Annotated in this window: 201 protein-coding genes, 5 tRNA genes, 1 pseudogene, 1 riboswitch and 1 other annotated feature (2 of these 209 cut by a window edge); of the genes and pseudogenes, 82 read left to right on the top strand and 125 right to left on the bottom strand. The window is 49.7% G+C overall.

The genetic code is table 11. The features are described 5' to 3' along the window. The 8 genes in view from ABT56_RS01690 to ABT56_RS01725 are tightly spaced (at most 15 nt apart) and all read right to left on the bottom strand, a layout consistent with a single transcriptional unit that may run on beyond the window. Window positions 1-764, bottom strand: partial view of a type II secretion system F family protein gene (locus tag ABT56_RS01690; RefSeq protein WP_047877105.1) — the 5' portion only. 148 nt of this gene lie to the left of the window's left edge; the window shows 764 of its 912 coding nt (coding positions 1-764); its start codon is at window positions 762-764; the stop codon falls past the left edge of the window. Window positions 765-775: 11 nt separating this feature from the next. Continuing rightward, a complete protein-coding gene (locus ABT56_RS01695) occupies window positions 776-2,047 on the bottom strand; it encodes a TadA family conjugal transfer-associated ATPase (RefSeq protein ID WP_047877106.1) in 1,272 nt (423 codons plus the stop codon). Continuing rightward, entirely contained in the window at window positions 2,044-3,285 is a 1,242-nt protein-coding gene (locus ABT56_RS01700; protein WP_047877107.1) for a CpaE/TadZ family protein, read from the bottom strand. The genes ABT56_RS01695 and ABT56_RS01700 overlap by 4 nt, the downstream gene beginning before the upstream one ends. Continuing rightward, entirely contained in the window at window positions 3,286-3,801 is a 516-nt protein-coding gene (locus ABT56_RS01705) for a hypothetical protein (RefSeq protein WP_047877108.1), read from the bottom strand. Further along, on the bottom strand, window positions 3,798-5,141 hold the full coding sequence (locus ABT56_RS01710) for a type II and III secretion system protein family protein (RefSeq protein ID WP_053062354.1): 1,344 nt from the start codon (window positions 5,139-5,141) through the stop codon (window positions 3,798-3,800). Before ABT56_RS01710 ends, ABT56_RS01705 begins: the two co-directional genes overlap by 4 nt. A gap of 2 nt (window positions 5,142-5,143) precedes the next feature. Continuing rightward, the gene (cpaB, locus tag ABT56_RS01715; RefSeq protein WP_053062355.1) at window positions 5,144-6,055 is read right to left on the bottom strand and encodes a Flp pilus assembly protein CpaB; all 912 of its coding nucleotides are present in this window, start codon (window positions 6,053-6,055) and stop codon (window positions 5,144-5,146) included. A gap of 15 nt (window positions 6,056-6,070) precedes the next feature. Then, the gene (locus tag ABT56_RS01720; protein ID WP_084722132.1) at window positions 6,071-6,496 is read right to left on the bottom strand and encodes an A24 family peptidase; all 426 of its coding nucleotides are present in this window, start codon (window positions 6,494-6,496) and stop codon (window positions 6,071-6,073) included. A 6-nt stretch (window positions 6,497-6,502) separates the two neighbouring features. After that, entirely contained in the window at window positions 6,503-6,718 is a 216-nt protein-coding gene (locus ABT56_RS01725; RefSeq protein ID WP_047877110.1) for a Flp family type IVb pilin, read from the bottom strand. A gap of 349 nt (window positions 6,719-7,067) precedes the next feature. On the opposite strand from ABT56_RS01725, the gene ABT56_RS01730 reads away from it, so the two are divergent. After that, entirely contained in the window at window positions 7,068-7,922 is an 855-nt protein-coding gene (locus ABT56_RS01730) for a LysR family transcriptional regulator (RefSeq protein WP_047877111.1), read from the top strand. Window positions 7,923-7,983: 61 nt separating this feature from the next. Here ABT56_RS01730 and udp read toward each other — a convergent pair whose 3' ends face one another. Further along, complete coding sequence (udp, locus tag ABT56_RS01735; protein WP_047877112.1) at window positions 7,984-8,751, bottom strand: uridine phosphorylase; 768 nt, start codon at window positions 8,749-8,751, stop codon at window positions 7,984-7,986. Window positions 8,752-9,242: 491 nt separating this feature from the next. Here udp and ABT56_RS01740 point away from each other — a divergent pair, with 491 nt between their 5' ends. The 4 genes from ABT56_RS01740 (at window position 9,243) to ABT56_RS01755 (ending at window position 13,777) form a co-directional block, all read left to right on the top strand. Beyond that, window positions 9,243-9,491 carry a hypothetical protein gene (locus tag ABT56_RS01740; RefSeq protein ID WP_047877113.1) on the top strand — a complete coding sequence of 83 codons (249 nt, stop codon included), beginning with the start codon at window positions 9,243-9,245 and terminating at the stop codon, window positions 9,489-9,491. A 135-nt stretch (window positions 9,492-9,626) separates the two neighbouring features. Next, a complete protein-coding gene (locus ABT56_RS01745) occupies window positions 9,627-10,100 on the top strand; it encodes a peroxiredoxin (protein WP_047877114.1) in 474 nt (157 codons plus the stop codon). A gap of 388 nt (window positions 10,101-10,488) precedes the next feature. Continuing rightward, window positions 10,489-12,462: a methyl-accepting chemotaxis protein gene (locus ABT56_RS01750; protein WP_047877115.1), complete on the top strand. Its 1,974-nt coding sequence runs from the start codon at window positions 10,489-10,491 to the stop codon at window positions 12,460-12,462. A gap of 10 nt (window positions 12,463-12,472) precedes the next feature. After that, a complete protein-coding gene (locus ABT56_RS01755; RefSeq protein ID WP_047877116.1) occupies window positions 12,473-13,777 on the top strand; it encodes an ABC transporter substrate-binding protein in 1,305 nt (434 codons plus the stop codon). 83 nt (window positions 13,778-13,860) lie between these two features. Here ABT56_RS01755 and ABT56_RS01760 read toward each other — a convergent pair whose 3' ends face one another. The 7 genes from ABT56_RS01760 to ABT56_RS01790 all read right to left on the bottom strand — a co-directional run bounded on the left by ABT56_RS01760 (window position 13,861) and on the right by ABT56_RS01790 (window position 22,995). After that, on the bottom strand, window positions 13,861-16,350 hold the full coding sequence (locus tag ABT56_RS01760) for a zinc/cadmium/mercury/lead-transporting ATPase (protein WP_047877117.1): 2,490 nt from the start codon (window positions 16,348-16,350) through the stop codon (window positions 13,861-13,863). A gap of 138 nt (window positions 16,351-16,488) precedes the next feature. Then, entirely contained in the window at window positions 16,489-17,073 is a 585-nt protein-coding gene (locus tag ABT56_RS01765) for a hypothetical protein (RefSeq protein ID WP_047877118.1), read from the bottom strand. 197 nt (window positions 17,074-17,270) lie between these two features. Next, window positions 17,271-17,744 carry a response regulator gene (locus ABT56_RS01770; protein WP_047877119.1) on the bottom strand — a complete coding sequence of 158 codons (474 nt, stop codon included), beginning with the start codon at window positions 17,742-17,744 and terminating at the stop codon, window positions 17,271-17,273. 9 nt (window positions 17,745-17,753) lie between these two features. Further along, entirely contained in the window at window positions 17,754-19,073 is a 1,320-nt protein-coding gene (locus tag ABT56_RS01775; protein WP_047877120.1) for an ATP-binding protein, read from the bottom strand. Between the two features lie 10 nt (window positions 19,074-19,083). Next, the gene (locus tag ABT56_RS01780; RefSeq protein ID WP_047877121.1) at window positions 19,084-20,499 is read right to left on the bottom strand and encodes an SLC13 family permease; all 1,416 of its coding nucleotides are present in this window, start codon (window positions 20,497-20,499) and stop codon (window positions 19,084-19,086) included. Between the two features lie 506 nt (window positions 20,500-21,005). Beyond that, entirely contained in the window at window positions 21,006-21,422 is a 417-nt protein-coding gene (locus tag ABT56_RS01785; protein WP_047877122.1) for a CBS domain-containing protein, read from the bottom strand. 274 nt (window positions 21,423-21,696) lie between these two features. Continuing rightward, window positions 21,697-22,995: a DUF945 family protein gene (locus ABT56_RS01790; protein WP_047877123.1), complete on the bottom strand. Its 1,299-nt coding sequence runs from the start codon at window positions 22,993-22,995 to the stop codon at window positions 21,697-21,699. A 190-nt stretch (window positions 22,996-23,185) separates the two neighbouring features. Between ABT56_RS01790 and ABT56_RS01795 the strand changes: the two genes are divergently transcribed. The 4 genes from ABT56_RS01795 to ABT56_RS01810 all read left to right on the top strand — a co-directional run bounded on the left by ABT56_RS01795 (window position 23,186) and on the right by ABT56_RS01810 (window position 27,754). Then, window positions 23,186-25,126, top strand: coding sequence for an ATP-binding protein (locus ABT56_RS01795; protein ID WP_047877124.1), 1,941 nt, complete (start codon window positions 23,186-23,188; stop codon window positions 25,124-25,126). A 10-nt stretch (window positions 25,127-25,136) separates the two neighbouring features. Continuing rightward, entirely contained in the window at window positions 25,137-25,637 is a 501-nt protein-coding gene (locus tag ABT56_RS01800; RefSeq protein ID WP_047877125.1) for a response regulator, read from the top strand. 199 nt (window positions 25,638-25,836) lie between these two features. Next, complete coding sequence (locus ABT56_RS01805; protein ID WP_047877126.1) at window positions 25,837-26,829, top strand: 2-hydroxyacid dehydrogenase; 993 nt, start codon at window positions 25,837-25,839, stop codon at window positions 26,827-26,829. A gap of 376 nt (window positions 26,830-27,205) precedes the next feature. Next, complete coding sequence (locus tag ABT56_RS01810; protein ID WP_047877127.1) at window positions 27,206-27,754, top strand: hypothetical protein; 549 nt, start codon at window positions 27,206-27,208, stop codon at window positions 27,752-27,754. 73 nt (window positions 27,755-27,827) lie between these two features. On the opposite strand, the gene dsdC is transcribed toward ABT56_RS01810, so the two are convergent. Together dsdC and ABT56_RS01820 are read right to left on the bottom strand one after the other, a co-directional pair. Beyond that, window positions 27,828-28,742 (bottom strand): DNA-binding transcriptional regulator DsdC, encoded by a 915-nt coding sequence (gene dsdC / locus ABT56_RS01815; protein WP_047877128.1) that lies wholly within the window; start codon window positions 28,740-28,742, stop codon window positions 27,828-27,830. A 145-nt stretch (window positions 28,743-28,887) separates the two neighbouring features. Then, window positions 28,888-29,475 carry a TfoX/Sxy family DNA transformation protein gene (locus tag ABT56_RS01820; protein ID WP_047877129.1) on the bottom strand — a complete coding sequence of 196 codons (588 nt, stop codon included), beginning with the start codon at window positions 29,473-29,475 and terminating at the stop codon, window positions 28,888-28,890. Window positions 29,476-29,727: 252 nt separating this feature from the next. Here ABT56_RS01820 and ABT56_RS01825 point away from each other — a divergent pair, with 252 nt between their 5' ends. The 3 genes from ABT56_RS01825 (at window position 29,728) to ABT56_RS01835 (ending at window position 32,504) form a co-directional block, all read left to right on the top strand. Continuing rightward, window positions 29,728-30,321 carry an LON peptidase substrate-binding domain-containing protein gene (locus tag ABT56_RS01825; RefSeq protein WP_047877130.1) on the top strand — a complete coding sequence of 198 codons (594 nt, stop codon included), beginning with the start codon at window positions 29,728-29,730 and terminating at the stop codon, window positions 30,319-30,321. 115 nt (window positions 30,322-30,436) lie between these two features. Next, window positions 30,437-31,360 carry an HDOD domain-containing protein gene (locus ABT56_RS01830; protein ID WP_047877131.1) on the top strand — a complete coding sequence of 308 codons (924 nt, stop codon included), beginning with the start codon at window positions 30,437-30,439 and terminating at the stop codon, window positions 31,358-31,360. A 244-nt stretch (window positions 31,361-31,604) separates the two neighbouring features. Next, window positions 31,605-32,504 (top strand): LysO family transporter, encoded by a 900-nt coding sequence (locus tag ABT56_RS01835; protein WP_047877132.1) that lies wholly within the window; start codon window positions 31,605-31,607, stop codon window positions 32,502-32,504. Between the two features lie 500 nt (window positions 32,505-33,004). On the opposite strand, the gene ptsG is transcribed toward ABT56_RS01835, so the two are convergent. The 14 genes from ptsG to yceD form a co-directional block, all read right to left on the bottom strand. Beyond that, window positions 33,005-34,435: a PTS glucose transporter subunit IIBC gene (ptsG, locus tag ABT56_RS01840; RefSeq protein WP_047877133.1), complete on the bottom strand. Its 1,431-nt coding sequence runs from the start codon at window positions 34,433-34,435 to the stop codon at window positions 33,005-33,007. A gap of 454 nt (window positions 34,436-34,889) precedes the next feature. Next, on the bottom strand, window positions 34,890-35,669 hold the full coding sequence (locus ABT56_RS01845; protein ID WP_047877134.1) for a TatD family hydrolase: 780 nt from the start codon (window positions 35,667-35,669) through the stop codon (window positions 34,890-34,892). 66 nt (window positions 35,670-35,735) lie between these two features. Next, window positions 35,736-36,707, bottom strand: a complete 972-nt coding sequence (gene holB, locus ABT56_RS01850) for a DNA polymerase III subunit delta' (protein ID WP_047877135.1) — start codon at window positions 36,705-36,707, stop codon at window positions 35,736-35,738. Continuing rightward, the gene (gene tmk, locus ABT56_RS01855) at window positions 36,707-37,336 is read right to left on the bottom strand and encodes a dTMP kinase (protein ID WP_047877136.1); all 630 of its coding nucleotides are present in this window, start codon (window positions 37,334-37,336) and stop codon (window positions 36,707-36,709) included. Before tmk ends, holB begins: the two co-directional genes overlap by 1 nt. Window position 37,337: 1 nt before the next feature. Then, on the bottom strand, window positions 37,338-38,348 hold the full coding sequence (gene mltG / locus ABT56_RS01860; RefSeq protein WP_047877137.1) for an endolytic transglycosylase MltG: 1,011 nt from the start codon (window positions 38,346-38,348) through the stop codon (window positions 37,338-37,340). Then, window positions 38,342-39,178, bottom strand: coding sequence for an aminodeoxychorismate lyase (pabC, locus tag ABT56_RS01865; protein ID WP_047877138.1), 837 nt, complete (start codon window positions 39,176-39,178; stop codon window positions 38,342-38,344). Before pabC ends, mltG begins: the two co-directional genes overlap by 7 nt. Window positions 39,179-39,357: 179 nt before the next feature. Then, entirely contained in the window at window positions 39,358-40,599 is a 1,242-nt protein-coding gene (gene fabF / locus ABT56_RS01870) for a beta-ketoacyl-ACP synthase II (protein ID WP_047877139.1), read from the bottom strand. A gap of 85 nt (window positions 40,600-40,684) precedes the next feature. Beyond that, window positions 40,685-40,921, bottom strand: a complete 237-nt coding sequence (acpP, locus tag ABT56_RS01875; protein WP_007467184.1) for an acyl carrier protein — start codon at window positions 40,919-40,921, stop codon at window positions 40,685-40,687. A gap of 157 nt (window positions 40,922-41,078) precedes the next feature. Continuing rightward, on the bottom strand, window positions 41,079-41,813 hold the full coding sequence (gene fabG / locus ABT56_RS01880) for a 3-oxoacyl-ACP reductase FabG (protein ID WP_047877140.1): 735 nt from the start codon (window positions 41,811-41,813) through the stop codon (window positions 41,079-41,081). Between the two features lie 70 nt (window positions 41,814-41,883). After that, the gene (fabD, locus tag ABT56_RS01885) at window positions 41,884-42,807 is read right to left on the bottom strand and encodes an ACP S-malonyltransferase (protein WP_047877141.1); all 924 of its coding nucleotides are present in this window, start codon (window positions 42,805-42,807) and stop codon (window positions 41,884-41,886) included. Window positions 42,808-42,892: 85 nt separating this feature from the next. Continuing rightward, complete coding sequence (locus ABT56_RS01890; protein ID WP_047877142.1) at window positions 42,893-43,849, bottom strand: beta-ketoacyl-ACP synthase III; 957 nt, start codon at window positions 43,847-43,849, stop codon at window positions 42,893-42,895. A gap of 5 nt (window positions 43,850-43,854) precedes the next feature. Next, window positions 43,855-44,877, bottom strand: a complete 1,023-nt coding sequence (gene plsX, locus ABT56_RS01895; RefSeq protein WP_047877143.1) for a phosphate acyltransferase PlsX — start codon at window positions 44,875-44,877, stop codon at window positions 43,855-43,857. Between the two features lie 9 nt (window positions 44,878-44,886). Next, window positions 44,887-45,057, bottom strand: a complete 171-nt coding sequence (rpmF, locus tag ABT56_RS01900; protein ID WP_039468809.1) for a 50S ribosomal protein L32 — start codon at window positions 45,055-45,057, stop codon at window positions 44,887-44,889. A 20-nt stretch (window positions 45,058-45,077) separates the two neighbouring features. Then, window positions 45,078-45,593, bottom strand: a complete 516-nt coding sequence (gene yceD, locus ABT56_RS01905) for a 23S rRNA accumulation protein YceD (protein WP_047877144.1) — start codon at window positions 45,591-45,593, stop codon at window positions 45,078-45,080. A gap of 301 nt (window positions 45,594-45,894) precedes the next feature. On the opposite strand from yceD, the gene ABT56_RS01910 reads away from it, so the two are divergent. Then, a complete protein-coding gene (locus ABT56_RS01910; RefSeq protein WP_047877145.1) occupies window positions 45,895-46,476 on the top strand; it encodes a Maf family protein in 582 nt (193 codons plus the stop codon). 68 nt (window positions 46,477-46,544) lie between these two features. Here ABT56_RS01910 and rluC read toward each other — a convergent pair whose 3' ends face one another. Beyond that, complete coding sequence (gene rluC / locus ABT56_RS01915; protein ID WP_047877146.1) at window positions 46,545-47,492, bottom strand: 23S rRNA pseudouridine(955/2504/2580) synthase RluC; 948 nt, start codon at window positions 47,490-47,492, stop codon at window positions 46,545-46,547. A gap of 619 nt (window positions 47,493-48,111) precedes the next feature. Between rluC and rne the strand changes: the two genes are divergently transcribed. Beyond that, window positions 48,112-51,381, top strand: coding sequence for a ribonuclease E (gene rne, locus ABT56_RS01920; protein WP_169753873.1), 3,270 nt, complete (start codon window positions 48,112-48,114; stop codon window positions 51,379-51,381). Window positions 51,382-51,712: 331 nt separating this feature from the next. Beyond that, window positions 51,713-53,269 (top strand): SulP family inorganic anion transporter, encoded by a 1,557-nt coding sequence (locus ABT56_RS01925; protein ID WP_047877148.1) that lies wholly within the window; start codon window positions 51,713-51,715, stop codon window positions 53,267-53,269. Window positions 53,270-53,334: 65 nt separating this feature from the next. Here the strand turns inward: ABT56_RS01925 and ABT56_RS01930 are convergent, their stop codons facing one another. After that, entirely contained in the window at window positions 53,335-54,030 is a 696-nt protein-coding gene (locus ABT56_RS01930) for a DUF3313 domain-containing protein (protein WP_047877149.1), read from the bottom strand. 135 nt (window positions 54,031-54,165) lie between these two features. Here ABT56_RS01930 and ABT56_RS01935 point away from each other — a divergent pair, with 135 nt between their 5' ends. The 3 genes from ABT56_RS01935 to ABT56_RS01945 all read left to right on the top strand — a co-directional run bounded on the left by ABT56_RS01935 (window position 54,166) and on the right by ABT56_RS01945 (window position 56,124). Beyond that, window positions 54,166-54,933: an adenosylcobinamide-GDP ribazoletransferase gene (locus ABT56_RS01935; RefSeq protein WP_047877150.1), complete on the top strand. Its 768-nt coding sequence runs from the start codon at window positions 54,166-54,168 to the stop codon at window positions 54,931-54,933. A 44-nt stretch (window positions 54,934-54,977) separates the two neighbouring features. Further along, window positions 54,978-55,583, top strand: a complete 606-nt coding sequence (cobO, locus tag ABT56_RS01940; protein ID WP_047877151.1) for a cob(I)yrinic acid a,c-diamide adenosyltransferase — start codon at window positions 54,978-54,980, stop codon at window positions 55,581-55,583. Between the two features lie 106 nt (window positions 55,584-55,689). Then, window positions 55,690-56,124 (top strand): phosphate-starvation-inducible protein PsiE, encoded by a 435-nt coding sequence (locus ABT56_RS01945; protein ID WP_047877152.1) that lies wholly within the window; start codon window positions 55,690-55,692, stop codon window positions 56,122-56,124. Between the two features lie 461 nt (window positions 56,125-56,585). On the opposite strand, the gene ABT56_RS01950 is transcribed toward ABT56_RS01945, so the two are convergent. Beyond that, window positions 56,586-57,908, bottom strand: a complete 1,323-nt coding sequence (locus tag ABT56_RS01950) for an anaerobic C4-dicarboxylate transporter (RefSeq protein WP_047877153.1) — start codon at window positions 57,906-57,908, stop codon at window positions 56,586-56,588. A 319-nt stretch (window positions 57,909-58,227) separates the two neighbouring features. Next, window positions 58,228-59,277, bottom strand: coding sequence for a metal-dependent hydrolase (locus tag ABT56_RS01955; protein ID WP_047877154.1), 1,050 nt, complete (start codon window positions 59,275-59,277; stop codon window positions 58,228-58,230). A 246-nt stretch (window positions 59,278-59,523) separates the two neighbouring features. Here ABT56_RS01955 and ABT56_RS01960 point away from each other — a divergent pair, with 246 nt between their 5' ends. Continuing rightward, on the top strand, window positions 59,524-59,976 hold the full coding sequence (locus ABT56_RS01960) for a CBS domain-containing protein (protein ID WP_047877155.1): 453 nt from the start codon (window positions 59,524-59,526) through the stop codon (window positions 59,974-59,976). 93 nt (window positions 59,977-60,069) lie between these two features. Here ABT56_RS01960 and ABT56_RS01965 read toward each other — a convergent pair whose 3' ends face one another. The 3 genes from ABT56_RS01965 to apbC form a co-directional block, all read right to left on the bottom strand. Beyond that, window positions 60,070-62,214, bottom strand: a complete 2,145-nt coding sequence (locus tag ABT56_RS01965) for an AsmA family protein (protein WP_047877156.1) — start codon at window positions 62,212-62,214, stop codon at window positions 60,070-60,072. A 147-nt stretch (window positions 62,215-62,361) separates the two neighbouring features. After that, the gene (gene udk, locus ABT56_RS01970) at window positions 62,362-63,006 is read right to left on the bottom strand and encodes a uridine kinase (protein WP_047877157.1); all 645 of its coding nucleotides are present in this window, start codon (window positions 63,004-63,006) and stop codon (window positions 62,362-62,364) included. A 210-nt stretch (window positions 63,007-63,216) separates the two neighbouring features. Continuing rightward, window positions 63,217-64,308 carry an iron-sulfur cluster carrier protein ApbC gene (apbC, locus tag ABT56_RS01975; RefSeq protein ID WP_205626047.1) on the bottom strand — a complete coding sequence of 364 codons (1,092 nt, stop codon included), beginning with the start codon at window positions 64,306-64,308 and terminating at the stop codon, window positions 63,217-63,219. Between the two features lie 164 nt (window positions 64,309-64,472). Here apbC and metG point away from each other — a divergent pair, with 164 nt between their 5' ends. From metG to ABT56_RS01995, 4 genes are all read left to right on the top strand, one after another. After that, window positions 64,473-66,524 (top strand): methionine--tRNA ligase, encoded by a 2,052-nt coding sequence (gene metG, locus ABT56_RS01980; protein WP_047877158.1) that lies wholly within the window; start codon window positions 64,473-64,475, stop codon window positions 66,522-66,524. A 541-nt stretch (window positions 66,525-67,065) separates the two neighbouring features. After that, window positions 67,066-68,376 carry a dicarboxylate/amino acid:cation symporter gene (locus ABT56_RS01985; RefSeq protein WP_047877159.1) on the top strand — a complete coding sequence of 437 codons (1,311 nt, stop codon included), beginning with the start codon at window positions 67,066-67,068 and terminating at the stop codon, window positions 68,374-68,376. Window positions 68,377-68,643: 267 nt separating this feature from the next. Further along, complete coding sequence (locus ABT56_RS01990; RefSeq protein ID WP_157037765.1) at window positions 68,644-69,540, top strand: hypothetical protein; 897 nt, start codon at window positions 68,644-68,646, stop codon at window positions 69,538-69,540. Between the two features lie 130 nt (window positions 69,541-69,670). Beyond that, a complete protein-coding gene (locus tag ABT56_RS01995; RefSeq protein WP_047877161.1) occupies window positions 69,671-70,837 on the top strand; it encodes a DUF3103 family protein in 1,167 nt (388 codons plus the stop codon). Window positions 70,838-70,902: 65 nt separating this feature from the next. Here ABT56_RS01995 and ABT56_RS02000 read toward each other — a convergent pair whose 3' ends face one another. The 6 genes from ABT56_RS02000 to lrp all read right to left on the bottom strand — a co-directional run bounded on the left by ABT56_RS02000 (window position 70,903) and on the right by lrp (window position 80,390). Next, a complete protein-coding gene (locus ABT56_RS02000; RefSeq protein ID WP_047877162.1) occupies window positions 70,903-72,276 on the bottom strand; it encodes a YjiH family protein in 1,374 nt (457 codons plus the stop codon). A gap of 365 nt (window positions 72,277-72,641) precedes the next feature. After that, the gene (gene serS / locus ABT56_RS02005; protein ID WP_047877163.1) at window positions 72,642-73,949 is read right to left on the bottom strand and encodes a serine--tRNA ligase; all 1,308 of its coding nucleotides are present in this window, start codon (window positions 73,947-73,949) and stop codon (window positions 72,642-72,644) included. Window positions 73,950-74,075: 126 nt separating this feature from the next. Next, window positions 74,076-75,416, bottom strand: a complete 1,341-nt coding sequence (locus ABT56_RS02010; RefSeq protein ID WP_047877164.1) for a replication-associated recombination protein A — start codon at window positions 75,414-75,416, stop codon at window positions 74,076-74,078. A 76-nt stretch (window positions 75,417-75,492) separates the two neighbouring features. After that, the gene (gene lolA / locus ABT56_RS02015; protein ID WP_047877165.1) at window positions 75,493-76,107 is read right to left on the bottom strand and encodes an outer membrane lipoprotein periplasmic chaperone LolA; all 615 of its coding nucleotides are present in this window, start codon (window positions 76,105-76,107) and stop codon (window positions 75,493-75,495) included. A gap of 99 nt (window positions 76,108-76,206) precedes the next feature. Further along, entirely contained in the window at window positions 76,207-79,608 is a 3,402-nt protein-coding gene (locus ABT56_RS02020; RefSeq protein ID WP_047877166.1) for a DNA translocase FtsK 4TM domain-containing protein, read from the bottom strand. A 287-nt stretch (window positions 79,609-79,895) separates the two neighbouring features. Continuing rightward, entirely contained in the window at window positions 79,896-80,390 is a 495-nt protein-coding gene (gene lrp, locus ABT56_RS02025; RefSeq protein WP_047877167.1) for a leucine-responsive transcriptional regulator Lrp, read from the bottom strand. Window positions 80,391-80,547: 157 nt separating this feature from the next. Between lrp and ald the strand changes: the two genes are divergently transcribed. From ald to cydC, 4 genes are all read left to right on the top strand, one after another. Beyond that, window positions 80,548-81,669: an alanine dehydrogenase gene (ald, locus tag ABT56_RS02030; RefSeq protein WP_047877168.1), complete on the top strand. Its 1,122-nt coding sequence runs from the start codon at window positions 80,548-80,550 to the stop codon at window positions 81,667-81,669. Window positions 81,670-81,977: 308 nt separating this feature from the next. Beyond that, window positions 81,978-82,937, top strand: a complete 960-nt coding sequence (trxB, locus tag ABT56_RS02035; RefSeq protein WP_047877169.1) for a thioredoxin-disulfide reductase — start codon at window positions 81,978-81,980, stop codon at window positions 82,935-82,937. Between the two features lie 80 nt (window positions 82,938-83,017). Continuing rightward, window positions 83,018-84,790 carry a heme ABC transporter permease/ATP-binding protein CydD gene (gene cydD, locus ABT56_RS02040; RefSeq protein ID WP_047877170.1) on the top strand — a complete coding sequence of 591 codons (1,773 nt, stop codon included), beginning with the start codon at window positions 83,018-83,020 and terminating at the stop codon, window positions 84,788-84,790. Beyond that, entirely contained in the window at window positions 84,783-86,504 is a 1,722-nt protein-coding gene (cydC, locus tag ABT56_RS02045) for a heme ABC transporter ATP-binding protein/permease CydC (RefSeq protein ID WP_047877171.1), read from the top strand. The genes cydD and cydC overlap by 8 nt, the downstream gene beginning before the upstream one ends. A gap of 88 nt (window positions 86,505-86,592) precedes the next feature. Here cydC and rimJ read toward each other — a convergent pair whose 3' ends face one another. Continuing rightward, the gene (gene rimJ, locus ABT56_RS02050; RefSeq protein ID WP_047877504.1) at window positions 86,593-87,177 is read right to left on the bottom strand and encodes a ribosomal protein S5-alanine N-acetyltransferase; all 585 of its coding nucleotides are present in this window, start codon (window positions 87,175-87,177) and stop codon (window positions 86,593-86,595) included. Window positions 87,178-87,346: 169 nt separating this feature from the next. On the opposite strand from rimJ, the gene ABT56_RS02055 reads away from it, so the two are divergent. Next, on the top strand, window positions 87,347-87,835 hold the full coding sequence (locus ABT56_RS02055; RefSeq protein ID WP_047877172.1) for a methylated-DNA--[protein]-cysteine S-methyltransferase: 489 nt from the start codon (window positions 87,347-87,349) through the stop codon (window positions 87,833-87,835). Window positions 87,836-87,910: 75 nt separating this feature from the next. On the opposite strand, the gene tyrR is transcribed toward ABT56_RS02055, so the two are convergent. The 6 genes from tyrR to pspA form a co-directional block, all read right to left on the bottom strand. Further along, entirely contained in the window at window positions 87,911-89,446 is a 1,536-nt protein-coding gene (gene tyrR / locus ABT56_RS02060) for a transcriptional regulator TyrR (protein ID WP_047877173.1), read from the bottom strand. Between the two features lie 101 nt (window positions 89,447-89,547). Continuing rightward, window positions 89,548-90,588, bottom strand: a complete 1,041-nt coding sequence (locus ABT56_RS02065; RefSeq protein WP_047877174.1) for a YcjF family protein — start codon at window positions 90,586-90,588, stop codon at window positions 89,548-89,550. Beyond that, entirely contained in the window at window positions 90,585-91,982 is a 1,398-nt protein-coding gene (locus ABT56_RS02070) for a YcjX family GTP-binding protein (protein ID WP_047877175.1), read from the bottom strand. The genes ABT56_RS02065 and ABT56_RS02070 overlap by 4 nt, the downstream gene beginning before the upstream one ends. Window positions 91,983-92,115: 133 nt before the next feature. After that, window positions 92,116-92,502, bottom strand: a complete 387-nt coding sequence (gene pspC, locus ABT56_RS02075; RefSeq protein WP_047877176.1) for an envelope stress response membrane protein PspC — start codon at window positions 92,500-92,502, stop codon at window positions 92,116-92,118. After that, window positions 92,499-92,729: an envelope stress response membrane protein PspB gene (pspB, locus tag ABT56_RS02080; protein WP_047877177.1), complete on the bottom strand. Its 231-nt coding sequence runs from the start codon at window positions 92,727-92,729 to the stop codon at window positions 92,499-92,501. Before pspB ends, pspC begins: the two co-directional genes overlap by 4 nt. A gap of 72 nt (window positions 92,730-92,801) precedes the next feature. Then, window positions 92,802-93,467: a phage shock protein PspA gene (gene pspA / locus ABT56_RS02085; protein ID WP_047877178.1), complete on the bottom strand. Its 666-nt coding sequence runs from the start codon at window positions 93,465-93,467 to the stop codon at window positions 92,802-92,804. A gap of 202 nt (window positions 93,468-93,669) precedes the next feature. On the opposite strand from pspA, the gene pspF reads away from it, so the two are divergent. The 6 genes from pspF to ABT56_RS02115 all read left to right on the top strand — a co-directional run bounded on the left by pspF (window position 93,670) and on the right by ABT56_RS02115 (window position 100,081). Beyond that, window positions 93,670-94,680, top strand: a complete 1,011-nt coding sequence (gene pspF / locus ABT56_RS02090) for a phage shock protein operon transcriptional activator (RefSeq protein WP_047877179.1) — start codon at window positions 93,670-93,672, stop codon at window positions 94,678-94,680. 133 nt (window positions 94,681-94,813) lie between these two features. Further along, window positions 94,814-96,436, top strand: a complete 1,623-nt coding sequence (gene sapA / locus ABT56_RS02095; RefSeq protein WP_047877180.1) for an ABC transporter substrate-binding protein SapA — start codon at window positions 94,814-94,816, stop codon at window positions 96,434-96,436. A 1-nt stretch (window position 96,437) separates the two neighbouring features. Continuing rightward, window positions 96,438-97,400, top strand: a complete 963-nt coding sequence (locus ABT56_RS02100) for an ABC transporter permease (protein WP_047877181.1) — start codon at window positions 96,438-96,440, stop codon at window positions 97,398-97,400. Further along, a complete protein-coding gene (gene sapC, locus ABT56_RS02105) occupies window positions 97,387-98,274 on the top strand; it encodes a putrescine export ABC transporter permease SapC (RefSeq protein WP_047877182.1) in 888 nt (295 codons plus the stop codon). The genes ABT56_RS02100 and sapC overlap by 14 nt, the downstream gene beginning before the upstream one ends. Beyond that, complete coding sequence (locus ABT56_RS02110; RefSeq protein ID WP_047877183.1) at window positions 98,274-99,275, top strand: peptide ABC transporter ATP-binding protein; 1,002 nt, start codon at window positions 98,274-98,276, stop codon at window positions 99,273-99,275. The genes sapC and ABT56_RS02110 overlap by 1 nt, the downstream gene beginning before the upstream one ends. Next, window positions 99,272-100,081: a peptide ABC transporter ATP-binding protein gene (locus tag ABT56_RS02115; protein WP_047877184.1), complete on the top strand. Its 810-nt coding sequence runs from the start codon at window positions 99,272-99,274 to the stop codon at window positions 100,079-100,081. Before ABT56_RS02110 ends, ABT56_RS02115 begins: the two co-directional genes overlap by 4 nt. Window positions 100,082-100,134: 53 nt before the next feature. On the opposite strand, the gene ABT56_RS02120 is transcribed toward ABT56_RS02115, so the two are convergent. Next, on the bottom strand, window positions 100,135-101,403 hold the full coding sequence (locus tag ABT56_RS02120) for an MgtC/SapB family protein (protein ID WP_047877185.1): 1,269 nt from the start codon (window positions 101,401-101,403) through the stop codon (window positions 100,135-100,137). A 319-nt stretch (window positions 101,404-101,722) separates the two neighbouring features. After that, window positions 101,723-102,169 (bottom strand): annotated as a pseudogene (locus ABT56_RS02125) (DUF2955 domain-containing protein); the annotation flags it as partial. On the opposite strand from ABT56_RS02125, the gene ABT56_RS02130 reads away from it, so the two are divergent. Further along, window positions 102,162-102,380, top strand: a complete 219-nt coding sequence (locus ABT56_RS02130) for a potassium channel family protein (RefSeq protein WP_476742273.1) — start codon at window positions 102,162-102,164, stop codon at window positions 102,378-102,380. The pseudogene ABT56_RS02125 and the gene ABT56_RS02130 overlap by 8 nt on opposite strands. Before the next feature lie 5 nt (window positions 102,381-102,385). Here ABT56_RS02130 and ABT56_RS02135 read toward each other — a convergent pair whose 3' ends face one another. The 3 genes from ABT56_RS02135 to ABT56_RS02145 form a co-directional block, all read right to left on the bottom strand. After that, window positions 102,386-102,868: a hypothetical protein gene (locus ABT56_RS02135; RefSeq protein ID WP_047877186.1), complete on the bottom strand. Its 483-nt coding sequence runs from the start codon at window positions 102,866-102,868 to the stop codon at window positions 102,386-102,388. Then, window positions 102,853-103,698, bottom strand: coding sequence for a hypothetical protein (locus tag ABT56_RS02140; RefSeq protein ID WP_053062357.1), 846 nt, complete (start codon window positions 103,696-103,698; stop codon window positions 102,853-102,855). Before ABT56_RS02140 ends, ABT56_RS02135 begins: the two co-directional genes overlap by 16 nt. 470 nt (window positions 103,699-104,168) lie before the next feature. Continuing rightward, entirely contained in the window at window positions 104,169-105,068 is a 900-nt protein-coding gene (locus ABT56_RS02145; protein ID WP_047877508.1) for an AraC family transcriptional regulator, read from the bottom strand. 292 nt (window positions 105,069-105,360) lie between these two features. Here ABT56_RS02145 and ABT56_RS02150 point away from each other — a divergent pair, with 292 nt between their 5' ends. Then, window positions 105,361-105,795 (top strand): hypothetical protein, encoded by a 435-nt coding sequence (locus ABT56_RS02150; RefSeq protein WP_047877187.1) that lies wholly within the window; start codon window positions 105,361-105,363, stop codon window positions 105,793-105,795. Between the two features lie 70 nt (window positions 105,796-105,865). Here the strand turns inward: ABT56_RS02150 and pyrF are convergent, their stop codons facing one another. The 9 genes from pyrF to ABT56_RS02195 all read right to left on the bottom strand — a co-directional run bounded on the left by pyrF (window position 105,866) and on the right by ABT56_RS02195 (window position 114,874). Continuing rightward, window positions 105,866-106,561, bottom strand: coding sequence for an orotidine-5'-phosphate decarboxylase (gene pyrF / locus ABT56_RS02155; protein WP_047877188.1), 696 nt, complete (start codon window positions 106,559-106,561; stop codon window positions 105,866-105,868). Window positions 106,562-106,797: 236 nt separating this feature from the next. Next, window positions 106,798-107,967, bottom strand: a complete 1,170-nt coding sequence (lapB, locus tag ABT56_RS02160; RefSeq protein WP_047877189.1) for a lipopolysaccharide assembly protein LapB — start codon at window positions 107,965-107,967, stop codon at window positions 106,798-106,800. 6 nt (window positions 107,968-107,973) lie between these two features. Further along, complete coding sequence (locus ABT56_RS02165; protein ID WP_047877190.1) at window positions 107,974-108,258, bottom strand: LapA family protein; 285 nt, start codon at window positions 108,256-108,258, stop codon at window positions 107,974-107,976. A gap of 199 nt (window positions 108,259-108,457) precedes the next feature. Next, window positions 108,458-108,748, bottom strand: a complete 291-nt coding sequence (gene ihfB, locus ABT56_RS02170) for an integration host factor subunit beta (RefSeq protein WP_047877191.1) — start codon at window positions 108,746-108,748, stop codon at window positions 108,458-108,460. 74 nt (window positions 108,749-108,822) lie between these two features. Further along, window positions 108,823-110,493 (bottom strand): 30S ribosomal protein S1, encoded by a 1,671-nt coding sequence (gene rpsA / locus ABT56_RS02175; RefSeq protein ID WP_047877192.1) that lies wholly within the window; start codon window positions 110,491-110,493, stop codon window positions 108,823-108,825. Between the two features lie 101 nt (window positions 110,494-110,594). Continuing rightward, complete coding sequence (gene cmk / locus ABT56_RS02180) at window positions 110,595-111,278, bottom strand: (d)CMP kinase (RefSeq protein ID WP_047877193.1); 684 nt, start codon at window positions 111,276-111,278, stop codon at window positions 110,595-110,597. Window positions 111,279-111,490: 212 nt separating this feature from the next. Further along, window positions 111,491-112,771, bottom strand: coding sequence for a 3-phosphoshikimate 1-carboxyvinyltransferase (gene aroA, locus ABT56_RS02185; RefSeq protein ID WP_047877194.1), 1,281 nt, complete (start codon window positions 112,769-112,771; stop codon window positions 111,491-111,493). A gap of 143 nt (window positions 112,772-112,914) precedes the next feature. Beyond that, window positions 112,915-113,598 carry a DUF5666 domain-containing protein gene (locus ABT56_RS02190; RefSeq protein ID WP_047877195.1) on the bottom strand — a complete coding sequence of 228 codons (684 nt, stop codon included), beginning with the start codon at window positions 113,596-113,598 and terminating at the stop codon, window positions 112,915-112,917. A 121-nt stretch (window positions 113,599-113,719) separates the two neighbouring features. Then, window positions 113,720-114,874 (bottom strand): DUF5666 domain-containing protein, encoded by a 1,155-nt coding sequence (locus ABT56_RS02195; RefSeq protein ID WP_047877196.1) that lies wholly within the window; start codon window positions 114,872-114,874, stop codon window positions 113,720-113,722. Window positions 114,875-114,965: 91 nt separating this feature from the next. Between ABT56_RS02195 and ABT56_RS02200 the strand changes: the two genes are divergently transcribed. Further along, window positions 114,966-115,634, top strand: a complete 669-nt coding sequence (locus ABT56_RS02200) for a response regulator transcription factor (protein WP_047877197.1) — start codon at window positions 114,966-114,968, stop codon at window positions 115,632-115,634. Then, window positions 115,606-116,883: a sensor histidine kinase gene (locus ABT56_RS02205; protein ID WP_047877198.1), complete on the top strand. Its 1,278-nt coding sequence runs from the start codon at window positions 115,606-115,608 to the stop codon at window positions 116,881-116,883. Before ABT56_RS02200 ends, ABT56_RS02205 begins: the two co-directional genes overlap by 29 nt. A 105-nt stretch (window positions 116,884-116,988) precedes the next feature. Here ABT56_RS02205 and serC read toward each other — a convergent pair whose 3' ends face one another. Both serC and gyrA read right to left on the bottom strand, forming a co-directional pair. Continuing rightward, window positions 116,989-118,071, bottom strand: a complete 1,083-nt coding sequence (gene serC, locus ABT56_RS02210; RefSeq protein WP_047877199.1) for a 3-phosphoserine/phosphohydroxythreonine transaminase — start codon at window positions 118,069-118,071, stop codon at window positions 116,989-116,991. Window positions 118,072-118,280: 209 nt separating this feature from the next. Beyond that, on the bottom strand, window positions 118,281-120,908 hold the full coding sequence (gyrA, locus tag ABT56_RS02215) for a DNA topoisomerase (ATP-hydrolyzing) subunit A (protein ID WP_047877200.1): 2,628 nt from the start codon (window positions 120,906-120,908) through the stop codon (window positions 118,281-118,283). A gap of 539 nt (window positions 120,909-121,447) precedes the next feature. Here gyrA and ABT56_RS24170 point away from each other — a divergent pair. The 5 genes from ABT56_RS24170 (at window position 121,448) to ABT56_RS02235 (ending at window position 126,731) form a co-directional block, all read left to right on the top strand. Beyond that, window positions 121,448-121,594: a hypothetical protein gene (locus ABT56_RS24170; RefSeq protein ID WP_169753875.1), complete on the top strand. Its 147-nt coding sequence runs from the start codon at window positions 121,448-121,450 to the stop codon at window positions 121,592-121,594. Window positions 121,595-121,794: 200 nt separating this feature from the next. Next, on the top strand, window positions 121,795-122,505 hold the full coding sequence (ubiG, locus tag ABT56_RS02220) for a bifunctional 2-polyprenyl-6-hydroxyphenol methylase/3-demethylubiquinol 3-O-methyltransferase UbiG (protein WP_047877201.1): 711 nt from the start codon (window positions 121,795-121,797) through the stop codon (window positions 122,503-122,505). Between the two features lie 478 nt (window positions 122,506-122,983). Next, on the top strand, window positions 122,984-125,251 hold the full coding sequence (gene nrdA, locus ABT56_RS02225) for a class 1a ribonucleoside-diphosphate reductase subunit alpha (RefSeq protein ID WP_047877202.1): 2,268 nt from the start codon (window positions 122,984-122,986) through the stop codon (window positions 125,249-125,251). A gap of 53 nt (window positions 125,252-125,304) precedes the next feature. Continuing rightward, the gene (gene nrdB, locus ABT56_RS02230; RefSeq protein WP_047877203.1) at window positions 125,305-126,438 is read left to right on the top strand and encodes a class Ia ribonucleoside-diphosphate reductase subunit beta; all 1,134 of its coding nucleotides are present in this window, start codon (window positions 125,305-125,307) and stop codon (window positions 126,436-126,438) included. Then, window positions 126,435-126,731 (top strand): 2Fe-2S iron-sulfur cluster-binding protein, encoded by a 297-nt coding sequence (locus ABT56_RS02235; protein WP_047877204.1) that lies wholly within the window; start codon window positions 126,435-126,437, stop codon window positions 126,729-126,731. Before nrdB ends, ABT56_RS02235 begins: the two co-directional genes overlap by 4 nt. Window positions 126,732-126,801: 70 nt before the next feature. On the opposite strand, the gene ABT56_RS02240 is transcribed toward ABT56_RS02235, so the two are convergent. Further along, entirely contained in the window at window positions 126,802-128,013 is a 1,212-nt protein-coding gene (locus ABT56_RS02240; protein ID WP_053062358.1) for a CinA family nicotinamide mononucleotide deamidase-related protein, read from the bottom strand. A 414-nt stretch (window positions 128,014-128,427) separates the two neighbouring features. On the opposite strand from ABT56_RS02240, the gene tyrP reads away from it, so the two are divergent. The 3 genes from tyrP to ABT56_RS02255 all read left to right on the top strand — a co-directional run bounded on the left by tyrP (window position 128,428) and on the right by ABT56_RS02255 (window position 132,897). Further along, window positions 128,428-129,636 (top strand): tyrosine transporter TyrP, encoded by a 1,209-nt coding sequence (gene tyrP / locus ABT56_RS02245; RefSeq protein WP_047877205.1) that lies wholly within the window; start codon window positions 128,428-128,430, stop codon window positions 129,634-129,636. A 200-nt stretch (window positions 129,637-129,836) separates the two neighbouring features. Continuing rightward, a complete protein-coding gene (locus tag ABT56_RS02250; RefSeq protein WP_047877206.1) occupies window positions 129,837-130,748 on the top strand; it encodes a DUF3943 domain-containing protein in 912 nt (303 codons plus the stop codon). Window positions 130,749-130,926: 178 nt separating this feature from the next. Next, complete coding sequence (locus tag ABT56_RS02255; RefSeq protein ID WP_047877207.1) at window positions 130,927-132,897, top strand: putative bifunctional diguanylate cyclase/phosphodiesterase; 1,971 nt, start codon at window positions 130,927-130,929, stop codon at window positions 132,895-132,897. Window positions 132,898-133,015: 118 nt separating this feature from the next. Here ABT56_RS02255 and ABT56_RS02260 read toward each other — a convergent pair whose 3' ends face one another. The 3 genes from ABT56_RS02260 to cysB form a co-directional block, all read right to left on the bottom strand. After that, window positions 133,016-133,747 carry a sulfite exporter TauE/SafE family protein gene (locus ABT56_RS02260; RefSeq protein ID WP_338048455.1) on the bottom strand — a complete coding sequence of 244 codons (732 nt, stop codon included), beginning with the start codon at window positions 133,745-133,747 and terminating at the stop codon, window positions 133,016-133,018. Between the two features lies 1 nt (window position 133,748). Continuing rightward, entirely contained in the window at window positions 133,749-134,936 is a 1,188-nt protein-coding gene (locus ABT56_RS02265; protein WP_047877208.1) for a methyltransferase, read from the bottom strand. Between the two features lie 137 nt (window positions 134,937-135,073). Further along, a complete protein-coding gene (gene cysB, locus ABT56_RS02270; RefSeq protein WP_047877209.1) occupies window positions 135,074-136,048 on the bottom strand; it encodes an HTH-type transcriptional regulator CysB in 975 nt (324 codons plus the stop codon). 374 nt (window positions 136,049-136,422) lie between these two features. Between cysB and ABT56_RS02275 the strand changes: the two genes are divergently transcribed. Together ABT56_RS02275 and miaE are read left to right on the top strand one after the other, a co-directional pair. Then, window positions 136,423-137,184, top strand: a complete 762-nt coding sequence (locus ABT56_RS02275; RefSeq protein ID WP_047877210.1) for a hypothetical protein — start codon at window positions 136,423-136,425, stop codon at window positions 137,182-137,184. Window positions 137,185-137,312: 128 nt separating this feature from the next. Then, entirely contained in the window at window positions 137,313-138,110 is a 798-nt protein-coding gene (gene miaE / locus ABT56_RS02280; RefSeq protein WP_047877211.1) for a tRNA isopentenyl-2-thiomethyl-A-37 hydroxylase MiaE, read from the top strand. A gap of 52 nt (window positions 138,111-138,162) precedes the next feature. Here miaE and topA read toward each other — a convergent pair whose 3' ends face one another. Next, complete coding sequence (gene topA, locus ABT56_RS02285) at window positions 138,163-140,811, bottom strand: type I DNA topoisomerase (protein WP_047877212.1); 2,649 nt, start codon at window positions 140,809-140,811, stop codon at window positions 138,163-138,165. 541 nt (window positions 140,812-141,352) lie between these two features. Between topA and ABT56_RS02290 the strand changes: the two genes are divergently transcribed. After that, window positions 141,353-141,604, top strand: coding sequence for a DUF2498 family protein (locus ABT56_RS02290; protein WP_047877213.1), 252 nt, complete (start codon window positions 141,353-141,355; stop codon window positions 141,602-141,604). A 51-nt stretch (window positions 141,605-141,655) separates the two neighbouring features. On the opposite strand, the gene ABT56_RS02295 is transcribed toward ABT56_RS02290, so the two are convergent. After that, complete coding sequence (locus tag ABT56_RS02295) at window positions 141,656-142,075, bottom strand: DUF805 domain-containing protein (RefSeq protein ID WP_047877214.1); 420 nt, start codon at window positions 142,073-142,075, stop codon at window positions 141,656-141,658. A gap of 12 nt (window positions 142,076-142,087) precedes the next feature. Next, a complete protein-coding gene (gene sohB, locus ABT56_RS02300) occupies window positions 142,088-143,146 on the bottom strand; it encodes a protease SohB (protein ID WP_047877215.1) in 1,059 nt (352 codons plus the stop codon). Window positions 143,147-143,347: 201 nt separating this feature from the next. Between sohB and ABT56_RS02305 the strand changes: the two genes are divergently transcribed. Then, on the top strand, window positions 143,348-144,109 hold the full coding sequence (locus ABT56_RS02305; RefSeq protein ID WP_047877216.1) for a YciK family oxidoreductase: 762 nt from the start codon (window positions 143,348-143,350) through the stop codon (window positions 144,107-144,109). 70 nt (window positions 144,110-144,179) lie between these two features. Here ABT56_RS02305 and rluB read toward each other — a convergent pair whose 3' ends face one another. From rluB to rnm, 3 genes are all read right to left on the bottom strand, one after another. Continuing rightward, window positions 144,180-145,259, bottom strand: coding sequence for a 23S rRNA pseudouridine(2605) synthase RluB (rluB, locus tag ABT56_RS02310; protein ID WP_047877217.1), 1,080 nt, complete (start codon window positions 145,257-145,259; stop codon window positions 144,180-144,182). Between the two features lie 217 nt (window positions 145,260-145,476). Continuing rightward, window positions 145,477-146,100: an L-threonylcarbamoyladenylate synthase gene (locus ABT56_RS02315; RefSeq protein ID WP_047877218.1), complete on the bottom strand. Its 624-nt coding sequence runs from the start codon at window positions 146,098-146,100 to the stop codon at window positions 145,477-145,479. Between the two features lie 25 nt (window positions 146,101-146,125). Then, the gene (rnm, locus tag ABT56_RS02320; protein WP_047877219.1) at window positions 146,126-146,989 is read right to left on the bottom strand and encodes an RNase RNM; all 864 of its coding nucleotides are present in this window, start codon (window positions 146,987-146,989) and stop codon (window positions 146,126-146,128) included. 115 nt (window positions 146,990-147,104) lie between these two features. After that, window positions 147,105-147,198, top strand: a sequence feature (Trp leader region). A gap of 76 nt (window positions 147,199-147,274) precedes the next feature. On the opposite strand from rnm, the gene aroF reads away from it, so the two are divergent. From aroF to ABT56_RS02360, 8 genes are all read left to right on the top strand, one after another. Next, on the top strand, window positions 147,275-148,288 hold the full coding sequence (aroF, locus tag ABT56_RS02325; protein ID WP_047877220.1) for a 3-deoxy-7-phosphoheptulonate synthase: 1,014 nt from the start codon (window positions 147,275-147,277) through the stop codon (window positions 148,286-148,288). Further along, window positions 148,285-149,877 carry an anthranilate synthase component 1 gene (locus ABT56_RS02330; protein ID WP_047877221.1) on the top strand — a complete coding sequence of 531 codons (1,593 nt, stop codon included), beginning with the start codon at window positions 148,285-148,287 and terminating at the stop codon, window positions 149,875-149,877. Before aroF ends, ABT56_RS02330 begins: the two co-directional genes overlap by 4 nt. After that, window positions 149,874-150,494, top strand: coding sequence for an aminodeoxychorismate/anthranilate synthase component II (locus ABT56_RS02335; RefSeq protein ID WP_047877222.1), 621 nt, complete (start codon window positions 149,874-149,876; stop codon window positions 150,492-150,494). Before ABT56_RS02330 ends, ABT56_RS02335 begins: the two co-directional genes overlap by 4 nt. A gap of 13 nt (window positions 150,495-150,507) precedes the next feature. Continuing rightward, window positions 150,508-151,518, top strand: coding sequence for an anthranilate phosphoribosyltransferase (gene trpD / locus ABT56_RS02340; protein WP_047877223.1), 1,011 nt, complete (start codon window positions 150,508-150,510; stop codon window positions 151,516-151,518). Window positions 151,519-151,520: 2 nt separating this feature from the next. Further along, complete coding sequence (trpCF, locus tag ABT56_RS02345) at window positions 151,521-152,891, top strand: bifunctional indole-3-glycerol-phosphate synthase TrpC/phosphoribosylanthranilate isomerase TrpF (RefSeq protein ID WP_047877511.1); 1,371 nt, start codon at window positions 151,521-151,523, stop codon at window positions 152,889-152,891. Window positions 152,892-152,901: 10 nt separating this feature from the next. Beyond that, on the top strand, window positions 152,902-154,092 hold the full coding sequence (gene trpB / locus ABT56_RS02350; protein ID WP_047877224.1) for a tryptophan synthase subunit beta: 1,191 nt from the start codon (window positions 152,902-152,904) through the stop codon (window positions 154,090-154,092). Then, window positions 154,092-154,901 carry a tryptophan synthase subunit alpha gene (trpA, locus tag ABT56_RS02355; protein WP_047877225.1) on the top strand — a complete coding sequence of 270 codons (810 nt, stop codon included), beginning with the start codon at window positions 154,092-154,094 and terminating at the stop codon, window positions 154,899-154,901. The genes trpB and trpA overlap by 1 nt, the downstream gene beginning before the upstream one ends. Before the next feature lie 376 nt (window positions 154,902-155,277). Then, entirely contained in the window at window positions 155,278-156,477 is a 1,200-nt protein-coding gene (locus tag ABT56_RS02360) for a dicarboxylate/amino acid:cation symporter (protein ID WP_047877226.1), read from the top strand. A gap of 44 nt (window positions 156,478-156,521) precedes the next feature. Here the strand turns inward: ABT56_RS02360 and ABT56_RS02365 are convergent, their stop codons facing one another. Further along, window positions 156,522-156,872, bottom strand: coding sequence for a hypothetical protein (locus ABT56_RS02365; protein ID WP_157037766.1), 351 nt, complete (start codon window positions 156,870-156,872; stop codon window positions 156,522-156,524). 242 nt (window positions 156,873-157,114) lie between these two features. On the opposite strand from ABT56_RS02365, the gene ABT56_RS02370 reads away from it, so the two are divergent. The 4 genes from ABT56_RS02370 (at window position 157,115) to gspS2 (ending at window position 158,938) form a co-directional block, all read left to right on the top strand. Beyond that, complete coding sequence (locus tag ABT56_RS02370) at window positions 157,115-157,702, top strand: septation protein A (RefSeq protein WP_047877228.1); 588 nt, start codon at window positions 157,115-157,117, stop codon at window positions 157,700-157,702. Between the two features lie 14 nt (window positions 157,703-157,716). After that, window positions 157,717-158,115 carry an acyl-CoA thioester hydrolase YciA gene (gene yciA, locus ABT56_RS02375; RefSeq protein WP_047877229.1) on the top strand — a complete coding sequence of 133 codons (399 nt, stop codon included), beginning with the start codon at window positions 157,717-157,719 and terminating at the stop codon, window positions 158,113-158,115. Between the two features lie 102 nt (window positions 158,116-158,217). Continuing rightward, complete coding sequence (locus tag ABT56_RS02380; RefSeq protein WP_047877230.1) at window positions 158,218-158,517, top strand: YciI family protein; 300 nt, start codon at window positions 158,218-158,220, stop codon at window positions 158,515-158,517. Between the two features lie 28 nt (window positions 158,518-158,545). Beyond that, window positions 158,546-158,938 (top strand): type II secretion system pilot lipoprotein GspS-beta, encoded by a 393-nt coding sequence (gene gspS2 / locus ABT56_RS02385; protein ID WP_047877231.1) that lies wholly within the window; start codon window positions 158,546-158,548, stop codon window positions 158,936-158,938. A gap of 76 nt (window positions 158,939-159,014) precedes the next feature. Here gspS2 and ABT56_RS02390 read toward each other — a convergent pair whose 3' ends face one another. The 7 genes from ABT56_RS02390 to ABT56_RS02410 form a co-directional block, all read right to left on the bottom strand. Next, window positions 159,015-159,410: a hypothetical protein gene (locus ABT56_RS02390; RefSeq protein ID WP_047877232.1), complete on the bottom strand. Its 396-nt coding sequence runs from the start codon at window positions 159,408-159,410 to the stop codon at window positions 159,015-159,017. Further along, the gene (gene yidD / locus ABT56_RS23480) at window positions 159,410-159,634 is read right to left on the bottom strand and encodes a membrane protein insertion efficiency factor YidD (protein ID WP_084722134.1); all 225 of its coding nucleotides are present in this window, start codon (window positions 159,632-159,634) and stop codon (window positions 159,410-159,412) included. Before yidD ends, ABT56_RS02390 begins: the two co-directional genes overlap by 1 nt. Before the next feature lie 2 nt (window positions 159,635-159,636). After that, a complete protein-coding gene (locus tag ABT56_RS02395) occupies window positions 159,637-159,852 on the bottom strand; it encodes a DUF4177 domain-containing protein (RefSeq protein ID WP_047877233.1) in 216 nt (71 codons plus the stop codon). A 228-nt stretch (window positions 159,853-160,080) separates the two neighbouring features. After that, window positions 160,081-161,025 (bottom strand): class I SAM-dependent methyltransferase, encoded by a 945-nt coding sequence (locus tag ABT56_RS02400; protein WP_047877234.1) that lies wholly within the window; start codon window positions 161,023-161,025, stop codon window positions 160,081-160,083. 61 nt (window positions 161,026-161,086) lie between these two features. After that, window positions 161,087-161,299, bottom strand: a complete 213-nt coding sequence (locus ABT56_RS23485; protein WP_084722135.1) for a hypothetical protein — start codon at window positions 161,297-161,299, stop codon at window positions 161,087-161,089. A 152-nt stretch (window positions 161,300-161,451) separates the two neighbouring features. Beyond that, entirely contained in the window at window positions 161,452-162,141 is a 690-nt protein-coding gene (locus tag ABT56_RS02405; protein ID WP_047877235.1) for a TIGR01621 family pseudouridine synthase, read from the bottom strand. 68 nt (window positions 162,142-162,209) lie between these two features. Then, window positions 162,210-163,550, bottom strand: a complete 1,341-nt coding sequence (locus ABT56_RS02410; RefSeq protein WP_047877236.1) for a sodium-dependent transporter — start codon at window positions 163,548-163,550, stop codon at window positions 162,210-162,212. A 363-nt stretch (window positions 163,551-163,913) separates the two neighbouring features. On the opposite strand from ABT56_RS02410, the gene cls reads away from it, so the two are divergent. Then, window positions 163,914-165,374: a cardiolipin synthase gene (cls, locus tag ABT56_RS02415; RefSeq protein ID WP_047877237.1), complete on the top strand. Its 1,461-nt coding sequence runs from the start codon at window positions 163,914-163,916 to the stop codon at window positions 165,372-165,374. 43 nt (window positions 165,375-165,417) lie between these two features. Here cls and ABT56_RS02420 read toward each other — a convergent pair whose 3' ends face one another. Continuing rightward, window positions 165,418-167,181, bottom strand: coding sequence for an alkaline phosphatase D family protein (locus ABT56_RS02420; RefSeq protein WP_169753877.1), 1,764 nt, complete (start codon window positions 167,179-167,181; stop codon window positions 165,418-165,420). Between the two features lie 609 nt (window positions 167,182-167,790). Between ABT56_RS02420 and ABT56_RS02425 the strand changes: the two genes are divergently transcribed. Next, window positions 167,791-168,219, top strand: a complete 429-nt coding sequence (locus ABT56_RS02425) for a putative pterin-binding protein (protein WP_047877512.1) — start codon at window positions 167,791-167,793, stop codon at window positions 168,217-168,219. A gap of 22 nt (window positions 168,220-168,241) precedes the next feature. After that, window positions 168,242-169,354 carry a GGDEF domain-containing protein gene (locus ABT56_RS02430; protein ID WP_047877239.1) on the top strand — a complete coding sequence of 371 codons (1,113 nt, stop codon included), beginning with the start codon at window positions 168,242-168,244 and terminating at the stop codon, window positions 169,352-169,354. Between the two features lie 61 nt (window positions 169,355-169,415). Here the strand turns inward: ABT56_RS02430 and yiaY are convergent, their stop codons facing one another. The 3 genes from yiaY to ABT56_RS02445 form a co-directional block, all read right to left on the bottom strand. Next, window positions 169,416-170,564, bottom strand: coding sequence for an L-threonine dehydrogenase (gene yiaY / locus ABT56_RS02435; protein ID WP_047877240.1), 1,149 nt, complete (start codon window positions 170,562-170,564; stop codon window positions 169,416-169,418). A gap of 358 nt (window positions 170,565-170,922) precedes the next feature. Continuing rightward, window positions 170,923-172,164: a lytic polysaccharide monooxygenase gene (locus ABT56_RS23180; protein ID WP_053062360.1), complete on the bottom strand. Its 1,242-nt coding sequence runs from the start codon at window positions 172,162-172,164 to the stop codon at window positions 170,923-170,925. 291 nt (window positions 172,165-172,455) lie between these two features. Then, window positions 172,456-173,961 (bottom strand): lytic polysaccharide monooxygenase, encoded by a 1,506-nt coding sequence (locus tag ABT56_RS02445; RefSeq protein ID WP_053062361.1) that lies wholly within the window; start codon window positions 173,959-173,961, stop codon window positions 172,456-172,458. Between the two features lie 79 nt (window positions 173,962-174,040). Beyond that, a riboswitch (cyclic di-GMP riboswitch) is annotated at window positions 174,041-174,145 on the bottom strand. 629 nt (window positions 174,146-174,774) lie between these two features. Between ABT56_RS02445 and ABT56_RS02450 the strand changes: the two genes are divergently transcribed. Then, window positions 174,775-176,040 carry a RidA family protein gene (locus tag ABT56_RS02450; RefSeq protein ID WP_047877241.1) on the top strand — a complete coding sequence of 422 codons (1,266 nt, stop codon included), beginning with the start codon at window positions 174,775-174,777 and terminating at the stop codon, window positions 176,038-176,040. A 347-nt stretch (window positions 176,041-176,387) separates the two neighbouring features. Here ABT56_RS02450 and ABT56_RS02455 read toward each other — a convergent pair whose 3' ends face one another. Then, a complete protein-coding gene (locus ABT56_RS02455) occupies window positions 176,388-177,038 on the bottom strand; it encodes a GntR family transcriptional regulator (protein WP_047877242.1) in 651 nt (216 codons plus the stop codon). Window positions 177,039-177,191: 153 nt separating this feature from the next. On the opposite strand from ABT56_RS02455, the gene ABT56_RS02460 reads away from it, so the two are divergent. From ABT56_RS02460 to ABT56_RS02475, 4 genes are all read left to right on the top strand, one after another. After that, complete coding sequence (locus ABT56_RS02460; RefSeq protein ID WP_047877243.1) at window positions 177,192-177,521, top strand: UxaA family hydrolase; 330 nt, start codon at window positions 177,192-177,194, stop codon at window positions 177,519-177,521. Beyond that, the gene (locus ABT56_RS02465; protein WP_047877244.1) at window positions 177,521-178,696 is read left to right on the top strand and encodes a UxaA family hydrolase; all 1,176 of its coding nucleotides are present in this window, start codon (window positions 177,521-177,523) and stop codon (window positions 178,694-178,696) included. The genes ABT56_RS02460 and ABT56_RS02465 overlap by 1 nt, the downstream gene beginning before the upstream one ends. Before the next feature lie 53 nt (window positions 178,697-178,749). Next, window positions 178,750-179,706, top strand: a complete 957-nt coding sequence (locus ABT56_RS02470; RefSeq protein ID WP_047877245.1) for a DMT family transporter — start codon at window positions 178,750-178,752, stop codon at window positions 179,704-179,706. A gap of 116 nt (window positions 179,707-179,822) precedes the next feature. Next, the gene (locus ABT56_RS02475) at window positions 179,823-180,965 is read left to right on the top strand and encodes a mandelate racemase/muconate lactonizing enzyme family protein (RefSeq protein ID WP_047877246.1); all 1,143 of its coding nucleotides are present in this window, start codon (window positions 179,823-179,825) and stop codon (window positions 180,963-180,965) included. An 80-nt stretch (window positions 180,966-181,045) separates the two neighbouring features. Here ABT56_RS02475 and ABT56_RS02480 read toward each other — a convergent pair whose 3' ends face one another. From ABT56_RS02480 to ABT56_RS02505, 7 genes are all read right to left on the bottom strand, one after another. Beyond that, window positions 181,046-181,711 (bottom strand): Bax inhibitor-1 family protein, encoded by a 666-nt coding sequence (locus tag ABT56_RS02480; protein ID WP_047877247.1) that lies wholly within the window; start codon window positions 181,709-181,711, stop codon window positions 181,046-181,048. A 353-nt stretch (window positions 181,712-182,064) separates the two neighbouring features. Beyond that, complete coding sequence (locus ABT56_RS02485) at window positions 182,065-182,574, bottom strand: general stress protein (RefSeq protein WP_240478237.1); 510 nt, start codon at window positions 182,572-182,574, stop codon at window positions 182,065-182,067. 277 nt (window positions 182,575-182,851) lie between these two features. Beyond that, complete coding sequence (locus ABT56_RS24640) at window positions 182,852-182,998, bottom strand: FeoB-associated Cys-rich membrane protein (RefSeq protein WP_084722136.1); 147 nt, start codon at window positions 182,996-182,998, stop codon at window positions 182,852-182,854. Between the two features lie 9 nt (window positions 182,999-183,007). Next, a complete protein-coding gene (gene feoB / locus ABT56_RS02490; protein ID WP_047877249.1) occupies window positions 183,008-185,011 on the bottom strand; it encodes a ferrous iron transport protein B in 2,004 nt (667 codons plus the stop codon). A 198-nt stretch (window positions 185,012-185,209) separates the two neighbouring features. Further along, a complete protein-coding gene (locus tag ABT56_RS02495; RefSeq protein ID WP_047877250.1) occupies window positions 185,210-185,470 on the bottom strand; it encodes a FeoA family protein in 261 nt (86 codons plus the stop codon). Between the two features lie 888 nt (window positions 185,471-186,358). After that, window positions 186,359-186,449 (bottom strand) — tRNA-Ser (locus ABT56_RS02500). A gap of 25 nt (window positions 186,450-186,474) precedes the next feature. Beyond that, window positions 186,475-186,562, bottom strand: a tRNA-Ser gene (locus ABT56_RS02505). A gap of 224 nt (window positions 186,563-186,786) precedes the next feature. On the opposite strand from ABT56_RS02505, the gene mscM reads away from it, so the two are divergent. After that, window positions 186,787-190,095, top strand: a complete 3,309-nt coding sequence (mscM, locus tag ABT56_RS02510; RefSeq protein WP_047877251.1) for a miniconductance mechanosensitive channel MscM — start codon at window positions 186,787-186,789, stop codon at window positions 190,093-190,095. 67 nt (window positions 190,096-190,162) lie between these two features. On the opposite strand, the gene ABT56_RS02515 is transcribed toward mscM, so the two are convergent. The 8 genes from ABT56_RS02515 to ABT56_RS02545 all read right to left on the bottom strand — a co-directional run bounded on the left by ABT56_RS02515 (window position 190,163) and on the right by ABT56_RS02545 (window position 198,856). Then, window positions 190,163-190,612 carry an L-alanine exporter AlaE gene (locus tag ABT56_RS02515; protein WP_047877252.1) on the bottom strand — a complete coding sequence of 150 codons (450 nt, stop codon included), beginning with the start codon at window positions 190,610-190,612 and terminating at the stop codon, window positions 190,163-190,165. 728 nt (window positions 190,613-191,340) lie between these two features. Continuing rightward, window positions 191,341-192,717 (bottom strand): polysaccharide deacetylase family protein, encoded by a 1,377-nt coding sequence (locus ABT56_RS02520; RefSeq protein WP_047877253.1) that lies wholly within the window; start codon window positions 192,715-192,717, stop codon window positions 191,341-191,343. Window positions 192,718-193,094: 377 nt separating this feature from the next. Next, window positions 193,095-193,266: transfer RNA gene (locus tag ABT56_RS23835), tRNA-Ser, on the bottom strand. A 148-nt stretch (window positions 193,267-193,414) separates the two neighbouring features. Continuing rightward, window positions 193,415-195,751, bottom strand: coding sequence for an AAA family ATPase (locus tag ABT56_RS02525; RefSeq protein WP_047877254.1), 2,337 nt, complete (start codon window positions 195,749-195,751; stop codon window positions 193,415-193,417). Beyond that, window positions 195,717-196,403 (bottom strand): ABC-three component system middle component 1, encoded by a 687-nt coding sequence (locus ABT56_RS02530; protein WP_047877255.1) that lies wholly within the window; start codon window positions 196,401-196,403, stop codon window positions 195,717-195,719. The genes ABT56_RS02525 and ABT56_RS02530 overlap by 35 nt, the downstream gene beginning before the upstream one ends. Next, a complete protein-coding gene (locus ABT56_RS23185) occupies window positions 196,396-197,652 on the bottom strand; it encodes an ABC-three component system protein (RefSeq protein ID WP_053062362.1) in 1,257 nt (418 codons plus the stop codon). The genes ABT56_RS02530 and ABT56_RS23185 overlap by 8 nt, the downstream gene beginning before the upstream one ends. 1,000 nt (window positions 197,653-198,652) lie before the next feature. Beyond that, window positions 198,653-198,743 (bottom strand) — tRNA-Ser (locus tag ABT56_RS02540). A 25-nt stretch (window positions 198,744-198,768) separates the two neighbouring features. Then, window positions 198,769-198,856: transfer RNA gene (locus tag ABT56_RS02545), tRNA-Ser, on the bottom strand. Window positions 198,857-199,088: 232 nt separating this feature from the next. On the opposite strand from ABT56_RS02545, the gene ABT56_RS02550 reads away from it, so the two are divergent. After that, the gene (locus tag ABT56_RS02550; protein WP_047877256.1) at window positions 199,089-199,670 is read left to right on the top strand and encodes a UPF0149 family protein; all 582 of its coding nucleotides are present in this window, start codon (window positions 199,089-199,091) and stop codon (window positions 199,668-199,670) included. A gap of 75 nt (window positions 199,671-199,745) precedes the next feature. On the opposite strand, the gene nadA is transcribed toward ABT56_RS02550, so the two are convergent. Then, window positions 199,746-200,807: a quinolinate synthase NadA gene (gene nadA / locus ABT56_RS02555; protein ID WP_047877257.1), complete on the bottom strand. Its 1,062-nt coding sequence runs from the start codon at window positions 200,805-200,807 to the stop codon at window positions 199,746-199,748. A gap of 203 nt (window positions 200,808-201,010) precedes the next feature. Between nadA and ABT56_RS02560 the strand changes: the two genes are divergently transcribed. The 3 genes from ABT56_RS02560 to ABT56_RS02570 are packed head-to-tail and all read left to right on the top strand — an operon-like array spanning window position 201,011 to window position 204,149. Beyond that, complete coding sequence (locus ABT56_RS02560) at window positions 201,011-201,886, top strand: hypothetical protein (RefSeq protein WP_047877258.1); 876 nt, start codon at window positions 201,011-201,013, stop codon at window positions 201,884-201,886. A gap of 8 nt (window positions 201,887-201,894) precedes the next feature. Further along, entirely contained in the window at window positions 201,895-203,016 is a 1,122-nt protein-coding gene (locus tag ABT56_RS02565; protein ID WP_053062363.1) for a BamA/TamA family outer membrane protein, read from the top strand. 20 nt (window positions 203,017-203,036) lie between these two features. Beyond that, a complete protein-coding gene (locus ABT56_RS02570; protein ID WP_047877259.1) occupies window positions 203,037-204,149 on the top strand; it encodes a DUF4056 domain-containing protein in 1,113 nt (370 codons plus the stop codon). A 123-nt stretch (window positions 204,150-204,272) separates the two neighbouring features. On the opposite strand, the gene ybgF is transcribed toward ABT56_RS02570, so the two are convergent. The 18 genes from ybgF to aspS form a co-directional block, all read right to left on the bottom strand. Continuing rightward, entirely contained in the window at window positions 204,273-205,025 is a 753-nt protein-coding gene (gene ybgF, locus ABT56_RS02575) for a tol-pal system protein YbgF (protein WP_047877260.1), read from the bottom strand. A gap of 17 nt (window positions 205,026-205,042) precedes the next feature. Continuing rightward, window positions 205,043-205,576: a peptidoglycan-associated lipoprotein Pal gene (gene pal / locus ABT56_RS02580; protein ID WP_047877261.1), complete on the bottom strand. Its 534-nt coding sequence runs from the start codon at window positions 205,574-205,576 to the stop codon at window positions 205,043-205,045. A 37-nt stretch (window positions 205,577-205,613) separates the two neighbouring features. After that, the gene (gene tolB, locus ABT56_RS02585; RefSeq protein WP_047877262.1) at window positions 205,614-206,960 is read right to left on the bottom strand and encodes a Tol-Pal system beta propeller repeat protein TolB; all 1,347 of its coding nucleotides are present in this window, start codon (window positions 206,958-206,960) and stop codon (window positions 205,614-205,616) included. 11 nt (window positions 206,961-206,971) lie between these two features. Further along, window positions 206,972-208,036: a cell envelope integrity protein TolA gene (gene tolA, locus ABT56_RS02590; protein WP_047877263.1), complete on the bottom strand. Its 1,065-nt coding sequence runs from the start codon at window positions 208,034-208,036 to the stop codon at window positions 206,972-206,974. Window positions 208,037-208,050: 14 nt separating this feature from the next. Next, window positions 208,051-208,497 carry a protein TolR gene (gene tolR / locus ABT56_RS02595; RefSeq protein ID WP_047877264.1) on the bottom strand — a complete coding sequence of 149 codons (447 nt, stop codon included), beginning with the start codon at window positions 208,495-208,497 and terminating at the stop codon, window positions 208,051-208,053. A 3-nt stretch (window positions 208,498-208,500) separates the two neighbouring features. Beyond that, window positions 208,501-209,187, bottom strand: a complete 687-nt coding sequence (gene tolQ / locus ABT56_RS02600; RefSeq protein ID WP_047877265.1) for a protein TolQ — start codon at window positions 209,185-209,187, stop codon at window positions 208,501-208,503. Continuing rightward, window positions 209,184-209,591 (bottom strand): tol-pal system-associated acyl-CoA thioesterase, encoded by a 408-nt coding sequence (gene ybgC, locus ABT56_RS02605; protein WP_047877266.1) that lies wholly within the window; start codon window positions 209,589-209,591, stop codon window positions 209,184-209,186. The genes tolQ and ybgC overlap by 4 nt, the downstream gene beginning before the upstream one ends. A 301-nt stretch (window positions 209,592-209,892) precedes the next feature. After that, window positions 209,893-210,195, bottom strand: coding sequence for a cyd operon protein YbgE (ybgE, locus tag ABT56_RS02610; RefSeq protein ID WP_047877267.1), 303 nt, complete (start codon window positions 210,193-210,195; stop codon window positions 209,893-209,895). Next, window positions 210,188-210,298, bottom strand: coding sequence for a cytochrome bd-I oxidase subunit CydX (gene cydX / locus ABT56_RS23495; RefSeq protein WP_047877268.1), 111 nt, complete (start codon window positions 210,296-210,298; stop codon window positions 210,188-210,190). The genes ybgE and cydX overlap by 8 nt, the downstream gene beginning before the upstream one ends. Window positions 210,299-210,309: 11 nt before the next feature. Continuing rightward, window positions 210,310-211,446, bottom strand: coding sequence for a cytochrome d ubiquinol oxidase subunit II (gene cydB, locus ABT56_RS02620; RefSeq protein ID WP_047877269.1), 1,137 nt, complete (start codon window positions 211,444-211,446; stop codon window positions 210,310-210,312). Between the two features lie 15 nt (window positions 211,447-211,461). Further along, window positions 211,462-213,045: a cytochrome ubiquinol oxidase subunit I gene (gene cydA / locus ABT56_RS02625; RefSeq protein ID WP_047877270.1), complete on the bottom strand. Its 1,584-nt coding sequence runs from the start codon at window positions 213,043-213,045 to the stop codon at window positions 211,462-211,464. Between the two features lie 1,065 nt (window positions 213,046-214,110). Continuing rightward, complete coding sequence (ruvB, locus tag ABT56_RS02630; RefSeq protein ID WP_047877271.1) at window positions 214,111-215,121, bottom strand: Holliday junction branch migration DNA helicase RuvB; 1,011 nt, start codon at window positions 215,119-215,121, stop codon at window positions 214,111-214,113. An 11-nt stretch (window positions 215,122-215,132) separates the two neighbouring features. Next, a complete protein-coding gene (ruvA, locus tag ABT56_RS02635) occupies window positions 215,133-215,756 on the bottom strand; it encodes a Holliday junction branch migration protein RuvA (protein WP_047877272.1) in 624 nt (207 codons plus the stop codon). A 145-nt stretch (window positions 215,757-215,901) separates the two neighbouring features. Next, the gene (gene ruvC, locus ABT56_RS02640; RefSeq protein WP_047877273.1) at window positions 215,902-216,423 is read right to left on the bottom strand and encodes a crossover junction endodeoxyribonuclease RuvC; all 522 of its coding nucleotides are present in this window, start codon (window positions 216,421-216,423) and stop codon (window positions 215,902-215,904) included. Window positions 216,424-216,598: 175 nt separating this feature from the next. Then, entirely contained in the window at window positions 216,599-217,513 is a 915-nt protein-coding gene (locus ABT56_RS02645; RefSeq protein WP_047877274.1) for a hypothetical protein, read from the bottom strand. After that, window positions 217,510-221,118, bottom strand: coding sequence for a hypothetical protein (locus tag ABT56_RS02650; RefSeq protein WP_047877275.1), 3,609 nt, complete (start codon window positions 221,116-221,118; stop codon window positions 217,510-217,512). Before ABT56_RS02650 ends, ABT56_RS02645 begins: the two co-directional genes overlap by 4 nt. Window positions 221,119-221,358: 240 nt before the next feature. Next, window positions 221,359-222,102, bottom strand: coding sequence for a YebC/PmpR family DNA-binding transcriptional regulator (locus ABT56_RS02655; protein WP_047877276.1), 744 nt, complete (start codon window positions 222,100-222,102; stop codon window positions 221,359-221,361). A 116-nt stretch (window positions 222,103-222,218) separates the two neighbouring features. Continuing rightward, window positions 222,219-224,006, bottom strand: coding sequence for an aspartate--tRNA ligase (gene aspS / locus ABT56_RS02660; protein WP_047877277.1), 1,788 nt, complete (start codon window positions 224,004-224,006; stop codon window positions 222,219-222,221). Window positions 224,007-224,484: 478 nt separating this feature from the next. On the opposite strand from aspS, the gene ABT56_RS02665 reads away from it, so the two are divergent. From ABT56_RS02665 to ABT56_RS02695, 7 genes are all read left to right on the top strand, one after another. Then, complete coding sequence (locus ABT56_RS02665) at window positions 224,485-225,321, top strand: DUF72 domain-containing protein (RefSeq protein ID WP_047877278.1); 837 nt, start codon at window positions 224,485-224,487, stop codon at window positions 225,319-225,321. Window positions 225,322-225,504: 183 nt separating this feature from the next. Continuing rightward, entirely contained in the window at window positions 225,505-226,233 is a 729-nt protein-coding gene (cmoA, locus tag ABT56_RS02670; RefSeq protein ID WP_047877279.1) for a carboxy-S-adenosyl-L-methionine synthase CmoA, read from the top strand. Between the two features lie 15 nt (window positions 226,234-226,248). Next, complete coding sequence (gene cmoB, locus ABT56_RS02675; RefSeq protein WP_047877280.1) at window positions 226,249-227,223, top strand: tRNA 5-methoxyuridine(34)/uridine 5-oxyacetic acid(34) synthase CmoB; 975 nt, start codon at window positions 226,249-226,251, stop codon at window positions 227,221-227,223. A gap of 88 nt (window positions 227,224-227,311) precedes the next feature. Then, on the top strand, window positions 227,312-228,085 hold the full coding sequence (locus tag ABT56_RS02680; RefSeq protein ID WP_047877281.1) for an ATP-dependent zinc protease family protein: 774 nt from the start codon (window positions 227,312-227,314) through the stop codon (window positions 228,083-228,085). 21 nt (window positions 228,086-228,106) lie between these two features. Next, window positions 228,107-229,612 (top strand): inactive transglutaminase family protein, encoded by a 1,506-nt coding sequence (locus ABT56_RS02685; protein WP_047877282.1) that lies wholly within the window; start codon window positions 228,107-228,109, stop codon window positions 229,610-229,612. A 3-nt stretch (window positions 229,613-229,615) separates the two neighbouring features. Continuing rightward, window positions 229,616-230,590, top strand: a complete 975-nt coding sequence (locus ABT56_RS02690) for an alpha-L-glutamate ligase-like protein (protein ID WP_047877283.1) — start codon at window positions 229,616-229,618, stop codon at window positions 230,588-230,590. 75 nt (window positions 230,591-230,665) lie between these two features. Then, on the top strand, window positions 230,666-230,686 hold the 5' portion of the coding sequence (locus ABT56_RS02695) for a MalY/PatB family protein (RefSeq protein WP_047877284.1). 1,137 nt of this gene lie beyond the right edge of the window; the window shows 21 of its 1,158 coding nt (coding positions 1-21); its start codon is at window positions 230,666-230,668; its stop codon lies beyond the right edge, outside the window.

Here is a 230,686-nt window from a genome sequence, read left to right on the forward strand (position 1 = left end):
ATCAATGGTATTGCTGCAACTATCTTTGCAGAAATTCGAGATTCCGATGTGATTGCCATTTTCTTTTTTTCCAATTTTCTGGCATCGATCAATACGCGTATTAAACGTGCTAATACATTTTTTAATGAGCCACCTCGGCTGATATTGGCACGTATCGTTACAACAAAAAATAAAAAGGCAGGATAAGGATAGTTTTTACACGCACGTTCAAATATAATGTCTGGACTCTCACCGAGTTTAAATCTTTCTCCCATCGTTTTGAATTCTTTACCAATACGATTTTCGACATTATCGCCGACATAGCAAATCGCCTGCATGAGGCTATCGCCCGCTGTAATCGCACTCATCATAATATTCAAAACATCAGGAAATGTCTGTTCAAAATCACGTCTACGTTTGTTTACCAGCCAACTCCAGCCTAACCAATAGAATATACATGGCACCAGAATACTCACCCACTGTGAGTCAATATCCAATAGCGTATAATTTACGTACCATACAACTAGCAATACGGCAGTCACATATGAAAAAACAACCCATTTTGCTCTCTCCCCTAACATTGCCAATACTGGCCTTACCTGATTTTGCACCCTTTGCCACAACGTAGGCTGCTGAAAGGCTTTTACATTAACGGCTTGACGCATGTTTTTTAATTCAACAATGCTCATCTGCTGAAAATATGCACGCTTGTTGTCTTCCGCTTTCTCGTCCAGAAAAAATAACGCAAGACAAAACAGGAAAAATGATAATGCAATCCACATAATTGGCTCCTGCCTTAGTGCTGAAATGCCGCCATCAATTCACCGTATAAACCACAAAATTGCGCCTTTTGAACAATAACAGAACGCTGCATGATACCCTGTGTGACAAATTGGCCTTGCAACGGATTACCTGCCATTTCTGATTCTCTCTGTTGATAATGGAATAGCTCTTCCATAACAACCTGATCCCCTTCCAAACCTATAATTTCAGAGATATGGGTGATCTTCCGCGTTCCATCACGCATCCGGCTCACCTGAATAATGATATTCACTGCACTCACAATAGTTCGGCGTATGGCATCAATCGGCTGATTCAAGTTTGCCATCATCACCATCGACTCAACACGCGAAATCGCATCTCGTGGAGAATTAGCATGCAGCGTCGACATCGACCCATCATGCCCTGTATTCATGGCCTGCAGCATCTCAAAGGCTTCAGCGCCACGGCATTCACCAACAATGATACGATCCGGGCGCATACGTAATGCGTTAATCACCAAATCCCTTGGGGTAACCTCCCCGGTCTGCTCGATACTTGCGTGGCGCGTTTCTAGTCGCACCACATGCGGTTGCAATAAGCGCAACTCCGCAGCATCTTCAATGGTGATCACTCGCTCATCATCCTCAATGTACTGAGACAAAGCGTTTAGCAGCGTCGTTTTACCTGACCCTGTCCCTCCGGAAATGAGGATATTAAGTCGGCAACGAGCAGCTATCATCAGCACTCTCGCCATGTCTACCGACATTGAGCCTAAGCCGACCCATTCCTCTAACCCCATCTTTTGTGAACGGAATTTACGAATAGAAATCGTGGTGCCATCAAGAGAAATAGGCGGAATGACAATATTAACCCGACTCCCATCTTCAAGGCGGGCATCCACCATCGGAGACAACTCATCCACCCTGCGGCCCACCCGCGAAGCAATCCGTTTGGCGACTTCCAATAATTGGTACTCACTAACGAACGAGATCTCGGAGCGTTGCAACTTACCATTGCGTTCAAAGAAGATATGTTCAGGACCATTGACCATGATATCGGTGATCGTCGGATCATCGATTAATGGCTGTAAAGGACCTAAGCCGAGCAACTCATCCAGCAGGCCTTTCACCAGTCCCTCACGTATCATCTTCGTCATTGGCTGGGTCCGGCTACGAGCAAGAATATCAACCGCATTGGATATTTGTTCCTGCAATTCCTCACGGTTCATTTCCTGGATAGCTTCTACGTCCAGCGCTTCGAAAATGTGCTGACGAAAATCCATGTATATTGATTTTTTAGCACTCATCGCATCATCAACCTCTTCAGCCAATTCATTGTCTTCGCTTTGGCTTTACCATTAATGAGTAACACTAAATCATTAAATGCCCGTCCCATGGATTTATCACATTGGCTAACACGCCTTCCCTCTATAATCCAATGTGAGACCTGTTTGCTAAATGCTAACGATATAGGCACCTTCGTTTCCAAATAATGCTCAACTTCCTTGTGATCCAATTCATAGGAGTCCACTGCACGGTGGCGATTAACAATAGGGATAATGCGAATTTTACGCCCTCCTGCCATTGACATATTCTGAAGTGATTCAATGAGATAACGAGCATTTCTGACCGAAGAGATCGAGGGTTCAATAACCAGAATTACGACATCACTATGCTCCAATAGCTGCATTGCATCGACCCAGAAACTGATACTGGCGGAATAATCCTCAACGATAAAGTTGGTCTGCCGATCCAGCATTTGGCATAAATACTGGCATACTTCCAATACATCCGTATCGGCCTGCTGGCTTTCCATCGCGAGGAGACGCAAATGGCTCTTCACTGGCTGCAGATATAGGCTTGCACTCTCATCATCCAATTCAAGCAAGGGTGTTGCCATTTCACTTATGTTGTAACGCTGTAATGTCTCCATACCCAGCATCACATCGATATTGCTGCCTCGATATTGGTGATCAACCAATATGGTGTCGGCACCTTGGTTTGAAAGAATAAACGCCAACTCACAAGCGATGAAGGTTGTTCCAATCCCCCCCTTAGAGCCGACGACAGCAACACGTTTTGCTTTGCGGCTTTTATACAACCCGGATATATCACTGACGTTTTTATTCACATGAAGGATAAATTCAGCCAAATCCTGTTTTTCAGTCGGCCAAAATAAATAGTAAAACCCCATCTCTTTAAGCGTACGCAAGGTGGATATCGCATCTTCCTTCGCTATCACTATCACGCCTTTGTGAGGCGGGATCTGGCTGGCAAAATACCTCGCATCCTCAACCACATCATCAGAATGATTTAGCTCTAACAAGACGATATTATTCAGATCAGCATGATCTATCTGGTTGGAGTATATCGACTCTTTTATGATGGTTGGCTCTGGCCACCCTTCGAAAAGGAACACTTCTTCAATAAGCGTACGAAAATCCTCTGACTGATAAATCAGCGTACAGCTTGCTGGCCCTTTATTGATCGCGTAGGCCGGTTCAGCGGCCGATGGCGAATTCACCGCTTTTGCTAGGTCAAACATTTAATGCTCTCCCCATTTATTGTTGCCCGGATAGTGCGCAGGCCGGGCCACTTGTTTCATTCGTAGGGTGTCAACAAAACACCCTATACGATGGGCAGGTTGCTCAATCTCTCTGGGGTAACACGTTTCGGTCATGAAGCGGGTCAATTCGATATCCAGCATCACGTCGCTCGGCAATGAGGACTGATACTCCGCCCGATACTGTTGGGGAGAAAGCCCCCACCACTTCCACGTAGCCAGCTGCCGCTTCACAAAGGCTTGCCCTTGCTGGGAGCGGTAACGGATAGTAATACTTGCATCAAAATCTAGCTGCCTCGCCTCCCTGACAATACGCTCAATCTCATCCTCTGCGGGCTTTGAATTAGGTGTCAGCGTAAATTGGTAGGAATGAGAGACGGTGTACAGTAAGGCTTCAGCCCCCTTGGGAGTGCTGACATCTTGCGCGCAGCCATTACCCCAAAGTAATACACTCACTACACACGCGTTAATAACGCTGCCATGCATCCATTCTTTCATTGCATGAACCCTCCCTGAGACAATAAATCAATCCCCAAAGCCTGCTCTGCATCCGTGGTCTTATCCCGATTAATATTGAACCAACGTTCAAGTGTCGCCGTTTTATTGACGTAGGGAAGTTGCACCTCTTGAGGTGAGGTTGGACGCACCAAATTCACCGTAGCAACAATCACCAGTTCAGATTTTTTCCGTTCTGTCACCGATTTTCTAAATAAAGCCCCCAGTACAGGAACATCACCCAATAATGGGATTTTCTGCAATTGTTCAAAGTCATGATTGTTCATCAACCCAGCGAGAATAAAGCTCTGCCCATCTGCTAGCTCAACGGTTGTCATCGCTTTTCGTGACGCAAACTGCGGCACTTCTAATCCGGCGGATTTGATATATTGCTCAACCTCACTCACTTCCGGCGCAATAAGCATACGTACTTTTTCATTGCTCATGACTTTCGCCGTTAGATCTAGTTTGATCCCGAATTCTTTAAAGGAAATATTCACATTATTATTAGTTGAAACAATAACGGGTACCTCCCCCCCAACCAAGAAACTGGCAGACTCTCCGGATAACACCGTTAAATTGGGTTCAGCTAACACTTCCGCCATGGTCTCATCACCCAATGCAGTAATTAAGGTTGTTAAATCAGCGGCTTTCAATTCGGCAAACGCAAACTGACCAATACCAACACCGACGGTTCCCCAATCAACACCTATGGTATTGGCAAAAGATTCCGTTACTTGTGCAACAGAAATCTTCACATTCACTTGCTGGACAGACAGCACCTCAATGTTTTCAACAATACCCTTCCAGCGATTATTTCGTGCAAAAATCAAACCTTCAGGTTCTTCTAATTCACTATCAGGAAAGGTAAATTTATCTATTTCTTGATATCGAGCTACTGTTTCACGGTTAAGCAAGGTGGCAACCAGGCGATAGACATCATCACGTTGTTGTTCTGACTCCACCTGACCACTGACCGAGACCTGCTCGCCGACTGATTCCAATTTGATATCAAGTTGGGGGAAATGTAGTTTCACCTGGCGGCGAATTTGGCTGAGATCGATATCAACCAATATCCGCTGAGACAATAGAACCTGATTATCTAACCCATAAACGATCAAACGAGCTTGACCCACTTCTTTGGCAAAGACGACCAACGTTTGATCATCTATCACCTGGTAGTCAGCAATATCCGGCGTACTAATAAACACCGTACTGATTGGCGCAGGGAAATTAAAATGGCGCGCATCATTCAACGTTATATAGGTATCTCCTGCCTGACAATAAGCAGCGAAATAACCACTTATGAGAACCACTATTATTTTCAAATATTCCTTTATCATTGTTAGCGTTCCTCTTTGTATCCCAAAAGTTTTTCGATACTAAGAATGCCATCATCGCCATCATGACTTTCATCCGCTAAATTCGATGATACTTTGCTACTGCCTCGCAACTCTTCAACATCAGTATAATTATTAATAATACTGCGTAGATCCGCATGAAGAGGTGACTGGTACTCATAGCTACGATACATTTCAATATGCATAGCCCGTTGTGCCAATGATAAACGGGCTATATCAGAAGGCTTCACTTCAAGTACAACTGTCATTTTTTGTTCATTATTAACAGCATGTTGTGCATTGACATTTTCACCCATGTCATTTTTTGAAAATATCTGCTTGCTCCCTGATGCAATACTCATCACTTTGACATGATGAAGAAAAATTGTTGCTTCTGTACCAGCAAAATACGGTAATACTTCTTTGACTGTTGCGAGATTTATCTTTGGTGAGCTAATAGAAAGAATATCGACATAATCACCAGGATGAATAAAGTTAGTGATTAAATTTTTGGCGCTGACTTGCAGAGGAAATAACGTCATTCCTTCTTTAATCATCAAATCAATATAACCGGGCTCTCCAGGCTTGGTCTGATATTCTTCCCATATCCATTCTCCTTTCTTAATTGGACTATTAAGCAATACAGTAGGAGAAAAATCGAGTTTAACATCAGTCTTAAAACCCAGAGCAGCAGCCTCCTGCAACTCGACTTGTTCACGAACAACCTGTGCAGGTGTTATTGCCATCCCTTTGGCCAAATCGGTATTTGAACGCCAAAGTGTGACATATTGCAGAGCTGGGGCTTGCGGTAAGTTAGCCGTCGATTCTGAGACAGCTGGGCGTAAAATATCAATCACTCCATATACGCCTGAAATTACTGCCATCAAGGCTATCACGAATACTTTTTTTCCATTCATAACCGCCCCTTAACCCTACAGAAGTTGAACAATAATCGGGATATAAAATCCAATTGCTATTGCTAAACCATAAGGCAAGCCAGGATCCATCCCTTTTAATTTTCTTTTTATCAAACGGTATTTCAGCCAATAAAAAACAGCGAGCCCCCCCCCAACCATTACAGTTAACCAAAGCGCAAATGGTAGACTCGACAACGGTAATGCCAATGCCAATACCGTTGCCAATTTACTATCCCCTGCACCAAATACATTGGCCTCAACCAAGATCGCAGTCATACCAAACACAACCAAGGCTGTTAGCCAACCGCTATATATGCCCATTACAATATTAATGATTAGCGTATTCCCCAATAGAACAAGGAGCCATCTATTAGGGATACGTCTAACAGTCACATCGCAATAGCAAATATAAACAAGACAACAGGTTAATATTAATAACATTTGAGGCTAAGGTGTAAACACACCAATTTTCGCAGCAATGGTTGCGAATGCTGCTCTCAACTCACCCAAAAATGTAGTTGGTTCAGAAACATTTAAAACTATGGCCAACATCGATGCCATTGCGACACCAATCAAACCATACTCAATCGCCGTTACCCCGCGTTCATCTTTCTTATAAGTAGAAAGGAATGCATCGGTTTTTGCATACATTGAACGTAACATTGTAGCCTCCAAATCCATTTTAAATGTTGTAGGCACCGCGCCTTACAATGCAAGATTACTTGGCGTGTTTAATAGATACAAAATAGTCAATATTGAAAAAATCAATAATGGGCTTATTTTATAAAACCTTGAAGAATAGAATAAATTTCAAAAATAAGAGTAAATATACTAACTTTCAGCCAGATAGATGAAGACAAGGTACAACGTATAACCCTTATTGCTAACTTAAATGACGAAAAAACATGTTCACTGCTCATGATGTATCTTTGATCCGACTCACAATATTTTATTTGCCACCTGCCACACTAGATATGAAACAGTATAAAAATTAATCACTGAGCATAAGGATATGATAAAACTACATTTAGACAGTATCGCTGCATTTGTCTTGGTTGCTGACGAAGGATCATTCAGTGCCGCAGCGAGAAAGCTCAATAAGTCGCAATCCACGGTCAGTATTGCAGTTCGGCACTTGGAGGATGAAATTGGCGAACTTTTATTTTCGAGGGAAAGAAAACAGCCGCAACTAACAGAGAAAGGAAAAATACTCTACCAAACGGCAAAAACATTCATGGATAAATACCATGAGATAGTTTCTATCGCAAGCACCATAAATAATGACAAGCCTATTACTATACGGCTTGGTATCGATCCGTTGTTATACAGCCGCCACGTCTTAAGTTTACTTTCAGAATTATCACTATCATTTCCCAATATTGATGTGATTTTAGAGCATGCATCAAGCAACATCCTGTGTGAAAAAATAGTCAACGGAAATCTAGATCTTGCTTTTGGTTTTCTCAGTAATTCAAGGGTTTTGGATATTGAATACAGTGATATTTTTTCTGTTAATTATTCATGGGTAAAATCACCAACTTATAACCTACACTCTTCACTACTACGACTTTTACTTTTGAATAATGATATTGAACCTACCTGTATTTCAAAAGGTGTTAACTTTAGTATCTGGAAGTTTGATGACGTCACAACATTAATCATGATGTGTCTTCAAGACAAAGGGGTTGCGCTACTCTCAGAGGAGATTCAATCGACCTATCTCGATACCGGACAACTAGAACCCGTCAAAAATGATCAGCGATTCTTCGGGCAGCAACGTAAAGCCAGCCTATTTTGGCGTACCGCCCCCTACTACCCGCCCGCAGTTAAATGGTTACTGGAAAAAGCCAACCAGCCGGATATATAGACACAAAAAAACCAGCGCCTCGGCACTGGTTTTTTATGTCTATCACTAACGAGTCAGTGAATTATTCAGCAAGCATACGACGAGCAGCATCTACAACCACTTTGATTGAACGAGCTTCTGTCTCTTTCAGCGTTGCGTGATCTGGGATCTCTTTTTGTGTGCGGTTGATGATAACGCCTGCAACACAACCTGCGCGTAGGCCAGAACTTGCACACATGGTCAGCAATGTTGCTGATTCCATTTCAAAGTTCAATACGCCCATTTCCTGCCACTCTTTCATTGAGCCTTGGAAACGACGAACAACACGACCAGTGAATGTATCGTGACGCTCCTGACCTGGGTAGAAGGTATCACTTGATGCAGTTACACCCGTGTGAACTGTTGCACCGTCAGCATCACAAGCCGCTTTCATCGCTGTTGCCACAGTGAAATCTGCTACCGCAGGGAATTCCATTGGAGCAAAGTGCAGGCTTGCACCGTCAAGACGCACAGAACCGGTTGTTACGATCATATCACCTACGTTGATATGTGGCTGAATAGCACCTGTTGTACCAACACGCAAGAAAGTACGTACGCCTAGTTGCGCCAACTCTTCTACTGCGATAGACGTAGACGGACCACCGATACCGGTAGAACAAACAACGACAGATTTACCATCCAACTTGGCGCGGTACACAGTGTACTCACGAGAACTTGCCAAGAATTCAGGGTTATCCATTAGGTTAGCGATTTTCTCAACACGAGCTGGATCACCAGGGATAATCGCCAACTCGGCACCATTTAGATCCGCTTTATTTACACCAAGATGGAAAACTGCGTTGTCTGACATAATGAGTTCCTTACTATTTGTCCGCCGATTAGGGTTTATGAGGTTCGACGGCTAATTATCAATTATTGTTTTATAAATGTACTCGATCCACACCGAACATCATTTGTAAAACACAAACTAACGATAGCGGATCGAAAAACACTTTTAAGTGATGACTGTCACACCGCAGGGAAAATTATAAATTTCAATTCTCATAAAAAAGTGATCAACATCACAGGAAATGGTTTGCTTTTGCGGTTTGTCACAATAATTCTTACAGTTATGCCTGCTTTATCAAGCGACATTTTATCGGATTTAGCCCTTTCAACATCAACCATTCCCCCCGATAACGAAACTGTACTTGCTCATTCACACTCTTGTCCCATCTCCATTTCGCGCAAACATACAAGCCAAGACATCGAGTAACTATACTCAGTCAAAGTTCTCAGCCCGAGCATACTTTCACTAAACAATATAGAAAGAACGTTCGGTAAGTTAACGGCAGCTATCCTATGTCTTATTCAATTAACGCAGAATCAGTCAGGAGGCAGGCAATCGAAATTTTCATCAATTTCGAGATTGCCATCAACTCAGGGAACGATCGTGAAGTTAGAGCCTCTTGGCGTGAATTAATGGATTTTCGCGCCACCATAAGTGCCATTGAGCCTCCCCCACAACCACTTACAGAGCAGCTTGAAGGCTATATCCAGCAATTACAGCCAGCCTATGACTTCTGGTGTACCAACCACCCGGTGCACTAACCACATATTTTGGCCACGAGTGATAATCAAGCAATCGGTAAAGACCAGCTAGACTTGTAAAATCCGTGGCTCCTTTTGCTCTCCACCAGCAGCTCGTAAACGGGGCACTCCGCACTCAAACAACAAGGGCATACCATGATCAAACAAGGCGACACTCTACCCAATGCAACGCTGAACCAACTGACACCTGATGGCATGGCCACTCATAGCACACATGAATTATTTGCTAACAAAAAAGCCATTCTTTTCGCTGTTCCCGGCGCTTTTACCCCAACCTGCTCCGAAGCCCACTTGCCAGGATTCGTTGTACTGGCTGATCAACTCAAAGCCAAAGGTGTCGATCTGATTTGCTGCATTGCCGTCAACGATGCATTTGTCATGGATGCATGGGGCGATGCCCAGAATGCCAGCGAGATCATGATGCTGGCTGATGGTGATGCCAGTTTTACCAAAGCCATCGGCCTTGAAATGGATACCGATAAATTTGGGGGAATACGCTCCCAGCGCTACGCGATGGTGCTCGACAACGGCACCGTGACAACACTCAACATCGAAAAAAGCGGCGAGTTCGATGTCAGCAAAGCGGAAACAATCCTAAGTACCCTTTAACAACCCCTATTACCAGCACATCAAAATCGGAAGAGAGGCTTCCGGTTTTGATGCACATCGTTATTTATCCCCCCCTGCGACTCTCACCCGCACGAAAAAGCCAAAGTGCCTAAAAAACCATACAGGAATACATAAAAACCCAAAAATACAGCCAAGGAATTTAATGAAATTTCATGTTCATACCGATTATTTCTCATCCCGAAATATTTGTGCGCCGGATAGCAATTTTCCAATAACAATCTTATAGATAAGATGCCAATATCTTCGATTGATGTCACAATCCCTCACACAATTGGGCTTACTATGACTCATTATTTCATGGAGTGAAAATAGAAGCCTCTGCACCGCACTGCCTAATTATCGCAACACAGTTGTAGAGTAAAAAATAATGACGTTGTCAGTTGTACAAAAAACCGTTGTCGGTTTTGCCATCATGTTTGCCCTTATGGCATCGCTTAGCGGTGTCAGTCTATTCAATGCCACAACCTTACAAAGCAAAGTTGAGCAAATTACCGACCAATCCACCCCGATGGTTGTCGCCTCCGGCAACCTGATAACCCAACTAATGCAGAGCAACTTGCTGGTCAGCACGTTCCATACCGATCCTACGTCGGCATCGCAGATCGACACGACGTTCAAGCAACAGAAACAGCAATTTTTCCAGATTCTGAACGAGACAGAACAGCATGTGCGCCAACCCGCCGAGCAGCAACGGATCAACGCACTAAGACAAAACTCAAGGCAATATTTCATCCAGGCCGAAGCATTGATCCAGCTCCAGCAGCAGTCACTCAACCTGATTACCCAACGGCAGGCATTGGCGCTCCAGTTCCTACGCCTTGAAGATACTTACCAATGGGCAGCAAACTTGTTGCTCCAGAAAGCCTCGGCTAAGCGCTCTCTGCACAACCGCGCAGAGCTTATCACCAGTGGCATCGCCCGCGATCTCAAATCGCTTCGCCGGGCAGATCAGCACACGGATCTTGCCAAGCTGCGTGCGGTTCTGTCCAAAGACATTGAAATGGCATTCAAACGTCTTGAACGCATTGCTGTCGAAGACGATGTGAAAGCCCGCTATTCGCGCAACCTCAACAAAGTGAAATCACTCACTCTTGGCAATAACGGTCTACTTGATGTTTTGGTTAAACAACAGGAGATCAACCAACAGCTGGTAGAGGCTAAAACACAAACCTCGAAGCAGCTCAATAATATCCAAAACCAGCTTGTCAGCTATGCTGAACATGCTCAGCAAATTGCCCACTCAAGCCGAGCCGATGCGGAATCTGCGGTTAGCAAGGCGTTCTTTTACGTCGTCATTATGATCGCAGTCTCCGCCAGCGTCAGCCTTTGGGTCGGGTTCAGCACAACCCGAAGCATTCAAAAGCCCCTCGGCCTCATCAACGCCATGCTGGTAAAAATGGCCGACGGTGACATGAGAAACCGCGCCAACTACCAGGCTGACGACGAATTCGGTGAACTTAGCCGCTCTATCGACATGCTGGCCGATACCATGTCACACACCCTCGACAAATTCGGCAACGGCGCACAACACCTGCTCGAACAAGCGAGTCGTTCAGCATCGGTCAGCGAGCTGGCAATGAGCCGTGTCGAAGATCAGAAAAACCGTACCGATCAAGTCTCCGCCGCTATTTTAGAAATGGAAATCAGTGCCAAAGAAATTGCACGCTCAACCGAAATGACCGTCACCGAAGTTGACAGTACCAATCAAGCCGCCAACGACGGGCGCAGCCAAGTCTCCCGTAGCCGTCAGCTCACAGAGCTGCTGTCAGAGAACATCGAAGAAGCCGTTTCCAATACTCAGCAACTCAACCAGTATTCCAACAATATTGATTCGATCTTGCATGTTATTCAGGATATTGCCGAGCAAACCAACTTGCTGGCGCTCAATGCTGCCATCGAAGCCGCCCGAGCCGGAGACCACGGTCGAGGGTTTGCCGTTGTCGCCGATGAGGTTCGAGCATTGGCAACCCGCACCCAAAGCTCAACCGAAGAAATCCAACAAATGATCAGCAATTTGCAAAACAACGCATCAAGCATGGCCAGCACCATGAGCGTCAGCCAGAAACAAATGGAGGATTGCCTCATCCAAACCCGCCTGACTGATGACATCCTTCAGGATATTGCCGGCCGAATGGCCTCTATCCAACAAATGACAATGCATGTTGCCCACGCCACCGAAGAACAAATCAAAGTTTGCCATGACGTTGCCGAACATATCCATGACATTGCCAATGTAGCAAGCCAAGCGGAGCAAGATGCCCGTGAGTCTGCCTCAAGCAGCGACTCGCTGGCTTCTCTTGCCCAAGAACAACAACGCCTGATCGCCAACTTCCGTGTGTGAGAATGTAACAATGATAAAGTCGACTGTTTTCCCTATTGCTGCATTATTACTGGCAGCCACTTCATACGCTCATGCACAGCAAACCGTGGTTATTGAATCATGGCGCGCAGACAATGCCATCTGGGATCAGAAAATCATCCCGGCATTCAACAAGCACTACCCCGACATCACGGTGAAGTATGTCGCTCCCCCTGAGGCTGAAATTGCCCAGTGGAACGCCAACCCGGTCGGATACCTCAAGCAGCGGATCGAAAGCGGCAAGGCTGGCGATCTGCTGGCATGTCGCCCGTTCGACGGCGCGCTGCCGCTGTTCAAAGACGGTTTACTCAAGGAAGTAACCGAAATGGAAGGGATCGAAAACTTCCCGAGCTTCGCCCTCGCCCCGTGGCAGACAGACTCCGGCGCACAGACCTTCTGCCTGCCGATGGCGTCGGTCATCCATGGTTTCTTCTACAACAAAGATATTTTCAAAACATTAGGGGTCAATGAGCCTGTCACTCGGGCTGATTTCTACTGGGTGCTGGAAAAGGCCAAGCGCGCCGGTTATTTGCCACTGGCACTTGGGCTCAAAGATCGCTGGGAGACCGATGCTTTGGCATTTCAGAATATCGGCCCAACCTATTGGCAGGGCGAAGATGGCCGCAGCGCCCTTATTTCCGGCGAGGAACGGATGGACAGCCAGGCTTACCGCGATACCTTTGCCGAGCTAGCCAAATGGGCAACATATATGGGAGATGATGCCACTCAACGTGGCTACGGTGACTCACGCCAGCTTTTTGCCGAGGGCAAAGCCGCCGTCTTTCCGGCCGGCTCATGGGATATCATGACCTTCAAGGGCAAGCTGAATATGGGCGCCTTCCCTCCACCAGTGAAGAACAAAGGCGATGCCTGCTATTTCAGCGACCATACCGATCTGGGGATGGGGATCAACGCCAAGGCCAAGAACCCCGAGGCGGCACAAATCTTCCTGACTTGGATGGCTTCCGCAGAATTTGCCGAGTTGCTCACCAATGAACTGTCCGGCTTCTTCTCCCTATCCAACCACTTCTTCGAGGTCAACGATCCTATCGCCCAGAAAATGATGTCATGGCGTGATCAGTGCGACTCGACCATTCGCAGCTCCACCCAGATCCTGTCTCGCGGCACCCCTAATCTCGAACAAGAGATATGGAGCACCAGTGTCTCCGTTATGGAAGGTAAGATGACACCGAAACAAGCAGCAAGCCGTCTCCAGCAAGGCCTTGAGGCATGGTATCCACCACAGCAGAATAGCAACAAGAATAGCACCACTGACTGCGACTGCCCGGCTCAATAACCCTCCTACAGGCACACGCAGATAGAAAGCCCCAAACGGCACAAAAAAAAGCACCCGAAGGTGCTTTTTTTATACTCACAAGATTAGTCCTTGTAATCGAACTTGAGTAACCGAAGCGCATTGAGTGTCACCAACGCCGTCGCACCACTGTCTGCCATAACGGCTACCCACAAGCCCGTCATACCCAGCAAGGTCGTCACAAGGAAGACCCCTTTCAGGCCCAGCGCAATCACAATATTCTGCTTGATATTGAACAATGTCGCCCGTGACAGCGCAATCATCATCGGCAGCTCGGCAACCCGGTTATGGGTCAGTGCGGCATCGGCCGTTTCCAACGCCACGTCGGAGCCGCCCCCCATCGCAATACCAATCGACGCCGTTTTCATCGCAGGGGCATCGTTGATCCCATCACCGACCATCGCCACATGGCGGTTCTGGTTGGCCAGCTCCACCTCGCGCACCTTGTCTTCAGGTAACAAACCTGCGCGGAAATCAATGCCGATTTCGCCAGCAATCGCGGCTGCCGCACGCGGGTTGTCACCCGTCAACATCACGGCATGGATCCCCATTTTTTTCAGGTTGGAGACGGCCTTGGCACTGTCTTCGCGCAAATTATCACGCCACGCCAGCAGGCCAACCGGTTGGTTGTTACGCAATACCACTACTAGCGTCTTGCCCTGATCCTCAAGGGCAAAGACCGCTTCACGCTGGGCATCATCCAACACAACCCCTTCTGGCAACCGGTCAGCAGCAAGCAGCATCACGGTATCCCCTTCGATCTCCCCTTTGATCCCTCGTCCCGGCAGAGCCTCACGGTGCATCGCATCCACAACAGTAAGCCCTTGCTCCTGCGCAGCCGAGATAACGGCCTGTGCCAACGGGTGAGCCGAGCCCATTTCAACCGCAGCACTCTGGCGTAGCATGCGGGATGTATCGTTATCCCAGCACACGGTATCCGTCAGCACGGGCTTGCCCTGAGTCAAGGTGCCTGTTTTATCAAATGCAACGGTCTGAATCCGTCCCAACTGCTCTAGGGCCGCACCGCCTTTGATCAAGGCACCACGGCGAGTCGCAGCCGCCAAACCAGAGGTAATCGCCGCCGGAATAGAGATAACCAAGGCACAAGGACAAGCAATCAACAACAACGTCAACCCCTTGTAGAGCCACTCATCCCAGCTTTGAGCGAACAACAGCGGCGGGATCACCACCACCATTGCTGCCAACACAATCATGGCAGGCGTATACCAACGACTAAAGCGATCAACAAAGCGTTCAAGCGGCGCCTTACGGGACTCTGCATCCTCAATCAGATGCAAAATACGATCGATCGCATTCTCGCCCTGCTGGGACACGATACGCAACCGCACCACCTTATCCGCCACCAACGCTCCTGCCATTACCTGCTCACCAGGCTGACGCTCAACGGGAACCGATTCACCGGTCAGCGCGCTTTCGTCAAAACTGGCGGCAATATCAAGCAATTCCACATCGGCTGGCAATCTGCCACCAGGGGCAACCTCGATAACATCACCCGGTTGCAACGCGCTGGCCGCCACCAATTCCTTGCTGCCATCAGCCAAAATACGTGAAGCTTTTTCAGGCACCAATGCCATCAAAGCCTTCACCCCACTGCGTGCCTTGGCCGAGGCAAAACCCTCTAGCTGCTCACCGATCAAAAACAGCAGCAGCACCATCGCAGCCTCGGCGGTTTCGCCCAGATACAGCGCACCAATCGCGGCGACACTCATCAAGGTCTCGATAGAGAACGGTGAACCGTTCTTGGCAAGGCGCACAGCCTTACGGGCAATAGGCAGCAGGCCAACCAGGGTCGTTGCCGTAAAGGCGGCAAACCCAAGTGACTCAGAATGTTTGCTAAGCAAAAACGACACCAGCATCAGCGCCGAAATCAACAAAACCGATAGGTGCTCCCGCCAAAAACTCTGCGGCTTCACCTGCTCATCCTGACTGTCGGAGGTGATCAGCAAGAAACCCGTTTCGCGAGTCTTGGCAATAATGGCATCAGACAATGCCGTTGAATCACAATTAACCACCAACTTTTCGGTGGCAAACATCACTTTCGCCGAAACAACCCCCTCAAGCGAGGCAATCGCCGTTTCCAGCTTCTTAGCACAGCTCGGGCAATCCATCCCGCCGACTTTCCAGCTCAAAGTCGTACTATAGCTCCCCGGTGCTATCTCTGGCTCGCCTTCATCATGGGATACAGAGCTACAACAATGGCCACCATCACACGCGGGGCTCTCTGCCGACGGCGGTAATGGTTCTGAAGATAAATGGATGTTGGATGTATTAGCTGCCTCTGCGGAAGTGATTTTATTTATCGAAAATCCATGGCGTGGGCGGGAGGCAGGATCATCATCACCGGAGAGCTCGCCATCAGTCGTAGGCCCATGAGTCGCCACGGCGGATGCCGAGGACGTCGAGGCTTGGCAACTGCCTGTGGCGCAACAAGCCTCTGTATGGGTGTTATTCTCGACAACGACAGAGGCGGATGAAGCCGCCTGTGACGCTGCCGCATGAACGTGGAACTTCTTGTTATTGCATTGTGCACACATGGGCACGCTCCTTGTAGTGAATACTGATGAGACATTTCATCATTACAATCACTATAAACCTTGGAGCTATATCCAAGGTCAAGGCCCAAATGCGAATTTTTCTCTGTTAGCTTCTATGAGGGATGCTTGCTGACACAATTAAGCGGCTAATGCGCGCTTTTTCTTTTTGGCTTCTTTTTCCAAGTAATCAATGTAACGAATATTGATTGCATTTTTCACATCGCTACTTTTACATTCCAGCCAGTTTAAATCAATAATTACTGACTTGCCATGAATAAGCCTATGGCAAAAAGAGCATTTAATTTTTTCCTTAAACTCCGAGTCATTAAAGTAGATAACAATATAATTCGCTCTATCCGCTGATCTGACCGATCCAACAATATCGCCGTCTTCATCATGAAGTAGGTTGAAGTTTGCAAAATTAAAATGCTTGAATCTACTCACAGCAGACCACGGAATAAACTTCACACCATGGGCTTTTTCTATCGATTCATAATAGATACCATCTTTATTGATCGTTAAAGGAGACGCGTTTTGAGTTATTCGCCGAAGCAAATATAAGCTGAGAAGGAACAGCGGCACCGACATGATTAAAGTTAAGAACCAAAGCTTATCTTCAAGTAAGCCCATAAAAAATACAATAATAGAGGCTAAGCCTAAACACACACAGTTTAGCTTCGCTTGTCCGTATACTTTCGGTTTGAATTTGATACTACTCGACATGGTTTATAGTTTTATTATTAAAAAGTAAAATGTATTTTACCCGCAAACATCTTCTTGTCTATCAATCATAAATGGAGGCAAGAAGCGGCAGGTAACAGATAATCTCGTCACCAACAAAAGCAGAACGAGTAAAAAAACAAAAAAGCAGGCCGAGGCCTGCTTTGCTATCTGATGCTCTTTCTGTCACACCGTGTTGTTTAGCTCAAACGGCGAAACACCACGCTATTGTCGAGAATGTCGATCCAAGGCTGGTAATCCAACCCCATATCGAACACGTACTCGGTGATCAAACTACGGGCTGCCGTCAGCAGGCTCTCCGCCTTCCACGGCTTTTCGAAATAACTTTCAATACGGGCACGATTAATCGCCGCAATCGTATCTTGGTGGGTCGCTTGCCCTGTCAGCAACACTTTCTTTGTTTTAATAAAACGGGGATCTTGGGAGATTTCTGTCAGCAGCTCTACACCAGTCTTGCCCGGCATCACATGGTCTGAAATCACTAAGGCAATATGCTCACCCTCAGCATCCAGTTCGTCCATCAGCTCCAACGCCTCATCCGCTGACTCGCAGTCTTCAACATGGAAGAAATCGTTCAGCGGAGCCAAATCCTTCAATACCGCACTGAGCACTTCCCTTTGATCATCGACACAGATGATATTTAGTTTTTCCATAACCATCCCTTACGCGATTGGCAGTTTAATACGAAACTTGGTTTTCTCGGGGTCACTCTTCAATGCAATTGTACCGCCGTAGCTATGCACAATACGCTGCACGATAGAGAGCCCGAGCCCGAGGCCAAACGACAGGCCCCCCTTTTTGGTGGTGAAGTTTGGCTGGAACACCTTGCGCCGCGTCGCTTCGTCAATCATCGGCCCGTTATTGCTAATCGTAATCAGCAAACGGTTCTTGGAATGGCGCGTAATGATCTCTATCTGGGGATCATCAGTTCGCTCCATTGCATCGCAGGCATTCTTGATTATATTCACCCAGACCTGCACCAACTCAGTGGCACTGGCCGTAATGCACGGCAATACTGCCGGGCGCAATACCACGTTCACTCGACGCAGGTTGCTTTGCAGCAAGGCCAACGACTTATGAATAGTATCATTGACATCGACATCCGGCTGACGAGCCGTATCGGTTCCCCCCAATTGCTTGACTGAACGCACAATACTGGCGGCATGCTTGGCAGCAATACGCATATCATGAATATCACGGCCAATATCCCAGTATTGCAACGCCTCATCGAGGTTATCCAACCAATAAGCCGGCACCTCCCCTTCGGGCAGCGCCCGCGCCAATTGCCGAGCCTGCTCCCGTTCAAGAGAATGCGCTAATTGCAATTCCTTAGCTCGGGCTCGAACCTCGGCAGACGTCGCCGACTGGCCGGTATAAATCCCCAAATCAATGAATGGGCTGACATGGGGCTTGCTCTCCTCAAGCAACCGACAAATCCCCTGCTGTAACCCTTCGGTCTTGCTGCTGATCACACCGACAGCGTTATTCAGCTCGTGGGCAATACCGGCCGCCAACTGGCCAAGCGTCGTCATCTGCTCTGCCGCATAGAGCTTCTGCAACGCCTTTTCTTTTTCAATGGCCTGCAAGCCGGTCATCATCTGGCGCTGAGCCAGCTCATGAACCATGACCGGCATAAACTGCTCGGCCAACGAGCCGTATACCTCTGGCTCTACGGGACGGGTTTCCAAATCAATCCAAGCCAGTTCGCTGTCTTTTTCGGCCACCACCGTGGTCGAGGCCATCAAAGTCTGGGCAAAGAAGCTATGGACACCGAAGAACATCCCCTGACTTACCTGAAACACCTTGGTTTTCATCCCGCCATTGTCCAGATAGCCATAGAGCTCCCCTTTTTTTACCCAGTAAAGCCTGTCGTTATGGCCATCTTGTACCAGTACTTGCGTTCCCGCCTTCACCAACGTGGTTCGGGCAGGATCACGAAAGTAAACATCAATAATACGTTGCATGGCCTTTGGCTGGTGCATAGCGGCTCTCTTAAATATGATCAATCAGGTGTAGCAGCCAAATCATTGCAAAGCTCAATGCCACACCGACGACACCAATAATAACGCCGACTCGGGCCATCTGATTACTTTCAACATGTCCGGTAGCATGAGCAAGGGCATTCGGCGGCGTACTGATCGGCAGCGACATACCAAGCGAAGCCGCAAAGGTAACCACCAGAATCAAGGTAATTTCCCCCCCCAACGGCACCAACGATGCCATCGACGTACCCAAGGCAGCCATTATCGGCATCAACAAGTTGGCAGTGGCGGTATGAGACATAAAGTTAGCCATCAACAAACACAAGGCGGCCGCCCCCAACAGCACCACATACGGTGAATAACTGTCAAAAGGAATGCTGTGTACCATCAGCTTCGCCAGCCCTGTCTGATCAAGGGCCAAACCAAGCGCAATACCGCCAGAAACCAACCACAACACATCCCATGAAATTTTCTTCAGGTCTTCTTTGTTGATGATGCCGGTCAGTGAAAAAACAGCCACTGGGATCAATGCAACGGTATACGAGTTCATGCCATGCGTTGAGCCCATCAGCCACAAGATAATCGTCAGGGCAAATGTCACATACACGGTGATCGCCTTTGGCGTTTTCAGGAACTTCCCTTTGATACTCAGCTCGATCTTCTCTTGCTGGGCCGGATACAGGGCGTTAATCAAAAACCAAGCAAAAACCAGCAGCACCGCAACAAACGGTACCCCAAAGAACATCCACTCACCGAACGTAATCAGGTTCTCGCCAGTCAGGTATTTCAACGCGATGGCATTGGGAGGGGTACCGATTGGGGTACCAATACCACCAATGTTGGCCGCGACAGGAATACACAGCGCAAAAGCTATCTTGCCGGGATCCTTGGCACCGAACAGTGCAATCACGGGGGCCAGAATCGACAACATCATCGCCGTCGTAGCAGTATTGGACATGAACATCGAGAAAATCGCCGTGATCAGCATCAAACCGAACATGACGTATTTGGGCTGGTTGCCAAACGGCTTTAGCAGCACCCGCGCCAAGTTGACATCCAACCGGTACTTGGTTGCGGCCATAGCCAGAAAGAAACCGCCGAGGAACAGCATGATGATCGGACTGGCAAAGGTTGCCATGATATCGCTGTAATTAAGCAACTCACCAAAATGCGGCTCTCCCTCCTCAGCACGAAACAGAAAAAAGCCCTTATTGGAAAGCAGTAGCAATTCAAGCACGATAATCACCACCGATGTGGCATAGATCGGAATGGGTTCGAGCACCCAACACAAGGCAGCCAACAGGAAGATCGCAATCACCCGCTGCTGGATCACCGTTAGCCCCTCAACGGGAAACGCACTTGCCGGTAGCAAGATGATAATGAGTGGAATGAGGATAGGCACTATGTACCTGATATATTGACGCATGCTGACATTATTCCCTTAAAACACAAAAACTGGCGTCTGCTACCACCGGCAAGCAATGTCAATGAAAGGAGCACCGCAAACCCGTTGGAACAGGGGGATCCAGAAGCGCGCTATCCTGCCTTCCGGATTGATTCCGATTTGGGCAATTCTGCTAACAAAAGGGTGTAATTTCACCGAGTTAGATCAATAAAGCGGTCAAATATCAATATTTTTATGAATAATCAGAGCCCGATCTTATAACGGACAGAACCGCTTAATGCCGGCATTATTTGGCACAAAATATCGAGGATTATCACAGATGAGGCCATGATGTTCTGCACCAAAGGGATGGTGCAACAGAGTGAATCTGCCAACTAACGCCAAGAGAGAGGGTTGTATTGCAACGACTTAGCTAAACAAAATACCGCCACTGAGCAATACAAAGCAAAAAGGCGCATAATGCGCCTTTTTGTCTTATTAATGTCAATGAGCAAACGGGGATGACCCGTTATTTACGATGCTTGGTATTACACTGGGTGTTTAAAACAATCCCCAATCTGGTTGCTAATCGCCGTCAGCACATCGCGACGAGTGATCACGCCCACTAACTGGCCGCGTTCTACTACCGGATAGATTTTGGGCTTTTGCCCTGCCATCGTATCAGCCAACTCAATGATCGAATCCTCGGGTGATACTGTTAACACGTCAGGTCGCATTACCTCCTCGACGGTGTAGGTATCTTGGCAATAGTAACCAACCTTGAGCAATTTATGGATCATGTCCTGCTCGGACAAGAACCCAACGACCGCTCGGCTCTCATCAACCACCGGCCCACCAATTTGCTTGGAAGTAAGCAGCTTATCCAAAGCTTTCGAAAGCGACATTTTAGGTTCAAATGTCACTGGGCGCGCATTCATATAATCTTTAACTTTTAACGACTCCATGCATCCCCCTAACTTCACGAGTTTTGGCCAGAGCAAGCATTGACTCTATTAATGCCACACTAACCTTTGGATTCAATTCTAGCCACTCTCATCGTGACTACCTTTTGATTTAAGTGTCGTCTATTTCGTTGAAATTACTAAATTGAAATTGCCAATTTCATCAATAGGCCGTTTCGATAACGCGACAGCCAATAGCAGAATGTCACAAGCACAGGCCAAACATAATAAAAAAAGCCGCCTTTGCTGGCGGCTTTCATTGCAACAATCTATCAAGCTACATGAACAGCATGAAAAGCATGTGCAGCGGCAATTGATCGCCAGAGGCCAAAATGATCTTGTCCCCGTCAATCTTCATATTAAGCAAATAATGACTCGCATTTCGCTCGGCAATTGCACTTTGCTCCAATATCGTCGCTCGTTCATGCAACGCCGGATTGCTCTCAACAAGCTCTACGGGCAGCTTAATGCTAATCTCGCCAGCCAGTTGCTCGGCCAATCGTTCGATATTATTGGATACCCCTGTCATGCCCGGCTCGATAGTAAGACGCAGGTGGCTGTCGATATCACCTTGTGGTGTATCGACACTCAGATCGCTGATCGAAAAAGTCAGCCCTTTCTCAACGAGCATATCCAGCGCCTGTGTCGCGGCCTCAATCTGTTGCGGGTCCAGGGTATCATCCAACTTATCGGCCATGCTACCCAGCGTTGACATCGACGGATAATCCAAACCGGAAAACGACATGGCAAAATTGAAATTATTAAACTCACCACCATCCAGTGACACCAGCTGCTTAATTTTAATGCTGTTGCTATTGGTCAATAGCGTTGCTGGCGATGCTCCCGGCTCTGTCAGTTTATTTTCCATGCCTACCGACAAGCCATTAATAGATACCTGCTGATCGGACGACGCATCTTTGAATGTCAGGCTATTTACATCAAATGTTTGCGTACCAATCCAATATTGACCATCTAGGTGGCCCTTGCCACCACCGCTCAAGCCTTTAACCACCATCGCTTCTTGCGCGACTGTCGTAACAACGGCTGACGGTAACTGGTAAGCAAATTCTCCTGCGCCATCAGCATCCACGTTACCGCTCATGCTAAAGCCAGCAAAATCCATTTCCGTGCCATCAGCATTCTCTGCTTTTGCTGGTAGCACTTCAAAGGTGAAATCAGTCTTGCGGGTCAGTGCGGTATCGGTCGTAAATACCACCGGAGACACGCCCTGCCCCCACATTTTAGCAACAATAGGCTGCAGAGCAGGATCAACCACCAACTCGCTGTCTGTCGATACACCAAACAAACCATGCTGAATGTGGTGTCGGACTTCCCATACCGTTGGCAGGCCTTCATCTTCAAAATACAGTTTGAGCTCATCTTTGAGCGTGATCTTAGACAGGGCTTCCGACGACAAATAGCCCCGCTGGTAGCTCTCGTTGGTCACGGCCAGATATGGGTTATCATATTTGGCCACGGTATCTAAATAAATTCGCTCACCGATCTGACCGGTTGCAAATGGCCAACATAACGCAATAGCTACTGCACCACCAGCAGCACCGAGTTGTTTCAGCATGATCCTATCACCCTAATTCCTTTGCATATTTCCGCTATTCTACCACAGCTCTACCGACACGCATTGACTATCATGGATTTATCGCGATCTGCGCCCAGCAATGCCAAGATGCTAGCCGCTTCTCAGTCTGAACCGGATGATTACTATACACTCGAATTTGCTAAGGTCTTGGATTAAAGAAGGAATAAGGGTGAATAATTTTGCCATTGTCTGTCTCGACGACGATCCACTCGTTGTAGAATGCCTGAACAATGAACTGGCTCCTTTCGCCGAGCTATTCGACATCTACAGCGCCTTCAGTACCGATGACGCACAACGCGTTTTGGCCGATATCAGCACTCAACATCAGCGAGTGGCAATGGTGATATGCGACCATGAACTCGGCACCGATAGCGGGGTCGAATTTCTGATCAGCCTTGACCAGTATCCCGTTACCCAACAAGCCCGCACGGTACTAATCAACGACAAACCCCAGCTCGACAACATTGTTCAGGCTGTCAACGAAGGCCGACTGCATTACTGTTTGACCAAACCTTGGAATCCCCACGAACTCCAGCAGGTACTCATCAAAGAGCTGACCAACTTCATTCTCAAGTACCCCGATGAAGACTGGCTCAGATACAGCCAACTACTTGACCACCGAAGAATTCTCAACGCCCATATCGAAAACCAGATGTCACGTTTTCGCTCGGGGTTTATCCGCGATACCAGCACCCTTGACGACGCCACCCTCGCCAAACAGGTTTCCGATGCGTTGCACGAGTTTTTCGCCCTCAATGATGAAAGCCAGGCCTGCCGAACCTACAGCAAGCAACATGTCTTGACCCAAGAAGGGGAAGCCAATCACTTTCTGTGGTTTATCACCGAAGGTGAAGTGGCGCTCTACAAGAATGATGAGCACCAATGCCAACACGAGGTCGTCAAGGTTGGCCCGGGGCATCTCGTTGGCGGCATGTCCTTTGTCACCGGCGAGCGCTCGTTCTCAACCGGGATCACTCTGTGCAAAACCTCAGTGATCAAGCTGGACCGTACCCTGTTCAACCGGGTGATGAACTCCAAAACCGATCTCCTGCCCTTGTTCACCAACCTGCTGCTGCGCAACTTCAACCGTCGGCTGCAGGGCAGTATCCAAACCGAACTCCGGCTGCAGCAAACCCTGACGTCACTCGACAACGCCTACCATCAGCTGATCGAAAAAGAAAAAATGGCCATGCTCGGCCAACTGGTGGCAGGGGTCGCCCATGAACTCAACAACCCCGTTTCGGCTATTCTGCGCGGCAGCGATACATTGAAGCAGACCATCAGCAAGCTCACCAATACCCCGCTTAGCCATGAAAACCAAATCCGGGGCAACCATATCCTCGAACAGGCGATGGAGTCGCGACCGCTTTCAACCTCTGAAGCCCGCCAGCGTGCCCGCCAGTTGGAATCGATCCTGGGTGATCGCCAGCAGGCCCGCAAAGTCGTTCAAATGGGTATCGACTCGGCAGATTACCTCGAAAACTGGTTGCTCCCCCAGAAAAAGCAACTCGGGCCACTGCTCAACGAGTGGGACAACTACTATCAGATGGGTAACTTCCTACGATCAATTAATGTCTGCGCCCAGCGCATTGCCGATCTGGTCAAGAGCCTGAAAAGCTACGCCCGACAAGATGATGAAACTCTGCATTGCGTCGATATCCATGAAGGGCTGGAAGACACACTGGTCATTTTCGAGAACAAGCTCAAGCGACACCGGCTGATCAAAGATTATGCGCCGCTCCCCGAGCTATGCTGCCAGCCCATCGCCCTACAGCAGGTATGGACCAATCTGATTTCAAACGCCCTTGATGCTATCGATCAGGAACCCGGTGAAATAAGAGTGACGACACGCCTCGTCTCAACCAGCAATAACACACCGGCCATCGAGGTCGAAGTGAAAGACAACGGCAAGGGGATCCAGCCCGACCAGCAGAAGAAAATATTCGAACTCAATTTCACTACTAAACGCGAAGGTAATTTTGGTTTGGGTATCGGCCTGTCGGTTTGCCAGCAGATCATCCACCAGCATCACGGCAACATCCGGGTGGACTCAGAGCCCAACCGCTACACCAAAATGATCGTCACATTACCTTTGGACAACGCCATATAAGGAGGCGCCGATGAACAAATATCTGATCCTATGCGTGGACGATGAGCGGGAGGTCCTCGACAGTGTCATCAACGATCTCAGCAGCCTCGAGGAATATTTTATTATTGAAGCAGCCGAGTCGGTCGACGAAGCCAAAGAGGTACTGGCGGAATCTATCGGTGATCATATCCCTCTCGCCTTGATCCTGTGTGACCACATCATGCCGGGCGAAACGGGCATCGAATTTCTGATCGAGCTAAAACAGCAAGACGAAACTACCCATGCCCGCAAGGTTTTGCTTACCGGCCAAGCCGGACTTGAAGAAACGGTCAAAGCCGTCAACAATGCCAGCCTTGATTACTATATCGCCAAACCGTGGAATGGCGATGAGCTCAAACAGATTGTCATCGAACAACTCACAAGCTACATCATCGACAATGAGCAAGATTTAATGCCGTGGATCCAAGTTCTCGATACCACTCGAATCATGGAAGCATTAAGCGACAGGCGGCTTTCGTTGTCAGATATCTAACCACTCGGCTGGTCTGCTTTTACAAAACCGACCAGCCCAATTTGTCACACAATTAACTTTCCGCTTGCCCGTTAAAATGTTATCTTGATCACAAATTAAAATGATTCAACGATACTATCGTGCGGCAGCCCGTCCAGGGGCATATGGAAAATTGCCTCTTTATATCGGTGTCGCCGATGGCAAACCGGAAAGGTGACCGATGAAAGTTGCAGTCTTCAGTACCAAAAAGTACGACCAAAAATCCTTCGAGCTGATCAACCAGCACTATGGCCACCAGCTTGATTTCTTCGACTTCCGCTTGACCGAACAAACAGCAAAAATGGCCCACGGCTACGATGCGGTTTGTGCCTTCGTCAATGATGATCTCAGCCGTTCAGTCTTGGAAAAGCTCGCCGCCAGTAATGTACGTCTGGTTGCCATGCGTTGTGCTGGTTTTGACAAGGTGGATCTTGATGCCGCACAGGATCTAGGTATCCAAGTCGTCCGTGTACCCGCCTACTCACCGGAAGCCATTGCGGAACATACCCTTGGCTTGATGCTAAGCCTAAACCGACGAATCCACCGAGCATACCAGCGTACCCGTGATGCCAACTTCTCCCTTGAAGGGCTGACGGGCTTCAACTTCCACGGACGTACCGTCGGCGTTATCGGCACCGGGAAAATCGGGATCGCAACCATCCGGATCCTCAAAGGTTTGGGCATGAATATCCTCGCCTTCGACCCGTTCGAAAATCCACTGGCCATCGAACTGGGTGTTACCTATACCTCCTTGGAAGAGATCTACCGCCAGGCTGATGTCATCACCCTGCACTGCCCAATGACACAGGAAAACTTCCACATGCTTAACGCCAATGCCTTCGCGCAAATGCGTGATGGGGTGATGATCATCAATACCAGCCGTGGCGAGCTGCTCAACTCCAAAGATGCGATTGAAGCCCTAAAAGTGGGCAAAATTGGTTCGTTGGGGATCGACGTTTACGAAAATGAAAAAGACCTGTTCTTCGAAGACAAATCAAACGACGTCATCACCGATGATGTCTTCCGCCGCTTGTCTTCCTGTCATAACGTACTGTTTACCGGCCATCAAGCATTCCTGACCGAAGAGGCATTGGGTAATATTGCCGATACAACGTTAAACAATATTGCACAGTTCGAAGCAGGCAAAACCTCTGGTAACGAGCTGATCAAGTAATTCACATACAGGCCGTACCATCAGTGGCTACCTTTCAATCTTTCAACAGTAAGGCAGGTACTCAACCTGCCTTATTCCCCCCTCATATCCCGCACGCTTTTGAGGTCACCTCTGCAAAGACACAGCTTGAGATAATGCAGAAATATGCCCCTTTGGCCTTACCGGTTTTTGTCTTTATTTGTCATGATATGTTTCCCCGTATAACCAATAATCACATTTAAAAACTTGCTTATCATTGCTGTGAAAGGGATTAAAAAAGAATGCACTAATAACTTTTTTACACACAAAAAAGCACTAGTGACCGCAAATTTCTATGCTAATAGGCTATTGTCCAGTAAAATACGCCCATTATTTTAAGACCTTCATGGATTCTATGATGCGTAAAATTCTTCTTGCGACTAGCTTAATGCTAGCGTCAATTTCTGCAGCCCACGCTGACACATCATCAACAATGAGCAACTTCAGCTACGATTATGCTGAGGCTCGTATTGGTATCAGCCCACTGACTTATGGTGCGGGCTTTAGCAAATCAATCCACCCTAACGCACACATCATCGGTAGCATTGATACAGAGTTCGACAGTGACTGGGACGCGGCACTAGGTGTGGGTTTCCATGCACCTATCAATAACTGGGCAGATATCACCGGTGAGCTGAAAGCACGCAATGCCAAAGACAGCGGCCGCTTTGATACCTCAGCAGGCAGACTCGGTATGGAAGTTAACCTAGGCGTTCGCCAATGGTTGGGTCCACAGCTAGAAGTCGGCGGCCAGATCGGCCACCTGAACATTGATGACTACGAAAAAACTATCGGTAACGTCTACGCACGTTTCCACGCCACCGAGCTATTCTCAATTGGCGTAACAGGCCGATTCAACGAAATCTACGGCGATCAAATGTTGGTAACAACACGCTTCAAGTTCTAATTGACGCGCACCGAAATCCAAATACTCAACGCCCCGCGATATTCGCGGGGCGTTTTTGTATGGGAAACCAAAATCAGCTCACTTTTTTCATCTCTTCCAGCCAATCGATAAATGCCTTAATCCGTGGTGACGTCGCCATCTCCTTGCGGCAAACCAAATAGTACGTCAACGGCGATGGCACCGATAAGGTAAACGGTGCGACTAAACGACCGCTCTCGAGCTGCTCGGCGATAAAAGAAGCACGCCCCATCGCCACCCCAATCCCCCGCTCTGCCGCCTGCAGCGACAAATCTGCACGGTCAAAGGTACAACCGGTCCCATCAGGCAGCAAAACCCCATTTTGCTGTGCCCAGTACTGCCATTCGTCATTGCGGCCGGCCTTGGCCCAAGGGGCGGCATCATGAAGCAGCATACAAGCGGTTAAATTTGCCGGATTGCCATACAAATGATGACGCTTCGCATAATCATGGCTGCAGACCGGCATCATGCTCTCGTCCATCAGCTTGACCACATGCAAACCACTGTGCTTACCGTTACCAAAGTAGATTGCGCAGTCAAACGACTCAGTCTGGAAATCCACCAGCTCGTTGCGGGTACGTAAATGAATACGCAAAGATGGGTATTTATCAATAAAACGCTTCAGGCGCGGCAACAACCAGCGCTGGGCGAATGTCGGCGGTACTGAGATATTGAGATCGCCGCAAAGTTCTTGGGTACGCAACTCGCGCAGCTCATTGGCCAAATCGCCAAAATTCTGGGCAACGACCTCTTTGAGGCGCTTCCCGTCATCCGTCAGGCTCAAGCGTCTTGGCTGACGAATAAAAAGCGTAACCCCCAAAGCTTCTTCGAGGTTTTTGATTTTATGACTGACCGCACTTTGTGTCAGGCATAAAATTTCGGCAGCACGGGTAAAACTCATTTGATCCGCTGCAATAAGAAAACAGTGGAGTCCTGAAAGGATTGAGCCGGTTAGTCGAGGTAATTGCATGGCAAGTTCAGAAAGTGGGTCTGTAAGTTATGAGAGGGATCATACAACAAAAACACCACCAAGAGGATCGGAGCTAGGGCCTATTACGCTGATCTCCACCAAACGTTTTAGACCCTAATACTCTGCAAAAAATATGTGCTACCTCTTATTCAAGAGCACGTAATAACTTTTGCTTATCGTCGTCTTTAAGCAAAGACCAATGACAACCGTCAATCGCCCCTGCAAACATCCAAAGTAATTTTACATCCAAATCTTTACCTTGGCTTTGGCGAACCTTGCGGTACACCTCTGCAGCCCCCAATGAAAGGAAACTGCTTACATCAGGAATGCCGGCCTTTTTAACCATGCGCTCCAATGTTAGGCGCATATTTGGCAAGTCCCTGATCCTTTTACTTTTATCTGATAATTTATCAGCTTTTTCCAAGACTGATACATTAATTGATTGATTAATTAGATCTGATGAGAGGGCCTTATCACTGACGTACAAGGTGGTAATGTCGTAGTAGTTAACGACAGCCGTTGTACTGCGTTTGATATGCCTGAATTTCTCGCAGCCTAACTCAACCAGTTGATGATCCAACTCATCGCCACCGCGAAGGTAAATAGCCTTATCGGTGATAATCGCATACATGGCACCGTTCAGGAAAATACCTGTTCCGCCAAACATCGAGCGTTTGTCAAACTCACCAAATTTTTGAAGAAAATTAAATAACTCTTCCTTGAATAAATGCACAATATTTCTCCTGTTAAACGTTATTGGTTGATTTTCCAGTAACGCCAAACACCAAGCGTCAACAAATTGACAATGACACACCCCGGAAATAATTGCTACATATGAAACAATGAACATGCCAAAGTGAGATTTCAGACATATTATGGATTGCGAATTAAGCGTTTTGTGACAAAAGCGACCTTAATGTGAGCAATAGATTCTGGAGCAAAATCACCTAAACTGATCTTAGAAATCCACGATATTTGCGAAAATATGCCTAAAGAGAATGCAAGTGACAGAGTTTCCCTCTTTCCTTCTGCCAGTCATTTATTGCCAGAGGGGAAGACCGAAATAAATATTGTCGAAGAACGGCACATCAGAATGATGAAGATGTCGCTGGCTCAAATACGTCCTTTTGCTTTATGCATGCTCAGCGAAGAGGCCATTAATAACGAAATCGCCAAAATTCCGGCTATTGCGACTCTCTGCACCATTACCGATTTCGACCAAAATGATAATGGCGGCCTGAAACTCCAGATCATAGGCACTCAAAAAGTTCGTCTTACCCAAATCCATGTCGAATATGACGACTTACTCAGTGCTGAGTACACGGAATATCCCAACTGGCCAACCAGCCCCGTCGAAGAAGAAGACTGTGAGTTAGCGGATAAACTCCAGCTGTTTTTTGAAACCATGCCAGAAATCGGTGCTTTGTACCCAGATCCCCACTATAAAAACCTCAGCTGGATCTGCCAACGATGGATAGAAGTCTTACCGCTAGAGGTTCATTACAAACAATTGCTGATTACCCAAGATAGTCCAAAACTCACATGCCGATTCCTTCATAGACTTTTTTTCGAAGAATAAGTAACCAATTCTGAATAAATCTAACAAAATTTACTGTTTATAGAACTACCTTTACGCTTCATGACTAGTTAAACTAGCCCCGTCATCTTACTGTAAGAGTATGTATCTATTACTCATGTCTCATGTTTCATTTTTTTGGCTCAAACCTGAGCACGATAAGCTTGTTAAAGGGCTAGAATCCGAATTTTGCACCTTGGTTAAGTCTGCGATAACTAAAAATCGCCTGACCTTACCCCCGGTGCCAAAAGTTCTCAATCAATTGCATAAATTATGCAACCGAGACGATACGACGATTCATAAAGTCGCCGCGCTCCTATTGGAAGATCCGGGGATGGCTGCCTATATCCTGAAAATTTCCAATACGATGCTGTTTAATCGCCGTAATGTCATTTGCCACGATATCCATACCGCCGTAGGCCGGCTTGGTATTGTTCGAGTCAGGGATATTGTCACCGCCAAGGCTATCGAAGACCTCAAAACACGGCATAACTTTAGCCAGCATTGCAATCAGCTACTAATGCAAAGTGCAGTCCGCTCTCGTCAGCTCGCGGCAACAATGGGGCTTATTGCGGCCGGTCTGGCCAAACATGATGAATTTCCCAAGGCCATCGAACCGGAAAAGGCATTACTGGCAGGCTTGTTTGCCGATATCGGCCTATTTAGCCTTGTCCACGAATACCAGCTCTATCTCGATAGCGGTAATTTCCTCGATATTGAAATTGCAAAGTACGTTTTCGAGCACTGCTGCCAACAGGCGAGCCTGCTGGTTCTGCAGCACTGGGGATTTGACGATGACTATCTAGAGGTCGCGTCCAATATGCCGGTACCGTTCCGCTCTGCGCTATGCGAGCACCTGTATCTTGACACCGCACGAATGGCTCACCATCTGCTGATGTACAAAAACAACGATGAGGCCATCGAAGAGCACCATGTCGAAATGGATCTGGCAGCCGCGGAGGTTATGTACGATCTTACTAACCTTCCCGATGACGTGTTCAATCAGCACCTCAAGGCAGTATTTAAAACAGGAGAACTCTGATCATACCGTATCGACCAACAGAAGATTGACACACCGATAGAATCTGCGATAAACACTATAGACTCTAGACCCCTCAAGATGCTCGTCACAACGAGCCATCGAGAATGCAAGACCACCGTGCCGGAGTCACTCTGTGCACGGGCACGCCCTATATACGCACCACATATACAATAGGTAGTCTCACCCTAGGTAAGACAGCAAGGTAACAGGACATATACCGCGGTAACGCTGTTTAAGGATGATTATGTTTTCAGGCATGCTCTATATTTTCCTCCCGCTGGTGATCGGCTATCTGATCCCGATAAATAAACCCTCGGTACTGAATTTTATCAATACCCAAACCAGCCGCTTAGTACTGGTTATCTTGGCCTTAATGGGATTGAGTCTGGCGGGGCTTGATAATATTGGCCAGAATCTCAATCAGATTGTAATTTACACCTTGGTCTTCTTCTCGCTGATCAGTGGCTGTAATTTGCTGGCTCTGCCACTTTTAGACAAGCTACTACCAACAGAAACCGCTCAACAAAACCAAAAGCTCCCCTTCCTCACCATGATGATGGAATCAGTCAAACTCATTTTCGTCGTTGCTGGCGGCCTTGTTGTCGGTCTGATTGCGGGCATCGATCTTGGATGGGTCGACAAGGCCAGCGAAGCCATTTTGCTACTCCTGCTGTTCATGATCGGGATACAGCTGCGAAACAGCGGGATGACCCTAAAGCAAATCCTGCTCAACAAGAAAGGGATGCTCATTGCTTTGACAATTGTTGCGACATCGCTACCTGGCGGCCTCATTGCCGCTTGGCTGCTTGACCTGCCTTACCAACACGGTCTAGCGATGGCTTCCGGCTTTGGCTGGTACTCGTTGGCCGGTATTCTGATTGGTGACAGTCTCGGTCCTGTGATGGGCGGGGTGGCTTTCCTCAACGAATTAATGCGCGAGCTCATTGCATTGAGCCTGATCCCGATGATCATTGCACGCTACCCCAGCACCGCTATCGGCTATGCCGGAGCCACTGCTATGGACTTCACCCTACCGATCATCCAAAGCTGTGGCGGTATCCGCTGTGTGCCTATCGCCATTGTCAGTGGGTTTATCCTTAGCTTGCTAGTACCGGTGCTTATCTTGTTTTTCCTTTCGCTGTAACGCCAGCAGGTGGGCGATACCAGTGCCTGATATGCTCGTATCAGCGAGCATATCAGGCTACTAAGCATCACTAACCATACTTACTACAGTGATACCGAACAGCCTTTTCCTTCCGATTCCTCCCCCCAATTGAACGCACTGAGCTCGCTCTGCATACGCCATCTTCCAATAGCACCTATCTATCAAGAACACCTATCTATCAAGACCGCCTCTCTAACAAGGCTATTACTCTATCGAGACAAAGAGTTGGAATCCCCGACACGCCCAGCATCGAACACTGCACTTCGGATAAGCGTTGGGAGTCGCTCAAAATACGTCATAGGATTCCCGACACAGCCTTTAATCAGTCTCTGGTGCTCTATACAAGGAACTTACACTCTTTGCCATATTCACCTCAGCGTGCACTGTAACTTGGCTGACCGATCATTTCTCCGTATCGCCCTAACGCAAAAAGGGGGAGCCGAAGCTCCCCCTTTGATAACACAGTTCAGTAATTCGTATTAGTTGTTACGAATCCACTCATCCATGTCAGATTTCAGGTTGTCAGACTTAGTACCGAAGATAGCCTGTACACCGCTACCTGCGACAACAACACCTGCTGCACCTAGTTGCTTCAGACCAGACTGGTCAACTTTCTCAACGTCGGCTACTGATACACGTAGACGAGTGATACAAGCGTCAAGACCAGTGATGTTGTCTTTACCACCGAATGCCATTACTAGGTTTTTCGCTAGCTCAGAACCTTCAACGGCTGCGCCTGCGTTCTTATCTTCTTCTTCACGACCAGGAGTCTTCAGGTTCATCGCTTTGATAACTGCGCGGAATACCACGTAGTAAACAACAGCGTAAACAAGACCTAGGCCAACAAGCAGAAGCATGTTTTCAGCGCGTGGAGACTGTACGATAAAGTCAATGAAACCATTCGAGAATGTGTGACCGTGAACGATACCCAGTGCGTTAGTCAGCATGTATGCCACACCAGCCAGTACAGCGTGGATAGCGTACAGAACAGGCGCTACGAATAGGAATGCGAACTCGATTGGCTCAGTGATACCTGTTAGGAAAGACGTCAACGCAGCTGATGCCATGATACCCATTACTTTTGCACGGTTCTCAGGTTTTGCTGAGTGAGCAATCGCGATTGCAGCAGCAGGAAGACCGAACATCTTGAATAGGTAACCACCCGCAAGCTGACCGAAACCATTACCCGCTGCGCGAGAAGCGTCATCAGCAGTTAGGAAACAAGTCATGATACCGTTTACGTGCTCACCAGCATTGTTCACACAAGAACCAGCTTCGTAGAAGAACGGTACGTTCCAGATATGGTGAAGACCAAAAGGAATTAGAGAACGTTCAATAACACCGTAGATACCGAATGCAGCTACAGGGTTCTGGTGTGCAGCCCAGTCAGAGAATGCTGCAATTGCGCTACCGATTGGAGGCCATACAACAGACAGGATTAGACCTAGTGCGATAGATGCGAAACCCGTTACGATTGGCACAGCACGCTTACCAGCGAAGAAGCCTAGGTATTCTGGAAGCTGAATACGGTAGAACTTGTTAAATGCCCAACCCGCGATACCACCAGCAAGGATACCACCAAGAACGCCTGTCTCGATGCCATCAACGCCCATTACGGTTGCCATTACTTTTAGCGTAGCAACCATGATGCCGTAACCAACAACGGCTGCAAGACCCGCAACACCGTCATTCTTAGTAAAGCCAAGTGCTGTACCTACCGCAAATAGCAGAGCCATTTGACCGAAAACAGAGCCACCAGCTTGCTCCATTAGGTGAGAAACTACGTCAGGGAGGAAGCTAAAGTTAGCAGCACCAACCCCCAATAGAATACCGGCTACCGGCAAAACCGATACAGGCAACATCAGCGCCTTACCGACTTTTTGCAGGTTTGCAAAAAGGTTCTTGAACATAATCAGCTCCTGAGTGAGAGATATAATTAGATTTATATTGTCAGTATCAACGACCTACCCCCGTAGCCTGTTGCCGATACCAACCGTTTTAATACAGCATAAGTATAAGATGCGGGGCTAAATATAACTTGATGGCTATCAAAATTACCAATAGCGAGTGAAATAAAATTTCAAATTTCAATATAGATCACAATTGACTTTTGTATTAAACACCGCCAGAAACACACCTAAGCAATTGAATAAGATGGGTTTTAATCTAAGCAACTAGCCAGTGAATAACGTGTAATTATCTTACATTACTGTAAGCAACGTTACTTAACGTTACAAAATTAGAATTCAACTTTTTATTATGTTTTTTATTTTTACATTGCAGAAAAAGTTGATATGGATATTTAGATAGAGGGATAAATAATCAAGTTGATAAAAAAAAGGAGCTTTCGCTCCTTTTTTGTACTTATTTTTGTTTGGCCTGCGAAAAAAGCCTAAAGAAGTTCTCAGTGGTCGCTTGTTCAACCTCCTGCACCGAAACGCCTTTAAGCAAGGCAATATAATCAGCAACTTCACGCACATAAGCTGGCTGGTTCTGCTTGCCGCGGTAAGGCACTGGCGCCAAATACGGGGAGTCAGTCTCAATCAACAAACGCTCTAATGGCACCTTGCTAACCACATTTTTCAACTCACTCGCCTTGTTGAACGTAACGATACCTGAAATTGAAATGTAGAACCCCAGCTCCATTGCTGCCTGAGCCATTTCCAAGCTCTCGGTGAAGCAATGCAACACGCCACCACATTTCTCTGCGCCTTCTTCACGCAAAATTTGCAGGGTATCCTCGCGAGCCATTCGGGTATGGATGATCAGCGGTTTATTGAGCTCTACCGCCAAACGCACCTGCTGGCGGAAAATCTCTTTTTGCTGCTCGGCCAATTCGGGCTGGTAATGATAATCAAGCCCCGTCTCACCGATCGCCACAACGCGATCATGCTGGGCATACTGCTTCAGCAGCTCAAAATCAAAACCTTCCTCGATATCGAGCGGGTGAACGCCGCATGACGCAAATACGTTTTCATGCGGCTCAATCATCGCCATCATTGACGGAAAGCTCTTTAAGGTCACCCCTACAGACAAGAAATATTCGACACCACGGGCCTTCGCCTTAGCCAGTACATCATCGATCCCTGTATGCAGCTGTTCATAATCCAATTTATCCAGGTGACAATGTGAATCAACTAACACGTTAACATCCTCGGTTTTTCAATCGACACCGATTTCACGGTGTTCAGTACAGTTTAACGATTGGCTTTACAACTTCGGCTGGGGCATAAACCCCATCAGCCAATCCATGATCAACAGCTCGGTATTCAAGCCGGTATGGGTATCCAATTGACGATGCAAAGCATTTGCCTTGCGGATCTGATTCATCAACAAAGGGGATGTCACAGCCGCCGCAGCCTGCTGAACAAGCGGCAGCGACTCGCTATGTACCAAGAAAGAACCGGCCCCTTGCTGGAGTTTCAGGCAATCCACCAAAAAGTAGCTGACCCATGACAGGCTATGATGCCCCTCTTTGGCAAACATACCCACCAGTTCTTGCAATCCCAAATGAGGCGGCTGCAAAAAAGCCGCAAAAGCTGACAGCAAATTACCGTAACGAATATCCTGCCCTTGCTCGATAAACGCTTGCGTTGCCAATGGCGCGCAACCATTGATCCGCACAATTTCAAGCTTAACATCCTGCATCAACTGCCGGCCGACCCAACGGCGGGTATCCTGTTCATCAGGCATAGCCAAACGCCATTTGTTACAACGACTGTTAATCGTCGGCAACAATTTGTCCAACGCCTCGGCCATCAGTATAAACTGGCATCCGGCTGGCGGTTCTTCCAAGGTTTTCAACAAGGCATTGGCAGCCGCCTCCCCCATCGCATCGGCAAAATCAATTTGCATGATCCGCTGCCCCCCTAACTGAGAGGTTTCCACAGCCAGACGGGTGCATTTACGGATGGTATCAACGCCAATCTGTTTACCGGCTTGCTCGGGGGCGACTTGATGGTAATCAGGGTGATTGCCTGCCTCGAAAAGTCGGCAACTATGACAGACCCCGCATGGTTCGGTAACACCATTGCTACACAGCAAGGTTTTTGACAATTGCCGGGCTAGGGCCTCTCGGCCGCTGCCTGCCGGGGCAAGCAACAAAATCGCGTGGTGCAGGCGCTCTTGATCCAAGAGCTGCTGCCATTGTTGCCATAAGGATTCTTGCCACGGATACAGCATTATTGCTGCTCCAACCATTGCTTGACGGCCTGACGCACGTCAGCAGTGACGGCTTCCAGCGATTGCCCCGCGTCAACGATGACCACGCTTGGATCAGCCTCGGACAATTCAAGAAAACGGGCACGGGCACGGTGGAAAAAATCAATATTCATCTGCTCGATACGGTCCAGCTCACCACGGCCGCGGGCACGCTCGAGACCTAGCACTGGGTCGATATCCATATAAATAGTTAAGTCAGGTCGAAAATCACCTAACACCGTATCACGCAGGCTCGCCATTACTTGCTTGTCAAAGCCCCGGCCACCGCCCTGATAGGCCTGTGACGACATGTCATGACGGTCGCCAACCACCCAGCTATCACGCGCCAGGGCCGGCTTAATCACGTTTTCCACCAGTTGCGATCGTGCCGCGTACAGTAGCAGCAACTCAGCCATATCGGTTAACGGCTCATCGGGATGGCCTTCTTTGACCAAAGTACGCATCTGCTCAGCCAGAGGCGTTCCTCCCGGCTCACGGGTCGCCGTAATATTTTCAATACCGTGAAGTAGCAGCTCCTCGGTCACCTGCTTGATAGCCGTGCTTTTCCCTGCCCCTTCAAGCCCTTCAATTACAATAAATTTACCAGTCATCTTATTTTCTTAGCGATTTTAGGTACACCCGAACGGCACGATTATGCTCAGCCAGTGTACGTGAAAAAGTATGGCCACCCTTGCCATCGGCAACAAAGTAAAAGTAGCTGCTCTGATCAGGCTTCACCGCCGCCAGCACAGAAGCCTTGCTCGGCATGGCAATCGGCGTTGGCGGCAAACCGAAAATGGTATAGGTGTTGTATGGAGTCGGTGTACGCAAATCGCGCTTACGAATATTGCCATCGTACTTGTCACCCATACCGTAAATCACCGTAGGATCGGTTTGCAGGCGCATCCCCTTGTCCAAACGGTTCATGAATACAGACGATACCACCCCGCGCTCACCGTCCACGGCGGTTTCTTTTTCGATAATAGACGCCATGATCAAAGCCTCGTAAGGCGTCTTGAGCGGAATCGACTGATCTCGGCTCTTCCAAGCGCTATCAAGCAGCTCTGCCATATCACGGTAGGCTCGGCGCAACACATCCAGATCACTGGTTCCCGCCGTATAGTGGTAGGTTTCCGGAAGCAGGTAGCCTTCTAGCTTATTCACATTGGCACCGATTGCCTTAGCGACCTCGGCCTCACTCATCCCTTCACTGGCGTGAGTAATAAACGGAGCCTCGGCAAGCTGCGCGCGCCAGTCAGTGAAGCGATCACCTTCAACCAAGGTAATAGAGAACTGGTGTTCCCGACCTGATGCCACCAGCGCCAATACATCGCGCAGCGTCATTCCAGGTGCAACAAGATAAGTACCACTTTTCAGACGGGTCAACTGAGGCTCCAACTTGGGAATCCAACGCGTCCAAGGTGATACGGGTATGATATCATCGCTGTCTAATTGGGCCAGCAGCCCCCGAAACGAGGTACCTGACTTGACTGCCAACAAAACCGGTTCGCTGTTCGCTACCGGGGCATTCAGTGATGATTTGACTTGCTGATATGACCAGCCCAACGCTCCGGCCGCCATAACCCCCAGCAAGACGACTAGGATCACCAACTTCTTTAGCACGTATACAACCTCTTGTTCAGCTCAACCAGCGCACTGCGCTCGCGAAAAGATATTCCATTGATTTCATTAATCGGCACCAAGGCCATCAGGGCATTGGTAATAAACACCTCATCGGCCGCTAATACGGTTTCAATCGGCGCTTTAACCAGCCGCGTATGATACCCCATTGCCTCCAGCAATTCGATAACATGGCGGCGCATTACTCCTTCAACGCCCGACGTATCAAGCGCCGGCGAATACACCTGATCACCTTTGCGCCAAAAAATATTCGAGGCGACGGTTTCCACTACATACCCGTCCACATCACACACTAGGGCATCGACCCAGCCATGCTGTTCTACCTCACGCTTAAGCATTACCTGCTCCAAGCGGTTGAGGTGCTTTAATCCGGCCAGCATCGGCGCTTTAGCCAATGACTGCCGACACACCCCCAGTGCAATTCCATCATGTTGCCATTGAGTATAATGGGCAGGCCACGCAAACGTCGAAATCACCACCTGCGTATCGTTGCAACCGGCTGCGCTGTAACCACGCCCGCCACTGCCACGGCTGATAAGAATTTTGATACCCGCTTTACTACTGCTATTAACCGCCTCTTGCGGAGGGCACAGATCGGCAGCCAACTGATGGACACTCTCCGTTAGTGCCCCCCAATCAGGAGCGCTAATCGCCAGCCTTTCCAGAGCAGTCTGCAAACGCGCCAAATGATACGGCCATAATCGAACCTTGCCTTGTTCCACCAGCATCGTGGTGAAACACCCATCACCATATTGCATCGCCCTGTCGCTCACCGCGACCGATGACGCTTTCACACCATTGATTAGGATCATCCACCACCCTATTTGCGACATTTGCGAAAGACCAGCCAGTGAGGCCAGCTCGGCAAAAAATAAGACCTATCACCGCCTGTGTTCAGACATAGCACAGAGATAAAAAAACGGCCCAACGCAATGCGTTGGGCCGTCTATCATAACAGGTCACATAAAAGATTATGATAACCGGTTATCCATTAGATTTTCTTGAATAGCAAAGAGCCGTTGGTTCCACCGAAACCGAACGAGTTACACAGTGCGTATTCCATATTTTTCACTTGGCGAGCTTCGCCTGGAACGTAGTCCAGATCACAACCTTCATCCGGGTTATCCAGGTTGATTGTCGGCGGTACCGCCTGCTCGCACAGTGACAGAGCTGTGATGATCGCTTCAACTGAACCCGCAGCACCCAATAGGTGGCCGGTCATAGACTTAGTAGAAGAAACCATAACCTTGCTGGCAGCCGCGCCCATTGCGCGCTTGATGCCAAGTGTTTCTGCAACGTCACCAGCAGGTGTCGATGTACCGTGAGCATTCACATAGCCGATTTGGTCAGCATTGATACCCGCATCACGGATAGCCGCTTCCATTGCCAGTGCGCCACCAGAACCATCGGCACTTGGTGAAGTCATGTGATAAGCATCACCACTCATACCAAAGCCAACAACTTCTGCATAAATTTTCGCACCACGTGCTTTCGCATGCTCGTATTCTTCAAGCATCATCATACCGGCGCCATCGCCTAGTACGAAACCATCGCGGTCTTTGTCCCAAGGGCGAGATGCCGCCTGTGGGTCATCATTGCGAGTAGACAGTGCCTTCGCAGCAGCGAAACCACCCATACCCAATGGGGTTGATGCTTTTTCAGCACCACCGGCCAGCATGGCGTCTGCATCGCCGTATGCAATCATACGTGCGGCATGGCCAATATTGTGCAGACCCGTTGTACAAGCAGTCGAAATAGCAATATTCGGACCACGCATACCATGCATGATAGACAGGTGACCAGCGATCATGTTCACGATTGTAGACGGAACAAAGAATGGGCTGATCTTGCGCGGGCCTTTTTCAAGAAGTGCCTGATGGTTTGTCTCGATAAGACCTAGACCACCAATACCAGAACCAATTGCCACGCCTACGCGCGGGCCGTTCTCTTCAGTAATTTCAAGACCAGAGTCTTTAATTGCTTGTACGCCTGCTGCGATACCGTACTGGATAAATAGATCCATTTTACGGGCATCTTTCTTGGACATGTAGTCTTCACAGTTGAAGTCTTTGACCAATCCAGCAAAACGGGTAGCAAATGCGCTAGCATCAAAATGTTCAATAGTGCAGATACCGCTGGTGCCGGCAAGTAGAGCATTCCAAGAAGACTCAACTGTATTGCCTACCGGTGATAGCATACCCATGCCAGTAACAACAACGCGACGCTTAGACACGATTCATTTCTCCGGGACTTGAGGATAAAACAGATTGCAAAAGAAATCAGGCGGTCATGGAGACCGCCTGGAGGGAGTTCGTCAATTACTCAGATGCGCCAACAACGTAGTCGATTGCAGCTTGAACTGTAGTAATTTTTTCAGCTTCTTCGTCAGGAATCTCAGTGTCGAATTCTTCTTCAAGAGCCATTACTAGTTCAACTGTATCTAGAGAGTCTGCGCCTAGATCGTCAACGAAAGATGCTTCGTTCTTAACTTCTGCTTCGTCTACACCTAGTTGCTCAACGATGATTTTCTTTACGCGTTCTTCGATGTTGCTCATTAATCTATTTCCTTAAAACAAGAATTCGCTAATGCGATTTGCTGTAGTTTATTCAATACTGCAAAAGTTGCAATACTCAACTCGCTGGTCAAACCACGATTTACCGTTAAATCAAGTTGAGTTTGACTTGCATCAGCAAGTTATGCAACTTTTTTGATTAAATCATATACATGCCGCCATTGACATGTAGGGTCTCACCGGTCACATAACCAGCATCATTAGAGGCTAAGAAAGCAACAGCTGCTGCAATTTCACGCGGATCACCCAAACGGCCAGCCGGAACATTCGCCAATGTCGCGGCACGCTGATCGTCATTTAGGGCTTTGGTCATATCTGTTTCAATGAAACCAGGCGCTACTGTGTTCACAGTAATACCACGAGAAGCCACTTCACGAGCCATCGACTTGGTAAAACCAACCAAGCCCGCTTTCGCAGCCGCATAGTTAGTCTGACCAGCATTGCCCATTGTACCAACAACAGAGCCGATGTTGATGATACGGCCGTAACGCTTCTTCATCATGGAACGCAGTACCGCTTTTGACAAACGGAATACAGAGGTCAGGTTGGTATCAAGGATATCCTGCCACTCATCATCTTTCATGCGCATCAGCAGATTGTCGCGAGTAATACCTGCATTGTTAATCAGAATATCGATATCGCCGAATTCTTCTTTGATTTGCTTAAGTACTGACTCGACAGACTCAGGGTCAGTCACGTTCAATGCCAAGCCCTTGCCGTTGCCGCCAAGATATGCACTGATCGCTTCAGCGCCGTTTTCAGAGGTTGCAGTACCAATAACGGTTGCGCCACGCTCAACAAGAATTTCAGCAATCGCACGGCCGATACCACGGCTAGCGCCCGTTACCAGAGCAATTTTACCTTCCAGGCTCATTGTTATTCCTCTCAAATGGGTATGGAGTCCCTGCCAGAATGCCTTGTGGCTACCCTAGCAGGTCACATTATTATTTTGCCGCTTCTAGGCTAGCAGGATCGTTCACTGCAGCACCGCCCAGCGAGCGCTCGATACGCTTAGTCAGGCCAGTCAGCACTTTACCCGGGCCAAACTCAAGCAGAGATTCAATACCCTCGCCAGCCATGCGCTCAACAGACTCAGTCCAACGTACTGGGCCGTATAGTTGCTTAACCAGTGCCAACTTGATAGCAGCAGGATCAGTCTCCGTCGCCACATCGGCGTTGTTGATCACAGGGATCGCAGGCGCATTGAACTCAATGGCTTCCAATGCAACAGCTAGCTTCTCGGCAGCAGGCTTCATCAGCTCACAGTGAGATGGCACAGAAACCGGCAGCGGCAATGCACGCTTGGCACCCGCTTCCTTACATAGCGCGTTAGCACGCTCTACCGCTTCTTTGTTACCGGCGATAACCACCTGACCAGGTGAGTTAAAGTTAACCGGCGAACAAACCTGATCCTGAGCAGCTTCCGCACACGCCTTGGCAATCGCATCGTTGTCCAAACCGATAATGGCAGACATTGCGCCAACACCGGCAGGAACCGCTTCTTGCATCAGCTGACCACGAAGCTCAACAAGCTTCACAGCCTCTTTGAAATCAATCACACCGGCACAAACCAGTGCTGAGTACTCACCGAGGCTGTGACCAGCAAGAACCGCTGGCTGAGCGCCACCCTGCTCTTGCCATACACGCCAAATCGCCACTGAAGAAGTCAGTAGTGCAGGCTGGGTACGGTGAGTTTGGTTCAGATCTTCGACTGGGCCATTTTGTACCAGTGCCCACAGGTCATAGCCTAGGGCATCAGACGCTTCAGCAAAAGTCTGCTTAACAACGTCAAACTGCTCGGCCAGCTCAGCCAGCATACCTACTGTCTGAGAACCCTGACCCGGGAAAACAACTGCGAACTTAGACATTCGAGAATCCTTATTCTGTTTCTGGCACCCGCCAGATTTAGGGGGAGTCAATAACACTCCCCAAATAACACAATGATAAAATTCGTTAGAACTTCACCAGGGCAGAACCCCAAGTGAAACCGCCGCCAAAGGCTTCCAGAAGAAGCGTCTGGCCACGTTGGATGCGACCGTCACGAACGGCTTCGTCCAATGCTGTGGGCACGGTGGCCGCCGATGTGTTGCCGTGGCGGTCAAGCGTCACAACCACCTGATCCATCGACATCGACAACTTTTTGGCCGTCGCGGTAATAATACGCATATTGGCCTGATGGGGAACCAGCCAGTCTAGTTCTGACTTGTCCATATTATTGGCGGCCAATGTGTCCTTCACAAGGTTAGACAGTTGGGTAACCGCCACTTTGAACACTTCGTTACCCGCCATATACAGCCACTTGTCGTCGCTGAACGCTTGACCGTGATCAGGCACAGCAAGGCTTAGCAAGCCACCGAAATGACCATCAGCATGAAGATGGGTGGAAATAATGCCAGGCTCTTCGCTCGCACCCACAACTACGGCACCCGCAGCATCACCGAACAAAATGATCGTGGAACGATCATCTGGGGCACATTTATGAGAAAGCGCATCAGCACCAATAACCAGTACATTTTTCGCCATACCGGTTTTGATGTGCTGATCGGCAATACTCAAGGCGTACACAAAGCCTGAACACGCCGCGGCAATATCGAAGGCTGGGCAACCCTTGATATCCAGCATTCCCTGCACCTGACAGGCAGCCGAAGGGAATGAATGGCTGGCGCTGGTTGTCGCGACAATGATCAGATCAATGTCTTCCTTATTAATGCCAGCCATTTCGATGGCATTAAGGGAGGCCTGATAGCCCATCACAGCCACGCTTTCGTCAGCATTGGCAATGCGGCGCTCACGAATACCGGTGCGTGCAACGATCCACTCATCGCTAGTGTCAACCATTTGCTCTAGGTCGGCATTAGTACGGATTTGTTCCGGCAGGTAACTGCCAGTACCTAAAATTTTGCTATACATGAAGACTAATAATGCCTCTCGAGTAAGACTTCTTCCAAACGGTCACTGATTTTAGTCGGTATTTGCCGCTTGACCTCGTTCACAGCCTCGCCAATCGCATTGGTAAATGCTGTGATGTCAGCACTTCCATGGCTTTTTACCACGATACCGCGCAATCCTAACAGACTCGCGCCATTATACTGGTCGGGTTTCAGCTGGTTTACCGTCTCAAATAGGTCACGAAACAGCCATTTGGCGACAAGTCGCTTAACTGGATGCTCCGCAATCGCTTTTTTCAAGCTCGCGATAAACAGGTTGGCGACGCCTTCGCTGGTTTTCAGGCTAACATTGCCGACAAAACCATCGCAGACGATAACATCCGCTTTGCCCGTATAAATTTGGTCACCTTCCAAGAAGCCAACGTAGTTGATATCGTCCAAATCTGCCAACATTTCAGCACAACGACGAACTTGATCGTTCCCCTTGATGTGCTCCTCACCGATATTCAGCAAGGCCACGGTAGGATTCGGTGTGCCTTGCTCGGCCAGCACCGCCCCCATCACCGCAAACTGAAACAACGTATCAGCATCGCAAGATACATTGGCACCAAGATCAAGTAGCCAAGTACGCTTGCTGCCCAACGTCGGGATTGCAGAGACCAACGCCGGACGATCAACACCAGGAAGTTGCTTGAGAATATAACGGGACAATGCCATCAACGCACCGGTATTGCCCGCACTCACGCAAGCATCTGCCGTTCCGTCTGAAACTGCATCAAGAGCAGCACGCATCGAGGAGCCTTGACTTCGGCGCAGAGCCTGAGAAGGACGCGTATCGTTTGCGATAACGTTATCGCAATGGACGATCTGGATTCGAGGGTGATTCGTTTGGTTCAGGAGAGATAATTGGGATGTGATCGCACTTAGATCACCGAATAGGACTACTTTTAGCTCAGGGAATTGCAACAGTGCCTGCACGGAGGCAGGCACTGTTACTTGAGGACCGAAGTCCCCGCCCATTGCATCAAGTGCAACGGTTAGACCACTCAAGGCTCAACCTTACTTGTTGATAACCTTACGGCCACGGTAGAAACCGTCAGCAGTTACGTGGTGACGTAGGTGAGTTTCACCACTTGCAGAATCTACAGATACAGCTGCAGTTGTTAGTGCATCGTGTGAACGACGCATACCACGTGCTGAACGTGATTTTTTGCTCTTTTGTACGGCCATTAACCCTACTCCTGTTAAAATTACTTACTTAGATTTTTCAATACTGCAAACGGATTTGGACGCTCATCAGCAACGGGGATCTCACCAAAAGTCATGTTTCCACTGGCTTTACAGTCAGCGTCATCATGCATAGCGACTTGAGGTAATTCCAGAATCAACTCGTCTTCAACGATTTGAATCAGGTTGATCTCACCATTTTCGTCGACGTCAGCCGGCTCATAAGCTTCCGGTAAATCATCTGCTTCTTCAGGCTTGAAGAGCGGACTATAGCAGAACTCAACACTGTATTCGTGATTGAATTCTTCCTGGCATCGCTGACAGGTTAGCACCACTTCAACATCCGCGCGTCCGCGCACGAACGCGACATGGCGCTGGTCCAAGTCAAATGATAAGGTGACGTTTGCATCACGTGTTACGCTCTGCGTTGATTCAGCCAGACGCTCAAGAAGCTCGGCCTTGATGATACCATCATAATCGAGTTTTTTCTGAGCTGCGCGGACCGGATCAACCGTACGCGGCAATTTTACCTTTTGCATAGGGCGCGAATATTAGCCTTCTAATCAGTGTGAGTCAAAGGAAATGTGTGCGAATTAACAGCATTTAGCCATTTCGTCGCCTCCTAACCAGAGACAGACGAGTTCACACAGCTACTTCCACCATTTTGTCTGCTATCTGTTTGTTCGGCAACACAATGACAACACTGCTTACACCGCACAAATAACGCACAAAAAATGGCGAAAAGGCCACCAACCCCATCACATCAGCTACCAGTATAACGTAGCCATCGCAAACCCGGACGCGTAGACTACCACAACCCTAATTTAATCGGAAAGCACCATGAACCAACCTTTGCTGCTGGCCTCGACCTCTCCGTATCGCCAAATGCTCCTCAACAAACTGGAATTAACCTTCTCCACCGCCAGCCCCAATACCGATGAAAGTGTCTACCCTGGGGAATCTGCCGAACAACTGGTATGCCGCCTTGCAGAAGCCAAGGCCAAAGCGTGTGCCGACCAGCATCCCGAACACCTCATTATCGGTTCCGACCAAGTCTGCGTTATCAACAATGAGATTGTCGGCAAGCCGCATACCACGGAAAACGCCTGCAAGCAGCTTGAGGCAGCCAGTGGCCAAACTGTCACCTTCTATACTGGCCTATGTCTTCACAACGCCAAGACCGGCCACAGCCAGGTTATTTGCGAGCCCTTCCACGTCCATTTCCGCCAGCTAACCAGCGAGGCTATTCGTCGCTATGTCGAACGAGAGCACCCCCTCAACTGCGCCGGTAGCTTCAAAAGCGAAGGGTTGGGGATCGCCTTGTTCGACCGCTTGGAAGGCCGTGACCCCAATACCCTTGTTGGCCTACCGCTGATAACACTGTGCGAGATGCTCGCCGCCGAAGGCATCGACATACTTTAACCGGCACCAGATACAAAAACGGCAGTCATGATGACTGCCGTTTTTGTCTTGTAGTACGACGAACCTTGTTAGCCTTTAAGGCGCAGTTGCTCAATGGCCTTATTGAGCATCGGTTCCATCGGTGCCGATATATCCATAGCCTCATCGGTATTCGGATGGGCAAATTTAATATTGGCCGCATGGAGGAACAAGCGATTCAGGCCCACCTTTTTAGTAAAGGCATCAAAACGCGGATCGCCATAACGATCGTCCCACGCAATCGGGTGTCCAGCGTACTGGCAGTGAACCCTGATCTGGTGGGTACGACCTGTCACCGGACTTGCTTGGATCAACGTGGCCTGTTGCAAACGCTCAATGATCTTAAAGCGGGTATCTGACGGCTTACCGTTCGGGTTAACCCGAACAATGCTATTCACCTCATTTTTCAAAAGCGGGGCCGTCACTTTCTTGCAGCTGGCTTTCCACTCGCCCATTACCAACGCAAAATAATATTTCTGCACGGTCTTGTTACGAAACTGCTCTTGAAGCTTGCGCAACGCAGAACGCTTCTTGGCCACCAGCAAAATCCCCGATGTATCGCGGTCAATGCGGTGTACCAATTCAAGGAAACGGGCATCAGGACGCAGAGCACGCAATGCTTCGATAGCACCAAACTTCAGGCCGCTACCACCATGCACCGCGGTACCCGATGGCTTGTTCAGGATCAGCATGTGGTCATCTTCATAGATGATGCACGACTCCAGCTCAGCAACCTTGTCCAGCTTGGTGCTAACAGGTGCCTGCTCGTCCTTTTCAGGTAGCGTTACCGGCGGCACACGCACCAAATCGCCGTCTTGCAGCTTGTACTCTGGTTTTATACGCTTTTTGTTTACCCGTACCTCACCTTTGCGCAAAATACGGTAAATCATACTTTTTGGTACATTTTTAAGCCGCGCCCGAAGGAAATTATCGATTCGCTGGCCTGCAAAATCATCAGAAATCTCGATGAACTGCACTTTTGGTTTATCATCTTTCATGGGCGGCATTCTAACACGCCTCTATAACCAAGTAACCTCAAGATACTCGTAGCACAGTGATTTTCCCTCCTCGCCCCATACGGGCTCTTTTATCACGGCAAATTTGTCAATACCGCTTTGGTAACATATCTTTCCCCAGCACAAAACCTGACTATTGCCTCCAAGAATACGGCATCTTGCGCCCACTAAGAGATAAAGCAGATTGCCGCAAAAAAGTCACCCTGCTATGATTGGCGTGCAAGAGTAGAAAAAATTGCCTACCTTGCCAGCGAGGCGAGCAAAAGACCGCCTGCTTGATTGTTTTACATGCAACTCTGACGAGAAACGCAGCACGTGGCGTAAGACGTTAACTTCCTCAGAGTGATTTTTAGTGCATTCCAGTTTTGTTTTTATCACTGATGTGAAAGATACCGCCGCAGAAAGTCGGTGTGCCAGCTGTACAGAATAAGATCTAACCATCTTGGTACAGTTGGATGATATGTGTTGCCAAAAAGCACCCCTGAATTCCAGCCGTGAGGCTGCATCTTCGATCAGACTTGGGGTCAGGCACCATCAGGACGAACACATTACCGGAGGCACTTGCTGACTATAAAAAACGAGTACAATAGAAATGAAGAGAATGTTGATTAACGCAACTCAAAAGGAAGAGTTGCGCGTCGCATTGGTTGATGGGCAGAAGCTCTTTGATCTTGATATCGAAAGCCCTGGCCACGAATCTAAAAAAGCAAACATCTACAAAGGACGCATCACACGTATCGAACCAAGTCTGGAAGCAGCGTTCGTTGACTACGGTGCAGAGCGCCACGGTTTCCTCCCTCTTAAAGAAATCGCCCGTGACTATTTCCCTTCTGATTATTCTTACCAAGGCCGCCCTAACATTAAGGAAGTGCTGAAAGAAGGTCAGGAAGTAATTGTTCAGGTTGACAAAGAAGAACGAGGCAACAAAGGCGCAGCCCTTACCACTTTCATCTCCCTTGCGGGCAGCTACTTGGTTCTGATGCCAAACAACCCTCGTGCAGGCGGTATCTCCCGTCGTATCGAAGGTGAAGAACGCACCCAACTGAAAGCCGCACTAAGCACTCTGGAACTGCCTCAAGGCATGGGCCTAATCGTGCGTACCGCAGGTGTTGGCAAGTCAGCCGAAGATCTGAAATATGACCTAGACTACCTGCTAAACCATTGGGAACGCGTAAAACACGCATCAGATTCAGCGCCAGCACCTTTCCTAATCCATCAGGAAAGTAACGTCATTGCTCGTGCTATCCGTGACTACCTTCGCCGCGATATTGGCGAAATCGTCATCGACAGCAAAAAGATTTATGACCGTGCACGCAGCCATATCGAACAAGTACGCCCTGACTTCCTAAGCCGCGTAAAACTTTACGAAAACAACGATACCCCGCTGTTCAATCACTACCAGATCGAAAACCAGATCGAATCCGCCTTCCAGCGTGAAGTTCGTCTGCCATCCGGTGGCTCTATCGTTATCGACCCGACCGAAGCACTTACCTCTATCGATATCAACTCAGCCCGCGCAACCAAAGGCGGCGACATCGAAGAGACAGCGCTTCAGACTAACCTTGAAGCAGCCGATGAAATCGCTCGCCAGCTACGTCTTCGTGACCTTGGCGGCCTAGTCGTTATCGACTTCATCGACATGACACCAGTACGTCACCAGCGCGAAGTAGAAAACCGCCTGCGCGAAGCTGTCCGCATGGACCGTGCCCGCGTTCAGATCGGTCGTATTTCTCGCTTCGGCCTATTGGAAATGTCTCGTCAGCGTCTGAGCCCGTCTCTGGCAGAAGCGAGCCACCACGTATGTCCTCGTTGTACCGGTACCGGCGTGATCCGTGATAGCGAATCACTGTCGCTGTCTATCTTGCGTCTGATCGAAGAAGAAGCACTGAAAGACAACACCTCTCAAGTACTAGCGGTTGTACCTGTCGCGATTGCTTCGTACCTGCTTAACGAAAAACGTCGTTCGGTACAGTACATCGAAAAATCACACGATGTACGCGTTATCATCGTACCTAATGCCAACATGGAAACTCCGCATTTTGAGGTTGTCCGTGTTCGCGCCGGTGATGAATTCGACGCTCTGTCCTACCATTTGCCTAACGCACTTGAAGCGCTTCGCGAAGCTGAATCCGGTGAGACAGCACAAGAGCGAGTGCCGACCAGAAAACGTGAAGAACCTGTACTTCAAGGTTTTGCCACACCGCCAGCACAACCTGCAGCAGCGGCACAGCCAGCCAAGGCCAAGCCACAATCTGCAAACGTTGCTGCTAGCAATGAAAAGCCAGGCTTCTTTAGCCGTATTTTCTCTGCCATTGCAAACTTCTTCTCAGGCAACAAGCCAGAAGTAGAAACCAAGCAAGAAGAGAAGAAAGAAGGCAACAAGCGTAATCGCCGTGATCGTCGCGACACCCGTCGTAATGGCGAACGTCAAGACAACCGTCGTGGTGAGCGCCAAGAAGGCAACCGCCGTGGTGAACGTCAGGAACGTGGCGAACGTCAAGAGCGTGGTGAGCGCCAGGACAACCGCCGCAATGCGAAAGACAACCGCCGTGGTCGTCAAGACCGCCAAGAGTCTGAAGTAAAGCAAAACACCGAGCAGCAGCGCGAACAACGTGAACAGCGTCAGTCTCGCCGCCGCGGTGAGCGCAACGAAAAAGCCAAAGACAATGCCGAGCAGCATGCTGAGAAGCAGAGCCAGCAGCCTCGCAAAGAGAAAGAGCAAAAGCGCCAATCTCGCCGCGAAGACGTTCAGGTTCAAAAGCAGCGCCGCAACGAAGAGCAGCCAGCCAAAGCTGAAAAGCCAACTGTAGCCGTTGAGGAAAAGCAAGAGCAGGAAAAAACAACCAAAGTGAAACAGCGCCGCCAACGCCGTGATCTTCGCAAGAAAATCCGCGTGACCGACGATGCAGAGCTAATGGCTGTAGCACCTGTAGATGCTCCAGTAGCAGAAGAGACAACAACCCCTTCTCCACTGGCCGAAATGGGTACAGCAATGGCAATGGCTGCCAAAGCGGAAGCCTCTGACCAAGACGTAGAGAACAAAGACGACAAGCAAGCCGAGCAAGACGGTAACCAGCGTCGTAACCGCCGTTCTCCTCGTCACCTTCGTGCCAGCGGCCAGCGCCGTCGCCGCATCCGTGACACACGTCCGGAGCAACAGGGCGATGTTGAGCAGCTTGTTACCGATGCAGTTGGTCAGGCCGTAGAGGAAGCAACCGATGTACTAAACGACATCGAGAATGTTGTGACTATCGTTGAGAAGCCAAAAGCTGCACCACGCCAACTAACAGGTGTTGCATCACCTGAGATGGCAATGGGCAAAGTATGGCCGTCAGCGCCTAAGTTGCCGGTTGAAGCACCTGTTGAAACAGCAGATGCCGAAGCAAGCGATGCAGCAGTAGAAGCACCAGCAAGCAATACTCTTGGTGGCGTTGCAATGCCTGAAATCGCAATGGGTAAAGCATTCCCGCTGCGTGAGCGTGCACCTAGCCAAGAAACGGCTGCAGTTTCTGCCGACAACGCACCTGTTGTTGATGGCGAAGCTGAGCAAGTTGCCCAAGCCGTTGCGGCAGCCCAAGCAGCTATGACAGCAATGAATGTCAGCGAAGAGCCTGCTCAAGATGCAGAGATCGTAGTGGAAGCCCCAGCGAAAGCTGCGGTTGCAGCAACGACAGCGCCAGTAACAGCAACTAGCCCTCGCGGCAACCATGCTGTTGCCCAAATGGCTAAAGCACCTGCACCTGCATCATCAGCTGCTCCGATTGTGGTAGCAGTTGCACCGATGCGCGAACAGCGTCTTACTGCACGCCAAGCTGGCAGCCAAACAGCAACCAGCCTTGCTACAGCGCCAATGACCAAGCCTACAATGTAATGTAAGTGGGTTATTCCACGCTAAAAAAAGCCATGCAGTTTCTGCATGGCTTTTTCTTTATCTATACTAATACCCATCTAAACGCCTCAATAAACGCGCAGCTAGTCACATTCAAAATGCGGCAATCTATGCATCCTCATTAACGTCGCCATGAAACATCCATAATCATTGTTTTTTCATGATTCATGTTACTTTCATCAAATTTATTTATACTCATAAACAAATTTGACGAAATCAAGCGATTGAAAGTTGAACTAAATCACATATTTCTGTAGGATGCGCAACTTTATATCTACACCCATCCATCATTACCGGAAGATAACTGAGTAAAATGTTTGAGTTCCCACAATTTTCGAAGCAATCCGTCAAAAATGACGTTCTTTCCGGGCTTACGGTGGCCCTCGCCCTGGTTCCAGAAGCCGTGGCGTTCGCCTTCGTAGCAGGTGTTGACCCAATGGTTGGCCTGTATGCGGCCTTTATCGTCGGATTTGTAACTGCCGTTCTTGGCGGCCGTCCGGGCATGATTTCTGGTGCCACCGGTGCTATGGCTGTCGTCATGGTTAGCCTTGTTGCTGAACACGGTATCCAATACCTCTTCGCCGCTATCATGCTTGCAGGCGTCATCCAAATTTTGGCTGGGATATTTAAGCTGGGCAAATTCATCCGGATGGTTCCCCACCCGGTAATGATCGGTTTCGTCAATGGTCTGGCTATCGTCATCTTTCTGGCCCAGCTCGGCCAGTTCAAAGTCCCTGACGCCACCGGCGCATTGGTATGGATGCAGGGCCCTCAGCTCTACATCATGCTTGGGCTGGTACTGCTGACAATGGCGATTATTCATTTCTTGCCTAAGTTGACCAAGGCCGTTCCGTCATCGCTGGTTGCTATTATCACCGTAACCTTGCTGGTTCATGGCCTAGGCCTTGATACCCGTACCGTGGTAGATTTCGTCCGCACTATGAGCGGCGATGCCAACGCTACTCTCGCAGGCTCATTGCCGACCTTTGCTCTACCTGAGGTTGGCTTCAATATGGAAACCCTGCGCATTATCCTACCTTACTCAGTGATCCTCGCCGCTGTCGGCTTGATTGAGTCCCTGTTGACCCTAACTGTTATCGATGAAATGACGGGTACTCGAGGCCAAGGTAACCGAGAGTGTGTTGGCCAAGGTATTGCCAACATGACCTGTTCGGTATTTGGCGCTATGGGTGGCTGTGCGATGATCGGCCAGTCGATGATCAACATCAACTCGGGTGGCCGAGGCCGCCTGTCCGGCATCACGGGGGCCGTGGGCCTGCTGCTGTTTATCCTGTTCGGCTCATCACTGATTGAGATGATTCCGCTAGCTGCCCTAGTTGGGGTAATGTTCATGGTTGTTATCGGCACCTTTGAGTGGGCAACTTTCAAGCTAGCTCGTAAAGTTCCAACCCATGATTTCTTTGCGATCTTGCTGGTTACAGGCGTGACTGTGGCCTTCGACCTTGCTCTGGCCGTTATCGTCGGTGTGATTTACTCAGCGCTTGTCTTTGCCTGGGAACATGCCAAGCGTATCTACGCCACCAGCCATACCGATCAAAACGGCTCGAAAATTTATGTCGTCAATGGCCCGCTATTCTTCGGCTCGGCATCGCACTTCCTTGAGCTGTTCGATGCCAAAAACGATCCGGCCAATGTCATTATTGATTTCGCCAATTCGCGTGTTGCCGATCACTCCGCCATCGAAGCGATTGATACCGTTGCCGAACGTTACACCAACCAAGGCAAGACCCTGCATATTCGCCATTTGAGCCCTGAATGTCGCTCTTTGCTGAAAAAAGCCGGCAACTTGGTGGAAATTAACATGCTAGAAGATCCAACCTACAAGGTTGCGACCGATACGCTAGGCTAACTACACCCTAGACTTACCGACAAAAACGCCCGCAACTGCGGGCGTTTTGTTTTTGGTCTCGGGGCTCAGCCCAAATGGCGAGGCTTGGTGTTCTTTTCTGCCTCATAAACAGTGAGCCGAATGAAATGGACTATATCTTGGGTAAACTGATCGACTATCTCTTTGATTTGCTGATATTTGAGCAGCTCGGTATCGTTTTCCAAAATATCTTCCGCCAGCAGGACACTCACCCGTTCGGCAAGTACCTCCCCGCTTTGGCTGTCCAGCAATTGCGATTCCACCAACAGACGAACATTCCGATCACGCGTTCCAAGCAGCGCTTTAGTGGCGCCAATCAAAGCCCCATACGGTAGCACCTCGGTGATTTTCAAATCCTCCATGTCGGTACTGGCCCGGCTGATTTCAACCTGCAACCGTGCCGCCTTCGGCCGAGAAGAATCAACAATATCAATCCCCTTACCCAACTCATCGTGAAGAATTTGGGTCAGGCGCAGCGATACCCTGTCCAACACGCCCGCCGGCACTTGCGCGACATTTTTGGCCTGAGGGTGCACACCAACCGGATCGATCATCAACGTGTCATAGTGCGCTACCGTCAACGCCGGAGAAACCCATTGCAACCCGGTAGCATCCTCAATATAAGCAACTTCGCTTAATGCATTCGGGTTGGCAATCCGGCTGAAATTCTGCTCTTCCTCAGTCGGTAATCGGCTTGAGCACCCAGCCAACAAAACTAACAATCCACATATTATAATTCGCATAGCAACCTCCCTCACCCAAATGGAATGGCATACCGTATAAAACGGTATTACCAGAGTGGTTATAGCTTTATCGACGAATATTGAGTAACTTATACCCACTTTGCGATTTGTCTCCCGTCCTGACCCGGAATCATTATGTTCAAGCACCAATGGCACCTATTTCTTATCGCCCTCGCTTTCTTTACCCGGATCCCCATTCCGGCTTCCGTGCCCTATTCCCCTGAACTACTCAACAGTGCCAATCGTTATTTTGCTCTGGTCGGTATTATCGTCGGGGGGATTTGTGCTGCTGTCTTTGGCGTGAGCCAATGGCTGCTCCCAACCGAAATCGCCATCTTGCTATCCATGGTTGCAGGATTATTGATCACAGGTGCTTTTCACGAAGACGGGCTAGCCGATGTCTTTGACGGGTTCGGCGGTGGTTGGGAGACAGAGCAAAAGCTCAAGATCATGAAAGATTCCCGCCTCGGCACCTACGGGGCTGCCGCCCTCATTCTGGCCTTGCTGCTAAAGTGGACCAGCCTCTCGGCATTGGCCGGGCATTCTGTCACACAAACCATGCTAGCCATTGTTTGCCTGCACGGCCTGAGCCGCGCCGTTGCAGCTAGTCTTATCTTCAGCTATCCCTATGTCAGGCTTGATGCAGAAAGCAAGGTCAAGCCGCTGGCCAACCAACAAAGCCCGCAGGATTTGTGGGTTTTAATTTTCACCAGTTTGATTATATTGCTGGTTCTACCCATGACGACAGCCGTGCTCCTCGCCGTTACTCTGGTTATTGTTCGCTACCTCTGCGCGCGGTGGTTCGTTCGCCAGCTCGGCGGCTACACCGGAGACTGCCTTGGCGCTGCCCAACAGCTCTCGGAGCTTAGCGGCTATCTGGTACTGCTTGCGTTATGGCATTAAATCACGGTCAAAAGATCCAGCTACCAAAGAGAACAAGGAAACCTATGGCAGAACAAAACCCAAAAAACGAACGTTACAAAGCCAGACAGGAAAAAGTGAAAGCTGAAATCGATGCCCGTATCGATGCCGCTCAGGAAGAAAAAGGCCTATTCCTTATCATTACCGGCAACGGCAAGGGAAAATCGACGTCGGGGTTTGGCACTATTGCCCGCGCCGTTGGCCACGGCCAGCAATGCGGTGTCGGCCAGTTCATCAAGGGGACGTGGGACTGTGGCGAACGATCTCTGCTTGAACAGCATGGTGTTGACTTTGCCGTTATGGCTACGGGCTTTACTTGGGAGACCCAAAACAAAGAGGCTGACACAGTCGCCGCCCAAACCACTTGGACTGAATGCAAACGCATGCTGGCCGATCAGCGTTACGATGTCGTCCTGCTCGACGAGTTGACCTACATGATCACCTACGGCTATATCGAGCTTGAGGAAGTACTCAGCGCCATCACTAACCGACCGCCGATGCAGTCCGTGATCGTCACTGGCCGAGGCGCCCACCGCGCTTTGATCGAGCTGGCCGATACTGTATCAGAAGTGCGCAATGTCAAACACGCATTCGAAAGCGGCGTCAAAGCACGCAAAGGCATCGACTGGTAAGATTCCGATGCCCAATCCTATTGGGCATCACCCCTTGGCATATCCCTTCATAACAACCACGCTTAAGGTTATAATTCGCAAAATTTTATTCCTATAAGGGTTAAGTATGCCTTCACATTTACCCAAAAAATTCAGTCAGCCATTTTTAAAGCTTTTCCACGTCATGGAAGCCGTCCTGCTTGTAGCCATTACGATGGCAACCCTCGCGGCGATGATCACCGAATTTATTCATGTCTGGACCAACAAGCAAATCCTGCTGACCGATATCCTGCTCATGTTTATCTACCTCGAGGTCTTGGCTATGGTGCAGCAATTCGTCACCAACGGTAAGATCCCGGTGCGCTACCCGATTTACATTGCCATCATGGCCATTGCCCGCTATATCACTCTGGGCATGAAAGAACTAGATGGGATCTACGTCGTATGGCTATCAACGGCGGCATTTATTCTTGCTGCCGCAACACTGATCATCCGTATCGGCCACCATTACTGGCCCTATGAAGAAGTCAATATTCCTGGCCGACGCCAGTCTGATGACTAACGGCCCCTGCTAGCGCTAAATATAAAAAAGGAGCGGTTACCCGCTCCTTTTTCTCTTTTCGCAACGGCTTAAGCCAATACATCAACTTATCGTTTTCGGACGACTAAACTTCTTTTTGTAATACGCCACTGCTTTTTTCAAAGCCTTGCCATGCATTCGCATTCTGAGTTCGTCAAAATCAACTTTAATCATTACACCCTCAGTAAAAAATAAAACTATCTAATGCCTTACTGATATGCAGAGATGCTATTTCAAAAAACAATAATATCTTTAATCACAAAAATGAGTCGTGCTTTCCCAGCGCCACACCTTGCGACCCGGCAAATCATACCGGCCAATATCGCCAATGCCGCTTCAGTTTCTGGTAATAAAAGCCAATAGCTATGAGCTATTGGCTTTACCATCACAACATACTGATTCTGTGACTATTCTAAAGAAGATAGTACAATCACTAATGATCTTTATACGATAATTTGCGCAATCGTGTAACCTATCGCACAAGCAGATACCACACCGATCAAACCAGGCATCATGAAACTGTGATTAAAGTACCACTTACCTATTTTAGTCGTTCCTGTGACATCGAAGTTACAAGTTGCAATATCCGATGGGTAATTAGGGATAAAGAAGTAACCGTATGTCGCAGGCATCAGACCAATTAGCAACGCCGGGCTCAGCCCCATTGCCATACCGACCGGTAGCATCATACGTGCAGTCGCAGCCTGGCTGTTAACCACCACAGAAACGGTGAACAGAGCCAGTGCGAATGTCCACGGGTACTGCTGAACCATATCAGTGATCCCAGACTTGAACGATGGCATCGCATACTGGAAATAGGTGTCACTCATCCATGCAATACCAAAGATAGCAATAGCAGCCACCATGCCTGATTTGAACACGACGCCTTCTGGCACCTTCTGAACATTGGTACGGGTCACCAGCAAAATCAAGCCACCGAAAGCCAGCATCATCATCTGGATAACGACAGACATTGAGATTGGCTTACCTTCACCAATTGTGCGAATTTCCGGCACCATTGCCACAATCACAATGACAACCAATGCCATGATAAATAGCAAAACAGCATGCTTGGCTGACTGCGGCAGTTTTTCATCCAGCGAGGTAGAGGTTGTATGCAGAATTTTATCTTTCCACAACGGATCATTCAGACGGCGCTGGTATTCAGGATCTTCGCTCAAATCAGCACCACGGCGCAAACTGTATAGAGAAAGCAGCAAGGTACCCAACAACGTTGACGGTACAGTCACCATCAGGATCGTCATCAGGCTAATACTTTCCTGCACGCCAGACAGTTGTGACAAATAGTACACAACGGCCGCTGAAATTGGGCTGGCAGTAATCGCCAACTGCGATGACACCGAAGAGGCCGCCATCGGACGTTCAGGACGAATACCGTTCTTCAGCGCGACATCACCGATAATCGGCATGATTGAGTAAACCGCATGGCCGGTACCTAGCATAAATGTCATGACGTAAGTGACCAATGGACCAAGGAAAGTGACACGCTTAGGATTGCTACGCAAAATACGTTCAGCAATTTGAAGCATGTATTTCAAGCCACCCGCAGCTTCCAGAATAGAGGCACATGTCACCACAGCCAAAATGATCAGCATCACCGTGATCGGTGGCGAAGTCGGAGGCATTCTGAAAATAAATACTTCAACTAACAAGCCAAGGCCAGAAACAACCCCTAGACCAATACCACCAAATCGGCTTCCTGCATATAAAACGAGTAAGAGGAAGAGAAATTCCAAGTACAGCATTTTGCTATCTCCCTATATCAATAATGTATTCCGGTGTCGGAATGAGAAATGAAACTGTGAGCAGAGTGCCAGTATGCTAATAACCAAAATTTGATACCTGTCAATTTCTCCAAGCCTAATTTTACTGGTATAGCGAACTGTGAGTTGCCACTTGAAAACGCCGTACTATAAACAATGAAGCACTACATCAAAGACACTATTAACAAACCCGTTTTTTACACCAAAATTACATGCGATTGAAAAACAAGCAAATAAAAGCCCCGTGGTAAGATAACCACAGGGCGAAAGATAAAGCCAAGCCAAACACCAACAATATGTGCTACATATTCACAACACTCGCCGTGATGTCGGGGCACTCAGATATATGACAAAGGTTGGCATCGATATCTTGATTACCCAACAGCCTTAGCCATAAGGCGGGTAAATGCTTCGGCTGTACATTTGGGCTTTCAAGCTGTCGGGGATCCGTCAACTGCCAATCCCCCTGTGCGCTTTGAGTCGCCAACGCAAATTGAAATGGCAAGTAATCCACCATCCCCAGCCGAAGATCAGAAACTACCAAGATATTGTCGCGCTGTTCATACTTGATAAATCCAGACGTAAAATGATCCAACATGTTTATATGCTTCGACGGTTGGAGTCCTTCTGGAAACGTCCCTTTAGGCTTGGCGATCAACGCTATCTCGTTGCTCTCGTCAAACAACGAAACCAACCCTTCCCAGTAAGTATGCTCACCTTTCACAACCACACGCCACAATACCGTATTCAACGGCGTGGGGGCGATAAATACCGGCTTCCCCTCCAAATCGGTCGAGGCGGTATACTGTTCTACCCGCTGTTCAATCATCTGATACGCAATCAATGACCACGAGAGATAGATCGTCGATAACCCTAAGCCCACCATACATAACTTCGCCGCCCGTCCACGCCAGAGCAATGCGGCCACGACAGTCAGCAGCAACGGCAACGTATATAGCGGGTCAATAATGAAGATACTTGAAATAGAGACCGGATAAGGGATCGGCCAAAACAGCTGGGTACCATAGGTTGTGCATGCGTCAAGCAATGGGTGGGTGATCAGACATGCCGCCACCAGCAACCATAACCTCATAAACGAAAAAGGGATCGGACGCCATCTCTGCCATAGCCAGCTCAGCAACAATGAAAATGGCAAAAGCACGAACAAAGAGTGACTGAATCCCCGGTGCTTGACCATATCGGAAACAGGATCACCATAACTGATCAACACATCCAGATCCGGCAGTGTGCCCAATGCCGCCCCGGCCAACAAAACCTTCGGCGAACATTGTCTACCGGCTATGGCCCCGGCGACCGCCGCTCCCAATGCAGCTTGTGTTACTGAATCCACATCCTACTCCTCTCGTCCATCGAACTGCCGCCACACATTAACAAAAAATGCTTTGGTAAGTTAACGCATTTTGCCCCCCTACGTTGAGGCGACTCGAAGATAAAAACATACAATAATTGTTACCATTTTGTTTTGGGCATCCTCTATATACTGGCCAAAACACGGAGCAGATCGCAGCGGGATCCGCCAAGATCCGCTAGGGTAGAAAAGAGACAGAGCCATTCATATACAAAAAAGGATGATGCGATGCCCCAAAAAGTGTCAGAGTACATGACCCAGAAAGTCATCACGATAGCCCCCGATGCCGGGATCCGAGAAGCTTTTTTCCTGATGAAAGATGAAAGCATCCGCCACCTCCCGGTCGTTGACGGTAGTGGCGAACTGGTAGGGATTGTCAGCGATAGAGAGCTAAGACGGCCTGGCTGGGTCGATGAGTCCCCAGATGTAGGCCATGAGTACCACCTCACCGATGACCTCCACATTAGCGATGTCATGTGCAAAGATGTTATCCACGTACGCACCTACGATACTCTCACCAAAGCCATTGGCACCATTCTCGACAACCACATTGGCGCGGCTCCGGTGCTCAACAAAGCCGGGGAACTGGTCGGAATGCTCTCGGCGATCGACCTTCTCGCTGCTTACCGGGATAGTCTGGAACGGCAAAAATCCCTGAAGAAGAAAAAGTCAGCCGCCTAAGAAAGTCCTCTCGGCAAGCTAACTAGCTGAGTATCAGGCATAAAAAAGCCCGCACACAATGTTGCGGGCTTTAACGTTCGCACCAGTTCAACCTTAGTTAAACAGGCCCTTTAGCAACTTGTCGGCTGCATTTTTGATATTCTCGTCATCAGCCTTGTCGCCGAACAACTTCTTCAACCCGCGCTCAACCTCACGCTGAGCCTTCTCTTCCAGCTCATTGTTCTGCTTGAGCAGCTGTGCAATATTAAGAGCGAACTTAGGCTCATTCCAGTTGCCGGTTACATTAATAGGAACCGTAAGATCCGCCACTTCATCAATTTCCTTGCCACCTTGGCCTTTGCTGGTTGCAACTACCGAGGTATTGATCAGAAATGCCAATTTCTCCGACACCAAATTGGTCTCACCTTGGCCGCCAATACGCAGCAGCGGCGAATTGATATCCAAATCACTGGTCGATGCAATACCGTTGCCCAGCTTCATTGTCGCCTTCATGGAAGAGAAATCGGTTTTCTTTTCTTCTTTGATATACTCCGCCTTGTGGCCTTTTAACGTCGCCTTAGCTTCACGGATCATCTCGGGAATATTCACTCCATACACCGCACCATCGGCAAAATTCACCGCAATCGTACCGTTAACGTTCTTGCGGATCCTTGATTCGGTCAACCCCTTACCAGACAGTGCGATATCGATACTCCCCGTACCGGCAAGAACATCGTTACCCGCAATATCAACAAGCATAGGTTGGATCTGAACGCCGTTGAGATGCTTGCTGACACGATAAGTCGGCAATGCCCCCCGTGCATCAATCGTCGCCGATGCGTTCAGGTGGCCTTTATAAAGATCGGCATCGAGGCCCTTCAGCTTCAACACCCCGTCTTTCACGGTAACCGACAAGACGACATTGCTCAGCTTGGCATTGGCGGCCTTCAGCTCACCGATAGCGACCTTGCCTGCCACATCCACTGTCTTAAATACCGATAGGTCAGGTTCTTGCTCTTCAACAGCAACCGACGGATCACTCCCCTCCGCCTTGGTGCTGGCAGTGCTCTCGCTACCCGACTTTGGTGCCGGCTGCTCGTCTTTCCCCATAAAGGCATCAACATCAATCCTGTCGGACGCCAAATCAAAGCGAATGACGGGAATATCAGCAGATTTAAACGACATTGAACCAGACACCGCAAGCTCATCGGCACTGGTTGCAAAAGCCGATACCGTCGCTAATGCAGCCGGGATATCATACGTAGCATCGGCTTTTACTGATACCTTCATTGACGGGCGAGGCAAGGCCGAACCGCTAAGGGCCGCATCAAGCGACAGCCCGTCAAGACTAACCATCTTCACATCAGGTGATACATTAAGGCGGGTCTTGCCTTTGCTGTCAAAAGCCAGCTCAGGCAACTGCCCCTTGGCTGAAAACTCAATGGTCGACCACTCGCCCAACTTGAAGCTGTCCAGCGACAGGCTTGCAGACTTAATCTCAGTATTGCCGTCATTGGCCGACAGATCCAGCGCAAGCTGCTTGAGCTCGGCACCGTCTAACTTCTTGTTTATCAGTAACTGAGTCTGGCCCTTTGCGGCAAACACCATCTTGTCAGCTTGACCATTAATGTCGAATTTGGCCTCGGTCCACTCCCCTGGCGCAAAACGGCTCAACGAGAAATCAAACTGAGAGATGTCCGTTTTATTGCCATTACGATCGTCTCTAATCACCGCACTGGCATCGACAATCTCAATGCCATCAAGGCTCATCGCCCAAGGCTGAGCAGGTGCTGACGACTCTGGCTGCTGGCTATCCGTTTTTTTAGCAATATCCGCCGGCTGTTGTTCCCCGGTGGAATCTCCAGCCTGCTTGCCCAAGCCGTCAAGGTTGCTCACACCAGAAGGTAACGTTTGGACAAAAATCCGTCCACCTTGCAGGCTGACCTTGCCGACATGCAGTTCGCGGGAAAAAAGAGGCATTACAGACACTGACAGCTCGGCATTGTCAAACTGTACCAAATTTGGCTCGGCGAACCCCTGAGGGTTGCGAAACGCCGTCTGACCAATGTCAAAACCAAGACTAGGGAAGAACCGCCAACCGATGTCCCCCTCAATCACCAAATCACGGCCCGTCGCCTTTTTGACTTGTTCGGCAATCATGGGTTTGAACTGATTTGGATCAACCAAGGCCAGTAGAGCTGCGATAGCTATAACCACGGCAATTACGACGCCCAGCAGGGCAAAGGCTATCTTTTTCATTGAGTCCCCAATTTCTTCATGCTCCGATAAGCATATCCTATCAAACAGGCCGCTATAAATTCGAGCGGTGATCACCCGTTTACAGTCATAGGCCTATAAAAAAATAGGCAGCTTACGCTGCCTATTCTGTCATTCGGTTTTCGCGGCTTAAGCGCGAAGCAATTTGGCAATATGTGCCTTTAGAACGTCAATCGCAATTCGGTTCTTACCGCCTCGAGGAACGATAATATCGGCATACTGCTTAGACGGCTCAATAAACTGCATGAACATTGGGCGTACGGTTTTCTGGTACTGACCCAGTACAGATTCCATAGTACGACCGCGCTCTGCAACGTCACGCTGTAGACGGCGCAGCAGGCAAATATCCAGTGGAGTGTCCATAAATACACTCGCGTGCATCAGTTCACGCAGGCGTGGATCAGTCAACAGCAGAATACCTTCAAGGATAATCACCTTCTTAGGTGTCAGCGTTGATGTTTCTGTCATACGCGTGTGTTCGCTGTAGCTGTACTGAGGAACCTCAACTGCTTCGCCACGCATTAGTTTTTCTAGATGATCACAAAGCAAGTCGTGATCAAGGGCATTTGGGTGATCGTAGTTCGTCTTAACCCGCTCTTCCATGCTTAGGTGACTTTGATCGTTGTAGTAACAATCTTCCGTGATGACACCGATCTGATGATCGCCGACTTTTTCTTTTAGCTCTTTGTAAACAGTACTGGCAATCAAGCTTTTACCGGATGCAGAAGCACCTGCAATACCGATAATTACGCATTGGTGTGAGTTTTCAGACATATCAGAAAGCACCTGTAAAACAACGTGGCGAGGTGGATCCCATTATTGATGTCAACCACAGGCTTACCCTTAACCCGGCAGACAACAAAATGGATAATTAGGCTTAAATAAACCGCCTGATTATAGGCAGATGTATAGGCAGATGCCAGTAAAAATGAGGCATCTGCCCTATTTGTCTAAATCCTCTGCGATTTAGCCTAACGCAATGGTTTACATTGTACGAATTGTGATCTGCTCTACAACGGGAGTGCCGTGCCAGAATAGACGGCTCGCAACGGAACCGGCCAATTCAATATAAGCCTGACCATGATCCGATTCGGGCGCGGAGGCCACGGTAGGCTGCCCTTTGTCGATATCCTCGCGGATCTGGATATGCAGCGGAAGCTGGGCGAGCAACGGTACCGCGTACTCGTGCGCCATCTTCTCTGCTCCCCCCGTGCCGAAAATAGCTTCGTGATGACCACAGTTACTACAGATGTGGTAGCTCATGTTTTCGACCACCCCCAATACGGGAACATCGACTTTATTGAACATATTCACACCCTTAATCGCATCCGCCAGAGCCAGATCTTGCGGGGTGGTCACCACTACCGCCCCGGTAACAGGGATTTGCTGGGCCAGGGTCAGTTGGATATCACCCGTGCCCGGCGGCATGTCGATCACCAAATAGTCCAAATCCGGCCACCAAGTCTCGGTGATGATCTGCGACAGAGCCTTGGAGGCCATCGGACCGCGCCAAATAGTGGCACTGTCAGCGGGCACCAAATACCCGACAGAATTGGTATATAGGCCGTGGGCTTCGATTGGCAACATCATTTTACCGTCGGCCGAGCTCGGCTTTTCGTCCACCGTCCCCAGCATCATCGGAACAGACGGGCCGTAAATATCGGCATCGAGCAAGCCGACCTTGGCCCCCTGTGCTCGCAGACCCAACGCCAAATTGACCGATGTCGTTGATTTGCCAACGCCCCCCTTGGCCGAGGAAACAACGATAATATTCTTCACGCCGCGCAACGGAGATTTGTCGCCTGTAGCCAGCGGGGCGACCCGAATCTTGACATCAAAACGACTGTCGCTCGGAATATGGTGCAGCTGTTTCTGGGTCGCGATCCACTGCTCAAGCAACTCGGCCATGGTCGCTGCGGCAAAGGGCAAATTAACCGATACCGTTCCATCGGCCGACACCGACACCAAATGAGGGGTATCTGCCCATTCTTCATGCAGCCAAGGATGTTCGAACTGATTCAACCAGCGGGTTATATCGGCAACACTTTCGAAGCGGGTCATCGCATCACTACTCATGTTTTAGCGCTCCATTTTTGTACTTTCTTTTCATCCTATCACCAATGCCCGTTTATCGCTTTCTATTTACCTTGATAAACAACAGATCCTCCTAGGCAATGCCGACTCCATCAGGTAGTATCTAACCTTACGTTTTTTTACCCATCATGAGCGAAACAAGACATATGGCTGCAAATCCAAGAAAAATTCTGGTGACCTGCGCCCTACCGTACGCTAACGGTTCGATCCACCTTGGACACATGCTTGAGCATATCCAAGCGGATATCTGGGTGCGCTATCAGCGCCTTCGCGGCAACGAAGTTCATTTCATCTGTGCAGACGATGCACACGGCACTCCAATCATGCTTAAGGCCCAGCAGATGGGTATGGAACCTGAGCAGATGATTGCGGAAGTGAGCAAAGAGCACCAAGCTGACTTTGCTGGCTTCGATATTAGTTTCGACAACTACCACAGCACACATTCCGACGAGAACCGTGAGCTGGCTTCTTTTGTCTACAACCAGCTAAAAGAAAAAGGCTTCATTACCAGCCGCACCATTTCTCAGCTGTTTGACCCAGAAAAAGAAATGTTCCTGCCTGACCGTTTCGTAAAAGGCACCTGCCCGAAATGTAAAGCGGAAGACCAGTACGGCGACAACTGCGACAACTGTGGCGAAACCTACAGCCCAACGGATCTAATCAACCCGAAATCTGCCGTATCTGGTGCGACGCCGGTGATGAAGGATTCCGAGCACTTCTTCTTCGACCTGCCTCAGTTCGAAACCATGCTGAAAGAGTGGACCACATCAGGTGCCCTTCAGGATGAGACCGCCAACAAGATGCAAGAGTGGTTCGAGTCTGGCCTACAACAGTGGGACATCTCTCGTGACGCACCTTACTTCGGCTTCGAGATCCCAGGCGAGACCAACAAGTACTTCTACGTTTGGCTAGATGCCCCTATTGGCTACATGGGTTCATTCAAGAACCTGTGCGACAAGCGCGATGACCTGAACTTCGACGAGTTCTGGAACAAAGACAGCCAAACTGAACTTTACCACTTCATCGGTAAAGACATTGTTTACTTCCACAGCCTATTCTGGCCAGCAATGCTGGATGGCGCAGGCCTACGCAAGCCAAGCAACGTATTCGTACATGGCTACGTAACCGTAAACGGCGCGAAAATGTCCAAGTCAAAAGGTACGTTCGTGAAAGCCGGTACTTACCTGCAGCACTTGGATCCAGAATGCCTGCGTTACTACTACGCAGCCAAGCTGAACAACCGTATCGACGACCTTGACCTGAACTTGGAAGACTTCACCCAGCGCGTAAACAGCGACGTGGTGAACAAGATCGTTAACTTGGCATCTCGCAACGCCGGCTTTATCGCCAAGCGTTTTGACGGCATGCTATCCGAGCGCTGTGCAGAGCCTGAGCTATACGCAGAGTTCGTTGCCGCTGCAGATCGTATTGCCCAGCTTTACGAAAACCGCGAGTTCGGCCGTGCTATCCGTGAAATTACGGCTCTGGCTGACAAAGCCAACCAGTACGTGGACGAGAAAGCACCGTGGGTTGTGGCGAAAGAAGAAGGCAAAGATCAAGAACTACAGGATATCTGCTCAATGGGCATCAACCTGTTCCGCGTTCTGATCACCTACCTCAAGCCGGTTATGCCTCAGCTTACCGAGCGTACTGAAGCATTCCTGAACGAAACCCTGACTTGGGAAGGTATCGCACAGCCGCTAACTGGCCACGAAGTGACTAAGTTCAAGGCGCTGTTCAACCGTATCGATCCAAAGCACGTAGAAGCCATGATTGAAACATCTAAAGAAGACGCTGCAGCTGAAATGGCAGCAAAAGAGAAGGCTGAAGCGGCGAAGACCGAAACTGAGCTAAGCAAAGAGCCAATCGAAGCAGAGATCGAATTTGACGATTTTGCCAAGGTTGATCTGCGTATCGCCAAGATCGTGTCATGCGAATCTGTGCCAAAAGCTGACAAACTGCTGAAATTCCAGCTGGATATCGGTGGCGAGATGCGTCAGGTATTCTCAGGTATCAAAGCGGCATACACCCCAGAAGAGCTTGTAGGCAAACTGACGGTTGTTGTTGCTAACCTAAAACCACGCAAGATGAAGTTCGGCATGTCTGAAGGCATGATCCTAGCCGCTGGCCCTGGTGGCAAAGATCTGTGGATCCTTGAGCCACACGAAGGTGCACAGCCAGGTATGCGTGTAATGTAAGTCCTCTTACAACGACACTTCAAAAGGAGCCTCACGGCTCCTTTTTTATTGCCGCCACATTCTATCCCTTCCTATTATTTCCAATCACACCAGTGAGTTATTCATCATTTATTCAACAATATGAATTATGGGGAAACCATAGAATACGAACCAAAACACCCTCCAAGCAAAAAGAATCAACAAAATCATTACACGCAATATCACACATCCCTGCCTCCCATCGAATATGCCAACTTTCAATATGTTAACAAGCATTATTCTCTTTATTTGATAACTGCCATTTTTAATAGGAAAAAGCCGATATATCACTACATGCGCAATTCAACCAGTATAAAAAACACTCACAAACACAGCAATTGGTTAATGAAAGGTTAATTTTATTGTTTTCAGAATATCATTCCGCTTAAAAAAACGTGATCTGAAACATAACTTTGACCATCGAACACTATTTTACTTCGCATTAACACCAAAGAGACTGATAACCTGCTCCGCACTCGGACAATGAATATCCGAGTGAATAATTATATGGAGTGTTTTATTCATGCAAGCACAGCAGAAGAAAATGTCGCTCACCGGCCGAGTTATTCTCGGAATGGTACTCGGCATCCTAACAGGGTTTATTATTCGCTCTCTTTTTGCGGAATCCTCTTTTGTCCACGAATACATCGTCAACGGCCTGTTTGAAGTTGGCGGGAAAATCTTTATTGCCAGCCTGAAAATGCTGGTTGTCCCTCTCGTATTCGTCTCACTGGTGTGTGGTACCAGTACCCTAAAAGACATCAGTACACTTGGACGCCTAGGTGGTAAAACCCTAGCCTTCTACCTGACCACCACGGCCATCGCCATTACCCTAGCGCTGAGCATGGGTAACCTGTTCAAGCCCGGTGCTGGGGCCGACCTGTCCGCAGCGACAACCTTTGCAGCCAAAGAAGCACCATCGCTAGGTCAGGTTATCATCGACATGTTCCCGACCAACCCGATCAGCTCAATGGCCAACGGCAATACCCTTCAGATCATCGTGTTTGCGATTTTGTTCGGCATCGCTATCAGCGCCGCAGGCAAACCCGGCGAGCGCATCGCCGCTGTTTTTGCTGATCTCAATGACGTGATAATGAAATTAGTTGCGCTGCTCATGAACATTGCCCCTTACGGCGTGTTCTTCCTAATGGCGAAACTATTTACCGGGCTGGGGTTGGATGCCATTTTCAATCTATTGGGCTATTTCCTTGTCCTTAGTGCCGCACTATTGCTCCACGGCCTTGTCGTCTACGGTGCCATGTTCAAGCTATTTACCGGACTGAGCGTCAAAACCTTCTTCCGTAAAATGGAAGACGCGGTAATGTTCGCCTTCTCGACCGCATCATCCAACGCAACGATCCCAGTGACTATGGAAACGGCCACAAAACGCCTTGGGTCAAACAACCGCATCGCATCATTCACAATCCCTCTGGGAGCCACCATTAATATGGACGGAACGGCGATCATGCAAGGCGTAGCGACAGCTTTCATCGCCCAAGCCTTCAATATCGACCTGACTATGGGGGACTACCTGACGGTGATCCTGACCGCAACCCTGGCTTCTATCGGCACTGCAGGTGTACCGGGCGTCGGACTTATCATGCTGGCAATGGTACTGAACCAAGTTGGCCTGCCGGTTGAGGGGATCGCACTGATTATGGGCGTCGACCGCCTGCTGGACATGATCCGCACCGCCGTGAATATCACCGGTGACAGTTGCGTAACCTGTATTGTCGCCAAATCCGAAGGGGAGCTGGACGTGAACCGCTTCAATGACCCACATGCTGGCGAAAAAGACGAGGAAGTACACCTACACCCAGCCACCAACCACTAACCCCGGCGTCTCAAAAACAAAAAGCTCCCACTGGGAGCTTTTTGTCTATCTACTCTCTACCCTCTCCCTCAGAGCTGCTCCTGCACATTAATGGCGCATTCATGCACCATAAACAGGCACACCCTATTAGCTACTTCTTGGGCATAGATGTAATACATTGGTAATTAATAACTTTTAAACCTAAATATATAACCAACAAAACGGCCTGACACTTGCAGATTAAACCTATACCCAAACATCCTACATTCACTTGGGTAGGAATGTTCTATGACTGGAGGGATTCCTATGACCGCATCGGTTACGCTTATCGTCCTTTCGCTAGTGGCACTGGCTACTTACTTGCACTATCGCCACCAACAACGTCTCACTCTAAATAACCGGTTCACTATCATTATCGGCTTACGGCAGCTTATTTTTTTACTGCGCTTTCACCGCCGACATACTCACGAACTCCTACTAAACGGGAATAAAACGGCTAATCACAATGACACCTCAACGCCTCTGACCGAATCGATAGCCATCGAAGCTCTCGGACACAGCTTGCTCAATCAAGCAGAAACCTGTAACAAGCCAATGTATCGCATCACTCTCAAGCAATTTAAAACCTTAACCAAAGAATGGCAGCGCTACTCATTACAGCGAAATCAAGCTGCGCATGGTAAAGCTATTCGCCATGTGATGTACCTCATTGACGATACCTTGACCCAGTGCCTGCTCAGCAACGACAACAACCAGCTCTTCCAACGCTATCAATCAATATGGCCAGTTACCCTCAATGCCCTCGATAGCCTTAGCCGCTTTAGATTTGCTATCCAGCAGTTCAGCCACAAAAGTCCAGCTATGCAGCGTGAGCTGACGCACCAGATGGATATTTTGAAACGACGGATGAATCATCTGGCGATAACGGCAGAGCACCATGAAGCAGTGCCTCTTCTCGATACTTTGTTTGATCAGGTCAGCCACATTGAGAATTCAAACAACAACGACCAACAAACGCAGTCAATGCTTTACCATTTCTCGCTAGAGGTCTCGGATACTCTGTTCATGCTGTTTGATGAAATACTCCAACAACTCGGCGATGAACTTGCGATCAAACTGCCCGAAATGAAGCACAAACACTGCGCAACCATCGTCCCTATTCAGCAAATGCGTTCGGGGCATTAATTGATCCAAGACAAAACACATGCAATCACAAGCGATTGCTCTCTCAAAGTTGCATAATGTTTTTAAGTGATTGATATTTTAGACGCTTATTAAAAGTGAACACTTTCGTTCACTTTGATAAGGGATTCTCATGAAACACTTCAAAGCATGCGGCCTACTGCTCGCAATCTGTCTAGGGCTTATTGGTTGCCAAGAGCAACATAGCCAATCAGACACCACAACGAAAAACGATACTGGCTCACTGAATATCGAAGCGCAAAACCAGCGTCAGATTGCCCAGCAACTGGGGGCAAACTATGCGCAGATCTCAAGCCAATTACAACACCAGATCAACGTTGAAAATACCCATGTGCCATTAACGATGCTCGTCGATACAATTGATATCCCAGAGCTCACAACCCAAGTGGCCAACACTGAAAAAATGATCATTGCCAAGCATGGTCTGTCTGTACAACCAGAGAAACTACTCACGGTTTCTCTTGCTAACCCTGCCATGTTGCCGGGTGTCGAAGCAGGCCAGCAGCCCCTGTTTACCTATCAGCAAGACAACGTAAAAGCCGGCGATAGCATCGATCTCTTTGATAGCCACGGTGAGTTAGTCATCGGATCAGCCGATATCATGCCTGATCAGCCCGTATTTATCGTCGGGGTCGATGAGCAAAAAGCAATGCGGGCAGGTCTTGCCACCATGCAATCAATCTTCAACAACCAAGATATGGTGACTACTGGCTTCCAGCCTAAACTGGCCAGTGCACCCAAAGCTAGCGAAGATTTCCTTTCAACGACGGTTCTGAAGAAATTCAGCGTACAAGATGACCAAGAACCTTGGATCTCAGGCAAAGCCGAGATGTATGCCTTTGTGAGCGGGGTCAACCCAAGCCGCGACGAGCCGACCATCGATGTCGTTGAAATGCCTTACGCGCACTACCAGGAACAAGTCTACTACCCGAACCAAATCATGATTTACTGGCCGCGCTACCGCTGGGGAGCCGCAAATATCATCATTATGGAGCATGATAGCAACACCAACTACCGTGAGCTGGCAGAAAGCATTATCAAGGCAGCAACAGGCCTTATCACCAGCCAAATTGACGGTGGCGCAGCGAGCCTGCCAATCGTTAACCAACTGGTTGATGCGATTCTAAAAGCTATTCCGGATGAAGCCTTCACCAACAACGATGACATCGTCGACTTTTACTACACCATCATGCAAAACGATGAATTGATTGACCAACCGGGTGCTTCAAACAACGCGACCGCAACATTCGCACCGTTGGAAATTCCAATGACCCAATAGCACAAACCCTTACATAAAAAAGGCCACCCTTCGGGGTGGCCAGCAGAGAGTGAGATAGATAATTATTAGAATATGAGATGTGCTACCATGACGATAATCGGCAAGGTAATCAAAGTCCTTAGCAAGAAAATAGCCACCAACTCAAAGAAGTTAACCGGTACTTTACTGCTTAAAATAACAGAGCCTGTTTCTGACATGAAAATTAGCTGAGTTACCGATAACGCTGCAACAACAAACTTCGTCATCTCGGTATCGATTGTCGAAGCGGCAATGATTGACGGTACATACATATCAGTAAAACCAACTAACATCGTCTGGGCTGCTGCCTGAGCTTCTGCAACATGGAGCAACTCCAATAGCGGTACAAATGGCGCACCAAGCATCGAGAACAACGGCGTTGTTTCGGCAACAATCAATCCCAAAGTACCAATCGCCATCACTACCGGCAAGACACCGATCACCATATCCAATGCATTATGGATACCTTCTTTGGCAACCGCCCCCAAACTGTCGATTTTACTCGCCCGCTTAAGCGCCAGATGCATACCATACTGCATCGATGACTGGCCTTCTGGCACCAATTCTTCATCACGGTTTGGCGCCGAACCGTCAATATACAGATCCTTTTTGTAACTCAGTGGTGGCAAGTACTGAATCACCACGGCAGCAGCAACACCTGACAAACAAACTGACAGATAAAAAGGAACAAAGTAATTCGCCAAACCCACCTGAGTCAGTACCACCAGCGAAAACGAGATCCCGACAGGCGAGAACATAGTCGCCACAACTGCCGCCTCACGAGCGGTATACTTCTTCTGCTCGTACTGCTTGCTAGTAAGAATCACGCCCACGGTTCCGTCACCCAGCCATGATGAAATACAGTCAATGGCAGCACGGCCCGGTAAGCGGAATACCGGCCGCATGAATTTGCTCATCATGGTTCCGAGAAGCTCCAGCAGGCCAAAATTGAGCAGCAACGGTAATAGCAAGCCAGCAAAGAAGAAAGTCACAAAGAGCGAAGGCAGCAAATCATTCAGCACCAACCCACCGGTATTGCCATTCCACACCACCTCTGGGCCCACTTGATATAGAGCCAGCACGGTAAATGCCGCACCAATACCACGGATCGCCAACCATGTCGGAGATAGCACAAACAAACGAACCAGCAATGGTGAGTTTGTTACAAAGCGCGGCTTAGCAATACTGGCCGCCAACGACAACAGCGACGACGCACAAATCACGACAGCCACTGTCGGTAACAAAGCCTCCCCCATCAGACTCTTAAAGCCTTTCGCCATCAGGGCCAAGGGAAACGTAAAGTCGCCATTCACCGTCAACGGGGCAAGAAAAAAGAACAATCCCAACAACGATGGGATCGCGAACATCAGCATATTCCGGCTGGTTTTATGGTTATCCTGGGCTAGTACTGTATCCGTCATCCTACTACTCTCTGAATGATTAAATCCAAACGACTAAAAAATCGATAAAAGTGCATAATTCCTTAATAAGGCCATTATATCGACAATCGTATACGACGCAACCACGAAAGCAAAAATAATCACAAAAAACGAATATCAATTCATAATTTATAATTCTAATCTAATTTATTCATTGAGATAGAAGCACCAGTGACAATAAACATACATTTAGCACACCAGTAAACCATGCCATACTCATCCAATCCCCAATGAAAAAAGTACAATTCCAGCACCACCCATCTATGAAAGGCAACGAGAAGGCGATCAGTTTACGGCAGACATAAAAAAACCCGGCCGAGGCCGGGTTTCAAAACAAATAGCGGTGATTAACCGATGTGAGTCACGCCACCCATGTACTTACGCAGTACTACAGGAATGCGGATACGGCCATCTGCTTCTTGGTTGTTCTCAAGAATAGCAACCATTGTACGGCCTACAGCCAAACCTGAACCGTTCAGGGTGTGAACCAATTCTGGCTTCTTCTCGCCTTTACGACGGAAACGCGCTTGCATACGGCGAGCCTGGAAATCCCACATGTTAGAGCATGAAGAAATTTCACGGTACGTCTCTTGTGCTGGTACCCAGACTTCCAGATCGTAAGTCTTCGCAGAGCCGAAGCCCATATCACCAGTACACAGTACAACCTTACGGTATGGCAGTTCTAGCAACTGAAGTACTTTCTCGGCATGACCGGTTAGTTCTTCCAATGCCGCCATTGAGTCTTCAGGGCGAGTGATCTGAACAAGCTCAACTTTGTCAAACTGGTGCATACGGATAAGACCACGAGTATCACGGCCGTATGAACCCGCTTCAGAACGGAAACATGGCGTGTGAGCTGTCATCTTAACAGGCAGATCAGCTTCTTCAGTGATCGTATCACGTAGCAAGTTAGTCACAGGGACTTCTGCCGTTGGGATCAAAGACAGGGTACGAGGCTCTTCATCGTTCACTTTCTCAGTCAGCGGCTGAGTGTGGAACAGATCAGCACCAAACTTAGGTAGCTGGCCAGTACCGAACAGGCTGTCTGAGTTCACAAGGTACGGTACGTACATTTCTGTATAACCGTGCTCGTCTGTGTGAAGATCCAGCATAAACTGGGCAATCGCACGGTGTAGACGTGCAAACTTGCCTTTCATCACGATGAAACGTGCGCCAGTGATCTTCACCGCACTTGCAAAGTCCAGTCCGCCGCTCAGCTCACCCAAATCAACATGGTCTTTGATTTCGAAGTCGTAAGTCTGAGGCTGGCCCCAACGTGAAACCTCAACGTTCTCGTTTTCATCTTTGCCTACAGGCACAGAGTCATCAGGAAGGTTTGGAATCGTCTGGATGATCGCATCCAATTCTGCCTGCAATGCAGCAAGCGCTTTCTTCGCATCGTCCAGTTCAGAGCCCAGATTACCGACTTCGGCAAGGATACGCTCAGCTTCTTCGTGATCGCCCTTCGCTTTCGCTTGGCCAATGGACTTCGATCGGGAGTTACGCAGTGCCTGTAGCTCTTCAGTTTTAACCTGAAGTGACTTACGTTGCTCTTCCAGGGAGCGGAGTGCTTCTACATCAAGAGTAAAACCACGGCGCGCTAATTTTTCGGCTGTTGCGTCCAGCTCAGTTCGAAGTAATTTAGAATCTAGCATGCTAATCCTGTGCTCGTTATGTTCTAAAGTGCACATTATTTAGCCAACTTGCTGGCTAAATAATTTTAATTCAGAAAGCGTTAGGCAACCTAACGCCGATTGCTCAACAATACCCAAAAAGCCCTATTATTGATAGCGTTTTGACGCGCTTTTTGCATCTAAAGAAGCAAGATACTCTAACTTTTCTGCAATTTTTGTTTCCAAGCCCCGGTTTGTTGGGTTGTAGTAACGCGTACCGGCCAATTCCGGCGGGAAATAGCATTCCCCGGCAGCATAGGCCCCAGGCTCATCATGGGCATAGCGGTACTCCTGCCCGTACCCCAACTCTTTCATCAGCTTGGTCGGGGCATTGCGCAGGTGAGGCGGCACTTCGTAATCCGGATAGTTGGCCGCATCGAGCTTGGCCTGTTTGAACGCGGTATAAACCGCATTGCTTTTCGGGGCGCTGGCCAAATAGACAATCGCCTGAGCAATGGCCCGCTCGCCTTCGTAAGCGCCGACCCGGGTGTAGCAATCCCATGCCGATACGGCAACCTGCATCGCCCTCGGATCGGCATTGCCGATATCCTCAGAGGCAATGGCCAGCAACCGGCGCGCGACATATAGCGGGTCACAGCCGGCATGCAGCATTCGGGCAAACCAATACAGCGCGCCATCCGGGCTCGAACCGCGAATCGACTTATGAACCGCCGATATCATGTCATACCAGAGATCACCCTTGTTATCGAAACGGGCAATCTTCTCGCCGGCTACCTCAGCCAGCAAGGCAAGATCAATACGCTTGTAACCCTGCCCGTCCTCGTCGGCCATATCGATCAACTGCTCGAGGTAATTGAGCGACATCCGGGCATCACCGCCAACCAGTTCGGCCAAACGCGCCTTGACATCATCAACAAAGACCAGCTTTTCAGCGTCAACGCCACGCTCTTTGTCCGTCAGCGCCTGCTCGATCACCGCCAGAATATCAGTGGTGTCTAACGATTTAAGCTTGTAGACCCGCGCCCGGGATAACAGTGCGTTGTTGAGCTCAAACGATGGGTTCTCGGTCGTCGCACCGATAAAGGTCACAGTGCCATCTTCGATATGCGGCAAAAATGCATCCTGCTGGCTCTTGTTGAAACGGTGGACCTCATCGACAAACAGAATTGTCCGTCGCCCGGCCATCTTGTTCTCACGTGCCTTGTCGATCGCCAACCGGATATCCTTGACCCCCGAAGTCACCGCGGAAACCCGCTCAACCTCGGCATTGGCGTAATAAGCTGCCACTTCGGCCAAGGTGGTTTTGCCTGTCCCCGGCGGCCCCCACAGGATCATCGAATGCAAATGCCCGGCCTCAAGCGCTCGACGCAGCGGCTTGCCCTCGCCGAGGATATGGGTCTGGCCAATATATTCCGCCACCGTACGCGGCCGCATACGGGCAGCCAGCGGACGGAAATCAGATGAAAAATCCAGGCTGAAGTTATTCAAACTCACCGCTCCTTAAACAAAAATAGGTGGTACTCGCGTACCACCTAAAAAATACATCTCGCTGGGTGTTCCCGGCTTAGTTGCGCTGATCATCCAACTCCACGCCTTTAGGCGGGGTGAAAGTGAACGCACTGGCTGCCGGTGCCTTGCGGGCAAACGAAGAAAAACGGAAATTGCTACGCTGGCCGTCCTGCTCAACAACTGAGAAACTACGCACCTCGCCGCCCTTGTCTACCGTAACCACAAACTTACCGGCCGACGACGTCCCCGCCTTCGGGGTCAGGGTAAAGGTATCTGCCGTCTGGGATACATTGTAGTTCTGCCAATCACTTGGGCTATTGCGGGTCAGCAGTACGAACGGCGTCTGATCGGTCGCATCATTGAGCCACATCGCCGTTACCTGCTCGATAAACGGGCTGTAGTACCACAATGTCCGGCCATCTGAAATCAGCACGTTTTCATCCGGGGTCTTGGTATTCCAACGGAACAAGTTAGGGCGCTTAATCGCCACATCGCCATCGCCCTCAACCAGTACATCGCCATCAGGGCTGATCACCGTTTGCTTGAAATCCGCAGTAAACGCATTCACTTTGCCTAATCGGGCGCTGAGTTCCTGCTGGGGGTTAGCCAAAGCCTGCCCCGCCCACAACAACGGAGCGGCAACCAATACACCCAGAAGCATCTTCTTCATCATTCTCTCAAACCTTTTGCTCACGGCCTGCCCTAGAGCGTAGCAGGCCTATTGATTCCTATCTGTCTCGGAACAGCGTCCGAATCGTATAATCTTTGACTAGTCACGCGGTGGCGGCGGAGCCAACACTTCCCGATTGCCGTTATGACCCGGCGCGCTGACAATACCGTGCGCTTCCAGCTGTTCAACAATACGGGCAGCCCGGTTATAACCAATCTTAAACCGACGCTGGACACCGGAAACAGAGCCCCGCCGGGACTCGGCAACAAATGCCGCCACTTCGTCAAACAACTGGTCGAGATCATCATCACCGCCCACCGGTGTTTCACCCGGCAGCAAGCCGTCACTGCCCTGATCGGCTTCGAGGATCCCCTCGATATATTGCGGCTTACCACGCGCTTTCCAGTCATTTACCACGTTGTGGACGTCATCATCCGAGGCAAAGGCACCGTGCACTCGCACCGGATGGTTCTGACCTGCAGGCAAGTAAAGCATGTCACCCATACCCAGCAATGATTCAGCACCGCCCTGATCGAGAATGGTACGCGAGTCTGTCTTGGTCGATACCGTGAACGCCATTCGGCTTGGAATATTCGCCTTGATCAAGCCGGTAATAACATCCACCGACGGTCGCTGGGTCGCTAGCACCAAGTGAATACCTGCCGCTCGCGCTTTTTGCGCCAGACGAGCAATCAACTCTTCAACCTTCTTGCCGACAACCATCATCAAATCGGCAAATTCATCAACGATGACCACAATGCTTGGCATTTTTTCCAGACGAGGCGGGAACTCGTCCATGCTGTCTCCCGGGCGCCACAACGGATCGTGGATCGGGTGGCCGGCTGCGGCGGCTTCTTCAAGCTTGGCATTGAAGCCTGCAAGGTTACGCACCCCGCACGCAGCCATCAGCTTGTATCGGCGTTCCATTTCGCCCACACACCAACGCAATGCGTTGCTGGCGTCTTTCATGTCAGTAACCACTTCGGTCAGAAGATGCGGTATACCTTCGTAAATCGACAGCTCCAGCATTTTCGGGTCAATCATGATAAAGCGACAGTCTTCGGGCTTACACTTATAGAGCAAGCTGAGGATCATCACGTTAACACCGACCGACTTACCCGAACCCGTTGTACCGGCCACCAAGAGGTGCGGCATCTTGCTCAAATCGGCAACCACTGCCTCACCGGCAATGTCATAACCCAATACGATAGGCAATGGGCTCTTCTTATTCTGGAAGTTATCGCTCGCAACCACCTGCGACATATAGACCGTTTCACGGTTGACGTTCGGTAGCTCCAAACCAATGTACGGCTTACCCGGAATAACCTCTAGCACTCGAACCGCCGAGGCTGACAGCGCACGCGCCAAATCTTTTGCCAGACCGGAAATTCTGCTCGCCTTCACCCCGGGGGCAAGGTCAAGCTCATAGCGGGTAATCACCGGGCCAGGGTAAACCCCAACGACCTTGGCCTTGATCTTGTAATCAGCCAGGCGGGCTTCCACCAGCCTTGCTGTCTGTTTTAATTCTTCCTCACTGGCCGGTTCAACGTTTTGCTTGGCCGGGGCCAGCAAATCCACCGTCGGCATCGGTGAGGTTGGTTTCGGCAAATCGGCATCTTTCTTCATCAGGAACGGATTATCAAGACCAGCTGCATGAGCCTGCGCCTTCTGAGCATCACGAATCTTCTTGAGGAAGGCCTCTTCGTCGCTCAGGCCGTCGTCGCCATCAACCAATCCTGCATCCTGCTCGGCGCGCTCAAGTTCTGACATGCCGTCCTGAACACCTATTTCGAAATCACTCTCCGGCGCTGGTGACGCTGGTGACGCTGGTTCGAAAGCGTACGGCTCAGCCGCAGCTCGCTCATGGCGAAGGTTATTTTCTTCCTGTTGCCACGGCAGTGTCTCCGCGTTATCTTCTGGCTCCGTTGTATCAACCCCAGCATGAACAGACGATGAATAGTCATATTCATCTTCCTCGGATAGGCTTTCATCCGCTTCTGCTCCAACCTGATGCTCTGCAGGCCACGCGTCTGCTACAGGTTCTGGCTCGGCGTGACTTTGCATGGCACCGTACATCGTTGAAGCAGCGTTACGCACCTCAGAACGGCTTTCCTGCTCGCTGGCATAATCAGACAAAGACTGCTCATGATCGGCTAACCCTGCCGGATCATCCATGTGCATGGTAAAGTCTTCGTTCTTTTCCAGTTCGCGCTCAAGATCGGCAATAGACATTCCCTTCATCTGGCGCGGCAGCTCCACGTCTTCAACAGCCACACGGGTATTTACAGGCTCAGGCTCAGGCTCAGGCTCAGGCTCAGGCTCAGGCTCAGCGTCATGATATTCAGGCATTGATGCCACCGACACTATTTCAACTGGCTCGATATCCGCGGTCACCAGTTTTATCGTTGTTTCTTCCTGCAGTTCTGGCTCACTCGCCGTCGAAGCCAAGGTCTCGACGTTAGATTGTGGCTGAATGTCGGAAACCGGCTCAACCACCGCCTCAACGACCGGCGAAGTTGTCGCCGTTTCAACCAGTGAAGCCACTGTCGGCGCAGCAACTACTGCAGCAGCAGCCACAACCGGCTCAACCACCGATTCAGGCGTACTCACAGGACGCTCCTGATGACGCTGAGGCATAACAATCTTCATTTCCGGCTCTGGTTCAGAGACCGGTTCAGGCACGCTGACCGCCGGTTCACGGCGAGCAAACGCACTGCGGTCATTGGCCACCGGAGCCGCAACCCGACTGCTGGATGCCAGCAATACGTCATCGGCATCTGGCTCCTGCTCAAACTGGGCGGATTGCTCAGCCAAGCGACGGCCAAATTCTGTTTGGTGCTCATCCGGAATATCGGCGGCAAATGGGGTCAGTACCTCGGACTTGTCCGAACGTACCTTGTTCATCAACCAGCCCAGAGCCCCGAGAGTTTTCTCACCAAGGGTATCGACAATCGTCAACCATGAGATACCGGTAAACAGTGTAAAACCGATAGCCCAGACAAACATCATCACCAACGTCGTGCCGAGCAGGTTAAATAACGGCAAGGCCATGTTTGACACCACATCGCCGATCACCCCGCCTGACGAGAAATACCAAATATCGTCAAAGTTCAGATCGGCGAGACCGCAACTGGTCACAAACAGTATCAGCAGGCCAAGCAAGCGGGTGCCGTAGATCATGTAGTCAAACTTCAACGGCTGTGAACGGCGACGGAACAAGAACCAAGCGCCAAGGATAATAATCGCCGGCAAAGGATAGGCCAACGATCCGAAGGTGAACAATAAGGTATCGGCGACCAGCGCCCCTAGCGAACCGGCTTTGTTTTGCACCGGCCCTTCCCAAGCCGTTTGCGACCATGACGGGTCCGCAGGGTTAAAGCTCAGCAATGCCACCATGGAAAAAATCGCGGCCAATATGCCGATAATCAAAAAGCTTTCCAGTAAGCGCTGCCCCCCGGAAAGACGCAATGTAGGCTGCCTGTTGCCCTTTAGCTTTCTCAAAAAAACACTCCGATGTAACCAACTAGCCAGCGTCTGGGCCGTATTTTTGTATTATGGGTGCCAATGGCCCGTCAGACGCATTAAAAACGAATGCCTTATCTTATACTAAATGCGACCTATTTTTGCTATTTTGGCTCGGTGTAAGCGTAAAGAGTTGGTGAAATTTTTAATGGATGTGCTGAAAATCTCCCCCCCCGCCTGAAAAACTGCCGCCAAGCCCAAAAACAAATCAAGCGGCACTAGGCCGCTTGATGAAAGACTGCTTGTTCTACACGTCAAATAAAGAACTAGCGGGTCTTGATAACCAGATTGTTGGTCTGCTTCACTTCTTCCATAACCACGTATGTACGAGTATCGTTCACCCCTGGCAGGCGCAGCAAGGTCTCACCCAGCAACTTACGGTATGCAGACATATCCGATACACGCGTCTTCAACAAGTAGTCGAAATCACCGGATACCAGATGACACTCTTGAATGTCTTCCAGCTCTTGCACTGATTTGTTGAACTGCTCAAACACATCAGGTGCACCACGGTTTAGTGTAATTTCAACAAACACCAGCAGTGAGGCATCAAGGTATTGAGGATTCAGCAGGGCGGTATAGCCACTGATGTACCCCTGACGCTCCAAGCGACGAACACGCTCAAGACAGGGTGTAGGAGAAAGACCAACACGTTTTGAAAGTTCTACGTTCGAGATACGACCATCTTTCTGTAGTTCATTCAAAATATTGCGATCTATACGATCCAGGTCCTTGGAGGGTTTTTTCTTGGTATCTACCATTTTTTATTCCACCTTCTTACTTCCTTGCAAAAAAATATACTACAACTTTAGCTTATTTAGAATCAAATACTCTAAAAGTCCAACTATACTGCCAATAGTTCTGTAATTACATCCTTGTCAATAGCCTTCACTGCTGGATGCCAAGGGAGGGAGCGGAATGATTATTGGGGTACCCAAAGAAATCAAAAATCACGAATACCGAGTCGGTTTAGTAACCAGCAGTGTTCGTGAACTCACTTTACTCGGTCATCAAGTCTTGGTCGAAACCCAAGCAGGTGCAGGTATTGGGCTGTCAGACGCAGACTACGAAAACGCAGGTGCTGAAATTATTTCTGACGCTAAAGAAGTTTTTACCAGATCAGAGATGATTGTCAAAGTAAAAGAACCACAAGCAGCAGAAAGATCCGCACTTCGAGAAGGACAAATTTTATTCACCTATCTTCACCTTGCACCGGATTTTCAACAAACAAAATCCCTCATCGACAGTAAAGCCATCTGCATTGCCTACGAAACAGTGACCGATACCCTAGGCAAATTACCCCTACTGGCTCCTATGTCGGAGGTCGCTGGCAGAATGTCCATCCAAGCCGCAGCCCAAACCCTAGAGAATTCTTATGGCGGGCGGGGCCTGCTTCTGAGCGGAGTTCCCGGTGTTGAGCCCGCCAATATCGTGATCCTCGGCGGTGGGGTCGTCGGCTCCAATGCAGCCCGCATGGCTGTAGGAATGCGGGCAGATGTCACCCTACTCGATAACAATATCGATACCCTACGCCAGCTAGATCGCGAATTCAGAGGCGCGGTGAAGTTACGTTACGCCACCCGCGAGGCCATTGCCCAACTCGTCCCCCGCGCCGATGCGATTATCGGTGCAGTCCTGATCCCCGGGGCAGCGGCCCCTAAACTGATCACAGCAGAACACGTCCGCCAAATGAAGCCAGGCTCAGCACTGATTGATGTCGCCATCGACCAAGGTGGCTGCTTTGAAACGTCACACCCAACTACCCATGCACAACCCACTTATATTATGGACAATATTGTGCACTATTGTGTTGCCAACATGCCCGGAGCCGTTGCTCGAACCTCGGCATTCGCCCTTAACAACGCCACATTGCCCTACGTAACTAAAATTGCCAATTTGGGATACAAAAAGGCACTGCTGGATGACGAAGGATTCCTCTCGGGAATGAATATCATGCATGGCAAGGTAACCTGCAAGGAAGTCGCCACCACATTCGACCTTCACTATACGGTTCCCACCGTCGCCCTGAGCATGCACTAGGTAGAACGTGAACCCTATATTGCATATAACTATTTGATATTTATTATAATTAAATAATCTTAAAAATTTTAACCTCAGTGTCCTTGATCAAGGACAGTACGCCGTTTTATTTATCCCACCCTACATACCACAAACGCCCACTGAACGACAAAATAACCACCTACCAACAGGCAGAAAATCACGCTGAGCATCACTCGAACAAGAAGCAGAATGCGCTGGCCAATCAGGAAATATCCTTTTCTTGGCGCAGCAATTTACCTACAATCACCCATCACATGATAATAATCTCATTTCAGCCTGGAGAAGTAATGAGTAACGTAAGACATAGTAAACTGCTCATCCTTGGTTCTGGTCCTGCTGGTTATACCGCAGCCGTTTATGCTGCACGCGCCAACCTAAACCCTGTCATGATCACTGGTATGCAGCAAGGTGGTCAGCTCACCACCACCACTGAAGTTGAGAACTGGCCGGGCGATGCTGATGGCCTAACTGGCCCTGGCCTGATGGAGCGAATGAAAGCCCACGCTGAAAAGTTCGAGACTGAAATCATTTTCGACCATATCAACGAAACAGACTTCACCCAGCGCCCTTACCGACTGAAAGGCGACAACGCCGAATACACCTGTGATGCGCTCATCATCGCTACCGGTGCATCTGCCAAGTACTTGGGCCTTGAGTCCGAAGAGCTATTCAAAGGCCGTGGCGTTTCTGCTTGCGCAACCTGTGACGGCTTTTTCTACCGCAACCAGAAAGTTGCTGTTGTCGGTGGTGGTAACACGGCCGTCGAAGAGGCGCTTTACTTATCGAATATCGCATCTGAAGTTCACCTGATCCACCGTCGCGAGACCTTCCGCTCAGAGAAGATCCTTCTCAAGCGCCTGATGGACAAGGTCGAAAACGGCAACATTATTCTTCACACTAATCGCACCCTCGATGAAGTACTGGGTGACGACATGGGTGTGACCGCCGTGCGTATCAAAGATACCGCGTCTGAGGCCACCGAAACGATCGAAGTAATGGGTGCATTCATCGCTATCGGCCACCAGCCAAACACGGCTATTTTCGAAGGTCAGCTGGAAATGCACAACGGCTACATCAAGGTACAGTCAGGAACTGACGGCAACGCGACCCAGACCAGCATCGAAGGCATCTTTGCCGCCGGTGATGTTATGGATCACACCTACCGCCAAGCAATTACCTCAGCAGGTACCGGCTGTATGGCAGCGCTCGATGCAGAGCGTTACCTTGATGCCATCGAAGAACAATAATCATCACTACCGGCCACCCTCAAGGTGGCCGTTTTTGCCTTCAGCTCCTGCTGCAATTACCTGCAACTCAAGAAAGCTATATGGATAAACAATTACAACGAGATTTGACCAACTGGTTGAGATCACAGAGCAAACTTGCGAAACGCTGGTTGATGCTCAGTGTCGGCCTTGGTTTTTTATCGGGATTGCTGCTGGTGGGACAAGCTGCGCTGCTTGCCCATATCCTCCACCAACTCATCATTGAGCATACCGACAAGTACCAATTGGTCGATAGCTTCATCGGCCTGTTTGTTATCGTCGGCCTCCGCGCGGCCTGCAGTTGGGGACGCGAGATATTCGGCTACCGCTGCGGGGAGCAAATACGGCTCCATATCCGCCAGCTGATCCTCGAAAAGCTGCAACAGCTTGGCCCGGCCTATATCAAAGGGAAACCAGCCGGTGTCTGGGCAAGCTTGGTACTCGAGCAAGTCGAGGAAATGCAAGATTTCTTCTCGCGCTATATCCCACAGATGTCAATTGCGGTACTGGTGCCGCTGGTCATTCTGTTTGCGGTCTTCCCACTTAACTGGGCAGCGGGCCTGATCTTCCTGATCACAGCACCACTAGTGCCTCTTTTCATGGCACTAGTCGGACTCGGAGCCGCCGATGCCAACCGCCGCAACTTCAAGGCACTCCAGCGCCTATCCGGGCATTTCTATGACCGCCTTCGGGGACTCCCGACCCTGCGCCTATTTAACCGTGCCGAAGCTGAAGCCGAAAACCTCCATGCCGCCTCGCATGTACTGCGCAAGCGAACAATGGAAGTATTGCGGATGGCTTTCCTCTCCTCGGCAGTGCTCGAGTTCTTCTCTGCTATCTCGGTAGCAATCGTTGCGGTCTACTTCGGTTTTGCCTTTATCGGCGAACTGAATTTCGGCCACTACGGCGTACCGATTTCACTCTTCACTGGCTTGTTTGTTCTGATCCTTGCTCCTGAATTCTATCAGCCACTCCGTGATCTCGGCACTTTCTATCACGCCAAGGCACAGGCAATCGGGGCTGCGGAATCCATCGTCGAGTTCCTCAATACCGAAGCTGATGGGATGGATAAAGGCTGCGCCAACCTGCCATCGCCAGAAACCATCACTATCGAGGCCAGCGAGCTGGAAGTACTCAGCCCCGAAGGCCAAGTTCTGGCTGGGCCGCTCAGCTTCACCCTTGCCCCGCATGAGCAGGTCGCCCTTGTTGGCCCCAGCGGTGCCGGCAAGACCAGTTTGCTCAATGCCCTACTCGGCTTCCTGCCCTACCGTGGCAGTCTTAAAATCAATGGCGTTGAACTGCGCAGCCTAGATGCCAGCCAATGGCGGCAAGCCATCAGCTGGGTAGGCCAAAACCCACTGCTACTGCATGGTACGGTGCGCGACAATATTGCCCTTGGCAACCCGTTAGCGACCGACGAGCACATCCTGCAAGTTGCCGAGAATGCCTACGCCAAAGAGTTCATCGACCGACTGGAACTGGGCTTTGCCCATCAGGTTGGCGACCGCTCAGGCGGCTTGTCTGTTGGGCAGGCGCAACGTATTGCCGTTGCCCGTGCCATGTTGCAAAGCGGTAGCTTCTGGCTGCTCGACGAACCAACAGCCAGTCTCGACGCCAACAGCGAACATCTCGTGCTAGACAGCCTAAAAACCGCCACCGCCGGCCAGTCGACTTTGATGGTCAGCCACCGCCTCGACCAACTCGCGTCGATGGATCGCGTTATGGTGCTGGAAAACGGCAAACTGGTTCAAAACGGTCACTTTGACCAAATTCGCCAACACGGCCTGCTGGCCGATATGCTGGCCCATACTGACAAGAGGGATCTCGATGCGTGATTTAATCCCTTATCTGAAACTCTACCGCAAGCACTGGTTCGGCCTGACCCTAGGTATGCTGCTGGGCCTTGCCACCCTGCTTGCCGCCATGAGCCTGCTGACACTATCAGGCTGGTTTATCGCCGCCTCGGCCGTTGCCGGGCTGACCATTGCCCGCGAAACGTTCAACTACATGCTGCCGGGTGCCGGTGTCCGAGGTTTCTCAATGGCCCGTACCGCTGGCCGTTGGGGCGAACGCGTTGTCAGCCATAATGCGACATTCAAGCTACTGGCCGATTTGCGCCTGTTCTTCTTCCGCAAATTGACCCCGCTGATCCCGGGCCGTCAGGCCAACCTCCGCGATGCCGACTTGCTCAACCGCTTGGTTGCCGATGTCGATGCAATGGATCACGTGTACCTGCGCTTGGTCAGCCCACTGACCATCGGGATTATCGGCCTGATTGCCATTACCGGCTTCCTTGCTTGGTTTGATCTGACTATCGGCCTGACCCTTGGTGGGATCCTACTGGTACTGATGCTCAGTCTGCCGGTGATCTTCTACCGCTTGGGCAAGGCCAACGGCGAAGCCCTGACACTGGCCAAGGCCAACTACCGAATCAAATTGCTTGATTGGATTCAAGGCAACGCCGAGCTGCTACTGTTCAATGCCGACGACCGTTACTATCAAGCGGCACTGCATGAACAGCAGTCGCTGCTTAATGCCCAGCGCAAGATGGCAAACCTGACCGGCCTTGCCAATGCTATCCTGATGGCGGCGACAGGCTGGGCTTTGGTCCTCATTACATGGATTGCCGCTGACGGCGTCGGCGGCAATGCCCCAGACCCGTTCATCGCGATGGTTGCCTTTGCCACAATGGCCAGCTTCGAGTTAATGATGCCAGTCGCTGGAGCATTCCAGTACCTCGGCCAAACGTTAACTTCAGCCCGCCGCTTGAATGAAATCATCGAAGCCGAGCCGGATACGCCATTCAATCCTGACGGCCATCAGGCCAACGTCAGCGGGAATATTGATATCGATGGGATTAGCTATACCTATTACGGCAGTGACCAACCGGTGCTTAAGTCGATCAGCCTATCGATCAAGGCCGGAGAGAAAGTCGCCCTGCTGGGCCGGACCGGTTGTGGCAAGTCCACCCTGCTCCAGCTGCTGACCCGTAACTGGGATCCGCAGCAGGGCCAAATCAGCCTAGATGGCGTCGCACTGCCAAAATGGCAGGAGGCATCACTGCGCAAGGCCATCACCGTGGTCAGCCAGCGGGTTGATGTATTCAATGGCTCACTGCGTGAGAACCTGCTGCTTGCCAAACCTGACGGCAGCGACAGCGAGCTCGAACAGGTATTGCAACAGGTGGGGCTCAACAGCCTGCTTGAAGGCAAAGGGCTGGATACATGGCTGGGTGAAGGCGGCCGCCAGATCTCCGGTGGCGAACGCCGCCGAATCGGCATCGCCCGCGCCTTGCTCCACGATGCCCCTATCCTGCTGATGGACGAGCCGACCGAAGGCCTTGACCGCCGTACCGAGCAACAAATCATTGATCTATTGCTGGAACATGCCAAAGACAAGACCGTGCTGTTTATCACCCACCGTCTGGTCGGCCTCAACGCAATGGACCAAATTTGCCTGATGGACGAAGGTTCGATCACCGAGCAAGGCACCCATGAATCGCTGCTGGCCGAGCGCGGCCGTTACAGCGAGTTGTGGCAACGGATCTAACCCCGAGCCACTCAACCTAACAAAACGGGAGCCATTGGCTCCCGTTTCTGTCTTTTCGCTTCAACAAACCTGTATTAACTGTCCCTGACTACCCCAATGGAGGAGCCCAATCGGAGTTGATTCTGGCCGTCAGAATATGGTCTTCCCAGTTGCCGTTAATCAGCAAATAATCTTTCGCCCGACCTTCGATAGCAAAGCCGCTTTTCTTCAATACCGCTGCGCTCTTGGCGTTTCTCGGCATATAGGCGGCCATTATTCGATGAAAGCCCTTATCGAACATCCATTGATTGGTCGCTTCCAGCGCCCGCCCCATCATGCCCTGACCTTGATAATCTTCATCAATCGAATAACCGACATGACACGCATAAAACGGATGGCGCACCAAATTGCTATAGTTAACCACGCCACAAATTTGTAGGGGATCCTGCTTAGGTACGATAACAAAATAATAGGCCATTTCATGCTTGTGCAACTTCATCAGCTGCTCAAGCCGCCGCTCCCATCCCCTCGCAGTAAAAAACGTATCTTCCCTAAGTGGCTCCCACGGTTCGAGAAACTGGCGATTTTTTTGATAATAAGCCGTAATCGCAGCCGTATCCCGAGAAGTGATCAGCCGTACCGTTATATCTCCCAGATCAATGACCTGCGAGCGTGTAATAAAAGAGTGGAACAACAATATCCATCCCCTTGCTATCCATGATGTTCAAACGTTAGCATACGCAAGTAATGCTAAGCCAGCCCCATTTGCCAAAGACAGAACCGAAACTAATTTCAGTCAAAGATTTACCCAGCCAGTTAGACTATGATAATCCCATTACCTATACCAAACCACAGTGGGAACTATGTATTACGACTATCTCGATTCGGTTCTGGGCCGGTTCTACCTGCTCGCCGATGAGCAAGGGCTAAGGCAGCTCACCCTTGCCAGTTCTGGTTACAGCGTCAATGACTGCTGGCAACGCAACCCTGACTTCATGGCCCCTTTCACCACCCAACTCAGCGAATACCTCGCTGGCACTCGAAAAGAGTTCTCCCTTCCCCTTGCACCACAAGGTACCGATTTCCAGAAACAAGTGTGGCAAGCACTCACCGAAATCCCCTACAACAGCCAACGCTCATTCCAACAAATCGCTTCATACATCGCCCATCCCTGTGCATTCCAGGCTATCGGCATGGCCAGAAACGTCAACCCCATCCCTATTATCATCCCTTGTCACCGGGTCGCTACCGATAACGAATCCTCGCTCAGCAGCCGTTATGACAAACCGCTCATCACCCTGCTGCGCCAACTCGAAAACGGCGAGATCACCCTCTTCCCGGCAGACGGGTAATTAGCGAGAAGCCAAACGCAAACAGGGAAGCCGAAGCTTCCCTGTTGATATGATTTAATTGGGTGGCCGAAACCACTAGCGCTTGTTGATACCGTACTCTCGCAACTTGTTAGCCACTGCGGTATGCGATACTCCCAGTCGCTTGGCCAGCTTACGCGTCGACGGGTAGCTTTGGTACAAACTGGTCAGAATACCGGACTCATATCGCTTCATGATGTCGTCAAGCGAGCCGTCGAGCGTTTCCTCGCTGATCACCGTGGCCGACTCGTTCTCTGGCAACTGGATATCATCGACGGTCATCTGGGTAGATTCCAGCTGGGTCATTGCCCGGAACAGGACATTGCGCAGTTGGCGGATATTACCCGGCCATGCATACTGACTCAAAAATTGGGCGACTTCTGGCGAAATCACCGGCTTGGGCTGCTGAAGCTCTTGGGCAAACTGCGACAAGAACAGATCAGCCAATGGAACGATATCGGCTGTGCGCTCGCGCAGCGGCGGCACAACCAACGACAGAACATTAAGGCGATAGTAAAGATCTTCACGGAACTGGTTCGCCGCTACCAAGTCAGGCAGCTTCTTCTGGGTTGAACAAATAACCCGGACATTGACCCGCATCTCTTGCTCTTCGCCAACACGGCGGAACGTGCCGTCCTGAAGGAAACGCAGTAGCTTGATCTGCAAGTGCTCGGACATCTCGCCCACTTCGTAAAGGAAAACGGTACCGCCATCAGCCTGCTCGAAGATCCCCTTCTTGCCGGCTTCTGTCGCCGTTGCCGCCATACCGAACAACTCCGTTTCTGCCGCGCTATCTGGCATCGATATACAATTCACCAGCAAAAATGGCTGTTCGCGGCGCAATGACCGCTGGTGGCAAGCACGCGCCAGCATCTCTTTACCAGAGCCAGTTTCACCCTGAATCAACAGCGGCGCATCAAGCATTGCCAACTTCTTGGCCTGCGAAACCAACTGCTTAAAACGGGATGACTGACCAACTAGGTGTTCGAAACCGTTGTCACCACTTAGCTTGCGCATCGCCAGCGGCATCTTGGCCTCAGACAGAGACTTAAGCAAAATAACCACACTGGCCAGTACCTGCTCGTCGCTCTCGTCGGCCACGTATACCGGCAGGATCTCCATGATGTAATCCAGCCCGGCAATAACCACCAACTCGCTGCGCTTGGCGGCCTGCTCCTTTTCCAGCCAATTTTGAATATTGAATCCGACGAAGGTCTGGATATATTCACCGACAATTTCGCTGCGCGCCTTGCCCAACAGGGTTTCGGCCGCATCATTGGCAAGATCGATTTTCCCCTGCAAATTGATGGAGAAGAACGGGTCAGGCAATGCTTCGAGCAGAGCCTTGAGTTCCTTGTGCTCACGTTCGGTCGGCATAAACTGAATCTTACGAACATCAGTCACCCCATCCAGCTGACGAATTTGCGACATCAGCTGGCTGAATTGATCGAACGCCACTTCGGGGCAATTAAGGTAAATGATACCGACACGGTCAATCTCAATACCCCGCAAATCGATCTGGCGGCTGGCCAGAATATCGAGCAACTCGCGGGTAATCCCCAAGCGGTCCTCGCAAAAGACTTGTAGCCTCATATTCTTCTCTTCCAAAGTGTCAGGAATTGTTGACACTCGAAGTTTGCGCCTTCACTGCCATTCAGTCAAGCCACCAGCCCCTCAGGGTGTGCCCTAAGGCACTATTTTTTTTCAACCATTTCCTTATGGCCGGTCAGACGCTTAAGCAAATCTTTACGCACATCACCCAATTTAGGCTGCTGATCCGGCTGCCACGGTAGCGGACGCATCAAGCTAATCGCTTTTAGCCCCAAACGCCCGGTCAGCAAGCCGACACCGACACCTTGGGCAACTCGGGTTGACATCCTTCCGGCCAGATCCATCGACAGCATATCCATCCCGTTGTCGATAATTACCTCACTGGCACCGGCAAGGGCCATATTGGCCAGCACCAGTTTCACCAGCCTGATCCGCGACCAATAACCCAACTCAACCCCGTACACTGCCGAAATCTGCTCGATCAAACGGAAGTTTCGCCAAGCCACCAGCAGCATATCCGCCACGGCCAATGGGCTAACTGCCACCATCACGGCAGCCTCGCTGGCATATTTGGTCACCAACTGACGCGCCTGCTTATCCTGAGAGCCCAGTACCATTTGGTCGTATAGCTGCATCACTTCGCGGTCGTTATGGGTTGCCGCCAAGGCATGTTGCCAGCGGTCATAACCCGCATTGTCCTCTCGGATATTGCCCTTACGGGCAAGCTTGGTACAAAATGCCTTGGCCTGACCGATCCCATCGGCTTCCAACAATGCCTGCGCTTGTTCTCGTTCACCCTGACGTTGCTTCAAACGACGCAGACTAAGCAATTCTCGTCCCAGCGCCCCGATCCCAGCCGTCGCCAAGCCGGCAACAATCACGCTCCAGCCCAAAGCCAGCCAGTCACCGCCCTGAAATGCAGTAACCACATAATCCACGCTCTGCCATGCCACCATGGCTGCACCGCCAATCAGTAACCCTTTGAGCCAACCACGACCGCGTTTTGGCTTGGCCGCCAACGTCTGGGCCAACTCTGCTTCGACATCCTTCTCATCGGAATTCACCGGCTCGGGCAGAAAATCCGCCTGCTCGGCAAACTGCAACTGACTGGTCAGCTCCTGCTCGTCTTTGCCCGCAGGCTGCGGTTCCTCAAATTCGATTTTGGTTTTGAACTGCTCATTCATCGTAATTTATCTCCAAGCAGATAATCGAGCGCCTTGTCCATTCGGATATGCGGCAAGGGCTCATCACTTTGTATATTCAAAGGTCGGAAATTCATAAAATCAAACCCGGACTGCTGCCAAAAATCGTCCCCGGGCAAGCGGCGCGGTACTTCACCGGGAAAAAGCGTTTTCGTTTCCCCACTCATCGTCACACCGCGCAGGGCTGGCACTTGCTTGCCCTGATATTCAACAAAACCCGGGGCTGTGGCCTGAATCGACGACAAGCTGATGCAATCCATCTTGATCCCTTCAAACGAGGCTGTCTGCCACGCTTCGTTAACCAACTGCTGCATCAGGCTAACCAAATTCGGGTGCTGCTCCGGGGTGACATGGTCGGCCTTGGTCGCGGCAAACAGCACCTTGTCGATACGGGGCGAGAACAACCGACGCAGCAATGAGCTCCGGCCATAGCGGAAACTCTGCATCAGTTGATCCAGCGCCTGCCGCATATCATTGAACGACTCCGGCCCGGCATTCAGTGGCTGCAGGCAGTCCACAAGGATGATCTGGCGGTCAAACTTAGAAAAATGCTCTTTGTAAAACGCCTTGACCACATGTTGCTGGTAATAACGATAGCGGCTCTTGAGCATCCCGATATTGGTATCGTCTCCGGCTGCGGCCAATTCTTGTTCTGACAGCTTATCGAGCCAAACCAGCGGGAAGAACTGCAGAACCGGCGCGCCCGCCAGCTCTCCCGGTAACACGAAACGCCCCGGCTGAACCCAGTGCAAACCACCTTCGGCCTTACACTTGAACAAATACTCGGTAAACCGAGCCGAGAGGCGCTCAATCGCCGCCTCGTCGGCAGGGGCCAGAGGGTCAAAGGTCTCACCTTCTTCCAACCACTGTTGGGCCAATTCCTCTCGCTTGCCCTTCAGGGCCTTGGCCTGCTGGCGGGACCATGTCAGAAAATCCATCTCAAGCAACGGTAAATCAAGCAGCCACTCCCCAGGATAGTCGATAATATCAAGGTATAACGTGGCACTGTCTTGCAGCAATTTCAGAGGGCCTTTCTGGGGCTTATAGCGCAAGGCAATTCGGGTCTGGCTGACATCCTTGGTTGGCGTCGGCCAATCGGGCGGTGTTGCCAGCAAGGCACTGATCCCTTCTTCGTACCCAAACTTAGGAACATGCATATCCAATTGCGGTACTCGCTTGGCACCGAGCAAATGGCCATCACGCACCGCCCCGAACAGCGGCAGACGTGGATTGGTGCTGACATGCATCAGCTGGTTGACCAACGAGGTAATGAATGCGGTTTTGCCCGCACGAGACAATCCGGTGACAGCCAAGCGAACGTGGCGGTCCAGACTGCGGTTGACTAACTTGTTCAGTTCATTGCCCAATCGGTTCATGGTGGTTCCTAACTATCGTCAATAATGTTCACTGTAACGAATGCCAGATTAACCCACGATGAATCCGACATTCAGGGTATTGAATACAAAAACAAAAGCAGGCCGAAGCCTGCTTTCAGATAATACGCCGAAATTATAAGTTACGGAATTCCCGGTCGACCTTGAAGGCGGAAGAGGTAATGTACGCTTCCATCTTGCGCAGGTCTTGCTCCATCCCGTCCAGCTCCGACTCGACATTATCAAGAATTTGCTGGGCAGTCTGACCCGCCTGCCAGGGTTTCTGCTTTACGTTATGATCACGGTATACCGACTGCTGGTAGAAGCGTTCTTCCGGCATTTTGTCGAGGAACAACCAAGCCGCAATATAGGCCAAGGTGACAAAGAAACCGACACCGAGCAGGAATGCCGATACGGTTAAGATCCGAACCAGCCAAATTTCCATGCCGAAATACTCGGCAACACCGGCACAGACCCCACCGAGTTTGCCGTTATGCGGGTCACGGTAAAGGGTTTTGTTCATTGACGTCCCCTCCACTGTGGTGCTTCGGCATCCAAGATGCGCTCCAATGTCACGATCCGCTGCTGCATTTGCTCTGCGCGTACCACCAGATCCTGTAGTTTCTGGTGATCCTCCCCACTGAGTCCTTCACTTGACAGCTTCTTGCTGCGGTAGTGCAGGATCAACCACAATGGGGCAACAAAAATCATAAATACCACCAGCGGCCCAACTATAAACCCCATAGACATTTCATTCTCCTTATTCGCGCAGATTCAATAACTTGTTCTAGCCAGCTTGTCACATCACACAACGTAAGTGAATTAGTCTTTATCCTTGAGGTTCGCTTTCATGCGCTCCAGCTCTTTCTCGATATCATCCTGCGCCTGCAGGTTGGCAAACTCGTCATGCAGATTCTTGCCTCGGCCCATGCTGTAACTGTCAGCTTCGGCTTCCATCTCATCAATACGGCGCTCGTACTGCTCGAACTTCGACAATGCTTCGTCCACCTTGCCGGTGTCCAGCTGGCGGCGTACATCACGACGGGTATCAGCGGCCTTGTGGCGCATCACCAACGCTTGCTGGCGGGCACGGGTTTCCTGCAACTTGCGCTCAAGCTCGGCAACCTCAGTCGCAAGCTTCTCGATGCTCGCCTCCACCAATTTGAACTCTTCGTTCAGGGTCAGCGCGACATCGTTGAGCTTCTGTTTCTCAATCAGGGCTGCACGGGCCAAATCCTCACGACCTTTTTGCAGGGCTAGGCTGGCTTTTTGCTGCCAATCGGCACTTTGCGCTTCAATCGCGTTAATGCGGCGCTGAAGCTCTTTTTTATCCGCAAGGGCGCGGGCTGACGAGGTGCGCACTTCTACCAAGGTGTCTTCCATTTCCTGGATGATAAGACGGATCATTTTCTGTGGATCTTCTGCCTTGTCCAGCAGCGAGTTCACGTTGGCGTTTACAATGTCAGCGAAGCGAGAAAAGATACCCATAATTACATCTCCATCGTTTGAGAACCTTGGTCTCAGGTTCATCAGTTTGTTTTTGCAGCAAACATTTTGCCGCGCTACGTTGTTACTAATACAACTAGTATGCCAACTTTTTGTTTTTTAAATATCATACACTTAGCTTTACACCCACTGAGCTGCCCTGCTATGGTGTGGACAAATACGCCAACAGTTAGCGAGATTAACCATGCGAAAAACGGACAATTTAATCGGTGAGTCTGAAGCATTCCTTACGGTACTCGATCAGACATCTCGCCTCGCTCCACTTGACCGCCCGGTACTGATCCTAGGGGAACGCGGTACTGGCAAAGAGCTCATCGCCCAGCGCCTGCACTACCTATCACGCCGCTGGGACCATCCTCTGATCTCACTCAACTGCGCAGCACTCAGTGACGGGGTGATTGATTCCGAACTGTTCGGCCATGAAGCTGGATCATTTACCGGTGCCAAAGGACGCCATCAAGGCCGTTTCGAACGGGCAGAAAACGGGACCTTGTTCCTCGACGAGCTGGCCACTGCACCGCTTGGGGTCCAAGAAAAATTGCTACGGGTGATTGAATATGGCGAATATGAGCGAGTGGGCGGCAGCAAGAGCTGTCAGGCCAACGTCCGTCTTGTCTGCGCAACCAATGAAAACCTCCCGGCACTGGCGGCCGACGGAAAGTTTCGGGCCGATCTGCTTGATCGCCTGGCGTTCGATATCATCCACCTGCCCCCGCTTCGAGAGCGAAGAGAAGATATCCTGCCATTGGCAGAGTATTATGCCGTCAGAATGTGCCGCGAACTGGGCTTCGGTTACTTTGCTGGTTTCACCCCGGCAGCCACTGAACAACTTCTGGCTTACCAGTGGCCGGGAAACATCCGCGAACTGAAAAACGTGGTGGAGCGCTCGGTATTTCGCAACAACAACGAAGATCTGCCCATCGACGACATCATCCTTGACCCGTTCCGAGCCCCTTGGGATAACAGCCATGCATCAAGCCTCCCCGTAGAACAGGCAGACGACGCGATCGCACCGATGCCGTCCTTGCCGATGGATTTTCGCCAATGGCAACAGGATCAGGAAATCACCGTCATCGAGCAGGCCCTAAAACAAGCCCAGTTCAACCAGCGCAAAGCGGCTGACTTGCTCGGCCTAAGCTACCACCAGCTACGTGGACTGCTGCGCAAATACCAACTGGCTGGCAATAACGAATAAAAACATAAACGGCAAAATACCGTACGATCTGGAAAAAATCCTTTAAGTTTGCAGGTATTTGCCGCTTATTGCTTGGTGGCGAACTATGATAGTGGTAAATTTGTAATCTTGTTTTCAAAAAATTACCTATTCTATGAGTGCCTATACCCGTTTCCTTCTTGCGTGTATCAGCCTTGCCAGCCTTGTTGGCTGTACTGATCCGCAGCTGGACAGCAGTATTCGTCGCCAAGGCTTCGTCTATTGTGGGCAAGATACCCCTACCACCTTCAATCCACAGCTTGTCGAAGGCGGACTGACCGCAGATACCCTCGCGGCTCAGGTATTTGACCGCTTACTGATGCTTGACCCCGTCAGCCACCAGCCGCAGCCCTCGCTGGCCAAGAGCTGGACTGTCAGCGGCGATGGCTTGAGCTACACTTTCAAGTTGCAAACCGGTATCGAGTTCCAAACCACTGACTGGTTTACACCTACACGCCCGTTCAATGCCCAGGACGTCGTGTTTAGCTTCAAGCGAGTCATTGACGATAACCACCCGTTCCATGCTATTTCGGGCGGCCGTTATCCGTGGTTTGAAAGCCAAAACTTTGCAGGACTCATCGAGGATGTTCGGGTTATCGATCCGGAGACGGTCGAGTTTACCCTGTCGCGCCCAGACAACGCGTTTTTAGCCAACTTGGCGACAGCCTATGCGGTCATTCATTCACAGGAATACGCCGACATCCTGCTACGCGCCGGCAAGCCAGATCAAATCGACAAACTGCCCGTTGGAACAGGTCCTTTCCACATAGAGCAATACCAGCCCAACGATTTTGTCCGCCTGAGCCGCCACTGGGGCTACTGGCAGGGCACGGCCCCGATGGATCAGGTGGTATTTGACATTTCCTCTCGCGGTACAGGTACGCTTGCCAAGCTGCTGAGCCATGAGTGCGATGTACTGTCATCCCCCGTTGCCAGCCAGTTGCCGGTGATCAACGAAGACGAGAACTTCAATCTCACCGCACAAACCGGTATGAACGTGGCCTACCTCGCACTAGACACCAAGCAGCCTGAACTGGCCGATATTCGTGTTCGCAAGGCCATCAACCATGCCATCAACCGCGACAACCTGCTGAGTTCGGTCTACTACGGCACCGGCACGCAAGCCCGCAGCCTGCTTCCACCAATGTCTTGGGCCTACAACCATAACAGTCAGGCTCTCGACTATGACCCAGCCAAGGCTCTGCAATTACTCAAAGAAGCTGGCTTCGACAAGAATCTGCACCTGACTATGTGGGTCCCGCTTGAGCCAAGGCCGTACAACCCAAGCCCGCGCAAAACAGCCGAGTTGATCCAAGCCGATCTCAATGCGGTTGGCGTTCAGGTAACCATCATCGCCCAAGATAACGTCAACCGGTTTAGCAAAATCGACCAAGACAACAGCGATCTGATCCTAACAGGTTGGGTGGCTGACAACGGCGATCCGGATAATTTCCTGCGCCCGTTACTGTCTTGCGATGCCATAGGTGCTGGGCTCAATGCCTCGAAATGGTGTGATCTTGATTTCGAAAACTTGCTAGAACTTGCCTCGCGCACCACACAGCTTGACCAGCGCCTGAATTATTATTTCCTTGCCCAGGATATTCTTGATCAGCAGGTTCCAATCATTCCGCTAGCCCACGGTGTGCATTTCCAAGTCCATCACCGTTCGCTACGTGGCCTGCAAATGAGTCCTTTTGGTACCCGTTCTTTCTCAACGGTATATCGGAACGAAAACTGATATGTTTATTTATACGATTCGACGCCTGAACCTGTTCCTGATCACCTTGCTGATCCTGACGGTAATTGGTTACAGCCTCCTTCGGCTCGATAGCGGTTCGCTTTGGGCCAGCCAGCCATTTTGGACTGGTTGGATGGCCTACCTCAGCAACCTGCTCAGCGGCAACCTTGGACTCAATGCCTTGGGAGAACCCGTTCTGCTTGAAATCATCCAAGTGTTTCCGGCCACACTGGAGTTGAGCTTTTTCGCCTTCCTACTCTCCTTGCTGGTGGGTATCCCACTTGGTACATGGGCCGGCGTAAAGCGCGGTAGCTATACCGATACCGCAATATCCTCGATCACCCTTGTCGGGTACTCGATTCCGCTATTCTGGCTGGCAATGCTGCTGATCATGCTGTTTTCGCTTAATCTTGGCTGGCTGCCGGTTTCCGGCCGCTATAGTCTGCTGTACGAAATCGATCATGTCACCGGCATCGCCATTGTGGACGTCATGCTCTCTAACAAGCCTTACCGGGCAGAAGCCCTGCTTGATGTCATCCGCCACCTTATCCTGCCAACACTCGTGCTGGCGATGGCACCGACCACAGAAGTCATACGCCTGACCCGCGCCTCGGTGTCAGACGTCATGGAGCAGAACTTTATCAAGGTTGCCCAAACCAAAGGTTTGTCGATGTTCGAAATCATTGCCCGCCATGTGCTGCGCAATGCCATACCGCCAATTATCCCAAAGTTGGGGATGCAGTTTTCGACCATGATGACCTTCGCCATGCTGACCGAGTCCATTTTCAACTGGCCGGGTATCGGCCGCTGGCTGCTTGATGCTATTTCTCGCCAAGACTTTGTTGCCATCCAAGCAGGTGTGATCACCGTCGGCGGTTTCATCTTGCTAGCCAACATCTTGTCTGAATTGGCCGGTGCATTCGTCAACCCGCTTGTACGGAAGGAATGGTATGCTCTCAAATAACATCTATCAGGAAACCAAAATCCCGACCCAGTGGGAACGAGCATGGCAGAACTTCCGGGCCAACTCGCTGGCGTTCTTTGGCTTTTGGTGCCTGCTGCTACTGGTGATCGTCACCCTGCTCTCTCCTTGGCTTGCCCCTTATGAGCCTATTAGCCAAGTGGGCGAACTCCTGATGCCACCATCATGGGATTCGGCCGGACAAGTTGACTACTTCTTCGGTACCGACGACCTTGGCCGGGATATTCTCAGCCGCCTGTTGATCGGCACCCAGCTAACTTTCGGCTACGCCGTCCTGATCGCCATTGCCTCAGCCGCCATCGGTATTCTGATCGGGGTACTGGCTGGTATGAGTAGCGGCTTGAAGTCCAGCTTCCTCAACCATGTGCTTGATACCATCCTGTCGATCCCCTCTCTGCTGCTGGCCATTATCGTGGTGGCGTACATGGGACCGGGCGAAACCAATATCCTGCTGGCCATTTGGCTGGCTCTGATCCCTCGATTTATCCGAGCAGTCTACACCGCGGTCCATACCGAGGTAGAAAAAGACTACATCATCGCAGCAAGGCTAGACGGCGCAAATAACGTCTACCTGCTCTACCACTCTATTTTGCCGAACATTCTGACGGTATTAACCAACGAGTTGACCCGTGCGATTTCGATTGCGATCCTGGACATCGCGGCACTGGGCTTCCTTGGCCTCGGCGCGCAGGCGCCGCACCCTGAATGGGGAGCGATGCTGGGGGACTCCATCGAGCTAATCTATTTGGCTCCGTGGACGGTGACCTTACCGGGATTGGCCATCACTTTCAGTGTTCTGGTTGTAAACTTAGTTGGAGAAGGACTCCGCCAGGCTATCAATGCGGGGATTGACTAATGCCTTTACTCGATATTCGAAACCTCACCATTGAGATTGACACGCCGCAAGGCATGGTCAAGGCCGTCGATCGCATGAGCCTGACCATCAACGAAGGGGAAATTCGCGGCTTGGTTGGCGAATCCGGCTCGGGCAAGAGCTTGGTCGCCAAGGCCATTGCCGGTGCGACCAAGAAGAACTGGCGGGTCAGCGCTGATCGCCTGCGCCTTGGTGATATCGATTTGCTGACCCTGTCGCCGCGAGAGCGACGCAGGGTTGTAGGCCGCGAAATCGCGATGATCTTCCAAGAGCCGTCAGCCTGTCTGGATCCTTCCGAACGCGTCGGCGAACAGTTGGAAGAAGCCATTCCGTCCTCGTCGTTCACGGGACGCTTCTGGCAACGCCTGCACTGGCGCCAAAAGCAGGCCATTGCCCTGCTCCACAAGGTCGGGATCAAAGAGCACAAGCGGGTAATGCGCAGCTACCCTTACGAGTTGACCGACGGCGAGTGCCAGAAGGTCATGATCGCCATGGCCATTGCCAACCGCCCCCGCCTGTTGATTGCCGATGAGCCAACGAACGATCTGGATGCTATTACCCAGGCCCAGATTTTCCGCTTGCTGAGCCGAATGAACCAGCTGGGCAACACCACAATCCTGCTGGTCAGCCATGACCTGACTACGGTTACCCAATGGGCCGACCGGATCACGGTGATGTACTGTGGCCAGTCGGTTGAATCGGCCAGCCGCCAGCAATTGCTTGAATCGCCTCACCATCCGTATACAGAGGCGCTGCTGCGGGCGATGCCCGATTTCAACATGGACATGCTGCCGCACAAAAGCAAGCTGGAAACCCTACCGGGCTCGATTCCCCCGCTCCAGCACCTGCCGATTGGCTGCCGCCTAGGCCCGCGCTGCCCACATGCCCAGCGCAAATGCGTTGAAGTACCGAAACGCCAGAAGATTAAAACCCATAAGTTCAGCTGCCACTTCCCGCTGAACATGGAGGAAACCAGCAAGTGAGCGCACTGCTTGAAGTCGAAAACCTGAAAAAAGACTACCACTACCGCTCCGGCCTGTTTCGACGCCGGACCATCGAGGCGGTAAAACCGGTCTCTTTCTCTCTGGAAGCAGGCGAAACCATCGCTTTCATGGGGGAAAACGGTTCAGGCAAATCTACCTTGGCCAGAATGCTAGCCGGGGTGGTCGAGCCAACCGAGGGGATAATCCGGGTTAACGGCGAGCCGCTGGCCCACCGCGACTACCTGACCCGCTGCAAGCTGATCAGGATGATCTTCCAAGATCCCAATACCTCGCTCAACCCGCGCCTGCAAATTGGCAAAATACTGGAAGGGCCGCTCAAGCGAAATACCGACATGACCCCGCACGCACGCGAGCGCCGGATCATGGAGACCTTAAAACGGGTCGGCCTGCTGCCCGAGCACGCCTATTTCTACCCGCAGATGCTGGCAACCGGGCAGAAGCAGCGCGTCTCTCTCGCGCGCGCGCTGATCCTCCAGCCGTGTATTATCGTCGCCGACGAGGCCTTGAACGGCCTTGATATGTCAATGCGCTCGCAGATCATCAACCTGCTGCTCGAATTGCAGGAAGAAATGGGACTGTCGTATATCTACGTCTCGCAGCATATGGGGGTGATCAAGCATTTCACCGACAAGGTGATGGTGATGCAAAATGGTGAAGTGGTCGAAAAAGGCCTGACTTCCGAGGTATTCAGCAACCCTCAGCATCCGCTGACCCAAAAGCTGCTCGACAGCCATTTCGCCGCACCGGCTCATGACCGCAGCAGCCGCAACGTGAGTCCCGCCTAACTGACTTATCCGGCGTGCTCCCGCTATCCCCATCCATTACACGGGAAACGGGATCACGCCATTGCCATCACTGCTGCCCCGCCCAGAGACACCGACAACAAGACCGGCCAAATAATATAGTTACGCATCCCAGCATGGCCTATTACGCACGCCATCCCCATCTTAACCAAACTGTTTACCGAAGCCGCAATCACGATCCCCAACGCCGCCGTGGACAGCAGCAAGCTCGCCGTACTTTGCCGGCCCAGTGCCAGTGTTATGGCATCGACATCGGTGATCCCGGAAATCGCGGCAAGGATCAGAATCCCGGTCTCGCCAAACCACGCCTGCAAGGCGCTCGACAGCAGCATAATCAGTAACAGGATAATCCCAAACCATAGAGCCGCAGAAAGCGCCAACGGGTTTTGTTTCATATCAGGCTCAGTGGTGGCATCACCACGGTGGCGATACCAGATCCACACCGCAGGCAGGTAAAACGCCACCATCATCACCCCGAGCGGTAACGCCAGCAGTTTCAGCAACGGCATATTAATCACCGAGCAGACAAACAGGATCCGTGGAAACATGGTGCCGCAACTAAGTAGTATGCCGCTAGCCAGCAATCCGCTTAAGCCCGGTTGATTTTTCGACAAATGGGAAAACTGGAGGGTCAGTGCCGTTGAAGAGCTCAAACCGGCAAACAGGCAGGTCAGTAAAATCCCCTTCTCCGCCCCGCCGAGTTTCATCGCGAAATAGCCAATAAAGGAGATACTGGCGATCAACACCACCATCCACCAGATCTCATACGGATTAATCGCCTGCCAAGGCCCCATCGCCTGATTAGGCAGCAATGGCAGCATCACCACTGAAATCAGCAACAACCGCAGCGCAGCATCCAGTTCGTACTCCTGCAGACGCTGCAAGGCAGTATGCATCTCCTGCTTATTATCCAAAATAATCGCCGTGATCACCGCGACAGACGCCGCCAGTACAGGCTCGCCAATCACCACAAGCACCCCGAGCGAGAAGGTGATCAACATGCCCACCAAGCCTGTAATGCTCAGGTTAACATTGAACTGCTGGCGGGTTTTATAGGCCACTGTCACCACAACGGCCATCGCGACAAAGGCCAGCCCAAGGAACAGCTCTGAAAAATGGCTGGCTATCAGCCCGCAAATCCCGCCCAGCAGACCCACCAAGGAATAGGTCCGGATCCCGGCGATGCGGGTTCCCGCCGCTTCATTGCGATCCACCCATCCACGCTGAATCCCAATAATCGCCCCAAGCAGCAAGGCAATCGCTAACCGTATGTAAGGGGAAGAGAAATCGAATTCCGTTTCCATAACGCTCTCCACTGGCCAGTGATAGTTTCAGTGTAGAGGGAGTCGCAAGCTGTGAATGCTGAGTGGGTCACGGAATGGGGGAAACCATAACGCGGTCATGCAATAACAGCGGAAGGCGTCAAACGTGTGAGGGTAGATAGAGGCATTTACATAGCAGATAGGCCTTTTTGTCGCCATACCCTATGGAACATAGAAAAATAACAGCTAAAAAGCACTGAGCGTACTCGGTGCTTTTTAGCATATCGAATTACCTCAAAATGCTGGATTCAGAGTCCACTGAAACAGGCAACTTGAGGTAGCTTAAGTATACATGTCCGTATCAATTTCCATCTCTTGGATGCAAAACAATCAAGCTCATGATACCAAGCAAGACAGCGGCAAAAACAGAACCAAAACGAACCAAATCATCGGAGATAGCGCTAATATTGGTCGAAGTAATACCGTAGAAAACCAGTACGACATAGCTTGAATACAGCAACTGAATCGAGTTATAACTGGCTTTCTTCGATACAGCATGAATCCCCATGAACAGAGAACTTATCACCGCCACCCCCAGCGTTCCTACAAGGTTGACTTGCAACAGGCTCATCACTAACGGTGGAATGGCATATAACACGCTGGCATATGTGGTAAGCAACCGTCTCAAACCATAATCTTTACCAATACTGGGATCGGGATCTTTGATGATCAACGCAACAATAATGGTGATGATAGTGCTTTGCTCCAAATTCAATTGGATAGTACATACCATGGTTACCATGACAATAGCGTGGGAGGCGAATTTTTCTAATAGCGCATACTTTAGTTTTGTTACCCTAACAACTCTTGGTTATGGCGATATTAGCCCCGTCACCCCGATAGCAAAAACACTCGTTCTCCTAGAAGCAATTGTCGGTATATTTTACATGGCTGTTGTCGTATCCAGTTTAGTCACCTCTAATTTTGAACATAAAGCACACAATATAGGCGAATTATAGGTGAATTAAATATTAAAAAAATATCGGCATTCTTTACTTTCGGCAGGAATGTAAACTGAAAGTGCTAAGGGTAGAGGCTTAGATTCGTCGAAGAGACGCATCACATTGACATATACCGTCATCATATAAAACCTAAGCATCATAAAATGATCTATCTGTTTTCCATCCAAAAGAAAAATAATATTATTGTTTCTCATATACTGAGACAACAAGTGCCTGTCGCTTGCATCTTGACCAAGAATGCTTACAAACACCCCCTGCGGGCAATGTTTGTGCTCAAGCATATAGACGAAACTGCTCTCATTCGTGTTCATTGGCTCTTTCAATTTAAGACCCCATCCTTTTTTCTTAATAGAATCGACCAATTGTTCTTCTAAAATAAGATGTTTTGGGGCAGAAATTTCTACCGTGTAGCGGTATATCTTCAGTGATAGGCTGATGCCTACTAACAAGATAAAAATCGCAAACGCAATTATTCGATACGGCATCGTTTATCCCCTTGAGAGCGCAGAGAGAGAAAAATAGGAGATATTGAAATAATAACAAGAATTATATTATATATATTCGCACCAACACCATCATGCATCCAAATATAGACCTGATAATCAATAGACATTAACCCTATTCTAATAACATTGGTAAGCAAAAGAAAAAGAAAAATATTTAAAAACCATTTTGTATTGATATTAGTGTAACCAAGGAGATAAAACATCGATACCCAACCAAGAATAACGAAAGAAACATTAAAAAAAACAGAGCACCCTATACCTATTGAGATGTTATGATCCTCACTTAAAAGAAGGTGGTTTTTATGAATATAAAGGTCTGAAAAGAAAGGAGAAAGAAGCTGACCGATAAACCATGTTTCCGCATGCAAAATAAAACCACTAGAAATCTTAAACAGGCAGTTTTTCCAAATAAAGCTCAATGCTAGCATCGTCAAAAGAACAACCTTGCCTTCAAAACGGCCCACCTGTAGCCGATATAAAATTGCAGCAATGAGCAATCCTACCCATGATGCTAATGAGCTGGGGATCATGAGGAAAAAAACTAAAACCAGACACGGAAGTATGAGTGATTTTTTTGTCGAAATATCAGTGAGATGCAGAAAAACAATAGTAAATACTGTAAATATCAGTATAGGGCTAACCGGGAATTGGCTGAAATCGTTAAACCATGCTACGAGACTGCTTGTTAAGCCGTTTGCTATTGTTAAAAGAGATAGCAATATAAACGAGGTGTCATAAAACACACCTCGCCATAGCTTATCATCCTCTTTATTATTTATTTTATGATGCCTATTATTACTTATCCTCACGGTTAATTACTCTTCTCCTTATATACAGACCTAAACTAGATGCAACAAACAAGACCCCTGCACCAAGCCACCCTGAAGATAACTCCAACATAGGGGCAGCTGAAGAAGTAACACAATGAGGGTTTCCAACATGTTTACCATTACCACAGACCGCATCCGGTACAGCATAGCTTTGTGAGGTTATGCATAGCATTGCTAAAATAAATATCAATTTTCGAGTGCGCTTCATTTTTCCTCTCACATTAATAACAGATTCCCAAAATTGTTTTCAATTTGCATATTATCTGTAAATTGAAAAAAAATGGGCCTTCAATTAGACAAATAATATCGCGATATAATTAATGCAAGAGTTGTTCCATTATAGAATGGAGTCAAAATGTTACGTTTAATACTTATAGTTTATTAAGGGTATGAAAATGATGGGTCATCAGCCAAAGCCTACCCGAGTAGGCTTTGGTGTTAGTCTTTATTTACTTAATAGCAGTACAGAAGCTCACATCTGCATGCTGGGTCTGCGGATCAAAACTATGGTACAGCTCAAAACAAGGACGGTTGTCGTTCTCTATCCCAGTGGCAACCACCTCACTCATTAGAGCATCCCATGCCTTTCCGTACTGGCTAACATCAGTCACCATTTGCCGCATCACCGCATACTGACCACCGGGAAAATCTTGAAGTTCAAGCCCTGCGGGAACGTCGGTATCATCCGGTACCATCAGACAGATATCGGTTCGGCACTTATCATCAGGGGTAATCTCTGGGTTATCGTGGTAAATGAATATACAGCTATTGCCGGCCAACCCTTTCATTCCAGCCCATTGGTACAAACGAGTACTCGGTTCTTCATAACCTTTCCCGTAAGGCCCGGTAACACGGATATAAGCCAGTTTAGTCGGCTCGAAGTATTGTGTTTCCATTGTCCTGCTCCATATTGAAGGTTCTTGACCAGTATATGGGGCATCCGTGGTTACTTCGTTTCCGATCTTGCGCAACGTGTGTCCAATCTTGCTGTTTCGCATCATCTGTCTGAAAGCATCATAATCCTGACAGTCGCGAAATGTGGTTGGGGTCTCACCAAAATGCTGCTTGAACGCCTTGGCGAAACTTTGAGAGGAAGAAAAACCGTATTCCAATGCGATATGTAAAACCGCAGGCTTAGACTTGAACAGCTCATTGGCGGCGGCTTCTAACCGCAACCGGCGAATAAAATCGGCCAGCGTCTCGCCTTGCACGGCCCTAAAAGTGCGATGAAAATGGTATGGGGAAATATTGGCTAACGCGGCAACCTCAACCAAGTTCAAGGGCTCGTTAAAATGTGCCTCAAGGTAACGGATAACGGGTAGCAGCCGCTTGTGGTAGTCAACAACCATGATATTCCTCACCATTTCATCGTTGAACATGCAGCCTACCGCTTTCATACAGAGTTTCAATCACTATTCTGCCAAGTTGGGATAAACCGCGTTAACTATCTGCCCTATAGTATTCACCCTATATGCCGCAAACTTAATGATTGCTCACTGCAACACATTGAAAATATTTCCCCTGTTGAGGATGATACCGTTAACGTAGAGCCTCGATGGTTCGAACCCTGCGCCTGATTAAAAGGCCAATGCATTTTCACGGAAGCAAGCAGTTAGAGGTCGCTTGGGTATAAGGTTAACGATGGAATTCATTTCAGCAACACCAGAATCTGAACTATATGCTTTGAGCCTTTATAAACTTTTGGGCTCAGTGTCTTGCTTGGTGCTTTTTACCGTTAGTATTTTAAATAAAAAATCGCTCTTTAACGCCACGGTAAAGACCTCTTTTTTGGCTGCATTTTTTATGTTTCTCAGCTACTCCGTTGCTGAACGATTTCACACAATGACGATTGTAAACAATCATATTTCGTTCAATTTTATATGGTCAGCATTAGACGAAACTATTGAGGCGGATGATATTTCAGCGGTCACTTTCGGTATCAGAGGGAAAGGAAAACACTGCTACATTAGTGTTAACACGCATTCTGGAGAAAAGTATCAAAGTGTCACACTCGCAAAAGATACGGACATTTGCAAAACGACAAGAACAGCACTAATAGAACGGTTAGGACTATAACAAATGAAAAACAGGCACTAGATCGTTCATCATAGTGCCTGTTTTTTATTCATGTATTCGGGGTTACCCGTTATGCCAGCGTCTTGTTAATGGCCGCCAATACAGCCGCTGGATCTTCTGCTTGAGTAATTGGGCGGCCAATCACCAGATAATCAGACCCTGCGGCCACCGCTTCCACTGGCGTCATTACACGGCGCTGATCGCCAGCTGCACTGCCCGCCGGACGAATACCCGGTGTCACCAGCTTGAATGACTGGCCCAGCTCACCTTTTAGCAGGCTAGCCTCCTGAGCCGAACACACTACCCCATCCAAGCCGCTGTTTTTGGTTAGGCGTGCCAAATTCAGCACCTGCTCTTGCGGCTCGCACTGAATACCGATACCGCGCAGATCCGAGGCTTCCATACTGGTTAGCACAGTAACGCCAATCAGCAGCGGACGATCTTTGCCATATGGCTCAAGAATTTCACGCGACGCAGTCATCATCCGCTCGCCGCCAGAGGCATGAACGTTCACCATCCATACACCCATTTCGGCCGCAGCACGTACCGCATGGGAGCAAGTATTCGGGATATCGTGGAATTTCAAATCTAGAAATACAGAATGGCCCCGATCATGCAGTTTACGCACGAAGTCAGGGCCAAAATAAGTAAACATCTCTTTACCAACTTTGAGGCGGCAGCTTCCCGGCTCAATACGATCAACAAAGGCCAGCGCCTCGTCTTGGCTTGGGTAATCGAGCGCAACAATCACTTTTGGGTCTAACATGGCATCTCCTGCTTCGCTATCATTTTCATCCTCCCCCGGCTAGCGGAGGCGGTCAGGATTGTACAGCAAATATCTATTTTTGCGAGTATTTTTTAATTACTGTCACGTAGCGCGCAAAACAACAACTCTTTGTGAGCAGCCAATCGTTTGTTATTACCACTTAATTACAAATCGGTTGATATGTATCCAGCTAATGGCGAAAAAAAACCGCTCTGATAAAGAGCGGTCTTCTCTGTCTATTCACCATCAAGGCCGCGGATCGGCTTGATGGTTCCCCAGCTTTTACACGACGGACACTGCCAGTAAAGCGAATGGGTGGCAAAACCACATTGACGGCAACGGTAATGGGGCTTCATCTTCAACTGCTCCCCCACCAAGCCACGCAAGGTAGCAAGGCTATCTTTGGCTCGCCCCTCTTCAGCTTCGTCAAGGTGGTAATCCATCAACTGATAGAAACCTTTCATGGTTGGGTTTTTCTGCAGCTGACGCATCATGAAGCTCTGTGCCATATTTGCGCCCTCGCGCTTGGCAATTTCATCCGCCAACATTAATTCGGCAGTAGAACCTGCTTTATGCTCGACACAATACTGCAAGTACTTGAGCCAGCCACTTTCATTGTTCAATGCTTCATAGCAATTCAACAACAATGGCAGCGCCTCGCCTGTAAAATCAATATCTTGGTCCACAACCTTCTCAAGATACTTGGCCGCTGCCTTGTAATCCTCTTCGCTGATCAGGATTTTCGCGGTCATGATCGATGCACGAACACACTGCTTATCCGCAGAAAGGGCCTTTTTTAGAATCGACTTGGCTTTATCCGGGCTCTGCGCACTGAGTTCCAGCATCGCCATTTCACACCAATAATGGGCAATATCGTGCTTGAGCTGGCTCTTACCCAACTTGACCAACTGGGAAGCGCTATCTATCGCTTTCTCCCATTCGCGGGTCTGCTGGTAAATCGTCAGTAGCTGCTTCAATGCCCCTTTACGATGATCGGGCTCATCAAGCAACTGATGGAAAATTTTCTCTGCGCGGTCGAAAAAGCCTGCGGCCATGTAATCCTGAGCTAACTGCTGCAAGGCCAAGTTACGCTGGTCGATGGTCAAATTAGGACGGGCAATCAAATTTTGGTGGATACGAATAGCGCGATCAACCTCTCCCCGGCTGCGGAACAAATTCCCCAGGGCCAGGTGAGTATCAATAGTTTCACTATCAACTTGGAGCAGCTCGATGAATACATCCACCGCTTTGTCTGACTGATCAGACAACAGCAAGTTCAGACCCGTCACGTACTGACGTGACATATGGTGAGACTGCTCCTGTTGTTTGTTACTAGCGCTCCTGTTACCCATGTACCAACCGTAGGCGGCGGCAACAGGCAATAGCAGGAACAACAGCTCTAGCATTAACGATTATTCCTTAACAGGCTCGGCACGTAGCTGATCCAATTCTTTCTGCTGTTTTTCGACTTTCTTCATCAAACGATTTCGAGTGAAACGCGTCTTCAGGTACAAGGTACCACAAATTAGCCAGCCAAGGGCAAAACCACCACCGAAGGCAATCCCTAACAGGGTGGACAACTGGAAGTCACCTTGGGCAATCAGAAAATCAAAATTTACCAGCTGCTGGTTCTGGGCACCTAAGGCAAGGGTAATTAAAAAGCAGGCAACCAATACAAGAACAGTCAGTATCTTCATCGTGAATCCTTCTCACTTGAATGTAAACAGATGTGCTACCTATCCGTGAATGTCAAAGTGCTATATTTAACAAAAGCCTTTTTCTAAGGACAGATCGGTATGGGCTGATTATGCAGGATTTTGGCTCATCAGACCATGATCAATAGATATAAAAAAACGGCATACCAAGTAGTATGCCGTTTTTTTGATCTATACGCGGTTAACCGGCAAGAGCCAAGTTAACACGGTCGCGCAGTTCCTTGCCTGGTTTGAAGTGGGGAACGTACTTGCCGTCCAATTCCACTTTGTCGCCAGTTTTAGGGTTGCGACCTACACGCGGAGCACGGTAATGCAAAGAGAAGCTGCCAAAGCCGCGGATTTCAATACGGTCGCCATCAGCAAGTGTTGACGCCATATGCTCAAGGATTTCCTTGATCGCATCTTCTACCTGTTTGGCAGAAAGATGTGTTTGTTGACTACATAGCCTTTCAATTAATTCAGACTTTGTCATAAACACTCCGGTTTTTTAGTATGTTTCTCAGTAGTATAACCGCTTAGGGGGAAAAATGTTCCCCCTATGCTCAATTATTCGCCTTTAGCCGCTTTGAATGCGTCAGCCATAGCGTTACCGAACGCAGCATCATCTTGCTTGTTCAGTGTAGCCATTGCTTCTTGCTCTTCAGCAACGTCTTTAGCACGTACAGATAGGTTGATTACGCGGTTCTTACGGTCAACGCCAGTGAACTTAGATTCAACTGAATCGCCAACAGAAAGAATTAGAGTAGCGTCTTCAACACGGTCAACTGATGCTTCAGAAGCACGTAGGTAACCTTCAACACCTTCAGCTAGCTCGATAGTTGCGCCTTTAGCGTCAACTGCAGTAACTGTACCAGTTACTAGAGCGCCTTTCTTGTTAAGAGCTACGAAGCCGTTGAACGGGTCTTCTTCGATCTGCTTGATGCCTAGAGAGATGCGCTCACGCTCAGCGTCAACTGCTAGTACAACTGCAGAGATTTCGTCGCCTTTCTTGAAGTCACGAACTGCGTCTTCACCAGCAACATTCCAAGAAATGTCAGATAGGTGAACTAGACCGTCGATGCCGCCTTCAAGACCGATGAAGATACCGAAGTCAGTGATAGACTTGATCTTACCAGTTACTTTGTCGCCCTTAGCTTGCATTTCTGCAAATGACTGCCATGGGTTTGCTTTGCACTGCTTAAGACCTAGGCTGATACGACGACGTTCTTCGTCGATATCAAGAACCATAACTTCAACTTCGTCGCCCACGTTAACAACTTTAGATGGGTGGATGTTCTTGTTAGTCCAATCCATCTCAGAAACGTGTACAAGACCTTCAACGCCTTCTTCGATTTCAACGAAGCAGCCGTAGTCAGTTAGGTTAGTTACGCGACCAGAAAGCTTAGTACCTTCTGGGTAACGCTTAGCGATAGCTACCCATGGATCTTCGCCTAGCTGCTTAAGACCTAGTGATACGCGAGTACGCTCACGATCGAACTTAAGAACTTTAACGTTGATCTCGTCGCCAACATTAACGATTTCAGATGGGTGCTTAACGCGTTTCCAAGCCATGTCAGTGATGTGTAGAAGACCATCAACACCACCCAGGTCAACGAACGCACCGTAGTCAGTAAGGTTCTTAACGATACCTTTAACTTCCATGCCTTCCTGTAGAGAAGCAAGAAGTTCATCACGCTCAACGCTGTTTTCAGATTCGATAACTGCGCGACGAGAAACAACTACGTTGTTACGCTTCTGGTCTAGCTTGATTACTTTGAACTCAAGCTCTTTGTTTTCTAGGTGAGCAGTGTCACGAACTGGGCGTACGTCTACTAGTGAACCTGGTAGGAACGCACGGATGCCGTTAAGTTCAACTGTGAAGCCGCCTTTAACTTTACCGTTGATGATACCAACAACAGTTTCAGCATCTTCGTAAGCTTTCTCAAGAACGATCCATGCTTCGTGGCGCTTCGCTTTCTCACGAGAAAGTTTAGTTTCACCAAAACCGTCTTCAACAGCGTCTAGAGCTACGTCTACTTCTGCGCCAACTTCGATTTCAATTTCGCCAGCAGCGTTCTTGAATTCTTCAGCAGGGATAGAAGACTCAGACTTAAGGCCTGCGTCAACAAGTACATAACCGTTTTCGATCGCAACAACAGTACCTTTAACGATGGCACCTTGACGCGTTTCAACTTCTTTTAGTGACTCTTCGAATAGCTGAGCAAAAGATTCAATCATTTTTCAATCTTCAAAGTAATTAACAACCACGGGTATCCTACCTCGTGGGGTTGGAAATAAAGTCGGACATCATCCTTGAAACCGACGCACCATCAGACTAATTATTTAGCCGATAATATCTTTTCAATATAAGCCAATGCCTGTTCGGTCACCTGCTCAATGGACATCTCCGTTGAGTCTAGCACCACAGCATCATCAGCGGGACGCAACGGTGCAACCGCTCGGTTGCGATCGCGATCGTCGCGCTCTTGAATTTCTTTCAAAAGGTGGTCAAAGTTAACATCTAAGCCTTTCTGTTGCAACTGTTTCATGCGACGGTTCGCACGTTCTTCAGCACTGGCATCTAGAAAGATCTTTACTTCGGCCTGAGGAAAGACCACAGTTCCCATGTCTCGCCCATCGGCTACTAGCCCTGGCTCTTCGCTAAAAGCACGCTGACGGCGCAGCAAGGCCTCACGTACGCGTGGCAACGCAGCTACCTTAGACGCAGCCATACCCGTCTCTTCTTTACGAAGCTCTCCGGATACATCTTCGCCTTCAAGAATAACCTTAACCAACTCACCTTCGGCAACAAACTGTACATCCAGATGAGCAGCCAACGGAACCAAGGCATCTTCAGACTCAAGGTCTACCCCGTGGTGGATTGCCGCTAGGGCAAGCACACGGTAAATAGCGCCAGAATCCAGCAGCTTCCAGCCCAGTTTTTCTGCCAACAGCATACACAGGGTGCCTTTGCCGGCACCGCTCGGGCCATCAACAGTAATCACTGGTGCGTGAATAGACATAGGTTCTCTCCAAACTCGTTCTAACGTAAGCAGTAATACGCGTAAGCACGACAATTTTGCCCATGCGTATTACCACTCAAAATCGGTTGCGCATTATACGGGAAAATGGCTGTGATACCAATCAGTAAAAATTATCTTTACCATATATCAGCATGACCGATAACAGCCCACCGTTGCCAGCAGGCTGTCAGTAAAAGGACGAGATACCCGAGTTACTGGCTCAAAATCGCCAATTTTTCGAAATAATCGGGAAATGTCTTTGATGTGCACTTGGGATCGTTAATTGTCACCGACGTGTCACTCAACGCCACCAGCGAAAAACACATTGCCATCCGGTGATCGTCATAGGTATCGATCGCCGCATGTTTGAGCTGAGACGGCGGGGTGATCATAATATAATCCTCCCCTTCTTCTACCTCAGCCCCTACTTTGCGCAGCTCGGTCGCCATCGCGCTCAGACGGTCGGTCTCTTTGACCCGCCAATTGTACACATTGCGGATAGCCGTTGTCCCTTGGGCAAACAGCGCCGCAGTCGCAATAGTCATCGCCGCATCCGGAATATGGTTGAAATCCATATCGACCGCATTGAGCTCGCCGCGACGGGCAATCACATAGTCATCACCCCATTCGATCTCTGCGCCCATTGCCGCCAGTGCATCGGCAAACTGAATATCACCCTGAATGCTGTTGCGGCCAATACCGGTCACTTTTACTTCACCGCCACGGATCGCAGCCGCCGCAAGGAAGTAAGATGCGGAAGACGCATCGCCTTCTACCAGCAAATCTCCCGGCGAGACATAGCTCTGTCCGCCTTTGACAATAAACGTCTGGTAATGTTGGTTTTCGACCGTAACCCCAAACTGGGCCATGATATGCAGGGTAATATCAATATAAGGCTTGGATACCAAGTCGCCTTTGATAGCTATCGTGGTATCCGTATCGGCCAATGGTGCTGCCATCAAGAATGCCGTCAAAAATTGGCTAGAAATAGAACCATCAATCTCGACATTCCCTCCCGCCAGGCCCGTACCGTTAATTTTCAACGGCGGATAATGCTCATTCTCAAGGTAGGAGATCTCTGCCCCTGCGGTGCGCAAGGCATCCACCAAATGGCCAATGGGCCGCTCTTTCATGCGCGGCTCTCCGGTGAGAACGTACTCACCATGGCCAAGGCACAAAGCCGCAACCAACGGACGCATCGCGGTTCCCGCATTACCCAAGAACAGTTCCAGTGGCTTATCGGTATGAAATGCACCGCCCAAGCCCGTTACTTCACACTCGGTCTTGTCTTCCGACAGCGTGTAGGCCACACCAAGCTGGCCTAAGGCGGTAAGCATGTGGCGAATATCGTCGCTATCGAGCAAGTTGGTCAGCCGAGTCGTGCCTTTGGCCAGCGCCGCCAGCAATAATGCTCGGTTCGATACACTTTTCGAGCCCGGTAAATTCACGGTGCCACTAATCGTCGTGATTGGCTGTAAGGTTAAACTTTCCATCTGTTAGGTCATCAATCCTGTTTGGTCGCAGTTATTGCAGAGTAACCAATAATATCATTGTGATCTATACCCACTTTTGAATGAGGTCTCTCCTCACTGGTCCATCACGAATATTGACGCAATAACCCTGTCGCAACCGAAGACTATTCTTTGATATCCACCCGATTCGCTGTAAATAAGCCATTGGTGAATTGACCGAACATCTGTACATACATACCATTAGCCAGCGTCGCGCTACCGGATACTGCCGATGGCATATAATCAATTTTCTCACCAGACAGCAGGAACTGCGTATCGGTCAGCCCGCTCACCCGGCCTTCCACCTCGGCACTCGGCATGGCATTAACCGGTGATACATTGGTCACCACCCATTGATTCTGCGAATCCAGATGCGCGAACACCATCACCCAGCCAAGGCTTCCACCACCGAATTTGTAATCCAGATTGAATACATCAGGATCAGGAATACTCAGTACCGTGCCGTTGATAAGCAGTTGATTATCTAGATTCAGTTCTGCTATCCCCACAAAGGCCGGTTCCAGTACCATTTCCGTCACGTTGCCGTTGGTCAACGTTGCCGTCACGGCCATGCCTTTTTGCTCCATAGAAACATTAAATGCCTGGCCCTCATAGGAGACATCTGCCATCTGTGCCGTGTATGTTTTACCTGCCAGAGTGATAGCGTTACCAGACACCGCATCGATGACACCCGACACCTTGCTCGAGGCAGCCACGCTCGGTGCTCCCGCCTCTGCTGGAGGCGAGGCTTGTTCACCGCACCCGCCCAACAATACGCTCAGTGCCACCGCGATACACAATGTCTTCATAAACCCTTCTTAACTCATTAGTACCATTGATAATCGAATAGATAGACCATACGCCTGAGGCATATAAAAATAAAGCGCCCCGAAGGGCGCTATACTCAACAAATCGTAATTAGCTCAATGATTAGCCACGGTAGTCTCGTTCGATTTCGCGGGCAACGTTCTTACCGTCAATCACAACGGCCTCAACTTCAACGTACTCACCGTCAAGGGTCAGCATCGTCACCCCTTCGAAAACCGTGTTGCTATCTGTGGTAAAGTTAACTGTTTTATATGTTTCTTCATCCCACACAGAAAACGTACCAGCAACAGAATCAATCACCTTGGCGTTGCCTTCCGCTTCCACTTCTTGCCAGTTACCACCCGGTACATAGTCGTTATCATTGTCGAACTCGACTTCGGTTGCTACCTGCTGGCCATTGCGCAGAGCTGACTGCACTTCAACTAGCGCACCTTGCTTCAAATGGCTCTTGTTACCGTCTTCAAAACGGGTGCTCGCATTCACAGCAAAACGGCCACGGTAGCTAAGCTCAAACGATGACAGATCATTGGCAACCCAGGTCACTACGCCTTCTACTTCGTTGCCCTCATCCAGATCGTCATAGTTGTCGATCTCAACTTCACGAGCGTCAAGTTCAGCACCGTTCATCGTGCCCTCAACTTCTACCCACTGACCAACTTGCAAATGAGATAGATTGGCATAGTTCACAGTCAGGTTAGCGCCCAACTTAAATGAGCCGGTATTCTCATCTTTGCTTGAGATTCGGCCTTCCACTTCAACTTGGTTACCCAGTTTGTCGGCTTCAAACTCAACCACAGACAATACCTTGTAACCCATTGTTGCCGATGGCAATGAAGACACCATCACCCAATCATTCAGGTCAATTTCGGCACTCAAACCAGCAAAGGTCAGGTTAATACCATTGACTGTAAAAGTCTTCGCTACGTGATCGACCGCGGTCACAGCACCAACAAGAGTCGGCTCGACATCAACTTGAACACCTGCCTTAGTACCCGACAATACCTGAACCATCATGTCTTTTTGCAGATCAGCAATCGACAGCGCATTGTTGCCATAACCTACGCTAGCCACGTCGTAACGGTAGCCATTCACCACGATTTGGTTAGATGGAGCGTCCACTGAATCAATCGTACCCAGTACAGCCCTCGGCGAAGTCTCTGGTTTAGTCGGTGTCGTAGGCGTACTACCACCATCGCTACCGCCACCACAACCAGCCAGAGCCATACCCAATGCAATAACCAGTGCCGCTTTTTTCATCTAACCACCTCAAAGTAAAGGAATAAAATGTTCTTTAGAGGTATATTACACCTACCAACGTGAAGCAGACGTGAAATTCAGGAAAGAAATCGTGAAAGTATTGATTGTTGATGACAACCACAATGTGGTCGAGACTATCGCTGATTACCTTGAGCTAGAGGGGTTTCAAGTTGATTGTGCCTACCACGGCGAAGCGGCTCTGACCCTTATCCAGCAAAATTATTATGATGTCATCATCATGGATATCATGATGCCCAAGATCGACGGCATCTCCACAGTCCGAAAATTGCGTGAGGAATTCAGCTGTCAAATCCCGATCCTATTTTTAACCGCCAAAGACAGCCTAGAAGACAAACTGGCCGCTTTCGGTGCGGGAGGCGATGACTACCTGCTAAAGCCCTTTGCCATGCAAGAATTGAGTATGCGCCTGAAGGCGCTGAGTAGCCGAGGTCCACGCCGCGATATCGGCGCTATCAGCTTTGAAGATATCCGTATTGATACCGGCACCGAACAGGCTTACCGCGATGGCCAACCCATCAAGCTCAGCCGGATTCAATACCGAATTCTAAAATTGCTTGTCCGCCGAGCACCTGCCATCGTCACTCGGCAAGAGGTCACCGACGCCGTATGGGGCGATGATGCACCACCAAGTGATGCCCTACGCAGTCATATTTACGGGCTGCGCAATGCTATCGACAAGGGTTTTACCACTTCACGACTAGAGACTGTTCATGGACAAGGCTACCGCATTAAACCCTAACCCGTATCCAAGCATCTACCGCCAGATCAAGATCGGCTTTCTTTTCATGACACTGTGCACTTTCGTGCTATTTTGGAAGCTGATCTATATTGCAGAAAACCAACTGGAGATCATCAGCCTCCATCACTGGCTTGATACCGAGGCCAGCCGCTACGTCAACGACTATGCCCATTATGGTCAGGACACGTTGTTGCCCAACCCCAATGAATTTAATACCTATAGCCTTTTCCCGACAAACACCCATATGGAGAACGTACAGCTGGAACCTCCAGCGTGGCTGAAACACTACCGTGAACCCGGCTTCTACGAGCAGATGATCGGCACTGAAGACAAGCACTTTATCGTCCTCAAGCACCCATCCGGAGAGGGACTGATGTATATCGTCTTCCAAGATGATGCCGACGACTACCTAGATGCATACGAGAAAAATCTCCATCTGGCTACCGTTGGGTTTGGTCTATTCCTCTCTCTTTGCGTAGTTTTGTACGGTATTTATTTTATCCGTATCCTGTCAAAGCCGCTGGCAAGTATCGCCCAGAAAATCACCCAGATGTCACCAGAACATGAGGCGTTCAAAATCGAGACCAAATTTGAGGAAACTCGCCAGATCGAACAGACGCTTCTTGACAGCAAACAGGAAATCGCCCGCTACTTCCAACGCGAAAAAGATTTCAGCCGATTTGCCTCACATGAACTGCGTACCCCCATCATGGTGATCCAAGGCTCGGCCGAGCTGCTGGAAAAAGTCCCCAACCAACCTAAAGTGGCGCTAAAAGCCATTGGCAGGGTACAAGATGCCAGTCAGGAGATGCGAGTATTGACTGAAGCCTTCTTGCTACTCGGAAAGGAAAGCATCGACGATCACCACCTTGGTCGTCAACCACTGGCCCTTCATCTACGGCACCAGTTAGAAGTACTTGAACCGCTATTCGCCAAGCAAAATGCCGGCTATGACCTTACAATCACCGAACCTGGCTTCGTTATTGCCCCAGAGAGCTTTATAACCATAATAATCAACAATTTAATTAAGAATGCATTTAGCTACAGTGTAGGTAATATTCATATAGCCCTCGATAATAACCAGTTGACCATTACCAACTGCCATGATGGCAATTCTACGTTCAATGCGGGATATGGCTGCGGCTTAGTGATTGTTGAGCGGATCTGCGAGCGAATGGGGTGGAGCTTCAAAGTCCACAACGACAGCACCCATTTTCAAACGATGGTGTATTTCACCCCTACCGCATAGTGATCGCAGAATGATGGGAGCCAATCGACTCGCGTTAATTCTGTATAACTTACAAAAAAACCGCCGGAAGGCGGTTTTTTTACTAGCGTTACGTGAGGCACAATATTAACTGTTTTCCAGTTCAAAACGGCGCATGAAATCAACCAACGCCTGAACACCTTCAAGCGGCATAGCATTGTAGATGGATGCACGCATCCCACCGACCACGCGGTGCCCCTTAAGGGCTTTAAGGCCAGCAGCGTCAGCCTGCTCCAAGAACAAGGCATCCAATGACGGATCCTTGAGCTGAAACGGCACGTTCATCAGCGAGCGGTTATCGGCATGGACATCGTTGCGATAGAAATCAGAATGATCAATGTAGTCGTACAGCACCTTGGCCTTGGTCATATTGCGCTTTTCCATCTCGGCAACACCACCGATAGACTTGAGCCACTTGAAAACCTCGCCCGCCAAATACCAAGCAAAGGTCGGTGGTGTATTGAACATCGACTCCTTATCAACCTGCACGCTATAATCCAGAATACTCGGCAGTTCTTTGCGAGCCTTGCCCAACAAGTCATCACGCACAATCACAATGGTCAAGCCTGCTGGGCCGATATTCTTCTGCGCGCCAGCATAAATCACACCGTATTGCGACACATCGATTTCACGGGACAAAATGGTAGAAGACAAATCAGCCACGATAGGCTTATCGGTTTTCGGCAAGTCGCGAATTTCAATCCCATCGATGGTTTCGTTAGGGCAGAAATGCACAAAGGCCGCCTCGTCAGACAGCGCCCACTCGGAGGCTGGCAATACCGCTTTCTTACCATCACGCTCACACGCAATACCAACAATATTAGGCTGACAGTATTTCTCAGCCTCTTCTGCCGCACTGTGCGCCCAATAACCACCGTCAATATAATCAGCCGTATCGGCCTCGCCCAACAAGTTCAGCGGCACTGCGGCAAACTGAGCGCGCGCACCGCCGTGGCAGAACAGTACATGGTAATTATCGGGAATTGCCAGTAAATCACGCAAATCCTGCTCGGACTGCTTGGCAACGGCAATAAATTCCTTGCCGCGGTGACTAATTTCCATCACGGATGTTCCAAGCCCGTTCCAGTTGATCAGCTCCTGTTGGGCTTTTTTCATGACGTCTGCCGGGATCATTGCCGGTCCGGCGCAAAAATTATAAACCTGCTCCATGATGAAAGACTTGCTCCTGCTTATAACATGGGATTACGACCTATCCGCAGCCATCGTCATTTGACAGCCCGAATGTGATGACGACCAGATATACACCTTTATGACGGAGCTGAAAAGAGTCGCAGGAAAATTTGTCATCCCATTCACTACAAACAAAAAAAAGCGCAGCCTGAGGGCTGCGCTTCTATCAGTCAATCATACTACTAGGCTTATTCTTGCTCAGAAGAGTCTTCTGCGCCGGCGTCAGCTGCTGGCTGATCTGCCGTGTTTTCGCCCTCGACGATTTCAGCGTCTTCGATCAGCTCATCTTCTTCTGGCTCATCGATACGCTGTAGGCCAACAACCTGCTCGTCTGCGGAAGTACGAATCAAGGTAACACCTTGGGTGTTACGGCCAACACGGCTTACTTCGCCAACGCGAGTACGAACCAAGATACCACCGTTGGTGATCATCATGAATTCATCGCCGTCTTCAACCTGGATGGCACCGACAACGCTACCGTTACGCTCAGAGACCTTGATAGACACAACACCTTGTGTCGCACGGCTCTTCGCCGGGTACTCTGTCAATTCGGTACGCTTACCGTAACCGTTTTCAGTGACAGTCAGTACATCGCCACCGTTGTGCGGTACGATCAACGATACCACTTTGTCGCTTTCGGCTAGCTTGATACCGCGAACACCTGCCGCTGTACGGCCCATGCCACGTACCTGCTCTTCGCAGAAGCGTACCACCTTGCCGTCTTTCGAGAACAGCATGATGTCGTCGTTACCGTTGGTAATATCCACACCGATCAGCGAGTCACCGTCGCGTAGGTTCACCGCAATGATACCGGCACTACGTGGACGACTGAAGTCAGTCAATGGTGTCTTCTTCACCGTACCGTCAGCGGTTGCCATAAAGATGAACTTGTCTTCGGTGTATTCCTTCACTGGTAGGATCGCGGTAATACGCTCGCCTTCTTCCAGCGGTAGGATATTAACAATCGGCTTACCACGCGCAGTACGGCTTGCCAACGGCAATTGGTACACCTTCAGCCAGTACATACGGCCACGGCTTGAGAAGCAGAGGATCGTATCATGGGTATTGGCAACCAGCAGACGCTCGATGAAGTCTTCTTCCTTCATGCGGGTTGCCGCTTTGCCCTTACCGCCACGGCGCTGAGCTTCGTAGTCGCTCAGTACCTGGTATTTCACGTAACCTTCGTGAGACAGGGTAACCACAACGTCTTCTTGGTTGATCAGATCTTCCAAGTCGATATCGTGTGATGCCGCCGTGATCTCAGTACGACGAGGATCGTTGAACTGCTCCTTCACCGCTTCAAGCTCTTCACGGATCACTTCCATCAAGCGCTCGGAGCTAGCAAGGATGTACATCAGCTCTGCGATTTCTTCTAGCAGTGCCTTGTATTCATCAAGGATCTTTTCGTGCTCAAGGCCAGTTAGCTTGTGCAGGCGAAGATCAAGGATCGCCTGAGCCTGCTGCTCGGTCAGGAAGTACTTGCCGTCACGGATACCGTACTGCTCTTCCAGCCACTCTGGACGGGCTGCATCGGTACCTGCGCGCTCAAGCATCGCAGCAACGTTGCCAAGATCCCAACCACGAGAAATCAGACCAGCACGAGCCTCTGCAGGCGTCGATGCATTCTTGATCAACTCGATGATTTCATCGATGTTGGCCAGTGCCAGTGCCAAACCTTCAAGGATATGGGCACGTTCACGGGCTTTGCGCAGTTCAAAGATAGTACGGCGTGTTACCACTTCACGGCGGTGGTTCACGAAGCACTTCAGCATGTCTTTCAGGTTGAAGGTCTTTGGCTGGCCATTGTCCAGCGCAACCATGTTGATACCGAATGTTGTTTGAAGCTGAGTCTGGGCATACAGGTTGTTCAGTACAACCTCGCCAACTGCATCACGCTTACATTCGATAACAATGCGCATACCGTCTTTGTCAGACTCGTCGCGCAGGGCACTGATACCCTCAACTTTCTTCTCTTTGACCAATTCGGCAATCTTTTCGATCAGGCGAGCTTTGTTCACCTGGTACGGGATCTCAGTAACAATAATGGTCTCTTTACCATTCTTGTCAGCTTCGATATCCGCCTTCGAACGCATGTATACCTTACCTCGACCGGTATGGTACGCATCGATGATCCCCTTGCGGCCGCTGATCATGGCTGCCGTCGGGAAATCTGGCCCAGGGATGTATTCCATCAACTGGTCAATAGTGATGCTTTCGTCGTTGATATAAGCCAAACACCCGTCAATCACCTCACCCAAGTTGTGAGGCGGGATGTTGGTTGCCATACCTACGGCAATACCCGACGAGCCATTAACCAGCAGGTTCGGGATTTTAGTCGGAAGTACCGCTGGGATTTGTTCCGTACCGTCATAGTTAGGTACGTAATCTACGGTGTCTTTATCGAGATCAGCCAACAACTCGTGGGCAATCTTCGACATACGTACTTCGGTATAACGCATCGCCGCCGCGGAGTCGCCATCAATCGAACCGAAGTTACCTTGACCGTCTACCAGCATGTAACGTAGCGAAAACGGCTGCGCCATACGAACGATTGTGTCGTAGACTGCACTGTCACCATGTGGGTGGTATTTACCGATTACGTCACCGACCACACGGGCAGATTTTTTGTATGCTTTATTCCAGTCATTGCCAAGTACATTCATTGCGAACAAGACGCGGCGGTGTACAGGCTTAAGGCCATCACGCACATCAGGAAGCGCTCGACCCACGATGACAGACATCGCGTAATCGAGGTACGAGCCTTTCAGCTCTTCTTCAATGTTTACGGGCGTGATCTCTTTTGCAAGATCGCTCATGGAGCCAATATCCCTCAGGTAATTTCTGTCGTATACGTATACCAAACGGCATAGCTATCACGGGCAAAATTAAAACCCTTGAAACGTGATACCTATAGCGTTTGGAGCTAAGTCTATATTCGTGTCAAACGCCATAAAAATACATCGTTTAACATAAGCTCAGCAGATACGTGCAAGGTGCGAAAATATAGCATATTCGAGCCAAGATAGGCACACCTTTCGCTATCATGTTGTGAGTAATTTAGCGTATAAGCAGAAAACCGCAGACAAAATACCGTCATCCATCCCCTGTTCGCCTGTTTTTTACCCAAGCATCGCTTTTCTGCTGCTAGTTGCATCCCACCTTTGTACCTGTACAAAGTGCAACCAATTGTAAAAAGTAGACCCAATTACCAATTCTCAAATCTCATCGCCAAGCCACTAGAAAGGCTGAACCAAAACTGATCTCTATCAATTCCGCCCCTTACCAGCACCGTACAATAACACTGCAAGAACAAAAACTAAGATTTCAAAAATCGACATAGATAAGTGAGGTCAATATGTTTGGACAAGCAATCAACACCATCGGCATGTGTATCATCGGCGGCAAATACCTTTTAATGTTCATTCTAGCTGCAATCACACTGACTACCGGTGCGGTGCAGGCAGATATCGCGCAATTGGCAATGGTTGAACCTGCTGAATGATCACAAAATAACAAGCAATGGGCAGAGCCTGCATCGCATAAACGGAGTGACATCCCCGCCCAAACGCCTTGCAGGCTATTGTTTTAAAATAATAAAAAATCATCACTCCAACTTTACCCAGCCAGAGTTCAGGTTCCGCTTACCTCACGGCATGATTTCGCTATAATGCTGTGATTGTTTATGGAAATGGCTAACTACATATGGCAAAGCAGTTGAATGTCGATCCGGCAGAAATCAGTAAATTCGAAGACATGGCTTCCCGCTGGTGGGATCTCGAAGGCGAGTTCAAGCCTCTACACCAGATAAACCCCCTGCGCCTAAATTTTGTCATGGACAACGCTGAAGGGCTGTTTGGCAAAAAAGTGCTAGATGTCGGCTGCGGCGGTGGCATTCTTGCCGAGAGCATGGCCATAGAAGGGGCTGACGTGACAGGCTTAGATATGGGCAAAGAGCCTTTGACCGTTGCCCGCCTGCACGCGCTGGAAACCGGCACCAAGCTTGAGTATGTCCAACGTACCGCAGAAGAGCACGCCGAACTGCACCCGCAAACCTACGATGTCATCACCTGCATGGAAATGCTCGAGCACGTTCCCGATCCGGCTTCAATCATTGCCGCCTGTGCCAAAATGGTTAAACCCGGCGGCCATGTGTTCTTCTCAACCCTCAACCGCAACATCAAATCTTATCTGTTTGCTATTGTCGGCGCAGAGCAACTGCTCAAGCTCGTACCCAAAGGTACTCACGACCACGAAAAATTCATCCGTCCGTCAGAACTACTAGCCATGATTGACGCAACCCCGCTCCAAGAGCGCCATATTACCGGCCTCCATTACAACCCGCTGACAGACAACTACTGGCTAGGCAACAATGTAGACGTCAACTATATCGTCCACACCACCAAGCCTGAATAACCATATTTACCGAAGGCCCCATATTGCGGGCCTTTCTTTTATTCATAACTGTGTGTAATGCGAGCAGTTACCCTCCCCCCGAAACATTGCTAACTAGCCAATAAATAACCACAAAAACACTTGTGTTTTGACCTGTCTAATACACATTAAAAATCAAGATTTTTTTTTTACCGACGCAAAATTTCAGGCTAAATTTCTTTTGCAATTTTCTATGATATTGTCACACTTGGGCAAATAGGTTAGTAGGCACTAACTATGATTTGTGAATCCCCATGTTATCCACAGCTGGTCAAAAAATACCACCTTGCAATACCCCACCTTCATCACTATCTTGTAACTCAAACAGCTCAACACCCCAATATGTAGTGTTTGATGCATGAGCAGGAAATCGAACAAAGATCGCCCGCGTCACTGAGCTTGTTAGTGAAACTTGCAAAAAACACGATTATTGATGGCTATCTGGGAAAAAGACTAAAAAATGACTCAACAACTCACTGTTACCAAGCGTGATGGACGCAACGAAAATATCGATCTGGAAAAAATCCACCGCGTGATCACTTGGGCCGCCGAAGGCCTAGAAAACGTATCGGTCTCACAGGTCGAACTCAAGTCACATATTCAGTTTTATGACGGAATCAAAACTGAAGACATCCATGAAACCATCATCAAGGCAGCAGCAGATCTGATCTCTGAAGAGTCTCCAGATTACCAATACCTGGCTGCACGTTTGGCTATCTTCCACCTACGCAAGAAAGCCTACGGCCAGTTTGAGCCACCTAAACTTTACGACCATGTGACAAACTTGGTTGAAAAAGGCAAGTACGACCAACACCTGCTCGAAGACTACAGCAAAGAAGAATTCGACGTTATGGATCAGTTCATCGATCACTGGCGTGATATGAACTTCTCCTACGCAGCCGTTAAGCAGCTGGAAGGTAAATACTTGGTACAGAACCGCGTCAGCGGCGAAATTTTCGAGAGTGCCCAGTTCCTTTACGTCATGATCGCGGCCTGCCTGTTCAGCAAATACCCTCGCGAGACACGCCTTGACTACATCAAGCGTTTCTACGACGCGGTTTCGCAGTTCAAGATCTCACTGCCTACGCCGATTATGTCTGGTGTGCGCACGCCTACCCGTCAGTTCAGCTCTTGCGTTCTGATCGAGTGTGACGACAGCCTAGATTCTATCAACGCGACTGCAAGCTCTATTGTACGCTACGTATCCCAGCGTGCTGGCATCGGCATCAACGCGGGCCGTATCCGTGCTCTTGGCTCTGAGATCCGTGGTGGCGAAGCCTTCCATACTGGTTGTATCCCATTCTACAAATACTTCCAGACTGCCGTTAAATGCTGCTCGCAGGGCGGTGTTCGTGGCGGTGCCGCTACCCTTTTCTACCCAATTTGGCACGGCGAAGTTGAATCTCTTCTAGTACTGAAAAACAACCGTGGTGTTGAAGAAAACCGTGTCCGTCATATGGACTACGGCGTACAGATCAACAAACTGATGTATACCCGCCTAATCAAAGGTGAAAACATCAGCCTGTTCTCACCATCAGATGTCCCTGGCCTATACGATGCCTTCTTCGCAGACCAAGCTGAATTTGAACGCCTATATGTCAAGTACGAGCAAGATGAAAGCATCAAACGCAAGACGATCAAGGCGATTGACCTATTCTCGCTTCTGATGCAAGAACGTGCGTCTACTGGCCGTATCTATATCCAGAACGTTGACCACTGTAATACCCACAGCCCGTTTGACCCAAGCGTTGCGCCAATCCGCCAGTCTAACCTGTGCCTGGAAATCGCACTGCCAACCAAACCGCTGAACAACGTTGAAGACGAAAACGGCGAGATCGCCCTATGTACGCTGTCTGCGTTCAACCTAGGTGCCATTGACTCGCTTGACGATCTGGAAGAACTGGCCGAACTGACGGTTCGTGCGCTAGATGCCCTGCTTGATTACCAAGACTACCCGTTGCCTGCGGCCTACCGTTCAACCATGAACCGCCGTACGCTGGGTGTAGGTGTGATCAACTTTGCCTACTATCTGGCCAAGCACGGTGTTCGCTACTCTGACGGCAGCGCCAACAACCTGACTCACGAAGCCTTCGAAGCCATTCAGTACTACCTACTGAAAGCCTCTGTCGGCTTGGCAAAAGAGCAAGGTGCCTGCCCGGCATTCAACGAAACCACGTACGCACAAGGTATTTTGCCTATCGATACCTATAAGAAGGATATCGACAATATCTGCAGTGCCGAACTGCGCTACGACTGGGAAGCGCTGCGCGAGGAAATCAAGACCCACGGCCTGCGCAACTCAACACTGTCTGCTCTGATGCCTTCAGAGACATCATCGCAGATCTCGAATGCGACCAACGGCATCGAGCCGCCACGCGGCTATGTCTCGGTGAAAGCATCGAAAGACGGTATTCTGAAACAAGTCGTACCGGAATACAGCAAGTACAAAAATAATTACGAGCTACTCTGGAACATTGGCAGCAATGACGGTTACCTTCAGCTAGTCGGTATCATGCAGAAATTCATTGACCAGGCGATCTCCGCCAACACCAACTACGACCCAAGCAGTCAGCCGGGCGGAAAGGTACCAATGAAACTCTTGCTAAAAGACCTGCTAACGGCGTATAAACTCGGCGTGAAAACCTTGTACTACCACAACACCCGTGATGGTGCCTCGGATGCACAAGGCGATGTGGGCGCAGACGACTGCACAAGCTGCAAGATTTAATTTACGACATTATGGCAATGGGAGCTTCGGCTCCCATTGATATTGAGGATACGATGGCATACAGCACTTTCTGTCAAATCAATAACGACCAACTAAAAGAGCCAATGTTTTTTGGCCAGCCTGTCAATGTTGCCCGTTATGACCAGCAAAAATTCGAAATTTTCGAGAAGCTCATTGAAAAGCAGCTTTCTTTCTTCTGGCGTCCAGAAGAAGTGGACGTATCTGGCGACCGCATTGACTACAATAATCTGCCGGACCACGAGCGACACATCTTCATCAGCAACCTGAAATACCAGACCCTACTTGATTCGATCCAAGGCCGTAGCCCGAACGTGGCTCTGCTGCCTATCGTATCGATCCCTGAGCTGGAAACCTGGATCGAGACGTGGTCGTTTTCCGAGACGATCCATTCTCGCTCGTACACCCATATCATTCGCAATATCGTCAACAACCCGTCAGTGGTGTTCGATGACATCGTGGACAACGAGCATATCCTTAAACGTGCTGGTGATATTTCAAAATACTACGATGATCTGATCAGCGCGACCAACGACTACCACCGCTACGGTGAAGGTTCGCATACGGCAAACGGCGAAGCGTTTACCGTAAGCCTGCGTGAAATCAAGAAAAAGCTGTACCTGTGCCTGATGTCAGTCAACGCACTGGAAGCGATTCGTTTCTACGTCAGCTTTGCCTGCTCTTTCGCTTTCGCCGAGCGCGAACTAATGGAAGGCAACGCGAAAATCATCAAGCTGATTGCCCGCGACGAAGCCCTGCACCTTACTGGCACCCAGCATATCCTCAACCTGCTTCGTACCGGTCAGGACGATCCTGAAATGGTCGAAATTGCCGAAGAGTGCAAAGAAGAGTGCTTCAATATCTTCAAAGATGCTGCCGAGCAGGAAAAAGAATGGGCGGAATACCTGTTTAAAGACGGTTCGATGATCGGTCTGAACAAGAGCATCCTGTGCCAGTACGTTGAGTACATCAGCAACCTGCGCATGGCGGCTGTTGGCCTTGAACATGCCTACCCTGGTGCAACCCAAAACCCAATCCCTTGGATCAATGCGTGGCTGTCTTCTGACAACGTGCAGGTTGCCCCTCAGGAAGCCGAGATCAGCTCCTACCTTGTTGGCCAGATTGACAACGATGTCAGCGCCGATGATCTGGGTGACTTCGAGCTATGAGCCAACTCACCTTCACGGTGAACGGTATTAAGGTACGCGGCAATAGCCGCGAACCTTTGCTGATTCAATTGGAACGAGCAGGCCTGCAACCGGAATACCAATGCCGAAACGGCATGTGCGGCGCTTGCCGCTGCAAGCTTCAGGCTGGCGCAGTCGACCAGCAAGACAGCATGGCGTTCGTTGCGCCCAACGAAGTACTCTCCTGCTGCTCAATCCCTAAATCCGACCTCACCGTTGAGTTTGCTTACCAACTCCAGTCCTCCTTACAGGGCCTTCAGGCCAACGAGAAATAACAGCCTCGTGACTGAGCACTCATCGCGAGGTCTCCCCACACTTTTATACCACGCCCCCTTCTTTCCTAGACTAGCCAGTGCGTCGTTCATTGCTAAAAGAAGACAATGATGACAGAGATTCATAATGACCAAATACAGGCATGCCACACAGATAACGCCGTAGCATGTCTAACGCCAGGGTCGCTATCACAGTACGATAGGATGACTGAGAATATTGCCGCTTGCTCGCAACCTGCTGAACCCAGACCGCCCCCTTACCCGCCAAGGCAACCGAAACGGCCTCGTGGCGTTTACCGCCAACCACCAAAACAACATCCGCATTAGTCTCTCTTCGGTGAGCTTCTGCCAAGCTAGCGAGATCTTTATCTGTCTTGGCAAAATCGCGTGCAAACCGGCCATCTTTCAGCAATGAAGCACAGGCTTCATCACGATGTAGTTCATTCACCAAGGCACCTCCGGTAAACTCTTCGATAACAGACACCGTCATGGCATTTTCCTGCAGCAACCCAGAAATCTCTGACAACATAGGTTGGCCAATACCAACCACATTATCGCCAAGCATTTCAATGATTGTTCGATAAAACGCAGAGACATTTGGGCAATTCTGTGGGGCAAAAACCTTAACCTCGATAAACGGCAGCGCAGATCGGTAACCAATCACCACGCCTTCCGGTACCACCAGCGATGACAGAGTCTGGCTGATCCCCGATTCGGACAGACCAAAGGTATAAAGCCGCTGGCAGACTTGGCTCACCACCGAAGGGAACAATGCTTTGAGATAAGGCAGCACCTGATCTTGAACCATTATCTTGAATTCGCTCGGTACTCCGGGCGTAAACAGGACAATAGCCCGATTGATCCGCATCACGAACCCACACGCCGTCCCGACAGGGTTGTCCAAGATCTCCGCCCCCTGAGGCAGTAATGCCTGCTTGAGATTGGTCTCCGGCATCTCACGTCCCATACGGGCATACTTGGCCTCCATTTCGGCCACCCAATGTTCCGACAGCTCCAGCCCGGTATTGGCTGCCATTGCAGCAGCCTGCGCCGTCAAATCATCGCTGGTGGGGCCCAGCCCGCCATTAACCACAACGATATCAGCTGTCAGGCTACAGTGCTCTATTTCCCGTGCCAGCCCATCTAGCTGATCGCCGACGGTTGTCCTGCGGCTCAGCGCATAGCCCTGTTCGAAAAAAAGCCGGGACAGCCAGGCTGCATTAGTATCGGTAATATCCCCGTGCAATACCTCTTCGCCGGTACTGATCATCGCCACGTTCAGCATACGATTTCCTTTGTCATTATCCTCCCCCCATCATACCCACTCATCACACACAGGACACCCACTGGTTTCATCTCGTTTCCGAACCACTGAATTCAAACACCTTACAACTAAAAATGTAAACTTATGATTACACCAAAATAAACATAAGTTGACAGTGAAAAATGATGCAGTTAATGTAGCAAACCAGAGGCAGCAAGGATTAGCGCCGCCAATCACAATCATCTGACTATAGAAGTAGTATAAGTATGGAAAAATACACTGTTAACACCTGCTATCGATAGCCGCAATGGCTACCGAGTGTAAACATTAAATTACACATATCGTGCCATTGTGGCCTTAGTTTCTCAGCGGGAGTTATCACAGGTATCTGCACATCCTCCCAAAACCACCTATTTATATCGGGAACCTATTTCCATGGCGATGAACAAAACCTTCGGCAGTATGCTTATTATTGCCGGCACCACTATCGGCGCGGGCATGCTAGCCCTGCCTCTTGCCTCGGCCGGGCTCGGCTTCGGTACTGCGACACTTATCATGGTTGGCCTATGGCTGCTGATGACCTACACCGCCCTGCTGATGCTTGAGCTCCACCAGCACGCCGAGCAAACCGCAACGCTCAACTCGCTGGCCTATAAACTGCTTGGCCGCAAAGGTCAGAGCCTTGCCAGTTTTGCTGTTGCCTTTTTGATGTACTCGCTGTGTGCCGCCTACATTGCCGGTGGTGGCGACCAGCTCAATGACAAGCTCACCCATTGGGCAGGCCTTTCAGTAACCCCGCAGTTCAGCGCCCTGCTGTTCACCGTGATCATCGCCACGATTGTCGCGGTTGGCACCCACTCGGTAGATATCGTCAACCGGATCCTCTTCAGCCTCAAACTTATTGCTTTGGTGGTGATGCTGACGTTGATGATCCCCAATGTAGATGGCCAACATCTGGTTAGCATGCCTGTTGAGAAAGGCCTGGTGATCTCAGCCCTGCCTGTGATTTTTACCTCATTTGGTTTTCACGGCAGTATCCCGTCAATTGTTCGTTATGTCGGGCTAGATATGCGCGCACTGCGGAAAATTATGATTGTCGGCTCATCAATGCCATTGATCATCTACATTTTCTGGCAACTCGCCAGTCAGGGTTCCATGAGCCAATCTGCATTGATGGCCAGCGGCAACCTGGGGAGCTTTATAGCGACTCTGAGCCAAGTGCTGCACAACCCCATGATTAGCAAGTCGGTATCGATCTTTGCCGATCTGGCACTGGCAACCTCGTTCCTCGGCGTAAGCCTTGGCCTGTTCGATTTCATTTCTGACAGCTTCAAGCGCGATGCCCACAAGCATGGCCGTATTCACACTGCCCTGATCACCTTTGTACCGCCACTGGCATTTGCCCTGTTCTACCCACAAGGCTTTATCATGGCACTGGGGTTCGCAGCCATCGCCCTCGTTATACTGGCTATCTTCCTGCCAGTAGCCATGGTCAGGGTTCAGCGAAAAACGTTTTCAGAGCACCAGCAAAACTATCAGGTGTTCGGTGGTACAGCGGCACTTATCGTCGCCGTCGGATTTGGTATTGTGATCATTTCTGCGCAGCTGCTGCAAATGGCAGGCCTAATCCCTGCAATTGGATAAAAAAACAGCCTCCAAACGATATTAAGTCATAGGAGGCTGCTTATTGATTACAGACAAAACACATTAAATATATTCACTTACGATAAAACAAAATAATTTATGATTCCTAGCGATTAAAATCACTAGGAATCATATTATTTTTCAGTGATACTCTCCGCCTTTCTTTTTCTGTCCACCCCTGAACAACTGCGGAGCGTATTTTGCGCACTTCTTTTCTGTCATCTTTTTTTGTCAGCTGTGCAACCCTTAGCGCACCAGCTTACGCCTGGCACGGTGAAACCGATTTCTATCAATATGAGAGTCAAGGCACTTTCCTAAACTATTACGCACCAGACTCTTTATTAGTATCGTCTCACTCGGACATAACAAGTCGCTCTGCTGCCAATATTGACCGACAGGCCGACAGCCACTCGATCAATACACTTCCGATGCACTTATCTGTCGCACCGGAAAAAGACTGGGATTACCTGCTCAGCCAGTCATATACCATTCTTGGGCTCAGTTTTGCTACGGTTGGCATGATGACCCTGCTCCCAGAAAGCGTGACCAATTGGACGGATGAAGATCGCAATCTAGGCAACCTTGGCAGCAAGTGGTGGGATAACGTCAGCGCGGGGCCGGTCTGGGACCATGATGACCACTACCTCAACTACGTCATGCACCCTTACTTCGGTGGAGTGTACTACACTGCCGCACGTCACTCTGGTTTCAACGAATGGGAGTCATTCCTGTACTCGGCGACCATGTCGACCTTTTTCTGGGAATATGGCGTAGAGTCTTTCGCCGAAGTGCCGTCTATTCAAGATATCATCGTCACACCACTGTTTGGCGCTGCCGTCGGTGAATGGATGTTCCAGACCGAGTTGGAAATCACAGCCCGTGGCGGAGAGGTAATGGGTTCAAAAGCCCTCGGGGATGTCAGCCTGTTTCTGCTCAACCCTGTCGGCCATATCCATTACTGGGTCACTGACTGGTGGGCTGGCGATGCCGATGTCAGCTTTACTTACAAACCATGGTTCGGCAACACAACAGCGGCCAACTTCGCTACAGACGCAGGTATCCCCTACGACAGGCAATTTATTGGCCTAGAGTTGAAGCTCGCTCTGCAGTAATACCACTTATCGACTGCCGGTCGGATTAACCCCTTGTTTCACCGGCAGTCAACAACATTATTTACCTTTTTAAGCATTCGTGAATTGGCTTCACGATTCCCCCACTTTTATAAACAACCTACACCGTTTTTTACTTATAATAATTATAATTATGACAATAAGTTAATAAGCGTTGGTCATGAATCATACCTTTTCTCCCTTCGAGTATTTACAAGCTCCGATATGGGTCTTTGATGTTCACCATAAGCGCATACTTTGGGCAAATTCCGCAGCATTACCGCTGTGGGAGGCAAAAACCAAAGAAGAGCTATTGTCCCGCGACCTCAGCCTTGATATGTCTGAAGCCGTAAATGCCTTGCTGCACAGTTACCTAAACCGGTTCGATGCTGGAGAAAGCATTCGTACTTGGTGGTACTTTTCGCCAGAAAATATCCTTAAAAAAACACTCTGCCATTTTTCCGGCTACCCGCTTAACGATGGCCGCAAGGCGATGTTGGTCGAAGTCATTGCCGAAGAATCAACCCTGCGCCGGGATCTTGCCTTCTCCAGCTCATCAAACCTTGCCTTACTGTTTGGCGAAAACGGCAAGCTAATTAGTACCAACCGCACATATCAACACAATTTCGGCGATCAGTTGACCGATCTCAGCACTTTTCTCGGTGACCATGAACTGGCCTGGCAATGGCTAGACGAGATCCGACATGGAAACCCCATCACCACCCAGAAGCTATGCTGGACTGGCAGCAACCACAATTGGTTCGATATAGAAGGAAAGTGGCTGGAAGACAAAAACCAACTACTGCTCAATCTGGTCAATATCAGCAAAGACCGGGAGAAACTACAGAAGGCAACCTACAATGCCGAGCATGACTACCTAACCGGCCTACTTAACCGCCGCGGCCTGACAAATGCCATCTTGGAACAACAGCACATTCAACGAGGCTACAGCCTGCTATTCCTCGATATCGACGGTTTCAAATTGGTCAATGATACCTACGGCCATGCCATCGGCGACAAACTGCTTCGAGCCATTGCCATCCGCCTCAAAAACGAAATCAAAAGCCGGGGCTTGCTGGCGCGCTTCGGCGGCGATGAGTTCATTGTCCAAATCGAACACCGCTACAGCAGCGATACAGCCCTGTTTGCCAAGCAGCTGATCAGAGCCCTCAATCGTCCTTTTCACATCAAAGAAGTTGGCGAGCTCTCTATCGGTTGCAGCATCGGGATGTCAGACTATCCGACCGATACCAAAGATATCGAAACCCTCATCACCCAGGCTGACATGGCCATGCACCGGGCGAAATTACGCGGCCGCAACCGCAGCCATTATTTCTCGCCGGATATGGCCGATGCCCTTTACCGGAAGATGACCCTGCGCCACCATTTGTCACTCGCCCTTGAGGCCGAATCCTTCGAGCTCTACTACCAGCCTATCGTTGATCTCAAGCACGGCAAGCTCAAGGGCTTCGAAGCGCTGATCCGCTGGCATGACGAAGTGCTGGGACAAATATCCCCCTCGGAATTTATCCCGCTGGCTGAAGAAACCGGCCAAATCGTCCCGCTTGGGCGCTGGATAATGAAGACAGCCTGCAAACAGCTAGCCAAATGGCGCAAGCGGTATCCTGAGCTGCCGCCTTATATCATGAGCGTCAACCTTTCCCGGGCTCAACTGCAATCCAGCCTTGCCCCAACTATCGAGAGCATTCTCCGTCGCTACTGCATTCCCCCAGCGCAGCTGGCCATCGAGTTGACGGAATCGGCGATGCTGCAAGAATTTGATGATGCCAAGCAGTGCCTTGAAGATCTCGCCTCGCTCGGGCTAGAGTTGTATCTGGATGACTTCGGTACGGGGTATTCGTCGCTCTCGCAGTTGCAGGATCTGCCAATCAGCACGGTGAAGCTAGACAAGAGCTTCGTTCAGGGGGAGCACAAAAGCAGTCAGGCCATCGTCGAGGCCACTCAGGCGATCTGTGAGAAACTCGGCTTGAAGGTCGTCGCCGAAGGTGTCGAGACCCTCGAACAGCTCCATTACCTGCAGCGCAACCACTTTGACTACTGCCAAGGCTATTACCTCGGGCGACCGATGCCAGCGGCGATCCTCGAGGAGCGCCAGTTTCAGTTGCTCAACTCTGTAATAGCATTCGAATAAATGTGCCCATTCATCCTGTAAATCATCCTATGGGTGAAGGGTGAAGCCTCACACCAACCAAACAAAAGGCCCGATTCATGACTGAACCGGGCCTTTTGTTTGCGAGCATCACTCTGTATCAAACCCAATAAGGGGAAACACCCTGCCAAATAGCAATCACTCCGGAAACCGAACACAAGAGCAACAAGGCATAGCGCAGCCATTCAGCTTTGATGAGATGCTGAATACGGTAGGCAAACAGCGTTGCAAGAACCGGTGCGGGCATAATCAACATCCCATATTTGAAATGCCACCAACTAAAATGGCCAGTAAACGTCAACGCCACCAATGACAATACGCAGCTAAAGGCAAAGTATCCGGCCAAATTAGCACGCAGCTTCGCCGCCTCGGCATGCTGCAGTACCAATGCCATTGGCGGCCCGCCGATAGACGTTGAGGTCCCCATCAAGCCTGAAGCAAAACCGGCCCAAAATAGCGAGGTGTTCGTCGGCTTGATCCGTATATTGAGTAAACTAATCGCCACCGCCAGCAAAACGCCAATCCCCAACACAAGTGCTAGCGACTGCGAGGAAATATAGAGCAGCAACCATCCGGCAATCATCGTTCCGGGCACCCGTCCGACAAATGCCGCTCCAAGACCTTTAATTGAAAGCATCGCTCGGTACTGCCACATGTTAATCAAAGCCAGTACCAACCCAACCAAGGTAATTGTCCCGGGAACAAAGCGCGGTTCGAAGAAATACACTATCGGCGCGGCGACAATCGCCATGCCAAAGCCAACCGTACTCTGAACAAAACAACCGGCGGCTAACGCCAGGGCACAAAAAACCAAGGTTTGGGTATCAATCACTCTATTGCTTCCGTTCTGCGTGAATCATAATATTGCGAGGTGTCATCGGCTTATCGCAAAATGTCCCGACCGTGACTGCATATCCGGCATCCTCCAGAAAACAGGCCCGATCATACACCAACCACATTTCCAGTGGCCGGCGGAAAACCTGACGCAACAGCTCCAGGCGCTCAACCCAATGGTAGCGCTGCTCGCCGCACTGTTGCCAATAACGGTAATCAAGGGATTGTGGCAGTGTTATGCCCTTCTTCTCAGCCGCCCAGCGGCAGAAACCTTCAAATCCGTCGTTAAACAACGCTTTCTGGCAATTGGGGACCGGCAAATAGCGCTCTTCGCCCAGTAGATCACGCTGGAGGCTATCAAACCCCAAACGATAGCTCACCTCGACAAAGCGGAGGTTGCGCACCCGGTTCCCTGCCGTTACCGTTTCTTGAAGCGGCAATTTGAGATCGAGCTTAGATAATCGCAACACGCTCTGCTGGCCCAAGGCTGACATCGGCTGATACTCTTTGTCGCGGATCAAATGATAACAGCACGGCGATATACTCACCGCCTGCCCCTGCTTGGCCGCGACTTGCTTGAGCAAGGAAACGTGCAGGTCACCACAGGCATGGAGGGCAACGGCATGTTGGCGAGAAACGATATAGGCACTGCTCTCCTCGGCAAACGCATCGCCTTGGACAAAGGTCATCGGCAACCCCAAGCGCTTGGCCGCCACAGCACCGTCATCACACAATGCCTGCTGCCATTCAAGGCTGGTCACCGGGGTCTGGTGCGTCGCCGACAGCACCCGGCCAAGATAGCCTTTGCCCGAGCACCATTCCAACCACGGCAAACCCAGCTGGGGCATCACACCATTAAACGCTAATAATTGCTGCCATTTGCGACCTGGGATCCCGGTATCGATTCCCCTTGGCGGCAAGCGATCCACTTTCTCGAGCATGGTAAGCTGACTCGCTGCCTGCAAATCCACGACCTGCGGGATCCACTGGGACAGCTTATCAGCCAAGGCTTCGGTATCAGCCAAGTAACCGGCCAGCGCGTGCTCATCCAGCCCCATCAGCCATTGGCACAACTCTGGATACTGCGCCTCCCAGTTAGCATAGTCGGCAGAAAACGGCATAAACTGCCAGAACTCACGGGTTTCGGCCAGTAAACGGTCAAGGTGGCTAAATTGCTCGGAATACATCTGGGACTCTTGATGATATGGGAAAACACGCCATTCTATCGCCAAGAACCAAAGAACACATCCGAAATTGGCACAATCAACAAGCCCTCACCGCAGGGCACCGTTCTTGCCCCTCCCTGACTGATCGCACGACACGGCTATTTTACCGGCAACTCCATATCGGCAAACATCGCCTCAATATCGGCATTGGATTTAAGCATCAAAGCCTGATCGACCACATTGCGCGTTAGATGCGGGGCAAAACGCTCCATGAAGTCATACATATACGTACGAAGGAATGACCCCTTCTTAAAGCCAATCTTGGTCGTGCTGGCTTCGAAAATATGGCTGGCATCGATTGCGACCAAGTCACTGTCGGTTTCGGGATCCATCGCCATGCTAGCAATGACCCCCACGCCCATGCCAAGCCGGACATAGGTTTTGATCACATCGGCATCCGTTGCGGTGAAAACGATGCGTGGCGTCAGCCCCGAGCGGTTGAAGGCACTATCCAGCTCGGAGCGGCCGGTAAAACCGAACACATAAGTCACCAGTGGGTAGGCGGCCAAATCATGGATGGTAATTTCTGATTTCTGGGCAAGAGGATGGTCGGCCTTAACCACAATAGAACGGTTCCAGTGGTAGCACGGCAACATCAGCATATCCTGATAAAGATGCAAAGCCTCGGTGGCGATGGCAAAGTCCGTCGTCCCCTTGGCAACGGCGTCAGCAAGCTGGGACGGCGTCCCTTGATGCATGTGCAGGGTGACCTTTGGATAGCGAGCGGTAAAGCCCTGAATAACGGAAGGAAGTGCATATCGAGCTTGGGTATGGGTGGTCGCAATATTCAGCGTCCCCATTTCGGGATGGGTATGCTCTCCGGCAACGGATTTGATACTTTCGACCCGGGATAGAATATCACGAGAAATTTTTACGATCTCTTCACCGGCAGGCGTCACCTTGGTTAAGTGTTTACCGCTACGTTCGAAAATCTGAATACCGAGTTCATCTTCAAGCAACCGAACCTGTTTACTGATCCCCGGTTGCGAGGTATAGAGACTTTCGGCCGTTGAAGAAACGTTCAGATTGTGATTAACAACCTCAACGATGTATCGTAATTGCTGTAATTTCATGGTACCGCCTGCTATTAATCCCTTATACCTTAAATACAGCAGCGCAGTGAATCCTACCGCTATATAGAATGTATATGTAATCCTCCATGTATAATTTTATGTTATATATTTTCTACCGCTGTTTTCATAGTCTTTCTTGAAAATAATCCCCCGAGCAAGCCATCATTTGGGCAGGCATTCCCCCTTCTTTCTTCCATCAAATATCCTTAATAGAGAATAGGTTCCCTTTTAGTATTATTTTTTCGAGGAATGCGCGAAAAGTATTCTAAAATTACTTGAACAGGAGTCATAAAAAGCTTTGCAACACTGTTGCAAACAAAGCATATGGTGTATCTTATAAGACTAAATATCAGTACGGATGGTCAATACCTGACATGAGCATGCCACTTATCATTGGCTTGATCGGCTTACTACTGGTCCTTATCGTTGGTTACAACGTTATTATCCAGTATCGCCAGAAACTAGAAAGTGCCAAACAGCAAGAACTCGCCAAATACATTGCGATTATCGATGCAACCGAAGAGCTTATCGGTAATGCCCACCTTCTACCGTATAGCAAAGAATTGCTAGTTTGCCTCAATAGACGCGTACTGCACTCATTAGAAGGGATGCAGCAGGCAGATCCGCAAGATCGAAACATGCCTGTTCGTATCAGCCAAGTTAGCGAACAAATTCGTCAGCTGCAAGAAAACTATTCCAATGCGGATGCTACCGCATTCAAAGTACCAAGCACTGACCGTCAAGCGATTGGTATGCTGCAGCTGGTAAAACGCCTAAAAGCGGTCATCAAGAGCGAACACAGCCGTGGCCGTATGGCGACTCAGGCCTTTGTCGCTGAAAATGCGCGTCTTGAAAGCATCCAGTTGCGAATTAATATCGAGAACGTCATCAAGCGTGCCAGTGACGCGGCTCAAAAACGTCAGCTTGGTACGTCAAAACAGCTTTTGCAAAAAGGCTTGGATGCCCTTTCAAGCAAAAATGACAATTATGCGAATCAGGCAAGGGAAAAGCTGCAAAAAATGCTCAGTGAAATTGATATCAACCAGAGCAGTCAGCACGAAAAAGAACGCCAGCAAATGCTTGCCAAAGAGCAAGACGAGCTTGACGTGCTATTCCAGCCAAAACGCAAATGGTAATAACAAGAAGGGCCACCCAAGGGTGGCCTTTTTTATTATTGCATTCTTGCTAAAACTGCCGCCTCTTGGGTATAGCCCACTTGCACGGGTATAATGGCGCAACTATTTCAATCATAAAAAGTTAGCCCATGAGTACATCCCAACAGCAGATGATCGATGAGCTGCTTACCCCGGTAAAGCAATTCCTTCACTGTGAAACCCCCGATGCCTGGATTAATCAGGCAAAGCAGCCAGGCAATCTTACTACCCTGCTGGTAGATCACTGCAACTGTGAACTGAAAGCCAGCCAGACGGCGATATTCCTGATCCGCCGCTATGCCATCGACAAAGCCAGCGGCCAAGCACTGCTCGACTGGGCCAAACCGTACGAAGAGTTCGTCTATGGTCAGCATCGCGATACCCGCCATTTCCACGGTAAGAAAAACGGGCTCAGTGCACCGCTCACTCCCCGCAGCGACTTTCCTCACGGCCAACCGCTGATCGACAAAATGGTGCGGCTAATCAAAGAAGAATTCCATCATTTCGAGCAAGTGCTCGAGATCATGGAAAATCGCGGCATCCCATACTCCAACCTCAATGCCGGCCGCTATGCCAAGGGGCTGATGAAAATCGTCCGCACCCACGAACCCGCCACGCTAATCGACAAACTGATCATCGGGGCATACATTGAGGCCCGTTCATGCGAGCGTTTTGCCAAACTCGCCCCTTACCTCGATGACGATCTGCGTAAGTTCTATATTTCGCTGCTACGCTCCGAAGCACGCCACTACCAAGACTACCTGATCCTTGCCGAGCAAATCGCCGGTGGCGATATCAGTGACAGAATCCAGGCCATCGGGGCCCGCGAGGCGGAGCTTATCAATGCCCCCGACGATAACTTCCGTTTCCACAGCGGGGTTCCCTGCGAGACCTTGGCAATCGCCTGATCCGCTACAGAATACTTACGGCAATAAAAAACCGCCTTTCGGCGGTTTTTTATTATTCTTCTTCCGACTTGCTCGCTTTTGGCTTCTTGCGCTTGTCGGTGATTTCCCACTTGCCGTCAATGTGCAAGCCAGTCCAACCCGATGGCTTGCCATCAATTTCAGAGCGAACGTAGTTTTCTTTAGTCTTACGGCTAAAGCGAACCACTGTCGGACGGCCATCCGGATCGTGGGTCGGAGCTTCCGTTAGATACAGGAACTTAGGCGACAGACGATCTTTGAAACGGACCAGTTCTTCCACCAACGGAGCACGGGTTTCCCGTGACTTAGGGAAGGTACTCGCGGCCATAAACAGACCAGATGCGCCATCACGCAGCACAAAGTAGGCATCCGAATCCTGGGTGCATGGCAGCTCAGGAAAATGTACCGGATCTTCTTTTGGCGGTGCGATTTCACCGTTCTTAAGGATCTTACGGGTGTTCTTACATGACTCGCTGGTACAACCCATGTACTTGCCGAAACGGCCGTTCTTCAGTTCCATATCGGAACCACATTTGTCACACTCAATCACCGGACCATCATAGCCCTTGAGCATGAACTCGCCTTTCTCGACAATGTAGCCGTCACAACCTGGGTTGTTACCGCACACATGCAGCTTACGCTCAGCATCGATCAAGTAGGCATCCATCGCCGTACTACATTTCGGACAACGCTTCTTGGCACGCAGTGCAGCCGTTTCAACGTCTTCTTCCAGTACGTTGACAATACCGTCCTCGTCACCGAGGTTGATTGTCGTCTTACAACGCTCTTTCGGCGGCAGGGCATAACCCGAACAACCCAAGAACACACCGGTCGATGCGGTACGGATCCCCATTGGGCGGCCACACGTCGGACACTCGATGTCTGTCAGCACGATATTGTTCGGCTTCATCCCGCCTTCGCTTTCATCCAGCTCTGCCTTTTCCAGCTCGCCAGTGAAATCGCTGAAGAAATTGTCGAGTACCGCTTTCCAGTTCGCTTCGCCTTCGGCAATTTTATCGAGATTGCCTTCCATGCGGGCGGTGAAATCGTAGTCCATCAGATCCGCAAAACTTTCGTCCAGACGATCGGTGACAATCTCACCCATCTTCTCAGCGTAGAAACGGCGTTGATCAACACGTACGTAGCCGCGATCCTGAATGGTCGAGATGATTGACGCGTAGGTCGACGGACGGCCAATACCGCGCTTTTCAAGTTCTTTAACCAATGCAGCTTCGGTAAAACGAGCTGGTGGCTTGGTGAAATGCTGCTTCGGATCCAGCGCTTCTAGCGTCAGGGTATCACCCACCTGCACCATTGGCAGGGTGGTATCTTCGTTCTTTCCAGTCGGGCGCTGGACATGAGTCCAACCGTCAAAGCGCAGGGTTCGGCCCTTGGCTTTCAGGGTAAACTCACCCGCCGTCACGGTAATCGTGCTCGAGTCATATTTTGCCGGAACCATCTGGCAAGAAACGAACTGGCGCCAAATCAAGTCATACAGCTTGATCGCATCCTGATCCATGCCTTCAAGATTTTCTGCACGCACCAACACATCCGACGGACGGATCGCTTCGTGGGCTTCCTGGGCATTTTGCTTGCTGCCGTAAGTATTCGGGCTTGCTGGCAAGTACTGCTCACCGTACTCGCTGCCAATATATTCACGCGCCGCTTCAACCGCTTCTTTCGACAGGTTAGTCGAGTCTGTACGCATATAGGTAATATAACCCGCCTCGTACAAACGCTGGGCCAAGCCCATTGTGCGCTTAACGCCGTAGCCCAAACGGGTACTCGCAGCTTGCTGCAAGGTCGACGTAATATACGGCGCTGATGGCTTACTGGTCGTCGGGCGGTCTTCACGCTCGGCCACAGTGTAAACCGCACTGTCAAGCAGCGACTTGGCTGCCATAGTCTGGCTTTCATTGACCGGACGGAATGCCTTGCCAGCCTGCTGGGCAACCATCAGACGCAATGCGTCTTTGCCGCCCGTCAGTGTATCGGCATGGATATCCCAGTACTCTTCCGGATCAAACGCCTTGATTTCACGTTCGCGGCCAACGATTAGCTTCACCGCGACAGACTGTACGCGTCCAGCAGATAGGCCTCGTGCCACTTTTTTCCACAGCAGCGGCGACACCATGAAGCCAACCACGCGGTCAAGGAAGCGGCGCGCCTGCTGCGCATTGACACCGTCAATATTCAACTCACCCGGCTGCTCAAAGGCCTGCTGGATGGCATTTTTGGTAATCTCGTTGAAAACCACTCGTTTGTAGCGCTCATCATCGCCGCCGATGATCTCACGAAGGTGCCACGCAATGGCCTCTCCTTCGCGGTCCAAATCGGTCGCGAGATAAACAAAGTCAGCGTCTTCGGCCAGCTTTTGCAGTTCGTTGACTACCTTCTCTTTGCCCGGTAGTACTTCGTAATGGGCTTCCCAATTGTTGTAGGGATCCACACCCATCTTGTTGATCAGCGCTTTTTTTTCTTTTTCTTTCTTAATGCGCGCTTTTTCTTCTGCATCCAAGCCTTTCGTGGTCGTCGCAGCCGCCTTCTTACCGGTGCTGCGGGCGCCCGTCGGCAGGTCACGGACATGACCTACGCTTGACTTTACGATGAAGTCCTTGCCCAAGTACTTATTAATCGTCTTGGCCTTGGCTGGGGACTCCACAATAACGAGAGATTTGCCCATAATCGTTCTTTTACGTCCTCGTGCTCAAACTTAAAAATAAACAAATAGTTGCACGTTCAAATAACCCACTGAAAGCACGGCAACGGCAATACGCCAAACTGATTACGTAACTTTTCACGCCTCCTGAAAACCGCCATTTATGCTGGTTAGGCAGGTAACGAGTTACGTAATGCGTTTAGTATTTACATATTGGGCTACATTCTTAGAAGGTCAACTGCTTTTTGCCAAATCGCAGCCGTTTGCTTGTCCCTTCCCCACATGTTAATGAAACGTTGCAGCAAATACATTATCAATGACAAGAACTTGCTCAGTGCCTCGTTTCGCCCCTGTAACGGGCGGTAATGATTACCACCTAGGCTGAAAATTTACTATCAAAAACAACGATTTTTTGTCGTCGCTCACAGAATTTCATCGATTAGGGCAGCAACCAGACAGTACGCCGACCAATAACCACTCACTTGATTTTTCTTACCTGTCTTCAATACACTAATGACAACCGGCTGGTATCCACCAGTCCCGAGACTATGCAAAGAGACTGACCATGAGCGACAAAACAAGCATTTCAACGTCCGATCTTCTAATGATTGCCAACCAAATCATCCAAGATCATGACAGCTATATCGATGGCATGCGCGCGACTGCAGTGGAAGAGCGTGACGAAGTACTGATCTTCAAGGGTGAAAACTACTTCCTTGATGACAAAGGCTTACCGACAGAAAAAACCACACTGGTTTTTAATATGTTCAAGTTTCTTGCCCATAAACTTTCACCGGAGTTTACTCTGGCCAACTAACAAAATAATAGCCCCGCATCGCGGGGCTATTTATGCTATCCGGTAGTGAACTCAAATATCAATAGTCATCGTGTCTTTATTGCTCTCCTGACCATCCTGAGGGGGCAACGGTGGCTCTCCCCGCCCCTTCGGATCCGGGCCATATGCATTATCGCCCTTGGTTCCATCAAGGCAGCCCAGTTCAATAATGACAAACACCGGCCCCACCAGTGGCGCAAATGTCAGAATCAGCCACCATGCACTCTTGCCACGGTCGTGCAAACGCTTGGCGTTAAGCGCCATTGACGCCCACATCGCAAAGCCCGTAATTAACAACGACAGAATCGACTGCAGATCATTTTCCGCAGCCATATCCATTGGTGAATAGATAATAACGGGCATCATTACCAAAAGCACAGGAAGACTATAAAGCCAGTAGTCACGGCGACGCATACGCCCTTGGAAGGAAAACAACGCCCACATCTGGTTCATACGCTACCCGCCTTAAACAATCGGACGCTGGCCACGGCTAATCCACTTCAACAGTAGATTATCAGCAGCATCACCGGTTGCCCCAGCTAGCTTTTCAGCCAGTTTCTTACGCTGGACATAGCGAACCTGCAACACCTCACGATCTTTGCATGCATGGCTAATAAAATCATCACTGGTGCCGATCTCATCAACCAATCCTAAACCTAGAGCCTGCTTGCCAAACCAGTGCTCGCCCGTAGCCACTTTTTCAAGATCCAGCTCAGGACGGTGCTCTGCAATAAAGTCTTTGAACAAACCGTGGGTCTCTTCAATTTCAGACTGGAATTTCTCACGTGCCTTGTCGGTATTCTCACCAAACATGGTCAGGGTACGCTTGAACTCACCAGCAGTAATCTGCTCAAACTCAATATCGTTCTTTTTCAGAAGTTTATTGAAGTTTGGTAGCTGAGCAATCACCCCGATAGAACCAACAACCGCGAACGGCGCAGAGATGATCTTATCAGCCACGCACGCCATCATATAACCGCCACTGGCCGCGACTTTATCCACTGAAATGGTCAACGTAATACCGGCCGCTTTGAGGCGGTCAAGCTGCGATGAAGCCAAGCCGTAGCCATGCACCATGCCGCCGCCCGTCTCAAGACGCAGCAACACCTCATCGCCTTCAATCGCGACAGCCAAAATAGCCGTCACTTCCTCGCGCAGCGAAGCCACTTCTTTGGCATCGATACTGCCATGAAAATCAAGAACAAAGAGACGAGGCTCACGGGAATGGCTCAAATCCCCTTCCTTCGCCGCTTTCTTTACTTCATTCTGGCGTGCCTTGTGTTTCTCTTTTTCAGCCTTTTTCTCAGCCTTGTCACGCGCTTTGAGCAATGGCTTGTCAAACAAGTGGGATTCCAGCTGCTCGACCGTCTCCTTGTACTGCTCGGTCAAGTCTGTGACTTCCAACTCCCCTTTGGCGCCGTGGTGGCCTTTAAGTCCCTTAACGATAACAAGAATACTGATAATCGCGATCACCACCGTGGCAATCTTGGCTAGAAACAGCCCGTAATCAAACAAAAAATCCAATGTCGAGTCCTCATTCTCTTGTTTGAATTCATTGTAACCACGTTGTCATCGATTCGGCTACGCCAATATTCATCACCGACGGCAAAGGGCGAGCAACTGCTCAAAACAGCGGCTATTCCCGATTGTCGAGGAGCGATCATGTCATCGCCAATTTGACAGTGTTACACTACGCCAATGATAACAACGAAAAGGAAGTATTGAGTGGATTATCAAGTGGATGAGAATACACTGAAGGATAACGTTATTCTGGTAACCGGGGCCGGTGACGGTATCGGACGCCAGGCAGCTATTAGCTATGCCGCTCACGGTGCTACCGTGGTCCTGCTCGGCCGCACCGTTGCCAAGCTCGAAGCGGTCTATGACGAAATCGAAAACCTTGGCTATCCGCAGCCAGCCATCATCCCCATGGATATGATGGGCGCAACCAGACAAAACTACCTCGACATGGTCGATACCATTGAAGGACAGTTCGGCCGCCTTGACGGCGTGCTGCACAATGCCGGTTTATTGGGCGTACTCAGCCCCTTCGAGCAACTCGGCGAAGAGGTCTTCGATGATGTCATGCAGGTCAACGTCAAGGCCCAATTCCTGCTGACACAAGCTGTTCTGCCACTGATCAAACAATCGCCACACGGCCGTATCATCTTCACCTCATCGACAGTCGGCCACGAAGGCAGGGCTTTCTGGGGAACCTACTCAATATCAAAGTTCGCCACTGAAGGGATGATGCAGGTACTGGCCGACGAACTCAACAACACTCAGGTTAGGGTCAATGCTATCAACCCCGGCGGCACCCGCACGGCAATGCGCGCCCAGGCCTTCCCCGCTGAAGATGCCCGCCTGCTGAAAACACCCGCCGAGATTATGCCGCTGTATGTTTATCTGATGAGCAAAGAGAGCGATAGCGTCCACGGCCAATGTATTGACGCTCAACCCAAGAGAAAACCCGGGGCTGCCAGCTAAAACACCAACAATGAAAAAGCCAGGCTCAAGAGCCTGGCTTTTAAAATGTCCGATTTAACGAAAGGCAGTATTATTTGCGCACGCGCGGCTTTGCCGGTTTCGTCTTCAAAGGATTGCGACGGTTAGCCGCATTGCCAGAAGGCTTACGACGAGAACCATTCGATTCAGAACCGAACTGCTCTTGGCTGTTGCGGTTAGCACCGCGACGCTTGTCCTGACGGCGAGAACCGCTGTTCTCCTGTACAGGCATCTCTTGGCCATTGCGGTTTGAACCACGGCGCTTGTCTTGACGGCGGTTGCCACGAGTATCATCGCTCAGGCGCTCTTCATGGCGGCGTACCGCACGACGGATCTGACGAACACCACGCTTACGCTTCTGGCCTTCAACCGTCAGTGCTGTTTCGGTTTCAGCAGGAAGTTCTACTTTCTCGCGAAGGTAGTTAACTTCTTTTAGCTCCAGCTCCATCCAACCGCCGCGAGGCAGATCTTTGGTCAGGAAGATATCACCGTAACGTACACGCTTAAGACGGCTTACCGTCACACCCTGCGAGTCCCACAGACGACGAACCTCACGGTTACGACCTTCTGTGATCACCACGTAGAACGTGTGGTTCATGCCTTCGCCACCAGCGTAGACAACGTCTTCGAAGCGAGCCATACCGTCTTCAAGCTCAACACCACGAACTAGGTTGCGAACCATATCTTCGCTCACTTCGCCGAATACACGTACCATGTATTCACGCTCGATACTGCGGCTCGGGTGCATCAGGCGGTTAGCCAGTTCACCATCTGTTGTGAACAGCAGCAAACCTGCAGTGTTCGCATCAAGACGGCCAACAGATACCCAGCGGCCATCTTTCAGGCGAGGCAGGCGATCAAAAACGGTACGACGACCTTCTGGATCATGGCGAGTACATAGCTCACCTTCCGGTTTGTTATAAGCCAGTACTCGACAAATTTCGTCCGACGATGACACCAGTTGGATTTTATGACCGTCAATACGTACGTTAACGCTCAAATCTTCCAGGCGATCACCCAGTTTAGCCACGATACCATCAACACTGACGCGCCCGTTCTGGATCATCAGTTCGATTTCGCGGCGAGAACCCTGGCCAGAACGCGCCAGTACTTTCTGTAATTTTTCACTCATTAGACAAACCTTTGTCGCCTTCACAGGCGTCGAAATATCATCACGCTTCGACCTATTCAAAGCGACGGCGAATTATGCCAAAAGCTTAACCCACTTACCACCTAAAACGCAGTTTGGTAGTAAGGAATTGTTACCGTTTCTAGCTCGACCCAGCGCGCCGTGAACGCCCGCCAGTGATAATATTTACGCACCCAGTGTGAATAAGGCGCTATATTGGCTAGGATTCAAACGGAGATGGATCACCCGCTCCAACGCGAGCAATCTCAATCTCGTCATTGCTAAAATCAACCACCGTCGTAGGCTGCTCGCCAAGGTAGCCACCACTGATAATCAAGTCGACTGCATGCTCAATCTTATCGCGGATCTCCTCAGGATCAGACTCGGTCACTTCGTTACCCGGCAAGATCAAAGACGTTGACATCATCGGCTCGCCCAATGCTTCCAGCAGAGCCAAGGCAATAGCATTGTCCGGAACCCGGATACCAATCGTCTTGCGCTTCGGATTCATCAAACGACGCGGCACTTCCTTGGTACCCTTGAAGATAAAAGTATAGGCACCCGGTGTGTTGTTGCGTAGCAGGCGGAACGCACTGTTATCCACCCTGGCGTAGAGCGAAAGCTCGGAAAGATCACGACACAGCAAGGTAAAATTATGCTTGTCGTTAAGGCGGCGGATCTGGCAAATGCGCTCCAATGCCGATTTATTTTCCAACTGGCAGCCCAACGCATATCCCGAATCCGTCGGGTACACGATCACACCACCATTACGGATAATCGCCACAGCCTGATTAATCAGACGGGTTTGTGGTGTTTCCGGATGAACATAAAAAAACTGACTCATTCTTCCTCCACGGGAAGGCCCTCACTCAGGACGCTTCACCTTCTTCACGTAGCTTCTCAACACCCCAGTCATGCCAGACCTCAGTCACGCCCTTCGGTAACCATAAGTTACGTCCAAGATCGGTCCATGGAGAGACATAGTGAAAATCAGAGCCCTGCGAAGCCATCAGATTATAATCAATTGCATAATCCCCCAGCACGCGTCTATCTTGCGGAGCCTGCTGCGGTTGAGCCACCTCCATTGCATCGCCACCAGCGTCGACGAATGCAGCGAGCAGCCGCTTGATCCATTTGGCCGTCATATTGTAACTACCCGGATGCGCCAGTACGGCAATGCCTCCGGCTTGATGAATAGCCGTCACAGCTTCAGCCATCGAACACCAATTAGGCGGGACATAACCCGGGTTATTGCGGGTCATATACTTCTTGAAGACGGCCTGCATATTCTTGGCATACCCTTGCTCGACAATCCACTGGGCAAAATGAGCTCGAGTCAGGGTTGCGCCATCGGCAATAGCCTTTGCACCGGCCAGCGCCCCCGGCATCCGGTTTTTCTCTAGCCGCTCACCAATCAGCTCGGCCCGGGCCTCTCGCCGCGCGGCCTGCTGCTCGATAATCTGCACCATTGCCGGATGCTCAGAATCAATCTGCAAGCCAACAATGTGAATATCAAAGTTTTGCCAAAGTGTCGATATTTCAATGCCTTTGACCAGTGTTATTGGCAAATTCTGTGCTGCAATCGTCATCTCGGCCTCTGCCAACCCGGCCACGGTATCGTGGTCCGTAATCGCAAGCACATCCACCCGGCGTTCTACCGCCCTCATCACTAGCTCTTGTGGCGACAACCGACCATCAGACGCAGTCGTATGACTATGTAAATCAAATAACATAAATTTTATTCTTGACTTCAATTCAATGAACTAGTTTACTAGTACGCAGTTACCCCGAACTAGGTTACAGGACATTTACATGTTACAGCAATTTAATCATCAGCTCTGCGCTTTCTTCTCTTGGTGGTGGCACTTCCCTCTGCGGGTGGTGTGAGTCGCTGTGCCTAGAGCCAGATAACACAAGCCCGCCCGAGAGCGGGTTTTTTTATATCTATAGCTAAACTAAACGAAGCCGAATATGCAGCCCCGGCCCCAAATACGCTGGGTAAGTAAAGGAATAAAAAGATGATTATTGTACTAAAACCCAATGCCACCGAAGCCCAAGCACAAGAAATACTGACCCGCATCGAAACAGCCGGACTCAAGCCTCTGTATATGCCGGGAGTTGAGCGTATTGTTCTCGGCGCGCTGGGCGACGAACGTATCTTGCAGCAGCTCCATTTCGATTCTTACCCATGCGTTGAGACCGTCAAGCCAATCCTAACCAAGTACAAGATGGTCAGCCGCGAAGTACAAGCCCACGATACCGTCGTCCGCTTCGGCAATGCCTCGGTAGGCGGCGACAAATTTGCCGTTATTGCAGGACCTTGCTCAGTAGAGTCTGAAGACCAGTTGATGGCTGTCGCCGAAGTGGTCAAACAGTATGGTGCCGTCGCCCTACGCGGCGGGGCCTACAAACCCCGCACCAGCCCTTATGATTTTCAAGGAATGGGCATTGACGGCCTGAAGCTACTCAAACAGGCCAACGAACAACTAGGGCTGCCTACCGTTTCGGAAGTGATGGAAGTAAGCCAGATGGAGGCTATGTGCCAGTATATCGACTGCCTCCAAATCGGCGCGCGCAACATGCAAAACTATGCCCTGCTCAAAGCCGTCGGTGAAAGCCAAAAACCGGTCTTGCTCAAACGCGGACTTTCCGCCACTATCGAGGAGTTGCTGCTGGCGGCGGAATACATCTACGATGCCGGTAATCCGAACATCATCCTGTGCGAGCGGGGGATCCGTACCTACGAAACAGCAACACGCAATACGTTGGACCTCAATGCCGTCGCCTACCTGAAACAACGAACCCACCTGCCGGTGGTGGTAGACCCAAGCCACGGTACCGGTGTTCGCGAACTGGTGATCCCACTATCGCGGGCAGCCGCAGCCGTTGGCGCTGACGGTATCATCGTCGAATCGCACCTTAACCCGTGCGAGGCATTGTCTGACGGACATCAGGCACTGACGGGTCCAATGTTCGAACAGCTCATGCAAGAGCTGAAACCTTTTGTAGAAGCGGCAGGGAGAACGCTGTGAATACGAACCCGCTAGGCGTCGGTGAGCTGGAGTTGCTCAGCCTGGACGTCCCCTACGTGGCGGATCCCACCGAGCTCTATTACTCGGTGTGTGACGGCCGCCCCCATAACCTGCTGTTGGAATCGGCAGAAATCGACTCCAAGCAGGATCTGAAAAGCCTAATGCTGATTGATGCCGCCGTGCGCATCGTCTGCCGGGGCAAGGAAGTCAGGCTTGAAGCCCTGACCGACAACGGCCTCAATGTACTGCAAACCCTGTCCGGCAAACTTCCGGCAGATATCCAGAGCCAGCGTGAACCCCGCACACTGGTGCTGACCTTTGCCGAGTCCGGTCGGGCTCTGGACGAAGACAGCCGCCTACGCCAAACGTCCAGTTTTGATGCCTTGCGTTTGATCCAGCAGGCTTTTGATATCGCGGGCCATCCGCGCGAGGCCCTGTTTCTGGGCGGCCTGTTTGCCTATGACGTCGTCGATAGTTTCGAGCCGCTCCCGGCAGTCAAGCAGGACAACCGCTGCCCAGACTACCTGTTCTATATTGCCGAAACTCTGTTGGTTATCGACCACCAGCGCCGCAAAGGCAAATTGCAGGCAACCCTGTTCGGAGGGGACACCTATACCGCGAGCTACTTCGAACTGAGCCGCCGCCTGCAGCATATAAAAGAAGCTTGCCTAGTGCCGACACCACTGCCGGCCGCACCGATACTCGATGATGTCACTCCGACCGTTACCGTCAGTGACGAGGCATTCTGCCAACAAGTGCAAGACCTCAAGCAACACGTTATCAATGGGGATGTCTTTCAGGTTGTTCCATCACGCCAGTTTATCCTGCCGTGCCCATCCCCACTCAACGCCTACAAAGAACTGAAAATCGGCAATCCCAGTCCTTACATGTTCTACCTGCAAGACGTGGATTTCACCCTATTCGGCGCCTCACCGGAAAGCGCCCTCAAATATTGTACCGAAAGCAACCAGATCGAGATCTACCCGATAGCTGGCACCCGCCATCGGGGCAAAAACCCGGACGGGACGATAAACCTGGATCTAGACGGGCGTATCGAACTCGAACTGCGCAGTGATATGAAAGAAAATGCTGAACACATGATGCTGGTGGATCTTGCCCGCAATGACGTGGCGCGCATCAGCGAGGCAGGAAGCCGCTACGTTGCCGACCTCCTCAAAGTCGACCGCTACAGCCATGTGATGCATTTGGTTTCTCGCGTGGTTGGCCAGCTACGCAATGATCTCGATGCCCTCCATGCCTATCAGGCCTGCATGAACATGGGGACGTTGACCGGCGCGCCGAAAATCCGCGCCATGCAACTGATCCGAGAGGTCGAACAACGCCGTCGAGGTAGCTATGGCGGTGCCGTCGGCTACCTGACCGGCCAAGGCGACATGGATACCTGTATCGTGATCCGCTCGGCCTATGTCGAAGATGGTACGGCCAGCGTGCAGGCTGGAGCTGGGGTGGTCTACGACTCACAGCCACAGGCCGAAGCCGATGAGACACGCGGCAAGGCACAAGCCGTCATCACCGCCATCTGCAAGGCACACAGCGCCCCGGCCAAATTACGAGGAGCCGCATCATGAACCAGCCTCATATTGTTCTGATCGACAATTTCGACTCCTTTACCTACAACTTGGTAGACCAGTTCCGCTCACTGGGCTGTCTTGTCACTGTCTACCGCAACAGCCTTGATGCTGCCGATATCGAACAGGCCATTGCCGAGAAAAACAATCCGGTACTGGTACTCTCGCCGGGCCCCGGCGCCCCGGCAGATGCGGGCTGCATGCCCGAGCTTATCCTGAGGTTACGCGGAAAAGTGCCGATGATCGGCATTTGTCTCGGCCATCAAGCTATTGTCGAGGCCTACGGCGGCAGAGTTGCCGGAGCCGGTCAAATCGTCCACGGCAAGCCAGCCATGATGGCCCATGGCAGCCATGCCGTCTTCGACAGCCTTCCCAACCCATTGACGGTTGCCCGCTACCACTCGCTGGTGGCGACCTCAGTACCAGACAATCTGGCCGTGATCGCCGAAGTCGACGACCTTGTTATGGCTGTAGCCAACGAACAAGACCGGGTTTGCGGATTCCAGTTCCATCCCGAATCAATTCTGACGACCCAAGGTGCCCAGCTACTGACCAACACATTGGATTGGGTCACAACCAAACCGCGGGCTGACGAACAGAGAAACAATCAAATTTAAGGGAGAATCTAGGATGGATACGACCATTTATACCATTGCCGACAAGCTGTATGACCAACAAGCACTGAGCGAGCGGGAAAGCCAAATTCTGTTCGATGCCATTATCAAAGGCGACATCGAACCTATCCTGCTATCAGCACTGCTAACCGCCCTTAAAATCAAAGGCGAAAGCCCGGCCGAAATAGCAGGGGCAGCCAAGGCGCTGCTGGCCAATGCCAATCCGTTTCCTCGCCCGGAGTACGACTTTGCCGATATCGTCGGAACTGGCGGTGACGGCCATGACACCATCAATATTTCCACCACTGCGGCCTTCGTGGCGGCAGCCTGCGGGGTCAAAGTCGCCAAACACGGTAACCGCGGTGTTTCGAGCAAATCAGGCTCTTCAGATCTGCTCGACAAGTTCGGGATCAATCTGGCCATGACACCGGAAACCGCTCGGGCAGCCCTTGACGAGCTAGGAGTCTGTTTTCTGTTTGCGCCGGAATACCACGGCGGCGTTCGCCATGCGATGCCAGTACGCCAAACCATGAAAACCCGAACCGTATTCAACCTGCTCGGCCCGCTTATCAACCCGGCCCGACCGAATATCGAACTGATGGGCGTCTATGATGAAGCATTGGTTCGGCCTATTGCCGAAACCATGAAGGCAATGGGCATGAAGCGCGCCGCTGTCGTTCACGGCAGCGGGCTTGACGAAGTGGCAATCCACGGCCCGACCACCGTCGCCGAGATTGTCAACGGCAAGATCAGGGAATACATCCTGACTCCAGCAGATTTCGGGGTGGAGAGCTACCCGCTAGCAGCAATCAAAGGTGGCGAGCCGGAAGAAAACCGAGCCATTATTACTAACATCCTGACCGGCAGTGGCACCCCGGCACAAAACGCGGCAGTTGCTGTCAACGTTGCCCTGCTCCTCCGCCTATTCGGCCAAGAGGATCTAAAAGCCAACACCCAGCAAGCACTTGCCGTCATGGCATCCGGCAAAGCCTTCGACCTGGTCAGAAAACTGGCACAGAGGGATTAATGATGGAAACCGTATTAGCAAAAATTGTGGCTGACAAACGGCTGTGGGTCGAGGCACGCAAAGCCGACCAGCCTTTGGCTTCGTTCAAAGAGGCACTGGTGCCTAGCGATCGCAGTTTCTATGATGCGCTGTCCGGCGAGCATGTAGCGTTTATCCTCGAATGCAAAAAAGCCTCACCATCAAAAGGGCTGATCCGCGATGATTTCAATCTCGATTACATCGCGCAGGTCTACAACAACCATGCCAGCGCAATATCCGTGCTGACCGACGAAAAATATTTTCAAGGCAGTTTTGACTTTCTGCCACGCGTTCGCGGCCAAGTTCGCCAACCGGTACTGTGCAAGGATTTCATGATAGATCCGTATCAGGTCTACCTCGCACGGCACTACCAGGCCGATGCGATCCTGCTGATGCTGTCGGTACTTGACGACGAACAATACCAAACACTCGCCGCTGTAGCCGAGTCGCTCAATCTCGGGATCCTGACCGAAGTCAGCAACGAAAATGAACTCGAAAGGGCCATTGCACTCAAGGCCAAGGTCGTCGGGATAAACAACCGTAACCTGCGCGATCTCAGCATCGATCTCGACCGCACCAAACATCTGGCGCCAAAGCTGCCGGAAGGCACTATCGTGATCTCCGAATCAGGGATCTATACCCACCAGCAGGTGCGTGATCTCGCCGCTTATGCCAACGGCTTTTTGATCGGCAGCTCACTGATGGCCGAAGACAATCTAGAGCAAGCCGTCCGCAAGGTTATCCTTGGCGAAAACAAGGTATGCGGGCTGACCCACGCCGATGATGCCGCGTCGGCCTACCAGCATGGTGCGGTCTACGGCGGATTGATTTTCGTATCCAGCTCACCGCGCCAAATTGATATCGAACAGGCAAGAATGGTAATGAGTGGTGCCCCGCTCAAGTACGTCGGTGTTTTCCGCAATGCCGACCCCGATGCCGTAACCAAAGCCGCCAAAGCACTATCACTGGCCGCCGTCCAGCTCCACGGTGACGAAGATCCGGATTACGTGCGCACCCTCAAGGCACAGCTACCCGCAGATTGCGAGATTTGGAAAGCACACGGCGTAGACAGCCAATCTCCCGAGCTGGCCTTATGGGATGCTGATCGCCACCTGCTAGATAGCCGAGCCGGTAGCCAAAGCGGTGGTACCGGTGTCGCCTTTGACTGGCGACTGATCCCAGACGAACAAAAACAGATCACCATGCTAGCTGGCGGGCTGACCCCAGAAAATGTCTGTGAGGCTGCCAAACTGGGCTGTCGCGGACTGGATCTCAACTCCGGCGTTGAAAGCGCCCCAGGCAAGAAAGACCCGAACAAATTGAAAGCGGCCTTTGCGGCTATCAGGAAATATTAAGGAAATAATGATGAGCAAGATTAACGCCTATTTCGGTGAATTTGGCGGTCAATATGTACCGCAAATTCTGGTTCCGGCCCTCGACCAGCTGGAAGCTGCCTTTGTTGAGGCCCAACAGGATCCAGTATTCCGCGATGAGTTCATGTCCCTCTTGAAAGAATATGCCGGCCGCCCGACAGCCCTGACCTTGTGCCAGAACCTGACCAAGGGCACCAAGACCAAACTCTACCTCAAGCGCGAGGATCTGCTACACGGCGGGGCCCATAAAACCAATCAGGTTCTTGGCCAGGCCCTGCTTGCCAAACGGATGGGCAAAACCGAGATTATAGCCGAAACCGGCGCGGGCCAGCATGGGGTGGCAACCGCTTTGGCCTGTGCCCTACTCGGCCTTAAATGCCGGGTATACATGGGCGCCAAGGACGTTGAGCGCCAAAGTCCCAATGTTTTCCGAATGAAACTGATGGGTGCGACCGTCATCCCCGTTCACTCGGGCTCAGCTACTCTTAAAGATGCCTGCAACGAAGCCATGCGTGACTGGTCTGCCAGCTACGACACTGCCCATTACCTGCTCGGCACAGCCGCTGGCCCTCACCCATTCCCGACTATCGTGCGCGAATTCCAGCATATTATCGGCGAGGAAACCAAAGCCCAGATCCTCGAAAAAGAAGGCCGCCTGCCAGATGCCGTGATTGCCTGCGTCGGCGGCGGATCGAATGCCATCGGTATGTTTGCCGATTTTATTGACGAGAGCGACGTCGGCCTAATCGGGGTAGAGCCCGCAGGCAAAGGGCTGGATACCGACATGCACGGCGCACCGTTGAAACACGGTAAGCTGGGGATCTTCTTCGGCATGAAAGCACCACTGATGCAAGACGAGTATGGACAGGTCGAGGAGTCTTACTCTGTTTCGGCGGGGCTGGATTTCCCCTCTGTTGGTCCTCAGCATGCTCACCTTAATGCCATCGGCCGAGCCGACTACGTGGCCGTCACCGATGACGAGGCTCTCGATGCCTTTCAGGCACTAGCCCGCCATGAAGGGATTATCCCTGCGCTAGAGTCTGCCCATGCTCTGGCCCATGCCCTGAAGATGGTCAATGACAACCCGAACCAAGAACAGTTGCTGGTGGTTAACCTTTCCGGCCGCGGCGACAAAGATATTTTCACCGTCCACGATATTCTAGATGCCAAAGGAGTGCTGTAATGGATCGTTACCAAGCCCTATTTGACCGCCTTGCGGCCCGCAACGAAGGGGCATTTGTCCCGTTTGTGACTATCGGCGATCCCACCCCGGCACAGTCGCTGGATATCATCGACACCCTGATCGCCTCTGGTGCCGATGCGCTGGAGCTCGGCATCCCATTTTCCGATCCGCTCGCTGACGGGCCGACAATCCAAGGGGCAACCATTCGCGCCCTTGAGGCAGGCACAACACCTACCGTCTGCTTTGAGCTGATAACCACAATCCGGAGCAAGTACCCTGATACCCCGATTGGCCTACTGATGTATGCCAACCTCGTTTTTGCCAATGGCATCGATAACTTCTATGCCCAGTGCGCCAAGGCCGGTGTCGACTCGGTGCTGGTAGCCGATGTCCCCATCAATGAATCCGCCGAATTCAGGGCTTCCGCCGAAAAGTACGGTATTCACCCCATTTTCATCGCCCCGCCTAACGCCACAGAAGCTACCCTCAAAAAGGTATCCGAACTGGGGGGCGGTTACACCTACCTCCTTTCCCGCGCCGGTGTGACCGGGGCCGAAACTAAAGCCGGTATGCCTATCGGCCACCTGCTTGAGAGCCTCAATGCCTTCAATGCACCACCTGCACTTCTTGGTTTTGGTATCTCAGAGCCTGCGCAAGTAAAAGAGGCCATCGACGCTGGCGCCGCGGGGGCAATTTCAGGCTCTGCGGTGGTCAAAGTGATCGAAAACAACCTCGGAGATCACGATGGCACACTGACAGCGATGGCGGCATTTGTCCGTTCAATGAAAGCCGCTACCCTCTCAGAATAAGCCCTCTCCAATATCACACAAAGCCGCCCCCGAGGCGGCTTTGTCGTCTAGTACCAATCACCGTAAGTCCCCCAGAAACAGCGCAGGGATCAATGCATCACAACCCCGCCACCTATACCGCAAGCAAGTTGTTAACAAACACGATAGAGTTATCATTAATGTTGCACATTATGATGAGAATATAAATTTATCCGCACTATTATTGATAAGTGATATGTTTCCATGTAAAACCACAATTGCAAATATCAAGTTAACAAAAATTACACATCCGAAATAAAAGGCTACTAGCCCACCTTGATATTCATGCTGTAACAAAAATCACACATGCAGGACAAACACAACTGAGGAATACAAGGTGTTGAAAGAAAAAGGACTAATGGGCAACATCGGGATCCAGGTGGTCATCGCCATGGTGGCCGGGACACTCGTCGGGGCAATGATGGGGCACTCTGCCAGTATGTTCGCACCGCTAGGCAGCATCTTCATTCACCTGATCAAAATGCTGGTCATCCCTCTGGTTGCTGTAGCCATCATCGCTGGGGCCGCCAGTCTCGGCGGTAGCCAATCAGCAGGCAAGGTTGGCTTAGCCACACTAGGCTTCTTTGGCCTGACATCGGCAGTCGCTGTTGCGCTTGCTCTGTTCATGGGCGAATTATTCCAGCCAGGAAAAGGCGTCGACCTTACCGGTGTTGAGGGCATGTTTTCCAATGTCTACGCAAACAAAGGCGACCTACCCGGTTTCTGGGCAACCGTCCTCGGTATGATCCCCACCAATGTCTTTCAATCCCTCAACGAAGCGAACATTCTCCAGATTTTGGTCTTCTGCCTCTTTTTCGGTATTGCCGTATCAAAACTGGAAAAACAGCGCCGAGAGCCGCTGGTCAACGGAGTCAACGCCATCGTCGATGCAATGGTGTGGATGATTAACGTGGTAATGAAAATCGCGCCACTGGGGGTCTTCGGCCTGATGGCTGATGCCGTCGGCACCTTTGGGTTTGGCGCTTTGATGGTGGTCTTCAAGCTCTTTATCGTCTACATCGTAGCTATTCTGATTTATGGGTTTATCTTCTATCCGGCTTTGATCAAAATATTCAGCAAAACCTCACCGCTCAAGTTTTTATCTGCCATGATAAAGCCGCAAACGGTCGCACTCTCAACCGCCTCTTCAATGGCCACGCTGCCCGTTACGATGGAAACCTGTGAGGAAGAGCTAGGCGTTAAAAATTCCACGGCATCGTTCGTCCTGCCTCTGGGTGCGACCATCAATATGAGTGGCAACGCCATCTACTATGGACTAGTTGCCGTATTCTTTGCCCAGATGTTCACTATTGATCTCGGGATGGGGGCGTATATCGCGATTATTGTCACCTCCACCTTGGGAGCTGTCGGTCAAGCCGGTGTACCGGGTCCTTCATTCTTGGTTGTCGCCGTATTACTGGCAGCGGGTATTCCAATAGAAGGCTTGCCGCTACTGTTTGCCCTCGACCGAATATTCGATATGATCCGCACCGCACTGAATATCACTGGCGATGCTGCCTGTGCGGTGATTGTCGATAATATGACCGACAGCAAGTAAGCAAAGCAATGACCACATCCAGGCAACCGCCCTACTGGGCGGTTCTATAACTGCCCCATCGAGATCATCCCCACCGATAATCCCAATATCGTCATTGCAAACATCGATGCGAATTGAATAACCATGGCGACAAAAGCCAGTACGAAGCCCACCACCGTATTAACCCCGAAAACCAAGGTATAGACTCCCCCTGTCACGAATAAGGAAACCACGAAAGCGAGGAAACCGTCCCCGACAAATGCAAGCAAAACGCCGGAAATGACAGCCGACAGAATAGTCGCCAGCACACAGACCCCAGCACCAGGACTTTCCAAACCCAAAAGCTTGGCCGCCAACTTAATCGTTAGAACGGTAAAAAAAAGTATTCCCAATAAAAAAAGAACGAGAAGTTCCATATCAATACCCATCTTCCATAACAGAAACCCGCCTAAGTAGAGCAAAAAACGTTCAAGAAAACACTTCAGAAACAGCTTATCTTCTAGAATATGGACGCATCTTGCTTATATCGTGCACACCATTGCAACAGTGGTAGCTTATCCATATCTCTTACGCCATCTCGGCAGCCGCCTCCTCCGAGTTGGCATTGTAGAAATTAGGGGTATGATGGCACTACTTTTTCGTGCTAGTGGCTATCACCATGAAACAACTGATTGACTTTATTCCCCTGCTCATATTCTTCGTTCTCTACAAAACCCATGATATCTACGTGGCTACGGCCGCCTTGATTGCCGCCACCGCTATTCAGGTCGCTATTGCCTGGTTCAAGCACCGAAAAGTCGAGACTATGCAACTGGTGACCTTTGTCATCGTAACCATTTTTGGCAGCCTCACAATTTTTCTCCATGATGAAAACTTCATCAAATGGAAAGTCACTATCATCTACATCCTTTTCGCGGGTGGGCTTGCCGTCAGCCAATGGCTCGGAAAACCCTTTATCAAAAACATGCTCGGTAAGGAAATCACCCTGCCTGATACAGCTTGGCGCAAGCTCAATACCGCATGGGTCTTATTTTTCGTTGTATGCGCGGTAGTGAATGTCTATATTGCCTTTACGCTCCCGCTCGATGTATGGGTCAGCTTCAAGGTCTTTGGGCTTTTAGCCCTGACTTTGATTTTCTCCCTTGCCAGCGGTGGATATATCTACCACCATATGCGTAGTATCCCCGAGCAGACAGAGGACTCCTCTGATCAGCACGGTGCAAATAACCATTCCGATTCCAAGTAGTACAGAGTCGCAACATGACAACAGAAAACAATATCCCGCGCGGGCAGCTACTGCTCCGCACCCTTGCCATGCCAGCCGACACCAATGCCAACGGTGATATCTTTGGTGGCTGGATTATGTCCCAGCTTGATCTGGCTGGAGCCATCTTGGCCAAAGAAATTTGCGGCGGTCGCGTTGTTACCGTCTCAGTTGACAGCATCGCATTCAAAGCACCGGTTAGCGTTGGTGATGTCGTATGCTGCTACGGTGAATGCAGCCGTATCGGCAACACCTCGATGAGTGTGGCCCTCGAAGTTTGGGTTAAGCCCATCTGCGTAGAAGGCGTTGGCGAGCGCTACCGAGTCTGTGAAGCGACTTTCAACTATGTGGCCATCGACAGCAACGGTCGTCCCCGCCCTGTTAGCCGCGGTTAGTGAAATCCCTACAAAAAAAGCCCATAGCTAATGCTTGGGCTTTTTTTTTGCATTAATATACAAACCGATACCATCGACCTCAGACTAACAAGGAGATAACAAATGTGGTATGTCATTTTTTCCCAAGACGTTGAAAATAGCCTAGAGCGTCGAATGAGTGTTCGTGAAAAGCACCTTGCTCGCCTGCAAGAATTACAAGAACAAGGTCGACTGCTAGTCGCTGGGCCAATGCCAGCCATTGACAGTGACAACCCTGGCGAGGCGGGTTTTACCGGCTCGACCGTTATCGCCGAGTTTGACTCTCTGACCGATGCCCAACGCTGGGCCGATGCTGATCCGTATATCGATGCCGGCGTCTACCAGAATGTTATCGTCAAACCATTCAAGAAAGTGCTGCCATAACCGAGCATCGGCCACAAGAGAATACACTATGATCAAACGAACGCTTGCTTTGCTGGCTACGGTATTACTGGCAGGTTGCGCATCAAACTCAGACGAAAAAGTATTGGCAGAATTAGCCAAGGCCCGTGCTGCCGCCATCAACCAACAAGCTCCGTACCACAAGATCGATCAATATCAGGTTATGAAGGCGCACGCCAAAGAGTCAATGGTAGAAATCACCATTCTCTATGGGGGTGGTGGCAAGATCCCACCAACGATGGCCGCCAAGAGCGCCGCAATCAACTATTGTAACAATGACGAATTGAGCCCATTGGTCAATGACGGGATCAATTACAATATTGTCATTATGGATATGCGGGGCCGGCCAATGGTTAATCAACCAATCACAGCCCAAACTTGCAACGATCTCACTGCCAAATAGACAAATATCACTAAGATAAACACAACCTAAAGGCTCAACCGCATTGCGGAAGGGCCTTTTTATTCGTAAATTAGTTTTACCGTTTATTGGCATACACATCCTGATAGATCTGCATCGACAGGTTGTAGTTATACTGGCGGGCGATTTTCTGAGAAAAGAACAGCTGCGGTAACTCATACACCGTCAAAGCAATCAAAATGATCCCCGCGTAATAAAAGCCCATCACCAAGGCAATAATGACGATGATCAGCAGCGTAAACTCCACGGCAAAAATCGCGTATTTGCGTAAGTAGAGATGATGAAAACCGCCCAGAAACAGCCAATTGAGCGCTGCATACGTATCAGGATCTTTCAGCTGCTTTGCTTGCTCCGCAAAAAAGCGTTTTCTCTGCTCCTGCGGTAGGTCAGCGACCAAGGAACGTAATTGCTCTTCCTTGACTTCCAATGCTTCTATTGACTCAGATCGTAACATTACGGCACCTCATCTCGAATTTTTTCAACCAAATCGGGTTGGTTGCAGCGTCGGATACGAGCAAGCCCTAACCGCCACCCCTTGATTGCCCCATATTTGATGATGCATTGCTTGGTATACTCCGAACACGAAGGCTCAAAATTACACTCAATATTAAAAAGCACTTTTGACCCGCCCTTACTCTGGTAAAAGCGGATCAATTTCAGCGATGTAGCCTTAAACAAAATTAACGGCCTAGCGTGATGATCACCGCTTCACGCTGCCAAAACAGCATATAGCGCTTACTTTCGATGGTTTGGAACACCAACTGCCAGCCATCTTGGGCATATTTGTTCAACTCGGCTTCCATTTTCTGCAACGGCAAACCACTGGCCCCTAATAGCAAGGTACCACAGCCACCTTCCGCTATATGAATCACTTTATATTCAGAAAAATTTGCCATCCTGACTCTCTCTTATTACCAAAAGTAAATATAAAACAAATTATTAGCGATTCATCATACATGATGTGCAATAACAACGGCTATACCCTATAACCCAAGATCACCTGCCGCCATCCACATTCCGGAACTAGCCACATTCAGCATCGGGGTATCCACCGCAACAAAAAGGCCCGAACGCTGAGCGTTCGGGCCTTCTGGAAAATTCTATTAGCCGCAACGCGGTTCTAATCAAACGTTTTGCTGTTCGAAAATCAGCACTTTCAAACCACCTTCCGGCTCGATATCAGCAAATTCCGGTGGATTCTCCAAACGCTCTCTATAAACAAGTTGAGGCGCTTCTGCCGCCATCCCGTCAATCAGGAATGATGAGGATACACCCGGATCATTCACACATGCCATCACCTGCCCTTCTGCGGTTAGCAACTCAGGCAGACGGCGCAAGATTTTCTGGTAATCTCGAGTCAGAGCAAAGCTACCTTTCTGGAATGATGGCGGATCGATAATAATCAGATCATAAGGCCCAAGCTTGCGCACCTTGCCCCATGACTTGAACAGTTCGTGGCCGAGGAAACTCACTTGCTTGAGATCATGCTGGTTAAGGTGATGGTTGTCACGGCCGCGGGACAATGCCGCTTTGGCCATATCCAGGTTCACCACATGTTCTGCGCCACCCGCAATAGCCGCCACCGAAAAACCACAGGTATAAGCAAAAAGATTGAGTACCCGCTTGCCCTTGGCATGCTGCATCACCCATTCGCGGCCATAGCGCATATCAAGGAACAAACCGTTATTTTGCTTACGCCCCAAGTCCAACTTGAACGTCAGGCCGTTTTCCACGATATCTTGATACTCGCGACCTTCACCCCACAACAAATCGGTTGGAGCCCCAGGACGGTCTCGGTGCTGGAGCAATAGCGCACGCGCACCAGATGCCTGCCATGATGGCAATGCCGTCAAACGATTCAGCATCAGTTCCAACTCAGCCAAGAACGCTTCCGACGGTTCTTTGAACAAGGAAACCAAGACCTGATCGCCCAGCCAGTCTACCGTCAACTGCTCCAGTCCCGGCCAGCAACGACCACGGCCATGAAAGATACGGCGAGCTTCGTGCGGCGGCGATTGCAGAGCTGCTGTTAAATGTTCTTCAAGAAGAGTAAGTGCACTAATTTCCATAATTCTACTGTGTGGGATAAGTCTACGCTGATAATGATAACAAATTTATCATCCGATATGGCTAGGCCACGAGTTTTAGATTTTCTTGTTCTGGAAGGCGATGGCTGGCCAGATGGACATATTCAGCCTGAAGGTGGAATCCGTGCTGGCGACGGAGGCGTTGCTGTTTGAACAGTTTACGTTGTCGACGGAATGACGCCAGCCCCCAAAATCGTGATTTAGATTTCTTCTTTTTTAGTCGCATTCTCAGCGACACAGAGCGGGTAAGGCGCATTTTGTTCCTCGGTCTAGGGGTTATCCTAGACCGATATTATAAGTGAAGTTGCTATAAGATGATATCTACAGTGGCTAATTTTCAGGCACTCGAAAAGAAAACCTAATAATTAATACCATTCCTGTTGAAAACAAATACTAATAGCCATTTTCTTATTTTTTGCTCTTTGCCAACGATGGCCAGCTCAATCCCCACGGCTCAGCCCATTCCGCCAATGCCAACTGGGTTTCCTCCCGCTGCCACAAGCTACCGTTATCCGGCGGGCAGACAAAGGTTAGCCATTGCCCTTGATAGGGGAAGCGCAATGCATATGCGTGAAGGTATCCACGATCCGAAGCTTCGCAGCCGTAGATATCATCCCCTGCAATACCCGACCCAACACTTCGCAACGCTACTCTGATCTGATGGGTTTTACCCGTATGCGGCTTACACAGAAACAAGCGCCTTCCCTCGCCAGCCGCGGTAGAGAAAAACTGGGTAATGGCAGGGTTTTCACGACTGTTTTCCAGCTTCCAGCTACTGCGGCGCGAGCGCACCATATCACCAATTACCACACCCTGCTTTTTCTTTGGCTTCTTGGTACCTATCGCAAGATAATATTTTTCAACCTCTCGCTTGGCAAAATTGCTCGATAACGCAGAAGCCGCCTCGCGGTTACGTCCCAGCAGCAAAATTCCTGATGTCATCTTATCAAGACGATGAATAAGGTACAGTTTCTCATCCCCTGTCTGGGCCGCCACTGCCGCCAGTAGCGGCTGATCATTGTCATCTTTGTGGACACTGATGCCAGGATGTTTATTAATGATAAGAAAATCAGAGTGCTGGTGTAGCAAGGTGAACATAACGGTACCGTCAAATAATAAAGTCGGCTAATTATATACCCAAGCAGTACCCGAATGCATGACCGACCTTATTTGGCAAAGAAGACGTAAAGCATCAGCAGCGGGCAGACAATTCGCACATAGGCAGGCCATACTCGCCAAAACAAGCCTTGTGCAATGTGCGGATTGCCTTCTCGCAACTCAGCCAATACCTTGTCGCGATGCCAGACCCAACCCACTAGCAAGGCAAAAACTAAACCCAGTATCGGCTGGGCATACTCGGTCGCGGCCACTACGATCAAGTCAAACAAACTACCGAAATTGAAAATAATCAGAACCGACAGCACGCTGATCGCCAAACCGATAATCCACGATGCCACTTTCCGGGTTTGCCCCAGCTCCTCGACGGCCGCCGCGACAGGCACCTCAAGCAATGAAATCGAGGAGGTAAGCGCCGCTATCACCATCAGGGCAAAAAATATAACCGAAACCACATACCCCGCATTTCCCATCGTCTCAAATGTTGCTGGCAGCACGTCAAACACCAAGGTACCTGAACTGGCCAATTGGCCAGATTCGTTATAAATTTCCACCCCGTTCTTTTGGGCCACAAACATTGCAGGCAATACCAACAACCCTGCGACAATGGCAATCCCTGTATCGATCATCGCCACCTGAGCCGCCGTTTTCGGTAAATTTGCCTCTTTTTTCAAATAAGAGCCGTAGACCATCATGGTGCAGACCCCGAGCGAAAGCGAAAAGAAGGCTTGCCCCATGGCGCTATGAATTAACGATGCGTCTATCTGGCTAAAATCAGGCACCAAAAACAAATGCAGGCCATCACTCGCCCCTTCTTGGGTAAAGATGTAACCAATCAAGATCACAAACAGTAGCACCAACACTGGCATCAACCGACTTGACCACCGTTCAATACCCTCTGCCACCCCATTTTTCACCACGTAAATCGTTGCTAGCATAAACGCGGCCATCAGCAGCAAATTGCGTCCTACCGAAAATGTCTCCAACCACACTGCGACATTATCCATTCCCAGCATGACCAACAGCGGGCTGACGAAAAAACCCACCAGCCATCCCGCCAATATGGCGTAGAAACTAAGAATACATGACGCCGCAATCAGGCCGACCATTGCCAGCACAGAGCCTATATTCTTAGCTGCATCCGGCAGTATGGCCTGTAAAGACCGGATAGGATTCGCCTGTCCATAGCGGCCAATAGTCAGCTCTGCCACCAGTAATGGGTAGGCAAGAACAACGACCATAAGGATATATACCAACAAAAATGCGCCGCCGCCGTTACTCGCAGCTTGAGTCGGAAAACCCCAAATATTTCCCAATCCAACCGCAGAACCTGCTGCGGCTAAGATAAAACCCATCCTCGAACTAAACTGCGCCCTAGATGCACTTGCCATACGACTACTCTTTATTATGTTTTGATTGATAGGGTGTCTGACGTTCCCTGTAACGTGCGACTGTAAAAATAGTAGTACAAAAGTACTTTATTTATTCACAACAACCATATTGGCAAGCAAACTCGCTTGTGGTGGAGAGGGTAAAAGCAACAGTATGCTTTTGACGTATCGGTCTGATTTTGCACAAAAACAAACCACAAGGCGCACAAAACAGTCCATTGCGATAGATTTTTATCACAAATGTGAATATGGGTATTAGCACATCCCAATGAAATGACTGTATTTTAGTTTCTGAAATTTCACTGGTATTCCCACTATTTCAATGCAAAATAGAACACAATTACGGTTAACTTATTGAGCAAAATGGAACAGTTTTACCAGATCCTTGCTTGGGCAAGCGTCTTTCTTTACTGGCTGACAATTGCAGTTGTCACCGTACGGGTTGTCTTCAAACGGCGGGTCGTCGGGGTATCGCTTGCATGGCTGATGATAATCTACATCATCCCGGTTGGTGGCGTTATCGCCTACTTTATGTTCGGCGAGCTCAACCTTGGCAAAAAACGGGCTGAACGTGCCCGAGATATGTTCCAGCCCTTTGAGGACTGGTTCCAACGCCTCAACGACTGCCCAGTTCACCAACCTGAATTATTGAACGACCACTCTCGCCCACTGAACGACCTGTGCGAAAACCGGCTGAGGATCCCTGCCCTAAGCGGCAACACCCTGTCCCTGCAAGACGCTCCGCATACGATCCTGCGATCGCTCGTTGAAGACATCAACAGCGCAGAGCATATGATACATATGGAGTTCTATATCTGGCATCCAGGCGGAATGGCCGACGAAGTCGCTTCAGCATTAATCTTGGCGGCCAAACGCGGCGTAAAAGTCCGAGTGTTGCTTGATGCGGCAGGCAGCATGCGTTTCTTCCGCTCACACTGGCCAAAAATGATGCGCCATGCGGGTATCGAGCTCATCGAAGCATTGGCCGTCTCCCCGCTTCGCTTATTCCTGCGCCGTATGGACCTACGCCTGCACCGTAAGATCGTGGTGATTGACGAACGCATTGCCTATACCGGCTCAATGAACCTGGTTGACCCGGCCTTTTTCAAAACCGATGCGGGCGTCGGCCAGTGGATTGACGTCATGGTTCGGGTTACCGGCCCTACCGTCTCCGTCTTGCACGGCATCCAGTCATGGGATTGGGAGGTCGAAACAGGCCAGCGCTTTTTACCAAGCTTACCCGAATGCCGTTTGCCAAACACCGAAGATGATAGTATCGACATGGTTCAGGTCATCCCTTCTGGCCCCGGAATGCCCGATGAAATCATCCATCAGGTACTGCTACTAAGCATCTACCAAGCCAAAGAGAGCGTGGTGATCACCACCCCTTATTTCATCCCGAGTGAAAACCTGCTTCATGCGATGAAAGGGGCGGCCCAGCGTGGCGTATCGGTCGATATTATCATCCCGGACAAGAACGACTCGCTGATGGTTGAATGGGCCAGCCGATCTTTCTTTACCGAGCTATTGACTGCTGGCGTAAAAATACACCGCTTCCATGGCGGTCTGCTCCATACCAAATCCGTTGTCATCGACAAAACCCACTGCCTGATTGGCACCGTGAACTTGGATATGCGCAGCTTATGGCTAAACTTCGAGGTTACTCTGGCGGTCGACAACGAAGAATTCACCCGCCAGTTAAGCTGGCTACAACAGGAATACATCAAAAACTCCAGCCAAGTCGATCCCAAAACATGGCAGCAACGGCATATTACCAATAAGCTGTTCGAACAATTTTTCTACATGTTCAGCCCGTTGCTATAAAAAAAAACGGTTGGCGTAAAGCCAACCGTTTTTATCTCAGGAATCAATCATCCCAGCTATCATCGAAATCGAAGATGTCGTCCCAATCAGGACCTTCCGCTTCTTCGATATCCAGCTCTAGGGCATCTTCGCTCGTCGCTCGGGTAATCGGCAGCACCTTGTAATCACGCGACAAAATCCGATCAACGAAAATCCAATCACAGTCGATTTCATCATGGGTGAATGTCACCGCCATGAAGCCACGGTCAACAATATTGGCCCACTTCAGATCTTTGACCAACTCGGGGAACAACTTTTGCAGCTCGCGCATCAGTACCGGAGGCAATGGCAGATAATGCTCGATACCCGGAGAACCAACTGACGAGGCCGCAAATTCGATACCACAAGTATTGTCATACTTATTGACCAGCTCGCCTGCCCATGCATTGTGAGTATCACCGGCAAAGCTTACAAATGACTTGCCGTATTTCTCCATCTGGCGGTACACCCAGTCACGGTCACGCGGATAACCGTCCCATGCATCAAGGTTGTACGGCGACTTGAGGAAACTCGGATTACGGGCAGCCTCCATGATCAGGTTGCCGTCATATGCGCTACGGGTACGGTGAGCCTCTTTGGCTCCCATAATCGCCAGCAACAGGTTAAACGGCACTTCCATTTTGGTCATCAGTACCTGCTGACCCAATGCCGTCCAGCGGGTATGGTGGTTTTGCAGCTCACTGGCAATCCACTGCTTCTGCTTTTTGCCAAGCAGTTGATGCTCCGGCGCATAAAGGTCTTTTTGCAGTTGATCGTAAGCAGCCTGCGGATCGCTGACACTGTAATTGCCGTAATCCAGTTGTTCGGTACGGCCTGTCACTCGGGTATCCAGCATCAGCAAGTGGACAAGATCGCCGTACACGAAGCTACGGTAAATCTCGCCATCCGCGACCATGTTGTCACGAATTGGCAGCCACTCGTGAAATGCCTGCACAGCAGCCTTACGACGGGCATGGAAATCGCCGTCTTGCGGCTGATGGTTGAATGCACCATCCTTCCATGTATTGTCAGCAATTTCATGGTCATCCCAAATATGGATAAACGGCATGCTGGCATGCAGAGCCTGCAAATCTGCATCTGAACGGTACTGAGCATAACGCTTGCGGTAATCAGCCAGCGTAATGCACTCGTGGGCCGGTGAAGGCACACGGTCAAGCTCAATGGCATGATCCGATGCATACTCACCCATGCCATACTCGTAGATGTAATCACCGATATGCAGCAATGCATCAAACGGCTTGCGATCGTGCTGGCGGATAATTTCGCGGTAGACGTTGAAATACCCCGCCGGATGGTTAGCACAAGTCGCAATCGCAAAGCGAACCTGTTCAACATTACGCTCAGGCAATGTGCGAGTAATACCGGCTGCCGATACAATCACACCGACGGCAAAGCGGTAGTAATACTGTTTGTCGGCTTTCAGGCCATCGGCATCGATTTTGACAATATAGTCATTGTCTTTGCTTGCCTGCGCCTCTCCAGCCGCAACAATACGAGCAAAATCCTTGCGGGTGGACACTTCCCAACGCAGAGTTACCGAATCCAATGCCAATGAGGCATCAGGCACGAAACGAGTCCACAAAATCACACGATCGGCAAGTGGGTCACCACTCGCGACACCGTGAGTGAAACTGCCGTATACCGGCATTGCGTCAGCTGAAACTAAACTATTCTCAAGCGTTTTGTCTGCTTGACCAGCCAAAGCACTGGATACCATCCCAGCACCAGAACCAATCGTCAGGCAACGAATAAAATCACGTCTTTTCATTGTTTTTAGTGTTATATCAAACGGGATGCGGAGTATTGAGAAAAGATCGTCTGCCATCAATCACGCAGAAACATTTTGTTACACCCATTGCGTTCGATGATACTCCAAAAGCATTCTTTGGCATCGAGCGCACACTGTTGTTCGTCTTCTGTGAAGAATATTTAACGGATGACTGGCATCTATTAATGCGATAGAGCCTGATTTATATACTATTCATAGATACGCACTAACGTGCACTTAATATGAGATCTCCTATCCAACTATCTGTACATATTCAAAAAATACATTACGTAATTTATTCACAAAAGCGCCTCCCCCTGCCAGCTGATGCTGGCCTACGACAACACTATAACGACAAGAAAATGACGATTGCTGACATACACACGACATAACCCCATGAATTAAAAGAAATCATAAACATATATTTAAATGACTAATTTTGTCTTCGTTTAGCCATATTGTGCTATTTATCATCTACACTATTAATGATATTCCCTGAAGGTAGTTATGAGCATGGCGTATTTTCATCAGGCAGTTCGAGATAGAATCAGGACTGTGCTAATCACATTACCCTTATTTTTCAACCTATTGTGGTTATCCGCAGATGTGATGGCAGACAGCTTTCCACCCCCTCTTATCCTGCAAGGGGTATCCTCTACGGGAGAACACATCAAGCTCGAACTAAGCCGCAACGAACTCGAACAGCTGCCACAGAACAAAATCACAACGCCCCTACCGTGGATCCCCCAGCCAAGCACCTTCAAAGGTGTACGCTTGCAAACGTTACTGGATCATTTCCACCTCTCTGGCCAGCGGTTCACCCTATCAGCCCTCAATGACTATTCCGTCACTTTGTCTCGTCATTACATAGACAAATATGATCCCCTACTGGCCATCACGCAGGATGGTCACTACATGAAGGTCAGAGACTACGGCCCATACTGGCTAGTGATGTCGATACACGACCACCCTGAAGTCGCCGAACACCACCACCTAGCAAAAATGATCTGGCAGTTAACAACCATTGAAGCCCATTGAGCACCGTTGACGTAGCGTAGTGATGACCAAAAAAAATAAAACAATCCGATTGTGTTTAATCTTCCTTATCCCCCTTTTGATCCTTAGTATTCTGGTTGCTGTTGGTGCCCTGAAACGCAATTCAGATATCATCAACCAAAGCCAAAACGAAACCGCTTGGTATGTCATGCAACTCACCAAAGAGTTTGCCGAGTTCAATTACCAACTAAAGAGCTACCAAGCAGGAAGCAGCGATCACAATGACGTTATGCTCCAGTACGAAATCCTCTGGAGCCGGTTTAAGACAATCCTGAACAATTCAATGATTGTGCACCTCAATCATCATAGTGGGGTAATACAGGAAATAAGCATTCAATTTGAAAACTTAAAAGGAATGGAATCACAACTGATGCAGCGTCCAAACGGCAAACAAATTACGCCGTTGCTGTCATTTAGCCGAAATAACTACGATGAACTGACCCTATTTCTGCACCATAAATTCCGCCTAACCAACAGTGATCTTGCCGCTGCAATCAAAGCAACGACAACCATGAAGTACCTGATCAACTATATGCTGATCATTGCCCTCCTGCTTGGCGCCACCCTGTTTATTACCTTGCTACGAGAGTCGCGCAATCTCCATCGCCTTGCGATGTACGATGGCCTAACCCAAATTCACAATCGTTTTTGGCTAAACCAGAAATTAGATGAATTGGCTAAGGCCAATCATGCTTTTCGCTTTTACCTGATTGATCTTGATGAATTCAAAAACATCAACGACACCCTTGGCCACCAAGCGGGTGATGATCTCTTGATTACCATCGCCAAACGCCTGAAAAAACTCATTCCTCAAGGCTGTGAAGTGGCAAGACTGGGAGGTGATGAATTTGCCGTTATCGAGAAATTGCCGGCGGAAGTGCGCCAGCCTATAGACCAGCAAATTTTATCTCTGCTTGCAGAACCGGCTATCTATGCCGATCAACCACGCCAAATCTCAGCCAGTATCGGTTGTAGCGAGTACCCCAAGGATGCCAAGACGATATCAACGCTACTTCAATTGGCCGATTTCGCTATGTACGAAGTAAAACAACAAGGCAAAAATGGACTGAAAATCTATACCCCTACCGCACCGTCTTACCGAATAGCTGAGGAGTAAAAACGAAAAAGCGGCCAACAAAGTGGCCGCTTTTCATTTTTATTCCGCGATGGCTGCTATGTTATAGCGCCGCTGCAAAGATAGCTGAAATTTCTTCGTGAGTAGCCTGCTTAGGGTTAGTAAAGCCACAAGCATCTTTCAGTGCGTTATCAGCCAATACTGGGATATCTTCCGCTTTCGCGCCAAGCTCGCTCAGACCTGCAGGGATACCCACATCTTTTGACAGTGCCTGAATCGCTTCAAGTGCAGCTTCTGCACCTTGCTCTGCAGTCATGCCTTCAACGTTAACGCCCATTGCCTTGGCAACGTCTTTTAGGCGCTCAGGGCAAACCTGTGCATTGTAACGCTGAACGTGTGGTAGCAATACTGCGTTGCAAACACCGTGAGGTAGGTCGTAGAAGCCACCTAGCTGGTGTGCCATCGCATGAACATAACCCAAAGACGCATTGTTAAATGCCATACCCGCCATGAACTGAGCGTAAGCCATTTGCTCACGAGCCTCGATGTTCTGGCCTTCATTCACTGCCGTACGCAAGTGCTGCTGAATCAGCTCGATAGCTTTGATTGCTACTGCATCAGTAATTGGTGTTGCCGCGATAGAAACGTACGCTTCGATAGCGTGGGTCAGGGCATCCATACCTGTCGCCGCTGTTAGCGAAGCTGGCTTAGCTAGCATCAACTCAGGATCGTTAACTGACATCAATGGCGTAGTGTGCTTGTCTACAATAGCCATCTTGATGTGACGCTCTTCGTCAGTGATGATACAGAAGCGAGTCATCTCAGACGCCGTACCCGCTGTCGTGTTAATGGCGATTAGCGGAAGCTGTGGTTTTGCAGAGCGGTCAACGCCTTCGTAGTCAGCGATCTCACCGCCATTTGAAGCAACCAGTGCAATACCCTTCGCACAGTCGTGTGGTGAACCGCCGCCTAGAGAAATAACGAAGTCACACTGGCCTTCTTTCAATAGCGCAAGACCCGCATTCACGTTACCGATAGTTGGGTTTGGTTGTGTCCCATCAAAAACAACGGCAGCCACATCGCGCTCAGCCAGCATATCAACTACCTGCTGAACCATACCAATCTGGCTTAGAATTTTGTCTGTTACGATCAAGGCTTTCTTATAACCCTGAGCTTTAATTGCATCAGCCGCCTCAGTAAGACAACCTGCACCCATCAAGTTAACTGTAGGAATAAAGAATGCGCTAGCCATGATTGAATCTCCATAATTATCAAAAACTTATTACTTTAGCCAACATCTGTCTTCTGTCATGGCACACCATGATATGTCAACAAAGGCATACTACCTGTAATAGGTTTCTTGCCGATGTGCTAAACCTACCACCAGAAAAGTGTGCAACAAATTGATCTCGAACAATATTTCTGTTGCACATATAAATCGAACAACCGGAACATGAAGTGGATCACCAATTCAACATTTCCCAACATAACTTTGTTTATATACGGAAACATTAATTTTCATTACGTCACTAAAGGCAATCTTGATATGTGAGTAAACACGCAAAAAAAAACGCCAGCTTATGCTGACGCTTTCCATAAAACTCATAACGTTACAACTTTGTCCAAGCATCCTGCCAGACTGAACCAAATCCCGGTTCATAATGTATGGCCGAATTGACGTTGCACCACCCCCCTTCGGGAAAAGGACGGCACTGGTACGTATTACCGTCACGCCCTAGCACAACCGTTTCGCCAACCACATAACTGCCAATCCCATCCGGATAGGTATAATCATGTTCCTGAGTCGGTTTCTCTTTGCCGATCACCCGAATGGAATGGCTGACCACCGTGGGTTTACCATTACTTTGTAATGGCGTCACTTTGATCCTAACCGTAAATTTGCCCGCTTCGTCGGCAAGCAATGCCAGTGCCGCCTGCCCCCGCGATAACTTACTGGAATCACGAGCTATAATTCGCCCATTACCACTGAGCATCACCATCTCAGCCTTAAACTTCCCATCGGCACGCACAATAGCCGAAATCACCGAATGGCCTTCCTTGCCTACCTGATACTGATCTTGAATGCCGGTAACGGTAAAGGGAAAACCTCCCGAGCTCACGCTATCATCACCGTGGTCACCATCGGGAACCGGCTTCCCACTGACGATACCGCCACTCCCCGAACCAATACGGATATCACTGCAATTGTAAAAACCTTCACCCGCAGGATCTTCCCGCTGCCAGCGTGTCACCAAGGTCGCATCACCACGACGATCCCGCGGTAGTGTCACATCAAACACGAAGTACTGGCCTTCTCCTTCATTTCTGGGTTTGATATTGCCAGCGGTGCCGATGAGTTCCAGGTCACGCCAACGCAATGATGTTCGCGCAGCATCATAGCCGGGCTTGCTCAGGTAGACCTGCCAAAAACCCGGCACATGCGGTGCTGTCGCCCGGTAGCGCAAACTAAAGGTTTCCCCTGGCTGCATCTTGGTCCGCTGCCAAAACCCAGATGGAATACTCATTCCGCGCTTACGTTCATCACCACCCGAGCATATAAGGCCGTCGCCCACAGCCTGCTTGACCGCTGCCATGCTGTTATAATCCCGCACCATAGCAGCAAACTCATTATGCTGAGTGAACTGATACGTTCCAGAGGCCTTAAATGCCTCCCTGCAGGCTCGATTGGCTATCCCCGCTCCGTCAGCACCGCCCCAGTAACCACCACCCTCATGACAAAACACCTGCCTTGCCTTGGGGTAATCGGCCCAACCATGCGCCTTGGCCTGTCCGGTCGGCCCCAGTACTGTGGCCACAGCCATTAACGATAAAAGCATCCCTTCTTTATTCATTGTGCTTAACCTATCTTCCTTATATTAAGTAGCAAGACTCCCTCGCGCGACAGGATAGGAACTATTCATCTGCCATGCAGAGCCTCCAGATATGGCTGTTATAGGGTGCATGCGAGCCAATTCAAAGAAGGTAATAATAAGGTGGGAGTCATCTCTCAACACTTCAGGCAACACGGTTTCGATTGCAGAAGAGCACAGCTCAATCGGTTTGTATTGCAGCACCAAAACACAGGCAGAAAAAAACCCCGCTTATTCAGCGGGGTTCTGGGCATTCTCTATAATGTGTCGTGATTACTGCTTGATCCAAGCGTCTTTCCACGCAGAACCAAAGCCTGGCTCATAATGAGCGGCTGAATCAATGTTACACCAACCGCCTTCAGGGAACGGACGGCACTGGTAAGTGTTGCCGTCGCGGCCTAGAACCACTGTTTCACCCGGTACGTAGCTACCAACACCCTGTGGGTACTCGAAATCATACTCACCGCCACCAGTTGACTCGGCTTTCACTGTTACAGCTTGGCTTGCAACCACTTTCGCTTCATGGCTGCCTTTAGCCATTGCTGTCACTTCTACGGTGTACTCACCCGCTTTGGCAGCAACAACTTCCAGTGATGCAGAGCCGTTGTTAATCATCTCGCTCGCCAGAGATACAGGGGTACCAGAGGCATCAAGCAGAGACATATTAATAATGTACTGACCTTCTGAACGTACTGTCGCTGCAATTGCTGCTGAACCGCCCGCCATTGAGTACTCAGGTTTCAGGCCATCAACCATCACAGGTGCAGGCTCAACAACCGCATCACGAACATCCAGCGCATAGCTGTAATCGCCATTGGTCACAAATACTTGGTTCGCATACAAATCTGCAGCATTGTAGGCAATCTCGCCCGATGCCTGCTGAATACCCACTTTCGTAATCGTCGGGTACTTGGCATTCACCAGCTCGGCCAAATCATAAGACCATGCGTGAACATCTTCATTTGCAGCAGTGATAGCCAGTTTTTCAAAAGCAATTTCATTGCCCTGTGCCGAGAAGATACGGAACCACACCGAATCGCCCTGTTCAGCGGTGATACCCGGCTTCACGTAAGCGCCTTTGCTGGTCCACTCTGCTGGCTGAACTTCGCCATCGAAACGGATATCGCTACAGTTGTAGAAACCTTCGCCAGCTGGATCCTCACGCTGCCAACGGCTTACCAGCGTTGCATCTCCCACGCGATCGGCCGGAAGAGTGAGCTCGATGTGGTAATATTTACCGTCGTTCTCTTGGGTAACAGCAATGTTGCCCGCCGTATCAAACAGCTCTAGGTCATCCCAGGTAATGCGGCCATGAGCAGCATCATAACCTGGCTTAGTCATGTAAAACTGCCAGTAGCTTGGGTTGTGCGGGGCCGTCGCACGGTAGCGGAACGTAAAGGTTTCGCCTGCTTTCATCTCTGTACGCTGCCAGTTCGCAGACGCTACTGCCATACCACTTTTCTTGGTATCACCACCAGCACAGATAAGACCGTCTTTAACCGTATTCTTTACCGCGTCCATATCTGTATGGTTCGGTACCAGAGAGGCAAATTCATTGGTCTGAATAAATGGGTAGGTGCCCGACTCCAAAAAGGCTGCACGACACGCCTCGTTAGGAATAGTCGAACCGTCTGCCGATCCCCAGTAACCGCCATCTTCATTACAGATAACCTGACGCGCTTTAGGATAATCAGCCCAGCCGTGAGCATTGGCCAGTTGAGGTAGCATAGCCGTAACAACCGACGCGGCTGCTACAGAAAGTGTGAATACGTTTTTCATTGTTGAGCTTCCAAATTAATTATTATTTGTGGAAGCCAGCTACTGGAAGATAACCACTACTTGCGCTGTTTCATTCCAATCAGGTAACCCCGCTACCCTAGAACCTCTGGGACTCCTGTCCACCGGTTTCCTTAGGCCGGAAGCTTTGCGTCAAAACCTTTCGATTTCTTTGCCATTAGCTGACTAAGCATATTTATAGAGGTTCTTTGATTTTCCGCAAAAAGATCAGAAATACATATGGGATAAAGATCACATATATTGTGATTTTGGTATGCATAAAGTTCAATAATGACAGTGAGGCATACGAAGCACCGGTTACTTTGTTGTGGCCACTGATTGCTATCTCACTGATATAAAATAATAAATTAGAAAGGTACACGTCAGTACCTTAAATATCAGGCTTAACAAATAAAAGCCTTGAGAGAATTTATGCTGTAATAACGGCATATCCGGCGCACAAAATGAGTCGATGAATAAATTTGAATGGCATTATTGTGAACAATTTATCAGAATTGAATAAAACTTGGATTTTTTGTAATAAAACTCTCTGGAATTATATTCACAATTGACGAATCGTTCGCAAAAAAAATAGTTACCACAACTACAGAACTAGCATAAATCTGGATAATTAATCGTAAAATGATTATTTATCCCCGCCGCCTAGCCATTTCTGCAAAATAATACTTTGAGATTCATCACAATTATCCTGAATATTTTACCTTACCATTGCCCCCACTTTAACGATTCTTACAAATACGATCACCTAAAAATACATACGTATTTTCTGTACTCTATAACAAGGATAAATTTCAAATGCCTGGCGATATCATCAAGGTTTCAAGAAACACTGAAAACGCACCTCAAAGCACACTGTCTTCTCAAACTGTTGCTTTCTCTCATTACAATAACTTTTCTGCACAATTGCCTGTAGATCCTAAAACTGGTGCAATCGTCGTTGGTGATGTAAAAGACCAAGCAAAACAGTGCCTAGCGAATATTCAAGCTATCGTAGAAAGCATCGGCCACGTAATGGATGACGTTGTTAAAATCAACGTATTCCTAAAAGACATCAAAGATATGGAAGCAGTAGACGCAGTTTACGCAACATTCTTCGATAACCTACTTCCAACTCGCACTGTTGTTCAGGTGAACGCACTGCCAATGGGCGATGCATTGGTACAAATGGATGCACTGATCTCTAACGGTGAAGGTACTGCACCACAAGCGCCTTGCCCACTGATCAAGCTATCTCGCAACACTGAAAATGCACCGCAAAGTGCACTATCTACTCAAACTGTAGCTTTCTCTCACTACAACAACATTTCAGCTCAACTACCTGTCGACCCTAAAACGGGCGCACTAGTAGAAGGCGGTGTAAAAGAGCAAACAGCACAATGTCTTAAGAATATGAAGGCTGTGCTAGAAAGCATCGACGTACCGTTCGATGATATCGTGCGCGTCAACCTGTACCTAACAGACCTAGCAAATCTTGATGCAGTTAACGAAGCATACTCAACCTTCTTCCCTGACTCATCTATTGCTCGTGCAGTGGCTTACGTACCAGCACGTTCAGTGATTGCTGCTGACGCACTGCCTATGGGCGCACTTGTTCAGATTGATGCGTCAGTTTCTCACGGCGACGGCACACCTCCACAGGAAGTTGAAGATCGCCACAACATCGTGATCCGCGCCCACAATACTGATGCGGCACCACGTAACCCGCTGCACACTCAAACAGTGGCTTTCTCTCACTACAACCACATTGCCGCTCAACTTCCAGTTGACGTAAACACCAACGCAATCGTCGCTGGCGGTGCAAAAGAGCAAGCTGAGCAGTGCCTGAAGAACATCAAAGCTATCGTAGAAAGTGTTGACCATGTAATGGACGACATCGTTAAAATCAACATCCACCTAAAAGATGTTGCGGATATCGATGCGATCAACGAAGTGTACACCACATTCTTCAACGGTGAGCTTCCTGCACGTACCGTTGTAGGTGTATCTCAGATTGAAATGGGTGCCCTAGTACAAATCGACGCAGTTGTTTCTAACGGTGAAGGTACGCTTCCACAGGCATAATATGCCTATATGCAGCTTATTGTTATCAATGCAATAAGCTGTATTCCATACCCAATACAAAGGGTCGGCTTTATTATTTTATTATGTTTATTACGATAAAATAATAAAACCGACCTTTTTTCTTTCAGAGCAAATATCCCCAAGAAACGAACATTCCAGCTTATAAAGAATACCTCCTATCAGCCCACATGAAGATATTTGAATGCCATCATTCACACTCAATATAAATAAAAAAGCCGACACTGCTGTCGACTTTTTAATAAATCTGATTATCTCAATACACAGCACATCCACAACCGTTGACTACGGCTGCTCACCCAAAATAAGTGTTACTTAAACTTTGTAGGTTATGACGTTGCTTGATGGCGGCAAAGATCCGTAAACGTGGTGATATTTTGCTTAGACTCCAACCAAGCGCGGTTGGCATCCCCTTCGATAATCGCTTCAACGATACCCGTATGACTAATACCGCTTTGCGACAAGTCATAATCATGATGGGTCAACTTGATATAGCTCTTGAGCTGATTGGAAATCTGCTCGTAGATCTTAATGAACTTGTTGCTCTTGCTGATTTCAACCACCTTCCGGTGTAGCTCGAAATCTTTGTGGCATACTTCCACAATATCCAACGCTTCATTGGAGCAAAATTCACAGAACTCGTTGTAGATACGGCGAAGCTCATCCTTGTCTTCTTGCGTAGCCCTTTCCGCAGCCATCACTGCCGCCTGGGATTCAATCGCCACCCGTAGGTTGTATAGCTCCCACAGGTCATCATCCGACAACGTAAAAACATGCCATCCCACATAAGGCTTCTGCACAACCAGCCCCTCATGTGAAAGTGAGTTCAATGCCATACGGACAGTACTGCGCGAAAGCTCAAGATCTTTTGACAGCGTACTTTCAACGATCTTCTCACCCATTGCCAACTGACCGGAAACGATCATATTTCTAATAAATTCAGTAGCTTGCTCTTCTAAGCTCTGTTTATTGATCTTCATTTCCCTGACTCGTTCTTAGTGCACGATTTAAGTAATTGAAAAATATAACACGAACTTGTGACATTTGTCATATTTTGTCATCTGTAGATCTGTATACTGCCGATTGTCGGACAATAGACAATTAACTGTTAACGGTAGACAGAGAATATAAGAATGAAAGCAATAAAACTTTCACCTACGGATAACGTAGCGACACTGCTGGGTGACGTTGAAAAACACGACGCTGTTGAAATTATTTCAGCTGACAACGAAGTGATCGCTGAGATCAAAGCACTGCAAAAAATCACGTTCGGCAACAAAATTGCGCTGGGCGATATCGCCAATGGTGAACACATTCTGAAATGCGGCCACTCTATTGGTAAATCGATTGTTGAAATCCCACTTGGTCAGCTTGTGCATGTCCAAAACGTTCGCAGCGAACGTCTAGACATTCCTGAGTCAATCATCGAAGAAATCATCAAACAAATGGGGATCGAGCAATAATGAGCGCAACATTCAAAGGCTACCCGCGTCCAAACGGGACTTTCGGTATTCGCAACAACATCATGGTTGTTGCAATTGACGAGTGTTGCGAGGGCATTGCGCGTAACATCAGCAAAGAGATTGAGAATTCGGTCGTTGTGACCAACCACTACACCTGTATGTATGGTGGCAACGAAGAAATGATCGATACCATCATCCATACCGCAACCAACCCGAATATTGCCGGCGTACTGGTTATCGCGATGGGTTGTGGCTCGATCGACCCGCAGATGATAGCGGAGCCTGTTCGCAAGGAAGGCCTACCGGTTCATACCCTAACGGTTATCAAGAACAAAGGCACAATCGAAACCATTAAGGACGGTATCGCACTGGCTAAAGAGCTGGAGTCTTACGCCAACAGCATCGAGCGTGTAGATGCACCTGTCTCAGCCCTGCGGATCGGTATCAAGTGCGGCGGTTCAGACACGTCAAGCGGTCTGGCATCGAACCCGTCAGTGGGTGCCGCCTCTGACAAGCTGGTCGACATGGGCGCGACCACTATGGCCGGTGAACTACTGGAACTGCTGGGCTGCGAAGATATCCTAAAAGCCCGTTCTGTCACGCCAGAAGTCGGCGAGAAGATCGAGCGCCTGATCGCTGAGGATCTGAAGCGCTGGCACGTGATCGAAGGCACGGAAACAATGTCTATCGGTAACAGCGTTGGCGGCCTGACGACCATTGACGAAAAATCACAAGGTGCAATGCACAAAACAGGTACTCGCCCTATCCAAGACTGCCTGCGCATTAACCATATTCACCGTGAAAAGCCGACCAAACCCGGTTTCTACCTGACCGAAACCACCATGCTATGTGGCGGTGCGGCCATGCATTTTGCGTCTCTGGGCTGCCAGCTAATTATCTGGACCGCTGGTGCCGCAGGCTTCAACAACTCGATTGTTCCTGTTATCCGCGTATCGGGCAACACCTCGCTGATCACCGCTGACATGGACATCAACGCCTGCGGTATCATGGATGCCACAGACACCATCGACAACGTATCGAACAAGATTATCGACAAGGTCTTCACTGTGGCCAATGGTGCCCCGACCAACCTTGAAGGTGTTGGCTACGCCTACGCATCCCTATACCAGAAAGACCAGCGTCTAGAACACGTTATCGGTATTTGCCCTCAGTAATCATCGTTGCTTTCAAAGGGGCGAGGACAGCCCCTTCATATGAGATTAAGAAAATGAGTAAAACAGCGCCAAATAAATCATTGGGTCTGACCCTTGCGCTCGTCTGTGCGGCCCTATGGGGAGCATCATTCCCTCTGGGCGGCGTTCTGGCTGGTAAGCTAGATCCCGTGGTACTTGCGATTGCCCGCTACGCAATCGCTACCCTGTGTTTCGTTGCCGTGTTTATTTTCTCCAAAAAACACACCCTGAAAAAAATCCAAAGCAAGAAAGACGCCGTGCTTCTTATGGCTGCCGGAATCTCTGCCCAGGCGGTGTTCTTCTACTTCACCATTCTGGCGTACGAATACACCTCATCCGGTGAGATCGGCGTTATCAACGGCATGGCTCCGTTCCTGACGATGGCTGCTGTTTTTATCATCGATAAAATCAAGCCAACCGCTCCGAAAGTCTTCGCTGTCGTATTGTCTCTGATCGGTGCCGCCGTTATCGCCTACGACCCATCGAACAAAATTCAGGGCTTGAACCTCGGCCATCTGTTCGCACTGTGCGGGGTGCTGGGCTTTGTTACCTACAACTACATTCTGGGCAAGTTCGGGCCAGATCTGAACTCGCGTTACGATTTGTACTCAAGCAGCTTCTACCAGTTCGCCTCAGCCACCGTGGCACTGCTGATTCTTGGCGTGATCACTGGCGCTGACTTCAGCTCTGCAACCGTACTGGTTGAAAACGGCAAACACCTTGGCAGTATTCTGGCACTTGGCCTGCTATGTTCTGGCTTCGCCTACGCCTTGTGGGAACTGGCTACACTGAAAACCCAAGATGCAGTTATCACCACAATGGCCCTGAACGTCCTGCCGCTGTTTGCGATGATCGTTGCCTACTTCCTGCTAGGTGAAACCATCACCCTGCAGAAACTGGCCGGTGTTGTCACGGTAGTTATCGCGCTGTGCATCTACACCGTGGGTGACAAGTTCAAGAAAGCACCTGTTGCTCAAGAAGCCGCCGCTTAATGAGAACCCGCTGCTCATTCGCTGTCAGTACCTAGACTGGCAGCGAATTTTGAACGGGGCCTAATAGCTCCACGATTGGGCTCCGTACTGAATATATTTAGCATCAGAGAAACAACATGTTATTTAACGAATTGAAAATCACTGAAGTAGAAGTTATTCACCTGCGTGTTCCGGCTCTTGACGAGGCTTGCGAATGGGGTGAAGACGGTGTTCTTATTCGCGTTCACACAAATGCAGGCATCACGGGTGTGGGTGAATCTGATAGCTCACCAATGATGATTCAAGCATGTATTAAAGCTACTCAGAGCCACGGCTCTTCGCAGGGTCTTGAGCGTCTTCTTATTGGCGAAAACCCATTAGACATCGAGCGCCTATACACAAAGATGTACAACGGCACTCATTATGCAGGCCGTCGTTCAACCATGATCCACGCTATCTCTGCTATTGATATGGCGCTATGGGACATCGCGGGCAAATTCTTCAAAGTACCGGTATGGCAGCTTCTTGGTGGTAAATTCCGAGACAAGATCCGTGCATACGGGACGTTTATCCCATCGGCAATCAAAGAAGAAAACATTGCCCGCACAACGGAATTGCTCGCTCAGGGCTTTACGTCGTTGAAGTTCGGCGGCGGTCCGCTGGGTAAAAATGCAGAGACTGATTACGAAATCATTAAGACCGTGTGCGAAACCGCTCGTGGTATCAACAAAGACGTTGAAATTGCCATCGACCTCGCAAGCGCATGGCGCACAGCCGGTCACACTATTGAAATGGCTAAGAAGCTAGAGGAATTCAATCTTCTATGGATTGAAGAGCCAATTACTGATGATGTTTTGGCTGGCTACCGAAAGGTGTCTCAATCAACATCACAGAAACTGGCTGGCGGTGAAACGTTGACCACCCGTTACGAATTTGCGAACTTCATCGAACAGTCGGGCGCTGACTTTGTACAACCGGACGTGACGCGTTGTGGTGGTATTAGCGAGATGGTGAAGATCTATGACATGGCGCATATGGCAGGCATGAAGCTAGTCCCTCACGGTTTCTCAACTGGCATCCTCATCGCAGCAACGGTACATTTCCTCGCTTCTCGTGAACATGGCGATCTAATTGAATACTCTCAGAGCACAAGCCCGCTGTTTACGTCACTGGTCAAAAACCAGATCCAGTTCAACAACGGCTATGTTGACGTCCCCAACACCATTGGTTTGGGCGTGGAGCTAGATGAAGAACTGATTGCCAAGTACCGTATTGATTAACGGAAGTCATTTACGGGAAACGGAAAATTAAGGTTCATGACGGCTTTCTTCGGAAAGCCGTTGTCATTGTAAACTGAAGACTAATCCTGACGCCCCAGAATACGGAGAATCCGCAAAAACAGGCCGATAATATCCATATACAGTGCAGCGGCACTGTCCACCGCATTATCGAGTGTTTTGGGGATCTGATTCGCCCGCCCCCAGTCATAGCCAATATAGCCACAAAAAATAAGCGCCACCGCCCAATCGATCCATCCCCGGTGAGCGGTACCAAAAATAAAAATCTGAAGAATCCCCACCAGCAACACGGTAAGCAGAGAAATGCACAATGCCCCCGCAATACGCTGGAAGAACTGCGGGAACAAGGTGCCCAGCAGCATCATGCATCCCGTCACTAGCCCCGTGATTTGAATGGCTTCCAGCACTAGGTCCGGATCATAGGCAGAAACAACAACATTGATAACCAAGCCAATAGGCAGCACAACAAAATTGTACCCAATAAAGCTCACTAGCGGGTTATCAGACGAGCTGAACAGGTAGACCCCAAAAAGACAACTGGCAAAATAACCGACAAAGAACATCCACCATGGTATCTGCATCACGTTCTCCGTCGGGATCGCCGACACCATCCACCCATTCACCGCGAACCCCCAGCACAATACCGCCCCTATAATTAGGTTATACAATCTGGCACTGATCTCTGGGTCATAAGACTCCGTACGTTCAAAGACACTTGATTCCATCATTGCTTGTGCACTCCTTTGCAAAACTTCGCGGGAAAACGAAAATTTTACCACCGCCACACTGGCTAATTTCGGTCAGGAACCCAATCTCATCGCTACATTGTCAATCTGCGAGACAAACCTCAAATGTTTCTGTATGTGAAAAAGCCCAGCGTTGTCAGGCTGGGCTTCGCGCAAAATACCAATATTCGCCAAATATAAAAAAAGCCGAAATAATTCGGCTTTTTATAGAGAATGAACAGACAAATAAATTAAATGCAGACGGTCGAAAAGAGACAAGCACTGTTGAGAGAAGACAGAAGACGCCTGTCCCTTTTCGTTTTATTTAACTATTGATGGCAAGAATAACGACGGCATTACACTGTGAGATGTTCAAGCTCACGATCGGCAAGAATCGCTTTGGCTTTTACCATTGCTTCTGCATCACCATGAACAATCACGAGGTATTTGTCAGCTTTAATCGCCGCGTTGTATTTCACAATGCTGTCTTTTGGAATACCGATACTCGCCAGAGCACCACCCACAGCGCCCAAACCACCGGTCACGACTGCACCTTCAATCGCACCTACCACGCTAGATACGATTGGACCTGCAACCATCAAAGCACCAACGCCTGGTAGCCAGAACATACCAGCACCAATCAATGCGCCCCAAACACCGCCCCACAACGCACCGGTCTTACCCCATGATTTTACGCGGTCGCCTGTATTGTAAAAGCCAGCGACGTTTTCTTCGCTGTGGTAGCCCTTACCCAAAATTGAGATTTTAGAAACATCAAACTCTGCATTTTGCAGTGTTTTAATTACAGCTTCAGCCTCTGCATGTGTATTAACTATGGTGATTATTTTTTCATGGTCTTTCATCATACATCTCCATTTTGAATACTGATTTGCTTATTTTTATTAACTGATTTGATGGTAAGTCATAAAATTTTGTCTCGCTATCGCCATAATTGGATAATAGGTTTACCTTTTTGAGGAATAAAAACACAAACAACAATTCCCTTTGCAAATAAACCAGCATTCATCATTCGCGCTGAAGACCGCTAATCTAAATCCATGTTTAGTACACTTGGAATACCGGCATAAAAAAACGTGAGCCATAGGGCTCACGTTTAGTTTCAGTCAATAAGCGTCATTTAGGCTAACACTTACCATTATTCTTCGCCGAACATCCGCTACTTTGCGAACATCCTGCGCACGCCCCACCCTTTTTCTTCATTACAACCAATTTGTAAATCGCTAGAGCAAGAATGATCAAGATGCACAGCGAGACAAGTATGTTCGTCATATTCACTCCTTACTGCAGGCTCAAGCCTAGTTTCTGCTGCTCTTTCACCGCCCCTTTTCTCAGAAGGCTGAAGAGGAAACCAATCAAGGCAACACACACAACAAGACCGTAGACAAAACCGTCACCCAACGCACCGGTTGTCGCCAGAGTACCGCCTTGGTAGATAGCAAACGCCGCCACGTAAGCAATACCCAGCTGCAGACTAATACCACCAAGCAACCACTTCTTGTTTTCCAGCTCCGCATTCATGGCACCGATAGCGGCAAAGCATGGTGGAGTAAACAGGTTAAAGACCAAGTATGCCAGCGCTGCTACAGATGATAGTCCCATCACCGTTGCAACATCCGCACTACCCGATACCAACGCCAGCTCTTCGGTATCGATAAAGTTAGTGATACCGTAAACCACGGCCAATGTACCGACCACGTTCTCTTTGGCGATAAAGCCTGTAATCGCAGCGGCAGCCAACTGCCATACGCCAAAACCAAGCGGAATGAGTACGAAGGCAAACGGCGATGCCAAGCCAGCCAGGATACTTGTGCTCTCTGCGCCTTCAGCCACGATGTCAAACTGCCATGTGAACGTCTGCATAATTTGCACCGCTGCGTTACAAAGCAAAATAATAGTACCGGCTTTGATAACGAACGCTTTACCACGAGAGAATGTCGAGTTCAGTGCCAATTTCAGGCTTGGTACACGGTATTCAGGAAGCTCAAGAATAAAGAATGAACGTGTGCTCTTTTCGCCGGTAATACGAACGATAAGCAGCGCGCCAAGGATAATCAGGCCAATACCGGCGAAGTACATGCTTGTACCTACCCACGCCGCGTCTTGGAAGAAAACGCCAGCAAACAGAGCAATAACAGGTAGTTTTGCGCCACACGGCATAAATGGCGTCAGCATGGCCGTAGTACGGCGCTGCCTTTCATTTTGAATGGTACGTGTCGCCATGATGCCAGGGATAGCACAGCCAGTACCAATAATCATTGGAATGATTGATTTACCTGACAGGCCCACTTTTTTGAAGAAGCGATCCATAATAACCGCAACACGTGCCATGTAACCGCTGTCTTCCAATAGTGCCAAAAGGAAAAACAGCACCATAATCAAGGGCAGGAAGCCAACGACGGCACCGACACCACCGATAATGCCATCCAACAACAGCGCGCTGAGAAGTGGCGAAACGTCCTCGCCCATTGCGCCTTGTACCATAGCGTAGAAACTGTCAATCCAGCCCACTAGTGTATCAGCAAACAGCGGACCGACATGGGTTTGCGAAATAGAGAACACCGCCCACATAATGACGGCAAAAATCGGCAAACCAAACCACTTGTGCGCTAGCACTGTATCCACTTTGTCATGGATAGTTTGTTCCGCGCTGCTTACTTGGCGAGTTTCAATTTTCGCCACTAGCTGCTTAACGAAGGCGAAACGCTCGGCATCAAATGCCTGAACAGATTCGGCATCGGTAATTTCAGTGTACTTTTGCGTAAACGGGGCGTTTTGTGATTGTCCTTTCACTTCCGCCGCTTTCGCCAGCAACGCTGACAGAGATTCACTACGTGCATCTGATGCTGTCGTCTCAACCACTGGACAACCCAGTAACTGGCTCAATTGGGGCGCATCAATGGTTAGTTTTTTGCTATTGTTCAAGTCGCTCTTATTCAAGGCGACAACGACCGGAATACCCAATTCTAAAAGTTGTGTCGTAAAAAATAGGCTTCGATTCAGGTTAGTCGCATCGACAACGTTCAAAATAACATCAGGATTTTCGCTTTTCACGTAATCTCTGGTGATCGTCTCTTCCAAGGTGAAAGGCGACATAGAGTATGCCCCCGGCAAGTCAACGACCGTCATCTCACCGTATGAACCACTCAGTTCCTTCTTTAGCGGAGCTTCTTTTTTGCTAATGGTAACGCCCGCCCAGTTTCCCACGCGCTCAAGTTTGCCGGTCAACGCATTAAATAGGGTTGTTTTACCGCTATTGGGGTTACCTGCTAATGAAATTTTCACTGCTATCTCTCCATGCAAAAGACACCCTCGTGACTTGAAATTACGAGCGAGATTAACCATCAAAAGCCCAAACAATGCCTGCACTGTTTAAGCGATGTCGTTTTCGCCACGCAATAAAATTTCACACCGTCCCGAGGTATAAAGGTTGTAATTAAAACAGCCCCAAGCTACCTCACGTTGCTTGGGTATGAAGTCGGCTTAATTGAGGAGTACGGTTTTTGCCAAATCAGAATCGATGCTATAACGTGCATCTTTGATTGAAATGACGTAAGTATCTGATAATACAGAAACAAGCGTAATTGACTCCCCTGCATAACATCCCAATGTATTGAGGAAATACGCCATTTCTTTGTCATCTTCTACAATGCTTTTAATCGTATACTCTTTGTTGATTTCAGCACCAATCAGCGAGCCATTGTTTATTTGCTGTGTTTTATTTTTTCTAAAGAATCCAAACATCAGTCCACTTTCCTCAATGCATCAAGGCGTAATAAAAGTCCTCGAAGGGAAAATTACGCACAATGAATAATAATCATTACTACTTTTAGATAATCACATCGGAGCATTCATAGCACCCCCCAAAGAATGACTGGCTACGCTTTCACTAAAAACCCCAATGATATCTTAAAAAACAAAGAGTAACATTTATACGCACTGCAATTACACTGATAAAAAATACTCTCAGCGATTAGAACCTCGACAGCAACCAGTGACCATTCTAGCCATTCACTTAGCGCATAATAAGTATCGTTCTAAACGAGAGCATAAAAATGATAATCATTGTTATTATGCTTTAATTTTCTCTGATTCTTGCTTTGTAAAAATTGAGCAAAATCAATTAACCACAAAAAAAGTATGAGAAATAAGCGGAGTGCGTTGAATATCATGTTTTGCACAGCCTCATGCTTAAATATTGGTATACAAATATTTTGCTTTATCTCGAAATAGCATATTCATAATCATTAATTTATTGGCACTGACTTGTTTTAAACAAACACCATTAAATTAATGCAACCCAAACTCATATTGACGTATGAAATTTGAGCCCATTGGCTGCTCGCATGAGTGAAGTGGATGTAATAGATAATTTGCACGAGGTATGAGGTATTAAAGTGTGGGGGGAACGGGCAATGTGCTTTCGCTTCGCTCAGGTGAACCCTGTCTAGGATTCTGCACCCTATCTCGATATCACAATATTCAGACGTAAAAAAACCGCTGTAAAAACAGCGGTTTTTTTGAGTGTGGTGGAGCCAGATCAAGGTATAGGGGGATTTCAAATCCCGGGTCTGCTCATCCATCGGTAAGATATACGAAAAAGCCCCAGCATTACTGCTGGGGCTTTGAATGTGGCGGAGAGATAGGGATTTGAACCCTAGATACGCTATAAACGTATGCCGGTTTTCAAGACCGGTGCTTTCAACCACTCAGCCATCTCTCCGAAGTTTTACATCCCAAAGCAGGGATGGCGGTGAGGGAGGGATTCGAACCCTCGATACGTTGCCGTATACACACTTTCCAGGCGTGCTCCTTCAGCCACTCGGACACCTCACCATATTGTTATCTCGACGCCCTACGTCTCGATGGCGTGTAATGTAACGGCAAGCGCCCGATGGGTCAAGCGCCTTTCCTGCGTTTTTTCGCAATTCGCAGTCAAGTGGTGATGAATGGGCCAATTTGTGGCAATCTACATCAACCAAGCCCGTTTTCATGCGCTTAGCTGAATTGATAGATTAGACTAATTACGATAAAAACACTTTCAATTTCCACGGAGCCTTATGTTTATCAGGATCTTCCCCCTACTGTTATTTCTTCTGGTTGCCCTTGGCACCCAAGCTGCCGATACCGACAAATACACGGAACGCGAGCAGCAACTGACCAACCGGATAGAAACCCTGCAGGCTCAGGCCAACACACCTGAAACCTTAAAAGATCTCGATACCCTACTCACGGCTCGCAGCCAGCTAGAAAAAACCCGCGAATTCGAACAGCAAATCCTGAACTACCAACAACTGGTTGATAACTTCCCTTCATTAACCGCCAAACTCAGAACACAAATAAAAGATTTCACCAGTACCGAGTTTCCCAGCTTCAACCAGCTTGATTATGACGGCCTCCATCAAGCGATCAGCGAGCAGGATCTGAAACTGAACCAACTCGAACAAAGCCGTAGCAACAGCAAAAACGAATTACAGGATATTGAGCGCGGAATCGATGAGTTCTCGACCCGTTCAGCCCAACTTCGCGATCGCATCAAAAAAGAGGAACAAACGCTTACCCAGCTCCAAAACCAAAGCCACGTTGCCGACGAGTTGGTACTGATCCACCAAGTGGCCCACCAATACTACACCAGCCAACTCAGTATGCTGGAAGCCAAGCAGCTCAGTGCCGGCAACCGCCGTACCTTGGTCAAACAGCACATCCAGCTGGCCAACCTTGAAATCGATGCAAGGCAAGCCTATCGCAATAATTTACAGCGCGAGCTGAACCGCCAGCTCAGGCTAGAGACCAATAACGCATCGGATTCCACCACCCTTGCGCCACCTGCCGATCACGACCAACCCGAAGCTCTGCGGATACTGGCTATCAACCACCAGCGCTATACCACCTCGTTAACAAATATTGCAACCAAAAACGAGCAGGTTCAGCAACAGCTCAAATCAACCCACGAGCAGACCAAGATAGTCGACCGCACGGCCGATGATCTCACCAGCATGGCAGAATGGCTCAAGCTAAGCCCGGCCTTCAGCGAAAACCTTAGAACCCGCATCAACCGGCTGCCCAATAACCCGCCAATCAAGGCGCTAGACAAAGACATCGCACAAAACCAACTTAAGAAGTACGAATACCAGCAGCTACTCAGCAGCCTGAAAGAGCGAGCGAACCAACCCGCCCCCCCGGTGCTTACCGCCGAGCAAAAAAAGCAAGAACGTGCCCTAACCAAGGACAATCTCAACTTGCTAGAAAGACTGGTTGATAGCTTAGACTCACTGATCTATCAGCAAGCTACTCTGAAAGTGGCCTACGAGCGGCTCAACAGCAACCTCAATGATCTCCGCACCCAAGCCAGCAAGCAGTTATTCTGGGCGCCGGATACCAATCCGATCAGCCTCAACATGCTGACATCGAGTGTCGAGATGCTGAAATGGTTTTTCTCGCCTTTCCAATGGGTCGGCTTTGTCAAATTCCCCACATCTGTTGATCAGTGGCCGCTCTTCATTGGCCTTTTCGCCGTTGCCATTTTGCTCGTAGGGCTCAACTGGTGCCGCAAATACTGGAAACGCTATCTTGAGGACACCAGCAAAAAGATTGGTAAAGTCACCCAAGACAAGTTCCGTTACAGCTACGGCAACGTCTTCTTCTCATTCTGCCTGGCTTGGCCAGTACCGCTTGCCATCGCCATCATCGGCCTGATCTTCACCGCAGCTTGGCAATACCCGTTTGTTCACCATTTCGGTCAGGCACTCTCGCTTCCGATGGCACTGGTCATGTATTGCTTCATGCGTGAGCTAGTTCGTCAGGATGGGCTGCTGATCAGCCATTTCGAGTGGGACGAATCCTTGGTAAGGCGCTGCTTCCGCCATTACCAACAACTGCTGGTGCTATACCTGCCGATGATGGTGATCCAAAACTTTGCCCACCTGTATAGCGATATCGAGGTCAATGCCACCCTTGGCCGGCTCGCCTTTGTGATGAGCAATATCGCAATCAGCTACTTCTTGTGGCGAATGTACCAAGAGAAGCTGCCGATGACTTACGGTGATATCCCCGAAGGCAAAGCCCACCTTGGCCACCACCTTTTCTGGTGGGGGCTGATCCTGCTGCCACAGGCCCTTAACTACACCGCCCTCAAGGGCTACCTATCGTCATCGCAGTCGGTCATGGGCAAGCTCGAATTCTCGGCGGTAATTGGGGTGATCACCTTGCTGGTGTACTACTTGACCAAACGCCTGATGCTGATCCAGAAACGGCGACTGGCTTTCGAGCGAGCCAAGGCCAAACGGCAGGAAATCATCGCCCAGCGTATTGCCGAGGTGGAAGAAGACAAGGACGATCTCGTCACCAGCAGCGAGATGCAAATAGAAGTGGAGGAGCCAGAGGTCGACTTGGACAAAATCAGCGCCCAATCCCTGCGCTTGTTACGTTCATTGCTGCTGCTGATCTACCTCGCTTGCCTATCGGTGGTATGGTCTGACTTTTATCAGGCCATTTCCTACCTCGGTGACATCACATTGTGGGACGTTACCAGCACCATTGACGGGATAGACGTACTCAGTGCTATTTCGATCAAAGACGTCCTGCTGGCTATCCTCGCCTTCTGGCTCACAGCCATACTGGCGCGCGACCTACCCGGCGCAATGGAACTGCTGATATTGCAACATATCGACCTGAGCCCCGGTACGGGTTACGCCATCACCTCATTAACCCGCTATGTGGCGATCTTCCTCGGTATCGTTATCGGCTCGGGGCTGATCGGGTTTGATTGGTCGAAAATGCAGTGGCTCATCGCGGCTCTCGGTGTCGGCTTGGGGTTTGGCCTGCAAGAGATATTCGCCAACTTCATCTCCGGTTTGATCATCTTGTTCGAAAAGCCGATCCGGATCGGCGATACCGTCACAATCCGCAACCTCACCGGGGTGATCGCCAAGATCCAAACTCGGGCCACCACCATCGTCGACTTCGACCGCAAAGAAGTGATCATGCCCAACAAGGCCTTTGTGACCGAGCAGTTCATCAACTGGTCACTGTCTGATCCGATTACCCGAGTAACCCTGTCGATCAGTGTCCATTACGCGGCCAATACCGACTTGGTCACCAAGCTCTTGTTCGAAGCGACCGAAGAATGTGATCTGGTGCTCGACAACCCGGCTCCCGAAGTGTTCTTCCTGACATTAACCACAGACAGCCAGAACTTCGAGGTTCGCGCCTATGCCGCCGAAACCGCACACCGGCTAAGCCTGACCCATGACCTCCACAACCGGATCAAAGACAAGTTCATCGCCCACGGCATTGAAATTGCCAGCCCGCAGTTGGAGGTGCAGATGAAACGCCCCCGTAAGGCCGCTACCAAGCGCAGCCATTATTAGAAAACAAAAAGCCCCGGAGTAAATAAACCTCCGGGGCTTTTTGTCGAAATCGGATCGGTAAGGGGTATTATGCGTGCTGGTAGTATCCCGGTACTCGGAACATACGACGGACACGATCCAAAAACTGGCCGTAAACAACACCCAACACCCCGGTCACAACCGCATTACTTGCTACCGCCGTCATGATCTGATCGATGTCAGCGCCAACCACGAACAGAATCCCTGCATAGGCAGGAGACTGGAAAGAGACATACGCCACCATATCAGAACAACCACGCATCCACTTGTTCGCAGACAGCTTTGCCCCCTGGCGCAACATCATGTCTCGGTACAGGCCATACGGCCATGCAATCGCAATATTTACCGGAATCGACAACATTCGCGAAGCCAATGATTGGTCGAATGTCATCCCTGAGATAAAAATTTCGATCATCATGCCTGTAATAAAACTAAAAACTACCATAGCAAAGATATCAGCAGCGGCACTTCTTACGTTAAATGGTCCTTTGGCAGACATAGTGGATACCTCAAATCACAGTAAATAAAACTAAAGGGATAAATTAAGTTAGTCAGAAAAACTGGATATGAAATACAGGCCAGTTGATATGAGTATTAAAACAACTTTTATGCAGAATTACCCGCTAAATATTTATTCTGTTTGTAATTTTACAACTGAATTCAGGCTGAAAATTGGCATGATTGACTACTTTGGCAGTATTTTCGTGCCACACCCAAAAAACACAAGATCTTCGACAGCCATAAAAACAACTTAAACCACCCCAAAAAGCCAATATCACCAAAGTTATCATGCCATTTTGATCGTTCCATCTGCGCAGCTTACCCTCATTGCTTTATTTACATTTCCGCCAAAGATAAACAGCAGTTATAGCAAACAACAATAAAACTAATGCAACAGTTAAATTAATTAAAAATCAAACATTTAAATACATACAAACACAAACAAAGCCATCAGTACCAAGCCAAATAAAATGATCAGCCTCTACCACAAGTAAACGTTATATTTAGTAACCAACAGTCAAATAACGCCAATGACAGATAGAAATAGTGACTTTACGCACAAAAATCACCGTTTACTTTATATTTAACTAAATTTGTCAGACAAATAGAGCGAAGGGAATGAACACAACAAGAGGCTGAATAATGATATGCAAAGGAAAAAAGAAGAGTAATACCAAGCAGCCCCGGCTCGGTAGGGGCTGCTGCTAGCTAGTCAAGACATCTGATTTAACGCTCGGTACACGCGCTAATCTCTTCCCAAGGGGAGTAAGCCGTCAGCCCAGGGATCTCAAGCTGAGTCCACCATTTCGCTTGCCACAATTTGCCCTGGTAGTCTGCAGTTTGCCCTTTAAGGTAAACCACATGAGGTTGCCAAGGCCCGCTCGGGCAAAGCGTCAGTGGTTCAGGCTCTACCATCCAGTCAATCAATTGCTCGTGGCTAACAAAACGCACCTGCGGCTTGCTCAGGGCATAATCTATAAACCGCTTGAGTACATTCTGGCGAGAGGCCACCGTCGTTTCTGGCATGCCCCAATGCTCCCCCCCGTTAAGCAGGCCATAGAACGCTGAATGTAGCCCCAATACCAATGGCGCTCGGTTCCCTGCCAGTCTCAGGTCGAGGTTATAGCTATAAATAGCTACCACATCATCTTCACTCAACCCAGCCGCTCCCCAATCGGGCGTAGAATAAAGGTTCCAGTCAAAGTTATCCCCCTTTCCTGAAACCGGGTCAAAATAGCTGATCCGGCTGGCTATCTTATCGCGCAGCGAATAGTCCAAGCCAAACCTATCCATCTCACTGTCTGGCGGCACAATCAACGTATGGAGGGGAACTTCCCATAAACCGGGATAGTTATTGATAGCGGGCTTCCAACCACCCGCTACGGCCATTTGATGAGACGGGCTGCCGTTATCAAGGGTAAATGGCCAATAGTTATTTGTGCCCGTTTGCTCGGCCGTGCTACCGGCAGGAAAACTCACATCATAGCGAATACCGCTCTCGACAACGGCTTTCAAGGTATTGTCGTTATACGTCATGAAAGGCGCGCGAAAGCCACTGACCTCATCGACACCAATCCCGCCATCCTCCACATCAGCAGTCAGCAAGGCGTCACATCTATTGACCTCTTCTTGCCACTGCTCGGCAGTCATCCAAGACTGGAGCGGATTATAGTTAACCTTATCGTCTGGGTGAGTGTAGGTATGGTTACCAATATCATGCCCCTGTGCCACTAGCTTGCGCCACAACGCTTTGACCGGCTCGTTAGCCTCAACAGGCTGGCAATGCATGAAAAAACTAGCCTTGAGTGGCTGGGAGGCAAACTGATCCATGCCCGGCGGATTTTGATAACTCTCTAGCAACGCCATCACCCACTCCAGCCCAGCAACTTCGGTATTGTCATCAAAACCAAAGCTGACAAACATCGGTGTTACATGGGTCGCCAACGGCGAAGCCGCTGACGGTGGCATATTGACGGCCGAGGCATGGCTGGAAAGCTCATTACTATGGGCTGCAGAGCTGGCGAAAACCAGTGCCCCGCCCAATAATGCCGCAGAGCACGCAGTGGCGACACGCGATTTCGCATTTCTATGATCATCTTTCACGGTGACTTCCTTATTGTCATCAACACAATTTCCTGCACACTAATCTAGTCGCCACTGAGGACTTTCATATTACCGATGACCAACTATGCTGGTATGCAATAGTTTTTATGCAACAAGCCTTTCAGACATACCTAACTATCTGGATCGAGTTGGCAGTTGGCTTTAGTGCAAGCTATCCGGAGTAGACATTGAATAAATAGAGGTGGGCCAATTCTCACGTAGCGATTCAATAAATGAGAGCAGCAGAGCGATGTATGAAAGGATGATGGCTCGTAAGCTTAATGATGATGGGAGCTGCTTAGAAAATGCATTGATATGGTGCTCTTGGCAAAACTCAGACGTAAAAAAACCGCTGTAAAAACAGCGTTTTTTTAGTGTGGCGGAGAGATAGTGATTTACTGCTCGCAAGCTCGCGCCCTCCGGGCTATTGCCTTTTCGTCCCTTCGGGACGGGCAATGTGCTTTCGCTTCGCTCAGGTGAACCCTAGATACGCTATAAACATATGCCGGTTTTCAAGACCGGTGCTTTCAACCACTCAGCCATCTCTCCGAAGTTTTACATCCCAAAACAGGGTGTGAGACAGCAGAGTTCACCTATTAAGCTATTGATTTTTTAATTTAAATAAAAACTTATACCCAAGTATTACATAAGACAACTGATGCCGTATCTTGGCACGCAAGTTTTAATAAGCACTATTTTAATTTGATGAAAGTTTAACCTTTTCTAACAAGTTCACCTGCTTTCTGGAAAGCCCAGCTTTGCCATATCGATAGCACAAGTAATCTGAGATATCCTGTTCATGGGTAGAAATTACTACTTGCCTATCCCTTAGTTCAACACGGAGCAAATCACTCAACGATGCTATGTTAATCTCATCCATACATTGTGTTGGATCGTCAATAAACACAAACGCAGTTTTGGCGTATTTTTTGTTAAGCGCAAGAAATAAAGATAGCGACAGAGCGTTGATTTGGCCGCTGCTCATCGAGAGCGCGGCATCATGCTCAGAGTCACGTACCGTAGTAAAGTTCATTGCAGCTGTTTTTCGCTGTTTACCATTAGGCGTATCAATAAACACCCCTAGCCCACTTTGATAGTTTTGTAGCAATCGTCCACTATAGATATGAAAAAGTGACTCCATTTGACCTAGTGTTTGATTGGTATAGTGTGTACGTGCTCGTTTAAGCTGGGTTTCTATGTTATCTAACTTTGAATATAAGTCTTCTAAATGCAGAAATTTTGCACGGTAAAAGTCTACATCCTTTTGCCGCGCAGCAATCGACGCATTTACCGTCAATTTATACTGTTGCTGAATGTAGTTTTTTTTCTGTTCAATCTGCTCTTCTGTCAAATTTTCAAGCTTGCTTAGATCGGAAAAATGAGCTTTAAAGAAAGCAAACTGATTCGTTGACAATATCTCATCTTCTGGCTCCAACGATTGAAGAATAGCGGTATTCACTGCTGAAACTTGTTTCGATTGGTCTTCTAGGTCAGGGGCATAAACCCTTGGTAACTTAATCCCTTGCATTTCCAATTTTTGTCCAATAGAGACCAATCGCTGCATTTGATGTTCATATTCAGCTAACTCAGAATACAGTTTTACATTAAACTCACGCCTGACCGTTTCTAACAATGGAGCATATTTTGCCTTCAAAGGTACAAGGATGGCCTCTATCGCTTGGTAACATTGATTAATTTGCAAACCGATCTTGGTTAGTTTCTGATCCAGTAAAGCTGTCTTCGCCTCGATTGCCGAAAGTAATATGCTGTTCTCTTGATAGTCAAATCCACAAAGGGGGCAGTCATTCTCAATATTATCAACTATTTGGAGAAGTTTTGTTCGTAATTGCATCACTGCTGCTTGCTTTTTGCTCACACCACTGTGGCCTAAATGTAGCTTATTCTTGTCTTCAATCAATCGCATAAGTTTGATAGATTCTTGTTCTTCGATATATGAAGAAATTAACGAACCATGTGATGAAGTAAGCTTTGATACTTCAATATCCAATGCATGACAAATTTTGTCTAACCTATCTAGAGCCGCTTTATCTTTATGTAAGGCAGGAAGCTTATCGAAATGATGAAAGAGCCTAACAGCCAAACCAAACTCAGCTCGTTTGGTAAAATCAATTTTAAGTTGATTCCTTACCCTCTTAGCAATCTCTTGCCGGCCTACATAGACATTATTTAACAAATCAAGTTGTCCCAGTAGCTGTTCTAAGCTTTTTAAGCTATCAACAGAAAATGGAACCTTAAGGTCCCATTGAGGAGTAACCTTTGACTCCGTTAACTTAATGTAGGCTACCGGAGCTACGTCACTAACCGTTAAAGTGTGCTGTAGATCTTCTAGTCGAAGTTTTTGCTTAGCATACTCATCTTCAGCATATTTCAACTGCGCTTTGGACTCCGACTTTAACTTACCAATATTGTCAATTCTTGTGTCTAACTCATCAAGGTTAAGTAGGTGACTTATTTGATCTGTTCTTTTATCGCTATTACATCCGTCAGGAATAACAATTGATTTACTATCTTGTTGCAAGTAGTTAAGCACTGGGAAGTTTTCCAGAAACTTATCTCCAAATTTCTCTGACCAAAACTGTTTCTCATCATCAATTAGCCTAGGGCTAGCAGTTTCATCGAAACCAGATAGCTCATAAAGCTTAAATTCATTAAAACTATTAGGTCTATTTACACTTGAATCTAAGTCTTCTTGTTTAGCCATCCTCATAACATAAAGTATTTCATTGCCCTTTTGAAGCTCTGCAATAATAGATATCCCATCATGACAATTGTGATTTTGAAATATACTACGATTGTATTTTTTGTTATTGTTACCACTTTTGAGCGCTCGATGTCTAGCCGAGATTCTCGGGAGCTCACTACAAAAAAGCAGTTGTTTGGCATCAAATAAGGAAGTTTTACCAAAGCCATTCGGTCCATCATAGATAACTAGATCAGATGAATAGTTTTCTGAAAACTGCGTAAATACCTTGAAGCCATTAATCTTCAGCCTGTGAATTCGCCATCTTGCCACGAATATACTCCTCAACTATTCCTTTGTAATTATTACTATTGCTTGTGAGCGCTTCAAATTCATTACCAATCGCCAATAAACCTACTTTTTGCAAGTATTCATCCGCCAACTGACAGGGGTCATCTAATTCTGATTCATCTACAGGAACAGATAAAAAAGGAAGCTTAATGTATATACGGCTTGCAATGCCATACTCTGACTCAACCATCGGCGATTTCTTGTATGAGCTGAATTTACTTTGATCTTTTATCAAATTAGCAACATTACTTGTATCATTTTTATTAAGAAGATCTAGTTCGGTTTGAGAGTAATACAAAACATGTTTTTTAAAACTATAGCTATCTTCCTCTAAAGCAAAAATCTCACTTTCATAGTCAATTACATCGGCCAACCGATCCAGCTCGAACAAAACCACTACATCTGTATTCTTTGCAAAAGTAGGTTGCTCTCTTAACACGCTCGGTGTGTTTGCCAAGACCCACTGATTAAGCTCATTTGGTTTCATCAATTTCGAAACCTTAACAACTGCCAGAAAACGATGATAGTTGCTCGACATAGAACGATAAAAAGAAAACTGCTCAGCATCTTGTTCTACTAGCTCAAACTGACACGGAGAGTTGCTTGATAGCATATTAATTATTTGATTAATCATTTATTTCATCACTTGCGTCACGAACTGACACAAACCTCACATTGTTTATTTTTGTAATTCGGTTTCTATCGTTTTCATATATTTCTGTGAATTTACCAGTAGAACTAGATTCACTATTAAGTGGAAATGGAGCACTATCCATGTGTACAACTAGATTATCGTACTCATAAAGCACATCTTGTATGGTCAGGTTTCCACGAAGAGCATCAACATTTTCTTGAATTTGCTTAACATCTAACTCTTGATTTAAAAAATCGAACTTCATCGCAGTAGGAAGAAATGAACCTAATCCATTTTTGAAATAGTGTGGTAAGTCTTCAGATGTTTTAACGCCCATGATGCTAAGAATAACTCTTAAATAATTATCTACTGTATCATTACTAAATCCAGATAATGAGATATCCTTTTGATTTGGTTTCTTTGAATAATAGAGTCGAGTTAAAGAATGAACACCCATATTCGCTACTGCAAATCTACACTGGAAAATACCATTCAAATCAACAGAATCATTGTCTTGAAGACTATCTAATATTTGATCGGTTCTATCCAAAAGAGTCTTTCTAAACTCAAACAGAATTGCTGCTCGATCATCACTATGAATTACCTCAGAACGCAAACAATTTACAATGTCAGAAAAATAAATTGGAATAGATTCTGCAGCTTCAAATTTGTTCATCGACTCATGCTGGTTTCGATAATGAGCTAAGTTCACCTTCCCAGCTAACAATACATGCAACTTAGCCAATTTATGCGCAATTAGTAATTCTGTGGATGGCAGACCGTATGCTCCAAGGTACTGTTCAACAATTTCATTGAGTTTAGTATCAATAGAGTTCGTTTCAACATAACAACGATCATCATGATACTGATAAAACTGAACAATATGCTCGCCATTAGCGTCATTAGCAGCCCAATCAGAAAAGTCATCAAGCCCCACAGAAACGTGAAACCATCTAACAGTGTTCCCATTACATCTCTCTGATATTTTTGATGCTTGTCGCAAGGCAGGGATATAAGAATAGCGCTTGTTACTCTTCATAGCTTTGACCTGATGAAGAGATAAAACGTTACCGCTGCGATCGTGGATCACAAAATCATCTAGGTGCTCGACATTCAGGTAATCAGCTTCGGAATCCCCTTGCGTAAGAAGACGTATCGCGTGATACAAGGCAACTTTACCTTGATAAACAAACCCACTCCACGCAGGAATGGCACTGCTGTTTACGATCTGAGAGGAGACTTCTATCAATCTAAATATTCCTTTTCGTAAGTAGCCCTGTGTTTTCAAGCTTTCATAACTACGTACAACGTCAGATTTAAGCTAACGCTCACCAAAAACCAAGCCGGCACGACTTCATATACAGTTGTTGCATATTAAACTGAAAAACCTTTATAGAAAAAGGGAAGTTGACCATAATCTAAACCTCAAAACTAAACAGCACTCCCAACGCTCGAATAGATTCTTTTCTTTTAGAAACAATAAAATCGCCCAGGGCAACGTCTAACGTTTGGCTAGGCTTAGGTAAGGAAGTAAAAATGACGAGTGCAGTTAGTTTTTGGGTGAGCTACCTAATAGTTCAATAGATGATCTGCTGTGGTTGACAGTAACAGTTTTCAATACCTGCTTGATAGTACTTAGCACAGCAAAATTATGCCCAACACCAACTGAACGCTCCTTAGTTAGTAAGGACACTTTCATATCAAATGGAAAACTACGATCACGACGTGATTTCGGGAGAGTTATACGTGTGTAGTAAGTGCAATTGTTAGCACAAAAAATATACATAGCCTCACCTGTTTGTCAAAAAGGTGAACCAACACCGCCACAAACAAAACCTTTTATATTCAATTACTTATTGATTAAGAAAAGTAACATAGATATAGGGCTTTACTGCTCGCAAACTCGCGCCCTCAGGGCTATTGCCTTTTCGCCCCTTCGGGACGGGCAATGTGCTTTCGCTTCGCTCAGGTGAACCCTGTCTAGGGTTCTGCACCCTATCTCGATATCACAACATTCAGACGTAAAAAAACCGCTGTAAAAACAGCGTTTTTTTGAGTGTGGCGGAGAGATAGGGATTTACTGCTCGCAAGCTCGCGCCCTCCGGGCTATTGCCTTTTCGCCCCTTCGGGACGGGCAATGTGCTTTCGCTTCGCTCAGGTGAACCCTGTCTAGGATTCTGCACCCTATCTCGATATCACAATATTCAGACGTAAAAAAACCGCTGTAAAAACAGCGGTTTTTTTGAGTGTGGCGGAGAGATAGGGATTTGAACCCTAGATACGCTATAAACGTATGCCGGTTTTCAAGACCGGTGCTTTCAACCACTCAGCCATCTCTCCGAAGTTTTACATCCCAAAATAGGGATGGCGGTGAGGGAGGGATTCGAACCCTCGATACGTTGCCGTATACACACTTTCCAGGCGTGCTCCTTCAGCCACTCGGACACCTCACCATATTGTTCTGCCAAGGCTATCGCCTCAACAGGGTCGCTACTATAGGGGCTTGAGATACAAAGGTCAACAAAAAATACCGGCAGAACAATCAAGTGGTCATAATTGCAACGACTAGCGACTATTTACGCTTAGCGATGCCGACATAGCAGTTGCCCTGCTACAATAGCCATCAACAGCCTGCCCGATGGGCAGTTAAAACAAACGAACCGCCTTTTAGTTGAGTAAAGAATTATGTCTTCATCCCTGCGTTCGCTGCTTGAAAACCCACAACTTGCCCAACAGCTGCTTTCTGAAGCCCAAACTCGTGGCTTCGTCACTGCCATGGCCGCAGCCCCTTACCTGATCAACCCATCCGAATGGCTGGCGTTCCTATGGGGTGGCGAGGAAACCTCTCCGTTCAACTCACAAGAAGAGCTGGAAGCCTATGCCAACGCCGTCGTTGAGCTTTGGAACGAAAGCCGCGAAGCCCTTCTGAATGGTAGTTGGCAGTGGCCAAAAGAGTGTGCCCTTGAAGATCGTGAAATTGTCACCCCGCAAACTCGCGAATTTTCGGAAGGCCTTCTACAAGGCTGGCAACTGGCCCGTGACGATTGGGAAACGATTATGCCGGAAGACAGCGAGAACAGCGCCCTGCTTGGCGGTGTCCTGCTGTGCTTTAGCCTACTTTACGATCCAGAAAATGCCATGGATGCCCTATCGGCCGAAGGGGCTGACAGCCTTGCCCAGTTCGAGGAAATCTTCGCCTCTGTGCCGACCATGCTATGCGGCCTGACTATCCGAGCCCACGAACTCGCCAGTGACGACGACGAGTAATTGCGCTTGATAAAAAAAAGCGACCTAGGGTCGCTTTTTTTTATTTTCAATCTATGTCGCTTCGACGGAACGTTATTACGCGTTGCCCTTCACCTTGAGTTGTAGCTCGGCGGCAAAATCCAACATACGGTTCAACGGGATCAGTGATTTTTCACGCAACTCATCGTCCACAAAAATCTCATGCAAATCACCGCCCTCACGCAGGCCCGCTTCAATAGCTTTTAACCCGTTCATTGCCATCCACGGGCAATGAGCACAACTGCGACAAGTTGCCCCTGCGCCGGCAGTCGGTGCTTCGATAAGTTCTTTTTCCGGCACGATTTGCTGCATCTTGAAGAAAATTCCCTTGTCGGTCGCAACGATCAGCTTTGTCTGCGGCAATGTTTTGGCCGCTTTGATCAACTGACTGGTAGAGCCAACTGCATCCGCCAGTGCCACCACACTCGCCGGAGATTCTGGGTGCACCAAGATAGCGGCATCCGGGTGCAGGTGCTTCATATCCCGCAGCGCCTTGGCCGAGAACTCATCGTGCACGACACATTCGCCCTGCCATAGCAGCATCTCTGCCCCCGTCTGCTTCTGGATATACGAACCCAGGTGACGATCCGGTCCCCAGATAATTTTCTTATCTTCGCTATCAAGGTGCTCGACAATTTCCAGCGCGATGCTGGAAGTCACGACCCAATCGGCACGGGCCTTGACGGCAGCGGAGGTATTGGCGTAAACCACCACGGTATGATCGGGGTGAGCGTCACAAAACTCGGTGAACTTATCTGCCGGACACCCGAGATCTAGCGAACACTCCGCCTCCAGCGTTGGCATCAACACTGTTTTTTCTGGGGTCAGGATCTTGGCCGATTCGCCCATGAAGCGAACGCCGCAGACCACCAACGTGCTTGCAGGATGCTGGTTGCCAAACTTGGCCATTTCCAGCGAATCACCAACAAAACCACCGGTTTCTTCCGCCAATGCCTGAATTTCAGGGTCGGTATAATAATGTGCGACCAGTACCGCATTCTTTTCCTTGAGTAGGGTCTGGATCTTGGCCTTGTATGCCAGTTTCTCGTCGGCCGTCAATGGGATCGGCTTGGGCGGAAATGGGTATACCATCTGTGAAGGATCAAATGTAATACTCATGGCTCAATTGCTCTGTTGCTGTCCTTGTTCGAATCTCGCCATTATACACCGCAAACGATTAAATATCATGCTAGCCGCCAAGCGCCGTTTTACCGGCACCACACTCCATCAAAACCAAAAGTATACATTACCGTTTACTTTGAATAAAAAGTGGGTATGATGCGCATTCTCCATATCCGTATGCTCAAAGACTTATAATAAAAATGAAAAAAATACTTTTTTCCACCATGCTGCTGGGGCTATTTGCCAACTCGGTATTGGCCAATGACTTTTCCCTTCCAATCTGGAAAGACAAAGCTGAAGCCTTGGGCTACGTCCTACCTGAACCTATCGGGATCAGTGTGGGCTATATGACCATGGAGCAAGGTATCGAGGTCGACTCCATTGCTCTTACCGGGCTACCAAAATCAAACATCTTCAAGCTTGGTATGGATGCCAAACCGGGAATTCAGAAGACCGACGTACTGTCATTGCGTGCAGACACCTGGATATTCCCATTCCTCAATGTCTATGCCATGGCCGGGGTACTCAAAGGCTATTCCAAAACAGACGTTGATGCATCGGTATCAGTCAACCTTGATCTTCCGTGGCCGCTTCCCTCTATCGATAAAACCTATACCGGCACCATCAAGGACTTCACTCTCGATCTTGACGGATACACAACAGGATTTGGTATGGTGCTTGCCGGTGGCTACGGCAACTGGTTCAGCCTGGTCGATGCCAGCTTCACCCAAAGCAGCCTGACCGTGATTGACGGCCAGATTGACGCCATCGTTATCTCCCCTCGTCTGGGTTACGATTTTGCCTCACACGGCGCTCCAATCCGTGTCTGGGTTGGGGCAATGTATCAGGATGTCGAACAAAACCTTTCCGGCAACCTCTCGGATCTCGGCCTTCCGCCACAACTAAGCGCCCTGATGCCAGAAGATGCCCGCTTCGAGGTCAAACAGCACCTGACCACCCAATGGAACCCTTTGCTCGGGATGCAATATCAAGTCAACAAACACTGGTATCTCCTTGGCGAAGCCGGACTCGGAGAGCGCCAGAGCCTATTCGTTTCTCTTGAGCACCGTTTTTGAGGCCCTATATGCGTTCACTGCTCCCTCTTAGCATGGTTTTATTAAGTGCATCAGCCATGGCCGATACCACAACGGGTGAACATGGTTGGATTGACCAGCTGCTGGCCGAACTCGGTGCCAGCGAAACCGTCGACACATCAAAGCTGATCGACTGGGGGGTATTGCCCGGGCCGTTCGTCAATCCCGAGCAAGGATTCGGGATTGGCGTGGCAGCCATTGGCCTCTATACCCCGACCGGCTGGCAACAAGACGATCCGCTATCGACACTCAAGTTGACTTCTTACGCCTCAACATCCGGCTCGTTTGGCCTCGGGGTTGAAAACCGCACCTACCTTGCCGGTGACAGCTTGCGCCTGCTTGCCAACGCGGGGATCAGCTTCAGCCCGAGCTACTACTGGGGGATCGGTAAGCAGGCCGCCGAAAACGAACAGGCAAAGACCGCCTACGATGCCCAGATTTTGCGCTTCGAGCCCAAACTGGCTGTTGAGATCTTCCCCAATGGCTACCTGATAGGCGGCTGGAGCTACCAGCAGCTCAGCAGTATCGATGCCGATCCGGGAGCATTTACCGAAGCCGATCAAGCTGATAGCCAAGCTAGCGGGCTACTTATCGGTCTGGAATATGACAGCCGGGATTTCGAGCCCAATCCGGCATCAGGCCATTTACTGACCCTCGAATGGATTGGTTACGACAAGACGCTGGGGAGTGATCACGACTACCAGCGACTTACCGCCAATGCCCGTACCTACTGGCAGCTGGATAGCCAATCACTGTTGGCTATCGATGCCTTCGGCCAGTTCCTCGACGGCGACATCCCATGGTATGGCTACTCGGAAATGGGAAATGCCAGTCGAATGCGTGGCTATTACGAAGGCCAGTACCGCGATCGCACTCAACTCGCCGCCCAGATCGAGTGGCGCAGGCAGCTCAGCGGCCGCCACGGCATGGTTGCCTGGGCAGGTGCAGGCAACATCGCGCCGAGCGCCAGTAAGCTATTTTCGGATAGTTGGCTACCAACTGTCGGCGTCGGCTACCGGTTCGCCTTCAAAGCCCGAGTCAATATTCGGGTTGATCTCGGCGTAGGCAAAGACAGTACCGGCTTTTATTTTCAGGTTAACGAAGCCTTCTGAGAACACGCAGGAGTTTAACGATGAAGCTATTATTCTCAGCCTTACTCGCTATTATCCTAGGCAGCTCGGCACTCCCGACCATAGCCGCACAGGCACCCACGGGGGTCCGCCCCTGCTGTGCGTTCGGTTATGATCTCAAAGCTGAACTCGGCGGCGTTGCAGTACCGTTTTTCTCGCTCAATAACGTACTGGACAGCCATACGCTTGGCCGCCATCGCTATAATGACGGCTCAGGCTCGGTCGCCCTGAATCTGGCAGGGCTGGACAAGGAAAAAAATGGGCTGATCTTCACTACGCTCGGTGGTTTTATCGATACGGCCCACGTCCGCGATACCGCAGACTACACCTACTACCTTTACCAGCTGATGCAGAAGAATTTAGGGAGTAATACCCATTATGATTTCCCGCCGGAGCTCAAGCTTCGCAGGATTCAGTGGCTGCCACACCGTGTATCGCTAACTGACGAGCAGAAACAGGCGCTGAGTCTCGACAGTGCCGCTCTTATCGCATTTCGCCTTGCTCAATGGCATGAAATCGCGCAATGGTTCGGAATGGAATCTGTCGGCGGCTTCAAGGAGTATGCCTCTGCATTCTCTTCTGAGGATCTGTACTCAAACATGCTAGGCGCTCTGCTCGCAAAACAAATTCTGGCAGATGAGCCTAAGCTGGATATAAACGGTTTCAACCATGCCATGGATAAGGCATTTACCGATGCGATCATTGCATTGGAAGGCCAACCGGCGGCAATTACAGAAGCGAAGATAAAGCACCTTGATGGGATCTGGTGGGACAGCAGTAAGCGCCTTCCCAATAAATGGGTGGTACTGTTCCGTGACTACCGTTTTGGGCTGGCACTCGCCCCCAACTATCCAACGGCCACCCACAGGCAAGACCTGCCATCGACAGTCAACGGACTGGCAATTGAGCAGTGGGTCAGGCTGGAGCTGCATCCAGACCAGCACGAGCAGGATTTCGCAGCACTGCCCGCCTCCCTGAATGACAAACCATACTGGACGGCGAGTGATTTCCAGCCCATTGCCAATTACGCCCAGCAGCAAGACGGCAAAGAGCTCAGAGCCCGCCACCTCGACGGACTACTGCCCAAGCACTCACTCAGCGAGCAGCGTCAATAGCACCGCATAGATGTAAAGAACGGGGATGTAAAGAGCGGGCATTCTCGACATTCACGCAAAAAAATACCGCCGGCGGTCTCCCTCGGCGGTATCCTATTTTTCGCTGCACCCGATAACCCGGGATTATAACTGCTTCAGATTCTTTTCAGCCTGCTTGGCGCTAGTCGAACCAGGGTACGCTTTAATCACGTCCTGAAAATACTTCTTGGCCTCGTCCGCTTTCTTGCTACGCTGGGCGATAACGCCCAACTTCAACAAAGCATCAGCACGCTTGTTTGAATCGGCAAAGCTTGCCACTGCCGTGAACTGCTCTGCCGCCTCAGGTAACTGATTCTGGGTAAAATAGAGCTGACCAAGCCAGTAATGGGCATTGGGCCTATAGACCGATTTAGGGTAGGTTTTCAAAAAACCATTGAAAGCAGAGATTGCGCCGCTATAGTCCTTCTCTTTTAGGATCAGGTTAACGGCATTCTCGTAGGCTTCGTTCTCGCTGACATTGCCGCTATAGGCTTCTGTCGGCTCTGTACTGCCCTCGCTGGTTGCGGCGGTTTCTGCCGCGGCTTTAGGCTGACGGCTCAATGCATCTACTTCGCGGTACAGCTCGCGCTGCCGCTCCAGCATTTGGCCCAAATCATAAGAATTTTTCTCTACGATGCCTCGTAGCTCGTCCATCTCGGTTGCCAGCTGATCCAGTTGCCGCTGCATATCCAATTGCAACTGGTTGCGTGCCTCAATCATCCTTTCCAGACGTTCCAGGCTAACGCCCTGCGCACTGTTACCACCCAGTTCAGTAACAGGAGCAGGTGCGGCGACCACCTGGGTCGCCGCACCAACCAGCAACGTTAATGCGAGTTTTCGCATTGTGTTACTGTTCATAATGTTTACCTATTGTATTAGTAAACAAGAACCGAACGACGGTTCTTTGCGTAGTCAGCATCAGTGTGGCCAAGCACTAGAGGCTTTTCCTCACCGTAGCTAACGATTGAGATTTGGCTTGCAGATACGCCAAGTGCCTGTAGGTACTTAGCTACCGCGTTTGCACGACGCTCACCCAGTGCAATGTTGTACTCAGGTGTGCCGCGCTCGTCAGCGTGACCTTCAACGATCACCTTCACGTCAGCATTGTCACGTAGGTACTCTGCGTGAGCAGTCAGCATATCCTGGTAATCAGGCTGGATTTCTGCATTGTCAAACATGAAGTATACGGTCTGCTGCTGGCGAAGCTGCTGGTTACGCAGCTCTTGCTCAGTCAGTGCAGGTGTTGCTGGCTCAACAGGAGTCACAACCGTAGTTTGCTCAGTTTGTGTGCCCGTGTTGGTTGTTTCAGACGCCGCTGAGCTATCAGTGCTGTCTGTCGAACTACATGCCGCAAGAGTGAACATTGGCAGCGCAATTGCCAGTCCCTTCAAAACTTTGTTCAGTTGCATTTCATTTTCCTTATTTTATTTCTAAGTGCGACTCACGTTAGAGGAATGGTCCCCAGGAAGGAGCCCGAACTCGCCCGTTCGTTGCGGGTAATCGTGCTTTAAAGCGCCCGTCAATGGACACCAATGACAACTCATTAGATTTATTATTCACTGAGCTGTAAATCACCATGCTGCCATTTGGAGCAATGCTTGGAGATTCATCCAAGAATGTCTTGGTCAATATTTGCACTGCACCTGTTTCTAGATCCTGCTTAGCAATGTTGTAGCCACTATCTGACTTATTCACCATTACCAAGAACCGACCATCAGGTGTCAATTGGCCGCCCAGGTTCTGACTACCTTGCCAAGTCAATCGCTTGGTTGAGCCGTCAGCTAAATTTACTCGATATATCTGAGGTTTACCACCTCTGTCTGACGTGAAGATCAGGGAGTCTCCTTTCGGATCCCAAAATGCTTCAGTATTGTTTGAGCGGCCTCGGGTCACTTGGGTAAGCTTCTTGGTTGCCAGATCCATCACGTAAACCTGCAGGCTACCGCTTTTCGACAATACCATCGCCAACTTCTTGCCATCTGGCGAGAAGCGAGGGTTACCATTGTGACGCGGATACGAAGCCACCATCTCACGGGTGCCTTTGTAAATATCCATGATAAAGATCTGGGCCTGCTTATTCTCGAAGCTCACATAGGCCAGCTTGCTGCCATCCGGCGACCACGATGGAGACATCAATGGCTGTTGCGACTTCAGTACTAACTGCTCATTAAAACCATCATAATCAGCAATACGCAACTGGTACGGGTACTTCGCCTTGTCGTCAATCACCACATAGGCGATTCGGGTCAAAAAGGCCCCTCGCTCCCCGGTCAGCTTCTCGTATACCAAATCGGCAATACGGTGACCGTTCTGACGAAGACGTCTTCCTTCGGCGACAGTACGATTGGTGAATAGAACGTGGTCTTTTGTCAGCACCAACTCGCCATTTTGCAGCCCCTTGCTCTGACCGCTGGTCAACTGACCGCGAACAACATCAATCAGCTGATAAATAATTTCATAGTTACCATCTGGGGTCTGAGTGATCTTCCCCGTCACCAAGGCATCAACCCCCATTGATGTCCAGGCGTTGTAATCCACCTGCTCATCGCTGTATGGCGTCTGCGGCATCTTACTGATCTCCACAGGCGAAAACTTACCGCTGCGGCGCAAATCCGAGGCAACTACCGCCGCTATATCTGCAGGCAACTCGCCCGGCCCTTCCCATTGGAAAGGCACCACACCGATAGGACGTGCCGAGTCGATACCCTCTGTAATAACCAACTCCAATTCGGCCCGTGCCAACTGGCTAAAGCCCAGTAGTACGACACACAAACCCACTAACCAACGCTTCATGCTTTCTCCTTTCACTGTGGGATCACCGTCAGACGAATGTCACGCAGCCGCTCAACCACAGCCGGATCTTCCGGCATCGGGAACTGGCTCACCTTAACGACCGCCGCTTTGGCCGCCCGGCACACGTTGCGGTCACCACCGGCCTCTGAAGCATCCAGCACTAAGCCGTTGCTAGAAAGACGCATGCGGATCACGCACTCTTTACCGACAAAACTTTGTTCAATCAGCAGATTCTGCTGAATCATCTGAGTATAGATAGCACCATAACGCTGGGTCTCATCATCCACGAACTGACCGCGGACACCGCCGCGCTGCTCCGTTTCAGCTTCCAACCCAGCAAACATGTCATTAAGTGCCGCTTCTTGCTGACGCTGCTGCTCACGCGCTTCGGCAGCCTTACGCTCTGCTTCTTTGCGCGCAGCCTCGGCTTTGCGAGCCTCTTCCTCAGCTTTCTTCTTCGCAGCAATCTTGGCCTGACGCTCTTCCTCAGCGCGCTTGGCTTCAGCCTCCGCCTTGCGTTTGGCTTCTTCTGCCTGACGCTTGGCTTCTTCGGCCTTGCGCTGCTCGGCAACTTGACGCTGTCGCTCTGCCTCTGCCTTACGCGCCGCTTCCTGCTTCAACTTACGCTCTGCCTCGGCTTTCGCCGCCTGCTCGCGCGCTACCTTGGCAGCCTCATCAGCCTTGCGCTTTTCCTCCGCAGCCTTGGCTCGCTCTGCCGCGACCCGCTTACGCTCGACTTCCGCCTCACGCGCTGCCTTTTCGGCTTTTAGCTTCTCGGACTTGAGCTCGCGCAACCGCCGCTCTTCAGCCTGACGTTCTTTCTCCAGAGCCTGAGTTTGCTGCTCAAGACGGCGCAAACGATCTTGCTCGGCTTTCTTGGCAGCTTCACGCTGTTGGCGGATCTGCTTTGCCTGCTGGTTCACCAGAGCCGGATCAACCACCACCGCTTTGATGGTATTGCCCGCGGTCTTGGGCTTATCCATAGAAAAATCCGCGCCCCACAGCAATGCCGCTATAAGCAAACCATGCAGCAGCAACGAGATAATGACGGCAACAGTATAGTCATTCTGTTTCATTCAGCGCCCGCCGTTCAGTTTTCCAAAGGCTCAGTCATCAACCCCACCGAGCCAACACCGGCCTGATTGAGCGCATCCAGAGTCTCGATAATATAGGCATAGCGCGCCGAACGATCCCCACCTACCAGCACGGCCGATTGTGGATTGAGCTCGATTTCAGCGCGAACACGGGTCAACAACTCGTTCAGCGTCAAGCCGCGCACCATGTCCTTATTGTCGACACTCAGCCCCAGCTCGCCGTCCTTCGACACCTCGACAATGATCGGGGCGCTAGGATTGTTATCGCCGCTCAGCTCAGCCGCCGTTTTGGCCGAAACCGTCCCCGGCAAGTCAACATCCACCCCCTGGGTCACGAAAGGTGCCGTTACCATAAAGATAATCAATAGCACTAGCATGACGTCGATATATGGTACGACATTGATTTCCGCGGTTAGTTTGCGTTTCTTCGGTTGATAGGCCATGCCTTACTCCTGATTAGCCGCAAACGCCTGACGGTGCAAGATGCTGGAAAACTCTTCCATAAATGTCGCGTAGTTATGCTCTAGCTTGGCAACCTGGTTGGTCAGCTTGTTGTAGAACATAACCGCTGGGATCGCCGCGAACAGGCCCATCGCCGTAGCCACCAGAGCCTCGGCAATACCCGGGGCAACCATTGCCAGCGTCGCCTGCTTCACCGCACCCAGTGCGATAAATGCGTGCATGATGCCCCATACCGTACCGAACAGACCGATGTACGGCGTAATCGAGCCAACGGTTGCGAGAAACGGAAGGCTCGTTTCCAGCTCTTCAACTTCGCGAGAGAGGGCCACGCGCATGGCACGGCTTGTCCCGTCCATCACCGCTTCCGGCGCCTTGCCGTTGCTGCGATGCAAACGGGCAAACTCACCGAAACCCGCATAGAAGATTTGCTCAGTACCGGTCAGGCTATCTTTGCGGGCTTGCACTTCCTGATACAGCTGAGACAAATCGATCCCCGACCAGAAACGATCCTCGAACCGTTCCGCTTTCCCCTTGGCGTAAGCCAGTACTTGCGAACGCTTGAAAATCATCGCCCACGACATCACTGACATACCGAGCAGGATGAGCATTACGATCTTTACCAGCAGGCTGGCCTGTAGAAAAAGATCTAAAATCGATAGTTCAGCTGTCACTTAGTTATCTCCGACAAAATGTTCTCTGGGATCTTAATGGGTTTGAGTGTATCAGGGTGTACACAGGCTACCTGAACCTCGGCTTTACACAATATTTGACCGGTAGTGTTTACTAAAACCTGACAAAATTCGATAGAAGCCCGACGCACAGTCATCGGCCAAGTACGTACCGTCAGCTGATCATCAAGCTGGGCACCTTTGAGAAAGTCGATATCCATATGGCGCACCACAAAGCTGACTTTCTCTGCAAATAAATCGCTAAGACTGACACCGGCGTGCCGGAAGAGTTCCGTGCGAGCCCGTTCAAAAAATTTAAGGTAATTGGCATGGTAAACGATACCACCCAAGTCCGTGTCTTCGTAATAGACCGTAATGGGCCATTCAAAGGCGTTCTGCTCGGTCATTGCTGTTATCTCTGCAAATTAAACATAACGGCCAAGGCTGTACCTTGCCTTTCCAAAGCACATCAACAATTTACTTGATAATACTGTGGAATTTAAACCACATACTATACCCAAGTTGCCTGACAGAATGAAATCACACATCAAATTCCGCTATTCCTCAGCCCAGATTTTGATCACATTCTCATTTGCCCAGCCCTATAGATAACTCTTTGCGCAAAGAATATAAAAAAACAGCCCAGTACATAATTGCACTGGGCTGTTTCATTTGTTTCGTTTTGTTTCAGCTTTCAGAAATAGAAACCTATAACAGACGAAGCATCAGGATGTAAGCCAAAATAGGCAGCGACAGGTATGGCGTGAAAAACAGCTGCCAGTACCATCGGTGCGGGATAAACCCGACACCGAATACCATCGCGGCACAAGTGGCCCAAATCATCGCGGGCGAAATTATCGGTCCGAATCCGCCAATCGACTGGGCAAAGAGCGTTGGTTCCCATACCACCAGACATGCAGTGACCAGTGACATCACCAGCCCCAGCACTCGCAGCAGACCGAAGTCTAGCCACTGGTGGATACGCTTCACCCAGTGATTGATATTACTCACCGTCTTTAGCATCCATGTTCTCTGTCGCTTCTAGCCACAGAGCATTGATGATACCGAACGAGCAAGCCAGCAGCACACCCAGAATCCAAGCGAAATACCACATAGTCTGTCTCCTTAGTACAGTGAGTTCTTGTTGTCTTCGATAAATTTAGTATCAAGACGGCCAAACATCTTGTAGTAACACCATGTGGTGTACATCAGGATAATAGGCACCATCACGGCCGCAACAACCGTCATGATCTGCAACGTCAGCTCAGACGATGTAGAATCCCACATGGTCAAACTGTGGTTTGGGGTTTCGCTTGAAGGCATGATGAACGGGAACAAAGAGAAACCGAACGTCAGGATAACACCCGCCATTGTCAGGCTCGAGCTGATGAACGCCAATGCGCCACACTTCGCGCGAGAAGCCATTGCGGTTAGCAGCGGCATAATCACAGCCAGTGCCGGAGCAATCCACATTAGCGGGTACTCATTAAAGTTATTGAACAGAGCACCAGACTTACGCAACACTTCTTTGCCCAACGGGTTAGATGGTGCGTTGTGCAACAACTCAGAGGTAATCACATAGCCCTCTAGGCCTTTAGCCCAGAAACCAGCGATGGCAAAACACGCAGCCGTACCTAGCGCTGTGATCACAGCAACATTGCGTGAACGCTCCAGGACTGCATCGGTTGTTTTCATCTGCAGGTATGCCGCACCTTGGGTAACAATCATCAGCAAGCTCACCACACCACACAGCAGTGCAAATGGGTTAAGCAAACCAAAGAACGTGCCCTTATAGGTAGGAACCATCAAATCACTCAGTACAAACGGTACGCCCTGTAGCAAGTTACCGAATGCAACACCGAAGATCACTGGCGGTACAAAGCTACCGATGAAAATAGCGTTGTCCCATAGTGCGCGCCATTTTGGTTCTTCGATCTTCGAACGGTAATCGAAGCCAAGTGGACGCAGCCAAAGTGCCGCCAGTGTTACGATCATCGCTAGGTAGAAACCTGAAAACGACGTTGCGTACACTAGAGGCCACGCAGCAAACAAGGCACCACCTGCGGTGATAAGCCATACTTGGTTACCGTCCCAGTGCGGGGCGATAGAGTTGATCATGACACGGCGCTCGTTATCTGTCTTGCCAATCACTTTTGACAACACACCCACACCCATGTCGAAACCATCAGTGATTGCGAAACCGATGCACAATACACCGATCAGCACCCACCAGATAAATCGCAAACCTTCGTAATCAAACATTGCTCTTCTCCCTGCTTATGCTTCTACCTGACGCGATACCACGTTCTGTGGTGCATCGGTGGTTTCAAAGTGATAGCGGCCAGTTTTCAGGCTGCTAGGACCCAGACGAGCAAACTTGATCATCAAGTACATTTCGGCAATCAGGAACGCTGTGTATAGTGCGATAATTGCCAGCATAGATGTAATGATTTCTGATGCTGCAAGATTAGATGCTGCCATTGATACCGGCAGGATCTCACCTACCGCCCACGGCTGACGACCGTACTCGGCAACAAACCAACCTGCTTCGATCGCAATCCAAGGTAGTGGAATACCGTAAAGTGCAGCTTTCAGTACCCAAGGCTTATCAGTGATCTTGTGACGGCAAGACTGAACGAATGCCGCACCAATGATACCTAGCATCAGGAAGCCACAGCCAACCATGATACGGAAGCTCCAGAATAGCGGCCATACGGTAGGGATTGAGTCGTCGGCAGCTTTAGCAATGTCTTCTTCGCTCGCATCCACAACTTTGTCTGTGTAAGGCTTAAGAAGCAGACCGTAGCCCAGATCGTGCTTAACCGCATCGAATGCAGCAATGTTCTCTGCACTCTTGTCACCGGCACGCAGTTTCTCAAGCAAGCCGTAAGCGATCATACCGTTACGAATACGCTCTGCGTGCTCAACTTTAAGATCACGTAGACCCGTTACCTGAGTATCAAGCGAGCGCGTCGCGATAATACCCATCAGATAAGGGATCTTAATCGCGTACTCTGTTTCCATCTTTTCTTGGCTAGGGAAACCGACAACCGTAAAGGCAGCAGGTGCTTCCTCGGTATGCCATTCAGCTTCGATAGCCGCAAGCTTGGTCTTCTGAACGTCACCTAGCTCGTAGCCTGATTCATCACCAAGGATGATTACAGAGATGATTGATGCCATACCGAAAGCAGCGGCAATAGCAAACGAACGGCGAGCAAACGGAATGTCACGGCCTTTCAGCATGTAGTAAGAGCTGATGCCCAGAATGAACATCGCGCCGGTTACGTAACCAGATGCCACAGTGTGAACGAATTTCACCTGTGCTACCGGGTTAAGTACCACTTCGGCGAAGCTCACCATTTCCATACGCATGGTTTCGAAGTTGAACTCAGCACCTACAGGGTTCTGCATCCAACCATTCGCAACCAGAATCCACAACGCCGAAAAGTTTGAGCCAAGGGCAACCAACCAAGTGACAGCAAGGTGCTGACGCTTAGATAGGCGATCCCAGCCAAAAAAGAACATACCGACAAGCGTAGATTCAAGGAAGAAGGCAATCAGTGCCTCGATCGCCAATGGCGCACCGAAGATATCACCTACATAGTGGGAGTAGTACGCCCAGTTTGTACCAAACTGGAACTCCATGGTTAGGCCCGTGGCGACACCTAGGGCAAAGTTGATGGCGAAAAGCTTACCCCAGAACTTTGTCATGTCCTTGTAGATTTGCTTTCCGGTCATTACGTATACCGACTCCATAATGGCAAGCAGGAATGCCATACCAAGAGTCAGAGGGACGAACAAAAAGTGATACATCGCTGTTAATGCGAACTGTAACCGCGATAGTTCGACAATATCAAACATTAAGAACTCCTTTTTCGCCAGGCTGACTGACGACAGTACTTCACAGTGTACCGGTGGTTGGGCTTAGCACATGTAGCCAAACATTAACGCAAGCTTGTCACCTTCCTGGCTGCCATTAGATAAATAACGGCATCCTTGATTTGTTGCTTTTATGTGCCAAATTAGTTAATTTATTGTTAAGCCACAGCTAATAAAGTCATTGCTAATATTACTGATAATCGTCCCTGCGCTCAATGGATTTATCGCACAATTTGCTTTGATAAATATCAAGAAAGATTGCTCAATTTTTCATCGCGAGCCCTTTAATTGATCTGGATCATCAGATTTCACCGCTAACGGGCACATTGGTAAACTTTTAAAACTAGATATTTATCACATCGCTCAGTTCACCATTCAAGCTACTTCACATTCTTTTTTAATCCGTCATATTGCGTACAATTTGAAATAGAAAAAAGCGCACCTGAACTGCTTGACATGTTAAGCAACCCGCCTTGAATTCACCTTCTATACTGATAATTCAATAGCTACGAAGCGTATCCTTGGTAAATAATGATTAGATAAACTAATCCGAAAAATAAATTATTATCGCTTTTGAGTTTTCCGTAAATATCTATAATCAGCATCAGAAACAGAGAAGACCTCCCAGAGAGTAAAAGACGTCTTTTTGGCGGGTTGTAGATTGTTTCCCCATCTGTTTAAAGATAAGAATGAGGAAGTGGATATGGCTCGTATTTTTCAAAAGATCATTAACTTGTACCAACCTAGCTTTGCTGAAATGTTCAAAAGCCAGTGCTAAAAAGCGTACACAAAGCATCCGTTTGCATGTTTCACTAGGTTTTATTCAATACAGATAAGCGCCCACCGATGGCGTCATTGTCATAAAGATGTAAACACATAACGGATGTTCCAGCCCCAAAATGGGCTAATTTGGACTAAAGATCAAAAAAAGCGAGGCCACTAGCCTCGCTTTTTTACATTTAAACAACACGAAATGACAGCCGGTTTGCCAGAAACAAAAACGAAGCCCTAAGCCCCGTTTTTCGTCATTCGCTACACGTTAGCCCCTTATTCTGGTGCATCAAGCCCAAAATGCAGGTAAGCACGATGGGTGGCAATACGGCCACGCGGGGTGCGTTGCAGGTAGCCTTGCTGAATTAGGTACGGTTCGAGCACATCCTCAATAGTATCGCGCTCCTCGCCGATTGCCGCAGCCAAGTTGTCGATACCCACAGGCCCACCCATAAACTTGTCGATAATTGCCATCAGCAATTTGCGATCCATATAGTCAAAGCCACTGCTATCAACATCAAGCATATCCAGAGCCTGACCCGCAATGTCTGGGCAGATATGGCCATTGCCTTTTACCTCGGCAAAATCACGCACCCGGCGCAACAGCCGGTTGGCAATACGCGGCGTACCGCGTGAACGCATCGCCACTTCCATTGCCCCCTGCTTGTCCATCGACAAACCAAGACAGTCAGCGCTGCGCTGGACGATCCCGCACAGATCATCCACCTTGTAGTATTCCAACCGCTGGGTGATCCCGAAACGGTCGCGCAGCGGTGAGGTCAGGGATCCGGCTCGGGTTGTCGCGCCAATCAGGGTAAATGGCGGCAAATCGATTTTAATCGAACGGGCTGCGGGCCCTTCGCCAATCATGATATCGAGCTGGTAGTCTTCCATCGCCGGATACAGCACCTCTTCCACCTGTGGGCTGAGGCGATGGATTTCATCGATGAACAACACATCGTTTTCTTCGAGATTGGTCAACAAGGCGGCCAAATCACCGGCTTTTTCCAATACCGGACCCGATGTGGTGCGAATATTCACACCCATTTCATTAGCAACGATATTGGCCAATGTGGTTTTACCCAAGCCAGGAGGGCCAAAGATCAACAAATGATCCAGCGCTTCATCGCGCAACTTGGCCGCCTGAATGAAGATCTCCATCTGGCTACGGACATGGTCCTGCCCCTTGTAGTCTTCAAGCAGCTTCGGGCGGATCGCGCGGTCGATAACATCTTCCTCACGGCTCGGCACATAATCACTGGAGATCAGACGATCGGCTTCAATCATGGTTGGCTACCTTATACCATCGAACGCAGGGCATCGCGGATGATCATCTCGCTGGTCATTTCCGGCTGGGCAACCTGAGCAACCACCTTCGTGGCCTGCTGCGGTTTATAGCCCAAAGCAATCAGCGCACTGACCGCTTCATCTTCGGCGCGAGCCTGTGACATGGTGTCCTGAACCGGTGCATTCGATGCGGCCGTATCCAGCGCAGGCGTAAACAGATCCCCTTCGCCCCAGCCTTTAAGACGATCTTTCATCTCTACGACCAAACGCTCAGCGGTTTTCTTGCCGACACCCGGTATTTTAACCAAGGTAGTGATATCTTCATGCTCGACACTGAGGACAAACTGACTGGCCGTCATCGCTGATAAAATAGCCAGACCCAGCTTAGGACCGACACCATTGGCCTTGATCACCTCGCGGAACAGATCCCGCTCGCTTTTTTTGTTGAAACCGTACAATAACTGGGCATCTTCACGTACCACAAAATGGGTCGCAATCACCGCCTCCTGGCCAACTTCCGGCAGCTCATAGAAACAGCTCATCGGCATCTGGACTTCATAGCCAATCCCCGCCACCTCAAGCAATACTTCAGGCGGTTGTTTTTCAATGATAATTCCACGCAGTCGGCCAATCACAGCAAGATCTCTTCCAGTCATTTACAAAAAGTGGAACTAGGATAGTAAAGGACTGGATGTATATCCAGCTTTTTTTCACGGTTTGGCGACGGCCAAAAACAAAAAAAGCAGCCTTGCGCTGCTTTTCAAATCATTCATTGTAAACTCAGCGATAACGCCCTCGCCGTGCACCGCTCGCCTTACCGGCCATCGCCACCAAGGTCTTATGGGTATGGGCATGGCAAATAGCAACAGCCAGAGCATCGGCAGCATCGGCCTGCGGCTTACCTGGCAGTTTCAACACGCTGCACACCATATGCTGTACTTGTGATTTATCGGCACCACCGTTTCCCACCACAGCCTGCTTAATCAAACGGGCCGCATATTCATGAACTGGCAGCCCGACATTCACCGCGGCAACAATGGCACTGCCGCGCGCCTGCCCCAACTTGATCGCCGAGCTGGCATTTTTGCCCATGAACACTTCTTCGATTGCAAAAACGTCCGGCTGAAACTGGGTAATAACTTCTGATACTCCGGCGTAAATCTGTCTCAAGCGACCGGGAATAGCAGCCTCCGAGGTACGGATGCACCCACTTCCCAAATACTCAAGGTTGCGCCCAACCTGGCGGATCACCCCGTAGCCCGTAATTCTGGAGCCAGGGTCAATCCCTAAAATAATCGACATAGATGAACCGTTGCACCTGATTAAATATACAGTTGTTTATTCTATGGTGGATAGCCGCCATACTGCAAACCTTTCGCAACCAGACGCTGACAAAGCACTCAACATCGTCTGTTGATGAAAAAACGCGGGCAAGCCCGCGTTATCCTCTCTTTGGTTCACAAAACGGAGGGATCCCTCAATCCTCAGCTTCCGCCTGTTTGCTTTGTGCAATCAACGGCTCAAGCACTACGGTCAACTGCTCGAGAGCGTCTTCATCCTGCAACACCGGACGAATAAAGGTATTAAGGTACTCGTCAGGCTGCGACATAATAAAATCAGCCCCCCAGCGCACCAACGCTTCCTTTAATGCCATCACTAACTGGACATTTCCAACTAATTTTGCCGTCTCGATATCTTCGATCTTAGTCGACCAACGGGAGTCTGGATAACACATAAAACTCGCCAGGTGGTTGGCAAACACATCACAGGCAACATCATCATAACCACGCTCTTTATACAGCCGCACCAGCAGCGCGCCTGCAAAACGATCGCTGTATGAACCATCGCGGAATTTACCCAGCGCATTGAACAAGGCGATAGCCGAGTCTTTTTCCTCAGGCGCATAGAGCAAGATTGCCACGGCAGACATCAATCCCACGCTAACCAGATCGGAATAGCTCAGCAACTTCCCCTCAGGCATCGAGCTGAAAATAGTGATCCTGTCGACAAAGTCCACCAGCTTATCCACCAACTCGGGATGGCTCAGCGCAGCATGGGCAAAGATAAACTCTGACACCGCCTGCTCTTTGCCCGACAACCGGACATTGAGTGACGATAAGTCGCTGCGCACTTTCTCGGCCCACGCAATATCCAGCTGATTATTCAGCATCCGCTTGCTCAGCAGGTCACCTCGGTGGACAAATCGCAGCTTAAGCAATTTATTTCTGGCAGTCCCCTGCAGGCAGAATTCCCGGGTGGATTTCACGTCACCCAGCAATTCACCGTTAAGATAATCCAAGGCCTGCTCTAGCGAGGCCTTGTCGTTGACATCAACATCAATATTAAAAACCGCTTTGTGCGATGCCAAGTAGCGCATCAACCGAATGATCATGCCTCTACCTCCTTTTCGGCGTGGAAATCATGCAGCATCGGCGATGCCACCGGGCCATGGCGAAGTATAATCCGGCTCATGTCATGAAATACCTCGAACTCTTCCGCAATTGTCCAGCTGGCAAGGTAAGTCTCGCCTTTCTGGGCCAAGAAATGGTATCGCTTATAGCGCGCATTACCGTCGTCGGCACAGACCCATTTCTGGCCTGTCGCCCACTGCTCTACCGTCACGCGGTAAACCGCATCAGGAGATTCATCACTAATGACAAAGCGAAAACCATACAGAATCCCAGCTTCAGGTTTCACTACCGAGGTTTGTTCAAGCAGCACCAACTCACGGGCTTCAGCCAAATGGCGCTGAGTCAAATCAAACCCTTCCGGTGGCTGGTAGATACCGTGGTCAATCATCTCGACCCGCAGCACCTTGCACTCCTCGAAATTCTTGTCTTTTGGATAGATCTCTATCGTGTCGCTAAACAACACGTTTCCACTGTTTGCGTCCGCCAGTTCAAATACCCACTTGCCCTCGATATAGCCATTACTGTCATCACCACGAATGGTCAGATCGACAATCGACCCATCAGACACATTGATCGATCGGGCAAGCTCGAAAGGCTTAAACAACAAATCATCATTACTCGGCACCTCATCAGCCCGGTAAATCCTTGATTTCAAGGCAACTACCGCCTGTTCACCACCGCAATCCACACGCAAGTGGTAACCAATACTGCAATAGTCATAATTGACAGCCGCTTTTTTGTTCGCCACGTGCGTGTCACCAAAGAAGCTGCCGTATTTGACCGCCTCAACACTGCAATCAACCGCTTTATAACACTCAAGATCTATCACCTGTCGGCTAAACAACAAGGTTTCATCCAGGCTATACACCTCGAACACATAACGTCCGGGCACCCGCTGCTCAGCAGTGAACGGGTCGGTAATCTGCAGCGGGCGATTACGCTTGCCTATCACCTGCCATTCCGTTTGAGTCGTGCCATCAATCATTGGGTGAGTCAGTTTGACCACGAAACCAAATACTCGCCCCATCCCATCGCAATTGACATCGAAGCTACAGCCGAGTGCGCGAGAACTCTCAGCGATACCTTGCGGACGCACAAATCGACCACCCTCACTCTGACAGCCATAGCTAACCAGTTTGAGCTCGATACCATGCTCCTTGGTACTGAAGCTCCCTTCCCGACGCTTCACCTTAGGGCCAAAAGGCTTATCCCATACGGTGGCATTCTGAAATTCCGGAGCAACCAGAGGGTCACGCTCTAGACCGAGCATCTCGCCGATATCATAGAAATTCACACTGTAATCGACGAAGCTATAGAGAATGCCTTTCTCGTGATCGACAAAGCTCTGGTACAGACTCGGCCCTTCCTCGCAGTAAATAGTACCGAGACGGCGGGCTGTCTCCAGCTCATAGAGCTCTTTTTCTGTTTCGGAAAAAAGATGGGCAATCACAAACTTATCATCACCGACGAACTCGTAGCGGCTGACAAACTCATCACCCGGCAAGGTCAGCAATACCTGGCCCAGATCAATATCGATAAGCTGCTGCTTATAGATGATCCGGCTGCCATCATGGTTGATTGCAAATTCATCGCTCCCCAAATGGAACTGACTCGGCACGGTCAAACTTTCAGCTACCCCCGTGCGCAGGTCGATCCGGGTAAAGATATCACCACGATCGCGGCTTCCCCCCTGACACATCAGGGCAACCGAACCATCACCGCTCATCCTAAGCGCGGCGCGCTCATTCACTTCAAAACGACACAGCTCCTTGCCCTTTTCAAGATCAATCACCACAATCATATTCTTGTGGTCAACCACCAGTTCAAGCACGTCAGGATTGATCTCGCTATCGGAATCAATCTCATTTCCTACCCCCATCAGCAGGACTCGCCCATCATCGGATAGCTGGGAATCTATACAACGTTCGAAGGCATTCGCCCTAAGGGTATAAACCGGTGCGGTCTGACCAAAGTGCCACGCTTCCACCAGCCCTTTTTGCATATTGAAAGTGACGAAATGCGCTGGACTTTCCGGGGTTGGCCTTGCCGCGAAAATCGCTTGGTAAAGGCTGTCCTCCTCAAACGGACGGAACGAAACCGGCGTCATTTTTGCTAGGTCATAAATATAAACATTATCGTCTTCCTGCCCCAGCAAGTATTCGTTGCCCTCATAAGTCACACAGCAGAATTCATTGATATTATGAAGGGCAAAGAGCGGCTCAGTCTGGCGCTTGCGCTCACTCTCATCGCGGGACTCACGGCATGACTTGTAGCCATAGCATGGTTCAAAGGCAGGTTCTAAATGCCCGGCAAGGATCCCGCGCATATTTTTGCCAACCCTGACCTTGAGCTTGTAAATTTCTGCACACAAGGCCTCAAGATTGTCCTGGTTAACCTCTCCGCCAATCATTTGCACCGCTAAATGATGGAAAAAGTCCTCTTCAAAGAAATGGATTGCCCCATCTTCGCTGTGATAGCCACCCCATCCCTCCTCTTTTTCTTCCAGATCCTCAGCTAAATCCAGCAAATCCTCGACAAAGGATTCATCGCTGCGCAGCTCGTCAAGCGAAGAATAACTTTCGCTGGAATGACATACCTGAGCGCTACGGATTGCGTCCGTTGCACAAATCAACAACAGCTCTTCGATAAATTCCGGACTTTTAACCTGCTCGGAAAACCAAGGCGTAAACGGCGGGCACTCCTTATCATTACCGCTCAGACGATACCCTGTTGCCGGATAAAAATACTTCAGGTACGTTGACTGAGGATGGGCTTCCAACAGGTAGGATACCGTCGCGTTCTCGGGCAGATGGTTATACCAACGGTATGTCAGGCTATAGCTATCAACGAAGTCTGCTATGTAGCGATCGCTGTGTTCCAGCAACGCCTGATAGGGTGCCTCGAATAACAATTCCTGATCAGAGATATAGCGCAGATCTGATTCACTGCCGAGGTTCATATTACGCTCGTCGATCAGCTTGATAAGCTGCTCGACCATCGGCCGCAGTTCATCATCGGCCACCGCGCAACGAAACAGGCCCAAACGGCGTTCATGCTGCCACTGGTGGTAAAAATAACTCGGTGTATATTTGCTTTCCCGCGACTTGAAATAATGCGCTTCGTTTCGTCCGGCAAACTGCCCCGCCTCATCAAAAGCCAGATCGAAAAAGGTATAGACAATCTCGCGCTTGGTCGCTTTACCGATCTTCCAAGTGTCGACATCACTAATCAGCTTTTGCAATGCAAGGCGGATACTATTGCGATCTTGCGAATGATACTCGACCTTGTGGATGCTATTACGCCCATAATGCTGCTCGAGGAAATTCAAAAAGTTATCGCAAATCGGCTCAAGAACCGGATCCTGCTTAATCAGCTCGCACAGCAAGTCATAATATTTTTTGACCTGCTTGTAAGAGCGACACATTGCCGAGGCAAAGTCCCACAAGTCCGCCGTTGACGATCCCTCACCGATCCCATGGAGGCATTTATGAAGCTGGTAGAGTGTTTTGAAATTCTCGGGCAGGTATTCTGGGCTCTCCTGCAACTCATAGAGGCAGGCTTTGATCTTTACGGTGTAATCGGTCATTTTGATAGTGGGCCAGTTAAAGAAGTCTAAATATACAACTCTGTTTTATAAGGATTTTCAAACTAACACAGTATTTGACAAAAGCAACAATAAGCAGGTATTTCGGAAGGCGGTATATAACAGAAGCAAAAAGATAATGGATGCAAGGTGATAGATAAAAGATGAACGCTGAGAAATAGATGGGGAGAGGTAATATACGAAACGAAAAAAACGGGTGCGTTAGCCACACCCGTGGTCGATCTACAGGGTTGCCGCCACCTCATCGGACATATCGCCGTTGTGGTAGACCTCCTGCACATCATCGAGATCATCAAGCGCATCGATCAGGCGCATCAGCTTCGGTGCCGTTGTCGCGTCCAGTTCCGCCTTGGTCGATGGTACCAGAGTCACTTCGGCATTGGCGGCTTCGAAACCGGCGGCGTCCAGCGCATCCTTCACCGCACCAAACTCCTCTGGCGCCGTGTAGACATCGATAGAACCATCATCATTGGTTTCGACATCATCCGCACCGCCTTCAAGCGCCGCTTCCATTACCGCGTCTTCATCAAGACCCGGCGCATAAGAAATAACGCCTTTCTTGTCGAACAGGTAGCTCACACTACCGTCGGTACCCAAGTTGCCACCAGCCTTGGAAAATGCATGGCGAACACCCGATACGGTACGGTTGCGGTTGTCGGTCATGCACTCGACCATCACTGCCGTACCGGCTGGACCATAACCTTCATAGATCACGGTCTCCATGTTCTCTTCGCCTTCGCCGCCAGCCCCTCGGCTCACAGCGCGGTTAACCGTATCGCGCGTCATGTTATTCGACAGCGCCTTGTCAATCGCGGCACGCAGACGCGGGTTGTTCTCCGGCTCGGCCCCGCCTTCTTTGGCTGCAACCACGATTTCACGGATCAGCTTGGTGAAGATTTTACCGCGCTTGGCATCCTGGGCTGCTTTACGGTGTTTGATATTGGCGAATTTACTATGACCTGCCATATTTCACTCCTCTGCCAGCGGCCGACACACCGCTGAGTTTGTTACATGTAGTTTTGGGGTATACAAACAAATAAGGCCAGAATAATCTGGCCTTATTGTTAACGATTCAGTCTGACTTACGCGTCGGCTTCTTCGTTTTTCTTCGCCGCAGCGGTAACTGCAATCGCAAGCTCCTCAAGCGCAGCCGGGTTGGCAAGGCTTGGAGCATCAGTCAACAGACACGCTGCTGCTGTTGTTTTAGGGAATGCGATAACGTCACGGATGTTCTCGGTACCACATAGCAGCATCACCAAACGGTCAAGACCAAATGCAAGGCCTGCGTGTGGTGGCGTACCGTACTTCAGCGCTTCAAGCAGGAAGCCAAACTTCAGTTTCTGCTCGTCAGCATCGATACCTAGGATATCGAATACCGCTGATTGCATTTCTGAGTTGTGGATACGCACAGAACCACCGCCCACTTCGTAGCCGTTTAGAACCATATCGTAAGCGTTTGAGTTTGCTGATGCTGGGTTAGCTTTCAGCTCTTCCGCAGTCATGCCCAGTGGAGACGTGAATGGGTGGTGCATCGCGTGCAGGTTGCCCTCTTCGTCTTCTTCGAACATTGGGAAGTCAACAACCCATAGCGGTGCCCACTTGGCAGTATCTGTCAGACCAAGATCTGTACCTAGCTTCAGACGCAGTGCGCCCATTGCCTCGGTAACCACTTTCTTGCTGTCAGCACCGAATAGGATGATATCGCCAGATTCTGCGCCAGTACGGTCCAAGATGCCGTTAACCACGTCTTCGTTAAGGAACTTAGCAACTGGAGACTGGATACCTTCCAGACCCGCAGCGCGGTCGTTAACCTTCAGCCATGCCAGGCCTTTCGCACCGTAGATGCCAACAAACTTAGTGTAGTCATCGATCTGCTTGCGAGACAGCTCAGCACCACCCGGTACGCGGATAACCGCAACACGACCTTTCGGATCGTTAGCTGGGCCAGAGAATACTTTGAACTCAACATCTTTCAGAAGATCAGCGACATCAACCATCTCCAGCGGGTTACGCAGGTCTGGCTTGTCTGAACCGAAACGGCGCATTGCCTCTTCGAATGTCATTGTTGGGAATACACCCAGATCCACGTTTAGCAGCTCTTGCCACATATCGCGAACCATCTTCTCGGTCACTTCACGTACCTGATCAGCACTCATGAACGAGGTTTCGATATCGATTTGGGTAAATTCAGGCTGACGGTCAGCACGCAAGTCTTCATCGCGGAAACACTTAACGATCTGGTAGTAGCGATCGAAGCCAGACATCATCAGCAACTGCTTGAATAGCTGAGGTGACTGAGGCAGTGCATAGAAGTTACCCTTGTGAACACGGCTCGGTACTAGGTAGTCACGAGCACCTTCTGGCGTCGCTTTGGTCAGTACTGGCGTTTCGATATCCAAAAAGCCGTTGTCATCAAGGAAACGACGAACGAAGCTCGATGCCTTTGCACGCAGCTTGATACGGTCGCTCATCTCTGGGCGACGAAGATCCAGGTAACGGTGCTTCAGGCGCTGCTCTTCAGAGTTGTTCTGGTTGAAATCCAGCGGCAGCGGCGCTGCACGGTTGATGATTTCCAGACCGGTCGCCAGTACTTCTACTTCGCCTGTTGCCATGTCTTTGTTAACTTGGCTGTCAGGACGAACACGTACTTCACCAGTCAGTTTGATACAGAATTCGTTACGCAGCTGGTTGGCAACCTCGAATACGTCTTTCATATCCGGATCAACCACAACCTGAACCACACCTTCACGGTCACGCATATCGATGAAGATAAGACCGCCCAAATCACGGCGGCGATTTACCCAGCCGCAAAGTTCTACAGTTTGCCCTTCGAGGGCTTTGTTCAGGTGACCACAATATTGGGTGCGCATATGAAATTCCCGATCTGTTTACTAACTATTCCTGGGCACACAACCTTCGACGATAGCGCACGATTGTGTACCGGCTGAATCCTTCCCGGCCAAGTAGGCCAAACATCACCCAGTTTGGTGACGGCCCCTACCGAGAGAGAAAAATAACACGCTATTATATACCCAACAGCCCGCAAGATGCATGTTTGACACGCACTTTATCGCGATAATCCGCTCCAGAATGCTACCCGGAAGAGAATAAACCTTGTGAAACGGTACCGGAGGATATAGAGCACTCCTGCCACTGTAGAAAATAAAGTGCCCTAAGATCAAGCGATAAAACAAGGTTTGTCCCATTGACCTCCCCCTCATGTGCTGTTCACAATACGAAATGAGTGCCGTCGCAGGCCAAGGAGATATCATGCCACAACCCCAGAGCCCTTCCCCATCAGGACGCAAATTACCCCAAGCCGGATGCCAGCTCAGGCTTGGATTGGCGATGTGGTCGCATGCGCCGTGGCAGCAGAGCCTCTATGGCCGAGGCTGCAAAAGCGGGGATCGGCTTGCCCGCTATGCCGAAACATTCAATACCGTAGAGGGCAATACCACCTTCTATGCCACCCCGAGCCTGCAGACCGTAAAAAACTGGCACGCGGCAACAACCGATGATTTCCGCTTTACCTTCAAGCTGCCGCAAACCATCACCCATCAACACCAGCTCAGGCACTGCAATGCCCTGCTGGCTGATTTTATTTCCACCTTGGAGCCACTGTGTGGCCGCACCGGACTGTGGAAAATCCAGCTCCCGGCGCAGTTTGGCCCCGATGGACTACCGGCTCTTGCCGCTTTCCTAACAAAGTTCCCCGCGCATTTCCCGCTTGGGGTCGAAGTTCGCCACCCGGCTTTTTTTGCCAAAGGCCATGAAGAACAGCAGCTCAACCGCCTGCTGGCCGAACGGGGCGCCAACCGGATCATCATGGATAGCCGCCCGGTATTCTCGGCCGCCCCAACAACCGACGCCGTCATCGAAGCGCACCGCAACAAGCCCAGAGTGCCTGTCCACGCCGTTTGTACCGCCGCTAACCCGATGGTCCGCTTTATTGGCCATCCCGATCTCGCAGCCAACGATGCCTTCTTTGCCAACTGGCTACAACGGCTACCTGCGTGGCTGGAGCAAGGCAAAGAACCCTACTTGTTCATTCACACCCCTGACAATAATCTCGGCCCTGAATTGGCCATGCGCCTCTACCGCCAACTGCAGGCTGCCTGCCCGCTGCCGCTCGCCGACATCACGCTGCCGCAATCCGAGCCAGACCCGCAGTTCAAGCTGCTTTGAACCCGTTGCAATTTATTGCCACGACAAAAATGGATAAAGACAAATGGCCGCAGATTCTCTACAATACGCGACCTTTCAAGCAGGTGACGGAACACCTGGGGCAACGGATATAACGGCTCGATCCGCTACCGTGCCTTCCCATTTTGGATCCTGTTCTTTGACTAATTTAAGAGGTTCGTGAGAATGGCCGGTCACGACAATATTTTTGCGGCTCCGATTGATAAAATCGGCGACTTTACCTTCGACGAGCGCGTTGCGGAAGTGTTCCCTGACATGATCCAGCGCTCAGTACCGGGTTACAGCAATATCATTTCGGCAATTGGTATGCTGGCCGAGCGCTTTGCCAAACCGCATTCAAAAATCTACGACCTAGGCTGCTCTCTCGGCGCGGCAACCCTGTCTATGCGTCGCCACATCCAGCAAGAAGGCTGTGAGATCATCGCCGTGGACAACTCCAGCGCGATGGTTGAACGCTGTCGACTGCATGTTAACGCCTACCGCTCTGACACCCCCGTGCAAGTTATCGAAGCCGATATCCGCGAAATCGACCTGCACGATGCATCTGTCGTGGTTTTGAACTTTACCCTCCAGTTTCTGGCACCGGCAGACCGCCAAACCCTACTGGAAAAAATCTACGCAGGCCTGCGCCCGGGCGGGATTCTGATCTTGTCAGAGAAATACATCTTCGACGATGAGCAAGCACACGAGCTACTTATCGATCTCCACCACGATTTCAAGCGAGCCAATGGCTACAGCGAACTGGAAATCAGCCAAAAGCGCAGTGCCATTGAAAACGTTATGCGCCCAGACAGCATCGACACCCACCGCCAGCGCCTGGCCGATATCGGCTTCAGCAGCAGCGAGGTCTGGTTCCAGTGCTTCAATTTCGGCTCTATGTTCGCGATAAAATAAGGTCACCTGTCCGTTATGTTTAGTTTTACCGACTTCTACAAGATCCTTGCCCAGCATGACACCCTGCGTCCTTGGCTCAACACCCTGCCGCAGCAGATGAGCGACTGGGAAGAAAAAGCCCACGGCGATATGGGTCGCTGGATCCGTGCCCTGAATAAATTCCCGACCGACAAGCCAGACAACATCGACCTCAAAACATCGGTGACCGTCAGCAACAACGGCGGCATTGCCGAAGGCGAACAAAAACGCCTCGAGAGCCTGCTGCGACTACTGCATCCTTGGCGCAAGGGGCCATTTACCGTACACGGCATTCATATTGATACCGAATGGCGCTCGGACTGGAAATGGGACCGCGTGCTGCCGCATATCTCACCACTGAAAAACCGCACCGTACTGGATGTAGGCTGCGGCAACGGCTACCACATGTGGCGTATGCTGGGCGAAGAGGCCAAAATGGTTGTCGGTATCGACCCGTCTAACCTGTTCCTGATCCAGTTCGAGGCGATCAAGCGCCTGATGGGCAACGACGAGCGCGCTTTCTTGCTACCTTTAGGCATCGAGCAACTCCCTGAGCTACGCGCTTTCGACACCGTATTCAGCATGGGTGTGCTCTACCACCGTCGCTCGCCGCTCGACCACCTGATCCAACTCAAGAACCAGCTACGCAAAGACGGCGAGCTGATCCTAGAGACCTTGGTTATCGACGGTGACGAAAATGCCGTATTGGTACCCACCCACCGCTACGCCCAGATGCACAACGTCTACTTCTTCCCGTCTGCCAAGGCGCTGAAAGTATGGCTGGAAAAATGCGGCTTCGTTGATGTCAAAATCGTTGACGAAAATGTCACTACCACCGGTGAACAACGTTCAACAGAGTGGATGACCAACAACTCGCTACCCGAATACCTTGATCCGAACGACCCAAGCAAGACGGTCGAAGGATACCCTGCACCTAAACGTGCCGTGCTTATTGCGCGCAATCCTGACTAACTGTTGACAAGGGATGCTGTTCGCATCCCTTTTTGTCAGTTAAAATACTGCCGCTTAAAGAAAAAGAAGTACTGAACTAGGAGATACAATGCTTCGCCGCTGTGTGCCATTACTCACCCTTGCTATTCTTTCCGGTTGTTCCCTGACCCAGCCAGCCCAGCCCAATGACACGACGATGGCGGCTATCAACACCATGGAAAACCGCGTCAATTTTCAGCTAGCCACCATGATCAAGTTGATTGATGACCAAAATGGCCAAATTACCCAGCTTGAAAAGCAGCTTGCAACCGTCTCTACGGAAATGGGCCAGCTAAACCGACTCACAAAAGACAGCCTCGCCAACCAAGCCGATAAAGACGCATCGATTGCCGCAGCCCCGGTAATGGCCAACGACGATGTCCGTACTGCGCACGGCAAGGTCATTCTTGGTGAAGAGGAGTGGGTGTGGCTCGATTCCATTAAGGCCTTCTTCAAAGCCCGTGTCGATACGGGCGCGACAACCTCTTCCCTCAGCGCCACCGATGTCCAGATTTTCGAGCGTGACGGCAAAGAATGGGCCCGTTTTTATCTCAACCATACGACTTACGAACGACCAGAAGATGCCGATGTCATCGAAGCGCCAGTCGTACGTTGGGTGAAGATTCGCCAAGCCAATAGTGAAGAAGCCGAACGCCGCCCAGTCATCGAAGCGTGGATAAAATTGGGGCAGCTTCATGAAAAAGCACAATTTACGTTGGCAGATCGCACTCAAATGACCTATCCAGTATTATTAGGCCGTGAGTTTTTCAAAGACATAGCACTTGTTGATGTAGGCAAGAAATTTGTTCAAGGAATGAACGAACAGCAAGTACAAAACAAATAATAACACGTTGATGGGGATGTCATGACATCAAGAATACCGTTCTATTTTCTCATTACCCTGCTGCTCATTGCCGGTACTGCACTTAGTCTGTATCGCCATGATGTCTACGGGGTGCCATGGACACCGGGCGAAGAACGCGCCCTGTGGGAACTGGAAGCCCGCATCGAATTTGATGCCATCGGCGATCCGGTCAAAGTTTCAATGGCGGCACCTGAAACCCAGCAGGGTTTTACCCAAATTGACGAGAGCACCTCTTCGCCAGGCTACGGCGTCGCATTGATTGACACCAACAAAGGCCGCCGGGCTGAATGGTCTATTCGCGAAGCCACCGGCAAGCAGATCCTGTATTACAAAACCCAGATGCTGGTTGATGAGCAGGCCTCCTACAACACAGTACCGCCTAAAGGCGACACCCCGGCAGTGAGTTTGGATAACCCACAGCAAACTGCTGCCGATGCCCTGCTAGCCCAAGCCCGCAGCCTTTCTTCGGACAATACCACCCTTACCCGCGAGCTAATCAAGCAGTTCAATGACCGCAATAACCAAAACTCCGCCCTGCTGTTAAACAGCCTCAGCCGAGAAAAAGCGATCATCAACCTGCTGTCACTGGAGAAAATCCATGCCCGCATCGTAGGCGGCCTCCAGCTTGAAGACGGTCGCCGACGCCAGAGCATCACCTCGATGGTAGAGGTATGGGACGGCGGTAAATGGGAGCTGTTCAACCTGCAGACAGGCCAAGAAGGCAAGCCTGACAACATCCTGCTATGGAACCAACAGGGCCACTCGCTACTGGATGTCGTTGGCGGCCGCAACTCGACCATCAGCTTCTCGATCATTGCCCAGGATATCACCCCGCAACAGGCAACCCGCGAGAAGGTTCAGGCCGAAGATCTGCTGAACTTCTCGATCCACAGCCTGCCTGTCGAAGAGCAGGCCATGTTCAAGACCATCATGCTGATCCCTATCGGGGCATTGGTTGTGGTCTTCCTGCGGATCATCATCGGCCTGAAAACCTCCGGTACCTTCATGCCGGTTCTGATCGCGGTGGCATTCGTCCAGACCCAGTTGGTAACGGGTATTATCGGCTTCCTGCTGATTGTCGGCACCGGCCTGATCATTCGAAGTTACCTGTCGAAACTCAACCTGTTGCTGGTCGCGCGAATATCGGCGGTGATCATCACGGTTATCATGATTATCTCCGTCTTCACCGTGGTTGCCTTTAAGATCGGCTTGGTGGAAGGCCTGTCTATCACCTTCTTCCCAATGATTATCCTCTCGTGGACAATCGAGCGTATGTCGATCCTATGGGAAGAGGAAGGCGCGAAAGAAGTACTGATCCAGGGCGGCGGCTCGCTGCTGACTGCGGTATTGGTTTATCTTGCCATGACTAACCCACTGGTTCGTCACCTGACCTTCAACTTCATCGGCATCCAGCTGATTGTTCTGGCCGTTATCCTGATGCTGGGTAACTACACCGGTTACCGCCTGAGCGAGCTACGCCGCTTCAAGCCACTGGTGGAGGACTAAGTTATGTCACTGCTGTCGAGGTTTACCTCCCCGTTCAAGCTACGCAGCCGTGGCATCATGGGGATGAACAAGCGCAACCATAGCTACATTGGCCGCTACAACGACCGTGGGCTCTATCCGTTGGTTGACGACAAGCTGAAGACCAAGTTAATTGCCCAGCAGGCCGGGGCCACCGTGCCAGAGCTGATCGGGGTCATTGACAGCCAAGGCAACGTCAAGCGGGTTCACGAGATGGTCAAAAACTGGCCCGGTTTTGTGATCAAACCGGCTCAGGGCTCGGGCGGCAAGGGGATCCTTGTGATCGTCAAGCACAAGGACGGGGTCTACGTAAAACCGTCCGGTGCCGAGATCAACAAGCAAGATGTCGAACGTCACATTACCAATACCCTTGCTGGCCTGTTCTCGCTCGGCGGCAAGAATGACGTCGCGATGATCGAAAACCTGATCCAGTTCGACGACGTCTTCGATGGCTTCAGCTACGAAGGGGTGCCCGATGTCCGAGTCATCGTTTTCAAGGGCTACCCGGTCATGGCGATGATGCGCTGTTCAACATCGGCATCAGACGGCAAGGCCAACCTCCACCAAGGCGCTGTCGGTGTCGGCATCGATATCGCGACCGGCAAGGCAATTCGCGCGGTTCAGTTCAACCAGCCCGTCGAACGCCACCCCGATACCGACAGGCTGCTCAGCGAGCTGACGGTACCCAACTGGAACAAACTGCTAACGCTAGCCGCCAGCGCATGGGAGATGACCGGGCTTGGCTATATGGGCACCGACATGGTGCTGGACAAGGAAAAAGGCCCGATGGTGCTCGAACTCAACGCCCGCCCAGGCTTGGCGATCCAAATCGCCAACGGCTGCGGGCTGCTGCCAAGGCTGCACCATATCGAAAACCTCGGCGTCCCAGCCACCCAGCCGACACCGGAAGAGCGTGTTGCCTATGCAGCAAAGCAGTTTGGTTCAAAATCACAGTTCTAACCGATAACCACCCCAAAGCCCCGGCTCTCACGCCGGGGCTTTTTTTGACCTCGGCAGGCATAACAAGGATCACGCATGCACAGTTCGTCGTTCAAT

Origin of the sequence: Photobacterium aquae, from assembly GCF_001029445.1 — a bacterium.
Classification (GTDB): Bacteria; Pseudomonadota; Gammaproteobacteria; order Enterobacterales; family Vibrionaceae; genus Photobacterium; species Photobacterium aquae.

Coding starts and splice junctions, on each gene's coding strand:
- ABT56_RS01985 (WP_047877159.1), top strand. CDS start 67,066: ATGCAAGCACAGCAGAAGAAAATGTCGCTCACCGGCCGAGTTATTCTC.
- trpCF (WP_047877511.1), top strand. CDS start 151,521: ATGGAAACCGTATTAGCAAAAATTGTGGCTGACAAACGGCTGTGGGTC.
- ABT56_RS02070 (WP_047877175.1), bottom strand. CDS start 91,982: ATGAACCGATTGGGCAATGAACTGAACAAGTTAGTCAACCGCAGTCTG.
- sapC (WP_047877182.1), top strand. CDS start 97,387: ATGCTCTCAAATAACATCTATCAGGAAACCAAAATCCCGACCCAGTGG.
- ABT56_RS02465 (WP_047877244.1), top strand. CDS start 177,521: ATGAGCGCAACATTCAAAGGCTACCCGCGTCCAAACGGGACTTTCGGT.
- holB (WP_047877135.1), bottom strand. CDS start 36,707: ATGCTGTATCCGTGGCAAGAATCCTTATGGCAACAATGGCAGCAGCTC.
- ABT56_RS01765 (WP_047877118.1), bottom strand. CDS start 17,073: ATGTCGAGTAGTATCAAATTCAAACCGAAAGTATACGGACAAGCGAAG.
- ABT56_RS02360 (WP_047877226.1), top strand. CDS start 155,278: ATGGGCAACATCGGGATCCAGGTGGTCATCGCCATGGTGGCCGGGACA.
- pabC (WP_047877138.1), bottom strand. CDS start 39,178: ATGATCCTAATCAATGGTGTGAAAGCGTCATCGGTCGCGGTGAGCGAC.
- serS (WP_047877163.1), bottom strand. CDS start 73,949: ATGCTAGATTCTAAATTACTTCGAACTGAGCTGGACGCAACAGCCGAA.
- ABT56_RS02065 (WP_047877174.1), bottom strand. CDS start 90,588: ATGAATGAGCAGTTCAAAACCAAAATCGAATTTGAGGAACCGCAGCCT.
- ABT56_RS02445 (WP_053062361.1), bottom strand. CDS start 173,961: ATGAAAAACGTATTCACACTTTCTGTAGCAGCCGCGTCGGTTGTTACG.
- rluC (WP_047877146.1), bottom strand. CDS start 47,492: ATGAAAGATGATAAACCAAAAGTGCAGTTCATCGAGATTTCTGATGAT.
- ABT56_RS01935 (WP_047877150.1), top strand. CDS start 54,166: ATGTTCAAGCACCAATGGCACCTATTTCTTATCGCCCTCGCTTTCTTT.
- cydB (WP_047877269.1), bottom strand. CDS start 211,446: ATGTTTGATTACGAAGGTTTGCGATTTATCTGGTGGGTGCTGATCGGT.
- ABT56_RS01950 (WP_047877153.1), bottom strand. CDS start 57,908: ATGCTGTACTTGGAATTTCTCTTCCTCTTACTCGTTTTATATGCAGGA.
- ABT56_RS02685 (WP_047877282.1), top strand. CDS start 228,107: ATGACATCAAGAATACCGTTCTATTTTCTCATTACCCTGCTGCTCATT.
- ABT56_RS23485 (WP_084722135.1), bottom strand. CDS start 161,299: ATGCGCCTTACCCGCTCTGTGTCGCTGAGAATGCGACTAAAAAAGAAG.
- ABT56_RS02690 (WP_047877283.1), top strand. CDS start 229,616: ATGTCACTGCTGTCGAGGTTTACCTCCCCGTTCAAGCTACGCAGCCGT.
- ABT56_RS02565 (WP_053062363.1), top strand. CDS start 201,895: ATGCGTTCACTGCTCCCTCTTAGCATGGTTTTATTAAGTGCATCAGCC.
- ABT56_RS01805 (WP_047877126.1), top strand. CDS start 25,837: ATGAAAGTTGCAGTCTTCAGTACCAAAAAGTACGACCAAAAATCCTTC.
- ABT56_RS01825 (WP_047877130.1), top strand. CDS start 29,728: ATGCCTAAAGAGAATGCAAGTGACAGAGTTTCCCTCTTTCCTTCTGCC.
- nadA (WP_047877257.1), bottom strand. CDS start 200,807: ATGAGTATTACATTTGATCCTTCACAGATGGTATACCCATTTCCGCCC.
- miaE (WP_047877211.1), top strand. CDS start 137,313: ATGAGTACATCCCAACAGCAGATGATCGATGAGCTGCTTACCCCGGTA.
- yiaY (WP_047877240.1), bottom strand. CDS start 170,564: ATGGCTAGCGCATTCTTTATTCCTACAGTTAACTTGATGGGTGCAGGT.
- ABT56_RS02425 (WP_047877512.1), top strand. CDS start 167,791: ATGGCAGACAGCTTTCCACCCCCTCTTATCCTGCAAGGGGTATCCTCT.
- gyrA (WP_047877200.1), bottom strand. CDS start 120,908: ATGAGCGATCTTGCAAAAGAGATCACGCCCGTAAACATTGAAGAAGAG.
- pspC (WP_047877176.1), bottom strand. CDS start 92,502: ATGAACAAAACCCTTTACCGTGACCCGCATAACGGCAAACTCGGTGGG.
- trpA (WP_047877225.1), top strand. CDS start 154,092: ATGGATCGTTACCAAGCCCTATTTGACCGCCTTGCGGCCCGCAACGAA.
- yciA (WP_047877229.1), top strand. CDS start 157,717: ATGACAACAGAAAACAATATCCCGCGCGGGCAGCTACTGCTCCGCACC.
- ABT56_RS01965 (WP_047877156.1), bottom strand. CDS start 62,214: ATGAAAAAGATAGCCTTTGCCCTGCTGGGCGTCGTAATTGCCGTGGTT.
- ABT56_RS01745 (WP_047877114.1), top strand. CDS start 9,627: ATGATCAAACAAGGCGACACTCTACCCAATGCAACGCTGAACCAACTG.
- lrp (WP_047877167.1), bottom strand. CDS start 80,390: ATGGTAGATACCAAGAAAAAACCCTCCAAGGACCTGGATCGTATAGAT.
- rnm (WP_047877219.1), bottom strand. CDS start 146,989: ATGTTATTTGATTTACATAGTCATACGACTGCGTCTGATGGTCGGTTG.
- ABT56_RS02150 (WP_047877187.1), top strand. CDS start 105,361: ATGGAATTCATTTCAGCAACACCAGAATCTGAACTATATGCTTTGAGC.
- cobO (WP_047877151.1), top strand. CDS start 54,978: ATGGCAGAACAAAACCCAAAAAACGAACGTTACAAAGCCAGACAGGAA.
- ABT56_RS02000 (WP_047877162.1), bottom strand. CDS start 72,276: ATGACGGATACAGTACTAGCCCAGGATAACCATAAAACCAGCCGGAAT.
- nrdA (WP_047877202.1), top strand. CDS start 122,984: ATGACTCAACAACTCACTGTTACCAAGCGTGATGGACGCAACGAAAAT.
- ABT56_RS01890 (WP_047877142.1), bottom strand. CDS start 43,849: ATGTATAGCAAAATTTTAGGTACTGGCAGTTACCTGCCGGAACAAATC.
- tolA (WP_047877263.1), bottom strand. CDS start 208,036: ATGAAACAGAATGACTATACTGTTGCCGTCATTATCTCGTTGCTGCTG.
- pspA (WP_047877178.1), bottom strand. CDS start 93,467: ATGGGTATCTTTTCTCGCTTCGCTGACATTGTAAACGCCAACGTGAAC.
- udk (WP_047877157.1), bottom strand. CDS start 63,006: ATGTCTGAAAACTCACACCAATGCGTAATTATCGGTATTGCAGGTGCT.
- rpsA (WP_047877192.1), bottom strand. CDS start 110,493: ATGATTGAATCTTTTGCTCAGCTATTCGAAGAGTCACTAAAAGAAGTT.
- cmoA (WP_047877279.1), top strand. CDS start 225,505: ATGGCCGGTCACGACAATATTTTTGCGGCTCCGATTGATAAAATCGGC.
- tyrR (WP_047877173.1), bottom strand. CDS start 89,446: ATGAGGCTACAAGTCTTTTGCGAGGACCGCTTGGGGATTACCCGCGAG.
- tyrP (WP_047877205.1), top strand. CDS start 128,428: ATGGCGATGAACAAAACCTTCGGCAGTATGCTTATTATTGCCGGCACC.
- aroA (WP_047877194.1), bottom strand. CDS start 112,771: ATGGAAAGTTTAACCTTACAGCCAATCACGACGATTAGTGGCACCGTG.
- tolB (WP_047877262.1), bottom strand. CDS start 206,960: ATGAAGCGTTGGTTAGTGGGTTTGTGTGTCGTACTACTGGGCTTTAGC.
- ABT56_RS02235 (WP_047877204.1), top strand. CDS start 126,435: ATGAGCCAACTCACCTTCACGGTGAACGGTATTAAGGTACGCGGCAAT.
- lapB (WP_047877189.1), bottom strand. CDS start 107,967: ATGCTAGAGCTGTTGTTCCTGCTATTGCCTGTTGCCGCCGCCTACGGT.
- pspB (WP_047877177.1), bottom strand. CDS start 92,729: ATGTCTATGGGGTTTATAGTTGGGCCGCTGGTGGTATTTATGATTTTT.
- ABT56_RS01760 (WP_047877117.1), bottom strand. CDS start 16,350: ATGTGTGCACAATGCAATAACAAGAAGTTCCACGTTCATGCGGCAGCG.
- apbC (WP_205626047.1), bottom strand. CDS start 64,308: ATGAGTAGTGATGCGATGACCCGCTTCGAAAGTGTTGCCGATATAACC.
- cmk (WP_047877193.1), bottom strand. CDS start 111,278: ATGTCTATTCACGCACCAGTGATTACTGTTGATGGCCCGAGCGGTGCC.
- cydA (WP_047877270.1), bottom strand. CDS start 213,045: ATGTTTGATATTGTCGAACTATCGCGGTTACAGTTCGCATTAACAGCG.
- ABT56_RS02205 (WP_047877198.1), top strand. CDS start 115,606: ATGGACAAGGCTACCGCATTAAACCCTAACCCGTATCCAAGCATCTAC.
- aspS (WP_047877277.1), bottom strand. CDS start 224,006: ATGCGCACCCAATATTGTGGTCACCTGAACAAAGCCCTCGAAGGGCAA.
- ybgF (WP_047877260.1), bottom strand. CDS start 205,025: ATGAACAGTAACACAATGCGAAAACTCGCATTAACGTTGCTGGTTGGT.
- ihfB (WP_047877191.1), bottom strand. CDS start 108,748: ATGACAAAGTCTGAATTAATTGAAAGGCTATGTAGTCAACAAACACAT.
- ABT56_RS02405 (WP_047877235.1), bottom strand. CDS start 162,141: ATGTTCACCTTGCTACACCAGCACTCTGATTTTCTTATCATTAATAAA.
- udp (WP_047877112.1), bottom strand. CDS start 8,751: ATGTCAGACAACGCAGTTTTCCATCTTGGTGTAAATAAAGCGGATCTA.
- serC (WP_047877199.1), bottom strand. CDS start 118,071: ATGGAGCAGGTTTATAATTTTTGCGCCGGACCGGCAATGATCCCGGCA.
- sapA (WP_047877180.1), top strand. CDS start 94,814: ATGAGTGCCTATACCCGTTTCCTTCTTGCGTGTATCAGCCTTGCCAGC.
- ABT56_RS01790 (WP_047877123.1), bottom strand. CDS start 22,995: ATGCTGAAACAACTCGGTGCTGCTGGTGGTGCAGTAGCTATTGCGTTA.
- ABT56_RS01835 (WP_047877132.1), top strand. CDS start 31,605: ATGTTTTCAGGCATGCTCTATATTTTCCTCCCGCTGGTGATCGGCTAT.
- cls (WP_047877237.1), top strand. CDS start 163,914: ATGGAACAGTTTTACCAGATCCTTGCTTGGGCAAGCGTCTTTCTTTAC.
- aroF (WP_047877220.1), top strand. CDS start 147,275: ATGATTATTGTACTAAAACCCAATGCCACCGAAGCCCAAGCACAAGAA.
- ABT56_RS01695 (WP_047877106.1), bottom strand. CDS start 2,047: ATGAGTGCTAAAAAATCAATATACATGGATTTTCGTCAGCACATTTTC.
- ABT56_RS01720 (WP_084722132.1), bottom strand. CDS start 6,496: ATGTTATTAATATTAACCTGTTGTCTTGTTTATATTTGCTATTGCGAT.
- ABT56_RS02165 (WP_047877190.1), bottom strand. CDS start 108,258: ATGAAGATACTGACTGTTCTTGTATTGGTTGCCTGCTTTTTAATTACC.
- ABT56_RS02460 (WP_047877243.1), top strand. CDS start 177,192: ATGAAAGCAATAAAACTTTCACCTACGGATAACGTAGCGACACTGCTG.
- ABT56_RS02275 (WP_047877210.1), top strand. CDS start 136,423: ATGAGCATGCCACTTATCATTGGCTTGATCGGCTTACTACTGGTCCTT.
- ABT56_RS01700 (WP_047877107.1), bottom strand. CDS start 3,285: ATGTTTGACCTAGCAAAAGCGGTGAATTCGCCATCGGCCGCTGAACCG.
- trxB (WP_047877169.1), top strand. CDS start 81,978: ATGAGTAACGTAAGACATAGTAAACTGCTCATCCTTGGTTCTGGTCCT.
- ABT56_RS02645 (WP_047877274.1), bottom strand. CDS start 217,513: ATGATCATTCGGTTGATGCGCTACTTGGCATCGCACAAAGCGGTTTTT.
- ABT56_RS02365 (WP_157037766.1), bottom strand. CDS start 156,872: ATGGAACTTCTCGTTCTTTTTTTATTGGGAATACTTTTTTTTACCGTT.
- ABT56_RS01810 (WP_047877127.1), top strand. CDS start 27,206: ATGCGTAAAATTCTTCTTGCGACTAGCTTAATGCTAGCGTCAATTTCT.
- ABT56_RS02195 (WP_047877196.1), bottom strand. CDS start 114,874: ATGAAAAAAGCGGCACTGGTTATTGCATTGGGTATGGCTCTGGCTGGT.
- ABT56_RS01725 (WP_047877110.1), bottom strand. CDS start 6,718: ATGTTACGTTCAATGTATGCAAAAACCGATGCATTCCTTTCTACTTAT.
- ABT56_RS02395 (WP_047877233.1), bottom strand. CDS start 159,852: ATGGCAAATTTTTCTGAATATAAAGTGATTCATATAGCGGAAGGTGGC.
- ABT56_RS23180 (WP_053062360.1), bottom strand. CDS start 172,164: ATGAATAAAGAAGGGATGCTTTTATCGTTAATGGCTGTGGCCACAGTA.
- ABT56_RS02655 (WP_047877276.1), bottom strand. CDS start 222,102: ATGGCAGGTCATAGTAAATTCGCCAATATCAAACACCGTAAAGCAGCC.
- ABT56_RS01785 (WP_047877122.1), bottom strand. CDS start 21,422: ATGGAGTCGTTAAAAGTTAAAGATTATATGAATGCGCGCCCAGTGACA.
- ABT56_RS02470 (WP_047877245.1), top strand. CDS start 178,750: ATGAGTAAAACAGCGCCAAATAAATCATTGGGTCTGACCCTTGCGCTC.
- ABT56_RS02100 (WP_047877181.1), top strand. CDS start 96,438: ATGTTTATTTATACGATTCGACGCCTGAACCTGTTCCTGATCACCTTG.
- ABT56_RS02480 (WP_047877247.1), bottom strand. CDS start 181,711: ATGATGGAATCAAGTGTCTTTGAACGTACGGAGTCTTATGACCCAGAG.
- ABT56_RS02455 (WP_047877242.1), bottom strand. CDS start 177,038: ATGAAGATCAATAAACAGAGCTTAGAAGAGCAAGCTACTGAATTTATT.
- ABT56_RS01740 (WP_047877113.1), top strand. CDS start 9,243: ATGTCTTATTCAATTAACGCAGAATCAGTCAGGAGGCAGGCAATCGAA.
- ABT56_RS01775 (WP_047877120.1), bottom strand. CDS start 19,073: ATGCACCAGCCAAAGGCCATGCAACGTATTATTGATGTTTACTTTCGT.
- ABT56_RS01990 (WP_157037765.1), top strand. CDS start 68,644: ATGACTGGAGGGATTCCTATGACCGCATCGGTTACGCTTATCGTCCTT.
- ubiG (WP_047877201.1), top strand. CDS start 121,795: ATGGCAAAGCAGTTGAATGTCGATCCGGCAGAAATCAGTAAATTCGAA.
- ABT56_RS02650 (WP_047877275.1), bottom strand. CDS start 221,118: ATGACCGATTACACCGTAAAGATCAAAGCCTGCCTCTATGAGTTGCAG.
- cydD (WP_047877170.1), top strand. CDS start 83,018: ATGGATAAACAATTACAACGAGATTTGACCAACTGGTTGAGATCACAG.
- ABT56_RS02550 (WP_047877256.1), top strand. CDS start 199,089: ATGTCTTCATCCCTGCGTTCGCTGCTTGAAAACCCACAACTTGCCCAA.
- cydC (WP_047877171.1), top strand. CDS start 84,783: ATGCGTGATTTAATCCCTTATCTGAAACTCTACCGCAAGCACTGGTTC.
- metG (WP_047877158.1), top strand. CDS start 64,473: ATGGCTGCAAATCCAAGAAAAATTCTGGTGACCTGCGCCCTACCGTAC.
- cysB (WP_047877209.1), bottom strand. CDS start 136,048: ATGAAATTACAGCAATTACGATACATCGTTGAGGTTGTTAATCACAAT.
- ABT56_RS01830 (WP_047877131.1), top strand. CDS start 30,437: ATGTCTCATGTTTCATTTTTTTGGCTCAAACCTGAGCACGATAAGCTT.
- tmk (WP_047877136.1), bottom strand. CDS start 37,336: ATGACTGGTAAATTTATTGTAATTGAAGGGCTTGAAGGGGCAGGGAAA.
- ABT56_RS02265 (WP_047877208.1), bottom strand. CDS start 134,936: ATGTATTCCGAGCAATTTAGCCACCTTGACCGTTTACTGGCCGAAACC.
- ABT56_RS02190 (WP_047877195.1), bottom strand. CDS start 113,598: ATGAAGACATTGTGTATCGCGGTGGCACTGAGCGTATTGTTGGGCGGG.
- ABT56_RS01945 (WP_047877152.1), top strand. CDS start 55,690: ATGCCTTCACATTTACCCAAAAAATTCAGTCAGCCATTTTTAAAGCTT.
- rne (WP_169753873.1), top strand. CDS start 48,112: ATGTTGATTAACGCAACTCAAAAGGAAGAGTTGCGCGTCGCATTGGTT.
- pal (WP_047877261.1), bottom strand. CDS start 205,576: ATGCAACTGAACAAAGTTTTGAAGGGACTGGCAATTGCGCTGCCAATG.
- ABT56_RS02110 (WP_047877183.1), top strand. CDS start 98,274: ATGCCTTTACTCGATATTCGAAACCTCACCATTGAGATTGACACGCCG.
- ABT56_RS02430 (WP_047877239.1), top strand. CDS start 168,242: ATGACCAAAAAAAATAAAACAATCCGATTGTGTTTAATCTTCCTTATC.
- ABT56_RS02145 (WP_047877508.1), bottom strand. CDS start 105,068: ATGGTTGTTGACTACCACAAGCGGCTGCTACCCGTTATCCGTTACCTT.
- ABT56_RS02380 (WP_047877230.1), top strand. CDS start 158,218: ATGTGGTATGTCATTTTTTCCCAAGACGTTGAAAATAGCCTAGAGCGT.
- ABT56_RS02400 (WP_047877234.1), bottom strand. CDS start 161,025: ATGGAAATTAGTGCACTTACTCTTCTTGAAGAACATTTAACAGCAGCT.
- fabG (WP_047877140.1), bottom strand. CDS start 41,813: ATGAGCCTGGAAGGTAAAATTGCTCTGGTAACGGGCGCTAGCCGTGGT.
- ABT56_RS02315 (WP_047877218.1), bottom strand. CDS start 146,100: ATGAGTCAGTTTTTTTATGTTCATCCGGAAACACCACAAACCCGTCTG.
- pspF (WP_047877179.1), top strand. CDS start 93,670: ATGCGAAAAACGGACAATTTAATCGGTGAGTCTGAAGCATTCCTTACG.
- ruvB (WP_047877271.1), bottom strand. CDS start 215,121: ATGATTGAAGCCGATCGTCTGATCTCCAGTGATTATGTGCCGAGCCGT.
- ruvC (WP_047877273.1), bottom strand. CDS start 216,423: ATGTCGATTATTTTAGGGATTGACCCTGGCTCCAGAATTACGGGCTAC.
- tolR (WP_047877264.1), bottom strand. CDS start 208,497: ATGGCCTATCAACCGAAGAAACGCAAACTAACCGCGGAAATCAATGTC.
- gspS2 (WP_047877231.1), top strand. CDS start 158,546: ATGATCAAACGAACGCTTGCTTTGCTGGCTACGGTATTACTGGCAGGT.
- ABT56_RS02410 (WP_047877236.1), bottom strand. CDS start 163,550: ATGGCAAGTGCATCTAGGGCGCAGTTTAGTTCGAGGATGGGTTTTATC.
- ABT56_RS01755 (WP_047877116.1), top strand. CDS start 12,473: ATGATAAAGTCGACTGTTTTCCCTATTGCTGCATTATTACTGGCAGCC.
- ABT56_RS24170 (WP_169753875.1), top strand. CDS start 121,448: ATGTTTGGACAAGCAATCAACACCATCGGCATGTGTATCATCGGCGGC.
- ABT56_RS02570 (WP_047877259.1), top strand. CDS start 203,037: ATGAAGCTATTATTCTCAGCCTTACTCGCTATTATCCTAGGCAGCTCG.
- ABT56_RS02680 (WP_047877281.1), top strand. CDS start 227,312: ATGCTTCGCCGCTGTGTGCCATTACTCACCCTTGCTATTCTTTCCGGT.
- rpmF (WP_039468809.1), bottom strand. CDS start 45,057: ATGGCCGTACAAAAGAGCAAAAAATCACGTTCAGCACGTGGTATGCGT.
- ABT56_RS02295 (WP_047877214.1), bottom strand. CDS start 142,075: ATGAACCAGATGTGGGCGTTGTTTTCCTTCCAAGGGCGTATGCGTCGC.
- ABT56_RS02475 (WP_047877246.1), top strand. CDS start 179,823: ATGTTATTTAACGAATTGAAAATCACTGAAGTAGAAGTTATTCACCTG.
- ABT56_RS02255 (WP_047877207.1), top strand. CDS start 130,927: ATGAATCATACCTTTTCTCCCTTCGAGTATTTACAAGCTCCGATATGG.
- cmoB (WP_047877280.1), top strand. CDS start 226,249: ATGTTTAGTTTTACCGACTTCTACAAGATCCTTGCCCAGCATGACACC.
- ABT56_RS02055 (WP_047877172.1), top strand. CDS start 87,347: ATGTATTACGACTATCTCGATTCGGTTCTGGGCCGGTTCTACCTGCTC.
- ABT56_RS01930 (WP_047877149.1), bottom strand. CDS start 54,030: ATGCGAATTATAATATGTGGATTGTTAGTTTTGTTGGCTGGGTGCTCA.
- ABT56_RS02370 (WP_047877228.1), top strand. CDS start 157,115: ATGAAACAACTGATTGACTTTATTCCCCTGCTCATATTCTTCGTTCTC.
- ABT56_RS01960 (WP_047877155.1), top strand. CDS start 59,524: ATGCCCCAAAAAGTGTCAGAGTACATGACCCAGAAAGTCATCACGATA.
- cydX (WP_047877268.1), bottom strand. CDS start 210,298: ATGTGGTATTTCGCTTGGATTCTGGGTGTGCTGCTGGCTTGCTCGTTC.
- ABT56_RS01705 (WP_047877108.1), bottom strand. CDS start 3,801: ATGAAAGAATGGATGCATGGCAGCGTTATTAACGCGTGTGTAGTGAGT.
- ABT56_RS02135 (WP_047877186.1), bottom strand. CDS start 102,868: ATGCCGTATCGAATAATTGCGTTTGCGATTTTTATCTTGTTAGTAGGC.
- ABT56_RS01710 (WP_053062354.1), bottom strand. CDS start 5,141: ATGATAAAGGAATATTTGAAAATAATAGTGGTTCTCATAAGTGGTTAT.
- ABT56_RS01780 (WP_047877121.1), bottom strand. CDS start 20,499: ATGCGTCAATATATCAGGTACATAGTGCCTATCCTCATTCCACTCATT.
- ABT56_RS01995 (WP_047877161.1), top strand. CDS start 69,671: ATGAAACACTTCAAAGCATGCGGCCTACTGCTCGCAATCTGTCTAGGG.
- ABT56_RS01770 (WP_047877119.1), bottom strand. CDS start 17,744: ATGGAAAAACTAAATATCATCTGTGTCGATGATCAAAGGGAAGTGCTC.
- topA (WP_047877212.1), bottom strand. CDS start 140,811: ATGGGCAAATCTCTCGTTATTGTGGAGTCCCCAGCCAAGGCCAAGACG.
- ABT56_RS02290 (WP_047877213.1), top strand. CDS start 141,353: ATGAGCGACAAAACAAGCATTTCAACGTCCGATCTTCTAATGATTGCC.
- pyrF (WP_047877188.1), bottom strand. CDS start 106,561: ATGTTAGACCCAAAAGTGATTGTTGCGCTCGATTACCCAAGCCAAGAC.
- fabD (WP_047877141.1), bottom strand. CDS start 42,807: ATGTCTAAGTTCGCAGTTGTTTTCCCGGGTCAGGGTTCTCAGACAGTA.
- cpaB (WP_053062355.1), bottom strand. CDS start 6,055: ATGAATGGAAAAAAAGTATTCGTGATAGCCTTGATGGCAGTAATTTCA.
- mscM (WP_047877251.1), top strand. CDS start 186,787: ATGTTTATCAGGATCTTCCCCCTACTGTTATTTCTTCTGGTTGCCCTT.
- trpB (WP_047877224.1), top strand. CDS start 152,902: ATGAGCAAGATTAACGCCTATTTCGGTGAATTTGGCGGTCAATATGTA.
- ptsG (WP_047877133.1), bottom strand. CDS start 34,435: ATGTTCAAGAACCTTTTTGCAAACCTGCAAAAAGTCGGTAAGGCGCTG.
- ABT56_RS01910 (WP_047877145.1), top strand. CDS start 45,895: ATGAACCAACCTTTGCTGCTGGCCTCGACCTCTCCGTATCGCCAAATG.
- ABT56_RS02130 (WP_476742273.1), top strand. CDS start 102,162: ATGACAATAGCGTGGGAGGCGAATTTTTCTAATAGCGCATACTTTAGT.
- ABT56_RS24640 (WP_084722136.1), bottom strand. CDS start 182,998: ATGACGAACATACTTGTCTCGCTGTGCATCTTGATCATTCTTGCTCTA.
- nrdB (WP_047877203.1), top strand. CDS start 125,305: ATGGCATACAGCACTTTCTGTCAAATCAATAACGACCAACTAAAAGAG.
- yceD (WP_047877144.1), bottom strand. CDS start 45,593: ATGCAAAAGGTAAAATTGCCGCGTACGGTTGATCCGGTCCGCGCAGCT.
- acpP (WP_007467184.1), bottom strand. CDS start 40,921: ATGAGCAACATCGAAGAACGCGTAAAGAAAATCATCGTTGAGCAACTA.
- rluB (WP_047877217.1), bottom strand. CDS start 145,259: ATGAGTGAAAAATTACAGAAAGTACTGGCGCGTTCTGGCCAGGGTTCT.
- ABT56_RS02665 (WP_047877278.1), top strand. CDS start 224,485: ATGTGGTCGCATGCGCCGTGGCAGCAGAGCCTCTATGGCCGAGGCTGC.
- ald (WP_047877168.1), top strand. CDS start 80,548: ATGATTATTGGGGTACCCAAAGAAATCAAAAATCACGAATACCGAGTC.
- ABT56_RS02515 (WP_047877252.1), bottom strand. CDS start 190,612: ATGTCTGCCAAAGGACCATTTAACGTAAGAAGTGCCGCTGCTGATATC.
- ABT56_RS02335 (WP_047877222.1), top strand. CDS start 149,874: ATGAACCAGCCTCATATTGTTCTGATCGACAATTTCGACTCCTTTACC.
- ABT56_RS02120 (WP_047877185.1), bottom strand. CDS start 101,403: ATGGAAACGGAATTCGATTTCTCTTCCCCTTACATACGGTTAGCGATT.
- ABT56_RS01800 (WP_047877125.1), top strand. CDS start 25,137: ATGAACAAATATCTGATCCTATGCGTGGACGATGAGCGGGAGGTCCTC.
- ABT56_RS02495 (WP_047877250.1), bottom strand. CDS start 185,470: ATGTTTGGATTCTTTAGAAAAAATAAAACACAGCAAATAAACAATGGC.
- ABT56_RS01750 (WP_047877115.1), top strand. CDS start 10,489: ATGACGTTGTCAGTTGTACAAAAAACCGTTGTCGGTTTTGCCATCATG.
- ABT56_RS02420 (WP_169753877.1), bottom strand. CDS start 167,181: ATGAAAAGACGTGATTTTATTCGTTGCCTGACGATTGGTTCTGGTGCT.
- ABT56_RS02390 (WP_047877232.1), bottom strand. CDS start 159,410: ATGTTACGATCTGAGTCAATAGAAGCATTGGAAGTCAAGGAAGAGCAA.
- trpD (WP_047877223.1), top strand. CDS start 150,508: ATGGATACGACCATTTATACCATTGCCGACAAGCTGTATGACCAACAA.
- ABT56_RS01925 (WP_047877148.1), top strand. CDS start 51,713: ATGTTTGAGTTCCCACAATTTTCGAAGCAATCCGTCAAAAATGACGTT.
- ABT56_RS02450 (WP_047877241.1), top strand. CDS start 174,775: ATGCCTGGCGATATCATCAAGGTTTCAAGAAACACTGAAAACGCACCT.
- ABT56_RS02560 (WP_047877258.1), top strand. CDS start 201,011: ATGAAAAAAATACTTTTTTCCACCATGCTGCTGGGGCTATTTGCCAAC.
- lolA (WP_047877165.1), bottom strand. CDS start 76,107: ATGAAGAAGATGCTTCTGGGTGTATTGGTTGCCGCTCCGTTGTTGTGG.
- dsdC (WP_047877128.1), bottom strand. CDS start 28,742: ATGCAATTACCTCGACTAACCGGCTCAATCCTTTCAGGACTCCACTGT.
- ABT56_RS02485 (WP_240478237.1), bottom strand. CDS start 182,574: ATGATGAAAGACCATGAAAAAATAATCACCATAGTTAATACACATGCA.
- ABT56_RS01730 (WP_047877111.1), top strand. CDS start 7,068: ATGATAAAACTACATTTAGACAGTATCGCTGCATTTGTCTTGGTTGCT.
- ABT56_RS02530 (WP_047877255.1), bottom strand. CDS start 196,403: ATGATTAATCAAATAATTAATATGCTATCAAGCAACTCTCCGTGTCAG.
- ybgC (WP_047877266.1), bottom strand. CDS start 209,591: ATGACCGAGCAGAACGCCTTTGAATGGCCCATTACGGTCTATTACGAA.
- ABT56_RS02240 (WP_053062358.1), bottom strand. CDS start 128,013: ATGCTGAACGTGGCGATGATCAGTACCGGCGAAGAGGTATTGCACGGG.